Origin of the sequence: Streptomyces sp. NPDC020731 (assembly GCF_044334705.1) — a bacterium.
Taxonomy (GTDB): Bacteria; Actinomycetota; Actinomycetes; order Streptomycetales; family Streptomycetaceae; genus Streptomyces.
This window is the reverse complement of the sequence record NZ_JBIRTN010000004.1, coordinates 1-227455: the sequence shown is the minus strand read 5'-3', so window position 1 is coordinate 227455 and position 227455 is coordinate 1. Positions and strand designations below refer to the sequence as shown.

Here is a 227455-nt window from a genome sequence, read left to right as displayed (position 1 = left end):
CGCGACCAGACCGAGGCCGGTCTCGCCCGGCACGGCGTCACCCCCATCGAGGTCCTGCACCGCACCGGCATCCTCGACACCGACGTGCTCATCGCCCACGGCACCGGCATCGTCGACAGCGACCTGCCACTGCTGGAGCGCGCGGACGGCCGTACGGCGGTGGCCACCGCGCCCCGCGGCTACCTCAAGTTCGCCTGGCCCCACACCACCCCCGTACGCGCCCTGCGCGACATCGGCGTCCCGGTCGGACTCGCCACCGACGGCGCCGCCTCCAACAACTCCCTCGACGTGTGGGAGTCGATGGCGCTCACCTCCCTGGTCCAGAAGTCCACCGAGGGCGACCCCCGGTGGCTGACCTCCCGGCAGGCCCTGCACCACGCCACCCTGCAGAGCGCCCGCGCGGTCGGCCTCGGTGGCAGCGTCGGGAGCATCGCGCCGGGCCGCCGCGCCGACATCGTCCTCGTCGACCTCACCGGCCCGCACACCCAGCCCGTGCACGATCTCGCCGCGACCCTGGTGCACAGCGCCCGCGCCGCCGACGTCCGTACGACGGTCGTGGACGGCCGGATCCTCATGCGGGACCGGGAGCTGCTCACGATCGACGTGCCGGAGGTGGTGCGCGAGCTGGGGGAGCGGTTGCCCGCGCTGGTCGACCGGAGTCATGGGCGGCGGATTCAGGAGTACGACACCTGACGCGATCCGCACGGTCGGTCCGGTCGGTACGACAAGTGCGACAACTGATACGGAGAGTGACCGGCTGGTGCGATCGGCCGAGACTCCGATCACACTTGGCGGTGAACGGGTGTCAACTACGTCTCAGTACCGTCACTGAGCAAGGCGTTCACCCCATGGTTGGCGTTTAACTCTACGAGTACAACGCAGCATGGAGGTGGCAGGGTGAACGGGCGAACGGTGCTCGAACGCTTTCCCGCAGGTGGACCGCGTGGCTCATGGCCCGCGGAGGAGTTCGCCCACGCGCGCCGCCTGGAGGGTCTGCCCGCCGAGGTTGTCATGGACCTCGCGACCGACATGTTCCTGGTGATCGTCCGGGCGGACGGCGGGGGCGGCGTTACGGCGTAGCGGGGGCCGGGGGTGCGCGGTTACGCGGTGACGGGACGTGACCAGGTGGGGGTCGTGTCCGTCAGGCGGCACAGGGCGAGATAGAGCGGTATCGGCGGCGTGTAGGGGAGCGTGCCGTCGGGGCGGTGGATCAGACCGGGGAGGTCCGGGGCGCCGGGGGCGTCCGAGGGGCCGGGGAGGACCGCGCCGGTGGCGTAGTGCGCGGGGGCCGGCCACTCCAGGGCGTAGTCGGAATCGGACGGGACCAGCCACCACCAGTGCGCGTCATCGGCGTACACGCAGCCCACGCGGGGCAGCCGGGGCATCACCAGCGGTCCGAAGCGTGCCGGGACCGCCACGGCGTCGCAGCCCATGGGCGCGGTCATGCCGTCGGGGACGGGGAGCCGCCGGGGGGCGGCGGAGGTGTGCCGTCCGCGCTGGATCCGCACCAGCGAGTCCAGGCTCAGCACACGGGTGCCGGGTATGCCTGTCATGCCCGGCCCCGGGGGGTGCGCTGGTGCGGGGGGAGCGGCGGATTGTGGGCCTGGTTCCGCGTCGGGCCGTGGGACCGGTCCGGTCCGTTGACGGTGTCGTCGTCCGGGGTGCCGGGCGGGCCCGGCTTCGGGCGGGCGCCCCAGCCCAGGTCGTCGGTCGGCTCCGCGGGATCGTGGCCGGTGTCCGCCGTGCGGGGGAGGTCGGCCCAGACCAGCAGTCCGGGGCCGTTCTCGTGCGCGCCCCACGAGTGACACAGGGCGTCGACGAGAAGCAGTCCCCTCCCGTGCTCGTCCTCCGGCTGCTGCCGGGTGTTCGCCCGCGGCTGGTCCGGCGCGCACCCCTCGTCACGCACGGCTATGCGCACCAGCTCGCCACCGTCGTGCAGCTCGCAGACTATGTGGCTGCTCGCCGTGTGCACGATGGCGTTGGTGACCAGTTCGGAGACGACCAGTTCCGCCGTGTCGCAGGTGTCCTCGCACACCGACCAGCCGGTCAGCCGTGTCCTCGTCAGGCGTCTGGCCTGAGCCGGGGACCCCGGATGAGCGGCCAGTTCGAAACGGAACCGGCGCTCGGCGGCGGACCCCGAGGGGTCGGCCGCCGAGGCGGCGCCGAGGCCGATGGACCCTGCGGCGGCGTCTGTTCCTAAGGGCGCGGACGGAATCACGCTTGCCACTATCGCCCCGCCGTGAACACTTGGCAAGTGTCACTCTGAAAAATGCAGAGTGTGGTGTGACGGTCTGGACGGGCGTGGCACACTGCTCGCAACAACACCTCGCGCGGCGCCAGTTGGGATCCCCGAAGATTTGTTCGAATGCAAGTTCGGATGAGATGGATCTTCGGGCGGGTCTTCGAGTGGCGCCGCCGAGCTGTCAGCTTTTGTTCGAGGGAGGTGGAGTGTGAGCGAACCCCGGTCCGCGCCGACGGTCGGACAGGTCGTCCTCGGCCGACGCCTGCTGGACCTGCGGGAACGCGCGGGACTCAAGCGCGAGGAAGCGGCCCGCATCCTCCGTGTCGCCCCCGCCACCGTCCGCCGCATGGAGATGGCCGAGGTCGCCCTCAAGATCCCGTATCTCCAGCTCCTGCTGAAGGCGTACGGCGTCTCCGACGAGGAGGCCGAGGGCTTCGTGCAGCTGGCGGAGGACGCCAACCGGCCCGGCTGGTGGCAGCGCTTCCACGACATCCTGCCCGGCTGGTTCTCGATGTACGTCAGCCTGGAGGGCGCGGCCTCCCTCATCCGCAGCTACGAACCCCACTTCGTCCCCGGACTGCTCCAGACCGAGGACTACGCACGCGGTGTGCTGCGCTCCGGGGCCGTCGGGCAGACCCGGCCCGAGGACATGGAGCGCCACGTCGACCTGCGCATGCAACGGCAGGAACTGCTCACCCGCAAGGACGCGCCCCGGATGTGGGTCGTGATGGACGAGACCGCGCTCCGCCGCCCGGTCGGCGGCCCGGAGGTGATGCGTGCACAGATCGACAAGTTGCTCGAGGCCACGAAGCTGTCCAATGTGACGCTGCAGATCGCGACGTTCGCCGGTGGTCCCCATCCCGGCACGTACGGGCCGTTCGTGCTGTTCCGATTCGCCATGCCCGAACTGCCGGACATGGTCTACAGCGAGTACCTGACCGGCGCCGTCTATCTGGACGCGCGTGCCGAGGTGGCGACCCACCTCGAGGTCATGGACCGCATGGCGGCTCAGGCCGCTACGGCACATCGCACGAAGGAGATCCTCCGGGATCTCCGCAAGGAGCTGTGAATGGAACTCATGAAGCCCCTGAAATCGCTTCCCCACCCGCGGGTGCGCACCGGAAGGATCTACAACGGCATGCCCGCGCGGGAACTGGGCAGCGAGGGCTGGCACAAGCCGTGGAGCGGCGGCAACGGAGGGAACTGCCTGGAGGCGATGAAGCTCGAGGACGGCCGGATCGCCGTACGTCAGTCCACCGACCCGGACGGGCCGGCGCTCATCTACACCTCCGCCGAGATGACGGCCTTCATCGAAGGAGCCAAGGCGGGAGAGGCGGATTTCCTGCTGTCCTGAGCCCTCTTGCCCGTTCTACCTTTGTGTTCCCCTCTGAACTTGGCACCGACTTGATCACTAACAGTTGCAGAGACTTATGGAGTCCGTCATGACCGGGCAGCACCCCGTGGAGATCGACACGAGCAGGCCGCACCCCGCGCGGATGTACGACTGGTACCTCGGAGGCAAGGACAACTATCCGGTCGACGAGGCCATGGGGCGGCAGATGCTGGCCCTCGACCCCCGGGTGCCGGTGATGGCACGGGTGAACCGCGCGTTCATGCAGCGGGCCACGCGCTGGCTGGCCGGGAAGGGAGTACGGCAGTTCCTCGACGTCGGCACCGGCATTCCCACCGAGCCCAACCTGCACCAGGTGGCTCAGGAGGTCGTGCCCGACGCCCGCGTCGTGTACTGCGACAACGACCCCATCGTGCTCGCCCACGCGGCGGCCCTGCTGCGCGGTACGGACGAGGGGGTGACCGAGTACCTCCAGGCCGATGTGCGCGAACCGGACGCCATCCTGGAGGGCGCGCGGAAGATCCTCGACTTCGACGAGCCGATCGCGCTCTCGCTCATCGCGCTGCTGCACTTCGTCTCCGACGAGGACGGGGCGCACGAACTGGTCGGGCGACTGCTGGACGCGCTGCCCTCGGACAGCTACCTGGTCGTCACCCACGCGACGTCCGACTTCACTCCGGAGGAGTCGAAGGCGGCCACGGAGAAGCTCAAGGCGGCGGGTGTCACCCTGGCGCTCCGCTCCCGTGAGGAGTTCACCCGCTTCTTCGACGGCCTGGACCTCGTCGAACCGGGCGTCCAGGTCCCCCACCACTGGCACCCGGAACTGGGCGCGCCGATCCCCGGCCAGGACGACGACGTCATCCCGGGCTACGGCGCGGTGGCCCACAAACCGTAACCCCCGGGAGTGGTGGGCCCCAGGCCCTGCGTTCCGGCACCACTCCCACAACGACGGCGGCCCGCTGTGCCCGACACAGCGGGCCGCCGCCGTTCCCGCGGGCGGGCCGCACCGCCCCGCCGTTCCCGCGGGCGGCCGTGCCTCCTCCAGTGCCTCAAGAGCATGGGAGGTACCCCCCGGGGTGATGGGGGTCTCCCGCTCGAGCGCAGCCGGGAGTGGGGGAGGGTGGGCCGGGGTGCTCCCTCCGGGGGAGACACCCCGCAAGCGCCGGGCTGCGCGAACCCGCCCCCGGCCCACCGCAACACAGGGCCCGCAACGCGCGGGGTTGCGCAGGTCCATCCCCGGCCGGCGCCAGGTACCGCAGGGTCACACCGTCATCGGACGGTCGTACGGAGCGACCGGTGCCGGCAGGCGACTGGGCGCGCCGGTCAGGTAGTGGTCGACCGCCGCCGCGACCGCCCGCCCCTCGGCGATGGCCCACACGATCAGGGACTGGCCACGAGCCGCATCCCCGGCGGCGAACACGCCCGGCACATTCGTGGCGAAGCCCGAGTCCCGCGCGACCGTGCCACGGGGCGACAGCGCCACCCCCAGCCGGGCAACCAGCCCGTCCCCCCGATCCGGCCCGGAGAACCCGAGCGCGAGCAGCACAAGATCCGCCGACAGCACCCGCCCGGTCCCCGGCACGGCCCGACGCCCGGCGTCCACCTCGACCAGGTGCAGCGCATCCACCCGCCCGTCCCCGTCGCCGGTGAAGCGCAGTGTGGACGCCGCGAACACCCGCGCGTCCGCGTCCGCCGCCGGCGCCGTTCGCAACATCCCGGCCTCCTCGTGCGCCGCGGACAGCCGGTACAGCTTCGGATACGTCGGCCACGGCTCGGCGTCCTCGTCACGCTCGGAGCCCGGCTGGGCATAGATGTCGAGCTGGGTGACCGACGCGGCCCCCTCCCGCACCGCCGTCCCCAGACAGTCCGCCCCCGTGTCACCGCCACCGACGATGACGACATGCCGCCCCGCGGCCGACAGCGGCGACGACTCCAGGTCCCCCTCGCACACCCGGTTCGCGAGCGGCAGATACTCCATCGCCTGATGGATCCCCACCAGTTCGCGCCCCGGCACGGCAAGCTCCCGCCACGCCGTCGCCCCCGTCGCGAGCACCACCGCGTCATACCGCGCCCGCAGCTCCGCCGCGTCCACATCCCGCCCGACCGTCGTGGAGGTACGGAACTTCGTCCCCTCGGCCCGCATCTGCTCCACCCGCCGTTCCAGATGCCGCTTCTCCATCTTGAACTCGGGGATGCCGTACCGCATCAGCCCGCCGATCCGGTCGTCCCGCTCGTACACGGCGACCGTGTGCCCCGCACGGGTCAGCTGCTGGGCCGCGGCCAGTCCGGTCGGGCCCGAGCCGATGACCGCGACCGTCCGCCCGGAGAGCCGCTCCGGCGGTGCCGACGGGGCGAAACCCTCCTCCCAGGCCCGGTCGGCGATGGCGCACTCGACGTTCTTGATGGTGACCGCCGGCTGGTTGATGGCGAGCACACAGCCCGCCTCGCAGGGCGCCGGACACAACCGGCCGGTGAACTCCGGGAAGTTGTTGGTGGCGTGCAACCGTTCCGCCGCCGCCCGCCAGTCCTCCCGCGAGACCAGGTCGTTCCACTCGGGGATGAGATTGCCCAGCGGGCAGGCCTGGTGGCAGAACGGCACACCGCAGTCCATGCAGCGGTCGGCCTGCGGACCGACGATGGGCAGCAGCGCCCCGGGGACGTACACCTCGTTCCAGTCGCGGACCCGTTCCTCGACGGGCCGGCGCGGCCATTCCTCGCGGGGCGTGGTCAGGAAACCCTTGGGATCGGCCATGGCCGTGTTCCTTGCGTGCGCGGGTGACAGGCCGTGCGTCGTCGGGCGGCGCTCCTCCGGCCACGATACGTCCGCTCACCCGCCCCCGCAGAGCACCGGGCCAGCGCTTTCCCCGGGGCCGGCCGAGCCCTTCAGACGAGCGCCAGGAGGTACGCCACCGCCGCCCCGGCCGAGGCGAGCGCGCGGACGTGGTTCCACATCGTCCACTCGCGCACATAGACCGGCCAGTACGCGACCGCCTCCGGGCCGCCCGGTTCGAGCCGGGCCAGCGCCTCGTTGCGCGGTATGTTCGCGACCACGGTCAGCCCGAACGACCCGACCAGGTACAGGACGCCGCCCACCAGCAGCTCGACCGTCCCCTCGTCCGGCCACAGCACGAACGTCACCACCGTGATCACCGCGCACAGCATCGCCGTACCGAGGAACAGCAGCATGAAGGCCGGACGCACCGCCGCCACGTTGACCGCCTGCATCGCGGCCACCCCCTGTGCCGGCGGCAGCGCCGCGAGCCCTCTCATCACGAACGTCGAGAAGGCACAGAAGACCCCGGCCGTCAGCCCGGTCCCGAGCACACCCAGCACCGTCAGCACGAAGTACGGCCCGTCGATCATGTCGTCACCCCCGTTCTCGGCCGGGACCCTTCCCGGCCGCCACCGTCACCACCAGTGCACGCGATCCTTGGCACCCCCGGCCATGGTCCAGGAGCGCGGACGCATGCGTGAACGTCCAGGGGCGTCGAACGCCCCGGGCGTCACCCGGTCCGCCGGGCGCCGGACCCGTGCCGCCAGGAGACCCGCGCGGCCGGCCGGGCCGTCGGCGCATCATGGCCGTGTGCGACTCGAAGCGATCACCTGGGACCGGCTCGGCGACCTCCTCGCCGAGCGCCTGCTGGAGCTGAGGACGGCCGACGACGGACCCTGGCCGCGGGTCGCCTTCGACGGCGCCCCCGCCGCGCGTCCGGGAGACCTCGCCGAGCGGGTCGCCGAGGCGCTGCGGATACACGGCCGGCCCTCCCTGGTCGTCGGTACCGGGGGCTTCCTGCGGCCCGCCTCCGTCCGGCTCGAGTACGGCCACCAGGACCTGGAGTCCTACTACGGCGGCTGGTACGACACCGGCGCCCTCTGGCGCGAGGTGTTCGGCCCCCTCGAACCCGGCGGGAGCGGGCGCGTCCTGCCCGACCTGTGGGACCCCGTCACCGACCGCGCCACCCGCAGCCCCTATGTCCGACTTCCTCCCGGCGGCGTGCTGTTGCTGCACGGACCCCTTCTCCTGCGCCACTGGTTCCCCTTCGACCTGAGCGTCCACGTCCTCCTCTCCCCGGGCGCCCTGCGCCGTCGTACCGCCGAGGCCGAGCACTGGACCCTCCCCGCCTTCGAGCGTTACGAGCAGGAGACCGACCCCGCAGGCACGGCCGACGTACTGGTACGGGCCGACGACCCCCGCCATCCGGCCTGGAGCGGCTGACTCTCGTCTCCCGCGCCGGGAACGTCCGCGCCGGGAACGTCCGCGCCGGGAACGTCCGCGCCGGGAACGTCCGCGCCGGGAACGTCCGCGCCGGGAACGTCCGCGCCGGGACGACCTCTTTGCGGAGGGCCGGTCTCAGAGCCAGCGACTGCGCCGGAACGCCCGGTACAGCAGCAGGCACGCCACGGATATCACCCCGATGACCGTGCCGTAGCCGTACCGCCAGTGCAGCTCCGGCATGTGGTCGAAGTTCATGCCGTACATGCCGCAGACCATCGTCGGCACCGCCACGATCGCCGCCCAGGCGGTGATCTTGCGCATGTCCTCGTTCTGCGCGACCGTGACCTGCGCCAGATGGGCCTGGAGGATGGAGTTCAGCAGCTCGTCGAAGGCGGCTATCTGCTCCTTCGCCCGCGACAGATGGTCCGAGACGTCACGGAAGTACGCCTGTATCTCCGGGGCGACCACCCGGATCGGCCGTGTGGCGAGCTCCTCCAGCGGCCGGCCCAGCGGCACCACCGCCCGCTTCAGCTCGAGGAGTTCGCGCTTGAGCTGGTAGATGCGGCCCGGATCGACCCGCGCGCCGTGCTCCGCGAACACATCCGTCTCCACCTGGTCCATGTCCTCCTGGACCGAGTCGATGACGGTCAGATAGTCGTCGACCACATGGTCCGCGATCGCGTGCAGCACCGTGGACGGGCCCTGGGCGAGCTGCTCGGGATCGGACTCCAGGCCCTCGCGCAGCGGTCCCAGCGAGCCGTGCCGGCCGTGCCGCACCGTGACCACGAAGTCCTGACCGAGGAACACCATGATCTCGCCGGTGTCCACCACCTCGCTGTTCGCGGTGAGTTCCTCGTGCTCGACGTAGCAGACCGTCTTGAACACGGCGAACAGCGTCTCCCCGTACCGCTCCAGCTTGGGTCGCTGGTGGGCCTCGACCGCGTCCTCCACCGCCAGCGGGTGCAGGTCGAACAGCTCCGCGATACCGGCGAACTCCCGGGTGGTCGGCTCGTGCAGCCCCAGCCAGACGAAACCCTCCCCGCTCTTGCGTACCTGCCTCACCGCGTCCACCAGGTCCCCGCGCGCGCCGGTGCGATGACCGTCCCGGTACGTCACGCAGTTGACCACCGAGGAGCCCAGCGGGGAGCGGGCCGGATGGCTCAGGTCCACCCGGGGCCGCCGCCGGGCCAGCCGCGCCACCCGGCGCAGTCCGCCGGCCCTGCCGAGGCCCGCGACCTTCCGCAGATTCCCTGCCATGGACATCCGGCTCTCCTTGCGTGGTGCCCCCGCGCCGTCCTGCTTCACGCGCTCCGGCTCGCCAGTCTGCCAGTCCTGGACGAGTCGTGTGCGAGCCTGTGGGCAGGGGACATTCCGCTTTGTTCCCCCCTGTGGAAAAAGGGAGTTCGCCCGTCGCGACACCCGTTCGTCAGGCGGGTGCCGGCGGGCGGCCCCCTATGTGTTCCACCGCCTGCGCGCCCGCCCGGCAGCCCTCCTTCGCCGCCTGCTCCGGGCCGGCTCCCGCGAGCAGGGCCGCGAGGAACGCGCCCGTGAACGCGTCCCCGGCACCCGTGGTGTCCCGGGGCGCCGCCGGTACGGCCGGAACGCGGGCGTACACCTGCCCGGACCGGGCGAGCAACGCGCCCTCGGCACCCTGCTTGGCCACCACCAGCGGGACGTGCCGGCTCAGCCGCGCCGCGGCGTCCGCGACATCGGACGCCCCCGTGAGCAGGCACGCCTCGTCACGACTGGGCAGCAGGACGTCCACGCCCTCGACCAGCGACAGGAACCGGTCGGGGCCCAGCCGCACGAGGAACCCCGTCGACGCCGGATCCAGACTCACCGGCACCCCACGGGCCCGCGCCGCCTTCAACGCCACCGCGGCCAAGGCCCTGCCCGGCTCGGTGAACAGCAGGTAGCCCGACAGATGCAGCCGCGCCACCCCGTCCAGCAACGCGTCCGACCAGTCACCGGGTTCCAGCCGCAGCGACGCGCCGCTGTCGGTGAGGAACGTCCGCTCGGCCGCCGCGCCCTCGTCGACCAGGCAGATCACCGTCCCCGTCGGCACCTGTCCGTCCACGACCAGCAGCGGACGGACCCCGCAGGCGGTCAGCTCCCGCTCGTGCCAGTCCGCCGCGTCCTCGCCCACCCGCCCGAGCAGCCGCACCTCCGTACCGTCCCGACGCGCCGCCCAGCAGGCCACGTTGGCACCCGCGCCGCCCGGCACCGTCCGGATCGCCGCCGCCGTGTCCGTCCCCGGCGCGAGCGGTCCCCGGTGCCGGGCGACCACGTCCGTGATCACATCGCCGACGACCAGCAGTGCCCCGCCCCGCACGGCGCCCGTCACTCCCCGGCGGCCCAGGACGCCGCGACCCGCGCGGCCAGGCGTACGTTGCCCCGGACCGCCGCCAGGTTCGCGGCGAGGGACGCACCGTCGGTGCGGCGGACCAGATGGTCGAGCAGGAACGGTGTGACCGCCTGGCCGGTGACACCTTCCGTCTCGCACGCGTGCAGAGCCTCGTCGAGCACCCGCGCGTGCAGCCCGGGATCCAACTGCTCCGCCTCGGGCACCGGGTTGGCCACGATCAGCGCCGACCCGGGTCCGCCCAGCGCGTCCTGCGCCCGCATGACCTCCGCGACCTGCGCCGGAGTGTCCAGCCGCCAGTCCACGGGATGCCCCGAGTCGGACAGATAGAAGCCGGGGAAGCGGTCCGTGCCGTACCCGGCGACCGCCACCCCCAGCGTCTCCAGCCGCTGCAGGGTCGCGGGCACGTCCAGGATCGACTTCACGCCCGCGCACACCACGGTGATCCGCGTCCGCGCCAGCAGACCGAGGTCGGCCGACTCGTCCTGGGTCGCCGTCCACTGCCGGTGCACGCCGCCGAGCCCCCCGGTGGCGAACACCCGTATGCCCGCGAGCGCCGCCAGCAGGGCCGTGGCCGACACCGTGGTCGCCCCGCTCGCCCCGGCGGCCACCGCGAGCGGCAGATCACGATGGCCCAGCTTGCGGATGCCGTCCTCGTTGGCGACCCGCTCCAACTGCTCCTTGTCCAGGCCGACCCGGGGCCGCCCGTCCAGCACGGCGATCGTCGCCGGTACCGCGCCCTCCTGCCGTACGGCCGCCTCCAGCTCCAGAGCCACCTGGAGATTGCGCGGCCGGGGCAGCCCGTGGGCGATGATCGTGGACTCCAGGGCCACCACCGGGCGGCCTGCGGCGATCGCCTCCCGTACCTCTTCGGACACCATGAGCACCACGCGTCTGCCTCCTGTCTGCCGGTTCTCCCTCATCTCTGGCGGGCCGGACACCGGGCCAAACCCCTTGCGTGCCGTCACCGATGTCGCGGAGGCTGGGGGCCATGACGGACAACACGACCCGCCTCGACCACATCGTCCTGTGGGTGAACGATCCCATCGCCGCCGCCGGTTTCTACGAGAAGGCCGTGGGCCTGGAGCCCGTCAGGCTCACCGACTACTCCGCCGGTGAGGCGCCGTTTCCCTCGGTGCGGGTCAATGAGGAGACGATCCTCGATCTCATGCCGCGGGCGAAAGCGGAACGCATGGGCATGGTTCCCGGCGCCGCGGAGAGCTCGGGGCATCCCGTCAACCACGTTTGTCTGTCCCTGCCCGCCGACGACTTCGACGCCCTCCGCGGCCGCCTGGAGGAGAGCTCCGTACCGGTGTCGGACGTCTCGCGCGATTCCTTCGGGGCGCGTGGCCAGGCCAGGCGCAGCTTCTACTTCCGCGACCCGGACGGCAACGTCTTCGAGGCCCGCCACTACGACTGACCGAAGCGGCTGCGGGCGGACCCGGGCCGGGGCGGATCAGAACAGTGGCTCGGGGAGGATGCCTTCCAGAGCGAGCAGGCGACGCTTCGTCTCCAGGCCGCCGCCGAACCCGCCGAGGCCCCCGCCGCTCTCCACCACCCGGTGGCACGGCACGACCACCGGCAACGGATTCGCGCCCATCGCCATGCCCACGGCCTGGGCCGCGCCGGGCTGGCCGACCCGCCGGGCCAGATCGCCGTACCCGACGACCGAGCCGAACGGCACCCCGGCGGCCAGCTCCCGCAGCACCTCGCGGTTGAAGCCCGAGATCAGCGACCAGTCCAGCGGCAGCTCGAAGCCCCGCCGCTCACCCGCGAAGTACGCCTCGACCTGACCTGTCGCCTCGGCCAGCAGCGGGGAGCCGGGCTCCTCGACGGGCTCGGTGCCGAGCCGCGACGCCAGCCGCTCCAGCGCACCGTCGCGCACCTCGTTGGTGGCGTGGAACACGACGTTGACCAGGCCCTCCCGGGTCGCGGCCAGCAGCAGCGGGCCGATGCCGGTGCCGACGACGACCCACACCACCCGCTGCTCGTACTGCCCATGGCTGTCCATGGGCACCACCGTACGGCCCGCCACCGACAACGCCTCAGCCGCGCACCGCGTCCCGCACCACGTCGGGCCTGTTGGTGATGATCCCGTCGACCCCGGACCCGGCGACCCGGCGGGCGGCGGCCGCGTCGTTCACGGTCCAGGTGCACACCTCCAGCGGCTTGCCGTGTGCCCCCTTGAAGGCGTGCACGGCGGCGACGTAACCGGCGGAGAGGGAACCGTACGAGGGGTTGATCTGGTCGGTGAAGGCCGCGTAGGCGGGCAGGTCCGACACGGGCGGCGTCCCGAGGAAGCCCGTCCTCACCGCGGGCCGCAGATCGTGGACCGTCCGTACGCTGTCCGCGCTGAAGCTCTGCACGATCAGCCGGTCCCGCGCATGCCGGCGGTCCAGCCAGCCCTCGTTGTCCAGCACCTTGACGATCTGCTGCTCCACACCGGGATACAGCTGAGGGTTCTTGATCTCCAGCAGCAGCTTCTGGTGGTGCCGCTCGACGCGGTGCACGAACTGCTCCAGTGTCGGCACGCGCGCGCCCGCGTACGTGGAGCCGAACCAGCTGCCCGCGTCCAACCGGGCGATCTCCGCGGCGGTGAAGTCCTTCACCTTCCACGGAGCCCGGCCGGGGAAGACCTCCTCGACGTCGGTGGTGCGCCGGAGGCTGTCGTCGTGCAGGACGACGAGTTCACCGTCCCTGGTGCGCTGGACGTCGTTCTCCACCCAGTCGACGCCGAGCGCGGCGGCCCGGTCGACGGCCGCCAGGGTGTTCTCGGGCGCGTACGCGGACGCGCCCCGATGGGCTATCACCAGGGGGCGCGCGGAGTTCTCCGCGGCTCGCGCGGGGGAGAGCGGGAGCAGGAGGGCGGCGGTGCCCAGGAGTGCGGTGGTCGAGGCGGCGACAGCGCGTGCGTGCATGCGGACTCCTCGCGTCGGACGATCACAGTGAGCTCAACTGTGACAGCAGAGGGTCGACGCGAGACGGGCGCGGGACGGCCGCGGATTGAACGGTGCTGCCCGAACTGCGCACACTGATGCCACACACCTGGGGCAAGGACGTGTTTCTTTGCCGGAAAGTCGTTCGACCATTCCGGTGGGGTCATACTCTCTGCGTCATCCCTGGCCGCCGTCACGGCGCTGGGAGGGGGGTCATATCGGGACGTTGCGGAATACACGGTCGGGAAGGGCAGCCGCGCATGCAAGGCACGGTCGACGGATTCAGCTACGGCCTGGTCACACCGCTGGTGGCCTTCCTCATGGCCTGTCTCGGCGGCGCCCTGGGCCTGCGCTGCACCACCAGGGCCATCAGGGTGTCCCGCTCCTGGCGCCCCGGCTGGCTCGCCCTGGGGGCCGCGACCATCGGCTCCGGCATATGGACGATGCACTTCGTCGCGATGACGGGCTTCACCATCGAGGGCACGCCGATCCACTACGACCGGCTGATCACGTTCGCGAGTCTGGCCGTCGCCATCGTCATGGTGGGCATCGGGATCTTCATCGTCGGCTACAAGGGCGCCTCCGGAACGGCCCTGTTCACCGGAGGCACCATCACCGGCCTCGGCATAGCCTCGATGCACTATCTCGGCATGGCCGGGATGAACCTCGACGGACACCTGGAGTACAACGTCCTCACGGTCGCCGCGTCCGTGGTCATCGCCATGGCCGCCGCCAGCGCCGCCCTGTGGGCGGCCGGACAGGTGCGGGGCTTCCTGTGGAGCGTGGGCGCCAGCGTCGTCATGGGGCTCGCGGTCACCGGGATGCACTACACCGGCATGGCCGCACTCGAGGTGCACGTCCACGGCACGGCCGAGCCCGCCGCGGGGGAGCCCGCGGCCGCCCTGCTCTGGCCGATGCTGGTCGGCCCGCTCGCCTTCCTCGTCCTCGCGGGCGTCGTGGTGATCTTCGACCCGCTGATGGTCGCCGGCGGGTCCGCCACGCCCCCCGCCGAGCACAAGCCCGGCGTCCCCGCCCACTCCCCGGCCCACCACGCCCCGGCACGCTCCCGGCTGCGGGCCCGAGGCCCCGTGGAACACCGCTCCCGGACCCCGCAGAAACGCTGATCCGGACTCGTTGTCAGTGGGGGGCCGTACGGTGGATGGCATGCGGCCCGTTTCCCAGATCGAACGCACGGTGGCGCCCTTCGAGGTCGTCAGTCCCTACCAGCCGAGCGGTGACCAGCCGACGGCCATCGCCGACCTCGCCCGGCGCATCGAAGCAGGTGAGAAGGACGTCGTCCTGCTCGGCGCGACCGGCACCGGCAAGTCCGCCACCACCGCGTGGATGATCGAGAAGCTCCAGCGCCCCACCCTGGTGATGGCGCCGAACAAGACCCTGGCCGCCCAGCTGGCCAACGAGTTCCGCGAACTGCTGCCGAACAACGCCGTCGAGTACTTCGTCTCGTACTACGACTACTACCAGCCCGAGGCGTACGTCCCGCAGTCGGACACCTACATCGAGAAGGACTCCTCGGTCAACGAGGAGGTCGAGCGGCTGCGCCACTCCGCGACCAACTCGCTGCTCACCCGCCGTGACGTCATCGTGGTCGCCTCCGTCTCCTGCATCTACGGCCTGGGCACCCCGCAGGAGTACGTGGACCGCATGGTCCCCCTCCGCGTCGGCGACGAGTTCGACCGGGACGAGCTGCTGCGCCGCTTCGTGGACATCCAGTACACGCGCAACGACATGGCCTTCAGCCGCGGCACCTTCCGTGTCCGCGGCGACACCATCGAGATCTTCCCGGTCTACGAGGAGCTCGCCGTCCGCATCGAGATGTTCGGCGACGAGATCGAGGCGCTGTCCACGCTCCACCCGCTCACCGGCGAGATCATCAGCGACGACCAGCAGTTGTACGTCTTCCCGGCCTCCCACTACGTCGCGGGCCCCGAGCGGCTGGAGCGCGCGGTCAACGACATCGAGAAGGAGCTCGGTGAGCGCCTGGCCGAGCTGGAGAAGCAGGGCAAGCTCCTGGAGGCCCAGCGCCTGCGCATGCGCACCACGTACGACATCGAGATGCTCCGCCAGATCGGCTCCTGCTCCGGCGTGGAGAACTACTCGATGCACTTCGACGGCCGCTCTCCCGGCTCCGCGCCGAACACCCTGCTGGACTACTTCCCGGACGACTTCCTCCTCGTCATCGACGAGTCGCACGTCACCGTCCCGCAGATCGGCGCCATGTACGAGGGCGACGCCTCCCGCAAGCGCACCCTCGTCGACCACGGCTTCCGGCTCCCCTCCGCCCTGGACAACCGGCCGCTGAAGTGGGAGGAGTTCCAGAAGCGCATCGGGCAGGCCGTCTACCTGTCGGCCACCCCCGGCCAGTACGAGCTCTCCCGCGCGGACGGCGCCGTCGAACAGATCATCCGCCCCACCGGCCTCGTCGACCCCGAGGTCGTGGTCAAGCCCACCGAGGGCCAGATCGACGACCTGGTGCACGAGATCCGCACGCGCGTGGAGAAGGACGAACGCGTCCTGGTCACCACGCTCACCAAGAAGATGGCCGAGGACCTCACCGACTACTTCCTGGAGCTCGGCATCCAGGTCCGCTATCTGCACAGCGACGTCGACACCCTGCGCCGGGTCGAGCTGCTGCGGGAGCTGCGCAGCGGTGAGTACGACGTCCTCGTCGGCATCAACCTGCTGCGTGAGGGCCTCGACCTGCCCGAGGTGTCCCTGGTGGCGATCCTCGACGCCGACAAGGAGGGCTTCCTGCGGTCGGGCACCTCCCTGATCCAGACCATCGGCCGCGCGGCGCGCAATGTCTCCGGCCAGGTCCACATGTACGCCGACAGGATCACCCCGTCGATGGAGAAGGCCATCGACGAGACCAACCGCCGCCGGGAGAAGCAGGTCGCGTACAACCGGGCGAACGGCATCGACCCGCAGCCCCTGCGCAAGAAGATCAACGACATCGTCGCCCAGATCGCCCGCGAGGACATCGACACCGAGCAGCTGCTCGGTTCGGGTTACCGCCAGGCCAAGAAGGACGGCGGCGCCAAGGCGCCCGTGCCCTCCCTGGGCACCAAGGCGGCCAAGGGCGCCCGGGGCAAGGCCGCCGGGACCGTGCCGACCGACCGTCCCGCCGCCGAACTCGCCGAGCAGATCGAGGAACTCACCACGCGGATGCGGGCCGCCGCGGCGAACCTGCAGTTCGAGATCGCGGCCCGGCTGCGCGACGAGGTCTCCGAGATGAAGAAGGAACTGCGGCAGATGCGGGAGGCCGGCCTGTCCTGACGGCCGCGCACGCGATGTGTTGCAAGAACGACACAAAGTGTGGACCTGGGTACGTCACTGTCAGTGCCCCTGCGTAGGGTTCTGGTCAACCGCGATTGCGCGGCAACAGGGGACAGTTCGAGAGGGGAATCAGCGCGTGACCGTCAACATGACCAAGGGTCAGGCCATCAGCCTGCAGAAGGACGACGGCGGCAGCCTGACCGCGGTACGCATGGGTCTCGGCTGGCAGGCGGCCCCCCGTCGCGGCCTGTTCGGCTCGCGTACCCGGGAGATCGACCTGGATGCCTCGGCCGTCCTGTTCGCGGACAAGCAGCCGGTCGACGTCGTCTTCTTCCGCCACCTGGTGAGCGACGACGGCTCCGTGCGCCACACCGGTGACAACCTCGTCGGCGGTGTCGGCCAGGGCGGCGACGACGAGGCCATCCTCGTCGACCTCTCGCGCGTCCCGGTCCACATCGACCAGATCGTCTTCACCGTGAACTCCTTCACGGGCCAGACCTTCCAGGAGGTGCAGAACGCGTTCTGCCGCCTCGTCGACGAGACCAACGGCCAGGAGCTCGCCCGCTACACGCTGGCCGGCGGTGGCGCCTACACGGCCCAGCTCATGGCGAAGGTGCACCGCACGGGCACGGGCTGGACGATGACGGCCCTCGGCAACCCGGCCAACGGCCGTACCTTCCAGGACCTGATGCCGGCGATCCTGCCGGTTCTCTAGTCACCGGGCCGGGCCGGCGACGCGCGGCACACGACACATCACACGCGACACGGGGGGACGAAGGCGATGACGGCCGAGCTGGTGCGGGGACAGAACCACCCGCTCTCCCAGTCCCGTCTGGAGATCCGGATCTCGGCCGGCGCGCCGGTCGTGGCCGTGGCCGCGCTCGGCGACGAGAACGGCCGGATCCACGGAGTGGAGTGGGTGGCCCACCCGGGCACACCCACCCAGCCCGGCCTGGAGGTGTCGCGTCAGGCGGCCGCCGACCACCGTCTCGCGGTGGACCTGGACGCCATGACGGACGCGGTGCACCGCGTCAGTGTGCTGCTCGCCCTGCCCGCCCCGGGCGGCGGCCCGGGGCCCTCCCGGTTCGGTGCCGTGGCGGCCCCCTTCGTCGCCGTCACCGGCCTGGACGGCAGCGAGATCGCCAGCTACACCATCACGGGTCTGGAGGCCGAGTCGGCCGTCACCGCGCTGGAGCTCTACCGGCGGCAGGGCGCCTGGAAGGTGCGCGCCGTCGGCCAGGGCTACGCGGGCGGCCTGGCCGACCTCCTCACCGACCAGGGCCTGCCCGAGGCCGTACAGCTCGCGGGCACCATCAACGAGGCGGTCGCGCGGGGCCTCGCCCGCTCCGTCCAGGCACCCCCGCCCCGCCCGGCCGACGGCGACCGCTCCCGTCAGCCGGCCGCCCCCGCGGTCGGCCCCGACCAGGGCGGCACCGCACCGCAGGGCGCCCCCGGCCCCGTACCGCCGTCGTACGGCGGGCAGCCGGCCGGCGGGCCGGGACAGACCGGACCGCAGCCGGCGTACGGCGGAGCCGGTGGCGTGGACCCGTCCGCCACCGCCGGCGGCCCGATCAACTACAGCCACCCCGGCCGGCGGAACTCCGCCCCGCCGCCGCCCCCGCCCACCGCTCCGCCGGCGCAGCCAGGACAGCCCGCGCAGCCCGTCGCGGGGGACGCGACCGGCTGGTCCATGGAGGAGCGGCTCTACAACCAGGTCTGGGGCATGTTCGAGGACCTGGCCCGCACCACCGCCGCCTACCGCAGCGCCGTCGACTTCGCCGAGTCCCGCATGGACAAGGAGCTGGAGCAGGCCCTGTCCGATCCGCGCAGCCGGATCGGCGGTCAGGGCGACGTCGCGCGCGAGGCCGCCCGGGCCCGGCACGCACAGCTCGTCGACCAGGCGCGAGAAGTCCTCGACCGGGACCTCGCCCAGCTCGTCGCCGAGGCCGGCGTCGTCGAACCCGCACTGCCCCCGGCCTTCGCCCGCTGGGACAACCCCGCCTGGCACGCCTACCGGGTGCCGATGGAGATACCCATGGCAGTGCGCCTGGGCGACCTGCGGCTGCCCGAGGCCGACCGGATCCGCATCCCGATGCTGCTCCGGCTGCCGCTGGAGCGCGGTCTGTGGATCGACAGCGGACGGGCCGACTCGCTCGACGGGTCGTTCACCGACCCCCACGACATGAGGCGCCTCGCCATGGAGACGGCGGTGGCGCACGCGGCCCGGCTGCTCGCCGTCTACCCGGCGGGCGAGTTCACCGTGCACGTCATCGACCCGGCCGGATCCGGGGCACAGTCGCTGGCACCACTGACGCGGACCGGTGTGCTGGCGGCCCCGCCCGCCCAGGGTGCCGCAGGTGTGACGAAGGTGCTGGGCCGGCTCACGCAGCGGGTCGACCTGGTGCAGATGGCGCTGCGCGGAGGTGCCCCGGACGCGCTGCCTCCCGGGTTCGACACCTCCCAGCAACTGCTGATCGTCAACGACTTCCCGCACGGCTTCGACGACCGGGCCGTGAACCAGTTGCGCTACCTCGCCGACGAGGGCCCGTCCGTCGGGGTCCACCTGATGATGGTCGCCGACCGCGAGGAGTCCGCGGCCTACGGTCCGCTCCTCGATCCGCTGTGGCGTTCGCTGCTGCGACTGACTCCCGTGCCCGACGACCATCTGGCCGACCCGTGGGTCGGACACGCCTGGACGTACGAGCCGCCGCTCGTGCCGCCGGGCAGCCAGGTCCTCACCCAGGTCCTCACCCAGGTCGCGGCGGCCCGCCGCTCATGGGACAAGTGACGTCCCCGCGCCTTTGACCAAGCACACGTAAAGCCCCTCCACCTGCGGCTTTGTATCTTTCTTTACTCTCCCCTTTACCAACCCTTGGTGATTGGGTACTCTTGACCGCACGGAGGGGAGTACTCCCTGTCTGTGCGGCGACCCCGTCAATACGGATCAGGCCAGATCCCGGGGCGTCGGCCCGAAGGACCGTCCGGACGCAGTCAAGCGCCGGAGGCCCGGGTGGAAGAGACCTCCGGCAGCGACGACGCTGACATTTGCCGTGTGACGTATCTGCCGGAGGCGCAGTGGATGTTTCCCTGACCCTATGGGTCCTGACAATCGTGGGCCTCGGTGCCCTCATCGCGGTCGACTTCTTCATCGGCCGCAAACCGCATGACGTATCCATCAAGGAAGCCGGGATCTGGACCATCGTCTGGATCGTCCTGGCCGCGCTCTTCGGGCTCGGCCTGCTGATCTGGGGCGGAGGACAAGCCGGAGGCGAGTTCTTCGCCGGCTACATCACCGAGAAGTCGCTGAGCGTCGACAACCTCTTCGTCTTCGTCCTGATCATGGCGAAGTTCGCGGTGCCGTCGCAGTACCAGCAGCGGGTGCTCCTCGTCGGCGTGCTCATAGCCCTGGTGCTGCGTGCGATCTTCATCGCCGCCGGCGCCGCGATCCTCGCCAGCTTCTCGTGGGTGTTCTACCTCTTCGGCGCCTTCCTGATCTGGACCGCCTGGAAGCTCATCCAGGAGGCCCGGGCCGACCAGGACGAGGAGGAGTTCGAGGAGAACAAGCTCCTCAAGGCCGCCGAACGCCGCTTCGGCGTGGCCGACCGGTACCACGGCACCAAGCTGTGGATCGAGCAGAACGGCAAGCGGGTCATGACCCCGATGCTCGTCGTCATGCTCGCCATCGGCACCACGGACGTCCTGTTCGCGCTCGACTCGATCCCCGCGATCTTCGGCCTGACGCAGGACCCGTACATCGTGTTCACGGCGAACGCGTTCGCACTGATGGGTCTCCGGCAGCTGTACTTCCTCATCGGCGGTCTGCTGAGGAAGCTGGTCCACCTGTCCTACGGCCTGTCGATCATCCTCGGCTTCATCGGCGTGAAGCTGGTGCTGCACGCACTGCACGAGTCCGGGGTGCACGTACCCGAGATCAGCATCCCGGTCTCGCTGGGCGTGATCTGCTCGGTCCTGGTCGTCACCACGATCACCAGCCTGCGGGCCTCCCGCAAGCAGGCGCAGGCCGGAGCGGCAGCAGGCAGGGGTGAGGACCCCGTGAAGGACAACATCGACGTCTGACCCTGTCGGACACCGGAGCACCGGTACCGGGAGCGGTGGTCAGCACATCGCCGACCACCGCTCCCGGTCCTGTCTGTCCCCACCCGCGCCGCCCGCCGGCGCCAACCGAATTCGACTCGTACGAGGAGGCCATGCGTGACCATGATGACCCCGAGACGATCAGGATCGAGCAGCGGAAGGGCACGCCGACCGGCGGTGACATCCCCCGCGCCCCCCACGGTCGAACGGCGGTCGGACGGCTCCAGTAAAGTGCGACGCCCGTTCACGTCTGCGACGATCGCCCCATGACCGCTCGGCTCAGGTCACTCGCGGCACAGTGGACGACCCTGGTGCCGGTGTTCGCCATAGTCCTGCTGATCCTGACCTGGGGACGTGAACTGCCCGGCTGGATCGTCGTACTGGTGACCCTGATTCTCTCGGGGTCCGTGCTGGCGGCCGTCCACCATGCCGAGGTGGTCGCGCACCGGGTCGGTGAGCCCTTCGGCTCCCTGGTCCTCGCGGTCGCCGTCACCGTCATCGAGGTGGCGCTGATCGTCACGCTGATGATCGACGGCGGGGACAAGAGCGCGACGCTCGCCAGAGACACCGTGTTCGCGGCCGTGATGATCACCGTCAACGGAATTCTCGGGCTGAGCCTGCTGGTGGGCTCACTGCGCCACGGCACGGCGGTGTTCAACTCGGAAGGCACCGGCGCGGCCCTCGCCACGGTCGCGACGCTGGCGACCCTCAGCCTGGTGCTGCCGACGTTCACCACGAGCAAGCCGGGCCCGGAGTTCTCCACCGTGCAGCTCACGTTCGCGGCGGTCTCCTCGCTGATCCTCTACGCCTTGTTCGTGGCGACCCAGACCGTCAGACATCGCGACTACTTCCTGCCGATCGTCAAGCAGCGCGAGACGACCGCCTCCGGGCAGGGGCACGCCCAGGCGCCCTCCACGCGCACCGCCCTGATCAGCCTCGGACTGCTGGGCCTGGCCCTGGTCGGAGTGGTCGGGCTGGCCAAAGGGGTCTCGCCCACGATCGAGTCCGGAGTGGAGGCCGCCGGGCTGCCCCACTCCGCCGTCGGTGTGATCATCGCCCTGCTGGTCCTGCTCCCGGAGACCATCGCCGCGGTGCGGGCCGCGCGCCGCAACCAGGTGCAGACCAGCATGAACCTCGCGCTCGGATCGGCGATGGCCAGTATCGGTCTGACCATCCCCGCCGTCGCGCTGGCCTCCCTCTGGCTCCCCGGTCCGCTCATCCTCGGGCTCGGCAACACCCATATGGTGCTGCTCGCCCTGACCATGGTGGTGGGCGCGCTGACCGTGGTCCCCGGGCGGGCCACACCACTGCAGGGCGGCGTGCATCTGGTGCTGCTCGCGGCCTATCTGGAGCTGGCGATCAACCCCTAGCGGCGAAGGCCGGTAGCACACGGCCGGGCGCTGACCGACGGTGTGGGCCGCGCCCCTCCCCGGGGTTCACGGGCCGCCCGGAGACCCAGGTCTCCGGGCGGCCCGTGAACAGTTCCGACAAGCACCGGGCCACGGCTGCGCGGGCTCGGGTACGGCTCGACGGCCGTGCGCCGCACCGTGATAAACCGGGTCCGAGCAGCGGTTCCGGCGAGGACCGCTCCACCCCGACGGACCGGAGGAACCGTGCCCCGCAACCTGGCCAACGCCCCCATCATGATCCTCAACGGCCCCAACCTGAACCTGCTGGGACAGCGTCAGCCGGAGATCTACGGCTCCGACACGCTCGCGGACGTGGAGGCGATGTGCGCCAGGGCTGCGGCGGCGCACAACGGCACGGTGGATCTGCGCCAGTCCAACCACGAGGGCCAGTTGGTGGACTGGATCCACGAGGCGCGGCTGAACCACTGCGGGATCGTCATCAACCCCGGCGCCTACTCGCACACCTCCGTCGCCATCCTGGACGCCCTCAACGCCTGTGACGGCCTGCCCGTGATGGAGGTCCACATCTCCAACATCCACCGGCGGGAGTCCTTCCGGCACCACTCCTACGTCTCCCTGCGCGCCGACGGGGTCATCGCGGGATGCGGGGTGCAGGGGTACGTGTTCGCCGTGGAGCGGATCGCGGCGCTGGCCGGCCCGGGACTGGCCGAGGCGTGAGCCCCGCTCACCAGCCCCGCGCGTGCCACTCCGGCAGATGCGGGCGTTCCGCGCCGAGCGTCGTGTCGTTGCCGTGCCCGGGATAGACCCACGTCTCGTCCGGGAGCGCGTCGAAGATCTTCGTCTCGATCCCCGACATCAGGGACCGGAAGTCCTCGGGGCGTGTCGTCCTCCCAGGACCACCCGGGAACAGGCAGTCCCCGGTGAACACGTGCGGATGCCCGTGGGGATCGTCGTAGACCAGGGCGATCGAGCCGGGCGTGTGCCCGATCAGATGGCGGGCGGTGAGCTCCACCCGGCCCACGCGGATGGTGTCGCCGTCGTCAACCGGTACGTCGGTCGGCACGGGGATGCCCTCGGCGTCCTCCCGGCCCGCGTGGGTGCGGGCGCCGGTGGCCGCGACGACCTCGGCGAGCGCCTGCCAGTGGTCGCCGTGCCGGTGGGTGGTGACGACGGACGCGATGCCGTCGTCACCGATCGTCCCCAGCAGGGTCTCCGCGTCGTTGGCCGCGTCGATCAGCAACTGCTCGTCGGTGGCCCGGCAACGCAGCAGATAGGCGTTGTTGTCCATGGGGCCGACCGCGACCTTGGTGATCATCAGGTCCTTGAGTTCGTGCACGTCGGCTGGGCCGCCGACCGTCACCCGACCGCTGTACGTCATGACCGTCAGCCTATAGCGGGAACCCGCGCGGGACAGGCGCTAGAGCGGAGGAAGCGACGGGAGGTCACCGCCCTTGACCGTCAGAGCGGTGCCGTCCCGGCGGCCGGCCAGCCAGCCGAGCAGGTCGGCGGCGGTCCCCTCGACCGCGACCGGGCCGCCGACCGTCACCCGACCGCTGTACGTCATGACCGTCAGCCTATAGCGGGAACCCGCGCGGGACAGGCGCTAGAGCGGAGGAAGCGACGGGAGGTCACCGCCCTTGACCGTCAGAGCGGTGCCGTCCCGGCGGCCGGCCAGCCAGCCGAGCAGGTCGGCGGCGGTCCCCTCGACCGCGACCGGGCCGCCGTCCGCCCCGCCGCCGGTCGTCCAGGTCCTGCCGTCCACGGTGGCCAGGGCGGTGGACGGCACGTCCTGGTGACCGGCGAACCGCGCCGCGAGGAAGTCGATCTCCCGCTCCGTGAACTCCGCAGGCAGGTCCTCCAGCTCGTAGCCGATCCCGAGGTCCACGTGGTGCAGCTCCACCTCGGCCCAGCGCCGGAACGGCAAGCGCTCCGCGCGGTCCGTGACCCCGTTGCGCAGCTCCACCGTGCGCGACCGGTCCGCCGGGGCCGCGCCCACCGCGCGGAAGCGCTCCGCGCTCTCGCGCACGTCGGTGAGCTGCGCGTCGAGGGGGCGTGGCGCGTCCCGCTCGATGTCGGCGTCCCGGGCCTCGCCGGAGACGTACATGGGGCGGCCCTCGAGGACGTTCACCAGAGCGTCCGCGTTGCGGGCCAGGTGGGCCAGCACATGACCGCGGGTCCAGCCGGGCAGTCGTGACGACTGGGTCACAGCCGCGTTGTCCAGTGCGGCGACCGCGATGAGCAGCCGTTCGGTCGCTGCTTGTACAGACGCCAGGTCATCAGCGTGATCAATCATGGTGCTGACCCTAGTCCTGTCACACCATCGGGTGAAGGTGGCGAAGCCGCGCCCTAAATCGAATGCACGTGCTATATGGTCGTGTTCGGCGTCGGGCATGCTGGAGAGCCGGGGTTTGTTGACAACCCGTGAATCCGACCGGCGTTGTCAGTGGCTCCCCCTAGTCTGAGAAAGACGGGGGCCTCGCCCCTGTCACTTCTCTCAAGAAAGGTGCGGACCGGCGTGGCCGACCGTCTCATCGTCCGTGGAGCGCGCGAGCACAACCTCAAGAACGTCTCGCTCGACCTCCCGCGCGACTCGCTCATCGTCTTCACGGGCCTGTCGGGGTCGGGCAAGTCCTCGCTGGCCTTCGACACGATCTTCGCCGAGGGACAGCGGCGCTACGTGGAGTCGCTCTCCTCGTACGCCCGGCAGTTCCTCGGCCAGATGGACAAGCCGGACGTCGACTTCATCGAGGGCCTGTCCCCGGCGGTCTCCATCGACCAGAAGTCGACCTCCCGCAACCCGCGCTCCACGGTCGGCACCATCACCGAGGTCTACGACTACCTGCGCCTGCTCTTCGCGCGCATCGGCAAGCCGCACTGCCCCGAGTGTTCCCGGCCGATCTCGCGCCAGTCGCCGCAGGCCATCGTCGACAGGGTCCTGGAACTGCCCGAGGGCAGCCGCTTCCAGGTGCTCTCCCCGCTGGTGCGCGAGCGCAAGGGCGAGTTCGTCGACCTCTTCTCCGACCTCCAGACCAAGGGTTACTCCCGCGCGCGGGTGGACGGCGAGACGATCCAGCTCTCCGACCCGCCCACGCTGAAGAAGCAGGAGAAGCACACCATCGAGGTGGTCGTCGACCGCCTCACGGTCAAGGACGGCGCCAAGCGCCGCCTCACCGACTCCGTCGAGACCGCCCTCGGCCTCTCCGGCGGCATGGTCGTACTCGACTTCGTCGACCTCCCCGAGGACGACCCCGAGCGCGAGCGCATGTACTCCGAGCACCTGTACTGCCCGTACGACGACCTGTCCTTCGAGGAGCTCGAGCCGCGCTCCTTCTCCTTCAACTCGCCCTTCGGCGCCTGCCCCGAGTGCACCGGCATCGGCACGCGCATGGAGGTCGACCCCGAGCTGATCGTCCCCGACCCGGACAAGAGTCTCGACGAGGGCGCCATCCACCCGTGGTCGCACGGCCACACCAAGGACTACTTCGACCGTCTGATCGGCGCCCTCGCGGACGCGCTGGGCTTCCGCACGGACCTCCCCTTCGCGGGCCTGCCGCAGCGCGCCAGGAAAGCCCTGCTGCACGGCCACAAGACCCAGGTCGAGGTCCGCTACCGCAACCGCTACGGACGCGAGCGCCGGTACACCACGGCCTTCGAGGGAGCCGTCCCCTTCGTCAAGCGCCGGCACAGCGAGGCCGAGAGCGACGCCAGCCGCGAGCGCTTCGAGGGCTACATGCGCGAGGTGCCCTGCCCCGCCTGTGAGGGCACCCGGCTCAAGCCGGTCGTCCTCGCCGTCACGGTCATGGGCAAGTCCATCGCCGAGGTCTCCGGAATGTCCATCAGCGACTGCGCGGACTTCCTGGGCGAGCTCAAGCTCACCGACCGCGACAAGAAGATCGCCGAGCGCGTGCTCAAGGAGGTCAACGAGCGGCTGCGGTTCCTGGTCGACGTCGGCCTGGACTACCTCTCGCTGAACCGCGCGGCGGGCACGCTCTCCGGCGGCGAGGCCCAGCGCATCCGCCTGGCCACCCAGATCGGCTCCGGACTCGTCGGCGTGCTCTACGTCCTCGACGAGCCCTCCATCGGCCTGCACCAGCGCGACAACCACCGGCTGATCGAGACCCTGGTCCGGCTGCGCGACATGGGCAACACGCTCATCGTCGTCGAGCACGACGAGGACACCATCAAGGTCGCCGACTGGATCGTCGACATCGGCCCCGGCGCCGGGGAGCACGGCGGCAAGGTCGTGCACAGCGGCTCGTACAAGGAACTGCTGGCCAACGCCGAGTCGCAGACCGGCCAGTACCTGGCCGGCAGGAAGGCCATCCCGCTGCCCGACATCCGCCGCCCGCACGACCCGTCGCGCCGGCTCACGGTGCACGGCGCCCGTGAGAACAACCTGCAGGACATCGACGTGTCCTTCCCGCTGGGCGTCTTCACCGCGGTCACCGGTGTGTCCGGCTCCGGCAAGTCCACGCTGGTCAACGACATCCTGTACACCCACCTGGCCCGCGAGCTGAACGGCGCCCGCAGCGTCCCCGGCCGGCACACGCGCGTGGACGGCGACGACCTCGTCGACAAGGTCGTCCACGTCGACCAGTCGCCCATCGGCCGCACCCCGCGTTCCAACCCGGCGACGTACACCGGCGTCTTCGACCACGTCCGCAAGCTGTTCGCCGAGACGACCGAGGCGAAGGTCCGCGGCTACATGCCCGGCCGCTTCTCCTTCAACGTCAAGGGCGGCCGCTGCGAGAACTGCGCGGGCGACGGCACCATCAAGATCGAGATGAACTTCCTCCCGGACGTGTACGTCCCGTGCGAGGTCTGCCACGGCGCCCGGTACAACCGGGAGACCCTGGAGGTCCACTACAAGGGCAAGTCCATCGCCGACGTCCTGAACATGCCGATCGAAGAGGCCATGCACTTCTTCGAGGCCGTCCCGGCCATCGCCCGCCACCTGAGGACGCTCAACGACGTCGGTCTCGGCTACGTCCGGCTCGGCCAGTCCGCGACCACCCTGTCCGGCGGTGAGGCACAGCGCGTGAAGCTCGCCAGCGAGCTGCAGAAGCGCTCCACCGGCCGCACGGTCTACGTCCTGGACGAGCCGACCACCGGTCTGCACTTCGAGGACATCAGCAAGCTGCTGACGGTCCTGTCCGGCCTGGTGGACAAGGGCAACACGGTCATCGTCATCGAGCACAACCTCGACGTGATCAAGACCGCCGACTGGGTCGTCGACATGGGCCCCGAGGGCGGTTCCGGCGGCGGCCTGGTCGTCGCGGAGGGCACCCCGGAGCAGGTCGCCGGCGTTCCGGCCAGCCACACCGGCAAGTTCCTGCGGGACGTCCTGGGGGCGGAGCGGATCAGCGACGCCGCGCAGGTGCGGGTTCCGCGCAAGGCGGCGGCGAAGAAGACGGTCGCCGCCAGGTCCACCACCAGGAAGACGGCCACCAAGGCGGTCGGCGGTACGGCCGCCAAGAAGACGGCCACCAAGGCCGCCGCGAAGAAGACGACGCGGGCGACCAAGGCCTGACCGGGCCCGCACCCGCACGCGCCGTGCCGCAGGGAAATCCCGTGCGGCACGGCGCGTGCGCGCGTCAGGCGGCCTCCGGCTCCAGTTCACGGGCGTACGGCGGTTCCGCGCCCGCGCGTGAGCAGGTGACCGCCGCCGCGCGCGCCGCGAAGCCGAGCAGGTCCGCCCAGCCCTCGCCGTCCAGCGCGGCCACACCCGCGTCACTGAGCGCGTCCCGCACCGCGAGACCGTGCAGCAGCGCCGCGTTCACCGTGTCACCGGCGCCGATCGTGTCCACCACCTCGACCCGTTCACCCGGCACGGCGTACTCGCCGCCGTCGCGGGTGAACACAGTCAGTCCGTCCCCGCCCCGGGTGACCACGACCGCCGCCGGACCGGCCGCCAGCCACTCCTTCGGGGACCCGCCGAGCCACTCGGCGTCCTCGGCGGACAGCTTCAACAGCGACACCGACGGCAGCCAGCTGCGGAACCGGGCCCGGTAGGCGTCCGGGTCGGGGATGAGCCCCGCCCGGATGTTGGGGTCCAGCGCCGTGAACACGCCTCGCGCGCAGGCGGCGCGCATCAGCTCCTCGTACGCGCTCGCGCCCGGCTCCAGCACGAGCGAGCAGGTTCCGAAGGACACCGCGCGGGTGCCGGCCGGCACCGTGTCGGGGGCCGTGAACAGGCGGTCCGCGGTCCCCTCCACGTAGAAGGAGTACGCCGCCGAGCCGTCCGTGCCGACCGTGGCGACGGCCAGCGTCGTCGGCTCGTCGCCGCGCTGCACCGAGGACACGTCCACACCGGTCTCCCGCAGCCGGTCCAGCAGCGCCGCACCGAAGGCGTCACGCGACACTCGGGAGCAGAACGCGGTGGGGGAGCCGAGGCGGCCCAGCGCCACCGCCGTGTTGAAGGGGCCGCCGCCGAGCGCCGGCGTCAGCGTCGCGAGCGCACCCGCGCCGCGCGGTACCAGGTCGATCAGTGCCTCACCGGCTACGACGATCACGAAGGGTTCCCTTCTTCGAAGGATCGGGCTTCTCAGCCTGTGGGAGCCGCTCCGGCCCGTCCGGGCAGCCACAGGACGTGCGGTGCGCGAAGGCGCACGGGAGGCGTTCGGTCCGCGCGGGACGGTCCAGCAGGACGCGCACGGTCCGGACGCCGGCATCCCTGCCGGGCCGCGCGATCGCCGTGGGGCGGGGCGTGAACGGGTCCGCCCGCGCGAAGTCGTCGAAACAGCGCGGCGCGATGTCCCCGGGCACGGACGGCCCGTGCGCCCGCAGCGCCCCGATCGTCATGGCGTTCTCGGCGGCGACCAGCGCGGTGGGACGCGAACCGGGGGACGGCAGACCCGCGGTGGCCCGTTCCGCGCCCGCCGACCCCGCATAGCCGTGCACCACGTGTCACCTCTCGGGTGGGGACCGTATCCCATCCGCCGGACGTGCGTAAACGCTTGCGTGATGTTCGCGCGAACGCCTGCCCGACCACCCCACGACAGCCGGAACGATCACCCCCGGTATCGTCCCCGGTGTTCATCCGTGCACCGCCGTCCCACCCGTGGAGCCCTCATGTCCACCCGCCGACCCGCCGCGAGCCGCCGTACCGTCCTGCGGGGCGCGGCCCTCACCCCCGTCGCCGGACTGGGCCTCACCGCGTGCGGAGGCACCGAGGAGGGCCCCGCGCGGCTGACCGGTCCCGTCGAGCTGGGCCCCGAGAGCGAGGTCGCCGAGGACGGCGCGAAGCTGTACCGGGACCACAACGTCGTGGTCAGCCGGAGTAAGGACGGCACCCTCAAGGCGTACGACACCGTCTGTACGCACGCGGGATGCCCCATCAACAAGCTCGAGGGCTCGAAGCTGATCTGCCCCTGTCACGGCAGCGAGTTCGACGCCACCACCGGCAAGGTGCTGCGCGAGCCGGCGGTGGCCCCCCTGAAGGCGCTGGCCGTCGAGGTGAAGAACGGCACGATGGTCGCCAGGCCGCAGGCCTGACCCGGGTCAGGTCCAGTCCCAGGCGATCCCCACGTAACCCGACCGCACGCGCGGTTCCACCAGGTGCACCGAGCGGTGCCGCCCGCTGAGCGCCAGTTCCTGATGACCACCGCGCGGTGCCGCTGCCGAGTGCTGGGTGAACCGGTGGCAGCGCGCCGGGAGCACCCCGGAGTCGAAGCACACCTGGAGCGCGTACTGGCCGCCGGGGGACTCCGCCCCGCGCACGTACTCGCGCGAGACGCCCGCCGTGCCGTCCTCGACGGCGTAGCGGAAGAGGAAGGTGTCACCGGCCCGCAGCCGGGTGTCGAAGAGCAGCTCGGCCGCGAGCACCCCCGTGTCGTGGTGCCAACGCACGCGCCCGGTACGGCAGTTCTCCAGCGCTTGCACGGTCATCCGCTCCGGCGTGGCACCGGGGTCGCCGTGGTGGACGGTGACATAGCGGTCGACGCCGTCCCGGTACGCGCGCACGATGTGGTGCGACTCGCGCTCCGCCAGTTCGCGGCGCGCCCCGATCCGTATCCGCTCGTGGTGCCCCAGGGTGTGCAGCCCGCCGTCGCGCGGGGCGCCGAATTCGGCCAGCAGCCGTTCCCGTACGCCCGAGGCCTCGACAACGGAGCGGTAGGACCGCCCGGGGGAGTGGCGGTCCGCCGCGTGCTCGTCCGGCTCGGCGAGCAGCCGGATCAGCGATTCCTCCGGCAGCTGCAGGATCTCCTCCAGTGCCCGTACGGCGCGCAGCGACTCCGGACGCTGCGGGCGGCGGGCCCCCTGCTGCCAGTAACTCAGACTGGTGACGCCGACCTTCACGCCGTGGCGCGACAGATGGTGCTGCACCCGCTGCAACGGCAGCCCCCGCGCGGCGATCGCCGCGCGCAGGGCGACGTGGAAGGGGCCGCCGCGCAGGGCCGAGTCCAGTTCCGCGGTGACGACGTCCGCGTGCGGTGTGGCGTACGGCATGCAGGGGCCTTTCTGCGAAGTCCGCGACGGCTGGTCAGACCGTCGCGCGGGCACCCCGGAGCCGCCCCCGCCGGCGTGGCGGAGCCTTCACATCCGTACGCCGTCGTTCAGGGCCCGGAGTTCCCCCGCATTGAAGCGTGTTGACCAAGCCCCGACAACACCTGAAGCCCAACAGCGGCCCGCGCCTGCCCTACGACGCGCCGGTCCCGCCCCTGCCCTCCGACCGCAGGCGCTTCGCGCGCACGATGTCGGGATCGCGCGGGTCGAGGGAGTCGATGAGGCCGGACGTCTCGTCCGCGTACCGGCGGTTCCGGGCCGGCCGTCGTGTTTTCTCGATCCGCGTCCGTCGCATCCGACCAGCCCTCCGACTCGGGACCGTCCGCCGATCACCCGAGGGACGGAATCCCCACCTTCCCGCTTCCCGCACGCCGTAACCCATTCGGGCCCGGCCGGCCCTCCGCGTCCACAGGCCCGTCGCGGTGTCGGTCCCCGCCAGTAGGGTGTGAGACATGGCCGACCCCTCCAGCTACCGCCCCAAACCGGGTGAGATCCCCGACTCGCCGGGGGTCTACCGGTTCCGCGACGAGCACCGCCGGGTGATCTACGTCGGAAAGGCGAAGAGCCTGCGCCAGCGCCTGGCGAACTACTTCCAGGACCTGGCCGGGCTGCACCCGCGCACCCGCTCCATGGTCACCACGGCCGCGTCCGTGGAGTGGACCGTGGTGTCCACCGAGGTCGAGGCGCTCCAGCTGGAGTACTCCTGGATCAAGGAGTACGACCCCCGGTTCAACGTCAAGTACCGCGACGACAAGAGCTACCCGTACCTCGCGGTGACGATGAACGAGGAGTTCCCTCGCGTACAGGTGATGCGCGGTCACAAGAAGAAGGGCGTGCGTTACTTCGGTCCGTACGCGCACGCCTGGGCGATCCGGGACACCGTGGACCTGCTGTTGCGCGTCTTCCCGGTGCGCACCTGCTCGGCCGGGGTCTTCAAGAACGCCGCCCGCACCGGCCGCCCGTGTCTGCTCGGCTACATCGACAAGTGCTCGGCGCCGTGCGTGGACCGCATCTCCGCCGAGGACCACCGCGGACTGGCCGAGGAGTTCTCCGACTTCATGGCCGGCCGCACGGGCGCCTACCTCCGCCGTCTGGAGAAGCGGATGACGGAGGCGGCCGAGGAGATGGAGTACGAGCGGGCCGCCCGCCTGCGCGACGACATCGGGGCCCTGAAGAAGGCCATGGAGAAGAGCGCGGTCGTGCTCGCCGACGCGACCGACGCCGATCTGATCGCGGTCGCCGAGGACGAGCTGGAGGCGGCCGTCCAGATCTTCCACGTGCGCGGCGGACGCGTGCGCGGCCAGCGCGGCTGGGTCACCGACAAGGTCGAGGAGATCACCACCGGCGCCCTCGTCGAGCACGCGCTGCAGCAGCTCTACGGCGAGGAGACCGGCGACGCGGTCCCCCGGGAGGTCCTGGTCCCCGCCCTGCCCGAGCCGGTGGAGCCGGTCCAGCAGTGGCTGACCGGGCGGCGCGGCTCCGGTGTCTCCCTGCGGGTCCCGCAGCGCGGGGACAAGAGGGCCCTGATGGAGACCGTGGAGCGCAACGCCCAGCAGGCGCTCGTGCTGCACAAGACCAAGCGCGCCTCCGACCTGACCACGCGCTCGCGCGCGCTGGAGGAGATCACCGACGCCCTGGAGCTGGACAGCGCCCCGCTCAGGATCGAGTGCTACGACATCTCGCACCTCCAGGGCGACGACGTGGTGGCCTCCATGGTGGTCTTCGAGGACGGACTGGCCCGCAAGAGCGAGTACCGCCGCTTCCAGATCAAGGGCTTCGCCGGGCAGGACGACGTCCGCTCCATGCACGAGGTGATCACCCGCCGCTTCCGGCGCTATCTCGCGGAGAAGGAGCGCACGGGGGAGTGGACCGACGGCGAGGAGCCCGGCGCGGAGGACCTCTCCGAAGGTCTCGCCGAGCCGCCCGCGAACACCCTCACCGAGGACGACGGCCGGCCCAGGCGCTTCGCCTACCCGCCGCAGCTCGTCGTCGTCGACGGCGGCGCGCCGCAGGTCGCGGCGGCCCAGCGGGCGCTGGACGAGCTGGGCATCGACGACATCGCCGTGTGCGGCCTGGCCAAGCGGCTGGAGGAGGTCTGGCTGCCGGGCGACGCCGACCCGGTGGTGCTGCCGCGCACCAGTGAGGGCCTCTACCTGCTCCAGCGGGTCCGCGACGAGGCCCACCGGTTCGCGATCACCTACCAGCGCGCCAAGCGCGCCAAGCGCTTCCGGGCCGGCCCGCTGGACGACGTGCCCGGCCTCGGCGAGACCCGTAAGCAGGCACTGATCAAGCACTTCGGTTCGGTGAAGAGGCTGCGATCGGCGACAATCGACCAGATCTGCGAGGTTCCGGGCATAGGCCGCAAGACGGCCGAGACGATCGTCGCGGCCCTCGACCGGGCGGCACCCGCCGCCCCCGCCGTGAACACGGCGACGGGCGAGATCATGGATGACATGGAAGAACCCGGGCAGGCGACGGGTTCTCCCGGGGAGCCCGTGTCCACGGGCGCCCCGGACGAACGACGGGGGCAGGAGCGATGACCGAGCACGAGACGGGACCCGCGCCGGAGCGGGACCGGACCCAGCAGGAGACAGGCGGGAGCGGCACCGGCCGGACGGCCGCCCGCCAGGACGACGGAGCACAGGTGAGTACGGGCAAGGAAAAGGCCGGGGTGCCCGAGACGGCCATCCCCGAGCTGGTGATCATCTCCGGCATGTCCGGGGCCGGCCGTTCGACGGCCGCGAAGTGTCTGGAGGACCTCGGCTGGTTCGTCGTGGACAACCTGCCGCCCGCGCTGATCCCCACCATGGTGGAGCTCGGCGCCCGTTCCCAGGGCAACGTGGCGCGGATCGCGGTCGTCGTCGACGTCCGGGGCCGGCGCTTCTTCGACAACCTCCGCGAGTCCCTCGCCGACCTCGAGGGGCGGGGCGTCACCCGGCGGACCGTCTTCCTGGAGTCCTCCGACGACGCCCTGGTGCGCCGCTTCGAGTCGGTGCGCCGCCCGCACCCCCTCCAGGGCGACGGCCGTATCGTCGACGGCATCGCCGCCGAACGGGAGCTGCTGCGCGAGCTGCGCGGTGACGCCGACCTGGTGATCGACACCTCCAGCCTCAACGTGCACGAACTGCGCGCCAAGATGGACGCCCAGTTCGCCGGCGAGGAGGAGCCCGAGCTGCGGGCCACTGTCATGTCCTTCGGCTTCAAGTACGGCCTCCCGGTCGACGCCGACCTGGTCGTGGACATGCGGTTCCTGCCCAACCCGCACTGGGTCCCCGAGCTGCGCCCGTACACCGGCCTCAACGAGGAGGTGGCGTCGTACGTCTTCAACCAGCCCGGCGCCAAGGAGTTCCTCGACCGGTACGCCGAGCTGCTGCGGCTGATCGCCGCGGGCTACCGTCGTGAGGGCAAGCGCTATGTGACCATCGCCGTCGGCTGCACCGGGGGCAAGCACCGGTCGGTCGCCATGTCGGAGAAGCTCGCCGCCCGGCTCGCCGCCGAGGGCGTGGAGACGGTGGTGGTCCACCGGGACATGGGACGGGAATGACACCACGTACTCCGCGGCTGAGCCGGCTGCGCAGGGCGGTCCCCGAGGGGCGCGCGGGCCGGCCGGTCGCGCGCGGCGCGAGACCGCGCCGCCGGGGCACCCAGCCCAAGGTCGTCGCCCTCGGCGGCGGCATGGGCCTGTCCGCCTCGCTCGCCGCGCTGCGCCGGATCACCGGCGACCTCACCGCCGTCGTCACCGTGGCCGACGACGGCGGCTCCAGCGGGCGCCTGCGCGACGAACTGGGCGTGCTGCCGCCCGGTGACCTGCGCAAGGCCCTGGCCGCGCTGTGCGGCGACGACGACTGGGGCCAGACCTGGGCCCGCGTCATCCAGCACCGCTTCCAGTCCCAGGGCGATCTGCACGAGCACGCGGTCGGCAATCTGCTGATCGTCGCCCTGTGGGAGCAGCTCGGCGACCACGTCCAGGCGCTGGACCTGGTGGGCCGGCTGCTCGGCGCGCACGGGCGCGTGCTGCCCATGTCCGCCGTGCCGCTGGAGCTCCAGGCCCTGGTCAAGGGCCACGACCCCGAGCGGCCCGACGAGACCGGCACCGTCCGCGGCCAGGCCACCGTCGCGCTCACCCCGGGCGAGGTGCAGTCCGTGCACCTCGTGCCGAACGACCCGCCCGCCGTCCCCGAGGCGGTCGCGGCGGTCCTCGACGCCGACTGGGTGGTGCTCGGCCCCGGCTCCTGGTTCTCCTCGGTCATCCCGCACCTGCTCGTGCCGGAACTGCTGGACGCCCTCATCGAGACCAAGGCGCGCCGGGTACTCTCCCTTAACCTCGCCCCGCAGCCAGGAGAAACCGAGGGCTTCTCCCCGCAGCGTCATTTGGAGGTTTTGGGACGACACGCCCCTAAACTCGCCCTGGACGTGGTGCTGGCCGACGAGGCCGCCGTGCCCGACCGCGACTCGCTGACCGATGCCGCCGAACGGTTCGGTGCCGCGGTCGAGCTGGCCCCGGTGGCCAGGCCCGACGGAAGCCCCCGGCACGACCCGGAGCTGTTGGCCGCCGCGTACGACCGTATTTTTCGGATGCATGGAAGGATCGGCCCATGGCGATGACGGCAGCGGTGAAGGACGAGGTCTCCCGGCTCCCCGTCACCCGGACCTGCTGCAGAAAGGCGGAGGTATCCGCCATTCTGCGGTTCGCCGGCGGCCTCCACCTGGTGAGCGGGCGCATCGTGATCGAGGCGGAGCTGGACACCGCGATGGCGGCCCGCCGCCTCAAGCGGGACATCCTGGAGATCTTCGGACACAGCTCCGAACTGATCGTGATGGCCCCGGGCGGGCTCCGACGCGGCTCGCGCTACGTCGTCCGGGTGGTCGCGGGCGGCGACCAGCTGGCCCGCCAGACCGGCCTGGTGGACGGCCGCGGACGCCCGATCCGCGGCCTGCCCCCGCAGGTGGTCTCCGGGGCCACCTGTGACGCCGAGGCGGCCTGGCGCGGCGCCTTCCTGGCCCACGGCTCCCTCACCGAGCCCGGCCGCTCCTCCTCCCTGGAGGTGACCTGCCCCGGCCCCGAGGCGGCGCTCGCCCTGGTCGGCGCCGCCCGTCGGCTGTCGATCGCCGCCAAGGCGCGCGAGGTGCGCGGCGTGGACCGGGTCGTGGTCCGCGACGGCGACGCGATCGGCGCGCTGCTCACCCGGCTCGGCGCCCACGAGTCGGTGCTGGCCTGGGAGGAGCGCCGGATGCGCCGCGAGGTGCGCGCCACGGCGAACCGGCTGGCCAACTTCGACGACGCCAACCTCCGCCGCTCCGCCCGCGCGGCCGTCGCCGCCGGCGCCCGCGTCCAGCGCGCCCTGGAGATCCTCGCCGACGACGTCCCCGAGCACCTCGCCGCGGCCGGCCGGCTGCGCATGGAGCACAAGCAGGCCTCCCTGGAGGAGCTGGGCGCGCTCGCCGACCCGCCGCTCACCAAGGACGCCGTGGCCGGCCGTATCCGCCGGCTGCTGGCGATGGCCGACAAGCGGGCCGCCGACCTCGGCATTCCGAGCACGGAGGTCAACCTCGGCGAGGAACTGGACGACAGACTCATGGTGTGACGTCCGGTCAGGAGGCCGGTGTCGGCACCCACTTGGGTGACCGGCACCGGTTTTCGCGTGTCGGGGCGGCACCCTTGACTCGATCATGATGTGTCATGAGCCTGGCATCTGTTCGCTGCTGTGGCGGACCATTTCCAGGGGGGCTCATGAGACACAGAGCGAGATCGATCCTCGCTGTCGGCACGCTCCTGATCGGCGGAGCGGGCTTCGCGCCCATCGCCCAGGCACAACCCGGAAACCCCGCGGCCTCCGACACCGACGAGGTCAAGGTCTTCCGCGCCGACGTCACCAAGGCGCAGGTGTCCCTGCTGCTCGCGGCGGGGCAGGACGGCCACGAACTCGGTGAGCGGGTGCCCGACCGGGGCACGGCCACCGTGGAGGTCTACCTCACCGAGGGACAGGCCGAGAAGCTGGTGGAACAGGGCGTCGACCTCACCGAGCACGCGCTCTCCGCCCGGGCGGAGAGCCGCGTCGAGGACGCCGCCGAGGGTGTGTTCCGCCCGTACAGCGGAGAGGGCGGACTGCGGGAGGAGATCCTGCGCACCGCGCGGGAGAACCCCGACCTCACCAAGGTCGTCTCCATCGGCAAGACGATCAAGGGCCAGGACATCCTCGCCCTGAAGCTCACCAAGAAGGCCAAGAAGACGAAGGACGGTTCCAAACCGGCCGTCCTCTACATGTCCAACCAGCACGCGCGCGAGTGGATCACGCCGGAGATGACCCGGCGGCTGATGCACCACTACCTGGACACGTACCGGACCGACAAGCGGATCAAGAAGATCGTCGACACCACGGAACTGTGGTTCGTGCTCTCCGCCAACCCCGACGGCTACGACCACACCTTCGCCGACGACGACAACCGCCTCTGGCGCAAGAACCTGCGGGACGTCAACGGCGACGGCGCCATCAGCACCGGCGACGGCGTCGACCTCAACCGCAACTTCCCCTACAAGTGGGGCTACGACGACGAGGGCTCGTCCCCCAACCCCACCAGCCAGACCTACCGCGGCGCGACCCCGGGCTCCGAGCCCGAGACCAAGGCCATCGACGCCTTCCAGAAGCGCATCGGCTTCACCTACGGCATCAACTACCACTCCGCGGCCGAACTCCTCCTCTACGGGGTCGGCTGGCAGGTGGCCACGCCGACCCCCGACGACGTCCTCTACGAGGCCCTCGCCGGCACGCCCGGCAACTCCGCGATCCCCGGCTACCACCCGCAGCTCTCCTCCGAGCTGTACACCACCAACGGTGAGGCCGACGGCCACGCGGCCAACGTCAACGGCATGGCGATGTTCACCCCCGAGATGTCGACCTGCCAGACCGCGTCCGGGGTCGACCCCGACGACGAGTGGAACGCCGGCGACTGCCAGTCGGGCTTCAACTTCCCCGACGACGAGAAACTGATCCAGCAGGAGTTCGCGAAGAACATCCCGTTCGCGCTCTCCGTGGCCGAGACCGCCGCCCGTCCCGACCGGCCGTCCTCCGCGGTCGGCCTGGAGGCCGCGGACTTCACCCCGGCGGCCTTCGGCACGTCGTACGCGCGCGGCGCCGACCAGGAGGTCTCCGTCGTCGTCCGCAAGGCCGTACGCGACAAGGAGCTCAAGTACCGCGTCAACGGCGGCCGTACGCACGACGTGGACCTCAGGCCCTGGAAGGGCGGCGAGCGGTACGGCGGCGAGGACAACCTCTACTTCGACGAGTACCGGGCCAAGGTGAGGCACGGGGACCCGGGCGACAAGGTGGAGGTGTGGTTCACCGGCGAGAGCCGCGGGGGCAGGAACGTCTCCAGCGAGCACTTCACCTACACCGTCGCCGAACGGCCCCGCGCGGACGTCCTCGTCGTCGCCGAGGAGGGCGCGAAGAGCACGCAGGCCCAGAAGTACGTCGACGCGCTGAAGGCCAACGGCCGCCGCGCGGCGGTCTGGGACGTCGCCGAGCAGGGGGCCCCGGACGCGCTGGGCGTGCTGAGCCACTTCGACACGGTCGTCCACCACACCGGCGCCGGCACCCCGGGTATCGCCACCCAGCTCCGGCTGCGGGCCTTCCTCAACGAGGGCGGCCGGCTGATCGAGGCGGGCGAGCAGGCCGGCGGCAGCGTCGACCTCGGCGGCGGCACCCTGTCCGACGACTTCAGCCAGTACTACCTGGGCGCCTACTCCCGCACCTCCACCACGGGAGCCACGGCGTTCACCGGCTCCGGCGGCCTGGGCGGCTTCACCGGCCCGCTCGGCGACGCGCCCGGCAACCCGCTGGACAAGGCCGGCACCTACGGCGTCACCTCCGACGAGCTGCCCGCCGAGCAGTACCCGCGGTTCGCGAGCGCCGGCGCCGGACAGTTCCCCGGCACGGTCAACCCGTACGGGCCCTACGCCGGCTCGTACATGGCCGCCGCCGTGCACACCGACGACGGCTACAAGCGCCTCACCCGCACCATCGACCTCACCGGCACCGCCGCGGCCGACCGGCCCACCCTGCGCACCCAGCTGCTGTGGGACACCGAACCGGGCTACGACCACGTCATCGTCGAGGCGCACACCACCGGCGCCGACGACTGGACGACCCTGCCCGAGGCCGGCGGCGCCACCCGCACCACCGTGCCGGCCGAGTGCGCGGCCGGGTTCTACATGGGCGAGCACCCCTGGCTGGAGCACTACCTGACCCTGGGTGACGACGGCTGCGCCGCGACCGGCACCACCGGTTCCTGGAACAGCCTCACCGGATCCGCCGCCGGCTGGCAGCAGGTGAACTTCGACCTGAGTGCCTACGCCGGGAAGACGGTCGAGGTCTCCCTCGCCTATGTCACCGACCCGGGCAGCGGCGGTCACGGCGTCCTCGCCGACGAGGCCTCGCTCGTGACCGGCGGCACCGCGGCCGGCACCGAGGGCTTCGAGAGCTCGCTCGGCGTCTGGACGGTGTCCGGACCGCCTGCGGGCAGCCCGGCCGTCCTGAAGGACTGGACGCGCACCGGAGCGCTGTTCCAGACCTACGGAGCGGTCACCACCGGCGACACCGTGCTGCTGGGCTTCGGCCTGGAGCACCTCACCTCCGCGGCCGACCGGACCGCACTGCTGAGGAAGGCGCTGGCCGCCCTGGACGGGTGACACCACGCGTCAAGGCGCGCTGACGATCCGTGACGAGAACGAGTGACGACGGACCGTCGGTCCGGGCGGTCCGCACCCTACTGACGGGTACGGGCCGCCCTGCCGGGTATGGGGCAACTCGATGTCACGGCCGGGGCCCCGGAGAGGTAGGGTCGACAGTGGTCGGGGACATCCCAAATACAGCTCGCCGGCGTCAGAGCCGGCGTACCAACGAGGAGATCGGTTCGTGACGATCCGCGTAGGCATCAACGGCTTTGGCCGCATCGGTCGTAACTACTTCCGCGCGCTGCTGGAGCAGGGTGCGGACATCGAGATCGTGGCTGTCAACGACCTGGGTGACACCGCGACCACCGCCCACCTGCTGAAGTACGACACCATCCTCGGCCGCCTCAAGGCGGAGGTCTCGCACACCGAGGACACCATCACCGTCGACGGCAGGACCATCAAGGTCCTGTCCGAGCGCAACCCGGCCGACATCCCGTGGGGCGAGCTGGGCGTCGACATCGTGATCGAGTCGACCGGCATCTTCACGAAGAAGGCGGACGCCGAGAAGCACATCGCCGGTGGCGCGAAGAAGGTCCTCATCTCGGCCCCGGCCAAGGACGAGGACATCACCATCGTGATGGGCGTCAACCAGGACAAGTACGACCCGGCGAACCACCACGTCATCTCCAACGCCTCCTGCACCACCAACTGTGTGGCGCCGATGGCGAAGGTGCTCGACGAGAACTTCGGCATCGTCAAGGGTCTGATGACCACGGTGCACGCGTACACGAACGACCAGCGCATCCTGGACTTCCCGCACAAGGACCTGCGCCGCGCGCGTGCCGCCGCCGAGAACATCATCCCGACCACCACCGGTGCCGCCAAGGCCACCGCGCTGGTGCTGCCGCAGCTCAAGGGCAAGCTCGACGGCATCGCGATGCGCGTCCCGGTCCCGACCGGCTCGGCCACCGACCTGGTCGTGGAGCTCCAGCGCGAGGTCACCAAGGACGAGGTCAACGCCGCGTTCAAGAAGGCCGCCGACGGCGGCGACCTCAAGGGTTTCCTGTTCTACACCGAGGACGCGATCGTCTCCTCGGACATCGTCGGCGACCCGGCCTCCTGCACCTTCGACTCCTCCCTGACCATGGTCCAGGAGGGCAAGACGGTGAAGATCCTCGGCTGGTACGACAACGAGTGGGGCTACAGCAACCGCCTCGTCGACCTCACGGTCTTCGTGGGCGACCAGCTCTGATCACGGAGCGGGCAGCCTGATATGAGTGCAGGGCTCGGCCGGTGCGGCAACGCGCTGTCCGAGCCCTGACGCGCGTATCGGAACGGCCGCCCTCTTTCGATCACGAGCGATCACGAGCGAACACGTCGCTGAACACGTTGCTCTAGCCAGGGAGCCCCTATGAAGACGATCGACGAACTCCTCTCCGAAGGCGTCGCGGGCAAGCGGGTCTTCGTCCGCGCCGACCTCAACGTGCCGCTGGACGGCACCACCATCACCGACGACGGCCGTATCCGCGCCGTGCTGCCCACCGTCAAGGCCCTCGCCGAGGCGGGCGCCCGCGTGGTCGTCGCCTCCCACCTGGGCCGTCCCAAGGGCGCCCCGGACCCGGCCTTCTCGCTCGCCCCGGCCGCCGCGCGCCTCGGTGAGCTCCTCGGCGCCGACGTCGCGTTCGCGACCGACACCGTCGGCGAGTCCGCCGGCGCCACCGTCGCCGGCCTGGCCGACGGACAGGTCGCGGTCATCGAGAACCTGCGCTTCAACGCCGGTGAGACCAGCAAGGACGACGCCGAGCGCGGCGCCTTCGCCGACCGGCTCGCCGCCCTCGCCGACCTGTACGTCGGCGACGGCTTCGGCGCGGTGCACCGCAAGCACGCCTCGGTCTTCGACCTCCCGGCGCGGCTGCCGCACTACGCCGGCCACCTCATCGCCACCGAGGTCGGCGTCCTGAAGAAGCTCACCGACGACGTCCGGCGGCCCTACGTCGTCGCCCTCGGCGGCGCCAAGGTCTCCGACAAGCTCGCCGTCATCGACGAGCTGCTCGCCAAGGCCGACCGCATCCTCATCGGCGGCGGCATGGCGTACACCTTCCTCAAGGCCCAGGGCCACGAGATCGGCACGTCCCTGCTGCAGGAGGACCAGATCCCGGCCGTCCTGGAGTACCTGGAGCGCGCCGAGAAGAACGGCGTCGAGCTGGTGCTGCCGGTCGACACGCTGGTCGCGGCGGAGTTCCCCGACATGAAGACCAAGGCGCCGGCCGACCCCACCAACGTCGCCGCGGACGCCATCCCGGCCGGCCACATGGGCCTGGACATCGGTCCTCAGACCCGCAAGCTGTACGCCTCGAAGCTCGCCGACGCCGCCACCGTCTTCTGGAACGGCCCCATGGGCGTCTTCGAGCACCCCGATTACGCCGAGGGCACCAAGGCGGTCGCCCAGGCCCTCCTCGACTCCCCGGGCTTCACCGTGGTCGGCGGCGGCGACTCCGCCGCGGCCGTCCGCATCCTGGGCTTCGACGAGCAGGCATTCGGCCACATCTCGACCGGCGGCGGCGCCTCCCTCGAATACCTCGAGGGCAAGACGCTCCCCGGCCTCGCCGCACTGGAGGACTGACCTCAATGACCACCCGCACGCCGCTGATGGCGGGCAACTGGAAGATGAACCTCAACCACCTCGAGGCCATCGCCCACGTCCAGAAGCTCGCCTTCGCCCTCGCCGACAAGGACTACGAGGCGGTCGACGTCGCCGTCCTGCCGCCCTTCACCGACCTGCGCTCCGTGCAGACCCTGGTCGACGGCGACAAGCTGAAGATCACATACGGCGCCCAGGACATCTCGGCGCACGACGGCGGTGCCTACACCGGCGAGATCTCCGGCCCGATGCTGGCCAAGCTGAAGTGCACCTACGTCGCCGTCGGGCACTCGGAGCGGCGTCAGTACCACGCCGAGACCGACGACATCGTGAACGCCAAGGTGAAGGCCGCCTACAAGCACGGCATCACCCCCATCCTCTGCGTCGGCGAGGAACTGGAGGTCCGCGAGGCGGGCAACCACGTCGCCCACACCCTCGCCCAGGTCGAGGGCGGTCTGAAGGACCTCCCGGCCGAGCAGGCCGAGACGGTCGTGATCGCCTACGAGCCGGTGTGGGCCATCGGCACCGGCAAGGTCTGCGGCGCCGAGGACGCCCAGGAGGTCTGCGCCGCCATCCGCGGCAAGCTCGCCGAACTGTACGGCCAGGAGCTGGCCGACAAGGTCCGCATCCAGTACGGCGGCTCGGTCAAGTCCGGCAACGTCGCCGAGATCATGGCGCAGGCCGACATCGACGGCGCCCTGGTCGGCGGCGCCTCGCTGGACACCGACGAGTTCGTCAAGATCGTCCGTTTCCGCGACCAGTGAGTATGCGGTAACGGCGTTTCGTCGTACCCTTGCGGGGTCCAGCAGTGTGCTGGGCCCCGCGTCGTCCATCCGCATCCGAGGAAGTTGGTCCAGCCGTGGTTCTGGGGTTCTCCATCGCCCTGATCGTCTTCAGCCTGCTGCTGATGCTGCTGGTGCTGATGCACAAGGGGAAGGGCGGCGGCCTCTCCGACATGTTCGGTGGTGGCATGCAGTCCTCCGTCGGCGGCTCCTCGGTCGCCGAGCGCAACCTCGACCGGATCACCCTCGTGGTCGGTCTGCTCTGGTTCGCGTGCATTGTCGTGCTCGGCATCACCATGAAGGTGAACAACTGATCCGAGGGCGCATCGCACCCATTCCCCAGGCATTCCACACGTAAGGCCTCATGTTCGGTACGCGCAGCTGAGCGCGGCCTATCATGGGGCCTACGTCTGGATACGGGGGCGGTAATTCCCCACACTGGACGTGCGTTGGGCCTTACGTAGACTGAGGCGCTCGCAGCGAAGCGGCACGCCGACTCGTTTCGCGGCACCATCACGCAGGGAGTTACGACCGTGGCAAGTGGCAACGCGATCCGGGGAAGCCGGGTCGGGGCGGGCCCGATGGGCGAGGCCGAGCGCGGCGAGTCCGCGCCCCGGCTGCGCATCTCCTTCTGGTGCTCCAACGGGCACGAGACACAGCCGAGCTTCGCGAGCGACGCGCAGGTGCCCGATACCTGGGACTGCCCCCGCTGCGGATTCCCGGCCGGGCAGGACCGCGACAACCCGCCGGACCCGCCGCGCACCGAGCCCTACAAGACGCATCTCGCCTATGTGCGGGAGAGGCGCAGCGACGCGGACGGCGAGGCGATCCTCGCCGAGGCGCTCGCCAAACTGCGGGGCGAGATCTAGACCGGTCCGCTTCGGATTCCCTCAGTCTTCTTCTCCCGTCCTGTTCACCGCTGATCAATTAGGTTGGGCACAGCGGGGACACCCAAGGAAGAAGGCTGAAGTCCGAGATGAACGCAGACGGTCGTACCAGGCTCAACCAGATGCCCGAGTGGACCGCACTGGCCAAGCACCGCGAGGAGCTCGGCGAGGTGCGGCTGCGCGAGCTGTTCGCCGCCGACGCCGGCCGCGGCACCGGGTACACGCTCCGGGTCGGTGACCTGTACGTCGACTACTCCAAGCACCTGGTCACCGACGACACCCTGCGGCTGCTGCGGGAACTGGCCGTCGCCACCGACGTGTTCGGGCTGCGCGACGCCATGTTCCGCGGCGAGAAGATCAACACCACCGAGGACCGGGCCGTACTGCACACCGCGCTCCGGGCCGCCCGGGACGCGGCGGTCGAGGTCGACGGGGAGAACGTCGTCCCGGCCGTGCACGCCGTCCTGGACCGGATGGCCGACTTCGCCGGGCGGATCCGCTCCGGGGAGTGGACCGGTCACACCGGCAAGCGCATCCGCAACGTCGTCAACGTCGGCATCGGCGGCTCCGACCTGGGCCCCGCCATGGCGTACGAGGCGCTGCGCGCCTACACCGACCGCGACCTCACCGTCCGCTTCGTGTCCAACGTGGACGGCGCCGACCTGCACGAGGCGACCCGCGACCTGGACCCGGCCGAGACGCTGTTCATCATCGCGTCCAAGACCTTCACCACCATCGAGACGGTCACCAACGCCACCTCCGCGCGGACCTGGCTGCTGAACGCGCTGGGCGACCGGGCCGCCGTCGCCAAGCACTTCGTCGCCCTGTCCACCAACGCCGAGAAGGTCGCCGACTTCGGCATCGACACGGCGAACATGTTCGAGTTCTGGGACTGGGTCGGCGGTCGCTACTCCTACGACTCGGCGATCGGCCTGTCGCTGATGATCGCCATCGGCCCGGACCGCTTCCGGGAGATGCTCGACGGCTTCCGCCTCGTCGACGAGCACTTCCGCACCGCGCCCGCCGAGTCCAACGTCCCCCTGCTGCTGGGTCTGCTGGGCGTCTGGTACGGCAACTTCCACGACGCGCAGTCGCACGCGGTACTGCCGTACTCGCACTACCTGTCGAAGTTCACCGCCTACCTCCAGCAGCTCGACATGGAGTCCAACGGAAAGTACGTCGGCCGGGACGGGCGCGAGGTGGAGTGGCAGACGGGACCGGTGGTGTGGGGCACGCCGGGGACCAACGGGCAGCACGCCTACTACCAGTTGATCCACCAGGGTACGAAGCTGATCCCGGCGGACTTCATCGGCTTCGCCGAGCCCGTCGCCGAACTGGGCGACGAACTCAAGGCCCAGCACGACCTGTTGATGGCCAACTTCTTCGCCCAGACCCAGGCCCTCGCCTTCGGCAAGACCCCGGACGAGGTGCGCGGCGAGGGGGTGCCGGAGGAACTGGTCCCGCACAAGACGTTCAAGGGCGACCACCCCACGACCACGATCCTCGCGCGTGAGCTCACACCGTCCGTGCTCGGCCAGCTCGTCGCGCTCTACGAGCACAAGGTGTTCGTGCAGGGCGCGATCTGGAACATCGACTCCTTCGACCAGTGGGGCGTCGAACTCGGCAAGGTCCTCGCCAAGCGCGTCGAGCCAGCCCTCACCGGCACGTCGGCATCAGCCGCTGACGCGGCGGGCTCCGTGCCGGGCCTGGACGCCTCCACCCAGGCCCTCGTCGCCACCTACCGGGAGCTGCGCGGCCGGCAGTGAGCACGGTGCGGGGAAGCGGGCGGCCGGGCGCCGTCCGCTTCCCGTAGAATCCCCCGCGATCATCACGGCGAGCGCTCGGGGGAGCACGAGGTGGCACGTACACGCGGAAGCTGGACCGGCGGCACGCTCGGAGTCCGGACCTTCCTGAAGCCCCATCACGTCGCGGCGGCGGTGTTCCACCCCGCGTGGATCCCGCGGTCGCTCGACCCGTCCATCGAGCGGCTCAAGCGCTTCCGGGTCATCGCCGGAGCGGTCGCCTCCGTCGGCGTCTACACCGTCCTGGAGGGCGGCTTCGACGTCACCGAGCTGCTGGAGAACGCGCTGACCGCCTCGGCGGTGCTGCTGTTGCTCACCCCGCTGACGGTCGGCGTGATGCTCTTCGTCTGGCGGCGCACCGGCACCGTGCGCCAGCTGCGGGTGCCGCTGTTCAACTCCCTCAAGCTGCTCCTGCTGTTCATCGGCTGCGTGGTCGCGGTGGTGCTGCTGGTGCAGACGACGAACGGCTCGGGCAACATGCTCGTGATCATGGGCGTCGGCCTGACGATGATGTGGATGCTCGTTTTCGTGGCCTACGGAGCCCTGCGGGTCTCCGGCAACTTCTTCGGCACGGCCGCCGTGCACCGCTGTCTGCCGGCCCTGCTCGCCACGGTGACCAGCTGGCTGATGGCGGTCCCCGACCTCGTCACCGGTGATCTGCACGGGCTCAGCCTCACCATGGGCATCGTCTTCATCCTGGGCGCCCCGGTGACCGTCACGGCGATCGCCCTGGCGGAGACGGGCCGGCTGAAGCGGCACTACGGCATCCGGCTGGGCGTCCACCCGGCGAGTCTCCCGCCGGTCCCGGGCCCCACCCCGCCGATGCCGCCGACGGGACTGCCCCACGTACCGCCGCAGGGGAACCCCTACGGCGGTCCGCGGCCCCCGTACGCCCCCGGCGCGGGCGGGAACCCGTACGCCGGGCATCCGCAGCCGCCGCACGGCCCCTACGGCGGCTGAAGCCGCCGTGCGCCCCGGGCCCGCAGCCCTCGTACGTCCCCGGCGCGTCCGTCCGTACGCCGGGCATCCGCAGTCCCCGCACGGCCCCTACGGCGGCTGACGGCCTCGGCGCGGAGCGCTCAGGCCACCGCGCTCAGCGTGTCCGCGAGGCGGCGGCGGGCCGCTCGCGCCGCCGGGAGGGCGGCGAGGGCCGCGGCCCCCAGCACCGCCGCCGCGCCGAGCAGCACGAGGAGCGCGGGGGAGGGCAGCTGGGCGATCCCGGCGCCGATGCCGCTCGATCTCCCCTGGGCGTCGATCAGCCAGTGCGCCAGCGGCAGCCCCAGGGCCGTGGCGAGGAGTACGGCCGCCAGGGCCGTACCGGCCGTGGCGGTGACCGTGACGGCGGTGATCTGCCGGGGGGTCAGGCCGATGGCCTTGAGCGCCAGCAGATCGCGTTCGCCCTCACGGACCGTGCCGCCGATCGCCGTCAGCAGTTCGATCAGCCCGATCAGCGCGAGGACCACGATCAGTCCGAGGACCACCGCGCGCAGCGGGGACAGCCCGTCGGCCGGGTTGGTCACGGTGTGCACGTCCAGGTGGCCGCGGCCGGCCGCCGCCAGCCGCTCGGCGACCGCGGCCGGGTCCGCGCCGGAGTCCAGACGGAGTTGGTAGAGGGCCGGCCGCAGGTCGGGGTCGTTGGCGCGGAGGGTGTCCAGCGAGGTGGAGATGACCCGGCCGGCGTTCTCCGGTTCGATGCTGCGGCCGACGATGTGCAGGATCTGCGGCTGGTCGCCCACGGTCATCCGCACCCAGTCGCCGACCCCCACGTGCAGCAGGTCGAGCAGCCCCTGTCCGGCCACCGCCTCGTCCGGCCCGCGCGCGGCGCGCCCCTCGGCCAGTGTGAACGGGTACGGCTCCGCATGGGTGCCGAGGCCGCGCAGGGCGATGGTGGCGGTCTGGCCGGGGACCAGCGCGGCCACCTCCACACCCGGGTAGGCGGCGGCGACCCGCGGATCGCGCTCCAGCAGCGCGCGGGTCTCCCGGTCGCCCAGTGAGGCGTCCGCGCGGACACTGAGCGCCGTGGGCAGCCCCATCCGCTCCGGACTGCTGTGGAAGCGGTCGATGGTGGTCCACGCGCTCAGCGCCACCACGATCAGCAGCAGCGGCAGCGTCAGCCTGCCCACCGCGCCCAGCGAACGCGGCCGGCGCCGGTACGCCTTGTGCCAGCCCAGGACCAGCGCCGGCGGCACCCGCGCCCCCAGCGCCCGCCGTGCCACGCCGGTCAGCCGCGCGGCCGGGGGTGCCGCCGGGCGCGGCACCGGCACCGGCGGCACCCGCCCCGCCCGCCAGGCGGCCAGCCCGGTGGTCGCGCCGATGAACAGCACCGCCCCGACCGGTACGACGAACAGCGCCGCGGTGTGTCCGGGCAGTCCCTGCCACACGCCGACCGCGTCCCCGAGCCGTCCCGGCACCGCACTGCCCAGGGCCTCGGTGAGCACGGCGGCGGCCACGGCACCGAGCAGGGCGTAGAGGAGATGCTGGATCAGGAAGACGCGGACGACCTGGCCGGGCGTGAAGCCGATCGCCTTGAGGATCGAGATGTCCCGCAGATGCCCACGGATCCGGGTAGAGATCGCCCCGTGCACGGCGAACCCGGCGGCGACCAGCGCGCCCAGACCGAACAGGCCGAGCACCTGCCCGAGCAGCCGGTTGTCGCCCTGTGCCTCGGCACGCGCCTGCTGCCAGGTGGCCACCTCGCCGATCGCCCCGGCGCCCAGCTCGGTCACCGCCCGCTGTACGGCGTACCCGGTGTCGCCCGGGTCGGTCAGCCGCAGCCCGACCACCTGGCCGCCCGGGTCCGTCACCGCCGACGGCAGGGCCCACACCAGGCCGGACCGCTCACCCGGCCGGTAGCGCGGCTCGGCGCTGTCGGCGACGCCCACCACGGTCAGTTGCCGCGCGGTACCGGGCACGGTGAGCGTGTCGCCGGGGGCCGTCAGCAGCGCACGCGCGAGCCGGCTCTCCAGGACCACGCCGTCGGGGGTCGCCGGGTCCAGCCAGCGTCCGGAGGTGATCAGCGGGCGGCCCACCTCGGGCTTCCCGGAGGTGCCGCGCAGTTCCACCGAGGCCCGGCCGCCCCCCGAGGCGAGGGTGAGCGCGGCCGTGGGGTAGGGGCCGGCGACGGACTCCACGCCGTCCAGCCCGGCCAGTCTCCCCGCGTCGGCGGAGGCGGTGGTGTGCAGTGTGACGTGTGTGCCGTGGGCCTGGGTGAAGACGCGCTGCCAGGGGTTGGTGGCGTACCCGAACAGGGCCGCGGCCAGCAGCAGGGACGCGACGATGCCCGCGGTGGCGAGCACCAGGAACAGCGCCTCGCCGCGGTGCGTGCGCAGATCGGAGTGCGCCCAGCGCAGAGTGGCTCGCACCGGCCTCAGCCCCTCGCGGGTCGGTCGTGGAGGCGCATGTCAGTCCTTGAGCTCCAGCACGCCGGACGTCCCGGCCCGGCGCGGCGGTGTGCCGCCGTCGAGTGCGGCGTCGTCGGCGATCCGGCCGTCGAAGAAGCTGATCACCCGGTCCGCCGCGCTCGCCAGCCGGGCATCGTGCGTGACCAGCAGGATCGTCTGCCCGCGCGTGTGGAAGCGGGACAGCAGCCGCATCACCTCGCGGGTGCCCTTGCTGTCCAGGCTGCCCGCGGGCTCGTCGGCCAGCAGCAGCGGCGGATGGTTGACCAGCGCCCGGGCCAGCGCGACCCGCTGCTGCTCACCGCCGGACAGCTCGCCCGGCATGCTCCGCTCCTTGCCCTCGAGACCCAGCTCGGCGAGGAGTTCCTCCCGCCCGGCACGGGCCTTCCTCGGCGGCGCCCCGGCGAGCAGGGCGGGCAGCTCCACGTTGTCGGCGACCGACAGATCGGACACGAGGTTGAAGAACTGGAAGACGATCCCGATCCGCTTGCGGCGTTCCACCGCCCAGCGGGCCTCGCCGTAGCCGTCCGTGCACTCGCCGTCCAGCCAGATGCTGCCCGCGTCGGGCCGCTGGAGCCCGCCGAGCAGATGCAGCAGCGTCGACTTGCCCGCACCGGACGGGCCGGTGATCGCCACGAACTCGCCGCGCGTCACCCGCAGGTCGACGCCGCGCACGGCGTGCGCCGGGGCGCCCTCGCCATGGTGCGTCTTGACCAGGCCTTCGGCGCGCAGCACTTCAGCGGTGCGCTCGCTCACTGAAGCTCCTCCAGCTCCTCCTGGCACCGCTCCAGCCAGTCGAGGTCGGCCTGCAGATGCAGCATGGCGCCCTCGATCAGCAGGTGGGAGATGCGGTTGTCCCGGTCCTCGGCGGCGGCCAGCTTCGACATCTGCCGCATGGTGTTCAGGTACTGGCGCCGCTGTCGGTTGATCAGCGCGATCTGGTCGGCGAGACCGGTCTGCGGGGCCAGGGCCAGCTTCATGAAGAACTCGTCCCGCACCCGCGGCTCGTCCGCCGTCTCCTCGTACCAGGCGCGCAGCGCCTCCCGCCCGGCGTCGGTGAGGTGGTAGACCTTCTTGTTGGGCCGGCTCGACTGCTCGACGTCCTCGCCCTCGATCAGTCCCGATTTCTCAAGGCGGCCGAGGGTGACGTAGATCTGGCCGACGTTCGGCTGAGGGTACGCGGAGCCCAGCAGTTGCTCAAGGTCCTGCTTGAGCTCGTAACCGTGGGCCGGGCCACGGGCGAGCAGCGCCAGGAGGGGCAGCCGCACTCGCGCTCTCCTCCTCGCATCCTGGGTAATGTGCCGCAGGCCCTAGTATCGCTCATACCTAACGGGTATACATGGCCACTGACCCCGGACGATGATGCCCGGGTGCCGGTGTACAGGGAGGAACCTATGCGGTGGATCCATGCCGCGGGTAGGGGCCTCCTCGTCCTGGTCGTCGTCCTGACCGGTTACGTCGCCTCCGGGGCGGGGGCCGAGGAGGCCGGCGGGGACGGGCGCGGACCGCTCACCCTGGCCACCGCCGGTGACCTCACCGGCTACCTCGGCTCCGTGCTGGAGGGCTGGAACCGCACCCACCCCGGCGAGAAGGTCACCCTCGTCGAGCTGCCCGACTCCGCCGACGAGACCCGCGCGCAGATGATCACCGACCTGCGCGGCGGCGAGCGCGGCCGGTTCGACGTGCTCAACATCGACGTCAGCTGGACCTCGGAGTTCGCCGCCGCCGGCTGGATCCGCCCGCTGCCCCGGGGCCGCTTCCCGCTCGGCACCTTCCTGCCCCGGGTCGTGGACACGGCGACGTACGACGGGCGCCTGTACGCCGTCCCGTACGTCACCAACGCCGGGCTGCTCCTCTACCGCAAGGACGTCCTCGCCGAAGCGGGCGTCCCGCCGCCGCGCACCTGGGCCGATCTCGAACGGGCCGCGAAGACCCTCGCCCCGGAGCACGGCCTCGACGGCTACGCCGGCCAGTTCCTGCCCTACGAGGGCCTCACCGTCAACGCGGCCGAGGCCGTCTACTCGGCGGGCGGCACCATCCTCGGTGACGAGGGCGAACGCGTCACCGTCAACTCGCGGGCCGCCGCGGAGGGCATCGGCTTCCTCGCGCGCGGGATCCGCGAGGGCTGGATACCCCGCGAGGCTCTGGCGTACAAGGAGGAGGAGTCCAAGCAGGCCTTCCAGGACGGCCGGCTGCTCTTCCTGCGCAACTGGCCCTACGCCTACGTCGCCGCCTCCGCCCCCGGCTCGGAGGTCGCCGGCAAGGTCGGCGCCGTACCGCTGCCGGGGCCGGACGGTCCGGGCACGAGCGTCCTCGGCGGCTCCAACCTGGCCGTCGGCAGCCACGCCCGGCACCCCGACTCCGCCGCGCGTCTGATCGCGTACCTCACCAGCGAGCGCGTGCAGCGCCAGGTCCTCACCCGCGGCGCGCTGCCGCCCGTACGGGCCGGCCTGTACGACGATCCGGAACTGGTCCGGCGGTTCCCGTACCTGCCGACCCTGCGCGAGAGCGTGCTCGCCGCCGCTCCGCGCCCCAAGAGCCCGCACTACGACCAGGTGAGCCTGGTGGTGCAGGCGGTGGTGCACGACGCGATGACCGGGCGGCAGACGCCCGGGGCCGCGGTGCGCCGGCTGGCGGCCGAGCTGGCCGCCGTCTCCTCGCGATAGAACCCTTCCTAGTTACATGTTAGGTAACGCGGACGTCTCGAATGTGCCCGTTATCTCCACTCAAGTACCTGTATGCACTGATCAACTCCGCAGCAGCTTGCGTACGTTCATTGACACCCGCGCGACCTCGCTACCTAACATGCATGCATAACGAGCGCTTCTCACAGATGGGTCGATGGGGTGAACAGGCACCACTGGTGGCGTGACGCGGTGATCTATCAGGTGTACGTCCGCAGCTTTCTGGACAGCACCGGCGACGGCATCGGTGATCTCGCCGGGGTCAGGGCGGGGCTGCCGTACCTGAAGAAGCTCGGCGTGGACGGGATCTGGCTGAGCCCCTTCTACCCCTCGCCGCAGCACGACCACGGCTACGACGTGGCCGACTACACCGACGTCGACCCGGTCTTCGGCGACCTCGCCGAGTTCGACCTGCTGGTCGACGCCGCCCGGCGGCTCGGCGTCAAGGTGCTGCTGGACATCGTCCCCAACCACTGCTCCAGCGAGCACCCCTGGTTCCGCGCCGCCCTCGACGCGGCCCCGGGCAGCCCCGAGCGCGCCCGCTTCCACTTCGCCGACGGCCGGGGCCCCCACGGCGCCGAGCCGCCCAACAACTGGCACGCCATGTTCGGCGGCCCCGCCTGGACCCGGATCACCGAGCCGGACGGCCGCCCCGGCCAGTGGTACCTGCACATGTTCACGCCCGAGCAGCCCGACTGGAACTGGCGCGAACCCGAGGTCGCCGCCGAGTTCGACCGGATACTCCGCTTCTGGCTGGACCGGGGCGCCGACGGCTTCCGCGTCGACGTCGCCGCCGGCCTGTACAAGCACCCGGAGCTGCCCGACTCCCCGGACCCGGAGGCAGACGCCCGCACCCGCGACTCGGTCAACCCGCTCGCCTGGAACCAGCCCGAGGTGCACGAGGTGTGGCGGCACTGGCGCGCGGTGTGCGAGGAGTACACCGCCCGCGACGGCCGCGAACGCCTCCTGGTCGGCGAGGTCTCCGTCCCCACCGCCCGCGAACACGCCCGCTACGTCCGCGCGGACGAACTCCACCAGGCCTTCTTCTTCGACCTCCTCGGCGCCCCCTGGGACGCCGACGCCTTCCGCAAGGTCGTCTCCGAGGCCATGCAGGACATCGCCGGCACCGGCTCCACCGTCACCTGGGTCCTCAACAACCACGACCAGGTCCGCACCGTCACCCGCTACGGCGAACCCACCGGCGGCAGCGGCCTCGGCGCCGCCCGCGCCCGCGCCGCCGCCCTGCTGATGCTGGCGCTGCCCGGCGCCGCGTACATCTACCAGGGCGAGGAACTGTGCCTGCCCGAGGTCGTCGACCTGCCCGACGACGTGCTCACCGACCCGATCTTCCGCCGCACCGGCAGCCGCGCCCGCATACGCGACGGCTGCCGGGTACCGCTGCCCTGGTCCGGACAGGCCTCACCGTTCGGCTTCACCTCCGGCGCCGAGGGCGTACGGCCCTGGCTGCCGCAGCCCGAGTGGTTCGCCGAGCACGCCACCGACCGGGCGCTGGCCGACACCCGCTCCTCCTGGCACCTGTACCGCGACGGTCTGCAACTGCGCGCCGCACTGACCCAGTTGGGCGAGGGCACGCTCCACTGGCTGGACACCCAGCCCGGCGTCCTCGCCTTCACCCGCGGCGACGACCTCGTCTGCGCCGTCAACTTCGGCACCGCCCCCGTACCCGCCCCGGTCGCCGGCACCCCGCTGCTCGCCAGCGGCCCCTGCCCGCCCGGGGTGCTCCCCGGCTCCACCGCCGCCTGGTGGATCGACGGCTCCTGAACGTCCGACCGACACTCCTGAAGGGACATCGACGATGATGCGACGACGTACCACCCTGCTCACCGGATGCACCGCCCTCGTCCTCGCGCTCGGCGCGACCGCCTGCGGCAGCGGCGACCCCGTCACGGCCGGCGGCGGCGACAAGTCGCTCGACGGCCAGACCGTCACCGTGGCCGGCGTCTGGTCAGGCAGCGAGCAGAAGAACTTCCAGAAGGTGCTCGACGCCTTCACCGAGAAGACCGGCGCCAAGACCGCCTTCGTGTCCACCGGCGACAACGTCTCCACCGTCGTCGGCAGCAAGATCGAGGGCGGCAACGCCCCCGACGTCGTCATGGTCCCGCAGGTCGGTGTGCTCAAGCAGTTCGCCGAACAGGGCTGGCTCAAGCCGCTCGACAAGAAGGTGAAGTCCACCGTCGACGGCAACTTCGCCGAGGTGTGGCAGAACTACGGCAGCGTCGACGGCACCCTGTACGGCCTCTACTTCAAGGCCGCCCACAAGTCGACCGTCTGGTACAGCCCCGAGGCCCTCGAACAGGCCGGCGTCACCCCGCCGAAGACGTACGACGCCATGCTGGAGAACGGGCGGACCGTCTCCGACTCCGGCCTCGCCGCCTTCTCGGTGGCCGGACAGGACGGCTGGACGCTCACCGACTGGTTCGAGAACGTCTACCTCTCCCAGGCCGGACCCGAGAAGTACGACGCCCTCGCCGCGCACGAGATCAAGTGGACCGACCCGACCGTGGTCGAGGCGCTCACCACCCTCGGCAAGCTCTTCAAGGACGAGCAGCTCGTCGCGGGCGGCCGGAAGAAGGCCCTCAACACCGACTTCCCCGGCTCCGTGGAGAAGGTCTTCGGACCCGAGGCCGAGGCCGCCATGGTCTACGAGGGCGACTTCGTCGCCGGTGTCGCCAAGGACCAGTTCGGCAAGAACATCGGCACCGACGCGAACTTCTTCCCGTTCCCGCCGGTCGGCGACGGCAAGGCCCCCGTGGTCAGCGGCGGCGACGCGGCCGTCGTCCTCAAGGACGGCAAGAACAGCGAGGCCGGCATGGCGCTCCTGGAGTACCTCGCCACCCCGGAGGCCGCCGCCGTATGGGCCGAGGCGGGCGGCTTCCTCTCCCCGAACAAGAAACTCGACCTCTCCTCCTACGGCGACGACGTCACCCGCGCCACCGCCGAGTCCCTGATCGAAGCCGGTGACTCGGTCCGCTTCGACATGTCCGACCAGGCCCCGGCGGCCTTCGGCGGCACCAAGGGCACCGGCGAGTGGAAGATCCTCCAGGACTTCCTGCGCGACCCGGCCGACCCGGAGAAGACCGCCGCCGAGCTCGAGGGCGCCGCGGCCAAGGCGTACGGGAACTGACGGCCGTGACCGCCACACTGGTGAAAGAGGCGAGCCCTCCGGCGCCGGCGCACCCCGACGGCGCGCACGGACGGCGCCTGCGCCGGCGGGGGCGCGTCGTCGCCCTGCTGTTCGCGCTCCCCGCGCTGCTCCTGCTGGGTGCCCTGGTCGTGTACCCGGTGCTGTTCTCCGTCGGCCGCAGCTTCTTCGACGCCTCCGGCACCGCGTTCGTGGGCGGCGAGAACTACGCCGAGATGTTCCGTGACCCGACCACCCTCAAGGCCGTCCGGAACACCGCGATCTGGGTCGTCGTGGCACCGACGCTGCTGACCGGGCTCGGGCTGATCCTGGCCGTGCTGGTCGAGAAGGTCCGCTGGGCCACCGCCTTCAAGCTGCTGCTGTTCATGCCGATGGCGGTGTCCTTCCTCGCCGCCGGCATCATCTTCCGGCTCGCCTACGACGACGACCCGGACAAGGGCGTGCTCAACGCGGCCGTCGTGTCCGTCCACGACGCCTTCGAGGGGAGCTCCGCCTACCCGACCGCCCGTGCGCGTGACGGTGAGGGGCTGACCAAGGCGGCGGACGGGTCGTACGTCACCGGCGCGGACGTCTCGCCCGGAGGGACGACGGCGGTGCTGGGCCTGGTCGGGGTGGCTCCCAAGGACCTGCCGGGGGAGACCGAACCCGCCTCCGCCGCGGGGAAGGCCGGTTCCGACGAGGTGCGCGGTGTGGTGTACCTCGACTTCACGCCCGGTGGGGGAGGGGAGCCGGGGGTGGTCGACCGGGAGGAGAGCGGACTGCCCGGAGTCACGGTCGAAGCGGTGCGTGCGGGGGAGACGGTCGCCAGTACGACCACCGCCGCCGACGGCTCGTTCCGTTTCGCCGGGCTGGACAGCGGCTCGTACGCCCTGAAGCTGCCTTCGTCCAATTTCGCGGCACCCTACGACGGCGTCTCCTGGCTCGGCCCGGCGCTCGTCACCCCGGCGATCATCGGGGCGTACCTGTGGATCTGGACCGGGTTCGCGATGGTGCTGATCGGGGCTGGGCTGTCCACCCTGCCCCGGGACGCGCTGGAGGCGGCGCGGATGGACGGCGCGAACGAGTGGCAGATCTTCCGGCGGATCACCGTTCCGCTGCTCGCGCCCGTGCTCACCGTCGTCTTCGTGACGCTGGTGATCAACGTGATGAAGGTCTTCGACCTCGTCTACATCATCGCGCCCGGGCCCGTGCAGGAGGACGCGACCGTGCTCGCGACACAGATGTGGCTGGTGTCGTTCGGCGGCGGCAACAACCAGGGGATGGGCAGTGCGCTGGGTGTGCTGCTGCTGCTCCTGGTCATTCCGGCCATGGTGTTCAACGTCCGTCGTTTTCGGAGGAGTCAGCGATGAACGCGGTTCGGCGTGTGCTGGGCAACGCGGTGGTGCAGGCGTTCCTGGTGGTGATCGGGCTGGTGTGGATGACTCCGCTGGCCGGGTTGTTCCTGTCCTCGCTGCGGTCCGCCGAGGAGACGGCCGAGGGGGGCTGGTGGACCGTGTTCAGCAGTCCTGGGCAGTTGTCCTTCGACAACTACTCGGCGCTGCTGGGGAATTCGGGGATCACGCAGGCGTTCTGGAACACCGTGCTGATTTCGGTGCCGACCACTGTGCTGGTCGTGGTTGTCGCCGCGCTGGCCGGATACGCCTTCGCGTGGCTGGACTTTCCGGGGCGGGAGCCGGTGTTCCTCGTCGTGGTCGCGTTGTTGGTGGTGCCCGTGCAGATCGGGTTGCTGCCGGTGGCCAAACTCTTCGGGCAGCTGGGGCTGTTCGGGACGATCCCCGGCGTCGTGCTGTTCCATGTGGCGTACGGGCTGCCGTTCGCGGTGTTCCTGCTGCGGAACTACTTCGCCGAGATGCCGAAGGAGATGCTGGAGGCCGCCCGGATGGACGGGGGGAGCGAGTGGCGGATCTTCACCCGGCTGGTGCTGCCGGTGGGACGGCCGGCGATCGCCAGCCTCGCGATCTTCCAGTTCTTGTGGGTGTGGAACGACATGCTGGTGGCGTTGTTGTTCGCGGACAGTTCTTCGCAGCCGCTGACGGTGCAACTGCAGTCGCAGATTCGGCAGTTCGGCAGCAATATCGATGTGCTGGCGCCGGGGGCGTTCCTGTCACTGGTGGTGCCGGTTGTCGTGTTCTTCGCCTTCCAGCGGCACTTCGTGCAGGGGGTCATGGCGGGGTCCGTGAAGTAGGGGGTGGGGCGGGAGGGTCTTTCGCCCCCGCCGCCCCTTCCCTTCCCTGGGAGCTGTGCCCCCAGACCCCCCTTCGACCCTGAACGGGCCTTGCCCTCGGACGCCGGACGGGCTGGTTCAGGCCGACGCTTGTGGATACAGCTCTCGTGGCAGCTGTGAGGCCGCCGCCTTGTCCAGGAGCCACAGCGTGCGGGTGCGGCCGTATGCGCCCGCTGCCGGGGACTGGATCTCTCCCGCGCCCGAGAGGGCTATCTCCGCGGCCTCCGCCTTGTCCTCACCGGCTGCCAGGAGCCAGACCTCCCGGGCCGCGCGGATCGCCGGGAGGGTCAGGGTGACTCGGGTCGGTGGGGGTTTGGGGGCGCCGTGGACGCCCACCACCGTGCGTTCCGTCTCCCGGACCGCCGGGAGTTCCGGGAAGAGGGACGCCACGTGCGTGTCCGGGCCGACACCCAGCATCAGGACGTCGAAGGTGGGAACCGGGCCGTGGTTCGACGGGTCCGCGGCGGCGGCCAGTTCCTCGGCGTAGGCCGCCGCCGCCGCGTCCACGTCCGTGCCGTGCGGGCCGTCCGACGCGGGCATGGCGTGCACGCGCTTCGGGTCCAGCGGCACCGCGTCGAGCAGCGCCTCACGGGCCTGGGTGACATTGCGCTCCGGGTCGCCCTCCGGCAGGAACCGCTCGTCGCCCCACCACAGGTCGAGGCGGGCCCAGTCGATCGCGTCCCGCGCCGGGGCCGCGGCCAGCGCGGCCAGCAGGCCGTTGCCGTTGCGGCCGCCGGTCAGGACCACGGACGCCGAACCCCGCGAGGCCTGCGCGTCCACGATCTTCGTGATCAGCCGGGCCGACGCGGCCTGCGCCATCAGCTCCTTGTCCCGGTGCACGACCAGCTGCGGTGCCGTACTCACTTCGCCGCCGCCTTCTTCACCGGGGCCTGCGCCGCCGCCTGGGCCGCGGGAGCTTTCGCAGCCGACTCGACGGGAGCGGGGAGCGCTTCCCGTTCTCCTTTGGCCGGTGCGTCAGCCCCCTTCGGCGACTTCAGGCGCTCCACGCCGTAGCGCAGCGCCGACGCGTACGTGTCGTCCGGGTCCAGACGGCGCAGCTCCTCCGCGATCAGCTCCGCCGTGTCGCGGCGCTTCAGCGCCACCGCACGTTTCGGCTGGCCCTGGATGGACAGCGTCGCCAGCGAACCGTCGGCGCGGTCCAGCACGATCGGCCCGCAGTCGGTGTCCATACGGACCGCCGTGAGCCCCGGGCCGCCGGACCGCGAGCGCTTGACGGGGACGTCCAGCCGGTCCGCGAGCCACATCGCCAGCAGCTCGCAGCTCGGGTTGGACTCCTCGCCCTCCACCTCCACGCTCTGTACCTCGCACGCGACCTGGTCCAGCGCCGCGGCCAGCATCGAACGCCAGGGCGTGATGCGGGTCCACGACAGGTCCGTGTCGCCGGGGGTGTAGGCGTCGGCGCGGGCGGCGAGCTCCTCCACCGGCTTCTCGCAGGCGTAGGTGTCGGTCACCCTGCGCTGGCCCAGCGCGCCCAGCGGGTCCTGCGCCGGGTCCAGCGGGGCGTTGACCGGCCACCACACCACCACCGGGGCGTCCGGCAGCAGCAGCGGCAGCACCACCGACTGGGCGTGGTCGGCGACCTCGCCGTAGAGGCGGAGCACGACGGTCTCGCCGGTACCGGCGTCCGCGCCGACCCGCACCTCGGCGTCGAGGCGGGACTGGGTGCGGTCCCGGGGCGAGCGGGAGACGCGCTTGATGACGACCAGCGTGCGCGAAGGGTGCTCGTGCGAGGCGTCGCCGGCCGACTTCAGCGCGTCGTAGGCGTTCTCCTCGTCCGTGACGATGACCAGCGTGAGCACCATGCCGACGGCCGGTGTGCCGATGGCGCGGCGGCCCTGCACCAGCGCCTTGTTGATCTTGCTGGCCGTGGTGTCCGTGAGGTCTGTCTTCATGGCCGGCGCCAGCTCCGTCCGTCTCGCTCGAGCATTTCGTCCGCCTCGACGGGTCCCCACGTTCCGGCCGGGTACTGGGCCGGCTTGCCGTTGTTGTCCCAGTACACCTCGATCGGGTCGAGGATCTTCCAGGACAGCTCGACCTCCTCCGTGCGCGGGAAGAGGTTGGAGTCGCCCAGGAGAACGTCCAGGATGAGCCGCTCATACGCCTCCGGGCTGGACTCGGTGAACGACTCGCCGTAGGCGAAGTCCATCGACACGTCCCGGATCTCCATCGACGTGCCCGGCACCTTGGAACCGAACCGGACCGTGACGCCCTCGTCCGGCTGGACGCGGATGACGATCGCGTTGGAGCCCAGCTCCTCGGTGGCCGTGGAGTCGAAGGGGGAGTGCGGCGCCCGCTGGAAGACCACCGCGATCTCGGTGACCCGGCGGCCGAGCCGCTTGCCGGTGCGCAGGTAGAAGGGGACGCCCGCCCAGCGGCGGTTGTCGATGCCCAGCCGGATCGCGGCGTAGGTGTCGGTCTTCGAGGAGGCGTCGATGCCGTCCTCCTCCAGATACCCGACCGCCTTCGCGCCGCCCTGCCAGCCGGCCGCGTACTGCCCGCGCACGGTGTCCCGGCCCAGGTCCTTCGGCAGCCGTACGGCACCGAGCACCTTGGTCTTCTCCGCCGCCAGCGCGTCCGCGTCGAAGGAGGCCGGCTCCTCCATGGCGGTCAGCGCGAGAAGCTGCAGGAGATGGTTCTGGATGACGTCACGGGCGGCGCCGATGCCGTCGTAGTAGCCGGCCCGGCCTCCGATGCCGATGTCCTCGGCCATGGTGATCTGGACGTGGTCGACGAAGGACCGGTTCCATATCGGCTCGAACATCGTGTTGGCGAAACGCAGTGCCAGGATGTTCTGGACCGTCTCCTTGCCCAGGTAGTGGTCGATGCGGAAGACCTGGTCCGGGGCGAAGACCTCGTGGACGATCGCGTTGAGCTCCTCGGCCGACTTCAGGTCGTGCCCGAACGGCTTCTCGATCACCGCGCGACGCCAGGAGCCGCCGGACTGGTCGGCCAGCCCGTGCTTCTTCAGCTGCTGGATGACCACCGGGAAGGAACGCGGCGGCACCGACAGGTAGAAGGCGAAGTTGCCGCCCGTGCCCTGCGCCTTGTCCAGCTCCTCGATCGTGGAGCGCAGCCGCTCGAACGACTCGTCGTCGTCGAAGGTGCCCTGCACGAAGCGCATGCCCTGGATGAGCTGCTGCCAGACCTCCTCGCGGAAAGGGGTGCGGGCGTGCTCCTTGACCGCGTCGTGGACCTCCTGGGCGAAGTCCTCGTTCGCCCACTCGCGGCGGGCGAACCCCACCAGCGAGAAGCCCGGCGGCAGCAGGCCCCGGTTGGCGAGGTCGTACACGGCCGGCATCAGCTTCTTGCGGGACAGGTCGCCCGTCACGCCGAAGATGACCAGGCCCGACGGCCCCGCGATACGCGGGAGCCGTCGGTCCGCAGGGTCACGCAGCGGGTTGCTGCTCGACAAGGTTTCAGCCCTCCGACGGGGCGAGGCGCTGAAGCTCCGCCTCGGTCGACTTCAGCAGGTCGTTCCAGGAGCCTTCGAACTTGTCGACGCCCTCGTCCTCCAGAAGCTGCACCACGTCGTCGTACGCGATGCCGAGCGCCTCGACCGCGTCCAGGTCGGCGCGGGCCTGCTCGTAGGTGCCGGCGATGGCGTCGCCCCGGATCTCGCCCTGCTCCTCGGTGGCGGCCAGCGTCGCCTCCGGCATGGTGTTCACCGTGTTCGGCGCCACCAGCTCGTCGACGTACATCGTGGCCTTGTACGCCTTGTCCTTCACACCGGTCGACGCCCACAGCGGACGCTGCTTGTTGGCGCCCTCGCGCTCCAGCGCGCTCCAGCGGTCGGTGGAGAAGACCTCCTCGTACGCCTGGTAGGCCAGGCGCGCGTTGGCGATGGCGGCCTTGCCGCGCAGCGCCTTGGCCTCGTCGGTGCCGAGCGCGTCGATCCGCTTGTCGATCTCGGTGTCCACCCGGGACACGAAGAAGGACGCCACGGAGTGGATCTTCGACAGGTCCAGGCCGCGCTCCTTGGCCTTCTCCAGGCCGGTCAGGAACGCGTCCATGACCTTGCGGTAGCGCTCCAGGGAGAAGATCAGCGTCACGTTGACGCTGATGCCCAGACCGATGGTCTCGGCGATCGCAGGGATACCGGCCTCGGTCGCCGGGATCTTGATCAGCGTGTTGGGCCGGTCCACCAGCCACGCCAGCTGCTTGGCCTCGGCGACCGTCGCCCTGGTGTTGTGCGCCAGACGCGGGTCGACCTCGATCGAGACCCGGCCGTCACGGCCGTCGGTGGCGTCGAAGACCGGGCGCAGGATGTCGGCGGCGTCGCGGACGTCCGCCGTGGTGATCATGCGGATGGCCTCTTCGACGGTGACCTTGCGGGCGGCCAGGTCGGTCAGCTGCGTGTCGTAGCCGTCGCCCTCGGAGATCGCCTTCTGGAAGATCGTCGGGTTGGTGGTGACGCCCACGACGTGCTGTTGGTCCATCAGCTCGGCGAGGTTGCCGGACGTGATCCGCTTGCGCGACAGGTCGTCCAGCCAGATCGCGACGCCCTCCTCGGAGAGGCGCTTCAGTGCGTCTGTCATGGAAATTCCATCTCCTACGTGTCGTATGTGAGCGTCAGCGCTGGGCTGCGGCGATCGATTCCCGGGCCTGCGCGGCCACGTTCTCGGCCGTGAAGCCGAACTCCTCGAACAGCACCTTGCCGTCGGCGGAGGCACCGAAGTGCTCCAGGGAGACGATCCGGCCGGCGTCCCCGACGTACTTGTGCCAGGTGAGACCGATGCCCGCTTCGACGGCCACGCGTGCCTTGACGGCCGGCGGCAGGACGCTGTCCCGGTACCCCTGGTCCTGCTCCTCGAACCACTCCACGGACGGCATGGACACCACACGCGTGGGCACACCGTCGGCCTGCAGCCGCTCGCGCGCCCCGACGGCGACGTGCACCTCGGAACCGGTCGCGATCAGCACGACCTGGGGCTCACCGCCCTCGGCGTCGAACAGCACGTAGCCGCCCTTCGCCGCGTCCTCGTTCGGCTCGTACGTCGGCACGCCCTGGCGGGTCAGCGCCAGACCGTGCGGGGCGCCCTTGCCGAACTCCTTCGTCCAGCGGGTGAGGATCTCCCGCCAGGCGATCGCGGTCTCGTTCGCGTCCGCCGGGCGGACCACGTTGAGGCCGGGGATGGCGCGCAGCGCGGCCAGGTGCTCGACCGGCTGGTGCGTCGGGCCGTCCTCGCCCAGACCGATGGAGTCGTGCGTCCACACGTACGTCACCGGCAGGTGCATCAGCGCCGACAGGCGCACCGCGTTGCGCATGTAGTCGGAGAACACCAGGAAGGTGCCGCCGTAGATACGCGTGTTGCCGTGCAGCGCGATGCCGTTCATCTCCGCGGCCATGGCGTGCTCACGGATGCCGAAGTGGATCGTGCGCCCGTACGGGTCCGCCTCGGGCAGCGGGTTGCCGGCCGGGAGGAACGAGGACGTCTTGTCGATCGTGGTGTTGTTGGAGCCCGCCAGGTCGGCCGAGCCGCCCCACAGCTCCGGGATCACCGCGCCGAGCGCCTGGAGCACCTTGCCGGACGCGGCACGGGTGGCCACGCCCTTGCCCGGCTCGAAGACCGGGATGGCGTCCTGCCAGCCCTTGGGCAGCTCACCGGCGGCGATCCGGTCGTAGTCGGCGGCGCGCTCGGGGTTGTTGTCCCGCCACTGCTGGAAGGACTTCTCCCACACCGCGCGGGCCGCCCGGCCCCGCTCCAGCGCCTTGCGGGTGTGGCCGATGACCTCGTCGGTGACCTCGAAGCTCTGCTCCGGGTCGAAGCCGAGGACGCGCTTGGTGGCCGCGACCTCGTCGTCGCCGAGCGCCGAGCCGTGCGCGGCCTCGGTGTTCTGCGCGTTCGGCGCCGGCCAGGCGATGATCGAGCGCATCGCGATGAACGACGGCCGGTCGGTGACCTTCCTGGCCTCCTGGATCGCGTCGTAGAGCGCGTTCGGGTCCAGGTCGCCGTCGGGCTTCGGGGCGACGCGCTGGACGTGCCAGCCGTACGCCTCGTACCGCTTGACGGTGTCCTCCGAGACGGCCGTCTCGGTGTCGCCCTCGATCGAGATGTGGTTGTCGTCCCACAGCAGGACCAGGTTGCCCAGCTTCTGGTGGCCCGCGAGGGAGGACGCCTCGGCGGAGATGCCCTCCTGGAGGCAGCCGTCACCGGCGATGCAGTAGACGAAGTGGTCGAAGGGCGACTCGCCCTCGGCGGCCTCCGGGTCGAACAGACCGCGCTCGTAGCGCGCGGCCATCGCCATGCCGACGGCGTTGGCGACACCCTGGCCCAGCGGGCCGGTCGTGGTCTCCACGCCCGTGGTGTGCCCGTACTCCGGGTGGCCCGGCGTCTTCGAGCCCCAGGTGCGGAACGCCTTCAGGTCGTCCAGCTCCAGGCCGAAACCGGCCAGGTACAGCTGGGTGTAGAGGGTCAGGGACGAGTGGCCGGCGGACAGTACGAAACGGTCGCGCCCGACCCAGTCGGCGTCCGCCGGGTCGTGCCGCATCACCTTCTGGAAGAGGGTGTAGGCGGCAGGTGCCAGGCTCATCGCCGTACCCGGATGGCCGTTACCGACCTTCTGTACGGCATCGGCGGCCAGGACGCGGGCGGTGTCGACGGCCCGCTGGTCCTGCTCGGTCCACTCGAGGTCTGTGGTGGTCGGCTTGGTGCTCACCCTGAGTCAGGGCTCCTCTCCACATGTCGGATGCCGGTGAATGCCCACCGGCGAGGTCGAGCCTACCCCCGTAGGACGTGCCTTTTTCCGGGTCGTTCCAGAGTGCGGGCACTCCTGTGGATCCGCCTCCTGACCGGTCTGTTCTCCCCATTCGGCAGATGAATACGGAGCCGCTCATCCGGGTGCTCAATCGAGCTTCCGGGCGCACCGGGGAGAGCACCGCCCAACACGAGCCGACCCCCGCGAATGTCCGGGTCTGGGCAACGTCTACAGTGGCGTGGTACGCGTGAGCCTTTACCGCCAGTTCGCCTGGTGAGGCTTGCTGGGATGTCTCTGTAGGGGTGTGCGTGACGGCCGTTGAATCCCGTCCAGCGGGGGTGCTGGGGAAGAGTCGGAGCCCTGCTCATCGGCCGTTCGGGGCCCGTGTGATGGCATTCGTGGCTCTCACCAAGCCGCGGATCATCGAGCTGCTGCTCATCACCACCGTCCCGGTGATGTTCCTGGCGCAGCAGGGCGTGCCCGACCTGAAGCTGGTGCTGCTGACCTGCGTCGGCGGCTATCTGTCCGCGGGCGGCGCGAACGCGCTCAACATGTACATCGACCGCGACATCGACGCGCTGATGGACCGCACCTCGCAGCGTCCGCTGGTGACCGGCATGGTCGGCCCGCGCGAGTGCCTGGCCTTCGGCATCGCCCTCGCGGTCGTCTCGACCCTGCTGTTCGGGCTCGCCGTCAACTGGCTGTCCGCGTGGCTCGCCCTCGGCGCACTCCTCTTCTACGTCGTCGTCTACACGATGATCCTCAAGCGGCGTACGTCGCAGAACATCGTGTGGGGCGGCATCGCCGGCTGCATGCCGGTGCTGATCGGCTGGTCCGCGGTCACCAACTCGTTGTCGTGGGCGCCGGTCATCCTCTTCCTCGTCATCTTCTTCTGGACGCCGCCGCACTACTGGCCGCTGTCCATGAAGGTGAAGGACGACTACGCGCGCGTCGGCGTGCCGATGCTGCCGGTCATCGCCTCCAACAAGGTGGTCGCCAAGCAGATCGTGCTCTACAGCTGGGTCATGGTCGCGGTGTCGCTGCTGCTCACCCCGCTCGGCTACACCGGCTGGTTCTACACGGCGGTCGCCCTGGCGGCGGGCGGCTGGTGGCTGTGGGAGGCGCACGCGCTGCTGAACCGCGCGAAGGCCGAGGCGACGGGCGGCAAGCTGAAGGAGATGCGCCTGTTCCACTGGTCCATCACCTATGTGTCGCTGGTCTTCGTGGCCATCGCGGTGGACCCGTTCCTGCGGTAACCGCTCTTCGAACGCCGACCGGGCGGGGTACGTGGTCAAGGCCACGGACCCCGCCCGTCGCCGTTCGATCTACCCGTCGGTAGCATCCTGTGCATGGCAGACACGCAGCAGGTGGACCCGAAGGCCGAGCAGAAGGCGGCCCGGCTCGCCAAGCAGATCAGCGGCTTCGCCGCGGCACACGGCGGTGCCGAGGGCCAGATCGCGTACCTCGGGCAGCGCGGTGCCCGCATCGTCCTCGTCGGCGAGGACGGCGACTGGGGCGATGTCTTCGCCCCGTCCATGGAGATCGCCGGGAAGGCCGTCGAGAAGGCGGGGATCACCGTCCACGAGAACTTCGACGGCGAGTTCGCGGCAAAGGTGAAGACGGGCCCGTACGAATGGAGCCGCATGGCGGGAATCCAACTCGGCGGCTCCTCCAACGGCTGAGCAGCAGCCCACCCAGGGGCGCGGGGCTGTATCGGTACGCGGCTCCACCGCGCGGGCGCGAACAACCCGAGACGGTGCGCACCCGCCGGACGACCCGCACCCGGCAAACGCGCCACCTCCCCCGGGGTTCACCCGTTAGGACCTGTGAAGCATCGACACGGTCCCGTCCCGGGGGAGCTCCGGATGATCGAAACACCCTCACTCGTGGACCAGTACTGCCACGGAGTGCTCCGCACGGAACTGGGCCTCGGCACGTTCGAGGCCCAGTTGTCCCGTACCGAGGGCCCGCCCGCCCCCGGCACCACCCTCTTCGACACCCAGACCGGCTTCGCCGTACGCCGCTGGTGCCCGCCCCTGCTCGGCCTGGAGCCGCACTGCCCGCCCGCCCGCTATCTCGCCCGGCGCCGTGAACTCGGCGTGCTGGAGGCCGGGCGGCGGCTGCTGCGGGGCAGCGGCATCACCGCCTACCTCGTCGACACCGGGCTGCCCGGCGACCTCACCGGCCCCACCGAGCTGGGCGTGGCCGGGGACGCCGAGGCCCATGAGATCGTCCGCCTCGAACAGCTGGCCGAACAGGTCGCCGACACCTCCGGCACCGTCGATTCCTTCCTCGCCAACCTCGCCGAGTCGGTGCACGCGGCCGCCGCGCACGCCGTCGCCTTCACCTCCGTCGCCGGAGTACGGCACGGCCTGGCGCTCGCCCCCGAGCCGCCAGGACCGGGCGAGGTGCGCGGCGCGGCGGGGCGCTGGCTGGCCGGGCGCCGGGTCGGGGACGAACTGAGCGACCCCGTGCTGCTGCGGCATCTGCTGTGGATCGCCGTCGCCTCGGGCCGGCCCCTCCAGCTGCACGCCGGTCTCGCCGCACCGGGCGCCCGCATCGACCGCACCGACCCGGCCCTGCTGACCGACTTCGTCCGGGCCACCGCCGGTCTCCGCACCGACCTCGTGCTGCTGCACGGCTACCCGTACCACCGCCATGCCGCCCACCTCGCCGGTGTCTTCCCGCACGTCTACGCCGACTGCGGCGCCGCCCTGGTCCGCACCGGTGCCCGCGCGGCGACCGTCCTCGCGGAGATCCTGGAACTCGCCCCCTTCGGCAAGATCCTCTTCTCCAGCGGCGCCCGCGGCCTGCCCGAACTGCACGTGGTCGGCGCCCACCTGTTCCGCGAGGCCCTCGGCCGGGTGCTCGGCACCTGGGTGGCCGAGGGCGCGTGGTCGCCGGCGGACGCCCAGCGGGTGGCCGGCCTGATCGCCTCGGGGAACGCGGGCAGGGTGTACAGCCTGGACTGAGCTGTGAAGACTGGACGGATGCCGACCGACGCCCTGCTCGACCGCTTCCTCACCGATCTGGCGCCGCTCGCCCCCGTGGCCGTGTGGGCGCACGGCTCACTGGCCGGCGGCGACTACGTGGAGGGCCGCAGCGACCTGGACCTGATCACGGTCCTGGACCACCCGATCAGCACGCGGACGGTGTGGCGGATCGCGCTGCTGCACGCCCGGCTGCGGGCCGAGCCGCTCGCCGGCCGGCTCCACTGCACCTACCTCACACCGGACACCGCGGCAGGCGCCGGGCGGCGCCATCCCACCTGGGCGCACGAGCAGCTGTTCGGGCGTCCCGTCACCCCGGTCACCCGGACCGAGCTGCACACCTTCGGCCGGGTCCTGCACGGGGTGCCGCCCGCGGACGTACTGCCGCCGGTGCCGGACGGCGAACTCGCCGCGTTCGTGGTGCGCGACCAGCGCGACTTCTGGCGGCGGGAGGTGGACCGGGCCGCCAACTGGACACAGGACGTGTGGGTCGACCTGGGCCTGCTGACCTTCGCCCGCGCCACCGTGACCCTGCGGGAGGGCCGACTCGTCACCAAGCGGGAGGCGCTGGACGTACTGCCCGGTCTCGGCGCGCCCGGCGAGGTCGTCGCGGACATCCGGGCGCGGCGCTACGACGATCCCGCGCCGCCCGCCGAGGAGTGGACCGTACGTCGGGCCCGGCTGACCCGGGACTACCTGGGACCGGCGATCGACGTGCTCGTGGCGGGCTCCTGAGCAGCCGGTACGGCCACGTCCGGCACTGCCGCCTCCGGGCGCTCGCGCAGCGACAGCAGCACCCGCAGCACCCAGATCCACATCACGCACGAGCCGAACATGTGCAGGCCGACCAGGACCTCGGGGAGGTCCGTGAAGTACTGGACGTAGCCGATGGCGCCCTGCGCGAGCAGGACCAGGAACAGCTCGCGGGTGCGGGCCAGGGGGGCCCTGGGGGCGTCGACCGCCTTCAGGACGAACCACAGGGCGAACGTCAGCGTCACCACGATCCACGCCAGTACGGCGTGCAGCTTGCTGACCATTTCCCAGTCGAGCGGCATCCGCGGGACCTCGCTGGAGTCGCCCGCGTGCGGGCCCGCGCCGGTCACCACCGTGCCGACCGCGATCAGCAGCACGGAGGCGGCCACCATGAACCACACCAACTGCTGCACGGCCTTGCCGACCAGCGGCCGGGGCTCCCCGTCGCCCTCGCGGGTGCGCTGCCACATCACCGTGGCGACCGCGATCAGCGCGGTGGAGAGCAGGAAGTGCGCCGCGACCGTGTACGGGTTCAGGCCGACGAGGACCACGATGCCGCCGAGGATCGCGTTGCCCATGACGATCCAGAACTGCGCCCAGCCCAGCCGGGTGAGGCCGCGCCGGTACGGCTTCTCGGAGCGCGCGGCGATGATCGCCCAGCCGACGGCGGCGCACAGCACGTACGTCAGCAGGCGGTTGCCGAACTCGATGACGCCGTGCAGGCCCATCGCGCTGGTGGTGGTGAGCGAGTCGTCGGTGCACTTGGGCCAGGTCGGGCAGCCAAGGCCGGAGCCGGTGAGCCGTACGGCACCGCCGGTGACCACGATGACCACCGCCATGACGAGCGCGGCGAGGGCCGCCCGCCGGACGGTCCGGGGATCCGGGGTCCAGCGTGCGGCGATGAAGGCGAGCGGGTTGCGCAGGGCCGCCTGGGCGTCGGCGCGGGTCACGTTTGGCACGCGTCCCATCGTAGGCCGCCGCTTGTGCACGCTTTCACGAGGGTCCGTCCCGGCCATGACGTCTACTCCCAGCGGAAGAACTTCCCGGCCGCCGCGAGACCCGCGACCGCCCACACGGCGAGGATCCCGAGGTCGCCCCACGGCATCCCGGCCCCGTGCTGGAGCACGTCCCGCAGCCCCTCCGACAGCGCGGAGATCGGCAGCAGGCCCAGGACGTCCTGGGCCGCGTCCGGGAACTTGTCCAGCGGCACGACCACCCCGCCGCCGACGAGCAGCAGCAGGAACACCAGGTTGGCGGCGGCGAGCGTCGCCTCGGCCTTGAGGGTGCCCGCCATCAGCAGGCCGAGCCCGGAGAAGGCGGCCGTGCCCAGCACCAGCAGCAGGAACACGGAGACGGGGCCGCCCTGCGGCGACCAGCCGAGCGCGAGCGCGATCACCGTCACGAGGCTCACCTGGAGCACCTCGGTGACCAGCACCGACAGCGTCTTCGCGGTCATCAGCCCCCAGCGCGGCAGCGGTGACGAGGCCAGCCGTTTCAGCACGCCGTAGCGGCGCTCGAAGCCGGTGGCGATGGCCTGCCCGGTGAACGCCGTCGACATCACCGCGAGCGCGAGGATGCCGGGGGCGAGGAAGTCCACCGCCTCACCCTCACCGGTGTCCACCACGTCCACGGTGCTGAAGAGCACCAGCAGCAGGGTGGGGATGATCACCGTCAGCAGCAGCTGCTCGCCGTTGCGCAGCAGCATCCTCGTCTCGAGCGCGGCCTGCGTGGCGATCATGCGGGTCAGGGGCGCCGCACCCGGCTTCGGTGAGTAGGTGCCGGTGGCCGTCATGAGCGCAGCTCCTTGCCGGTGAGTTCCAGGCTGTGTTTTTCCGGGGGGCGACCCCCGGGCCCCCGGCCGGTCTCCGTCCGGGCCGGAGTCATGAGCGCAGCTCCTTGCCGGTGAGTTCCAGGCTGTGTTTCTCCGGGGGGGGCGACCCCCGGGCCCCCGGCCGGTCTCCGTTCGGGCCGGAGTCATGAGCGCAGCTCCTTGCCGGTGAGTTCCAGGCTGTGTTTCTCCGGGGGGCGACCCCCGGGCCCCCGGCCGGTCTCCGTCCGGGCCGGAGTCATGAGCGCAGCTCCTTGCCGGTGAGTTCCAGGAAGACGTCTTCGAGGGTGTGCCGTTCCACCGAGATCCGGTCCGGCATCACCCCGTGCTGCGCGCACCAGGACGTCACCGTGGCGAGCAGCTGAGGGTCGACCTCGCCGACGACCCGGTACGAGCCCGGGGCCACCTCGGCGCCCGAGGAGCCGGCGGGCAGCGCCTTCAGCAGGGACACCACGTCCAGCCCCGGCCGCCCGGAGAAGCGGAGCGTGTTCTCGGCGCCGCCCCTGCACAGCTCCTCGGGGGAGCCCTGGGCGATCACCCGGCCCGCGTCGATGATCGCCACGTCGTCGGCGAGCTGCTCGGCCTCGTCCATGTAGTGGGTGGTGAGGATGACGGAGACGCCGTCCGCGCGCAGGTCCCGGACCAGGTCCCAGGTGGCGCGGCGGGCCTGTGGGTCGAGACCGGCGGTCGGTTCGTCCAGGAACACCAGCTCCGGGCGCCCCACCACGGCCATCGCGAGCGCGAGCCGCTGCTGCTGGCCGCCGGAGAGCCGCCGGTACGACGTGCGGCCGCAGGAGCCGAGCCCCAGCCGCTCGATCAGCGAGTCCACGTCCAGCGGATGCGCGTGCAGCTTGGCCACGTGCCGCAGCATCTCGTCGGCCCGCGCGCCCGAGTAGACGCCGCCGGACTGGAGCATCACGCCGACGCGGGGCCGTAGCGCCGCCGACTGCCTCACCGGGTCCAGGCCCAGGACGCGCACCGTGCCGGAGTCCGGCCGCCGGTAGCCCTCGCAGGTCTCGACCGTGGTCGTCTTGCCCGCCCCGTTGGGGCCGAGCACGGCGGTCACGCCCTGCCGGGCCACCAGGTCGAGGCCGTCCACCGCGGTCTTCGTGCCGTACCGCTTCACCAGGGCCTGCACCTGGACCACGGGCTCACTTCGCATGGGTCACGAGTCTAGGGAGACGGCCGGGACGTCGGAGCGCCGGGTACGGGAACTCCCCCTCACGGGGACGGTGCGTCGCCGGCCGGCGTTCGGCGCAGGCCACCGCGTCCACCACGGGAACAGCCGCGCCCCGGCCGCCCCGACCCGGCCCGGGGAGTTGGGCGAGGAGTGCGCGAGGAGGGTCTCGCCGGGCCGCACACCGAGCTCGCGCAGCCGCGCGGTGAAGGGGGGCCCGGGTGACAAGAGGGCCGGTCGGAGGGGGTGTGGGCATGGTCCCGGAGCGTTCCGGAAGACGCCGTCGGACGCCACCTCCTTGATCGATCAAAGATCGTTTCCGCAGGTCACATTAGGTATACCTAAGTGATGTAGCGCACCTTCGGGCTGTCCGGGCGCGGCTTGCCCGGTTCGGATGAATTACGCAACAATGGCGTTGTGAAAAACGGCGAGCATCCGACGGGGCCTCCCCACGAGGAACTGGCAACCGGTGAGCGGTCCACCCGCAACCGCGTCGCCCGCTCCATCCTGGACCACGGCCCGTCGACCGTCGCCGAGCTCGCCGAGCGCCTCGGCCTCACCCAGGCGGCCGTACGCCGGCACCTGGACGCGCTGGCCGTCGACAACGTCGTGGAAGCCCGCGAGCGGCGCGTCTACGGCGCGCGCACGCGCGGACGCCCGGCCAAGGTGTTCGCCCTCACCGACTGCGGGCGGGACGCCTTCGACCAGTCGTACGACACGCTGGCCATGGACGCCCTGCGCTGGATCGGTGAGCGGGAGGGCGGCGGCGAGGCGATCGCCGCGTTCGCCCGCGCCCGGATCGCCGCCCAGGCGGACGCGTACCGCAAGGCGGTCGAGGCCGCGGCCCCCGAGGAGCGGACGGAAGCGCTGGCCAAGGCTCTCAGCGCGGACGGGTACGCTGCGACGGCGCGCCACGCGCCGGTCGGCGAGCAGCTCTGCCAGCACCACTGCCCGGTCGCCCACGCCGCCGAGAAGTTCCCGCAGCTGTGCGAGGCCGAGACGGAATTTTTCGCCGAGCTTCTCGGTACGCATGTGCAGCGACTGGCCACCATCGCGCACGGCGACGGTGTCTGCACGACGTTCATCCCCAAGATTTCCCACCAAGCATCTGAAAGCACGTCCGGGAGGAACCCCGCATGACTCTCCCCACGGAGACCGCCCACCCCGAGCTGGATGGTCTGGGCACCTACGAATACGGCTGGGCCGACCGTGACGAGGCCGGTGCGTCGGCGCGCCGCGGTCTGAACGAGGACGTCGTCCGGGACATCTCCGGGAAGAAGGACGAGCCGGAGTGGATGACCAAGCTCCGCCTCAAGGGCCTGCGCCTGTTCGAGAAGAAGCCCATGCCGAACTGGGGCTCCGACCTCTCCGGCATCGACTTCGACAACATCAAGTACTTCGTGCGCTCCACGGAGAAGCAGGCGGAGTCCTGGGAGGACCTGCCCGAGGACATCAAGAACACCTACGACAGGCTGGGCATCCCGGAGGCCGAGAAGAAGCGCCTCGTCGCCGGTGTCGCCGCCCAGTACGAGTCGGAGGTCGTCTACCACCAGATCCGTGAGGACCTGGAGGAGCAGGGCGTCATCTTCCTGGACACCGACACCGCCCTGAAGGAGCACCCGGAGCTCTTCAAGGAGTACTTCGGCACGGTCATCCCGGTCGGCGACAACAAGTTCGCGTCGCTGAACTCCGCCGTGTGGTCCGGCGGCTCCTTCATCTACGTCCCGCCGGGCGTGCACGTCGAGATCCCGCTCCAGGCCTACTTCCGGATCAACACCGAGAACATGGGCCAGTTCGAGCGGACCCTGATCATCGTCGACGAGGGTGCCTACGTGCACTACGTCGAGGGCTGCACCGCCCCGATCTACAAGTCGGACTCGCTGCACTCCGCGGTCGTCGAGATCATCGTCAAGAAGAACGCCCGCTGCCGTTACACGACCATCCAGAACTGGTCGAACAACGTCTACAACCTGGTCACCAAGCGCGCCGTGGCCTACGAGGGCGCGACCATGGAGTGGGTCGACGGCAACATCGGCTCCAAGGTGACGATGAAGTACCCGGCCGTCTACCTCATGGGCGAGCACGCCAAGGGCGAGACGCTGTCCATCGCCTTCGCCGGCGAGGGCCAGCACCAGGACGCGGGCGCCAAGATGGTCCACATGGCCCCGAACACCTCGTCCAACATCGTCTCCAAGTCGGTGGCGCGCGGCGGTGGCCGTACGTCCTACCGCGGTCTGATCGAGATCGGCGAGGGCGCCCCGGGCTCCAAGTCCAACGTGCTGTGCGACGCGCTGCTCGTCGACACCATCTCCCGCTCGGACACCTACCCCTACGTGGACGTCCGCGAGGACGACGTGTCCATGGGCCACGAGGCGACCGTCTCCAAGGTCTCCGAGGACCAGCTCTTCTACCTGATGAGCCGCGGCCTGAGCGAGTTCGAGGCGATGGCGATGATCGTGCGCGGCTTCGTCGAGCCGATCGCCAAGGAACTGCCGATGGAGTACGCACTCGAGCTCAACCGGCTGATCGAGCTGCAGATGGAAGGCGCGGTCGGCTGACACCACGCCGTTCCGTCAAGCCCCTTACGCAAAGGAAAGCGAGCACTACGACAGCCATGGCTGAGGCTCAGAACATCCCCGTGGGTTCCACCACCGCGGGCTCGATCGCGGTCGCCGCGGAGTCGACCGTCGCGACCCGCATGAGCGCGCCCCCGTCCTTCGACGTGGCGGACTTCCCCGTTCCCCACGGCCGCGAGGAGGAGTGGCGGTTCACCCCGCTGGAGCGGCTGCGCGGCCTGCACGACGGCACCGCCACCGCCACCGGCGGCGTCAAGGTCACCGTCGAGGCGCCCGAGGGCGTCGTCGTCGAGACCGTCGGCCGTGACGACGCGCGGCTCGGCCGCGCCGGCACGCCGGCGGACCGGGTCGCCGCCCAGGCGTACTCCGCCTTCGAGCGGGCCTCGGTCGTGACCGTGCCCAAGGAGACCGTCCTCACCGAGCCGGTCCGTATCGCGGTGCACGGCGAGGGCGGCACCGCCTACGCCCACCAGGTGGTCGAGCTCGGCGCCTTCGCCGAGGCCGTCGTGGTCATCGACCACACCGGTGACGCGGTGCTCGCCGCCAACGTCGAGTACGTGCTCGGCGACGGCGCCAAGCTCACCGTCGTCTCCGTCCAGGACTGGGACGACAAGGCGGTGCACGCCGCCCAGTACGACGCCCTCGTCGGCCGCGACGCCTCCTTCAAGTCGGTGATCGTCACCTTCGGCGGCGACGTCGTACGCCTCCACCCGCGCGTCACCTACGCGGGCCCCGGCGGCGAGGCCGAGCTGTTCGGCCTGTACTTCACCGACGCCGGCCAGCACCAGGAGCACCGTCTCCTGGTCGACCACAACGTTCCGCACTGCAAGTCCAACGTCGCCTACAAGGGCGCGCTCCAGGGCGACGGCGCGCACGCCGTGTGGATCGGTGACGTGCTCATCGAGGCCAAGGCCGAGGGCACCGACACCTACGAGATGAACCGCAACCTGGTCCTCACCGACGGCGCCCGCGTCGACTCCGTGCCCAACCTGGAGATCGAGACCGGCGAGATCGTCGGCGCCGGCCACGCCTCCGCGACCGGCCGCTTCGACGACGAGCAGCTCTTCTACCTGATGGCCCGCGGCATCCCCGAGCAGGACGCCCGCCGTCTGGTGGTCCGCGGCTTCTTCGCCGAGCTGGTCCAGCAGATCGGCGTCCCGGACATCGAGGAGCGCCTGCTCGCCAAGATCGAGGAAGAGCTGGAGGCGGCGGTCGCATGACCTTCGTACGCGCCTGCGGGCTGAGCGAGCTGGAGGAGGACACCCCGAAGCGGGTGGAACTCGACGGCACGCCGGTCTCCATCGTGCAGACCGAGGGCGAGGTGTTCGCGATCAACGACATCTGCTCGCACGCGAACGTCTCCCTCTCGGAGGGCGAGGTGGACGACTGCCACATCGAGTGCTGGCTGCACGGCTCGCGTTTCGACCTCCGTTCCGGCAAGCCCGACGCCCTTCCGGCGACGCGCCCCGTCCCCGTATACCCCGTAAAGATCGAAGGGGACGACGTGCTCGTCTCCCTCACCCAGGAGTCCTGAGGCACCCATGGCAACGCTTGAAATCCGAGACCTGCACGTCACCGTCGAGGCCGACAACGCCACGAAGGAGATCCTCAAGGGCGTCGACCTCACCGTGAAGCAGGGCGAGACGCACGCCATCATGGGCCCCAACGGCTCCGGCAAGTCGACCCTCGCCTACTCCCTCGCGGGTCACCCCAAGTACACGATCACCGGCGGCACCGTCACCCTCGACGGTGAGGACGTCCTGGAGATGTCCGTCGACGAGCGCGCCCGCGCCGGCCTCTTCCTCGCCATGCAGTACCCGGTCGAGGTCCCCGGCGTCTCCGTCTCCAACTTCCTGCGCACCTCCGCCACCGCCGTCCGTGGCGAGGCCCCCAAGCTGCGTACCTGGGTGAAGGAGGTCAAGGAGGCCATGGAGCGCCTCAACATGGACCCCGCCTTCGCCGAGCGCAACGTCAACGAGGGCTTCTCCGGCGGTGAGAAGAAGCGTCACGAGATCCTCCAGCTCGAGCTGCTCAAGCCGAAGGTCGCGATCCTCGACGAGACCGACTCCGGCCTGGACGTCGACGCCCTGCGTGTCGTCTCCGAGGGTGTCAACCGGGTCCGCGAGTCCGGCGAGGTCGGCACGCTGCTGATCACGCACTACACGCGCATCCTGCGCTACATCAAGCCCGACTACGTCCACGTGTTCGCGGCCGGTAGGATCGCCGAGTCCGGCGGCGCCGAGCTCGCCGACAAGCTGGAGGCCGAGGGGTACGAGGCATACGCGAAGGGTGGCGCATCCGAGTGACACAGCTGCCGGGCCTCCTCGACACCGAGGCGATCCGCAAGGACTTCCCCATCCTGGACCGCCAGGTCCACGACGGCCGGAAGCTCGTGTACCTGGACAACGCGGCGACCAGTCAGAAGCCCCGCCAGGTGCTCGACGCCATGAGCGAGTACTACGAGCGCTACAACGCCAACGTCCACCGCGGTGTGCATGTGCTCGCCGAGGAGGCCACGGCGCTGTACGAGGGCGCGCGCGACAAGGTCGCGGAGTTCGTCAACGCCCCCTCGCGCGACGAGGTGATCTTCACCAAGAACGCCTCCGAGTCGCTCAACCTCGTGGCCAACATGCTCGGCTGGGCCGACGAGCCCTACCGGGTGGACCACGAGACCGAGATCGTCATCACGGAGATGGAGCACCACTCCAACATCGTGCCGTGGCAGCTGCTCGCGCAGCGCACGGGCGCGAAGCTGAAGTGGTTCGGACTGACCGACGACGGCCGGCTCGACCTCTCCAACATCGACGAGATCATCACCGAGAAGACGAAGATCGTCTCCTTCGTGCTGGTCTCCAACATCCTGGGTACGGTCAATCCGGTCGAGGCGATCGTGCGCCGCGCCCAGGAGGTCGGCGCCCTGGTGTGCATCGACGCCTCCCAGGCCGCGCCGCACATGCCCATGGACGTCCAGGCCCTCCAGGCCGACTTCGTGGCCTTCACCGGCCACAAGATGTGCGGCCCGACCGGCATAGGCGTGCTCTGGGGCCGCCAGGAACTGCTGGAGGACCTGCCTCCGTTCCTCGGCGGCGGTGAGATGATCGAGACCGTGTCGATGAGCTCGTCGACCTACGCGCCGGCCCCGCACAAGTTCGAGGCGGGCACCCCGCCGATCGCCCAGGCGGTCGGTCTGGGCGCGGCGATCGACTACCTGTCGGCCATCGGCATGGACAAGATCCTCGCCCATGAGCACGCCATCACCGAGTACGCGGTCAAGCGCCTGGCCGAGGTCCCGGACCTGCGCATCATCGGCCCCGCCACGGCCGAGGACCGGGGAGCGGCGATCTCGTTCACGCTCGGCGACATCCACCCGCACGACGTGGGCCAGGTCCTCGACGAACAGGGCATCGCGGTACGCGTGGGTCATCACTGCGCCCGCCCGGTCTGCCTGCGGTACGGAATTCCCGCGACCACGCGAGCGTCGTTCTATCTGTACTCCACGCCGGCCGAGATCGACGCACTGGTCGACGGCCTGGAGCACGTACGGAACTTCTTCGGATGAGGAGCTGAGGCGTGAAGCTGGACTCCCTGTACCAGGACGTCATCCTGGACCACTACAAGAACCCGCACGGCCGGGGTCTTCGGGATGGCGACGCCGAGGTGCACCACGTCAACCCGACGTGCGGTGACGAGATCACGCTCCGCGTGAAGTACGACGGCACGAAGATCAGCGACGTCAGCTACGAGGGGCAGGGCTGCTCCATCAGCCAGGCCTCCGCCTCCGTGCTGAACGACCTGCTGGTCGGCAAGGACCTCGCCGAGGCGCAGCGGATCCAGGCGACCTTCCTGGAGCTGATGCAGTCCAAGGGGAAGATCGAGCCCGATGACGCGATGGAGGAGATCCTGGAGGACGCGGTCGCGTTCGCCGGGGTGTCCAAGTATCCGGCCCGGGTGAAGTGCGCCCTCCTCAGCTGGATGGCGTGGAAGGACGCGACGGCCCAGGCGCTGGGCGCCGACGCCGAAAGGACTACGGCATGAGCGAGACCGTGGAGATGAAACCGGCTTCCGAGGAGGAGGTCCGTGAGGCCCTGCTGGATGTCGTCGACCCCGAGCTGGGCATCGACGTCGTCAACCTCGGCCTGATCTACGGGGTCCACATCGACGACTCCAATGTGGCGACCATCGACATGACCCTGACCTCGGCGGCCTGCCCGCTGACGGATGTCATCGAGGACCAGGCGAAGTCCGCCACGGACGGCCTGGTCAACGAGTTGCGCATCAACTGGGTCTGGATGCCGCCGTGGGGCCCCGACAAGATCACGGACGACGGCCGTGAGCAGCTGCGGGCGCTGGGCTTCAACGTCTGAGCGAACGGCCCGGCCGAGCGGCCCCCGGCGCGATGCCGGGGGCCGCTTCGCGTGTCGTCGCCCCTGGCTACGATCGGATCATGGGGTACGCACTGCTCGCCGGGGCCATCGCGGCCGAAGTGGCCGGAACCACCGCCATGAAGTACAGCGAGGGGTTCACCCGCCTGTGGCCCTCGGTGCTCACCGTCATCGGGTACGTGGTGGCGTTCGCCCTGCTCGCGCAGACGCTGAAGACCCTGTCCGTCGGGACGGCGTACGCCATCTGGGCCGGGGTGGGGACGGCCGCCATCGCGGCGATCGGGGCGCTGTTCCTGGGCGAGGGATTCACCTTCGCCAAGGCCGCCGGCATCGCGCTCATCATCGCCGGGGTGGTGGTGCTCAATCTGAGCGGGGCGCACTGACGGTACCGGTCAGCCGTCCGTGGGGCCCCGCGGACCGCACGCTGAGACGTGGTCCGTACCGGTTCGCGTCCGTGGCCACCGGTTGGTTAGGTTGCCCTCATGACCGACACGACTGCTCACACCACCTCCGGCGCGGTGGCCGCCGGCCTCGCGACCATCGCCGCCGACGGCACCGTTCTCGACACCTGGTTCCCCGCCCCCGTACTGGCCGACGAGCCCGGCCCGTCCGGCACCGAGCGGCTCTCCGCCGAGCAGGCCGCGGAACTCCTGGGCGGCGGGGCCACCGCGGCGGCCGGTCCGGACGCCCGCCGGGGCGTCGAGGTGGTCGCGGTCCGTACGGTCATCTCGTCGCTGGCCGAGAAGCCGGTCGACGCGCACGACGTCTACCTGCGCCTCCACCTGCTCTCGCACCGCCTGGTCCGGCCGCACGGCCAGAACCTGGACGGCGTCTTCGGCCACCTCGCCAACGTGGCCTGGACCTCCCTCGGCCCGGTCGCCGTGGACGACCTCGAGAAGGTGCGGCTCAACGCCCGCGCCGAGGGCCTGCACCTGGCCGTGACGTCCGTCGACAAGTTCCCCCGCATGACGGACTACGTCGCCCCCAAGGGCGTCCGCATCGCCGACGCCGACCGCGTACGGCTCGGCGCGCACCTCGCCGAGGGCACCACCGTCATGCACGAGGGCTTCGTCAACTTCAACGCCGGCACACTCGGCACGTCGATGGTCGAGGGCCGTGTCTCGGCCGGTGTCGTCATCGGCGACGGCTCGGACATCGGCGGCGGCGCCTCCACCATGGGCACCCTGTCCGGCGGCGGCAACGTGCGCATCACCATCGGCGAGCGCTGTCTGGTCGGCGCCGAGGCGGGCGTCGGTATCGCCCTCGGCGACGAGTGCGTGGTCGAGGCCGGCCTGTACGTCACCGCCGGCACCCGCGTCACCATGCCCGACGGCCAGGTCGTCAAGGCCCGTGAGCTGTCCGGCGCCTCCCACATCCTCTACCGCCGCAACTCCGTCACCGGAACGGTCGAGGCCCGCCCGAACAACGCGGTCTGGGGCGGTCTGAACGAGATCCTGCACAGCCACAACTGAGCCGGCCGTCACGCCCGTGCGCTCTCGTACGGGTTACTCCCCGTGACTTCGGGGTCGTTTTGGCAGATGAACGGGTGGACACAGGGTCCGATCAGAAGCCGGGACGACTGACATACGGGAATGGGGACGAACGGGCGATGACGAACGAGTGGGTGTGGGGCGTGCTCCGCTGTGTGGTCGGAGTGATGGGAGTGGTGGCGGTGCTGATGCTGTTCGGCACGCTGGCGGGTACCGCGCACGCGGACGAGACCAACGCCGCCTCCCACAACGGCCACCGGGTCGGACTGGTCAACGCCGGTCAGATCGACGATCCCGCGGAGGACGTACTGGAGCACTTCCTGCTGTTCGGGGACGGGTACGTCTGGGACTGAGGGTTCGCTTCGGCGGGCCGGAGCGCACAGGGTGCGGTCCGGCCCGTTCTTTTTGTGATGTTGCTGTGCGGAGGCATAGCGGGAGGCGTCCGCGCGCGTCCACAGGGGCGCGGGGAGTGGACACAGGGCCCGCTCCCGGGCGAAGAGAAGGTGACGATGGATGCCGAAGCACAGGAGAGTTTCCGGGAGTTCGTGGCGAACCGGTCGCCCGCACTGCTGAAGACCGCGGTCCTGCTGAGTGGCGGCGACCGGCACGCGGGCGAGGACCTGCTGCAGAGCGCGCTGATCAAGGCGGCGGGCCGCTGGCACCGCATCGACGAACCCGAGGCGTACGTACGGCAGATCCTCTACCGGCAGCAGGTCAGCCGCTGGCGGCTGAAACGGCGCGGGCGTGAACTCAGCGTGGCCGAACCGCCGGAGCCCGGTGCGGACGGGACCTCCGCCTCGGCCGACGCGGAGCTGCGCCTGCTGATGCGGGGCGCGCTGGCCCGGCTGACCGCGCGCCAGCGCAGCGTGCTGGTGCTGCGTTATTTCGAGGACCTCCCGGAGGCCGAGGTGGCCCGCATCCTCGGCTGCTCGGTGGGCACCGTACGGTCCACCACCCACCGTTCCCTGGCCCGGCTGCGCGCCCTCGCGCCCGAACTGCGCTCCCTCGGCCCGTCCGCGGCCGAGCGACGGCCGTCCGGTGACTACTCGCCCGTGGAGGTGCGGTCGTGAACGTCGATGAGCTCGTGCGTGACACGTTGTGCGAACAGGCGGCGGAACAGGCGGCGCCCGGACCGGGATTCGCCGATCGGGTGCTGGCGGTGCGGCGGAGGCGCCGTGTCCGCGGGCTCGCCACCGTGGCCGCCGCGGCGGCGGCCGTGATCGCCGTTTCGGTGGGGGTGCCCGTGCTGGACTCCGGCGGGGAGGGGGCGCGGCCCCCGGGTGGTGTGGAGCAGGGTGAGGTCATCGCCCGGGCCGGTCAGTCGCCGCCGCGGGATCTGCTGGCCGCCGGGGATGTGGCGATGGGCGCGTACTTCACCGACGAGAAGGTCCAACTGTCCGAGGACCGGAGGGTTTCCGAGCGTACCTACTGGCTGCTCGACCCGAGGACCAGGAAGTACGAGCAGGACGACCGGTGGTCGTTCGTGGCCGTGGCCCCCGGGCTGAGGACCGCGGCCGTGCTGGAGCGGGAGCTGCCCGCCGGACGCATCGGGCTGCTCGACCTCGCCAGCGGCGAGGTCGAGCGGTGGATTCCGGTCGACCACGAGGTGGGGGGCCTGGCCTTCTCGCCGGACGGTCGCAAGCTCGTGGCGACGACGTACGGCGAGGATCCCGGTCTGCTGTTCAGGACCGAGGACCCGGACGGGTCGGTCGGGTGGCAGTCGCGGGAGGTCTCGTCCCGGAACGGGTTCCAGGTCATCGACGTGGCCTCGGGGGCGGGGTCCTGGACCGAGGTCGAGACCAGCGACGATCCGTTCGGGCCGGCGGGCTTCATCAACGCCCGCCAGGACTTCGCCTTCAGCGCCGACGGCCGCTTCGTGTGGGCGGGGCGGGTTTCCGAGGAGGTCGGTCCGGACTACTTCGACCTCGCCGGCGAGGCCGTGGCGCCGCCGGCCCGTGAGGTGCACCGGGTCTGGCACGTCGACGCCGGTCTGTCGCCGGACGGGCGGAGGCTCGCCGGTGACTTCGCGGGGGAGACGCGGAAGACGTCCTCCTGGATCCTCGATCCCCGCACCGGCGGGAAGGCCGCCGAGGTCCGCGGGCAGCAACTGCTGGCCTGGGCCGACAGCGACTCGCTCGTCGCCTGGGACATCGGTGCCGACGGCGACGAGTTCCACCAGCGGCTGGTGCTGGTCACCGTGGGCAGCGACAAGGTGGTTCCGCTGAGCGGGTTCCGGTCGCCCGAGGACGACACGAAGGGGCGGTGGGAGCCGGTGTTCGTACGGCGGTGAGGTGAGTCGTGGGTCATCGGTCCAGTTCGTCGTATGTCGCTCCGAGCCCGTCGGTCGTCTTCCGGTCGGCGGGCCTCAGCGGTGGGCGGACCGGGCCCGCGGGGAGGTTCAGGGTGGTGAGGAGGGCCTTCGCGGTGACCGTGCCGGGGAGGCCGTTCGACATCATCGCCTCGATCAGGGGGGTCACCCGGTGCTGGAGGTGTGCCGCTCCTGTGGTGTCGCCCGCGTCGAAGGCGTCCAGGACGGCGCGGATGTGGGCCGGGGCCACGTTGGCGACCGTGCTGACGCAGCCGGCGGCGCCCACCGCGTAGAGGGCCAGGTTGTGTTCGTCGCAGCCCGCGTAGTACGCGAGGCCGGTGCGGGACATGACCTTCTGGGCGGCCAGGAAGTCGTACGAGCAGTCCTTGACCGCCTGGACGCGGGGGTGCTCCGCCAGGCGGAGGAGGGTGTCCGGTTCGATGCGGACCCCTGTGCGGGACGGGATGTCGTACAGGGCGAGGGGAAGGGCCGTGGCCTCCGCGACATCGAGGAAGTGGGCCTCGATCGCGTCCTGCGGGGGCCTGCTGTAGTACGGGGCCACCACCAGGAGGGCGTCCGCGCCGGCCTTTTCCGCCTCGCGGGCCAGTTCCGTGGTGTGCAGGGTGTCGGGGGTGCCGATGCCCGCGACGATCGTGGCCCGGGTGCCGACGGCTTGGCGCACCGCCCTGATGAGGGACGACTTCTCCGCGTCGGTGGTGGTGGGGGACTCGCCCGTGGTTCCCGAGAGGACCAGGCCGTCGCAACCGTGGGTGACCAGGTGGTCGGCCAGGTGCTGGGCGCCGTCCAGGTCGAGTGCGCCGGTGGGGGTGAACGGGGTGATCATCGCGCACAGGGTGCGGCCGAGGGGTGGGGACTTGGGGGTCATGGGGGTAGTGTCTGCCGGTGCCTTGTGAAGGTCCACTTAAATGTTGTGGTCATTACCGGTAAGCGTTGCTTTATGGATAGCGTCCGGACGGCGGGGGTACTCGGGTTTCCCGACACGAGAGGAGGCACATCGTGACCGGAACCATCGAGCAACGGCCGGTGCGCGACGAGCACAGTGTGGGTGAGCTCGTCGGGCAGGCCACCGAACAGATCTCCCGGCTCGCACGGCAGGAAGTGGCGCTCGCCAAGGAGGAGCTGACCGAGAAGGGGCGTCGCGCGGGGCGCGGCGGCGGCATGCTGGGTGCGGCGGGGGCGTTCGGCTATGCGGGGTTGCTCGCGCTGGCCGGTACGGGTGTCGCCGCGCTGGACCTGGTGCTGCCGCTGTGGGCGGCGGCGCTCATCGTCACGGGGCTGCTGTTCGCCATCGCCGGTGTGCTCGCTCTTGCCGGCCGTGGGCAGTTGCGCCGGGCCACGCCGCCCAGGCCCGAGCGGACCATGGGCAGCGTGAAGGCCGATGTCGAGGAGATCAAGGGAAGGGCGCACCGATGACGCACGACATGAGGCGCGCGGGGTCCCATGTGGATGCGGCCGCAGAGGCCGCCGCGACGGGGCGGGGGGCCAAGGGGCCGGACGAGCTGCGGCAGCAGATCGAGCGGACGCGACATGAACTCGGCGACACCGTGGAGGAGTTGGCCGGGAAGATGGATGTCAAGGCGCGGGCGCGGGCGCGGGCCGACGATCTTCGGGACCGGGCCGGGGCGATGACCGTGCAGATGCGGAGCAGCGCGGCGCACGCCGGAGAGGCCGGCCTGCGGCACCGCAAGCCGGTGATGATCGCCGGCGCGGTGGTCGCGGTCGTCGTGGGCGCGGTGATGGTGCGGCGCCATCGTTGTTGAGGTGCCGGTGCCTGCGGCGCGGCATTCGGCCGGGTGGGGCCGGGGGTGCCCGTCCTCGGTCCGGCACACCGTCGGGCGTCTGCGAGTGCCCGGGTCGACGCGCCGGCCGCTGAGGGCGGGTGCCCCCGCCCCGTCCCCTCACCGCCGTGGGCGGCTTCGCCCCGGTCCTACGGCCGGAAGCGGAGCACCTGCGGGTCGTGGTCGCTGATCTGGTCGTGGAACTCCGCGTTGATGTGCACGCTGTCGTACGTGAAGGCGCCGCGGCGGATGGACGGGCTGATCAGGATCTGGTCCAGGGCCTGGCTGTTGCCCTGGTAGACGTAGGAGTAGCGCTCGGACCGGGGGAGGGACTTGATCGCCGACCAGAGGGTCCCCCTGCCTTCGAGGAGCCGGGTGGTCTCCGAGAACTCGAAGTCGTTGATGTCGCCCAGGGCCACCACGTCGGCGTTCTTCTGGGTCTTGAGGATCTTCGCCGTGAAGTCGTGGACCGCCTCGGCCTGGAGGTGGCGCTGGGTCTCCGAGCTGCGGGACGGGGGCTGGTACTGGGCGGTCAGGCCCTGGTCGCCGCCCTTCGACGCGAAGTGGTTGGCGATGACGACGACCGTGCGGCCCCGGAAGGTGAACTCGCCGGCGAGCGGCTTGCGGCTGTTGTCGAAGGCCTCGGAGGCCGGGTCGATCCGGCCGGGGGAGAGCGTCAGGGCTGCCCTGCCGCGGATCTTCGTGACGTCGGTGGCGGTCGTGGCGTCACCGCCCGGACGGTCGGTGAACGAGACCCGTGCGGGGTTGAAGAGGAAGGCCTGGCGGATGTTGCCGCCCGGTTCGCCGCCGTCCTGCTTGTCGGCGGGGTCGACGGAGCGCCAGTCGTAGCGGGGGCCGCCCGCCGCTTCGACGGCGTCGATGAGCTCGGCCATGGTCTCGTCGGCGGCGACCGTGCCGTCGTCGGTGGCGCCGTTGTTGTCCTGGATCTCCTCCAGGGACACGATGTCGGGGGACTTCAGGTTGTTCACGATCGCGGCGGCGTGGGCGGCGAAGGTGTCGTCGGAGGGGTCCAGGTTCTCGACGTTGTAGGTCGCGATCGCCAGTTCGCGGGCGCTCTGCTCGCGGGTCGTCTCGCGCCGGAGGGCCGCGGCTTCGAGGGTGCCCAGCTCGTTGGCCACCAGGGTGTAACCGCCGTACTGGTTGTAGTCCAGGGGGCCCTCGGTGGTGCCGGTGAGGGTGTCGCCGACGTTCGCGTCGGGGAAGTCGGACGCCTTGCCCAGCGACTGGATCTGGAGACGGCCGGTGTTCTGGGCGTCGTAGGAGCCGTAGACCGTGCCGCCCCGGCGGTTGCGGTTCTCGCGCGGTTTCACCGTGACCCAGAGCTCGGTGTAGGGATCGGTGGCGCCCACCACACGCGTGTCGGAGACCCGGACGTTCATGCCCTCCAAGGACTCGTAGAGGTCCAGGGCGTACGTGGCGGGGCGCAGCGGGAGCGCGTTGATCGAGCCGTTCACCGTGGGGGCGTAGGCGGCGGGCACGGACTTCGCGTCGATCGCGGCCGCGGCCGGGAGCGGGTTGCCGCTGGAGACGACCGTGAAGGCGGGGCGCGTGATCTGCGTCAGGGACTGGTTGCCCGAGGACGTGCCGCCGGGGACGTACTCCGAGACCGTGCCCGAGACCGTGACGGCGTCGCCCACGGCGACATCCTTGGGGGTGGAGCCCGTGAAGACGAAGACGCCCTCACTGGTGGCCGGGTCGGCGTCCGGGTCGGGGTCCTGGATCCAGAAGCCGCGGGACGAGCCGTAGGTACGGATGCCGGTGACGATTCCGGTCACGTCGGTGACCTGCCGGCCGGCCAGCGGTGAGGTACGGGTGGCGCCCTGGATGTCATGGACGCGCACCGTGTCGGCGTGCGCGGGCGACGTGAGGACGATGGTGGACGCCGCGGAACACACGGCGGCGACGGTGAGCGCGGCGAGGCGCGCGGACGACTTGCTCGGCAACGGACTTCCTCCGGAAACGTGTGACCCGCCCATTTCTACGCGCGTCAATCTCCAGCCGGGCCGGGCCGCTTGTCAAGGTTTCGGCCATGTACGGCCGCTGAAGGGGAGATGAAGCGGGTGGCATGGGTGGAAATCCGTCTAGGCTGAGCGGCTGAGTAGTTCACGGCCCTAGGAGAAACAGCCGATGTCAGACAGCTCCATCCTGCCGCCTGCGCAGCTGCGTCCCGAAGCGGAGCTGGCGCGCGACGCCCTGTCCACCCCGGTGTTCTCCCGGGCGGTCCGGCTCGCCCGCTGGGCCGGGCCGGAGACCAGGGTCGACGCCGGCGGTGGGCTCGTCGACGAGCAGTTGCCGGCGGCCGCCGCGGAGCTGGGGCTGACCGGGGAGGCCGCCGCGGCCGACGCCAGTGAGGCCTGGCGCGTCGCCGTGGACGCCGGGCTCGTCGAGGTGGTCGACGAGGAGGAGGGGACCGTCGCCGCGGGGGCCGAACTGGCGCTGCTCACCGGGGGTTCGCCGCGGGACGTGCTCGGGGTGTGGCTCGCGGCCCTGGAGACGGTGCTCGGTGACGCGAGCGTTCCGGACCTGGGCGGTCTGGTCGACGCCCTCGCCGAGGGGGAGGGGTCCGGGGAACTCGATCTCGACGCGCTGGACTGGGACCCGGAGGCCGAGGCGGAGTTCCTGGACGGGGTGCTCGGCAATCTCTACCTGTTGACCGTGGGCGGGGAGGGCGTCGACGGGGCGATGGTGCCGTTGCCCGGGCTGGCCGCGTCGGTGATCGTGCCCGGTGACATGGCCGAACCCACCAACGACGTCCTGGAGCAGGTGTCCGACGCGATGATGCGGCTGGACGACCAGTTCCGCATGCTGGAGCCGGTCGGACTCGTGGAGTACCGGCCGGTGGACGAGGCGCTGATGGCCGACGAGGAGCCCGCAGGACCGGTCGACGACACCGACGTCTCCCGCTACGGCATGGTGCGGCTGACCCCGCTCGGGCTGTACGGACTGCGCGCCCGGCTGCTGGAGGCCGGGTTCGAGGCGCCGGCCGTGGGCGACCTCGTGGACAAGGGCGCGGACGCGCTGCTCGACGGCACGGCCGTCTTCCCGCCGGCCGCCGCCCACGCGGAGACCGAGCAGTGGCTGGACCGGCGTGAGCCGCTCCAGGCCGCACGCGAGTTGCTGGCGGCGGCACGCGGGGCGGACCGGGGCGCGCCGCTGCGGCGGCTGCGGTGCCAGCAGGCGCTGTCGCTGGTCGGCGCGTCGGCGGAGCCCGCGCTGCGGGAGGTGCTGGACGATCCCGAACTCGGCGGGCTGGCCCGGGTGTGGCTGGCCGAGCACGGGGCGACCGACGTACCGCCGCCGTCCGAGGCCCTGATCTTCTGGCTGACCATCGACACGGTCGCCGCCCAGCTCGCCGCCGAGGGCAACTCCGAGGAGCTGCGCTCCCTGGTGGAAGGGCTGGCGCGGCAGCACGGCGGATTCTTCGACACGGCCTGGCGGGTGGAGCATCCGGCCACCGCGGACGTGCTGGAGGCCATGGGCCGGCTGCACCCCGACAAGCGGATCGCGAAGGAAGCGCGGAAGGCGGCGTTCAAGGCGCGGTCGCAGCACGGGAACTGAGGGCCGTTCCTCGCGCACACGCGTGACCTGCGGCCGGGCGGCGGGGCGCGGGGCTGTGTCCGAAAGGGCGGCGGGAGCGAGGAGACCCACGCGCTGCGGTGGCGGCGTGCGCCCGGTGCCGCGCGGGACGCGGGACGGACCCGGTGGACGGTCGCCGTGCGGGACCCGTGCGGTTCACACAAGGGAGAACCCCCGTGGCCCTCGGTGTTCAACCGGCGTTCAGGCATGGGCGGGAGCGTGGCGGGCGCACGGGGTTCGCCACCCTCCACGTACTGTCCACGTCACAGGAGACAGCATGTCGCTCACCCGCAGGGACTTCGCCAGAACGTCCGCGATCGCCGGCGCCGGTGTCGCGCTGGCGGGCAGTGTGGCCGCCCTCGCCTCCGCACCCAACGCCCTCGCGACCGCCGACACCGAGAGTGTGGACGAAGGGGCCGAAGAAGCGGCGGGGCGGCACGGTGGGGTCGGATACGGGCCGCTCGTCGCGGATCCGAACGGACTCCTCGCCCTGCCCGCCGGGTTCACCTACCGCGTCCTCACCCACACGGGCAAGACCCGGCTGGAGTCGGGTGAGTTCACGCCCGCGAACCACGACGGCACGGCCACCTTCCCCGGCCCGCGCGGCAGCACCTTCCTGGTCAACAACCACGAGATCGACGGCCCCCGCGACGAGGTCGAGTTCCCCGTCCCGCTCGCCGAGGGCCTGGTCTACGACCCGGCCGCGCCCGGTGGCTGCACGGTCGTCGAGGTGCGCCGGGACGGCAGCGTCGCCGAGTGGGTCGGCATCGCCGGCACCGCCCAGAACTGCGCGGGCGGCAGCACCCCCTGGGGCACCTGGCTCACCTGCGAGGAGAACTCCGACCGGGCCGGTGAGAACGGCATGACCAAGGACCACGGCTACGTCTTCGAGGTCGACCCCGCCGACCGGCGCGCCAACCGCGACCCCAAGCCGCTGAAGTTCTTCGGGCGTTACGACCACGAGGCCGTCGTCATCGACTCCAAGCGTGGCCACGCCTACCTCACCGAGGACGCCGACGAGCCCAACGGCCTGTTCTACCGCTGGACCCCGCCGGAGGGCTTCCGCTACGGCCCCGGCACCCTCCGCACCCTCGCCGACGACGCCGGCGTCCTCCAGGCGCCCAAGTGCTACGACTCCGGCGGCCGGTACGTCGACGACCTCTCCCGCGCCACGAGGACCGGCACCGTGTACGGCGTCGACTGGGTGGACGTGCCCGACCGCGACGCGCGGACCGTCGACGTGCGCGAGCAGTTCGAGGCCGGCGAGGTCACCCGCGCCCGCAAGCTGGAGGGCATGTGGTGGGGCGACGGCGGGGCGTACATCGTCTCCTCGTACGCCCGCGAGGAGAGCCCCGTACGGCACGACGGCCAGGTCTGGTTCTACGACCCCAGGCGCCGCACGCTGACCCTGAAGGTCCTGCTCGGCGTCAACCGGGACCCGTCGAAGGACGGCGCCCTCGACGGCCCGGACAACATCACCGTCTCACCGTACGGCGGCCTGATCATCGCCGAGGACGGCGAGGGCGTGCAGCACCTGTTCGGTGCCACCGACAGCGGACGCACGTATCCCATCGCCCGCAACGAACTGAACATCGGCACCGAGGACGAGCCGGAGTTCAGCGAATTCACGGGCGTGACCTTCTCGCCCGACGGCAAGACCCTCTACGCCAACATCCAGGAACCCGGCATCATGCTCGCCATCACCGGGCCCTGGAAGCGGCAGAAGCGCCGGTGATTAATTCGCTCGCCCGACCGAGGGCCGCCCTCTTAGAGTGATGCACGTCCAGGTGCGAAGGCAGGACCTACTTCCACTCATAATGGGGCGGTCACGGGTTCGAGTCCCGTCACCGGCACAACGCGCCGGTGTAGCTCAGGGGTTAGAGCACCATCGTCGGTTCCGCCGGCCTTGATCTCTGGACACCACAACTTCATGCACCTCCCGGTGCGCGGGCGACGGCTCCTTCGTTGTGATCGAATCCAGGCCGCCGCCGACTTGATCTCGGGAGGCGCAGCATTTGGTGGGTGCCCGGTGCGCAGGCAGCGGATACTTCTCGGATCGGGTTCACTGCGGGTTCGAATCCCGTCATCGGCCCCGGGCCGGTGTGGCGGAAATGGAAGACGCGCCTGACCTGTTCCGTCGCCGACCCGTTTCTCGGGCACCCTCCTTTGTCGCGCCTCCTTCCGAAACGGAAACGAATTCGGGGGAATTCGACATGGCACGATTCAACACCCGGGCCGCCAAGGCGCAGCCGGCGTCGCGCGTGACGTCGACCGGCCGCGTGCTGCGTACGTACGAGGGCGGCCGGGGCCGCGAGCGGGAGCCGCGCTCCGAGCTTTTTCTGCTCGCAGTCTCCAACTTCGTGACCCAGCAGACCTTCTACGAGAGCGGCGACGCTCGTGACGACCGGTTCGCGAAGCTCGTGCGCGAACTCGCCGTGACCGACCCGTCCTGGACGGCCGGGCTGCTCGGCTGGCTGCGCGGTGAGGGAAACCTGCGGACCGCGTCGATCGTGGGCGCCGCCGAGTACGTCAAGGCCCGCCTGGACGCCGGCGCGACCGACGGCCCGTCGAACCGGCAGGTCGTGGACTCCGTGCTGCGGCGCCCCGACGAGCCCGGCGAACTGCTCGCCTACTGGACCGCGATGTACGGCCGCAACGTCCCGAAGCCGGTCAAGCGCGGTGTCGCCGACGCCGTGCGCCGGCTCTACGGCGGCAAGGCCCTGCTGAAGTACGACACCGCGTCCAAGGGCTACCGCTTCGGCGACATCCTCAACCTGGTGCACGCGGCCCCCGACCCGGACAAGCCGTGGCAGGGCGAACTGTTCCGGTACGCCCTCGACCGCCGGCACAACCCGGACACCGCGGTGCCGCCCGCCTCGAACCGTGTCCTCACCGCGCACCGCGAACTGATGGCGCTGCCCGTCGAGGAGCGGCGCGCGGTCGTCACGGCACCCGACGGGGCCGAGCGGCTCGCCGCCGCGGGCATCACCTGGGAGGCGCTGGCGGGCTGGCTGCAGGGGCCGATGGACAAGGCGGCCTGGGAGGCCGTGATCCCGTCCATGGGCACGATGGCCCTCGTGAGGAACCTGCGGAACTTCGACGAGGCAGGGGTGTCCGACGAGGCCGCCGCGCGGGTCGCCGCCCGCATCGCCGACCCGGCGGAGGTCGCGCGGTCGCGGCAGTTCCCCTTCCGCTACCTCGCCGCGTACCGGCACGCGCCGTCGCTGCGCTGGTCGTACCCGCTGGAGCAGGCGCTCGGCCACTCGCTGGCCAACGTGCCCGCGCTGCCCGGCCGCACCCTGGTGCTCGTCGACCGCTCGGGCTCGATGTTCTACTCGCGGATGTCGGACCGCTCCGAGCTCACCCGCGCGGACGCGGCGGCGGTCTTCGGCACGGCGCTCGCGCTGCGGGCGGAGAAGGCGGACCTCGTCGAGTTCGGCTCGACGAGCAGGCCGGTGCCGTTCCGCCGGGGCGAGTCGGTGCTGAAGATCCTCGGCCGGTTCGGCGACCTCGGCGGCACCGACACCACCGAGGCGGTGCGCCGGCACTACGAGCGGCACGACCGCGTGCTGATCGTCACCGACGAGCAGTACGCCCACAACCACCACGGCGACCCGACCGAGCAGGTCCCGGCCGATGTGCCGGTCTACACCTGGAACCTCGCCGGATACCGCGCGGGCCACGGCCCGTCGGGCACGGCGAACCGGCACACCTTCGGTGGCCTCTCGGACGCGGCTTTCCGCATGGTTTCGCTGCTCGAGGCCGGCCGGGACGCCGACTGGCCGTGGGCCGCGTGAAGGGCTGCTCAGGTCCGGGACCCTCCCCGTTCCCCGCTCGATAGGGTACGGGGAGGGTTCCGGGGTGAGGAGTGGGTGATGGCGCAGGTCAGGTCCATGCGCGCGGACGCCCGCCGCAATCGCGAACTGCTGCTGGAGGCCGCGGTGGAGGCGTTCGCCGCGCACGGTGAGGGCGCCTCGCTCGACGACATCGCCAAGCGGGCGGGCGTCGGGTCCGGCACGCTCTACCGGCACTTCCCGACCCGTCAGGCGCTGCTGGAGGCCGCGTACGTCGACCGCATCGAGTCGATCGCGGCACGGGCCGGCGAACTGGCCGGCCGGCTGCCGCCGGGTGAGGCACTGGTGGAGTGGCTGAACGAACTCGGCGCCGGGATGCTCCGGATCCGGGGGCTGCGGGCGCTGCTGGGCGCCGCCGTAGGGGACGGCGGAACGGAGTGCTGCGATCCGCTGAAGAGCGCGGTGTCCCGGCTGGTCGGGGCGGCACGGGAGGCGGGCGTGCTGCGGCGCGACGTCGAGCCCGTCGATGTGCTGCGGCTGGCCCACGGCGTGGCGACGGCCTCGGAGCTGGCGGGCGGGGAGGGCACGCAGATCCGCCGCTATCTGGGGTTGCTGATGGAAGGGCTACGGGCGTAGCCGTCGTCCTGGCGCCCCCGGTCCGGGGGCGCCTGACGGGGCGGGCGCGTGGTTACAGTGACTGGCCGGCCGGCTTCACCATCCCCCGTACCGTGCGGGACTTCACGAAGTCGCCCATCGCGGTCATCTCCCACTCGCCGGAGAACTGGCGGATCAGCTTCGCCATCATCACGCCCGTCTGCGGTTCGGCGCTCGTGAGGTCGAAGCGGACCAGTTCCTCGCCCGTGGTGGCGTCCAGCAGGCGGCAGTACGCCTTGGCGACCTCGGTGAACTTCTGGCCGGAGAAGGAGTTGACCGTGAAGACCAGGCCGGAGACCTCCTGGGGGAGGCGTCCGAGGTCCACGGTGATGACCTCGTCGTCCCCGCCGCCCTCGCCGGTGAGGTTGTCACCGGAGTGCTTGATCGCGCCGTTCACGATCTGCAGCTTGCCGAAGTAGCAGCTGTCGATGTGGTTGCGCTGCGGGCCGTAGGCGATGACCGAGGCGTCCAGGTCGATGTCCTTGCCGCGGTAGGCCGGCTCCCAGCCGAGTCCCATCTTGACCTGGGACAGCAGTGGTTGGCCGCCCTTCATCAGGGAGACGGTCTGGTTCTTCTGGAGGCTGACCCGGCCCTTGTCGAGGTTGATCTTCCCGGTGCCGGGGGCGGCGGCGGGCGGGGCCGGGGGTGTGGCGGGGGCAGGGGGTGCGGCGGCGGGCATGGGGGGTGCCTGCGGGGTGACCGGCTGGGCGGCGGGCGCGGCGGGTTCCTCGACCGTGACGCCGAAGTCGGTGGCGATGCCGGCCAGGCCGTTGGCGTAGCCCTGGCCGACCGCGCGGGCCTTCCAGGCACCGTTGCGCAGATAGACCTCGACGATCACCAGCGCCGTCTCGGTGCCGAGGCTCGGGGGTGTGAAGGTGGCCAGGACCGCGTTGTCGTCCGCGTTGCGGATGGTGGCGGTCGGTTCGATGCCCTGGAAGGACTGGCCGGTGGCGTCGGGGCTGGCGGTGACGACGATCTTCTCGATGCCGGGCGGGACGGCGGTGGTGTCGACCGTGATGGCGTCGGGGGCGGTGCCGCCGCCGGAGCGGTAGGTCACGCCGGGGCCGGCGGGCTGGTTGTAGAAGATGAAGTCGTCGTCGGAGCGCACCTTGCCGTCGGCGGTGAGCAGCAGGCCCGAAACGTCGAGCCGCACGGGCGCGGAGACGTCCACCGTCACTCGGGCGGTGGGGAGAGGGATGTTCGAGCCTGGGGTCATAGCTGTCATGCCGGGTGAACGAGCGAGGGCGTTTTACCGTTCCCTTACCTGTGGCCCGTTTGGCGCAGTCGGCTCTCGGCCGGGCTCAGCGGCGGTTGCGGGGGTGGTTCCGGGCGGTTCGTTCGTTGCCGCGCTTGTAGTTCCCCGTCCAGCGGGCCATGACGAGCTGAGGGACGGAGGCGGTGGTGACCTCGGTGAGGAAGCGGGTGGCCCGGTCGCCGTGGAGGGTGGTTGCGGGGCGGTTGTGATGGGTGATGTGGACGGTGCCGGTGGCATGGGCTTCGTAGGCGAAGCCGCTCGGTCTGGGCATGCCCGGATGGTACGGGGGCCGGGGCGGCCCAGGGGTTTTCCGCCCCCGCCGCCCCGTCCCCAAGGGCTCCGCCCCGGACCCCGGCCGGTGCTCACCCACCACCCGGCCCGGTGGGCCGAGAGGTCAGGGGACCACCACGATCTTCCGGCCCACGCCCGCCGCGAACTGCTCCAGGGCCTGCGGGTAGCGGTCCAGTTCGATGCGGTCGCTGATGAAGACGTCCGGGTCCAGGACGCCCCCGGCGAACAGCTCCGCCGCCCGCTCGTAGCTGTGCAGCACGGCCATCGAACCCGTGATGGTGATCTCCTGGTTGTAGATCCGGTACGGATCGATCTGCACGCGCGTCGCGTAGTCGGCCACCCCGAACTGGAGGAATGTCCCCGCCTTGGCGACCCGGTCCAGCCCGTCCTGGATCGCCGCCGCGTTCCCCGTCGCGTCGATGACGAGGTCCCACCCCTGGGGCCGGTCCAGCTCGTCCGGCGATGCCGCCGACGCGGAGACTCCCAGTGCCCGCGCCGTCTCCAGCCGCGCCGGATTCAGATCCACCATGTCCACGCTCGCCGCACCGGTCCGCTTCGCCAGCTCCAGCATCATCAGGCCCATGGTCCCGGACCCGTAGATCAGGACGTGAGCGCCGAGACGGGACCGGAGCACGTCGTAGCCGCGCACCGCGCACGACAGTGGCTCGATCAGCGCCGCGTCCTGGGTGCGGACGTGCTCGGGCAGCTTCACGCAGTTCGCCACCGGTGCCATCGCGTACTGCGCCGCGCCGCCCGCCGTGGTGACGCCGATCGCCGCCCAGCGCTCGCAGAGGTTGTTGTGGCCGTTACGGCAGTAGCGGCACTCGTAGCAGTACAGGGAGGGGTCCACCGCGACCCGGTCGCCGAGCGACACCTCCGTGACCTGCGAGCCGATTTCGACCACCTCGCCGGCGAACTCGTGTCCCGGCACGATCGGCAGCTTGGGCGCGAACTCGCCCTGCAGGATGTGCAGGTCCGTGCCGCACAGCCCGCACGCGGCGACCTCGACGACGACGTCGCGCGGCCCTGGCGTCGGGTCCGGGACCTCGGCGACGACGGCCTTGCCCACGGATTCGATGACGGCGGCCTTCATTTCACGGCTCCCAACGACAGGCCCTGGACGAGTTTGTCCTGGGCGGCGAACCCCGCGGCGAGCACCGGCAGGGAGACGACGAGCGACGCGGCGCACACCTTGGCAAGGAACAGGCCCTGGCTGGTGATGAAGCCGGTCAGGAAGACGGGGGCGGTCTCGGCGACCACACCCGTGAGGACCCGGGCGAACAGCAGTTCGTTCCAGCTGAAGATGAAACAGATGAGGGAGGTCGCGGCGATGCCGGGGAGGGCGATCGGCGCGACCACCCGTACCAGGATCGTGGGCAGTCTCGCGCCGTCCACCCGGGCCGCCTCGATGATCGCGACCGGGACCTCGGCCAGGAAGGACTGCATCATCCAGACCGCGATCGGCAGGTTCATGGAGGTGTAGAGGATGACCAGCAGCCAGACGTTGTCCAGCATCCCGGCGTTCTTGGCGAACAGGTAGATCGGCAGCAGGCCCGCCACCACCGGCAGCATCTTGGTCGAGAGGAAGAAGAACAGGACGTCCGTCCACTTCTTCACCGGGCGGATGGAGAGGGCGTACGCGGCGGGCAGCGCCAGGACCAGGACGAACAGGGTCGACACGATCGACGCCACCGCCGAGTTGACCAGCGCGGGCCAGGGGCTGGCGCCACCGCCCGCGCCGAAGAACTCGCGGTAGCCGTCCAGGGTGAGGGCGGCCCCGAAGGACGGCGGGTTGGTGGCCGCGTCCGCCTCGGAGTGGAAGGACGTCAGGGCCATCCAGGCGATGGGCAGGAAGAACACGATCCCGGCCAGCCAGGCGGCCAGGCCGAGACCCGCTCCGCCGCGGAACCGGGCGCGGGTGCGTACGGCGATGCTGCTCATGCGCGGGAGACCTCCTCGCGGAACAGGGACGACACCACGCGCAGGGCGAAGGTCGCGATGATGATGGAGCCGATGACGACCAGGACGCCGGCGGCCGAGGCGAGGCCGTTCTCGTGGGCCTGGTAGAAGGTCTGGTAGACGGTGTAGGGCAGGTTGGCGGTGCCCAGGCCGCCGGACGTGATGGTGAAGACCGCGTCGAAGTTCTGCACGATGTAGATCGAGCCGAGCAGGGCGCCCAGTTCGAGGTAGCGGCGCAGGTGGGGCAGGGTGAGGTGGACGAAGATCTGCCAGTCGCTCGCACCGTCGACGCGGGCGGCCTCGATCTGCTGCTGGTCCCGGCTCTGCAGTCCGGCGAGCAGGATCAGCATCATGAACGGGGTCCACTGCCAGACCAGTGAGGCCTCGACGGCGAGCAGCGGGGTGTCCGAGATCCAGTCGGGCTGCGGGCCGCCGACGTAGTGCAGCAGGCCGTTGAGGAGTCCGTACTCGGGGTTGTAGAGGACGTGTTTCCACAGCAGGGCCGCCGCCACCGGGACCACCAGGAACGGGGCGATGAGCAGGGTGCGGACGATGCCCCGGCCGCGGAACCTCCGGTCCAGCAGGAGGGCGAGGAGCAGTCCGAGGACCAGGCTGGCCAGGACGACCGCCACGGTGAGCAGGATCGTCGTCCAGACGGACTTGCGCAGGGCGGCGTCGGTGAGCACCTCCTGGTAGTTCTCGAAGCCCGCGAAGCTGCGGGCGTCGGGGTAGAGGGAGTTCCAGTCGAAGAAGGAGATCACCAGCGTCGCCACGAAGGGCAGCTGGGTCACCACGATCATGAAGATCAGGGCGGGCAGCAGTGGGGCGCGGGTGGCCCAGGCGCGCAGCCGGGCGGAGGGCCGGCGAGGTGCGGAGCGTGTCTCGGGTGCGGCCACGGGGGCCGTTGTCGTGGCGGTCATCGTCCCTCGTACTCCTCGGCGATCTCTTCTGCGAGCTGCTGGGATTTCTTCAGGGCCGACTCGACGGACTGGCGTCCGGCGATGGCCGCGCTGATCTCCTGGGAGACCTTGGTGCCGAGATCGGTGAACTCGGGGATGCCGACGAACTGGATGCCGGGTGCCGGGCGGGGCTGGACACCGGGGTCGTCGGGCCGGGCCTGCTCGATGGCCTCCTTGGTCATCTCCTGGAACGCGGCGGCCTCGGCCCGGTAGTCCGGGTTGGCGTAGGTGGAGGCACGCTTGCCGGCCGGGACGTTGGACCAGCCGAACTCGTCGCCGACCAACTGCTCGTACTCCTTGCCGGAGGCCCAGGAGACGAACTTCCAGGCGTTGTCGGGGTTGCGGGAGGCGTCCTGGATGCCCCAGGCCCAGGTGTAGAGCCAGCCGGAGGACTCCGTCTTCTCGACCGGCGCCGGGGCGTAGCCGAGCTTGCCCTTCACGGGGGACTTGTCCGCCTCCAGGGCGCCGGCCGCGGAGGTGGCGTCGTACCACATGGCGACCTTGCTCTGGGTCATGTTGTTCAGGCACTCGGCGAAGCCGGCCTGGGGGGCGCCGGCCTCACCGTGCTCGCGGACCAGGCCGACGTAGAACTCGACGGCCTCCTTCCACTCGGGGGAGTCGAGGCGGGCCTTCCAGTCCTTGTCGAACCAGGTGCCGCCGAAGGTGTTGACCACGGTGGTCAGCGGGGCCATGACCTCGCCCCAGCCGGGCAGGCCGCGCAGACAGATGCCCTTCATGCCCGGTTCGGCGCCGTCGAGCTCGGCGGCGAGGTCGGCCACCTGCTGCCAGGTGGGCTTCGCGGGCATGGCCAGGCCCTCCTTCTCGAAGATGTCCTTGCGGTACATCAGGAAGGAGGACTCGCCGTAGAAGGGCTGGCCGTAGAGCTTGCCGTCGTCGCCGGTGAGGGACTGGCGCATCGGCCCCAGGACGTCCTGCTCGTCGTAGGCCCTGTCCTCGCCGACGTAGGAGTCCATCTCCTGCAGCCAGCCGTTGCGGGCGTAGATGGGGATCTCGTAGTTGGACAGCGTGGCCACGTCGTACTGGCCGGCCTGGTTGGCGAAGTCCTGGCTGATCTTGTCGCGGACGTCGTTCTCCGGCAGCACGGTGAAGTTGACCTCGATGCCGGTGTCCTCGGTGAAGTGGTCCTTGGTCAGCTTCTGCAGCTCGACCATCTGCGGGTTGTTGACCATCAGGACGTTGATGGAGTCACCGCCGGATCCGGCCCCGCCCGCTCCGACCCAGCAGCCGGAGAGCAGCGGGGCGAGCAGCGTCCCTGCGGCGACCGCGGCGAGTGTGGCTCGCGGCCTCCGCCGGCTCTGGGTTTGCATGGATCACTCCTCGACAAGGCGGACGTACAGGGACATAGCGGGCGTCGACCGGTAGGGGTCGGCCCGATGGGGGCGTGGAACGGTGTGCCGATGCGCTGGTCTGATCTGCTTCAGACCCGGATGACCTGCGGCCCCAGCAGGGAGTAGCGATGGGCCTCGGCCGCCGGGAGCAGGGTGCTCGTGACGATCGCCTCCAGCGCGCCGACCTCGGCGAACCGGCAGAAGCTGACCGCGCCGAACTTGGTGTGGACGCCGGCGAACACCACCCGGCGGGATGCCCGGACCGCCTGCGCCTTGACCTCGCCGACCGCCGGGTCGGGCGTGGTCAGACCGTGTTCGCGGGAGATCCCGTTGGCGCCGATGAACGCCAGGTCGATGACGAAACCGGAGAGCATCCTCGTCGTCCAGTGGTCGACGGTGGCGAGGGTTCCGGAACGGACCCGGCCGCCGAGCAGCAGGACGGACGCGGTGCCGGTCTCCGCGAGCGCGCCCGCGACCGGCAGGGAGGCGGTGACCACGGTGAGCGGCCGGTCGGTGGGCAGGGCCTCGGCGATGAGCTGCGGGGTGAAGCCCTCGTCGACGAAGACCGTCTCGGCGTCCCCGAGCAGCTCGGCCGCCGCGGTCGCGACCCTGCGCTTCTCGGGCACGTGGCTGGTGGCGCGGAAGGCGAGCGTCGTCTCGAAGCCGGCGCTCTCCACCGGATAGGCGCCGCCGTGGGTGCGGCGCACCAGACCGTGGTCCTCCAGGGCGCGCAGATCCCGCCGTACGGTCTCCTTGGCCACGCCCAGTTCGGCGGCGAGCGCGGTGACGTCGACCGAACCGGTGGTGCGCGCCACCCGTACGATCTCCCGCTGGCGCTCTTCGGCCGTCCTGTTGTTCATGGCCGGACACCCGCTTCCTGATCTCGCTGCCCGTTCGGGCCCGGTGGGGCCCATGCAGGAAGTTCTACAGCGGGCTTTCGCTGCTGACCAGGTCTGTTGCGGGTCCGTTCCTGCCCGGTTGTGCCCGTTCGGCTCGGGTCGTGCCCGGCTCGGACCTGGGAGGGGGCGGGGGAGCGGGTGGGAGCGGGCAGCGCGGATGCCCGCATGCGGCGGCGGGCGGGCCCGTTCGGTGCCCGCCCGCCGTCGTATGCGTCGATTTCCCGTCTGTTCCCGTCCGGGTCCCGCCGTCAGTACGGCCAGATGGGCGGGTCGGTGACGAAGTGGCCGCCCAGACGGGCGTGCGCCGGGTCGTCCGGGTCCAGTTCGCCCTGCTCGGCGATCAGTTTCTCGGCGTACGGCTCGGAGTCGTCCTGCGGGTCGTAGCCGAGCGCCCGCGCGGAGGTGAGGTCCCACCACAGCCGGGTGTTGGCGGAGGAGCCGTGGACGACGGTGTGGCCGACGTTCTCGGCGGTCAGGGCGGCGTGGAGGAGACGGGCGCCGTCGGCGGGGCTCATCCACACCGAGAGCATGCGCACGCTGGTCGGCTCGGGGAAGCAGGAGCCGATGCGCACGGAGACGGTCTCGATGCCGTGCTTGTCCCAGTAGAGCTGGGCGAGGTCCTCGCCGAAGCACTTGGACAGGCCGTAGAAGGTGTCCGGGCGGCGCGGGGTGTCGACCGGGATGAGGGGGTCGTCGCCCCGCGGACGCGGGGTGTAGCCGACGGCGTGGTTGGAGGAGGCGAAGACGATGCGGCCGACGCCCTCCTCGCGGGCGGCCTCGTACAGGTTGTACGTGCCCTCGATGTTGGCCTTCAGGATCTTCTCGAACGGGGCTTCCAGGGAGATGCCGGCGAGGTGGATGATCGCGTCGACACCGCGGACCGCCTCGCGCACGGCGTCCTGGTCGGCGAGGTCCGCGACGATCGCGTCCGGTTCGCCGTCGATGGGGCGCAGGTCGAGCAGGCGCAGGTCGTAGCCGTGGTCCGGGAGCAGGCCCCGCATCAGCGTGCCGAGGCCGCCGGCGGCGCCGGTGAGCAGAACGGTGCGGGGAGCGGGCATCCTCGGGTCTCCTTGCATCGTCGGCCGTGTCGCCCGTACTCATGAGTTCATACATATGGGCGCACTGCATTCATATTCGTGGACACGCTAAGGAGGCGGGGTGCGGCGCGTCAAGTATTCCGCGACTTCCTGTGGAACGGAAGAATCCGCTGGTGTGTGGCGGGGTGCAGTGCTTGACCGGGGTCCCCGGGGCGTCTTAGCGTGAACATGTTCAGGAATATGGACGTGAATCAGGAATATGGACCAGGGAGAGCTTGTGACGTCAGCCCCTCTCGCCGCCCGACTCGGTGTCCCCAGCGGGCCGCTGTTCTTCCCGGTCACCGCCTACGGACCCGACGGCTCCGTCGACCTCGACACCTACCGCCTCCATGTGCGGCGCGGGGTGGAGGCCGGGGCCGCCGCCGTGTTCGCCTGCTGCGGTACCGGTGAGTTCCACGCGCTGACGCCGGAGGAGTTCGAGCTGTGCGTGACGGCCGCCGTGGAGGCCGCCGAGGGGCGCGTCCCGGTCGTCGCGGGCGCCGGCTACGGCACCGCGCTCGCGGTCCGCTACGCCCGCCTCGCCGAGCGCGCCGGGGCCGACGGGCTGCTCGCGATGCCGCCGTACCTGGTGCGGGCCGCGCAGGAGGGACTGCTGCGGCACTACCGGCAGGTGGCCGCCGCGACCTCCCTGCCGGTCATCGTCTACCAGCGCGACAACGCAGTCTTCACCCCCGGGAGCGTCGTCGAACTGGCCCGCACCGAAGGGATCGTCGGCTTCAAGGACGGCCTCGGCGACCTCGACCTGATGCAGCGGATCGTCAGCGCCGTACGCACCGAAGGCCCCGCCGACTTCCTGTACTTCAACGGACTGCCGACCGCCGAACTGACCCAGCCCGCCTACGGCGGCATCGGCGTCACCCTCTACTCGTCCGCGGTGTTCTGCTTCGCGCCCGAGGTCGCCCTCGCCTGCCACACCGCCTTCCGCACCGGCGACACGGCCACCGCGCACCACCTGATCGACGGCTTCTACCGGCCGTTCGTCGAACTGCGCGACCGGGGCAGCGGCTACGCCGTCTCCCTCGTCAAGGCCGGGGTACGCCTGCGCGGACTGGACGTGGGGGAGGTGCGGCCGCCGCTGCACGAACCGGCCGGGGACCATGTCAAGCAGCTCGCTCAGCTGATCGAGCGGGGACACGCACTGCTGGAGGAGAGCCAGTGAAGACGTCGGCGTTCGTCTACCCCTGGGACGTCAACGGGGACCCGGAGGCACCCGCGCGGATCGCCGCGCTCGGCACGGCGCAGGTGACGCTCGCCTCCGCCTACCACTCCACCCGCGCGCTGACCCCGCGCCACCCGCGCCACCGCGTCGTCACCGCGGAACACGCGGCCGTGCTGTACCCGATGGGGGACCGCTGGTCCGGCCGCGCCCTGCGCCCGTACCCGGCCGGGGACTGGGCGCCCGGGGACGCCTTCGGCGAGGCCGCCGCCGCGCTCACGGACGCGGGCCTTCAGGTGCACACCTGGGTGGTACTCGCGCACAACTCCCGCCTCGGTGCGGAACATCCGGACACGTCGGTGGTCAACGCCTACGGCGACCGTTACCCCTGGGCGCCGTGCATCGCCCAGCCCGCCACGCGCGCGTACCTGACCGACCTGGCCGCCGAGGCGGCGGTACGGCCCGGGGCGCGCGGCACCGAGCTGGAGTCCCTCGGCTGGTACGGGCTGGCCCATCTGCACGCCCACGACAAGATCGCCGGGGTCGGCCTCGGGGACGCCGGGCAGTACCTGATGTCCCTGTGCTTCTGCCCGTCCTGCCGCGAGGGCTACGGGACCCAGGGCCTGGACGCCGGCGAACTCGCCGCCGCCGTACGCGCCGCGCTGGAACCGGTGTGGCGGGGGGCGCCCTCCGACGGGGGCTGGGCGGGCGTCGAGAAGCTCCTCGGCGGGACACCGGCGAACGCCACGCGCGCGTGGCGCGACGAAACGGCCCGCACGCTGCAGGAGGCCGCGGTCGCCGCCGTACGGCAGGCCGCTCCCGAGGGCTTCCAGGTCCTCCTGCACGCGGACCCGGTCCCGTACCACTGCGGCGCCAACGCCGGCGTCGACCCGGCCCACATCCTCTCCGTCGCCGACGGAGTGGTCGTGCCCTGCACCGGAGGCTCCGGCCTGCTGACACCGTTCGCGCGGGAGGCCGGCGCGGACACCGTCCTCGCCGCCAACCTCACCGTCGTCTCCGGCATGGGTGGCAGTCCCGGCACCCTCGCGGCGGACGCGGCGGAGGCCCGCCGCCTGGGCGCGACGGAACTGCGCCTCTACCACGCGGGGCTGGCGTCGGACGGGGACCTGGCGGCGGTGCGCTCGGCGTTGGCCGGTATCTGACACGGCGCGCCCGCCGCTCACCGCGCCCGCGTACGGGGTCGGTGTCACACGGGGCCGGTGTCGGACGGTGGTCCTGAGGTGAGGGGGCCGGCGGCCGCCGGGTGCCCGAGCAGTGTCGCCGCCGTCGCCGTCAGGGCGCAGCCCAGGGCGACCAGCAGCAGCCGGTGGTCGAGGAGTCCGACCAGGGCCGCGCCCGATGCCAGGCCGAGGACGTTCGGCGTGAACACCAGGGTGTCGGCGGTGGCGGTGACCCGGCCCAGCAGCGGTGGCGGGGTCTCGTGCTGCACCGCGGTCAGCGTGGCGATCAGTACGGCGGACAGGCCCGCGCCGATCGCCGCGCTGCACACCCACGCCAGCGGGTCGTCCGGCACCGCGCGCAGCGCCACCCCCGCGGCCAGCACGGTGATGCCGCACGCGGCGAAGCGCCGTTCGCCGAAACGGCGCAGGGCCGGGCCGGAGAACAGGCCGACCGCCACCGACCCCGCACCCTGGACGGCGTACAGCACACCGGCGTACGCGGGGGAGTGACCGAGGGCGTCGACCACGGCGTGGACCAGCGCCCCGTTCAGGCCCGCGCACAGCATCGTGGCGCCGCCTGCCGACACGAGTGGGCGCAGCACTGGATGAGACCACAGATGACGCACACCCTCGGCCGTCCGCTCCCGGCGGCTGCCCGTCGGGGGCGCCGGTCGGTCCTCCCGTACCCGCAGGAACACGTACACCACCGTGGCCAGCAGGAAGGTGACCGAGTCCAGGACGGCGACGGCCGCCCCGCCGTACGCCGCGTACAGGCCCGCGCCCGCCAGCGGGGCCAGCAGTTTCATGCCCTCGCCGGCGGTCATCCGCAGGCCGTTGAAGTCGCCGAGCAGGGAGCGGTCCACGGCGGTGGCGATCAGTGCCGACTCGGCCGCGTCGTGGACGACACCCGTCGCGCCGTACACGAGCAGCACCGCGTACAGCAGCCACAGCCCGCGCGGCGAGCCGACGGTGCAGAGGGTGGGCAACAGCACCGCCATGAGCAGGCTCGCGGCGATCAGCAGCGGCCTGCGGCGGAACCGGTCGGCCAGGGTGCCCAGCAGCGGGCCGGCCAGGGTGGGCACCCACATCGCCAGCATGCACAGGGCCGCGAGGCCGTCCGAGCCGGTGAGGTCCTTCACCCACACCCCCGAGGCCAGCCACAGCGCGGAGGTGCCGAAGCCGGAGATCACCACCCCGGCGAGACAGAGGCCCGCGTTGCGGTCCCGCACCACGCGGGCCGCCGTCCATGTCGTCGTCATACCCGGTCATCGTGGGCCTAAGGACCGTCGTCGGGGATCGGGCAGGTGCCCTGGACACGGGACGGCCGAGCGATGAGTTCCGCGGTCGGCATAGGTCTACCTCCCAGGAACATCCTCAGGAGGAGCACTCGATGACCGACCCCACGCTCGACCTCGGACCGCAGACCAGGATCGTGGCGCGCCTCGCCGAGGCCGTCACCGACGAGCGGCTGGCGGACGGGACACCCTGCCCGCAGTACGCCGTACGCAACATGCTGGGCCACCTGCTCGGACTGACCGTCGCCTTCCGGGACGCGGGCCGCAAGAAGCTGGGCGTCACCACCGACACCAGCCCGGAGGCCGCGCTGCCGGACATCGGGCCCGGTTGGCGAGAGGAGCTGCCCAAGGTGCTCGACGAGCTCGCCGAGGTCTGGCGGGACCCGGCGGCCTGGACCGGCATGACCCGCGCGGGCGGCGTCGACCTGCCGGGCGCGGTCGCCGGTGCCGTCGTCACCGACGAACTGGTGATCCACGGCTGGGACCTGGCCCGCGCGACCGGCCGGCCGTACACGCCCGACCCCGCCGCGCTGGAGGCCGCGCACGCCTTCCTCCTGGCCGCCGTCGAGGAGCCCGGCCGGGGCGGCGGAATCTTCGGCCCCGTCGTCCCCGTCCCGCCCGGCGCCCCGCTCCTGGACCGGACGATCGGGCTGAGCGGCCGGGCCCCGGACTGGACACGGCCCGTGTGAAGCCGGCGCGAGGGCCGGGGAGCGCCCCTTAGCCTCCCCGCATGACTTCCGGTCCCACCCTCACCATCCTCGGCACCGCCTCCCCGCGTCCCGGCCCGGACCGTCCCAGCTCCGGGTACCTCCTGCGCGGCGGGGGCGCCGAGGTGTGGGTCGACGCGGGATTCGGGACGTTCGCGGAGTTGCGGCGGCACACGGATCCGGCGCGCATCGACGCCGTGTGGATCTCCCATCCGCACGCCGATCTCCCCCGGTCCCGGCTTCGCTCGACCGGGCGGTGCCCCCATCGCCGACCTCCTCGCGGCCGTGTACGGCCTGGCGTACGGCGGGCTCACCCCGCCCGCGCCGATCCCCGTCCACGCGCCGGCCGGCCGCGCGCCGGGGGCACCTCCCACGCGTTGAGCAGTGGGGGAGGCTCGCCGGGTTCCCCGGGCGCCCCGACGCCGGTTTCCTCAGCGGCGTATTCGATTTCCAGCCGCTGCACGACGGGCAGACCGTCCGCGACGGCGGTCTCACCCTCACCCCCACCGCCGTCGTCCACGACGTCGAGGCCTACGGGCTGCGCGCCGAGTGCGCGGGACGCGTCCTCGCCCACTCCGGGGACAGCGGACCGTGCGCCGCCCTCACCGGGCTCGCCCGTGACGCCGACCTGTTCCTCTGCGAGACGGACATCGACGAGCATCGCGAAAGCGAACGGGTTCACCTGACACCCGAGGACGCCGGTGACACCGCCCGGCGGGCGGGCGTGCGCGAACTCCTCGTCACCCATGTCGGCCCCACGCTCACCCCCGAGGCCGCGACCGTCCGGGCCGCCTCCGCCTTCGGCGGATCCACCACCACCGCCCGGGAGGGTCGCACGTACGCCGTGTGAGGCAACGGCAAGTTCCTTTGTCAGAAGCATTGACGAAACTCCGGGCCGCTCCTACGGTCATCGGCGTCGTACTTCGTACGTCATATATGAGACGCGATACGCGAGATCCGATACGTGAGATCCGATACGCGAGATCCGAGAGGCGCGCATGACCTCTGTGCCCACGCCGATCCCCTCCCGCACGCAGTACGTGCTGGAGGAGATCAAACGCCGCATACTCACCGGCCGGTTCACACCGGGCCAGGCCCTGGTCGAGACCGACCTCGCCGCACAGTTCGGGGTGTCCAAGACCCCGGTGCGCGAGGCGCTCAAGACCCTGGCCGGCACCGGTCTGGTCGTGATGAGCCAGTACAAGGGCGTCACGGTGCGCATGGTCGACGCGGACATGGCACTCGCGGTCTACGACGTGCGGCTGCTCCTGGAACCGGAGGCACTCAAGCGCACCGTGCGCCGCGGCGCCTCCCTGGACGCCGCACGTGACGCGCTGACCCGAGCCGACGAGGCCGACGACACGGCCGAACGGTCCCTGGCCAACCGCGCGTTCCACCGCGCCCTCTACGTGCCCTGCGGCAACCCGCTGCTCGGCCGGATGCTCGACGAGGTCCGCGACCAGGCCGCCCTCGTCTCGGCCGTCGCCTGGGCCGCCGACCCCTCCTGGGAACGGGAGGCGAGCGAGCACCGCGAGATCCTGCGGCTCGCGCTCGACGGCGACGCGGACGGCGCGGCGCGCGCCCTGCACTCGCACATCGCGTCGTTCGTGCGACGGGCCTTCCCCGAAGTCGAAGCGGACTTCGGGGCGGCCCCGGAAGCCCAGAAAGAGGACGGTCAGGCATGACAACGACGTTCGAGACCCAGCGGGCGGCCCTGGCCGACGTGGTGGCGATCCCGGTGACCCCGTTCGCCGAGGACGGCTCCGTCGACCCAGGCACCTACCGGGCCCTGCTGCGTCGTCTCCTCGACGGTGGCATCACGACCCTCACCCCCAACGGCAACACCGGCGAGTTCTACGCCCTGACCCCCGACGAGCGCCGGCTGGTCACCGAGCTGACCGTCGAGGAGGCCGGCGCCCGCTCGGTGATCCTGGTCGGCGTGGGCCACGACGTGCCCACCGCCGTCGCCTCCGCACGGCACGCCCGTGAACTCGGCGCGCAGATGGTGATGGTGCACCAGCCCGTCCACCCCTATGTCTCCCAGAGCGGCTGGGTCGACTACCACCGCGCGATCGCCGAGGCCGTCCCCGAACTGGGCGTCGTCCCCTACATCCGCAACGCGCAGCTCACCGGCGCCCGGCTCGCCGAACTCGCCGACGCCTGCCCCAACGTGATCGGCGTGAAGTACGCCGTGCCGGACGCGTCGAAGTTCGCCGCCTTCTCCCGGGACGCGGGACTCGAACGGTTCGTGTGGGTCGCCGGTCTCGCCGAGCCGTACGCCCCCTCCTACTTCTCCGCCGGCGCCACCGGCTTCACCTCGGGCCTGGTCAACGTCGCCCCGTCCGTCTCGCTGAACATGATCGAGGCGCTGCGCTCCGGCGACTACCCGACCGCCATGAAGGTGTGGGAGCAGATCCGCCGCTTCGAGGAACTGCGTGCCGCCAACGGCTCCGCCAACAACGTCACCGTCGTCAAGGAGGCCCTCGCCTCCCTCGGCCTGTGCCGCCGCGAGGTCCGCCCGCCGAGCAGGCCGCTGCCCGAGAGCGAGCGAGCCGAGGTCGCCGCGATCGCCGCGGGGTGGTCCATATGAAGTCCCCCGAGCAGCTCCGCAGCCACCAGTGGTACGGCACCGACGGCCTGCGCTCCTTCAGTCACCGCGCCCGCACCCGCCAGCTCGGCTACCTGCCCGAGGAGCACCTGGGCAAGCCCGTCATCGCGATCCTCAACACCTGGTCCGACATCAACCCCTGCCACGTGCACCTGCGCGACCGCGCGCAGGCCGTCAAGCGGGGCGTCTGGCAGGCGGGCGGCTTCCCCCTCGAATTCCCGGTCTCCACCCTCAGCGAGACCTTCCAGAAGCCGACCCCCATGCTCTACCGCAACCTCCTCGCCATGGAGACCGAGGAACTGCTGCGGTCCTACCCGGTCGACGGCGCCGTACTGATGGGCGGCTGCGACAAGTCCACGCCCGCCCTGCTGATGGGCGCCGCCAGCGTCGACCTGCCGACGGTGTTCGTGCCGGCCGGGCCCATGCTGCCCGGGCACTGGCGCAACGAGGTGCTCGGTTCCGGCACCGACATGTGGAAGTACTGGGACGACAAGCGCGCCGGTGTCATCGGCGACTGCGAGATGCAGGAGCTGGAGAGCGGCCTGGCCCGCTCACCCGGCCACTGCATGACCATGGGTACGGCGTCCACGCTGACCGCCGCCGCCGAGGCCCTCGGCGTCACCGTCCCGGGGGCGTCCAGCATCCCGGCCGTCGACTCCGGGCACGACCGGATGGCCGCCAAGGCGGGCATGACGATCGTCGAGCTGGTCCACAAGGACCGCAAGCTGAGCGACATCCTCACCGCGGACGCCTTCGAGGACGCGGTGACGACCGTCCTCGGACTCGGCGGCTCCACCAACGCCGTCATCCACCTGATCGCCATGGCCGGACGCGCGGGGGTCAAGCTCACCCTCGACGACTTCGACCGCATCGCCCGCACCGTCCCGGTGCTGGCCAACGTGCGGCCCGGCGGACAGACGTACCTGATGGAGGACTTCCACTTCGCGGGCGGACTGCCCGGGTTCCTCTCCCGGATCCCGGACCTGCTCCACCTGGACCGTCCCACCGTCTCCCACGACACGATGCGCGAGCAGATCGCCGGCGCGCAGGTGCACGACGACGACGTCATCCGGCCCCGGGACAACCCGGTCGCGGACGAGGGCGGGGTCGCCGTACTGCGCGGCAACCTCTGCCCGGACGGCGCCGTCATCAAGCACGTCGCCGCCGAACCGCACCTGCTGAAGCACACCGGTTCCGCCGTCGTCTTCGACGACTACAAGCAGATGCAGCGGACCATCAACGACCCGGCGCTCGGCATCACCGCCGACAGCGTGCTGGTCCTGCGCAACGCCGGCCCCAAGGGCGGCCCGGGCATGCCCGAGTACGGGATGCTGCCGCTGCCCGACCACCTGCTCAAGCAGGGGGTGCGGGACATGGTGCGGATCTCCGACGCCCGGATGAGCGGGACGAGTTACGGCGCGTGCGTGCTGCACATCGCCCCCGAGTCGTATGTCGGCGGACCGCTGGCCCTGGTACGCACCGGGGACTCGATCACCCTCGACGTCGAGAACCGCACCCTCCGGCTCGACGTCGACGACGAGGAGCTGGCGCGGCGCCGGGCGCAGTGGACACCGCCGCCCGTGCGCTACGAGCGCGGCTACGGCGCGCTCTACAACGAGCAGATCACGCAGGCCGACACCGGCTGCGACTTCGAGTTCCTCGCCCGCCCGGGCACGGTCCAGGACCCGTACGCCGGCTGACCGGCCGCACGTCCCCGGCCCTCGCACACCTAGGAAGAAAGCGCTTCACCCCGCTCACGCACCACACAGCACGACGTACCGAGAAACGGAGAACAGTCATGGCCCATGCCGCAGCCGTGGCGAAACCGCCCAGGCCATCCCGGCGGCGCCGTGCCTCCGCGACGCCCCGCAGGCTCCCGTACCTGCTGATCGGGCCGGCCGCCCTGCTCATGCTGGGTTTCATCGCCTACCCGGTCATCAGCGTCTTCTACTACAGCCTGCAGAACTACAACCCCACCAAGCCCTGGCGGAACGGCTACGCGGGCTTCGACAACTTCACCCGCATCTTCACCGAGGACCCGCTGTTCTGGGACACCCTCGTCTTCAGCGCCAAGTGGGTCTTCGTCGAGGTCGGACTGCAGCTGCTGTTCGGCCTGGCCCTCGCCCTCATCGTCAACCAGACCTTCGTCGGCCGCGCCATGGGCCGCGCCATGGTCTTCTCGCCGTGGGCCGTCTCCGGCGTGCTGACCTCCGCGATCTGGGTGCTGCTCTACAACTCCCAGACGGGCATCACCCGTTACCTCGCGGACATGGGCATCGGCGACTACGGCGTCAGCTGGCTGTCGGACACCTCCACCGTCTTCCCGGCGGTGGTCGTCGCCGACCTGTGGCGCGGTGTCCCCTTCTTCGCGATCCTCATCCTCGCCGACCTCCAGTCCGTCTCGAAGGACCTCTACGAGGCCGCCGAGGTCGACGGGGCCAGCCGCATCAAGCAGTTCTGGCACATCACGCTGCCGCACCTGAAGGACGCCATCATCCTGTCCACGCTGCTGCGCGCGGTGTGGGAGTTCAACAACGTCGACCTGCTCTACACGCTGACCGGCGGCGGACCCGCGGGCGAGACCACGACACTGCCGCTGTACATCGCCAACACCTCGGTGGACGCCCACAACTTCGGCTACGCGTCGGCCCTGACCACGGTCGCGTTCCTCATCCTGCTCTTCTGCTCGATGGTCTACCTGCGGCTGAGCAAGTTCGGAGGCGAGAAGTGATCACCAAAGAGGCCCCCATGGCCGCCCCCGCCCCCGCGCGCACCACCCCCGAGCCGCCCCGACCGAACAAGAAGCGCCGGGCCTGGGACGAGGCACCCCGCTGGCAGATCTACCTGCCGCTGGGCATCTACCTCGTCTTCACCCTCATCCCCTTCTACTGGATCCTGCTCTTCGCGCTCCGCCCGGCCGGCTCGACCTCGCTCGTGCCCTGGCCGATGACCACCGTCCACTTCGAGAAGGTCTGGACGGACCGTGCCTTCGGCACCTTCTTCTACAACAGCGTGCTGGTCGGCGTCGCCACCCTGATCATGACGACCCTGGTCGCCCTGGCCGGCGGCTACGCGCTCGCCCGGTTCGACTTCAAGATCAAGCGGGCGTTCATGCTGGCCCTGCTCTGCTCCCAGTTCGTGCCCGGCGCGCTGCTGCTCGTCCCGCTGTTCGAGATCTTCGCCGAACTGCAGATGATCAACTCCCTCGGCAGCGTCATCATCGCCGAGACGGTCTTCCAGCTGCCGCTGTCGATCATCCTGATCAGCAACTTCATCAAGAACGTGCCGTACTCCCTGGAGGAGGCCGCCTGGGTCGACGGCTGCAACCGGTTCAGGGCCTTCCGGATGGTCGTCCTGCCGCTGCTGCGGCCCGGTCTGATCGCCGTCGGCTCCTTCGCCTTCGTCCACTCCTGGAACCACTTCCTGTTCGCCCTGATGTTCCTCAACAACCAGGAGAAGCAGACCATCCCGGTCGGCCTCAACACCCTGATGAGCGCGGACAGCGTCGACCTCGGCGCACTCGCCGCGGGCGGCATCATCGCGGCCGTCCCCGTCGTGATCGTGTTCGCCTTCATCCAGAAGTGGCTGATCACCGGGTTCAGCGCGGGGGCGGTGAAGGGATGACCGGACCTCGGACCGCGCCCGGCGCACCCCTGCCCGTCGTCCTCGCCGGCGCCCGCGGCCACGGCCGCTGGCACGTGGCGAACATCCGCCGCCTCGAAGCGGAGGGACTCCTGCGGCTCGCCGGGATCTGCGAGCTCACCCCGCTCACCGAGGACGAGTTCGGCGGTGAACTCCCCGAGCAGTCCGCCGACTTCGGCGCGCTGCTGGAGTCCACCGGCGCCCGGATCGCGGTGATCTGCACCCCGATCCCGACCCACACCGACCTCGCCCTCGCGGCGGCCGAGCGGGGCGTGCACATCCTGCTGGAGAAGCCGCCGGCGCCGTCGTACACCGAGTACCGCCGGATGGCCGACGGGGTCGCCGCGGCCGGGGTGGCCTGCCAGATCGGCTTCCAGTCGCTGGGCTCGCACGCCGTGCCCGCGATCCGCGAACTGGTCGCCGAGGGTGCCGTCGGCCGGGTGGTGGGAATCGGCGGCGCCGGTGCCTGGGTGCGGCCCGAGGAGTACTTCCGCAGGGCGCCCTGGGCGGGCCGGCGTCGGCTGAACGGCGTCGACGTGGTCGACGGTGCGCTGACCAACCCGCTCGCCCACGCCGTCGCCACCGCCCTCGCGCTCGCGGGGAGCACCCGCGCCGAGGACGTCGCCGGCATCGAGACCGAGCTGCTGCGCGCCAACGACATCGAGTCCGACGACACCTCCTGCGTACGGATCACCACCGCGCGGGGCGGTTCGGTCACCGTCGCCGTGACCCTGTGCGCCGAGCGGGCCGACGAGCCGTACGTCCTGGTGCACGGCACCACCGGCCGGATCACCTTCTGGTACAAGCAGGACCGCGTCCTGCTCCAGCGCGCGGGCCACGGCCCCGAGGAGATGCGGTTCGACCGCACCGACCTGCTGGAGAACCTCGTCGCCCACCTCACCGACGGCACCCCCCTGCTGGTCACCCCGGACGGGACGGGCGCCTTCATGCAGGTCGTCGAGGCGATCCGCAAGGCCCCCGACCCGGTCCCGCTGCCCGCCGGCGCCTGGCACCGCGTCCCCGGTGAGAACCGCCGGGTCGTGCCCGGCGTCGACGGTCTGGTCGCGGCCGCCGCCGACACCCTGTCCCTCTACTCCGAGCTGGGCGCCTCCTGGGCCCTGCCCGCCCACCACCTGCCGAAAGAGGTGAGCACCCGATGACCGGCAACGACTCCGTGGTGCTGCGCGTCGCGGGCCGGCCCGTCGGCCGGTACGTCACCCGGCCCGAACTGCCGGCCCGGCTCTCCCCGCGGCCGTACCTGCACCCCGTCACCACCCTGGCCGGCACGGCGGTCACCGAGCTGAGCCCCGCCGACCACGCACACCACCTCGGCGTCGGTGTCGCCGTTCCCGACGTCGAGGGGTTCAACTTCTGGGGCGGACGCACCTACGTCCGCGACCGGGGACCGACCGAGCTGGACAACCACGGCTCCCAGCGGCACACCGCCTACCAGCTGCGCGACCCCGACGGGTTCGTCGAGGAACTGCGCTGGATGGCCGCGCCGGGCGAGCTGCTGCGCGAGCGACGCACGGTCGCCGCCACCGAACTCACGAGCACCGCCTGGGCGCTGGACTTCACCTTCTCCCTCACCAACGTCACAAGTGCGCCGCTCTCCATCGGCAGCCCCGCCACCAACGGCCGCCCCCAAGCCGCGTACGGCGGTTTCTTCTGGCGGGCCCGCAAGGAGGAGACGGCACCGGACGTCTTCACCGCCCGCGCCGAGGGCGAGAGCGAGGTCCACGGCCGGCCCGCCGACTGGATCGCGCTCGCCGGAGCCACCTGGACGCTCGTCCTCGCCGGGGCCACCGAACAGACCCGGCAGGACCCCTGGTTCGTCCGCACCGCCGAATACCCGGGCGTCGGTTCCTCCCTCGCCCACGCCGCACGGCTGCCCCTCCCGCCCGGCGAGACCGTGGTCCGCCGGATCGTCACCGTCGTCGCCGACGGCCGCCTCGACCGGAGCACCGCCGCCGCCCTGGTCCGCAAGGCGGTGAGCCCATGACCGCCGAGCAGACCGACACCGCCTACCGCAACCCGGTCCTGAACGCCGACTGGTCCGACCCGGACGTGATCCGCGTCGGCGACGACTTCTACCTGACCGCCTCCAGCTTCGGCCGCGCCCCCGGACTGCCCCTGCTGCACTCCCGCGACCTGGTCAACTGGACCCTCGTCGGCCATGCTCTCGAACGCCTGGAGCCGGAAGCCGAGTTCACGACGCCCCGGCACGACTGCGGGGTCTGGGCCCCCTCCCTGCGCCACCACGACGACCGGTTCTGGATCTTCTGGGGCGACCCCGACCAGGGCATCTTTCAGATCAACGCCCCCGAGATCCGCGGCCCCTGGACCCGGCCGCTGCTGGTGAAGGCCGGCAAGGGCCTGATCGATCCGTGCCCCCTGTGGGACGACGAGACCGGTGAGGCCTACCTCGTGCACGCCTGGGCGAAGTCCCGCTCCGGCGTCAAGAACCGCCTCACCGGCCACCGGATGCACCCCCACGGCACCGAACTCCTCGACGAGGGAAAGGTGATCGTCGACGCCGACCGCATCCCCGGCTGGTTCACCCTGGAGGGCCCCAAGCTCTACAAGCACGACGGCTGGTTCTGGATCCTCGCCCCCGCCGGGGGAGTGGAGACCGGCTGGCAGGGCGCCTTCCGCTCCCGCGCGTTCTTCGGGCCGTACGAGGAGAAGGTCGTCCTGGAACAGAAGGACACCGACGTCAACGGCCCCCACCAGGGCGGCTGGGTGCGCACCCCGTCCGGCGAGGACTGGTTCCTGCACTTCCAGCAGCGCGGACCGTACGGCCGTGTCGTGCACCTCCAGCCGATGGGCTGGGGCCCGGAGGGCTGGCCGGTCCTCGGGGACGACGGCGCCCCCGTCGCGGGACACCGCCGCCCGGACCTGCCGCCGCAGCCGCCCGCCGCGCCGGCCACCGACGACGACTTCCCCGGTGGACGCCACGGCCGCCAGTGGCAGTGGACCGCCAACCCGAAGGAGGGCTGGGCCACCCAGCACTCCGCCGACGGGCTGCGGCTGACCTGCGTCCGCTCCGCCGACGCGCACGACCTGCGCACACTGCCCCACGTCCTGACCCAGCGGCTGCCCGGCACCCCGTGCACCGTCGAGGTGGAACTGCGGCTCGACAGCGAGGAACCCGGAGCACGCGCCGGGCTCGCGGTCCTCGGGGACGCCTACCGCTGGATCGGTCTCCAGCGCGGCACGGACGGCACGGTGCACCTGGTGCACCGGTTCGCCGAGACGGTCGCCGACAGGGAACGCGACGCCGACCACCCGAGGCCCGCCCCCGGCGGCCGGGCCCTGCTGCGCGTCGACATCGGCGCCGGGGCGCGCTGCCGCTTCTCCTGCGACACCGGGGACGGTTTCCGTCCCACCGGCCAGGTCTTCGCCGCCACCCCCTGGCGCTGGGTCGGCGCCCTGCTCGGCCTGGTCGCCGTGGCACCCACCGGCCAGGGACACGCCGGCGCCGCCACGTTCACACGGTTCCGGATCAGTACCTCGGCGTACGGCTGAACACGGCCGTACGTCCCCGACCGACCCCCCACAACTTCATAGTCCGTTGGATCCAGAAGAAGAGAGCCGACCAATGAAGATCAGCATTCTCAGAAACAGCACAGGCGGGCGCCGCGCGTCGGCCGCCGTCGCCCTGGGGGCCGTGCTCGCCCTGACCGCCACCGCCTGCGGCGACGGCGGCGGCGGCGCGGGCGACGACGGCGCCGAGGGCAGCGGCAAGGGCAAGATCGTCTTCTGGGACAACAACGGCGGTGTCCGCACCGAGATCTGGAAGGAGGTCATCGCCGACTTCGAGAAGGCGAACCCGGACATCGACGTCCAGTACGTCGGTATCGCCTCCACCGAGTACCAGTCCAAGGTCGACACCGCCATCCAGGGCGGCGGCCTGCCGGACGTCGGCGGCATCAGCGCCTCGATGCTCGCGGGCTTCGCCGCCCAGGGAGCGCTCGACACGCTGGACTTCCGCCTGGCCAAGTCCCCGCTGAACGGCAAGCTCAACAAGGACATGATCGAGTCGCTGCGCGCCGCGGGCGGCGGGGACGACAAGCTGTACTCGATCCCGACCTCGGCGAACAACGGTGTCCTGTACTACCGCACCGACCTGTTCGAGAAGGCGGGCCTGGAGGAGCCGACCACCTGGGACCGGTTCTACGAGGCCGCCGAGAAGCTGACGAACAAGGGCAAGAACGAGTTCGGCTACACCATCCGCGGCGGCGCCGGCTCCATCGCCCAGGCCCTGGACGCGATGTACGGGCAGTCCGGCATCACCTCGTTCTGGGACTCCAGCGGCAAGAAGACCACGGTCAACGACCCGAAGAACGTCGAGGCCCTGGAGAAGTACGCGGGCCTGTTCAAGAAGGCCACCCCCGCGGCCGACCTGAACAACGACTTCACCAAGATGACCGCGCAGTGGGACACCGGCACGATCGGCATGCTGAACCACAACCTCGGTTCGTACCAGGACCACGTCAAGGCGCTCACCACCGACAAGTTCCGGGGCATCCCGCAGCCGACCGGACCCGGCGGCAAGCGGGTCCAGGTCTCCAACCCGGTCGACGGCATCGGCCTGTTCAAGGGTTCCAAGAACAAGGAGGCCGCCTGGAAGTTCATCGAGTTCGCCACGTCCGCGCAGTCGAACTCGAAGTTCAACGAGTCGGCCGGACAGGTGCCGGCGCACGCGGACGCCGCGAAGGACGAGTGGATCGGCAAGGCGGAGCCCACGAAGCTGGCGGCCGAGGCGCTGAACGACGGGTCCACGACCATCGTCCAGCTGCCGTACTACCTGCCGGACTGGAACACGATCTCCAAGGCGGACAACGAGCCGAACTTCCAGAAGGTTCTGCTGGGGGACATGAGTGCGAAGGAATTCCTGGACACGATGGCCGGGCAGCTGAACGAGGCTCAGGCGGAGTGGCAGGAGCAGATGGGTTAAGCAACGGTTTCGCCGTGGGACGGCCCGTGGTTCTCGGGCTGCGGGCCGTCCCCGGCTTGTCGCGTCCACGCGGCGGGGCCGCACATCGATGCGGCCCCGCGCCCCTGAAGGGGCGCTCCACAGCCCCCTGTTGAAAGGCACAGCTTGTGTCACTCACGCGCAGACAGGTTGCCGCTGCCGGGATCGGCGTTCCTCTCGCTCTCGCCATGAACGGGACCGCGGAAGCAACGCCCGGTCGGCGTTCCCGCACCCTCTACATCGCCGGTGACTCCACCGCCGCCCAGAAGTACGCCGACGCCGCGCCCGAGACCGGGTGGGGGATGGCGTTGCCCTTCCTGCTCCACCGGCATCTCACGGTCGCCAATCACGCCGTGAACGGGCGGAGTTCCAAGAGCTTCGTCGACGAGGGGCGCCTCGGGGTGATCCTCTCCTCGATCCGGCCCGGTGACCTCCTCCTCGTCCAGTTCGCGCACAACGACGAGAAGACCGCCGATCCCACCCGCCACACCGAGCCCTGGTCGACGTACCAGGAGTATCTGCGGATGTACGTCGAGGGGGCGCGGGCCCGTGGGGCGCGGCCCGTGCTGGCCACCGCCGTGGAGCGGCGGCGGTTCGACGCGGACGGGCGTGCCGTGCCGAGCCACGGGGAGTACCCGGTGGCGATGCGGGCGCTGGCCGCCGAGGAGCGGGTCGCGCTGCTCGACATCCAGGCACTGTCGCTGGCGTTGTGGCAGGAGCTCGGGGGCGAGGAGACCAAGAAGTACTTCAACTGGACGGCGGCCGAGCAGGACAACACGCACTTCAATCCGCCGGGCGCGATCGCCGTGGCGCGGCTGGTCGCCCGGGAACTGCTGCGCACCCGGGTGCTCGCGCCGCGCGACGTGCGCCGACTGGACGCGGAGATCCCTCAGGCGTGGATCACCTGGCCGGAAGCCGTCGCGTAACACCCCCTGGACCGTGAACAAAGGAGAGCCGCACCATGAGCACATCTGGATGGCATGGGCATGCCACAGTGAGAGCCGCCTCGCTGGCCGGCTGCACCGCCCTCGTGCTGGCCCTGACCGGCACCGGCGCCCAGGCCCACTCCCCGTCGCACCACCACCGTGACGCCGCCCGGCAGACGCTGGGCGCGGGCGACGGCTGGGCCTCCTACGGCACCGGCACCACCGGAGGCGCCGCCGCCGACCGCGAACACGTCCACACCGTGCGCACCTGGGCCGAGTTCAAGGCGGCCCTGGCGGACGGCGGAGACGCACCGAAGATCATCAAGGTGAAGGGGACCATCGACGCGGTCTCCGAGGGCTGCGAGGCGTTCGCCGCGCCCGGCTACGACTTCGACGCCTACCTGGAGGCGTACGCGCCGGAGACCTGGGGCCTGGAGCAGGACCTGAGCGCCGAGCCGGACGACAGCCAGGAGGGCCTGCGCAGGACCTCCGCCGCCGCCCAGGACACGGCCATCAAGGCGACCGTCCCCTCCAACACCACGATCATCGGTGTCGGCCGGAACGCCGGCATCAAGGGTGCCAGCCTGCAGATCAAGGGCGTGGACAACGTCATCGTCCGCAACCTCGCCCTCGAAAGCCCGATCGACTGCTTCCCGCAGTGGGACCCGACCGACGGCGACCAGGGCAACTGGAACTCCGAGTACGACACCGCCGTCGTCCACGGCTCCACCCACGTCTGGCTGGACCACAACACGTTCACCGACGGCGAGCACCCGGACAGCGAGGCCCCGACCCACTTCGGCATGCTGTACCAGCAGCACGACGGCGAGCTGGACATCGTCAAGGGCGCCAACTACGTCACCGCCTCCTGGAACGTCTTCACCGAGCACGACAAGACGATCCTGATCGGCAACAGCGACAGCGAGTCCACCGCCGTCGGCGACCGGGGCAGGCTGAAGGCGACCTTCCACCACAACCTGTTCTCCGGCCTGGTCGAGCGCGCGCCCCGCGTCCGCTTCGGACAGGTCGACGTGTACAACAACCACTTCGTGGCGGAGACCGGCTACGCCTACAGCTTCGGCGTCGGCAAGGAGTCCCAGCTCGTCGCCGAACACAACGCGTTCACCCTGGCCAAGGGCATCAGCCCGGCGAAGATCCTCAAGAAGTGGAGCGAGGCGCCGCTCACCGCCGAGCACAACGTGGTCAACGGCAGGCGCGTGGACCTGATCGCCGTGCACAACGCGGAGATCCCGGCCGAGACCCTCCGGTCCGGCGCCGGCTGGACGCCCACCCTGCGCACCGCCGTCCACCCGGCCCGGGTCGTCCCGTTCCTGGTCGGGCACGGCGCGGGCGCCGGCCGTATCCGCTGACCCTCCCCGACAGCCGGCCGGGGCGGTCCGCCCCCACCGCGGACCGTCCCGGCCCGTCCGACGTCACCCAAGGAGCACCCGCATGCCCTCGCCCCTGTCCAGAAGGAACTTCCTGCTCACCGGTGCCACGTCCGCCGCCGCGCTCGCCCTGTCCGCCGCCCCGGCGCAGGCCGGCCACCGGCCCCGCCGCCCGTTCGGCCGGTACGGCTCACCGTCCGCCCGGCTCACCCCCGGGACCCTGTACGTCCATCCGCGCGGCGCCGGTGACTTCACCGGCGTCCAGGCCGCCGTCACCGCCGCGACCGGCACCGGACGCACCCTCGTCATCGCCCCGGGCACCTACCGCGAGACGGTCTCCGTCGACGCCGACCGCACCGGCATGACCTGGCTCGGCGCCTCCGAGGACCCCCGCGACGTGGTGATCGTCCACGACAACGCGGCCGGCACCCCCAAACCGGACGGCTCCGGCACCTACGGCACCTCCGGCTCCGCCACCACCACCGTGCGCCCCGACGGCTTCACCGCCCGCTGGATCACCTTCGCCAACGACTGGCTGCGCACCGACCTCCCCGGCACCAGCGGCACCCAGGCCGTCGCCCTCAAGGTGCAGGGCGACCGCAGCGCCTTCACCCACTGCCGGTTCCTCGGCCACCAGGACACCCTGTACGCCGACTCCCTGTCCCTGGACACCTTCGCCCGACAGTACTTCTCCCACTGCTACGCCGAGGGCGACGTCGACTTCGTCTTCGGCCGGGCCACCGCCGTCTTCGAGCACTGCCACTTCCGCACCCTGGTCCGCCCCGACCTGGCGGCGGCGCCGTACGGCTTCGTGTTCGCGCCCTCCACCGCAGGCGCCAACCCGCGCGGCTACCTGGTCACCCGGAGCAGGATCAGCAGCGAGGCCCCCGACGGCTTCTACAAGCTGGCCCGCCCCTGGGTGCCCAGCTCCGACCGCACCGCCCGCCCGATGCTCACCGTCCGCGAGACCCGGCTCGGCGCCGGCATCGACGCGGTCGCGCCGTACACCGACATGGCGAGCGGCTACCCCTGGCAGGACCAGAGGTTCGCCGAGTACCGCAACACCGGCCCCGGCGCCGTGATCACCGTCCCCGAGAACAGGCCTCAGCTCACCCGCGCGGAGGCCGCTTCTCAGACGCGCGAGGCGTACCTCGGCGACTGGCGGCCGTATGCCCGCCACCGGTGACCTGCCCGGATTCCACACGGCGCTCAAGGACGAGCTGACCTTCCCGCTCGCCTGGGGCACCTCGCCGGTCCGGGACTTCGAAGCGTGGCGGCGCACGGCCCGCGCGGTGGTCGAGGAACACCTCCTCGTCGACCGGCAGGACGGGACGCCGTACGCCCCGGAGTTCACCGCCCGTACGGACGGCGACGGATACACGCGGGAGCTGGTCACCCTCTCCCTCACCCGCCACGGACGGGTCCGCGGCGCCCTGCTCACCCCGCGGGGCGCCGGCCCGTTCCCGGCGGTCCTGCTGCTGCACGACCACGGGTCCCGGTTCGACATCGGCAAGGAGAAGGGCGTCCGGCCCTGGTACGACGACAGCCGCCTCGCCTCCGCCGAGGAGTGGGCGGACCGGTGCTTCGACGGGCGCTTCGTCGGCGACGAACTGGCCCGGCGGGGGTACGTGGTGTTCTGTGCGGACGCCCTCGGCTGGGGCGACCGCGAGCCGCTCGCCTACGAGCGGCAGCAGGCCCTGGCGAGCACCCTCTACCACCTCGGCTCCTCGCTCGCCGGACTGCACGCCCGCGAGGACCAGCGGGCCGCGGCCTTCCTGGCCGGCCTGGACCGGGTGGACGCCGGCCGGGTCGCCGCCGTCGGGTTCTCCATGGGCGGCCACCGCGCCTGGCAGGCCGCCGCGCTCAGTGACCACATCGCCGCCGCGGTCAGCGTGTGCTGGATGACGGGGCTCAAGGAGATGATGGTGCCCGGCAACAACACCCTGCGCGGGCAGTCGGCGTTCCACATGCTCCACCCGGGGCTCGCCCGGCACCTCGACATCCCCGACGTGGCGAGCATCGCCGCGCCGAAGCCGATGCTGTTCTTCCACGGCGGGCGCGACGCCCTGTTCCCCGCTGACGGGGTGCGGGTCGCGTACGACAGGCTGCGGGCCGTCTGGCGCTCGCGCGGCGCCGGGGAGCGGCTGCGGCTGAAGACGTGGCCGGAGCGCGGCCACGTCTTCGACGCCGCGATGCAGGACGAGGCCTACGCCTGGCTGGAGTCGGTCACCGCCGCGCCGGCCTGACCGACCCCAGGGTCGGCACCACCGGCTCGATGCTGCCGTCGGCCGCGAACTCCAGACGGTCGATCGTGGTCTCCCGGTGGGTGCCGTCCCCGCCGGACTGTCCGGGGCCGTTCAGCGCGAACCGGTGGTAGACGATGTACCAGTCGTCGGTGCCGGGGGTGTTGACCACGGAGTGGTGACCGGTGCCGAGGATGCCGTACTCGGGGCGCTTGGACAGGATCGTGCCCCGCTCGGTCCACGGGCCGAGCGGGGACGGGCCGGTCGCGTAGGCCACGTGGTAGTTCTCGCTGCGGGTGTCGTCCTCGGACCACATGAAGTAGTACGTGCCGTCGCGCTTCACGACGAAGGAGCCCTCGCGGAAGTCGCCCGGGGTGATGTCCTTCACCTCGGACGCGTCGAAGGACACCATGCCGTCGTCGAGCGGGACCACGTAGCCGTGCCCGTTGCCCCAGTACAGGTACGACTGCCCGTCGTCGTCGGTGAACACGGCCGGGTCGATCATCTGGCCGCTGAACTGCGTCTTCCCGATCAGGGGTGTGCCGAGCGCGTCCTTGAACGGGCCGGCCGGGGAGTCGGCCACCGCGACGCCGATCTGCTGCTCGGCGCAGAAGTAGAAGTAGTACTTCCCGTCGCGTTCCGCGATCGCGGGCGCCCAGGCGTTCCTGTCGGCCCAGGACACGTCCGGCCCCAGGTCGAGGATCACGCCGTGGTCCTTCCAGTGGACCAGGTCCTTCGACGAGAACGCCTTGAACCGTGTCCCGCCCCAGCCGGGGAAGCCGTCCGTGGTCGGGTAGATCCAGTACCGGCCGTCCATGTACCGCACGTCGGGGTCCGCGTACAGACCGGGCAGCACAGGGCTGCGGGTGGGCACCGCCTCCACCGTCCAGGTGCGCCTCGTGCCGTCGGCGGCCGTCACCGTGTAGGCCTGCGGCTCGCGGAAGTCACGGCGCGCACCGGGCCCCGGGCCGACCGTCGCGCCCTCGCCCACCCACAGCTTCGGCGCGAGGTGCCGCAGGTTCGCGCCCGGTTCCATCGGCAGCACGACCTTGCTCGTCTCCTCGCTGACGACGGCGTACCCCTTCTGGCCGGGGACCGTGGCGTCCACGAGCGACGTGGGGCTCTCCGGGTACGCGGCCAGCAGCCGGTCGTACTCCGCCTGCGTCACCGGGATGACGGTGCCGTGCCGCGGGCTCGCGGGCAGCTGGTAGTCCGTCGACGGGGTCCACTCGCCCGAGCCGAGGTCGGTGGTCTCGAAGGGGAGGTAGCCCCGGCCGCCGTACTCGTCGATGAACAGGTACCACTTCTCCTCGGTGTTCGACTTGAACACCGTCGGCCCCTCGCCCCGGCTCATCGCGCCGCTGCCGATGCAGTCGGAGACGAAGTCGTACGAGGTGTCGGTCAGCGACGACGACTTCTCGCCGGTGATGAACTTCGAGCAGGGCGAGCCGGAGGCCGGGTCGCGCTCGTCCTTGGTGTAGCGGTAGTACGTGCCCTCGTGCGCGACGACGGTCGAGTCGATGACCGAGTAGCCCGGGTCGTTCCAGACCTCCGGCTCGCTGAAGGTGCGGAAGTCCTTCGTGGTCGCGTACAGCATCTTGTTGTACGTCGAACCGGTGTGGTCCGGGTCGTCGTCGGCGTACAGCTTGGACGCCCAGAAGACGACGTACGCGTCCAGCTCGTCGTCCCAGTAGGCCTCCGGGGCCCAGGTGTTGCCCGCGTTGTCCGGGGAGACCTTCACCAGGCGCTGGTCGGTCCAGTGGACCAGGTCGGTGGACTCCCACACCATGATCGACTTGCTGCCGTGCCGCTGGACCTGGTCCCAGCTGCCGCTGCTGCCGCGGTACATCCGCAGGTCGGTGGCGATCATGTAGAACCTGTCGCCCCCGGGGGAACGGATCACGAACGGGTCGCGCAGCCCCTTCTCGCCGGTCGTGGAGGTCAGCACCGGCCGGCCGGCGTTCAGCTCGCGCCAGTGCAGGGCGTCGTTGCCGCGGCTGAGGGCGTAGCGGATCTGCTCGCCGTCGGCGGTGCCCTCGCCGGTGAAGTAGGCGAAGAGGTAACCGGCGTACGCGGGCTTCTTCACGGGCGGTGCTCCGGAGTGTGCGGTGCCCGGCGGGTCGGCGAGCAGGGTGAGGAGAAGGGCGAGGAACGGGACGAGAAGCGTGCGACGGGCGGTGTGGCGGCGCATGACACTTCCTGTCGAAGTCTGAGGGATTCTGTTGTTTCTCGGAGTGTCACCAGTGGAGTGAGGGGCGTCAACAGATGCGGGCGGGGCGGGGAGTGCCGAAAGTTTTCGGGTGTTTTCGCTGTTCGGGGCCTCGGACAACGACGAACGCCCCGCCGGATGTGAACCGGCGGGGCGTCCTGGTGGCGGTCCGGATGGGGGTCCGGACCGCCGGGGTGCCGGCCGTCCGAGGGGGGCTCGGACGGTACCGGTCACCGGGCCGCCGGACGTCGAGACGGCGGCCCGGGGTCATGGGCCCGGCGGGGTCACTTGTAGGTGATGTCCGACGCCGAGAACTTGCAGTACGTGCCGTCGGCGCCGGAGCCGAGGTCCTTCGGCTCCTTGCCCGTGTTGTTGCCCTGGTAGCGGGTGCAGGTCTTGATCTTCTTCTTGCTGTCGCCCTGGATGCGGATCTCCGACAGCGTGGCGGTGTCGCCGTAGTTGGTGTTGATGCCGACGAGGGACTTGCCGGGTGCGACGACGTCGATGTCCTTCAGCACGATCGTGCGCTTGTACTGCTTCTTGCAGTTGCCGCAGGAGCGCACCAGCTTGCCGAAGTCCTCGACCCGGAAGCCGCTCACGGTCAGCGTGCCGGCGCCGTTGAACTGCAGCACCTTGTCGTCGGCCTTCTTCGCGCCGCCGCCGATCACCTTGTACCGGGCCGACGAGGACGTGCCCTTGAAGCTGGCGGCGTCCTCGCCGACGTCCAGCCACCACACGTTCTGCAGCGTGCAACTGCCCTTGCAGTGCACGCCGTCGGCGGCCGGGGTCCCGATGATCACGTTCTTCAGCGTGGCGCCGTCGGCCAGCTCGAAGACCGGGTCCTGGCCCTCGTCCTGGCCGTCGCCGCCCAGGGCGCCGGTGCCGTAGAACTTCTTCATGCCGCCGTCGTACGTCCCGGAGACCGGAACGGTCTTCGACACCGGCTTGCTGCCGGTGTCCGAGGGCCAGGACGAGGCGGCGCCCGCGGTGGACAGCATCGTCGTGGTGACGATCGCCGCCCCTGTGATGCCGAGCGCGGAGACTCCGGCGATCACGGCCCGCCGCTTGGTGGTCCGGCGGCGGTGGGAGACGCGCTGTTCGGGTCGTGCAGTCATGCGCAATGTCCTTGCATGGAGGGGTCTTTGCGTCTTCTGGTCGCCGCCGCTCCGGAAAGGGTTGCCGCCTCGGACGATCTTTTTTTACGAGTCCTCTTCGTCCGCCGCGTCCTTGTCGTCCTGAGCCGCGAAATCGCCGTCGACCGCGAGCTGTCCGGAGCCGGTACCGGCCCTCGCCGCGTAGGTGTCCTCCCCGGCGTCCCGGCCGCCGCGTTCGTGGTCGTACTGCCCGGCGAAGAGCCACTCGCCGGGCTCGACCGTACGGCCGTCCTCGAGGGTCCAGGTGTAGACGAGGAAGCCGTCCCGTTCGTCCACCGAGAGCTCGAAGTCGTCCTCGGGCAGCGAGCGCCAGGCACCCGTGGAGGTCACCCCGCCGGTCTGTGCGATCCGCAGTTCCACGGTGAGCGAGGTCAGCCGCTCGGTGGTCTTCAGGGTGACGTTGCTCTGCGCCCAGAACTCGTTGCTGTGCGGGTCCACCGAACCGTCCGACCACAGCGGCCCGTCCTCGACCCCGGCCGGCGGCCGGGACGGACCGTCGGACGAACTCGGCGTCCTCGCGGGCGGGGTGGCCGTGTTCCGCGACCGCTCCGGGGTGTCCGGATCGGGGTTCACCGGCGGCTCGGGCCGGCTCGTCGCCTCCGGGGACGGCGTGGGCGTCGGAGAGACGGCCACCTGCCGCTGCGGCGTCTCCTCGCCCTGCACCGACGACGCGACCGCGTAACCGCCCACCGCCAGCACCCCGGCCACCGCGGCCGTCGCGCCCGCCACCCGGACCCAGCCGAACAGCGGCGGACGCGTGGCCCGGTGCTCCGGGCGGGCCGGTCCGGCCATGCCTCGCTCCACCCGGGCCAGCATGTGCTCCCGGTCGGGCTCGTGCGCCCCGGCCGCCTCGTGCAGCCGGGCGCGCAGCTCCTCGTGCACGTCCCGCCGCATCGTCATCGGTCCCTTCCCGTGGCCCCGTCGGGGCGTTCGTGCACGCTCTCGGCCGTCTTCCCGCCCGCGGTGGCCGCCACCGCCGCGTGCACCCGACGCGGTACCTCCCGCGTGCCCAGCAGCCGCTGCAGTTCGGTCATCCCCTTCGAGGTCTGGCTCTTCACCGTACCCACCGAGACACCCAGAGCCAGCGCGGTGTCCTTCTCCGACAGGTCGAAGGCGTGTCGCAGCACCACACACGCCCGCTTGCGGAACGGCAGCCGGCGCAGCGCCTCCTGCACGTCCACCACCCCCGGCACGTCGGGGTTCTCGATCCGTTCCTCGCGCGGTGACCAGAACAGCGCGATCCGCCGCCGTTCGCGCACCGCGCTGCGGATCCGGGTACGGGCCAGATTGGCCACCACGCCCCGGGCGTACGCCGCCGGATGGTCGGCGGCGCGCACCCGGTCCCAGCGGTGCCACAGCGCCAGCAGCGCGTCCGCCGCCAGATCGTCGGCGGTGTCCGCCTCACCCGTCAGCAGATGAGCCAGCCGGGACAGTTCGGCGTAGTGGCGTTCGAAGAACGCGTGGAACTCCACGGAGGCGGCGTCGTCGACGACGGTGCCCACGGGCGACCTCCCCTCGCAGCGGCGTCGGGCGCCCGTCGGGCACCGATGACGGTGTGTGTCATGTAGATGACATGTGGATGTCCGGAGTGACCGGCGTGAGTTCCGGAGCGTAGCAGTGGTCATTCACAGGTTCGTGCGGAGGGTCGAACGGTGTCTGGCCGGCCGGTATGCACATCCCTCACACGGGCCGCGGCGGAACGAGGTTCAACGCGGGCCCGATCCAGCCGGTTCCCGGCGTGAAACAGCCGCCGGCGCAAGGCGACGGGCCGCCCCCGGGGGGAGGGGACGGCCCGTCGTCCGTACAGACGGCCTGTCGGCCGGGAGGGTTCAGTCCCGCAGCGCCGCTTCCATCGCCGCCTTGGCGACCGGGGCCGCCAGACCGTTGCCGCTGACCTCCGAGCGGGCCGCGTCGGACTGCTCCACCACGACCGCCACGGCGACCTCCTCGCCCGAGGAGTCCGACTTCGCGTACGAGGTGAACCAGGCGTACGGCGTCTTGCTGTTGTTCTCGCCGTGCTGCGCGGTGCCCGTCTTGCCGCCCACGGTGGCGCCGGAGATCCGCGCGTTCGACCCCGTGCCGTCGTCGACGACCGTCCGCATCGCCGACCGGAGCTGCTCGGCGGTCGAGGAGCTGACGATCCGCTCGGTCCCGGTCCCGTCGTCGTAGTCCCTCAGCACACCGCCATCGCCGTCCGTGATCCGGCTGACCATGTGGGGCGACACCAGCTCGCCGTCGTTGGCCATCACGGCCGACACCATCGCCATCTGCAGCGGGGTCGCGGTCACGTCGAACTGGCCGATACCGGTGAGCGCGGTCTGCGACGGGACCATGTCCGACGGGTACACGCTGGTGTAGGCGCGCACCGGCACGTCCTGCGTCCCGTCGTTGAAGCCGAACTTCTCGGCCGTCGCCCGCACCTTGTCCTGGCCCAGGTCCACGGCCATCTTCGCGAAGACGTTGTTGCAGGAGTACTGGAGCCCGACGCGGATCGAGGCGTTCTCACAGGGCGCGTCCGGGTTCTCGTTGGTGAGGTCCGTGACCGTGCCCGGCAGCGTGTACGGGTCGGGGCTGTCGGTCTTCTCGTCCACCGACGCGTACAGCCCGTCCTCCAGCGCGGCCGCCGCGACGACCAGTTTGAACGTCGAGCCCGGCGGCAGCGGCCGGCGCAGCGCCCGGTTGGTGAGCGGCTTGTCCGGATCCGCGTTGAGCTCCTTCCAGGCCTCGCCCGCGGTGTTGGCGTCGGTCAGCGACGTCGGGTCGTACGACGGGGTCGACACCGCCGCGAGGATCCGGCCGGTCCTCGGGTCGATCGCGACCGCCGCGCCCTTCTTGTCGCCGAGCGCCTCGTACGCCGCCTTCTGCACCGCCGGGTCGACGGTCGTCACCACGGTGCCCGGGTCGGCGCGCCGGCCGGTGACGGTGTCCGTCACCGTCTTCAGCCGGGGATCCGTGCCGTTGAGCAGATCCTGGTAGATGCCCTCCAGCTGCGTCGGCGCGTAGGCCTGCGAGGCATAGCCCGTCACCGCCGCGTACAGCGGGCCGTTCTCGTACGTGCGTTTGTACGCGAGGTCGCCTCCCTTCGTCCGCGCCGAGCCGGTGATCGACTCACCGGCCACGACGATGTTCCCGAGCGGCTCCGCGTACGTCTCGATCGCGTTGCGCCGGTTGTCACTGTCGTCCGCGAGTGCCCGGCCCTCGTGGAACTGCACCCAGGTCGCCCTGATCAGCAGGGAGAACACCAGGAGCAGGGTGAAGACGGAGGCACGCCTGATCGTCTTGTTCATTCCGTTCGGACAGACGAACGGGACGGGCCGGATCGTTCCCTTCCGACCGGTTTCTCATGGGGCGTTCATGAAGCCGGCCCGCGTCCGGCGCTCACGTGCCGGGCCGGTCACGTGCCGCGCAGGAAGCCCGCCTCGTAGGCGGCGATCACGGCCTGGGTACGGTCCCGGGCGCCCGTCTTGGCCAGCACCGACGCCACGTGTGTCTTCACCGTCGCGGCGCCGACCCCCATCCGCCGGGCGATCTCCGCGTTGGTCAGCCCGCCCGCCATGTGCCGCAGCACCTCGCTCTCGCGTCCGGTCAGTCGCGCCACCCACGCGGGAGGCGCGGGGTACGCGCGCGCGTGCTCGGTGGCGAGGGCACGGACGGCCGCCGGGAACAGCAGGGTGTCGCTGCGGGCCACCAGCCGCACCGCCCCGACGAGCGCGTCGGCGTCCGCCCGCTTGAGCAGGAAACCGGCGGCTCCGACACGCAGGGCGTCGTACACGTAGGAGTCGTTCTCGAAGGTGGTGACGACGATGATCCGGGGCGGCTCGTCGAGACCGGCGAGGATCTGCTCGGTGGCGCGGATGCCGTCGATCTCCGGCATCCGCACATCCATCAGCACGACATCGGGCCGCCGCTCCCGCACGACGGACACCGCCTCCGCCCCGGTGGCCGCCTCACCGGCCACCTCCATGTCCGGCTCGGCGGACAGGATGGCCCGCAACGCGGTACGCACCATGCGCTCGTCGTCGGCGATGACGACACGGATGAGGGCGGGGCCGGTCATCTGGGTCCTTTCGGCGTGCGCGTCCGGCGCGGGGCGGGGCGGGGGCTCGGGGCGGTGCTGGGCGGGTCGGGGGTGCTGGGCGGTGCGGGACGGGTACAGGGCGCGCGGGTGTGCCTCCCGGCGGCGGGAGTGGCTCCCGGGCCGCTCGGCGGCGGCCGGCACGCGTGCCGGGGCGGGGTTTTCCGCGGAGGTCCGGCCGCGCCGCCGGGGGCCGGTCGCCCGGTCGGCGGTGGGCGTGCTTGTCGGCGGGCACGCGTGCGCGCCGGAGCGGACCTCTCCGCGCGGGGGCGTCTCCGCCGGGCGTCCGGCTCCCGGTCCTCCGTGAGAGGGCCGGATCACGGTGGCGCCCCGACCGGGAGGCGTACGTGCAGACGCCAGGTGTCCCGCGTCGGGCCCGCGTGGGTCGTGCCGCCCAGGAGGTGGGTGCGGGAACCGATGCCGGGCAGGCCGTGGCCGCCGCCGGGGCGGGTGCCGGACGGGGCGGTGAGGGGGTTCTCCACGGTGATCTCCAGGTGGCCGTCCCGTACCTCGACGCGCAGGGTCACGGTGACCCCCTCGCCGGCGTGTCTGACGGCGTTGGTCAGGCCTTCCTGCACGATCCGGTAGGCCTCGCGGGAGAGCACCGGCGGCAGGGCCTCCAGCGGTGCCCCGATCGTGGCCGTCACCGTCAGCCCGCCCGCCCGGGTGCGGCGCAGCAGGCCGTCCAGGTCGGCGGCGAGCGTGGGCGCCGGGGCCGTACCGGGGGCGTCGCCGTCCCGCAGGACGCCGAGCACCGCGTCGAGTTCGCCCACCGTGCGCCGCGTGGTGTCCTCGATCGCGAAGAGGGCCTCGCGGACGAACTCCGGGTCGCTGTCGAGGACCCGGCGGGCCGCGCTCGCCTGCAGGGTCACCGCGCTCAGCGCGTGCCCCACGGAGTCGTGCAGCTCGCGCGCCAGCCGGTTGCGTACGGCGAGGTCGGCGGCGCGTGCCTCGGCGGCGGCGAGCCGGTCCTCGGGGGTGGGGCCGAGCAGCGCGGGCGCCCAGCGGGCCAGCAGCGCGCCCGCCCCCGCCGCGCAGCCGGCCAGCGTCAGAAGGAACGCCACGCCCGCGACCGGCGCCAGTGCCCACGCCCAGGTGTGGTCGAAGACCTCCCAGGGGCCCAGCCGGGAGTCGCCCGGCCCCGCCACGAGCGGCATCACGATCAGTACGGCCGCGAACGGCGGTACCGCTAGCGACATTCCGGCGACGAGCCCGCCGAACCCCAGGTGCAGCGTGAACCAGAGCGCCGTGCGGCCCTTGGCGGTCCGGCCCCGGGCGGGCCCGTCGGCGAGCCGGTCCGCCCCCACTCCGCACAACCAGCGCACCGCGGCGCTCTCCAGCGGCCGGGTCAGCGGGAACAGGGACGTGACGGCGGCCAGCGGCAGACCGATGCCGAACGAGGCGAGCTGGAGGCCGATCGACGTGAAGACGGCGGTGCCGTCGGACAACGGCCCGACGACGACCGCGCCGACGAAGACGTAGGGCATGGCGAGCGCCCCGCCCAGGATCAGGTGGATCCAGCGCAGCCGCGCCCGCCGGCCGAACAGCAGCCGCGCGAACGCCCTCATGTCACCGGGCGCTTGACGGTCCTCGTGGACCGCGCCACGAGGAAACGGGCGCAGACGCCTGTGACGAGGAGACCGACGATCATCTGGCCAGCGTAGGTCAGCAGCATCAGCCCCGTCGGGCGGTCGGCGGGATCCCCGCCGGACATCAGGGCCGCCATCGCCATCCAGCCGCCCCAGCAGGCCACGGCGGCGGAGCAGACCCCGGCGAGGGCGAGCGGCACCAGCACCGGCAGCGCCGGAGCGCGCCGGAAGGCCAGGAGCGCTCCGCCGGTGACCGCGGCGAGGAGGAAGACGACGTACAGCGACTCCAGGACGTGGAAGTCGCTGCCCCGGTCCGCGGCGGCGCCCGCGCTCAGCCCGGTCGTGCCCCCGCAGGCCCACATGATCCGCGTCGCCAGCGGGAACAGCGCGAGCACGGCCGCCACCACCGCGGTGACCCGCTGCGCCACCCCCGCCGGCGCGGCCGGCAGGTCCCACATCCGGCCGCGCCACAGATGACCCCAGCGGTCCCGGGCGTACAGCGCGAACAGCGTGCCCAGCGCGAGGCCCTGGACGATGAACCCGGTGTAGACGACGGCGAACACCCATGCGCGCAGGAAGGGTTCGTCCTCGCCGCCGGAGCTGCCCGCGGAGCTCCCGCCGAGCGCGCGCACCAGCATCTGGAGCGGATAGCCGGCCATGACCGGCGCCAGCAGTCCCGTAGCGGCCCACATCGGCGCCGCGAGCAGCCACGGGGGCACCCCGCGGCCCCACGGCCGGGTCAGCAGGAACGCGAGCACGATCACCGCGCCGTCCATCAGGATCGTCAGGACGTTGGCGGCGATCATCTCGGCGCGGTGGTCAAGGAGCGGGCTGCCCGCCGGCACGCCGACGTGACTGCCCGCCACCCAGGCCGTCTTGAGGGCGAGGTAGGGCACGCAGGCCACGACGGCGACGGCGCGCAGCAGCCCGCGGGAGCGGGGGAGCGCGGGAACGCCGGCGGGGACGGCGGAGGAGAGTGTCTGCGGCATGCCCTCAGACTCCCGTCCGGCCGCCCGCCCGCACCTCCTGCACGCCGACGATCCGCCTCCGCCGCGCGGGGGAGCGCCGGGTCATCCGTCCAGCGTGAGCACCAGCTCGTCGATCTCCGCACCCCGCGCGGGCGCGTACGCCGCGGTCCGCGCGGAAACTTCGAAGCCGCACCGCTCCAGCACCCGCCGCGATCCCGCGTTGTCCGCGGCCACGCGCGCGTACAGCGGGCGTTCGCCCACCTCCGCCAGCAGCCCGCGCAGCGCGGTGGTGGCGATGCCCTTGCCCCAGTGGGCGCGGTCCACCCAGTACGTCACCTCGCGTTCGCCCGGCTCCCCGTAGACCGCCGCGTGCCCCACCACGTCGCCGTCGCCCAGGACCGTGCGCACCACGATCCCCGGCGAGCTGCGGATGTGCGCCCAGTGGGCGTCGAAGCCGTCCTGGTCGGCCGGGTCCTGGGGGGTGAAGGCCGCCATGCGCAGCGCCTCCGGGTCGTTCAGCTGCCGGTAGAAGACCGGCAGATCGCTGTCGTGCACCGGCCGCAGGGCGATGTCCACGGGTCAGAGCCTCCGGGTGGCCAGGGTCAGCCGGTCGCGGGCGTCGAACAGGGCGTCCTTGACCATCTGCTCGTGCGCGGGCGTGAGCCGCGCCACCGGCACCGAGCAGCTGATCGCGTCCCGCGCGGGGGTGCGGTACGGGATCGCCACACCGAAGCAGCGCAGCCCCAGCGTGTTCTCCTCGCGGTCCACGGCGAAGCCCTGCTCCCGCACCAGGTGCAGCTCCTCGATGAGCTTCTCCCGGTCCGTGATGGTGTGCTCGGTCAGCGCGGGCAGCGTCTCCGGGAGCATCTTGCGCACCTGCTCGTCCGGGTACGTGCTCAGCAGCGCCTTGCCCAGCGACGTCGAGTGCGCGGGCAGCCGGCGGCCGACCCGGGTGAACGGGCGCAGGTAGTGCTGCGACTGGCGGGTGGCGAGATAGACCACGTTGGTGCCGTCGAGCCGGGCGAGGTGGATGGTCTCCGTGGTGTCGTCGGAGAGCCGGTCCAGTGTGGGGCGGGCCGCCGCGACGACCTCGTCGCCGTCGATGTACGACGTGCCCACGAGCAGCGCCCGCACGCCGATGCCGTACCGCGTGCCCGTCGCGTCCGTCTCCACCCAGCCGAGGTCCACGAGGGTGCGCAGCAGCATGTAGAGGCTCGACTTGGGGTAGCCGACGGCCTCCTGGACCGCCGCCAGGGAGTGCATACCGGGGCGCCCGGCGAAGTATTCGAGCAGTTCAACGGTCCGTACCGCGGACTTGACCTGTGCCCCGCCGCCCGTCTCGCCAGCCGACATCGCCCTTGACCCCTTCGTTCGCCTGGAAATAGTCTCCGAAGCACATTCACCCACAGAGACAGTGTTCAGCATATCGAACATCCCTGCTGGGTGGCGTACATACTGCGGCATTGCATACGGCAATCAAGTGGAGGGACCCGCGGTGGCAGCAGCACCAGTCTGGAGTGTCGACCCCCGAACCGGGAAGCAGCGTGAACAGGTTGCGGTGGAGGCCACAGCCCAGGAGGTCGACGCCGCCGTCCGCGCCGCGCACGACGCGCGCGGCGCGCTGACGGACCGTACCGTCCGCGCGGCCTTCCTGCGCACGGCCGCCGACGAGCTCGAGGCGGCCAGGGACCAGCTCGTCGAGGCCGCCGACGCGGAGACCGCGCTCGGTCCGGTCCGGCTCACCGGCGAACTCGCCCGCACCTGCTACCAGCTGCGGGCCTTCGCCGGCATCGTCGAGGAGGGCGCCTTCCTCGACGTCGTCGTCAACCACCCCGACGACACCGCGACCCCGCCCGTCCCGGACCTGCGCCGCTACAAGATCCCGCTGGGCGTCGTCGCCGTCTACTCGGCGTCCAACTTCCCCTTCGCCTTCTCCGTGGCCGGCGGCGACACCGCGAGCGCGCTCGCGGCCGGCTGCCCGGTCGTCGTCAAGGCCCACCCCGACCACCCCGGTCTGTCCGAGCTGGTCGCCAAGGTGCTGCGCCGGGCCGCCGCCCGGCACGACCTTCCCGGGGGCGTACTCGGTCTGGTGCACGGTTTCGAGGCCGGTATCGAGCTCATCAAGCACCCGCTGGTGTCGGCGGCCGGTTTCACCGGGTCCATCCGCGGGGGCCGCGCCCTCTTCGACGCGGCCGCCGCCCGGCCCGTCCCGATCCCCTTCCACGGTGAGCTGGGCTCCCTGAACCCGGTCGTGGTCACCGAGGCCGCCGCCGCCGAGCGCGGCGAGGCGATCGGCACCGGGCTCGCCGGTTCGATGACGCTGGGCGTCGGCCAGTTCTGCGTGAAGCCGGGCCTCGTCCTCGCGCCGGCCGGCGCGGCCGGTGACGCGCTGGTCAAGTCGCTGACGGACGCCGTCAGCGACACCGACGCCGGTGTCCTGCTCGACCACCGCATGCGCGACAACTTCGTCGCCGGGGTCGCCGAGCGCGGCCGGCTGCCCGACGTGGAGTCCCCGGTGACCCCGGGCGCGGGCGGCGAGCACACGGTCAGCGCGGGCTTCCTCACCGTCCCGGCGAGCCGGCTGGCCCAGGAGGGCGAGCACGACCTGCTGCTGGAGGAGTGCTTCGGGCCGGTCACCGTCGTGGCCCGCTACGAGGACGACAGCGAGGTGCGGGGCGTGCTGTCGCGGCTGCCGGGCAACCTCACGGCGACCGTGCAGCTGTCCGCCGGGGAGGCGGCGGGGGAGGGCCGCGGGGCGGAACTGGTGCAGGAGCTGACGCCGCTGGCCGGGCGGGTCCTGGTCAACGGCTGGCCGACGGGCGTCGCGGTCGCCCCGGCCCAGCACCATGGCGGCCCGTACCCGGCGACGACCTCCACGTCCACGTCGGTGGGCGGCACGGCCATCGAGCGGTGGCTGCGGCCGGTCGTCTACCAGGGGACGCCCGAGGCCCTGCTGCCCGCGGAGCTGAAGGACGACAACCCGCTGGGGCTGCCCCGGAGGTTCAACGGCCGGCTGGAGCGCTGAGGCTCACCCCGCGCTCGGCTCCAGGCCCGCGTCGCGGGCCAGGAGCGCCGCCTGCACCCTGTTGTCGCAGTCGAGCTTGGTCAGGATGCGGCTGACGTACGTCTTCACGGTGGCCTCGCTCATGTGCAGGCGGGCGCCGGCGTCCGCGTTGGACAGGCCCTCGCCGAGCAGGGCCAGTACCTCGCGTTCGCGTGCCGTCAGCCCGGCCAGGCGGCGACGCGCCTCCTCGCCGCGCACGGTGGCGGCGGGGGAGGCGAGGGTGTCCACCACGTGCCGGGTGGCGGCCGGGGACAGATAGGCGTTGCCGGCCGCCGCCGCGCGGACCGCGTGGATCAACTCCTGCGGCGCGGAGTCCTTCAGCAGGAAGCCCGCACTGCCGTGGCCGAGCGCCCGCAGGACGTTGTCGCGTTCCCCGAACGTCGTCAGGATCAGCACGCGTACCCGCGGCGCGGCGCGGCCCATCTCGGCCAGCGCGGTCAGCCCGTCCATCACGGGCATCTGGATGTCCAGCAGGGCCACGTCGACCGCGGTGCCGCGGGCGGTCTCCACCGCCTCCCGGCCGTCCCGCGCCTCGGCGACGACATCGATGTCGTCGGCCGAGGTGAGGATCATCCTGATGCCGGCCCTGATGAGCGGCTCGTCGTCGGCGACGAGGACCCGGATCACGCGGCCTCCTGCACGGTGTCGGTGTGACAAGCGGATGGCGAAGCCCGCCCATCATGCCCGATCCGGTCGCGGGTGCGGCCACGGACCGTCGGTCATATCTCGTGCTTGTAGGACTCCTTGGAGGACAGCTTCCCGTCGCGGAAGCAGAACCGGTAGACGATGTCCTCCTCGTCGTCCACGAAGTGTTCGCAGGTGGCGTCCTCGGGCAGCGGCGGACCGTCCTTCTCCACGCCGTCGGTGAGCAGCGAGTCACCTTCCGGGAACTCCTTCCGGATGTCCGCCTCGGCGTCGCCGACCTCGGCCGACTCGTACACGCTCGCCGGGATGACGCCGTTCTCCACCTCGTCCATCAGTTTCGACACCCCCCACACCAGGAGGGCTCCGACGCCCACGACGAGGACCACGGCGGTGAGGACACACCCGAGGGCGACGTTCTTCTTGCTGCTCATGATGGCGGCGAACTCCTTCTGCGGATCAGCGCGTTCGATGACGCCGTCACCGTCGCCCGCGGAGCCCTCGCCGATCTGCCCCCGGAAGTCGTCGCCCGCAGCGACGGAAGTCGCGCCGTCCGGGCGGGACCGCCGCTCGCCGTCGCCGTAGGGCAGCACACCGGCGAGGCGGAAACCACCGTCGGGGGTGGGGCCGGTGTGCACCATGCCGCCGACCAGCCGGGCCCGCTCCTGCAGGCCCGTCAGACCCTGGCCGCCGCTGATCGCGGGCGGTCCGGCCGGTGCCCCGGCCGGTACCGGTCCGTTGGCCACCTCGACCACCAGACTGTCCGGTTCGTAGCGCAGCGCCACGGTGATCGGGGCGCCCGGCGCGTGCTTGTGCGCGTTGGTCAGGCCCTCCTGGGCGATGCGGTACACCGCGTGGTCGGCGGCGGGCGCGAGGGGCCGTTCGGTGCCGGAGCGGTGCAGCTCCACCCTCACGCCCGCGGCCCGCGACGACGCGACCAGCTTGTCGACGGAGGCCGCCACACGGGCCGTCGAAGGCTCGGCGTCTTCCTCGGGGCCCGGCACGGGCGCTTCCACGCCGTCCCGCAGGATGCCCACGGCCTCGCGCAGCTCCCGCATCGCCGACCTGGATGCCTCCCGGAGGATGCCCACCCCCTCCCGCTGGCGGTCGCCCAGGTCCGGGTCCACCTCCAGCGCCCCGGTGTGCACGGCGATCAGGGCGAGCTGGTGGCCGAGGCTGTCGTGCATGTCCTGGGCGATGCGCTGCCGTTCCAGCAGCCGGGCCTGGTGCGCCACCATCGCCTGTTCGCGCACCAGTTGGGCGTTGTGCCGCCGCAAGGCGTCGAGCAGGGCGTGACGCTGGGCGCGGTACCGGGAGGCGAGCCCCGGCACGACCGCCAGCACCAGGAACGGGCTCCCGCTCAGCACGGCCGTCACCAGCAGCGACATCCCGAGCTCGTCGTCGGCCGCGGTGAGGACGAAGTAGAGCGCGAGCCCGGCCGCGTACGCGGCCAGCGCGTGCGCCGGGCGCTTGATGCGGCTGCCCGCCGACCAGCTCGCGTAGATCAGCAGCGGGAACGTGCCGACGACCGCCCCGGCCAGGGCCGACGAGACCATCAGCACCGTCGCCGGCAGGGCGCGACGGGCCAGGGACAGCACGGCGACGACCAGGGCCAGGGCACCGCCCTTCGCCCCGGCCCCGGTCTCCGTCGTGTAGAGGAGACCCGCGGTCCCGGAGAGCACCAGGGTGAGTACGACCTCCCCGACGATCCGCTTGCGGGGCCAGGGGGAGGCGGCGGCGAGCCGGGAACGGAGCGGCAGGCCGGCGCGGGGTGTCTCTGGTACGTCCACGCGCAGACGATAGAGGGCCGCCCCCGGACGCCCGCATCCCCCCTTCGGCGCGGTCCCGAACGACGAAAGTCGACTCCCGGCCGCCAAGGGCCCTGTCATCTTTGGTCGTTGCGGGTGGCGACTTACGGAGACTGCTCCGGGCCGGGGCACGCGGTGACGATGGTTCTGCCGGACACGCACACAAGCGGCGGCGCGGGGACCAACGGCTCGGGGAGCGGAACAGTGGACGGTGCGGGACAGTGGACGAGCGGACGTTTCACCATTCGGCAGGAGGCCGCCCTCACGGCCGACCGGTACACCGTGAGCGAGTTGCTGCCCGACGGTTCCGACGGCGGGGTCCTCGCCTTCGCCGAGCTGAAGCGGCTCTCGCTCAAGGAGGAGATGACCTTCTACACCGACGAGTCCAGGACGCGGGTCTCCTTCACCGTCGAGGAACGCAGTCTCCTCGACGTCGGCGACGGCTACGACGTGCGGGACGCGGAAGGCAACCCCATCGGCGCGTTCGAGGAGAAGTTCTTCGCCTCCCTGCTGCGCTCGACGTGGGTGCTGGCCCAGCCGGGCTCACCCGTGGCCGTCGGGCGGGAGCGCAACCGGTTCGTGGCCGTGCTCCGCCGCGTCTGGGACTTCCTGCCGTTGGACCTGGTGCCGTTCGTGTGGCCGTACCACTTCGATTTCGAGACGGACGGCAAGCCGGTGATGAAGGTCGACAAGAAGTTCGGGCTGCGCGACAGCTATGTGGTCGACATGGCCGCGCCCGGTCTCGACCCGCGCCTCGTCATCGCCCAGGCCGTGGCCCTGGACACGTTCCAGGGCCGCTGACCGGGACCCCGGGCCCTCGGCGCCGGGCCCCGCCTGGAAGAATCCCGGCATGGACCTGGACATCCCCGAACTGCCCTTCTCCCTGCGCACCTACGGCCCCGACGGCCACTGGTCCCACGAGGACGGCGTCCTCACCGGATGGGCCGGACCCCGGCAGGACCGTTTCGTGCCGCCCACCGACGAGGCCCTGGACCCCGCCTCCGACGCGCCGCGTCTGCTGGGCGCGCCCGAGGGCGACTTCCAGCTGATCGCCCGGGTCACCGTCGGGTTCGCCGGCGCCTTCGACGCCGGGGTGCTCTACGTCCACGTCGGTGAGCGGGCGTGGGCCAAGCTCTGTCTGGAGTACTCGCCGGACGTGCCCACCGTCTGCACGGTGGTCACCCGGGGCCACTCCGACGACGTCAACTCCTTCACCGTCGAGGGCAGTTCCGTCTGGCTCCGGGTGAGCCGCACCGGGCGCGCCTTCGCCTTCCACGCCTCCCGGGACGGCGAGCGCTGGACCTTCGTCCGCCTCTTCACCCTCGGCGACGAGAAGGAGTCCGGGGCCGCCCTGGTCGGCTTCATGACCCAGTCGCCGATGGGGGAGGGCTGTGCGGTGACGTACGACCACATCGAGTACCGGCCCCACTGGCCGAGTGATCTGCGGGACGGCAGCTGAGGGAATCCACACGGCTCGTTGAATGTTCACGTAGTCGCCGGAGGGAGTCTCCGTACCCGCACGACCTGGAGTGCCGATCACGATGCGCGTCGAAATCTGGTCCGATATCGCCTGCCCCTGGTGCTATGTCGGAAAGGCTCGTTTCGAGAAGGCGCTGGCCGCCTTCCCGCACCGTGAGCAGGTCGAGGTCGTGCACCGCTCCTTCGAGCTGGACCCGGGCCGCGCCAAGGACGACATCCAGCCGGTGATCTCGATGCTCACCGAGAAGTACGGCATGAGCGAGGCGCAGGCCGAGGCCGGGGAGGACAACCTGGGCGCCCAGGCCGCCGCCGAGGGCCTGCCCTACCGCACCCGGGGCCGCGACCACGGCAGCACCTTCGACATGCACCGCCTGCTGCACTTCGCCCGCGAGCGGGGCCGCCAGGTGGAGCTGCTCGACCTGCTGTACAAGGCGAACTTCGCCGAGGAGCGGTCCGTCTTCGACGACGGCGAACGGCTCGTCGGGCTCGCCGGCGCCGCCGGTCTCGACGCCGGCGCCGTGCGCGAGGTCCTCGCCGACCCGGAGGCGTACGCCGACGAGGTCCGCGCCGACGAGCGCGAGGCCGCGCAGCTCGGCGCGAGCGGTGTGCCGTTCTTCGTACTGGACCGCACGTACGGTGTCTCCGGCGCCCAGCCGGCCGAGGTGTTCACCCGGGCGCTGACGCAGGCCTGGGGCGAGCGCCCGCCGCTTCGGCTGGTCGACGGCGACGCGGAGGTGTGCGGCCCGGACGGATGCGCGGTGCCGCAGCAGTAGAACCGCAGGTCAGCGCTTACACATAAGCCTTCCTTCGCGGTATCGCACAGAATTCGGCAATGGACGGGGAGGTCCCGGGACCGCAGAGTGGTTCCATGGAGACCTTCGAGAACCTCGTCCGAGCCGAGTTCGCCCCGAAGAACACCTACCTGAACACCGCGAGCAGCGCTCTCCTGCCCGCCCGTACCGTGACCGCGCTCCAGGACGCCGCGCGGCTGCGCGCGCAGGGCGGTCCGCTGGACCCGCTGTTCGCCGACGTCGAGGCCTGCCGTGCCGCGTACGCCCGGCTGGCCGGCGTCCCGGCCGAGCGGGTGGCCGCCGGGGCCACGGTGACCCTGCACACCTCGCTGGTCGCGGCCTCGCTGCCGCCGGGCGCCGAAGTCCTCACGGCGGAGGGCGACTTCACCTCCGTACTGAACCCCTTCCACATGCGCGGCGACCTCAAAGTGCGGGCCGTGCCGCTGGAGCGGCTCGCCGACTCCGTCCGGCCCGGCACCTCGCTGGTCGCGGTCAGTGCCGCGCAGTCCGCCGACGGCCGGATCGCCGATCTCGCGGCGCTGCGCGAGGCGGCCCGGGACCACGGGGCGCGCACCTATGTCGACTTCTCCCAGGCGGCCGGCTGGCTGCCGGTGACGGCCGGCGCGTACGACTACAGCGTCTCCATCACCTACAAGTGGCTGCTCGGCCTGCACGGGGTGGCCTTCCTCGTCGTACCGGAGGACTTCGGGGAGCTGACGCCGGTGCAGGCCGGATGGGTCGCGGGGGAGAACCCCTGGGACAGCTGCTACGGCCCCGTCGCCGAACTCGCCCACTCCGCGCGGCGGTTCGACTCCAGTCCCGCCCTGTTCGACTACGCGGGACTGCGTGCCTCCCTCGAACTCGTCGAGGAGCTCGGCGTGGACACCGTCCGCGCCCACGACCTGGCCCTCGCCGACCGCTTCCGCGCGGGACTCGCCACCCTGGGCCGCACGCCCGTGCCCTCGCCGGGCTCACCGATCGTGTCCGTGCCGGGACTCGGGGGCCTTCAACCGGAGTTGGCCCGGGCGGGCATCGCGGTGTCCGCCCGCGCGGGCAATCTGCGGGCGTCCTTCCATCTCTACAACACGGCCGCCGACGTGGACCGGCTGCTGGACGCGCTGTCCGGCTGACCACGGGCACACGGCAGCGGGCCGGTGCCTCCCTGTCCCACACGAGGAGGCCCGGCCCGCAGTCCTGTGGTGCGCCCAGCACACCGTCGTCGCGCCTACTTCACGGGAGTGAAGTCCCGCGCCCCGACGAACTCGGGCCGCCGGATCGGTGCCGCGAACGGCTCGACCGCCGTGTTCTCCACGCTGTTGAACACGATGAACACGTTGCTGCGCGGGAACGGCGTGATGTTGTCCCCGGAGCCGTGCATGGCGTTGCAGTCGAACCAGGTCGCCGAGCCTGCCTTGCCGGTGAACAGCTTGATGCCGTGCTCCGAGGCCATCTTCGTCAGCGCCTCGTCGGACGGCGTCCCCGCGTCCTGCATCTGCAGGGACTTCTTGTAGTTGTCCTTCGGCGTGGCCCCCGCGCACCCGAGGAACGTCTTGTGCGACCCCGGCATGATCATGAGACCGCCGTTGGTGTCGTAGTTCTCGGTGAGCGCGATCGAGACCGAGATGGTGCGCATGTTCGGCAGGCCGTCCTCGGCGTGCCAGGTCTCGAAGTCCGAGTGCCAGTAGAAACCGCTGGCGCCGAAGCCGGGCTTGACGTTGATCCGCGACTGGTGGACGTAGACGTCCGAGCCGAGGATCTGCCGGGCCCGCCCGACCACGCGCTCGTCGCGCACCAGCTTCGCGAAGACCTCGCTGATCCTGTGCACCTCGAAGACGGACCGGATCTCCTTGGACTGCGGCTCGACGATCGAGCGCTCGTCCGCGCGGATGGCCGGGTCGGTGATGAGCCGCTCCAGTTCGCGCTGGTAGACACCGACCTCGTCCGGCCCGATGAGCTGGTCGACGGCGAGGAAGCCGTCGCGGTCCAGAGCCTGCAGGTCACCGGCGGAGACGGGACCGGGCGTGTCCGGGGAGCCCCAGACGACCGGGTCCTGCCGGGGAGTCGCCACCTCGGTGGCGCCGCGGGTGGGATAGAGATCGGTGACGTTCGTGATCGTGGTCACGGGGACTCACACCTCCTCGGTGAGCAGCGGGTAGACGCCGTTCTCGTCGTGGTCCTCCCGTCCGGTGACGGGCGGGTTGAAGACGCAGATGCAGTGGAAGTCCTCCTTGACCTTGAGCGTGTGCCGCTCGTGGCCGTTCAGGAGGTACATCGTGCCCGGCGTGATGTGGTACGTCTTCCCCGTCTCGCGGTCGGTCAGTTCGGCGTCGCCCTTGGTGCAGACGACGGCCTCGATGTGGTTCGCGTACCACATCGACGTCTCCGTACCCGCGTACAGAATCGTCTCGTGCACGGAGAAGCCGACCTTCTCCTTGGCGAGGACGATGCGCTTGCTCTCCCAGGTGCCGGACGCCGATTTCACGTGCCGGTCGGTGCCTTCGAGCTCCTTGAACGAACGGACGATCACGGTGTTGCGATGCCTCCTCGGCTCGGTGGGGTGTTTCAGGCGGTTTCCCGGACGGCGCGGGCGAGGGTGGTGAGACCCTCGTCCAGCTCGTCCGGGGTGATGGTCAGTGCGGGGAGCAGCTTGACGACCTCGCTCTCGGGGCCGGACGTCTCGATGAGCAGTCCGAGCTCGAAGGCGCGCTTGGCGATGCGGCCCGCGCGCTCCTTGTCGTGGAACTCCATGCCCCACACCAGGCCGCGGCCGCGGTACTCCTTGACGTCGGCGAGGTTCTCCTCGGTGATGGCGATCAGCGCCTGCTCGACCTGCTCGCCGCGCGAGCGGGTCTGCTTCTCCATCGCGGAACCGTCGGCCCAGTACGCCTCCAGGGCCGCGGTGGCCGTGACGAAGGCGGGGTTGTTGCCGCGGAAGGTGCCGTTGTGCTCGCCCGGCTCCCAGACGTCCAGTTCGGGCTTGAACAGGGTCAGCGCCATGGGCAGTCCGTAGCCGCTGATCGACTTGGAGACGGTGACGATGTCGGGCGTGATGCCGGCCTCCTCGAAGGAGAAGAAGGCGCCGGTACGGCCGCAGCCCATCTGGATGTCGTCGACGATCAGCAGCATGTCCTGGCGTTCGCACAGCTCGGCCAGGGCGCGCAGCCACTCGGGCCGGGCGACGTTGATGCCGCCCTCGCCCTGCACGGTCTCGACGATCACGGCGGCGGGCTTGTTGAGGCCGGAGCCCTGGTCCTCCAGGAGCCGCTCGAACCACAGGAAGTCCGGGACCTGGCCGTCGAAGTAGTTGTCGAACGGCATCGGCGTGCCGTGCACCAGCGGGATGCCGGCGCCGGCCCGCTTGAAGGCGTTGCCGGTCACGGCGAGCGAGCCCAGGGACATGCCGTGGAAGGCGTTGGTGAACGACACGATGGCCTCGCGCCCCTTCACCTTCCGCGCCAGCTTCAGCGCGGACTCCACGGCGTTGGTGCCCGTCGGGCCCGGGAACATGACCTTGTACGGCAGGTCGCGCGGGCGCAGGATCCAGTTCTGGAAGGACTCCAGGAACGCGCGTTTGGCCGTCGTCGACATGTCGAGGCCGTGCGTGACGCCGTCCCGCTCCAGGTAGTCGATCAACGCCCGTTTCAGCACGGGGTTGTTGTGCCCGTAGTTGAGTGAGCCGGCTCCGGCGAAGAAGTCGAGGTACTCGTGGCCGTCCTCGTCGTACATGCGGCTGCCGTGCGCACGGTCGAAGACGGCGGGCCAGCCGCGGCAGTAGCTGCGTACCTCGGACTCGAGGGTCTCGAAGACGCTGAGGTCGGGCTGGGTGATGGTCACGACGAATCGCTCCTCGGTGGCGTGGGAGGTCAGAGGGAGTCGGAAGAAGTCGGAAAGTCGGGGGCGGGCCGCGCGGTCAGCGCGTGAGCGGCCCGATGCGGTACAGCACCTCGGGGTCGTGCGGTCCGTCGGGGAACTGGCCGGCGTCGAACAGCACCTCGCGCTCCAGCAGGGCGCCGTGACGCTCCGCGAACGCGGTGAACAGGCGCTCGGACGCGGTGTTGCCCGGCGTGATGGTGGTCTCCACGGTGTCCACCCCGTGCTCCTCGGCGGTCCGGGCGGCCAGTCCGTCGAGCAGGGCGGCGGCGAGGCCGCGGCCGCGGTACGACGCGTCGACCGCGACCTGCCAGACGAGCAGGGTGCGCGGGCTGTCCGGCCGCAGGTATCCGCTGACGAAGCCGATCGGCTCTCCCCGCTCGTCGCGAGCGACGGCCGAGGTGGCGGCGAAGTCACGGCACCACAGCAGATAGCTGTACGACGAGTTCAGGTCGAGGACCTTCGAGTCCTTGGCTATCCGCCACAGCGCGGCTCCGTCCGCCACGGTGGGGCGGTCGATTTGCAGGTCTGCTTGTGCGGCAGTCATGCGAATTGAACTTACCCAGGTAAATTCAAAATTGCATCGCCTGGCGGGGTTACGCGCTGGCTTGATCTGTGTTATCGCGCGGGCGGGCGGGTCGCGCGTGGCCCGGAAAGATGCCCCATTTCTCCTGGTGCATACAACGCAAAACGGTCGCGATGTGGAACCGGTCACAAGTGTGTAACTCCCGTGACGACCCCAGGAATGCTCGCCGAACCGTGGTGTTTAGGGTCGAGGAAACCGGGCAGGAGAAGACGGGAAGCTATTCCGCTGGATAATCGAAAAATAAGAGAAAGAATGCTGCAGGAGAATGCGCGAGAAGGATTCCGGGAATTCGGGAATCCTGGAATGGACGGTTCCTGTCGGTCCGTCCGGGGGTTCCGGGGCGGAGCCCCGGGGGACGGGACGGGGAGGGGCGGAGGGGGCCGAAACCCCGAAGACCTCGGCCCGGGATCAGCGCCAGGCCCCCTCGGCCGCGCGCAGGGCCGCCGTCAGGTCCACCGTCGAACCCGCGTCCGTCAGGGCCGTACTCAGAGCCGTCAGGCACGCACGCACCGTGCCGGGGTTCGCCCCGGGCCCGTAGTGGTTGACCCGGATCATCTCCTTGGAGAGCGCACCACCCCCCGCGGCCAGCGGAACCGCCGGATCGACGGCCAGCGCGCGGACCACCAGCTCCGAGGCCACCGTCCCGGCCGGCGCCCGCAGCGTCGTGGCGACCGGTGCCGCCTCCCCCGCGTCACGGACGTACGGCTCCAGCCCCGCGCCCAGTGCGGCCGCACCCGCACGGGTCGCCGCCGCGGCCGCCGCGTGCCGGGCCGTCACCGCGTCGAGCCCCGCCGCCTCGATCCGCTCCACGCACGCCTCGAGCGCCAGCATCTCCAGCTGCGCCGGAGCGTGCGGCAGCACCTTGCGGCCGCCGTCGATCCAGCGTTCCCTCCAGTCCAGCAGGGACAGATAGGAGCGGCGCGGCGCCCGCGGGTTCGCCGCCATCCGCGCCCACGCCCGCTCGCTCACCGACACCGCCGACACCCCGGCCGGGCCGCCCATCGCCTTCTGCGCCCCGATCACGCACAGGTCCACGCCCCACGCGTCCGGCAGCACCGGCTCCGCCCCGATCGAGGCCACCGCGTCCAGGTAGAACAGTGCCCCGTGCGCCCGCACCACCTCGCCGATCTCCGCGACCGGGTTGGTGTTCCCGGTCGCCGCCTCCGCGTGCACCAGGGACACGAAGTCGATCTCCGGGTGCTCGGCGAACGCGGCCCGGATCTGCCCGGCCGTCACCGCCGTGTGGAACGGCACCGCCAGATCGATCACGGTGGCCCCGCAGTCCCGCAGCCAGTCGCCGAAGGTCTGCCCGTAGGGACCGGTGACGACGTTCAGCGCGGTCGTGCCGGGACCGGCCGTCGCGCGGATCGCGCCCTCCAGCGGCAGCAGCGCCTCACCCTGCATGATCACGACGTCCTGCCCGGTGCTCAGCAGCCGTGCCACCCGGTCCTCGATCGACGCGAAGTGCGCGGCGCTCAACGGGGGCAGGTCGAGGAGGAGGTGGGTCACGGCGGTGCTCTCTCTGCTCGGCGACTGCGCGGGTACGGCGCAGTCGAGGTTAACCGGCGCCCCGGACACCGCTCGACCACGGGGTTCTCAGGCCGGACGGCCCCGCAGCCATCGGTTTGATTTGAGGCACTCAAACCTCTCCTTATAATCGGAACTCACAGTTCCCTGACAGGAGGCTCCCGTGAAGACGCTCCTCGGCCGCCGGACCCGTGTTCTGGCCGCCACCACCGCGACGGCCGGGCTGGTCCTCCTGACCGCCTGCACCTCCAGCGACGACGGAGGCAGCGGCTCCAAGACCGCCGCCGGCGGGGTCGAGCTCGTCAAGGCGGGGCAGCTCACCACCTGCACCCACCTCCCGTACCCGCCCTTCCAGTCGGAGATCGACGGCAAGGTGCAGGGCTTCGACGTCGCGCTGATCGACCTGGTCGCCGAGGACCTCGGCGTGAAGCAGGAGATCCTCGACACGCCGTTCGAGAACTTCAAGACCGGCGCCTTCCTCAACTCCGGTGAGTGCGACCTGGCCGCGGCCGGTATGACCATCACCGAGGAGCGGAAGAAGAACGTCGACTTCTCCGACCCGTACTTCAAGGCCACCCAGGCCGTCCTCGTCGACAAGAACAGCGGCGTCACCTCCCTCGCCGACGTCAAGTCGAAAAACGTGAAGCTCGGCGCCCAGGCGCAGACCACCGGCGAGGACCACGTCAAGAAGGAGGGCTTCGACCCCGTCTCCTTCGAGTCCTCCGACGCCGTCCTCAACGGTCTGCGCACCGGCCAGGTCAAGGCCGTCGTCATCGACTACCCCGTCGTCCAGGGCTGGCTGAAGGACAAGGCCAACGCCGACGCCTTCGAGGTCGCCGAGCAGATCGACACCGGTGAGCAGTACGGCGTCACGGTGAAGAAGGGCAACACCGCGCTGCGCGAGGCGATCAACAAGGCGCTCGCGGACGCCGAGGCCGACGGCACGTACAAGAAGCTGTACGAGCAGTGGATCGGCCCCTACGACGAGTCCGCCGCCTCGCCGGCCGCGTCCTGACCCCATGACCGACACGGAGAAACTGCCGGTCCAGCCGAAGAAGAAGGGCCTGACGCGACGCCAGAAGCGCAGTCTGTCGCGCGGCCTCCAGTACGCCGTCTTCGTCGCGGCCGTGATCGCCTTCGCGGTCTCGGCCGACTGGGGCAGGCTGCAGAACCAGTTCGCGCAGGCCGACATCGCCGAGCGGATGTTCCCGGACGTCATCACACTGGCGCTGAAGAACACCGTGCTCTTCACGGTGACCGGCTTCGCCGTCGGGCTCGCCCTCGGCATGGTGATCGCGCTGATGAGGCTGTCGTCCGTCGGCCCGTACCGCTGGCTGGCCGGCATCTACATCGAGATCTTCCGCGGCCTGCCCGCCCTGCTGATCTTCATCTTCATCGGTGTCGCCGTGCCCCTCGCCTTCCCCGGCACGGAGATCATCGGCGGCACCTACGGCAAGGTCGCCCTCGCGCTGGGCCTGGTGGCCGCCGCGTACATGGCGGAGACGATCCGGGCCGGCATCCAGGCGGTGCCCAAGGGGCAGATGGAGGCGGCTCGTTCGCTGGGCTTCTCGCCCGCCCGGGCCATGGTCTCCATCATCATCCCGCAGGCCTTCCGGATCATCCTGCCGCCGCTCACCAACGAACTCGTCCTGCTCTTCAAGGACTCCTCGCTGGTGCTGTTCCTCGGCGTCACCCTGGAGGAGCGCGAACTGTCCAAGTACGGCCGCGACCTGGCCAGCCAGACCGCCAACTCCACCCCGATCCTGGTGGCCGGCCTGTGCTACCTGCTGATCACCGTTCCGCTCGGCTTCGTCGTGCGCCGTATGGAGGCCAAGGCCCAGGAGGCCGTGAAATGACCCCGAGCCGACCGGAGATCCGCGTCAGCGGTCTGCACAAGTCCTTCGGCGACAACCAGGTGCTGCGCGGCATCGACCTGGAGATCGGCCAGGGCGAGGTCGTCTGCGTGATCGGCCCGTCCGGGTCGGGCAAGTCGACCCTGCTGCGGTGCGTGAACCTCCTGGAGGAGCCCACCGAGGGCCAGGTCTTCGTCGGCGGTACGGAACTCACCGACCCCGACGTCGACATCGATGCCGTACGCCGCCGTATCGGCATGGTCTTCCAGCAGTTCAACCTGTTTCCGCACCTCACGGTGACCGAGAACCTCACGCTGCCGCAGCGCAGGGTGCTGGGGCGGGGCAAGGCGCAGGCGGCGGAGGTGGCCGCCGACAACCTCCGGCGGGTGGGGCTGGCCGAGAAGGCGGACGCCTACCCGTCCTCCCTCTCCGGGGGCCAGCAGCAGCGCGTCGCCATCGCCCGCTCGCTGGCCATGGGGCCCGAGGTGATGCTGTTCGACGAGCCGACCTCGGCGCTCGACCCCGAACTGGTCGGCGACGTCCTGGCCGTCATGCGGATGCTGGCGACCGAGGGCATGACGATGATGGTCGTCACCCACGAGATGACCTTCGCCCGCGAGGTCGCCGACCGGGTCGTGTTCATGGACGGCGGAGTGATCGTCGAGGACGGCACCCCCGAGCAGGTCATCGGCCACCCGCGGCACGAACGCACCCGTCACTTTCTCTCCCGCCTCCTCGACCCCGCCATGGCGAACGTGGAGGAGGGGACCTCCGACCAGGTGGGCAAGTCGTCGTAGCGCCTGACTAGGGTGCCGTGTATGAGCGAACGCGCGGTGCTGCACGTGAAGGGGCGGATCCTCGTCGGCCCTGACGAGGTCCGGGGCGAGCTGTGGGTCGTCGACGGCCGGATCTCCTACGACCGTCCCGCCGGCGCCCGCGACATCCGCACCGTCGAGGGCTGGGCCCTGCCCGGGCTGGTCGACGCCCACTGCCATGTGGGCCTCGACCGGCACGGCGCGGTCCCCGAGGACGTCGCCGAGAAACAGGCGCTCACCGACCGCGACGCCGGCGCCCTGCTGCTGCGCGACGCCGGCTCGCCCTCCGACACCCGCTGGACCGACGACCGCGACGACCTCCCGAAGATCATCCGGGCCGGCCGGCACATCGCCCGCACCCGCCGCTACATCCGGGGCTACGCCTGGGAGGTCGAGCCCGACGACCTCGTCGCGTACGTCGCGCAGGAGGCCCGGCGCGGCGACGGCTGGGTGAAGCTGGTCGGCGACTGGATCGACCGCGACCTGGGCGATCTGTCGGCCTGCTGGCCGCGCGGCGCCGTCGAGGCGGCCATCGCCGAGGCGCACCGGCTGGGTGCCCGTGTCACCGCGCACTGCTTCGCGGAGGACTCCCTGAGGGACCTGGTCGAGGCCGGCATCGACTGTGTCGAGCACGCGACGGGCCTGACCGACGAGACGATCCCGCTGTTCGCCGAGCGGGGTGTCGCGATCGTCCCCACCCTCGTCAACATCGCCACCTTCCCCGCGCTCGCCGACGGCGGCGAGGCCAGGTTCCCGCGCTGGTCGGACCATATGCGCCGGCTCCACGAACGCCGCTACGACACCGTGCGCTCCGCCTACGACGCCGGCATCGCCGTCTTCGTCGGCACGGACGCCGGCGGCACCCTCCCGCACGGCCTCGCGGCCGACGAGGTCGCGGAACTGGCCAAGGCCGGCATTCCGCCGGTCGAGGCGCTCGCGGCCGGGACCTGGGCGGCCCGGAAGTGGCTCGGCCGCCCCGGCCTGGAGGAGGGCGCCCCGGCGGACCTGGTGGTCTACGCGGCCGACCCGCGCGCGGACGTCCGCGCGCTGACGGATCCGCGCCGGGTGGTACTGAACGGGCGCGTGGTCGCGTAGGCGCGCCCGCCGCCCCTTCCCGTTCCCCCGGGGGCAGCGCCCCGGGTCGGGACGGGAAGGGGCGGCGGGGGCGATGCGAGGTGCGGCCGTTCAGCCTGTTGTCAGGGCCCGGCGCAGCGCGTTCAGGAAACCGTCCGTCGTCTCCCGGTCCCGTACCGCCAGACGCAGCCACTCCTCGTCCAGCCCCGGAAACGTGTCCCCGCGGCGCACCGCGTAGCCGAGGGCGCGCAGCCGTCGCCGTACCGTCGCCGCGTGCGGCAGCCGGACCAGGACGAAAGGACCCCCGGCGGGCTCCACGACCCGCAGACCGTGGGCGGCGAACTCCCACAGCCCCGCGATCAGACGGTCCCGGTCCGCCGCGATGCGGTGGGCCGCGTCCGCCGCCTCCGCGAGTGCCCGGGGGCCCACGCACACCTCCGCCGCGGCCAGCGCCGGTGTGGACACCGGCCACAGCGGCTGCGCGCGCTCCAGTTCCGCGACGGTCTCCGGGGCGGCCAGGACGTAACCGATCCGCAGCCCCGCAAGCCCCCACGTCTTGGTGAGGCTGCGCAGGACGACGAGACCGGGGACGTCCGTGCGCCCGGCCAGCGCCTCGCGCTCGTCCGGCACCGCGTCCATGAACGCCTCGTCCACCACCAGCGTCCGCCCGGGCCGGGCGAGCCGGGCGACCGCCGCGGCCGGGTGCAGCACCGACGTCGGGTTCGTCGGGTTGCCGATCACCACCAGGTCCGCGTCCTCCGGCACCGCCGCCGGGTCCAGCCGGAAGCCGTCCGCCTCCCGCAGCAGCACCCGGTCCACCGTGTGCCCGGCGTCCCGCAGCGCCGCCTCCGGCTCCGTGAACTGCGGATGCACCACCACCGGCCGGCGCACCTTCAGCGCCCGCGCCAGCAGCACGAACGCCTCCGCCGCACCGGCCGTCAGCAGCACCCGTTCCACCGGCAGCCCGTGCCGCGCCGCCACCGCGGCCCGCGCGGCCCGCCCGTCCGGGTAGGCGGCGAGCCCGGACAGCGACCCGGCGATGTGCTCCCGCAGCCACCCCGCAGGCGTGTCCGCGCGGACGTTCACCGCGAGGTCGACCAGCGCGGAGCCGTCGTCGCGGACCTCGGCGTCCCCGTGGTGCCGCAGATCGTGCCCGCCGCTCCCGGACTCAGTGCGCATGGGAGTGCGTGTGGCCGTGCCCGTGATGGTGGTGGCCGTCGTCGTCCGGGTGGAAGTGCGGCTGCTGCGGCAGCCCCACCTTGTCCTCGAAGCCCGGCAGCGCGATCCGGTACACGCACGAGTCGCAGTTCATCCGCAGATCACCCCGCACGGCCTCCTCGTACCGCTCCCACACCAGATCCAGCAGCTCCGGCTCCGGGCCGATGACGTCCGCCGACCGCACCTCGGTCTCCGGGTGCGCCGCCGCCCACTCCCGGGTCTGCTGCCGCACCCGGTCCGGCAGGATCCCGGTGAACAGGAAGTACGGCAGTACCACGACCCTGCGCGCCCCCAGCCGCGCACACCGGTCCAGGCCGCCCGGTACGTCCGGCGCCGCCAGCGACACGAACGCCGTCTCCACGCCCGCGTACCCGCGCCCCTCCCACAGCAGCCGCGCCGCCTTGAACACCTCGGCGTTGGCGTCCGGGTCCGTCGACCCGCGCCCCACCAGGAGCACGGTCACCTCGGCCGGGTCCCAGGAGGGGTCCACCGCCTGGGCCAGCCGCCGCTCCAGCACGCTCAGCAGCGCGGGGTGCGGGCCCAGCGGACGGCCGTAGGCGTACGAGATCCCGGGGTGCCGTTCCTTCTCGCGGGCCAGCGCCGCCGGGATGTCCCCCTTGGCGTGCCCGGCGGAGACCAGCATCAGCGGCACGGCGGCGAACCGTCGCGCCCCCCGCTCCACCAGCTCGGCGACGGCCTCGCCCAGCGGTGGCGGGGACAGCTCGATGAACCCGCCGGCGACGGGCAGTTCGGGGTGGCGGCGCCCCAGCTCCCGCACGAAGTCACGGAACGCCTCCGCTCCGGCGTCGTCCCGGGTGCCGTGGCCGGCGATGAGCAGGGCGGGCGGCGGGGTGGTCACAGGTTCTCCTCGGATGCAGGTGAAGCGGGGTGGTACAGCAGGGCGTTGAGCGCGGCGGCGGCGACCGCCGACCCGCCCTTCTCGGACACGTTGCTCACGGCGGGCAGCCCGCTCTCCCGCAACGCGGCCTTGGACTCGGCCGCCCCGACGAAACCGACGGGCAGCCCGATGACGAGCGCGGGGGAGGCGTCCAGGGTCAGCAGCTCCTCCAGGGCGGTCGGCGCACAGCCGATCACCCACAGGGCGCCGGGTCCGACCTCCTCGTACGCCAGCCGCACGGCGTGCGCCGAACGCGTGAGCCCGGGCCCGGACGTGGCGTCCCTCAGCCGGCACACGGTCTCCCGGCGGGTGATCCCGGCCGCGACCATCTCCACGTCCGCCACGACCGGCGCCCCGGCGTGCAGCGCGGCGTGCGCCTTCGCCAGCTCGCCCTCGTCCATGACGAGATCGGACGCGTACTCCAGGTCGGCCGCGGAGTGGACGACCCGCTCCACCACCGCCCGGGTCAGCGGCGGGAAGTGCGAGGTGTCGAGGCGGGCGCGCAGCCGCCGGAAGGACTCCTGCTCGATGGGGTGCACCACGCGGTTCACCGTGCCTCCTCCTGCCAGCGGTAGCCGCGCGGGGTGACCATGCGCCCCGCGATCTCACGGGTCGCCGTGTTGCCCACGGTCACGACCGTCATCATGTCGACCGTCGCCGGGTCCAGCGCGGCCAGCGTGGTCAGCAGGCTCGACTCGTCCGCGCGGGACGCGTTGCGCACGACCCCGACCGGTGTCGCCGGTTCCCGGTGCTCCGCGAGGATCGAGAGGGCCTTGGGCAACTGCCAGTCGCGGCCCCGGCTGCGCGGGTTGTAGAACGTCACCACGATGTCCGCCTCGGCCGCCGCCCGCACCCGCCGCTCGATGACCTCCCACGGCGTGTGCAGGTCGGACAGGCTGATCGACACATGGTCGTGGCCCAGCGGCGCCCCCAGGACCGCCCCGGCCGCCAGCGCCGCCGTCACGCCCGGCACCCCGACCACGTCGATGTCGTCGGACGCCTCCGCGAGCGCCGGTGAGGCCATGGCGTACACCCCGGCGTCCCCGCTGCCGATCAGCGCGACCGCCTGCCCACGCCGGGCCTCGGCGACGGCCGTGCGGGCCCGCTCCTCCTCCGCCCCGAGACCGGACTCCAGCACCCGCGTGCCCGGCCGCAGCAGATCACGGATCTGGTCGACGTACTGGTCGAGACCCACCAGCACGGAGGCCCGGCGCAGTTCGGCCTTCGCGCGCGGGGTGAGCAGGTCCCGCGCGCCGGGCCCCAGCCCGACCACCGCGAGCCGCCCGCGCCCCGGCCGTCGTACGACGGCACAGGTCGCCATCGCGGGCCGGGCCGCCGACTTCCGCTTGGGCACGAGGAGTTCGCCCCCGCCGGCCAGCGCGGCGGCCTCCGCCACAGAGGGGGTGCCGACGGCGGCGAGCGGCGCGTCGGAGGGGTTGGGCACCTCGATGCGCGCCAACTCCTCGGCGGCGTACGTCACCAGGGGCACGCCCAGCCGCCGGGCCGCCTCCACGAGGCCGGGTTCGTCGGCCTTGGCGTCCACGGTGGCCAGCTCGGCGAGCGACGCCGCCGACAGCCCGGCCTCGCGCAGGGCACCCTCGACCAGGCCGAGCACCTCGTCCACGGGGGCACCCTTCGAGGCGCCCACGCCGACGACGAGGGTGGGCGGCCGGAGCACCGCCTCCCGTTCGCCCGGCTCGACCAGCCGGTCCGTGACCCGGATCGTGTACGCCCCCGCGTCGGCGACCGGGAGCGGCGGCAGCGGCCAGGTCACCTCGGCCCGCAGCGCCACCGCCTCACCGTCCAGCAGCGCCCGCGACACGGCGGCGACGCCGCCCTCCACCGGCAGACCGAGGGTGTCCAGACCCGGCAGGCGGACCGCGTCGGTCGCCGTCGTCACCACCGGCTCGGCACCCAGCACCTCACCGACCGCACGGGCCAGCTCGTTCGCCCCGCCGCCGTGCCCGCCGACCAGCGACACCGCGAACCGTCCGCCCTCGTCGACACAGACCACACCGGGGTCGCTCGCCTTGTCGTCCAGCAGCGGTGCCACCAGCCGCACCACGGCCCCCGTGGCGAGGAAGCACACGAGCCGCTCGCACTCGGCGAACGCGGCCCGTACGGCGTCCGGCACGGGACCCTCGTACACGCGCGTGCGGTCCGGCCACGCGGCGGCCAGCCGGTCCCGCGCGGCCGCGCCCGCCGCGGTGGCGGAGATGAGGCCGATCACTGGGTGACTCCTTCGGTACGGCCGCGGGACCGGACGCCCCACAGCAGGAAAACGGGATTGGTCGCCGCCAGCCGGGTCACGTCCCCGGGCAGCGGCGCCAGCCGCGACGACTGCAGCAGCACGCCGTCGCAGGAGAAACCGGCGTTCGTCAGCGCCTCACGGGCCGCCGGGACCCGGTCGAGCGCGGCCATGGCGACGACGACCGTCCGCCGCGCCCGCCGCGCGCACGCCGTGACCACCGCCGGCAGTTCGCGTCCCCCGCCGCCGACGAACACGGCGTCGGGGTCGTCGTCGAGGCCGGTCAGCACATCCGGCGCCGATCCGTGCACCACGCGCACGTCGACCCCGTGCGCGGCGGCGTTGGCGCGCACGCGCTCCACCCCGTCCGGCGTCTTCTCGACGGCGGTGACGGCGGCCCCGAGCCGTGCGCACTCCACGGCCACGGACCCCGACCCCGCGCCGACGTCCCACACCAGCTCACCGGGGCGCGGCCCGAGCCGGGCCAGGGCCAGGGCCCGCACCTCGAACTTGGTGATCATGGAGTCGCGGTGGTCGAACTCCGCCTCGTCCAGCGCCCAGCCGGCAGGCTGCTCGACCCCGCCCGCGACGGTCCGCACGGGCCCCAGGGCCCGCGCCTCGTCCAGGCACAGCACCACGCTCACCGCCGGGCCCCAGTCCCGGGCGGCGGCCTCGGCGGGCGTCACCCGTTCCACCCGCTCCTGGCCGGAACCGAGCGCGGAGGCGACGACCAGCACGCGCGCGGTGTCCCGCAGCGCCGCCCCCAGCTCGGCCGGACCCGCCCCCGGCCCGGTCAGCACGGCGACCTTCGGACGGGCCCGGCACAGATGCACCGCCGTACGCGGATCCCGCCCGTGCGCGCTGACCACCACGGCGTCGTCCCACGTCAGCCCGACCCGCGCGAAGGCGGTGGCCACGGAGGAGACAGCGGGCCGGACGTCGAGCCGCTCGGCCCCGAACCGCTCGGCCAGCGCCCGCACGATCCCGAAGAACCCGGGGTCCCCGGACGCCAGCACCACGACCGGCCGCTCCCCGGCGACGTACTTCTCGACGGTGTCGAGCGCGGGCGCCAGCGGACCCAGGACGACCCGCCCGGCCCCCTCCGGCAGCCGTACGGCCTCCAGATGCCGCCGCCCGCCGACCACCAGCGCCGCCCCCGCCGTCACCTGGGCGTCGACCGCCGCCCCCGCCCCCATCCCGACGACGGTGATCACGTGCTCGCACCCCGCGAACGCAACGCCCGACGCGCCTGGGGATCGGCCTTGCGGAAGCCGTGGAAGTGGCCGGGGTGGTACAGGTGCGAGCGGGTGCCGTGCGCGTCGAGCGCCGGACCGACCAGGAACAGCGTGTGCTTCCAGAGCTTGTGCTCCTTGACCGTCTCCTCCAGCGTGCCGATCGTGCACGTCACGACCAGCTCCTCCGGCCACGTCGCCTGATACGCGACGACGACCGGAGTGGACGTCGGATAGCCGCCCTCCAGCAGCTCCCGCACCAGCTGCCCGCTGCGGGCGGCCGACAGGAAGATCGCCATGGTGGTGCCGTGCCGCGCGAACTCGCGGACCTCCTCGCCCGGCGGCATCGGCGTCTTGCCGCCGCCGAGCCGGGTCAGCACGACCGACTGCGCCACCTCGGGAACGGTCAGCTCGCGCCGCGCGATCGCCGCGACGGCGGAGAACGACGACACACCGGGCACGATCTCGGTCGCGATACCGAGCTCCGCACACCGGTCGACCTGCTCCTGGGTGCCGCCCCACAGCGCGGGATCGCCGGAGTGGATCCTCGCGACCTTCAGCCCTTCCGCGCGGGCCCGCTCGTAGACGGTCACGACGTCCTCCAGGGACATCGTCGCCGAGTCGAGGACCTCGGCGTCCTTTCGCGCGTGCCGGAGGACATCCTCCTGCACCAGACTGGCGGCCCAGATCACGACATCGGCCTCGGCGATGGCGCGCGCGGCACGGAACGTCAGCAGATCGGCGGCGCCGGGGCCGGCCCCGACGAAGGTCACCTTGCCGCCTGGGGCATCGGCCATGGGAATCGGTCCTCTCCTGAGGGTCACGGGATCAAGAAGTGGGCGGTGAGCGGCTGTCACGCGTGCGCGAGCGGCCACCTGTCGGATACGAAGAACACATGGCGGTCCTCGTCGCGCTCGGCGCGTTCCTGATGACGCTGGCCGGCGGCTGGACGGCACACCGCGTGACCGACCGCCGCCACCTGGTGCTGGGCCTGGCCGGCGGCCTGATGCTCGGCGTCGTCGGCCTCGAACTCCTCCCGGAGTCCCTGGAGGCGGCCGGCACCGAGGTGTACGGCGTCCCCGCGGCCCTGCTGCTCTTCGTCGCCGGTTTCCTGCTGGCCCATCTGGTGGAACGCCTGCTGGCCCACCGCCAGGCCGCGCACGGCGCCGGGGAGACCGACGGCCGGACCCCCGAGGTGGGCCTCACCGCCGCCGCCGCGATGGTCGGTCACAGCGCCATGGACGGCGTGGCGATCGGCGCCGCCTTCCAGGTCGGCGGCGGCATGGGCGCCGCCGTCGCGGTGGCCGTGATCGCCCACGACTTCGCGGACGGCTTCAACACGTACACACTCACCCGCGTCTACGGAAACGCCCGCCGCCGCGCGCTGATGATGCTGTTCGCGGACGCGGCGGCACCGGTGGCGGGCGCCGCGTCGACGCTGTTCTTCACCATCCCGGAACCGCTGCTCGGCGGCTATCTCGGCCTGTTCGGCGGCGCCCTGCTCTACCTCGCGGCGGCCGAGATCCTGCCCGAGGCCCACCACGAGCACCCGGCCCGCTCCACCCTGCTGTGCACGATCGCCGGCGTGCTGTTCATCTGGCTGGTGGTGGGCGTCGCGCACTGAGTACGACCCGGCCCGGCTCACAACTTGCCGCCCCGCCCGCCGTCACGCCGCGGTGGCGCGATGAGCGTCGACAGATACGGCAGCGGCGTCCCGTCCAGCTCGGCGGCCGGCCGGACCGACTCCTCCGGCAGCCCGAGCGCCGACCCCCACACCGCGTCACCGATCCGTCCGGTCTCCCGCAGCGCCTCGGCGACCTCACCGGCCTGCCGCCCGAACTTGTACGCGACGACGGTCCCCGGCCCGGCCAGCGCGTCCTTGAGCACGGCGGCCCCCGCGGTCACCGGAACCAGCGTGAGCGGCTCGGTCCCCTCGGTCAGCACGGCCCCGGAACGCGCCGCGAGCTCCTGCATGGCGGTGATCCCCGGAACGGTCTCGACGACGGTGTCCGGCACCAGCTCCACGAGGGTCTGGGCGAGATACGTGAACGTCGAGTACACATTGGGGTCCCCGATGGTCGCGAAGGCGACGGCCCCGTGCTCCCGCAGCAGCCCGGCGACCCGCTCACCGGCGGCGTCCCAGGCCACCTCGCGCCGCGTCCGGTCGGTCCGCTCGTTCAGCGCGAACACCACCCGGACGACCTTCCCGGCGGGCACGTAGTGCAGCACGGTCGCCTCGGCCCGCCCGCGCTCACCGCTGTCCATCACCGGTACGACGACAACGTCTGCGGCCCGCAGCGCGTTGACCCCCTTGACGGTCACCAGCTCCGGGTCCCCGGGCCCGACTCCCACCCCGATCAGCCTGCTGCTCATGACGTCCGGCACCTCTCCACGAACCGACGGGCGACACCGGGCTCGGACGCCCAGTGCGTGTGCAGATAGCTCGCGTGCACACCGCGCTGTACAAATCCCTCGACACGCCGCTCCGGCGCCCGCACGCCCCAGGCGGGGGCGTCCCCGGCCCCCGGCTCGACGACGGTCCGGTGGAACTCGTGCCCCCGCATCCGCGTACCGGCGCCGGCCAGCGCACTGTCGCTCACGGCCACGGCGTCCCGATACCCCAGGGTCAGCCGCTCCGACATCCGCGCGGAGGCGTCCAGCACCCCGCACATGGGCAGCCCGTCGAGTTCCCGGCACAGGTACAGCAGCCCCGCACACTCGGCGGCGACGGGAGCACCGCTCTCCGCGAGGGCGGCGACGGTTTTCCTGAGCTGGTCGTTGGCGGACAGCTCGGCGGCGTACACCTCGGGAAACCCACCCCCGATGACGAGCCCGGCGGTCCGCTCGGGCAGTTCCTCGTCCCGCAACGGGTCGAAGGTGACGACCTCGGCCCCGGCAGCGGAGAGCAACTCGGCATGCTCGGCATAGGAGAACGTGAAGGCCGCCCCACCGGCGAGCGCGACCACCGGCCCGTCCAGGGCCGAAGGGGGGTCCGGGGGCACAGCCCCCGGGGCCGGGGAGGGAAGGGGCGGCGGGGGCGGAGAAACCAGAGCCTCACCCGCGTCCCAACCCGCGCCCTCCAACGCACCCGCACTCCGCGCCAGCGCGACCAACGCCGACAGATCACACCCGGCGGCCACCTGAGCGGCCATCGCCGAAACGGCCTCGACGGCCAAGGCGCCCCGCTCGGCGACCGGCACCAGCCCCAGATGCCGAGACGGCGTCTCCACCTGCGCGGCCCGCCGCAGAACCCCCATCACAGGCACCCCGACGGAGTCCAGCGCCTCCCGCAACAACTCCTCGTGCCGGTCCGAGGCGACCTTGTTGAGGATCACGCCCCCGACCCGCACCTCCGGGTCCCAGCTCACGAACCCGTGCACCAGTGCCGCCACCGACCGGGACTGCGACGACGCGTCGACGACGAGCACGACCGGCGCCCGCAACAACTTCGCCACCTGCGCGGTGGACGCCAGCTCACCCTCACCGGCGGCCCCGTCGTACAGCCCCATCACACCCTCGACCACGGCGATGTCACACCCGCCGGCACCGTGCGCGAACAGCGGAGCCACCAGCTCCGGCCCACACAGATACGCGTCGAGGTTCCGCCCCACCCGCCCGGTGGCCAGCGAGTGGTACCCGGGATCGATGTAGTCGGGCCCCACCTTGTGCGGGGACACGGCGAACCCCCGCGCGGACAGCGCGGCCATCAACCCCGTGGCGACGGTGGTCTTGCCGCTCCCCGACGAGGGCGCGGCAATCACCAACCGTGGGACCGGGCTCACCACTCGATGCCCCTCTGCCCCTTCTGCCCGGCATCCATGGGGTGCTTCACCTTGGACATGTCGGTGACGAGATCGGCGAACCCGACGAGCTTCCCGGGCGCGTTCCGCCCCGTGATCACCACATGCTGCGTCCCCGGCCGCTCCCGCAGCACGGACACCACCTCATCGGTGTCGACCCATCCCCAGTGCATCGGGTAGGCGAACTCGTCGAGCACGTACAGCCGGTACGTCTCGGCGGCGAGATCCCGCTTGACCTGCTCCCAGCCCTCGCGGGCCTTCTCCTCGTTGCTGAGGTTGTCCCCCCGCGGATCGCGCTGCACCCACGACCAGCCCTCGCCCATCTTGTGCCAGTCGACGGACCCGCCCTCACCGGAGGCGCCGAGCACCCGCAGCGCGTTCTCCTCGCCGACCTTCCACTTCGCCGACTTGACGAACTGGAACACCCCGATCGGCCACCCCTGGTTCCAGGCCCGCAACGCCAGCCCGAACGCGGCGGTCGACTTCCCCTTCCCGATGCCCGTGTGCACGACGACCAGCGGCCGGTTACGCCGCTGACGCGTCGTCAGTCCGTCGTCCGGTACGACACTCGGCTGCCCCTTCGGCACTACGCGGCCCTCCTCGAAGTCCCCTGCACATCCCTGACCAGCCCCGCGATCGAGTCGGCCCGCAGCTCGTCCAGCGTCACGGCGGTGCCGCCCAGCTCACCGGCCAACCGTCCGGCGAGCCCCAGCCGTACCGGCCCCGACTCGCAGTCCACGACCACCGAGGCGACCCCCCCGGCCGCGAACAGCCGCGCCGCACGCGAGGCCAGCGCGACCGGCTCGGGACCACCGGTGGCCCGTCCGTCGGTCACCACCACGACCAGCGGACGCCGCGCCGGATCCCGCAGCCGCTCCACCCGCAGCACGTCGTGCGCCTTGAGCAGCCCCGCCGCGAGCGGGGTCCGCCCGCCGGTCGGAAGCGACTCCAGCCGGGCCGCGGCGGCGTCCACCGACGACGTGGGCGGCAGCGCCACATCGGCCGCCGCACCCCGGAAGGTCACCAGACCCACCTTGTCCCGCCGCTGATAGGCGTCGAGCAGCAGCGACACCACGGCACCCTTCACGGCACCCATCCGCTGCCGCGCCGCCATGGACCCGGAGGCGTCCACGACGAACAGCACGAGGTTCGACTCGCGCCCCTCGCGCGCGGCCTGCCGCAGATCGTCCCGGCGCACCACCAGCCCCGGCCCTGACCGGCCCCGCGCCTTCTGGTGCGGCGCCGCAGCCTGGACAGTGGCGGCCAGATGCAGCTTGGTCAGCGCACCCTGCGGTCGCCGCGCCCCTGTCGTCCGCCCGTGCTCGGCGCGCGCCCGCGACCGCCGCCCGGCGGCACCCTCGCCGATCCCGGGCACGCTCAGCACCTTGGTGCGGAAGGGCTCGGCGGCACCCACCGGGGACCGCTCGCCGGAGCCGGCACCCGGGGGCCGCTCGGCCTCCCCGGCCTCCCCGGCCTCGGCCGGCGCCCCCGCGTCACCGCCGCCCTCCGGACCCTCCGGGCCCTCCGCGGGCGGTTGCCCGCCACCCCCGTCCGGTCCGTCCGGATCGGTGTCGGGATCGTCGTCGCCCCCGAACTCCTCCAGCGTCTCGTCGAGCTTGTCCTCGTCCAGACCGGGCGCGTCGAACGGGTTCCGCCTCCGTCGGTGGGGGAGGGCCAGCAGCGCCGCCTGCCGCACGTCCTCGGCCAGCACATCCGTCCGCCCCGCCCAGGCCGCCAGCGCCGTCGCCGTACGCGCCATCACGATGTCGGCCCGCATGCCGTCCACCTCGAACGCCGCACAGGTCGCCGCGATCTGCCGCAGCGCACCGTCGCCCAGCCGCACCGACGGCAACAGCTCCCGCGCCGCCACGATCCGCGCCCGTACGGCGGTCTCCTCGTCCGCCCACCGCGCGGCGAACCCGGCGGGATCGTCGTCGTACGCCAGCCGCCGCCGTACGACCTCCACGCGCTGGTCGGGCTCACGCGAGGCGGCCACCTCGACGGTCAGCCCGAACCGGTCGAGGAGCTGCGGCCGCAGCTCGCCCTCCTCGGGATTCATGGTCCCGACGAGCAGGAACCGTGCCGCGTGCCGTACGGAGACGCCCTCGCGCTCCACGTAGGAGGCACCCATCGCCGCCGCGTCCAGCAGCAGGTCGACCAGGTGGTCGTGGAGGAGATTGACCTCGTCGACGTACAGGATCCCCCGGTGCGCGTCGGCCAGCAGCCCCGGCTCGAACGCCTTCACGCCCTCCGCCAGTGCCCGCTCGATGTCGAGCGCCCCGACCAGCCGGTCCTCGGAGGCGCCGACGGGCAGCTCGACCATGCGGGCGGGCCGCGCGGCACCGCCCCCGTTCTCGTGCGGACCGTCCGGGCAGCCGGGGTCCGGGGCCGAGGGGGCGCAGGAGAACCGGCAGCCGGGCACCACGGCGACCTCCGGCAGCAGCGCCGACAGGGCGCGCACCGCCGTGGACTTCGCGGTGCCCTTCTCGCCGCGCACCAGCACCCCGCCGACCGCCGGGGAGACGGCGTTCAGCAGCAGCGCGAGCCGCAGGTCGTCCTGGCCGACGACGGCCGTGAACGGAAAGGGAGTGGTCACTGGTCGTCGCCCTCCAGATCGCCTTCGAGTTCCAGATAGGTGGCGCGCAGCCGCTCCAGCGTGTCCGCGTCCGGCTCCGCCCACAGTCCGCGGTCGGCGGCCTCCAGCAGCCGCTCGGTGATGCCGCGCAGCGCCCACGGGTTGGACTTCTTCATGAAGTCCCGGTTCTCCGCGTCGAAGACGTACTCCGCGCTGAGCTTCTCGTACATCCAGTCGTCGACGACCCCGGCCGTGGCGTCGTACCCGAAGAGGTAGTCGACGGTGGCCGCCATCTCGAAGGCACCCTTGTAGCCGTGCCGCCGCATCGCGGCCATCCAGCGCGGGTTGACCACCCGCGCCCGGAAGACCCGGTGCGTCTCCTCGCCCAGCGTGCGGGTCCTCACCTGGTCCGGAGTCGCCGAATCCCCCACGTACGCCTCGGGGCTGGCCCCCGTCAGGTGCCGCACCATGGCGACCATGCCGCCGTGGTACTGGAAGTAGTCGTCGGCGTCGACGAGGTCGTGCTCGCGCGTGTCGACGTTCTTCGCCGCCACCGCGATCCGCCGGAACGCCGTCTCCATGTCCCCGCGCGCGGCCCGCCCGTCGAGCCCGCGGCCGTAGGCGTAGCCGCCCCAGACCGCGTACACCTCGGCGAGATCCGCGTCGCTGCGCCAGTTCCGCGCGTCGATCAGCGGCAGCAGCCCCGCACCGTACGCCCCCGGCTTCGATCCGAAGACGCGCGCCGTGGCCCGCCGCCGGTCGCCGTGCTCGGCGGTGTCCTCGTCCGCGTGGGCGCGTACGTAGTTCCGGTCGGCCGGCTCGTCCAGCTCCGCCACCGCCCGCACCGCGTCGTCGATCAGTCCCACCACGTGCGGGAACGCGTCCCGGAAGAACCCCGAGATGCGGACCGTCACGTCGATGCGCGGCCGGCCCAGCTCCTCGAGCCCGACCACCTCGAACCCGGTCACCCGCCTCGACGCGTCGTCCCACACCGGACGGCACCCCAGCAGTGCCAGGATCTCGGCGATGTCGTCGCCCTGGGTGCGCATCGCCGACGTCCCCCACACCGTGAGGCCGACGGACTTCGGGTACTCGCCCGTGTCCTGCAGGTACCGCTGCACCAGCGAGTCGGCGAGGGCCTGCCCGACCTCCCAACTCAGCCGTGAGGGAATCGCCTTGGGGTCGACGGAGTAGAAGTTCCGCCCGGTGGGGAGCACGTTGACCAGCCCGCGCGTGGGCGAACCCGACGGTCCCGCCGGGACGTAACCGCCGTCCAGCGCCCGCAGGATGTGCCCGATCTCGTCCGTCGTCCGGGCCAGCCGGGGCACCACCTCCTCGCACGCGAACCGCACCACGGCCACCGCGTCGGGGAGTTCCGTGCCCAGCACCTCGCGCACCAGCGCGGGGACCGTGTCGGCCGACCAGCCGCGCTCCTCCATGCCCTCCGCGATCCGCCGGCACAACCGCTCCAGCAGGTCGATCGCGTCGGCGCCCGTGCGTGCCGGGCCGTCCACCAGATCCGTCAGCTCCACCGGTACCTTCACCGGCGCGCCCGGCTCGGCCAGCAGCTCCTTCTCCACCAGCCCGAAGTACCCGGCCAGTGCGGCTCGCAGGCCCGGCAGCGCGTTCGCCTGCCCGCCCCACACCTGCGAGGCGCGCAGCACCGCCAGGACGAGGTTCACGCGCGGCTCGCCGACCGGGCCGCCGCCGAGAATGTGCAGACCGTCCCTGATCTGCACGTCCTTGATCTCGCACAGATAGCCGTCGATGTGCATGACGAACTGGTCGAAGTCGTCGTCACCCGGCTGGTCGTCGACATGCAGGTCGTGGTGCAGCTCGGCGGCCTTCACCAGGGTCCAGATCTGCGCGCGCACCGCCGGTGCCTTCGCCGGGTCCAGGTCGGAGACCAGCGCGTACTCGTCGAGCAGCTGCTCCAGCTTCGCCAGATCGCCGTAGGTGTCGGCCCGCGCCATCGGCGGCACCAGATGGTCGACGACCGTGGCGTGCCCGCGCCGCTTGGCCTGGGTGCCCTCGCCGGGGTCGTTCACGATGAACGGGTAGATCAGCGGCAGGTCGCCGAGCACCGCGTCCGGCGCGCACCCGGCGCCCAGTCCCAGCCCCTTGCCCGGCAGCCACTCCATCGTGCCGTGCTTGCCCATGTGCACGATCGCGTCGGCGCCGAACCCCCCCTCCGATGCCGCAGCCTCCAGCCAGCGGTAGGCCGCCATGTAGTGGTGCGACGGCGGCATGTCGGGGTCGTGGTAGATCGCGATCGGGTTCTCCCCGAAACCGCGCGGCGGCTGGATCATCACCACGACGTTCCCGAACCGCAGGGACGCCAGCACGATGTCGTCCCCGTCGACGTACAGCGACCCCGGCGGCTCGCCCCACGCCTGACGCATCCCGTCCCGCAGCTCCGGGTCCAGCTTCTCGAACCAGGCCCGGTAGTCCGCCAGCGGCACCCGCGCGGGCGCGGCGGCCAGCTGCTCCTCGGTCAGCCACTCGACGTCGTGACCGCCGGCCCCGATCAGCCGGTGGATCAACTCGTCCCCGCCGGAGGGGTATCCGTCGACCGCGTACCCCGCCTCCCGCAGCGCGTCCAGCACCCGCACCGCCGACGCGGGCGTGTCCAGACCGACCGCGTTGCCGACGCGCGAGTGCTTCGTCGGATAGGCGGTGAAGACGAGCGCGAGCTTCTTCCCGGCGTTCGGCTTGTGCCCCAGCCGGGCGTGCCGTACGGCGATCCCGGCCACCCGCGCGGCCCGCTCCGGGTCGGCGACGTACACCGGGACGTCGTCCGGGCCCTGCTCCTTGAAGGAGAACGGGACCGTGATCAGCCGGCCGTCGAACTCCGGGATGGCGACCTGCATCGCCGCGTCCATGGGGGAGAGGGCGGCGTCGGACTCCTCCCACGCGGCGCGCGACGACGTCAGGCAGAGCCCTTGCAGCACCGGCACGTCCAGGTCGGCGAGCGCCCCGATGTCCCAGGCCTCCTCGTCACCGCCCGCCGACGCCTGCGAGGCGTGCGTGCCGCCGGCCGCGAGCACGGTGGCGACGAGGGTGTCGGCCCCGGCCAGCAGCTCGTACAGTTCCGGGTCGGCGTCGCGCAGCGAACCGCAGTAGACGGGGAGGGCGTTGGCGCCCCGCGCCTCGATCGCGTCGCACAGCGTGTCCACGAAGGCGGTGTTGCCGCTCAGTTCGTGCGCCCGGTAGAAGAGCACGCCGACCGTCGGACGGCCCTGTTCCAGGACACGTTCGCCGTGGACGCCGTACTCCGGCATCTTCCGCGGCTCCTCGAAGCCCTCGCCGGTCAGCAGCACGGTGTCCGACAGGAACCGGGCCAGCTCGGTGAGGTTGTCCGGGCCGCCCTCGACGAGGTACCGCAGCGCCTCCGCCACCACACCGGCCGGCACCGTCGACTCGGCCATCAACTCCGCGTCCGGCACGGCCTCCCCGCCGAGCAGCACCGTCGGGACGCCGGACGCCTTCAGCGCCGCGAGCCCGTCCTCCCAGGCGCGCTTGCCGCCCAGCAGCCGTACGACGGCGAGGTCCGCCCCGTCGAGCAGCGCGGGCAGTTCGTCGGCCACGTCCACGCGGGTCGGGTTGCCGATCCGGTAGGAGGCGCCGGAGGCACGGGCCGCCAGCAGGTCCGTGTCGGCGGTCGACAACAACAACACAGTGCTCATGCGGGCGCTCCCGGTGGAATGAAAGGCAGTCCTTGCGGCGCGCCGGACTCGATGAGCCGCCACAGCGCGTCCGTGTCCGCGTGCTGTTCGATCAGATCGCCGAGCCGGTCGAGCTGCTCCTCGCGCAGCGCGGCGAACGAGGTGTCGGGGGCCGGCACGAAGCGGCGGCCCGCGGCGGCGGCCACCTTGCGCAGGAAGGCCCGCCGGAAACCGTCCGACTCCAGCGAGCCGTGCCAGTGCGTGCCCCAGGTCTTGCCGACCCGGCAGCCGTCCAGGCTGTTCCCGTGGTCATCGGAGATGAACGTCTCTCCCCCCAGCACCTCGGCGATCCCGTGATGGATCTCGTACCCCTCGACGGGCTCCCCGAGGGCCTCCCCGACGGGCCGTGCGAGCGTCTTCTCGCGGGCGAACCGTACCCGCACGGGCAGGATCCCGAGCCCGTCGACCCGCCCCCGCCGGCTCTCGACGTCGTCCTCGATGGACTGCCCGAGGACCTGGAAGCCCCCGCAGATCCCGAGCACGGGCCGACCCTCGGCCGCCCGCCGCCTCAGCGCGTCCGCGAGCCCGCGCTCCCGCAGCCACTCCAGCGCCCGTACGGTCCCGCGGGTGCCGGGCACGACCACGAGGTCGGCGTCGGCCAGTTCCTCGGGACGGTCCACGAACCGCACCACGACGCCCGGTTCGGCGGCGAGCGCGTCCATGTCGGTGAAGTTGGACATCAGCGGCACCGCGCACACGGCGACCCGCAGCACGTCCTCGCCGACCGGCGCGGCCACCGTGGACTCCCGTACGGCGCCCCGCAAGGACACCCGGAGTCCGTCCTCCTCGTCGATGCCGAGCCCGTGCCGGAACGGCAGCACGCCGTACGTCCGCCGCCCGGTCAGGCCGTGCAGCATGTCCAGGCCCGGTTCCAGCAGCGACACGTCGCCCCGGAACTTGTTCACCAGGAACCCGGCGACGAGCTCCTGGTCCTCGGGGGAGAGCAGCGCGACGGTGCCGAAGAAGGACGCGAAGACACCGCCCCGGTCGATGTCGCCGACCACCAGGACCGGCAGCCCGGCGCCCCGGGCGATCCCCATGTTCACGATGTCGGTGCGCCGCAGATTGATCTCGGCCGGGCTGCCGGCCCCCTCACAGATCACCGCGTCATACGTGCCCCGCAACTGCTCCAGACAGTCCAGCACCGTGCCCAGCAGCCGCTGCTGCCGCCCGCCGTGGTACCCGCGCGCGCTCAGCTCGCCGACCGGCTTGCCCAGCAGCACCACCTGGCTGGACCGCTCGCCGCCCGGCTTGAGCAGCACCGGGTTCATCAGCGCCGTCGGCTCGACGCGGCAGGCCTGGGCCTGCATGGCCTGCGCCCGCCCGATCTCCGCACCCTCCCGCGTCACGAACGAGTTCAGCGACATGTTCTGCGCCTTGAACGGCGCGACCTTGACGCCCTGCCGCACCAGCCACCGGCAGATCCCGGCGGTCACCACGCTCTTGCCGGCGTCCGAGGTGGTCCCGGCGACCAGCAGCCCTCCACCGCTCACGATGCACGTCCCTTCATGACGCTCCGCGCGGCGGCACCGACCCCGAGCGCGAGCCAGCCGACCCGCCGTGAGAGCCGTACCGCCCGGTCGATGTCGGCCACGGCGACGGCGCGCCCGCCGCCGTTGAGGACGGGCCGGTGCTCGACCCGCCCGCCGTAGGAGAGGGTCCCGCCGAGCCGTACGCCGAGCGCGCCCGCGAAGGACGCCTCGACCGGCCCGGCGTTGGGGCTCGGATGCCCGGCCGCGTCCGCGCGCCACGCCCGCGCGGCCCCGCGCGGGTCCGGTCCCGCGAGCGCGGCGAGTACGGCGGTCAGCCGCGCCCCGGGCCACCCGGCGACGTCGTCGAGGCGGGCGGAGGCCCAGCCGTAGCGGCGGTGGCGGGGGGACTTGTGGCCGACCATCGCGTCCAGCGTGTTGACGGCCCGGAACCCGAGGAGGCCCGGCACCCCGGCGACGGCGCCCCACACCAGGGCGCCCACCACGGCGTCGGAGGTGTTCTCGGCGACGGACTCGACCACCGCGCGGGCGATCCCGTCGGCGTCCAGCGCCTGCGGGTCCCGGCCGCACAGGTGCGGCAGCCGTGCCCGGGCCGCCTCGACGTCCCCGGCCTCCAGCGCCCGTCCGACGGCGCGGGCCTCACGGGCCAGCGAGGTCCCGCCGACGACGGCCCAGGTGGCGACACCGGTCAGGGCGGCGGAGGCGGCGGGGGAGGAGCGTACACAGCGGGAGGCGAGGCTTCCCAGGGCGACGGCCGAGCCGACGCACACGGCGGTGTGCACCGCGCCCCGGCCCCGGTCGTCCCGCCACAGCACCCGTTCCACGGCAGCCGCGGCCCGCCCGAAAGCGGCGACCGGATGCCCCCGGCGGGGATCGCCGAGCAGCAGGTCGCCGAGGAGGCCGGCGGCGGCGCCGTACGCGAACACGCGATCGGCACCCATGGGTTCAGCCGGTGACGGATCCGGAGGGAGCGGCCCCGGAACGGGGTGGGGTGTCGCTGGTCGACCTCGGCAGGCAGCCGCGCATGGCGTTATGTCCTCACTCAGGGTGTCCACGCCCTGGTTCGACGAGACCGGCGGTGAGAGTTCCTGGCTCCCGGGGTGTTCACCCCGGTGACAGTGGCGGGACCGCGCCGGAATCGCACCGGCTTCCTCTCCTGCCGCCGTAGTGGCTGAGGCAGTCCACCACGGCCCCGGAAGGGCCGTCAACTTGCCGTTGACCTGCGAGGCTGAAGTGTGCTGAGGCCCACAGGGGGACTCCGGTGGGTGAACCGCGAGCGGGGGCGCGCACAGGCGAGCGGGCGGTGCGGGTGCCGAGGCTCCCGCACCGCCCGTCCGTATGGGCGTGGCCCGTGATCAGGCCATGATCAGATAGATGCCGTACCCCACCGCCGCCACGCACGCCGCGAAGCAGGCGTAGGCGCCGGTGACCGCCAGGGCCGCGGACTGGCCCTGCGCGGCGGCCCGCTCGCGGTGGGACAGGCCGTTGATGCCGAGGGTGAACAGGCCCACCAGGGCCACGGTGACCACGAGGCTGACGCCGAAGACGGAACCGAGGGCCGCCCAGTCGATCTTCATGGTGCTCTTCTTCCTTCGTACCGGGGCTACCGGGTCGCGGTCAGACGGTGGTCGGGGCCGCCGGGTCGGCGAGGGCCGGCGCCGGGATGGTGGCCGAGAGCTCCTCGGTCACGGTGCCCGTGGGAGGCGGGGTGACCGCGGCCATGGCCGCGGTGACCACACCGGCCGGCTCCTCGTCGGCGGCATCGGTGCCGTTGACGTTGGTGTGGTCGACGACCTCGCGCCGGGACAGCTTCCAGATCGCGGCACTGGAGGCGATCAGGAAGACGGCCACGAGGGCGGTGCCCCAGTCGCCGAAGCCGCAGACCCACTCGGCGAGCGCCGCGACCAGGGCCGCCGCCGGCAGCGTCAGACCCCAGGCGATGAACATCCGGGTGGCCGTCGACCAGCGGACGACACCGCCCTTGCGGCCCAGGCCCGCGCCCATCACGGAACCGGAAACGGAATGCGTGGTGGAGAGGGAGAAGCCGAGGTGCGAGGAGGCCAGGATGACCGTCGCGGCGCTGGTCTGGGCGGCGAAACCCTGCTGCGGCTGGAGATCGGTCAGGCCCTTGCCCATGGTGCGGATGATGCGCCAGCCGCCGAGGTAGGTGCCGAGCGCGATGGCGAGGCCCGCGGAGAGGATGACCCACAGCGGCGGGTCGGAGTCGGGGGTGACGGCACCGCCGGCGACCAGGGCGAGGGTGATGATGCCCATCGTCTTCTGGGCGTCGTTGGTGCCGTGGGCCAGGGAGACCAGGCCGGCGGAGGCGATCTGTCCGGCGCGGTAGCCCTTCTCGGAGGCCTTGCCGTCGGCCTTCCTGCCCAGGCGGTAGGTCAGCCGGGTGGCGAACATCGCGGCGACGCCGGCCACCAGCGGGGCGGCGATCGCGGGGAGCAGGACCTTGGTGACGAGGACGTCGCCGTGGACCGCGCCGAGACCGGCGGAGGCGACGGCGGCGCCGATCAGGCCGCCCATGAGGGCGTGCGAGGAACTGGACGGCAGACCGACCAGCCAGGTCAGGAGGTTCCAGAGGATCGCGCCGACCAACGCGGCGAAGATGACCTCGGGACGGATGCCGGCCTCGTCGACGAGGCCCTTGGAGATCGTGTTGGCGACCTCCACCGAGAGAAAGGCGCCCACAAGGTTCAGCACGGCGGACATGGCCACCGCGACCTTGGGTTTGAGTGCACCGGTCGAAATGGTCGTTGCCATCGCGTTCGCGGTGTCGTGGAAACCGTTCGTGAAATCGAACGCGAGTGCGGTTACCACCACAATCGCGAGGATCAGCGAGAAGCTTTCCATTTACCCAGGCAATCGTTCGAGGTCATTGGCTGGTCGAACGTAAGTAACCAGGATGAACGGAAGATGAACTGGAACGGGCATCGTGGTGACCGTAAGAGGGGGTGGAGGCTCCGCCGGATGGAGTGAGGCCGCCTGGCAGGATCACGGCATGACTGAGCAGCGGTGGGACGGGCGGGGGGCGCGGGGCAGGCGCGTGCGCGAGGAGGAGGCGCACGCCTGGGCGGAACTGGTCGGGACCGCGCGCCGGACCGTCGCCGACGGGCTCGTCGTCGGCACCTCCGGCAACGTCTCGGTGCGGGTCGGCGGGACCGTCCTGGTCACGCCGTCGGGAGTACCGTACGACCGGCTGACGCCGGACGACGTGACGGGCGTCGACCTCACCGGCCGGCAGGTCCTCGGCTCGCTCGTCCCCACCAGCGAGCTGCCCATGCATCTGGCCGTGTACCGGACGACCGGGGCGCGCGCCGTCGTGCACACGCACGCGGTGCACGCGACGGCCGTCTCCACGCTCGTCGACGAGCTGCCGCTGATCCACTACATGGCGGCGGCGCTCGGCGGGCCCGTCCGGGTCGCCCGCTACGCGACGTACGGCACGGACGAACTGGCCGAGAACATGCTCCGCGCCCTCGACGGCCGCACCGGCTGCCTCCTGCGGAACCACGGCACCGTCACCCACGGCACGACCCTCACCCGGGCCTACGACCGCACGGCCCAGCTGGAATGGATGTGCCGCCTCTGGCTGACCGCGTCCTCGGTCCCCGGCCTGTCCCCGCACCTGCTGACCCCGGAACAACTGACGGAGGCGGGCGAACGCCTGCGGGGGTACGGGCAACACGCCGGCCCGTCCGGTGATTGAGGGCGAGGTCCGTTCGGGGCCGGAAGGGGGTCCGGGGGCGCAGGCCCCAGGGGCGGGAGGGGGAGGGGCGGCGGGGGCGAGAACCCCACCCCGGCGACCCCACGCCCGCGTGACCGCGCCCCACGGACGGGAGATGTGCGGGCGCAGGCCGGCTGTGCCGTGTCCGCTGGCCGGGTACACGTTCCGACATGACACTGGAGAACGTGCGCACTGCCAGAGCGACGGCCGCTGCCGTCACCGCCGTGATAGGGGCCGGCGCCGCCGCGGTGGCCGTCGGCCGGTTCGCCAGCGACGCCGCGCTCAGGACGCCCCCGGGCGGGCCCCTGCCCACCGAACCCGGACTCACCGTCCACGCCACCGCCGCCGGCCAGGTCGCCCTCACCAGGGATCTCGCCACGCTGCGGCCCGGACGTCACGGTCTCGCCGGTGACGGCTTCCACGCGGTCGTCGGACCCGTGCTGCCCGGCCCCCCGGACTCCGCCGACACCGTCGTACGCCGCCTCGAACGCGTCACGTACGGCACCCTGGAGCCCGGCGACCGTGCCTGGCTCACCCCGAACCTGTACGTCGGCGACCCGGGCAGCGCCCTCGGCCTGGACCACACCGGTCTCGACATCCCCGGCGAACTCGGACCGCTGCCCGCATGGTTCGTGCCGGGTGCCCGGGACACCTGGGTGATCGCCGTCCACGGCCTCGGCACCACCCGGGAACACACCATGAACCTCATGGAGTTCCTGCACCGCCACCGCTTCCCGGTGCTCGCCCCCGCCCACCGGGGAGACCCCGGCGCGCCGCGCTCCCCGGACGGCCTCAGCCACCTCGGCGAGACGGAGTGGCGCGATCTCGACGCGGCGCTCCACCACGCCGTGGACTCCGGCGCCCGGCAGGTCGTCCTGTACGGCTGGTCCACCGGCGCGACCATGGCGCTGCGCGCCGCCGCCCGCTCCGAGGTACGCGCACGCGTCGCCGGTATCGTCCTGGACTCCCCGGTGCTCAGCTGGGAGGCGACCCTGCGCGCCCTCGCCAGGGCCCGGCACACCCCGGGCGCGCTGCTGCCGCTCGCGGTCCGCGCCGCCCAGGGACGCACGGGCCTGTACGGCGACCGCAGGCCCGGCGCCGTCCACCTGGACCGGATCGCGGTCCCCACGCAGATCTTCCACGGCCCCGACGACACGGTGGCGCCCTGGCGGTTCTCCCGCCGCCTCGCCGCCGACCACCCGAACACCATCACCCTGCACGCCGTCAGGGACGCCCCGCACGGCGCGATGTGGAACGCCGACCCGGGGGCCTACGAAGAGGCGCTGCGGCGCTTCCTCACGCCCCTGATGTGACCGCGCGGAGGGAGCGCCGGACAGCCGGTGCCGGGGATTCCGTTTAAGGCCGTACCAGTGGCCTGAATCCCTCCCTCCGACCGCGTCCGGGGCCGAGACGCGAGCCGCCTGGGCGTTCCCGTCGGCATTCCGTTTGGGTTTTCGGACCGTCAACCGGAAGACTGCACCCGTGACGTCCCGTATCCCGCGCGACTCCAGGCTCCGACTCGTCCGCCCGCGACCCCTGGCCGCCGCCCCCACAGCGGTCAACCAGCGGCGCTCGCGCCGCCCCGCGCCACGACCCCCGGAGGGCACGCCGGCACCGGCGGAGCTGGCCAGAATGGCACGCTCCGGTCTGGCCGCCGCGGCCCGCGTCGCCCGCTGGGCCGACGCCGCCCTCGGCCCCGGCGGGGACAGCGCCACCGCCGACGGCAAGGCCACCCTCTCCGACGCGACCGCCGAACGGGCGGCCTGTGCTCTGGGCCTGACCCCCGCTCAGGTCCGCGCCGACTGGGACACCGCCCGCCTGGCCGGCCTCATCGAGGTGCACGGCGACAGCGCCCGCCCGGGCTGGCGGCTGCGCGCCTGGGACCGCGACGACAGTGCCGTGCTGCGCGGCTGGGTCGCCCTCTGCGACGCCTGGTCGCTCGCCCACCCGGAACCCGAGGAGTACGAGGCCGCCGCCGTCGCCGAGGCCGTCACGGCCATGCCGCAGGTCCTCTCCTTCCTCCAGCTCTCCGCCGGCCCGGTGCCCGTACCCCAGCTCCTCGACCTCCTCCAACAACGAGTCACCGAACTCCGCACGGAACGCTGCGAGGTCGACTACACCCCGCAGCCCGAGCCCGGCTCCGGGTCCGGCCGGGAACTCAGACCCAGGGTGCCGCTTCAGCGGCCCCGCCCCGCGCTCGCCGGGCCGGCCGCCGCCGACGCCCCCCTCGAGCCGCTGCTCGACTGGGCGCTGCGTGCCCTCGCCTCCGTCGGCGCCCTCACCTACGGCGACGGACAGGCCACGCTCACCCCGCTCGGCAGCTGGGCGGTGTGGGTCAAGCTGGAGCAGATCTGCGTCGCCGCGCAGAGCCCCGCCGGGAACATCGAGCAGGGTGCCGAGGACATGCTGCGCGGCTGCGCCCAGCTGCGCCCCAACGCGGCCCGCGCCGAATACCGCGCCTGGCTCGCCGCCAGGCCGGTCGGCAGCGCCGTCACGGAGCTGATCGACGCCGCCCGGGGCGAGGACGCCCTGCTGCGCGGCCTCGCCTTCGAGGCGCTGCGCGTGGTCGGCTCCCCGGCCGAGCCCGAGGTCCGCGCCGTGCTCGACGAGCCGACGCTGCGGCCGTACGCCCTGCTGTGGCTCGCCGAGCACGACGGCGCCGACCCCGAGGACGCCCACGAGGTCCTCACCCGCGAGGAGGCCACCTGGCTGTGGGTGGACACCGCGGCCGCCGTCGCCGACCACGGCGAGGCCCCGCTGCTGGTCCGCCATCTGGAGTCCGCGGTCCAGCCGACCGTCCCCGCGCTGCTCACCGAGGTACGCGCCGTCGGCCACCCGCGCACCGTCCAGGTCCTGGTCGCCCTGGCCGCCGCCCACCCCGACCCGGCCCTGGCCAAGGCGGTCCGCCGAGCCGCCTTCCAGGTCCACACCGGCGGCTGACCGGGTTCCGGGTTCCGGGTTCCCGTCCCGGGCGCGTACGCGCCGAAGCCTCAGATGCCGCCGAGGCCGCGGAAGCCCGTGGTCCTGGTCCGCCGGTGGTGCGCGTCGGCGTCGTCCACGACGGCGTACACCACCGGCCGGACCCGCGCCCTTCACCCCGCCGCGCCCCTTCGTGCCCGGCGGCACCACGCCGTCGCCCCGCGCCGGCTCGGCGCGCACCACCGTGCCGTCCCCGCCCGCGCACCGACGGCTCCGTGAGGCCGAGAGCCTCCGTGAGCCGCCCGGCCCGGCGCCGGCCGCCGACGACCGCCGGGCACACCCGCGCCCGGAAAAGTGGTTGCACGGCCCCGTTAGAATGGCTCGTATGGCCATTCTCCTCGCGCATTAGACGGCGGGAACGTCCTCAGCCGCCCACCGCCACCCCATACCTGCCCTGGAGTCTGTCCGTGATCTCCGCCTCCGGCATCGAGCTGCGCGCCGGTGCCCGTGTCCTCATCGAAAGCGCCACCTTCCGCGTCGCCAAGGGCGACCGCATCGGCCTCGTCGGCCGCAACGGCGCAGGCAAGACCACCCTCACCAAGGTCCTCGCCGGCCAGGGCATCCCCGCCGGCGGTACCGTCACCCGCTCCGGCGAGGTCGGCTACCTGCCCCAGGACCCGCGCACCGGCGACCTCGACGTCCTCGCCCGTGACCGCATCCTCTCCGCCCGCGGTCTCGACGCACTGATCCGCAAGATGCGCGACAACGAGCAGCGCATCGCCAACGGCCAGGGCGCCACCCGCGAGAAGGCGCTCAAGCAGTACGAGCGCCAGGAGACCGAGTTCCTCACCAAGGGCGGGTACGCCGCCGAGGCCGAGGCCGCCACCATCGCCGCCGCGCTGAACCTGCCCGACCGCGTGCTCGGCCAGCCCCTGCACACCCTCTCCGGCGGTCAGCGCCGCCGCGTCGAGCTCGCCAGGATCCTGTTCTCCGACGCGGACACCCTGCTGCTCGACGAGCCGACCAACCACCTCGACGCCGACTCGATCGTCTGGCTGCGCGACTACCTCAGGTCCTACCGCGGCGGCTTCATCGTGATCTCCCACGACGTCGACCTGGTCGAGACGGTCGTGAACAAGGTGTTCTACCTGGACGCCAACCGCGCGCAGATCGACGTCTACAACATGGGCTGGAAGCTCTACCAGCAGCAGCGCGAGGCGGACGAGAAGCGTCGCAAGCGCGAGCGGCAGAACGCCGAGAAGAAGGCGTCCGCGCTGCATTCGCAGGCCGACAAGATGCGCGCCAAGGCCACCAAGACCGTCGCCGCGCAGAACATGGCCCGCCGGGCGGACAAGCTGCTGGCCGGCCTGGAGGCCGAGCGGAAGTCCGACAAGGTCGCCAAGCTGCGCTTCCCCGAGCCGTCCCCGTGCGGCAAGACCCCGCTCATGGCGGAGGGACTGTCGAAGTCCTACGGCTCGCTGGAGATCTTCACCGACGTCGACCTGGCCATCGACAAGGGTTCCCGCGTCGTCATCCTCGGCCTCAACGGCGCGGGCAAGACCACCCTGCTCCGTCTCCTCGGCGGCGCCGAGAAGCCCGACACCGGCCGGGTCATCGAGGGTCACGGCCTCAAGCTGGGCTACTACGCGCAGGAGCACGAGACCCTCGACCCGGAGCGCACGGTCCTGGAGAACATGCGCTCCGCCGCCCCCGACCTCGACCTCGTCGAGGTCCGCAAGACGCTCGGCTCGTTCCTGTTCTCCGGCGACGACGTCGACAAGCCGGCCGGTGTCCTCTCCGGCGGCGAGAAGACCCGTCTGGCGCTGGCGACCCTCGTGGTCTCCTCGGCCAACGTGCTGCTCCTCGACGAGCCCACCAACAACCTCGACCCGGCCAGCCGCGAGGAGATCCTCGGCGCGCTGCGCACGTACAAGGGCGCGGTCGTCCTCGTCACGCACGACGAGGGTGCCGTCGAGGCGCTCCAGCCGGAGCGGATCATCCTGCTGCCGGACGGCGTCGAGGACCTGTGGGGCGCCGACTACGCGGACCTGGTCGCCCTCGCCTGAGAGACGTCAGCCGGGGTTGATCGAAGGTGTGATCCACCGCGTATGGATCATTCGGCCCATCGGTGATCCATCATTCGTGTGAGATCTCCTCATCCCGAAGTGTGTCCTACACGGATTTCGCGGCCGAGCCCCCGGCGAACCGGGGCTCGGCCGTTACGCCTTTCTGACCTGGCACTTCGTGGAAGAACCCGTTCGGAGGCACCGCCGGCACATCGCGGAATATTTGATTCCGTATGTGGGGACGCACTCCCGTCGTCACAACCTTGTCTCACGGACCTTGCCGAATGGGTGGCCATGAGGGCCGGGAGGGGTGATCATGAGGAGACCAGAGCGCACTTCCCATGAGGAGGCACGGGTGGCCGAGACTCTGAAGAAGGGCAGCCGGGTGACCGGCGCCGCGCGCGACAAGCTCGCGGCAGACCTGAAGAAGAAGTACGACGCCGGTGCGAGCATCCGGGCGTTGGCCGAGGAGACCGGCCGCTCGTATGGCTTTGTGCACCGCATGCTCAGCGAGTCGGGCGTCACGCTGCGAGGGCGTGGCGGGGCGACACGGGGCAAAAAGGCCCCTTCGGCCTGACCCCGGGCGCCCCGAGAACCCGATGGTGGCCACCCGGTCGGCCGACTGACCGGCCGGGTGGTTACTGTGCAGTCACTTGGATGACCGCACCCATCGGAGGCGCCCCATGGCTTCGTCCGCCCAGAACCTCGGTCCCGTACTCGACAAGGACGGCGTACGGCTCACCGTCGACGACGCGATCGCCACGGTGACGCTGACCAACCCGGCCAAGCGCAACGCGCAGAGCCCCGCTCTGTGGCGGGCGCTGACCGAGGCGGGCCGGCTGCTGCCCGGCTCCGTCCGGGTCGTGGTGCTGCGCGGTGAGGGCAAGTCCTTCTCCGCCGGGCTCGACCGGCAGATGTTCACGCCCGAGGGAATCGAGGGCGAGCCGTCGTTCATCGACCTGGCGCGTCGCGACGACGCCGCGCTGGACGCGACCATCGCCGAGTACCAGGAGGCGTTCACCTGGTGGCGGCGCAGCGACATCGTGTCCGTCGCGGTCGTCCAGGGACACGCCATCGGGGCCGGGTTCCAGCTGGCCCTCGCCTGTGACCTGCGCGTCGTCGCGGACGACGTGCAGTTCGCCATGCGCGAGACCAGCCTCGGCCTCGTCCCCGACCTGACCGGTACGCATCCGCTGGTCGGCCTCGTCGGCTACGCCCGGGCGCTGGAGATCTGCGCGACCGGGCGCTTCGTCACGGCCGAGGAGTCCGTGAACACCGGCCTGGCCAACGTCGCCGTGCCCGTGGCCGAACTGGACGCGACGGTCCAGGACCTCGTCGCGGCCCTGCTGGCCGCCCCCCGCGACGCCGTCATCGAAACCAAGTCCCTGCTCCGCGGCGCCCTGACCCGCACCTACGACGACCAACGCACCGCCGAACGAGCAGCCCAGTCCCGCCGCCTGCGCGACCTGGCCGGCCTGGGCGAATAACCCGCCGCTCTCCGTCGTACCCGCGGGCAGTCGTGCCTCCATGCCTTCGCTCCCGCGGGCAGTCGTGCCGCTTGGGCGGCACGGGTGGGCGCGACGGCACCCCGCAAGTGCCGGGCTGCGCGAACACCCCACCCCAGCGGACCACCCCGGTCAGTCGACCGCTGTGATCAGCACGGCCACCGTGGGCCCACCCGGCAGAGCGGACGCCACCGCTGAACGAACGCCCCGGGCCACGTCCAGAGGCCGGGCATCCGCCAAAACCGCGAGGTCCACCCGCGCGTGGCGGCGGGGCAGGCTGGTGCCACCCGGGTGTTCAGCCAGGTGCACGGAGCGGCCCAGCGCGCCCGTCAACCGGCTCACCCCCGGCACGGCGCGCGCCGCCACCGCGACACGACCCGCCTCGGAGCCGGAATCCGACGGCTCGGGTCCCGACTCCCGCACAGGCTCCGCAACCGGCACCGGCTCCGGCTCCGCGTCCAGCAACTCCGTCACCCGCAGATCCACCTCCGTGACGGTCAGCCCGATCCGCTCCGGCGCCACCTCCGCCAGCACCGCACGCAGACGCGACGCCGTCACCGGCAGCGGCCGTGCCGCCGTGGCCGCGAACTCGACGGTCAGCCGCAACGCCCCCGGCGGCAGCGCGCTCGCCGGAGCCGGCACGACGGACTCGCCCGCCCCCTCGGGATCGGCGAGCCCGATCCGCACACCGTCCAGGCGTACGCCCGGCACGTCCCGTACCACCGCGCGCCGCAGGACCGTCTCCGCCGCCCCCTCCGCGATCCACGCGCCGTCGCGCGGTCCCCCCAGGGGCAGGATCCTGCCCAGCCCCACCTGGTGCCGCACCGCCCGAGTCCACCGGTCCGCCGTCATTCCTCCAGCCTGACGCATCTACGGCGCGGTAGCGGGCAACCGCGCATACCGTGGTCGAAGGAGGACGATCGAAGGGACGCACGGCGATGACCGACATGACCGAGGGAGGCCCGGTACGGGCCCCCGACCCGGAGAAGAACCTCTTGGAGACCACCCCCCGCAAGAGCCAGGGAACCCGGCGCGGCGGAGGTGACCCCGCGACCCGTGGCCGTACCACCATCGCCGACGGTGTCGTGGAGAAGATCGCGGGGCTGGCCGCGCGGGACGTGCTCGGCGTGCACACCATGGGCAGCGGCCTGTCACGGACCTTCGGCGCCGTACGCGACCGGGTGCCCGGCGGCTCGAAGTCGGTGACGCGCGGTGTGAAGGCCGAGGTCGGCGAATTGCAGACCGCGCTCGACCTGGAGATCATCATCGACTACGGCGTGTCCATCGCCGACGTCGCCAGGGCCGTACGGGAGAACGTCATCGCGGCGGTCGAGCGGATGACCGGCCTGGAGGTCGTCGAGGTCAACATCGCGGTGAGCGATGTGAAGCTGCCCGAGGAGGAGGACGAGGAACCGGAGACCCGCCTTCAGTGAGGCTCGGCGAGCGGAGGAGCGCACCATGAACACGGCCGTGGTCGGCATGATCGCCGGCATGGCGTTGGGCTTCGCCGGATACTTCGGCGGATTCGGAGCTTTCCTGCTGGTGGCGGCCCTGGGCGCCGTCGGGTTCGTCGTCGGGCGGTTCCTCGATGGAGACCTGGAACCCGGCGACTTCTTCCGTCCCCGTGACGAACGGCGGCGGTGACGGCGGTGAGCACGATCGCAGGGCCCGGCCGGGGGGCGGCCGCCGTCGCGCCGGGTGAGCGCGGGGCGACCAGGATCGCCGACCGGGTGGTCGCGAAGATCGCCTCGCAGGCGGCCCGCGAGGCGGTCGGCCCCCTGCCGCCGGGCGCCGCCCCGCCGAGCGCCACGGTGGTGGTACGCCATGAGGCCGTCCGGGTCCGGGTGCACGTCGAACTCGACTACCCCGGTGACATCGGCGGACGGTGCGCGCGGGTGCGGAGCCAGGTGGTCGCCCGGGTGCGCGCCCTGGCGGGGATGCGTGTGCCGGAGGTCGTCGTCCTGGTCGAACGGCTGCACCTGACGGCCGCGCCGGAAGCGGCTCGGGGGAGGTCGTGATGAGCGATCCCGAGGGCACGGTCCCGGAGCAGGACCCGCCGCCCGCGGACGTGCCCGGCGGCTCCGGGGGGCACCGGCGCTTCTGGTCGGCCCGCCGGGCCCCCGCGGGTCTGGTCGCGCTGCTGACCCTGTTGATCACGGGCGCTTTCCTGTACGACGTCGCCGCCGTGCGGGCCCACCGCTCCGCGCTGGGCTGGCGCCGGGAACTGGCCCGGCAACTCGCCGAACGGCCCCTGGACGACATCTGGGTGCTGACCGGAGCGGGTGTCGCCACCGCCCTCGGACTCTGGCTGCTGCTGCTCGCCCTGACACCCGGTCTGCGCGCCCTGCTCCCGATGCGCCCCACGGATCCCGGCGTCCGCGCGGGACTGCACCGGGACGCCGCCGCCATGGTGCTGCGGGACCGGGCCCTGGAGGTGGCCGGCGTACGGTCGGTGCGGGTCAGGGTGAAACGCGCCCGCGCGGACGTCCGCGCGGTGTCGCACTTCCGTGAACTGGACGACGTACGGGCCGACTTGACCGTGGTGCTCGACGACGCCGTGGAGGGGCTCGGCCTGGTCCGGCCGCCCTCGCTGTCGCTGCGCGTGCGGCGGCCCGGCCGGAAGGGGCGGTAGGGGTGCTCAAGGGTGTCAACCGGGTGCTGCTCGGGGTCGTGGGGCTGGTGCTGGTCGTCCTCGGCGGGTCCGTGCTGGCGATCGGGCTGGGGGCGCCGGCGCCTTCCTGGTGGCCGCACGACGGGCGGCACGATGTGCTGCTGGACGAGGCCGAGCGGACCCGGTGGCGGGACGACGGCTGGTGGTGGCCGGCCGTCATCGCCGTTCTCGCCGTCCTGGTCCTGCTCTCCCTGTGGTGGCTGCTCGCGGTGCTGCGCCGGCGGCGACTGACCGAGGTGCTGCTCGACACCGGTGACGACGAGGGCGCGTCACTGCGCGGAAGTGCCCTGGAACAGGCCCTCGCCGAGGAGGTGAGCCACCTGGACGGCGTAGCCCGGGCCCACGTCCTCCTCACCGGCCGCCGAGGCACCCCCAGAACCCGGATACTCCTCCGTCTGCGACCCCACATCGACCCCGGAACCACCCTGCGATCCCTGGAGAAGGGCCCCCTCACCCACGCCCGGGACTCCGCGGGCCTCGCCGCCCTCCCCACGGAGGCCCGCCTGCACACCGTCAAACACGGCCCCGAACGAGTGACCTGACCCGTGCCCCGGCTCACCGCGGGCAATCGTGCCGCAGGGCGGCACGGGTGGGCGGTGGGGGTTCCTCCCGCACCGGAACAGCGCACCCACCGGACCCGCGAGGCGTCAGAACCCGTGCCGCACCCCGCCGTCCACCGGCACCATCACCCCGGACAGGTAGGACGCCGCCGGCGACAGCAGGAACGCCGCCGCACGCCCGAACTCCGCAGGGCTCCCGTACCGCCGCAACGGAATCCGCGACTCCGCCGCCCGCCGGGTAGCCTCCGGATCGGCGGACAGGGCATCCAGCTCCCGCACCCGATCCGTATCGATACGCCCGGGAAGCAGCCCCACCACCCGAATTCCCCGCGGCCCCAACTCGTCCGCCAGCGACTTCGCGAACCCGGCCAGCCCCGGCCGCAGCCCGTTGGAGATGGTCAGCCCGGGAATCGGCTCGTGCACCGACCCCGACAGCACGAACCCGATGACACCCCCCTCGCCCAACTCCGCCGCGGCCGCCCGAGCCATCCGCACCGCCCCCAGGAACACCGACTCGAACGCCGCCTGCCACTGCTCGTCGGTGGTGTCGGCGACGAACCCCGGCGGCGGCCCGCCCACGCTGACGAGGATGCCGTCGAAGCGCCCGAACCGCTCCCGCGCGGTGGCGATCAGCCGCGCCGGCGCCTCGGGGTCGGCGTTGTCGACGGCCACCCCGACCGCGTCCGGCCCCAGCGCGGACGCCGCCTGAGCGACGGACTTCTCCTCCCGCCCCGTGACGACCACCTTCGCGCCGTCGGCGACGAGCTCCCGCGCGGAGGCGTTGCCCAGCCCGCGGGTCGCCCCGGTGACGACGTACACCCGGTCCTTCAGTCCAAGATCCATGGTCCTATCCTGCCCCCTCGCCGCCGAACAGGGCGAGGGCGGTGTTCACCAGGCCGATGTGGCTGAACGCCTGCGGGAAGTTGCCCATCAGCCGCCCGCTCACCGGGTCGTACTCCTCCGACAGCAGACCCACGTCGTTGGCGAGTCCCATCAGCCGCTCGAACAGCGCGCGCGCCTCCTTCGTCCTGCCGGTCATGTGCAGGGCGTCCGCGAGCCAGAACGAACACACCAGGAACGTGCCCTCCTGACCGGGCAGTCCGTCGACGGCCGTGGCATCCGGGGTGTAACGGTGCAGGAACCCGTTCTGTCCCAGCTCCGCGTGGACCGCGTCGATGGTGCCGAGCACCCGGGGATCGTCGGGCGGCAGAAAACCCACCCGGGGGATCAGCAGCAGCGCGGCGTCGAGTTCACGCGAGCCGTACGACTGCGTGAACGTGTTCCGCGCGGGGTCGTAGCCCTTCGCGCACACCTCCCGGTGCACCTCGTCGCGCAGCGCCCGCCAGCCGTCCAGGTCCCCGTCCAGGTCCGGGTCGTCCTCCAGCGTGCGCACCGCGCGGTCGGCGGCCACCCACACCATCACCTTGGAGTGCACGAAGTGGCGCCGGCCGCCGCGCACCTCCCACAGCCCCTCGTCCGGCTGTCGCCACGCCGTGCGCAGGAAGTCCATCAGCACCGACTGCAACGCCCACACGTCCGGCTGCGCGGACAGCCCCGAACTCCGCGCCAGCGCCAGGGAGTCCATGACCTCGCCGTACACGTCCAGCTGGAGCTGGTTCACGGCGTCGTTGCCGATCCGTACGGGCGCGGCGCCGCCGAAACCGGACAGCCACGGCAGTTCGAACTCCGGCAGCCGCCGCTCTCCCGCGAGCCCGTACATGATCTGCAGGTCCGCCGGATCGCCCGCGACCGCGCGGAGCAGCCAGTTGTGCCAGGCCTCCGCCTCGTCCTGGAACCCGGCGGCCAGCAGCGCGTTCAGGGTCAGGGTGGAGTCGCGCAGCCAGCAGAAGCGGTAGTCCCAGTTGCGTACCCCGCCCGGCTCCTCCGGCAGCGAGGTGGTGGGCGCGGCGACGATGCCGCCGGTGGGGCGGTAGGTGAGCGCCTTGAGGGTGATCAGTGACCGGACGACCGCGTCCCGGTGCGGACCGTCGTAACGGCACTGGGCCGCCCAGGCGCGCCAGTCCGTGACGCTGTGCCGCAGCGAGGAGTACGGGTCGACCAGCGGGGGCCGCGGCTCGTGGGAGGGGTGCCAGGTGAGCACGAACGCGACCCGCTCGCCCTCCCGCACCGTGAACTCGGAGACGGTGCGCCGGTCCTCGCCCCAGGTGTCCACGTCCGGGACGCTGCGCAACCACGCCGAGTCCGGCCCGGCCACCGCCACCCGGTGGCCGTCCGCCTTGCGCACCCACGGCACGACCGAGCCGTAGTCGAAGCGCAGCCGCAGCGTGCTGCGCACGGTCACCTCACCCCGTACACCCTGCACGATCCGCACCAGGTCGGGCGCGCGGTGGCGCTGCGGCATCAGGTCGGTGACCAGTACCGCCCCCTCGAGGGTCTCCCACTCGGTGTCCAGGACCAGTGTGTCCTCGCGGTAGGAGCGGCGGGCGCACCGGTCCGCGCCGGCCGGCGCGATCCGCCAGTGCCCGTTGTTCTCGTCCCCGAGCAGCCGCGCGAAGCAGGCCGCCGAGTCGAAGCGGGGCAGGCAGAGCCAGTCGACCGAGCCGTCCGTGCCCACCAGGGCAGCGGTCTGTTCGTCGCCGATGAGCGCGTAGTCCTCGATACGGTGCACGGGATGCGGGTTCCCGGCAGTCGGGGGCGGCAATCAGGGCTGGAGCCGGGGAGTGACGGACCGTCGGCCGACGCGCCGTCGCCGCAGAAGATGACACCGGGGTCCGAGGGGGCCTGGTTGAGCACCCGCATACCGATCAGCGAGGGCGACGGCGACGAGCACGGCGAGGACGAGCCGCCGCCGGCGTTCGCGGCGCAGCCACTCGCCGCACGCGGTGCGGTAGGCGTCGGACAGCACCCCGCCGGCCAGGGCCTGGAGGGCATCGCGCAGTTCGCGTTCGGTGCGGTCCGCGCCCGGCGGACGCGGCTCGGTCCGGTCGCGCACCGCGTGTACAGACCGACCGCCACCGCCGGGAAGATCTGCAGGATCCACACCCCGCCGAGCAGCCAGGTCCAGCCGGCGCCGAGGCTCCGGTCGGCCGGCGCCCAGCCCTCCAGCTGGGGCAGCCTCTCGCTCGGCCGCAGCCGTCGCGCGGTGATCGGCGAGCAGCGACGCCCCGCCGATCACGGCGAGGAACGTCGCGGTCATGGCTCCATCGGCCATGCGTCACCGTCCTTGGTGTGCTGTGCCCTCGGGGAGAGTTGCGAGCACGGCCCCTCCGGATGACAACAGACCGGTGGGACATCCATCCGGTACGCCGCGGCACTCTCGCACAGACCGCCCCGAACCGGGAGAGAAGCGCAGGTCACAGCACGGACCGGTCATTCCCGGCTACGACGCGGCTCCGGCCGGGGCCGCTACACCGCCGCCGGCTCCGTCTCCTCGGCGTCCGTCTTCTCGGCCGCCGCCCGGACCCGCTCCCGGGCCTCGCGGCGGACCAGCACGAACCAGCCGACCGGCACGGCCGCCGCGAACAACCACCACTGGACGGCGTACGCGTAGTTCAGCGCCGAGTTCTCCTTGCCGGGGTTCCCGAGCCGCTCCGGGGTGCCGTCCTTCGGTTCGGGCGCCGTCTGCGCCACATAGCCGCCGAGCACCCGGGCATCGAGGCGCTCCGCCTCCTGCTCGCTGTTGATCAGCATGATCTGCCGGTCCGGCAGACCCTTCAGGTCCTTGATGCCGCTCGCCTCGGTCGTCTCGTCCGGCATCAGCCGGCCCTTGATCGTGATCTCGCCGCGCGGCGGCGCGGGGACCTCCGGGAACGCGGTCTGGCCCGTCTCTCCGGGGATCCAGCCCCGGTTGACGAGCAGGACCTTGCCGTCGGTGAGGACGAAGGGGGTGAGGACGTGGAAGCCGACCCGGTCGTCGGCGTTGGTACGACGGCGGACGACGACCTCGGCATCGGTGTCGAATTGCCCCTCGGCGGTCACGGTGCGGTACCGCTCGGTGCGCGTCACGGCGCGTCCGGGAGCGGCCAGCCACTCCACGGGCACCGGATCGGCGGCCAGTGCGTCGGCGACCAGCTGGTTCCGGGCGGCGCGCTCCTTGTAGCGGTCCATCTGCCATATGCCCAGCTTGATCATCGTGGGGATGAGAAGCAGGGCGACCAGTGTGATGATCACCCATTGGCGGGACGACAGGAAGCGGTACACCCCACGACCGTACAACTCGGTCGCGGGGTGCATTCAGGCGGGTACGTCCATTCACACCCGGTCGACGATCCCCGCCTTTCCCTCCGCGCGGGCGCAGTGGGCGCCGCAGTACCAGTGACCGTCGGCCTCGACGCCCTGGCCGATGATCTGCACCCGGCAGTGCTCGCAGATCGGGGCCATGCGGTGGATCGCACAGGAGAAGCAGCCGAAGACGCGCATTCTCCTCTCCTGTGAAATTGGTGCCTCATTGGAGAGGGGTGAGCTGCCACGGACACCCCGGAGTCTGCGACCTCTCCGACTGACCGGTTCCCAACGGTCGGTCCGGCGACTGGTCAGGCTGTCGGCGGCTCTCTCATCGGGAGTAAGACAGAAGAAGGGAAAGGCGCCACTCCCACCCCCGTCCAGACCGCTGAGGAGGCGGCTCCGCTCGCCCCTGAGAGCGACGAGGATTCCACGCCCGGTAGCGTCTGACCTGGGTCTGGTCGAGTGGGACGGTGGATTTCGAGTCCTGGAAGTCGTCCTCCGCCTTCCGTCTCCTCCCGGCGATCTCGACCAGGTCGGTCAGGGGGCAGGGACGGCCCTCGGGCGCGTAGGCGTAGAAGTGCGCGATCTCGCTCGGGTCGGCGATGGAGCGGCGGATGAGCAGCCATCGGCGCGGGTGGTCGGCGGCGATCCAGGCCCAGTCGTAGTGGCGAGGGCCCTTCGCGCCCATTTGGCCATTTGAGCGTTAAGGCTGTTGACCTTGGTGGTCCCAAGCGCTGGCGTGACTTCGTGAGGTGTCCAGGAGTAGTCGGGTGCAGAGCGCAGAACGGCGAGTGTGCCTTGAAGCTGGGACGTTCCCGGAGTGAGACGCGGCGGAGTTGGCGGCGATGCGGTGGGTGCCGCCTCATCGAGCAGCACGTAGACGCCGGTGTGTGGCTTGTGGATCAGCCCGTTCCGGGCCCAGCGGGCCGGCAGTACCGCAAAACTGTGCACATTGTCCGCGTTGACGGCCAGGGCGAGTTCGCGAGGTCCCCGGCGACGGCCGGGCTCGGAGCGTAAGACGGCGCAGGCGCGATCAACCAGGGACGGTTCGCCTGGTTTCGGAGGTGGGAGAGGAGTCTGGGACGGGTGCCGACGTGAGACGAGGGCCGACGTGAGACGAGGGCACGCGTCGTCGGCCGAATGGAGTGGATAGCGATTGCGAGTGAGCCGACACGTCTACTGGACAGGGGCCTTCCTTCTTCGGGGTTGGCGTAGCCGTAGCGAAAGAGCGGACATCTGACCCTGCGTGCACTGATCCGTATGCGACGTGCCGGCAGCAACTGGGTCAGGACAGCGTGGCCGATCCGGCCGACAAGAGCGTCTTCGTTCAGCGTGGTTGGTGCGATGATGAGTTGGCCGCGCGCCGCTTCAAGGGCCACGGTGAAGCTGGCCCGGTCGGGGTCTGTGCTTCCGCCCACGCAGTTCGCCGTGATCTCGGCATCGATGACACGGACCGCGACGTGGCGAACCCGGGTGAGATACGAGCCGTCCGGCAACCGGTCCTCGGTCGGCAGGCGCCGGGTGGAGCTGAGACGGACCAGGAACTGCGCACCGGTGTCGGCGACCTCGCCGAGGAACTTCCTGTCGTCAAAGCCGCGGTAGGCCAGAACGAGGAAGCCGTCACCGAGCAGATGCAGCAGATGCCGGGCGTAGTAGTTCTCGCCGTGCCGCTTGGGCCTGAAAGCGGCACCGAGCAGGCCGCGCGTTCCTGTCTCGGCCAACGACATCAGCCGCAGCGTCGGGTAACCCGTGATCCCCAGTCGAATGGCGTACCCGCCCCAACCAGGCGTAGTTACGCTCCCCGTCCGGCACCTTGATCGAGCTGCATCCGTCGGATGCCACCGTGCGCCACTGTCGGTAGCGAGTCCCCGGTGCACGGGGCTGGGCCAGCGGACCGGCAACTACTTCGAACAGAGCTTTCAACGGTGCGGCACCCAGACGACGACGCAGATCACGGAGGGCCTTCTCCGAAGGCGTCACGACCAGGAGCCCGGTAAGCCCGGCGATCAGCTTGTTCCAGACTTTGGCGTGACCCGGATGCGGGAACAAGCCCAGTGCCGGCACGAGGTAGACGCCCACTCGTGACGGCGGAATTCGCCTTCGCCAGCTCGACCGTCCCCGTTTCGTCCAGTACGGCGTCGACCAGCTCAAAGGGAAGGTACTTGGTCAACTCGCCCAGGTGACCTGGGGCAAGAGCACCTTCGTCGACGGTGAGAATACCTGGGAGTGTGCTGACGGCAGACTGACGATGCAACGGAGCCTCACGAGCGATGGATCTTGGCAGATCCCTCCTCCTGCCCGAGGCGCCAGCTCACCCACGCACAGAACGGAAGGCCGAGTGATTTTCATCGAACATTGAGCGCGATCGGGGCGGCGCGGTCGACGGTCCTGGCCTACGCACACCCGACCGAGGCGGTCGCCACGGGTCCCTCGTGCCGGGCGAGCCCCTTCATCGCGGCTGTCGCCGGGAGTGGCACCGATCCGGCCGGGCAGCGTGCCGGCGGTCTGTAGGCCCCGTCGTCAGCTCCGGCTCAACCGCCGCGCGATGGCCTCCAGCAGCTCATCCAGCGCCGCCTCGCGTGTCCGGCCCTTTGGCCGGGCCAGCCCTACCCGGCTCGGTGAGACCCCGCGGACTGGACGGAACACCACGTTCGGGTGGGAGTAGAAACGGGCCGTCGACGCCGGGGCCAGTGCTACGCAGCCGGCAGCCACCGCTCCGAGCCACTCGTCGGGCCGGCTGGTGACGGCACCGACCCGGACGGGGTGCCCTTCCCGCTCCTGCGCCGCCAGCCAGTGCTCCCTCCAGGCTCCGGTCTCGGCTCCGGCCGCGACGAACGGCTCGTCCCACAGCTCCCGGAACTCCACCGTCCCGCTGTTCGCCAGCGGATGTCGAGCCGGCATGAGCACCCCACGCTCCTCGGCGAACAACTCCCGCACGTTCAGCCCTTCCTGCTCCGGAAACGGCAAACGCACCACTGCCGCGTCCACTTCGCCCCGGGCCAGGCCGGCACTCGCGTCCGACCAGTCGAACTGACGCAGTTCCACCCGCCACTCGGGCTGCGCCTGGCGGAACTCGGCGATGACCTCGTGGACGGCGCCCACGGCGCCCGCGTCCAGGAAGCCCAGGCGCAGCACCCGCGCCGCCCGGCCTGTTGCCTCTACCGCCTCGTCCCATCCCTCCAGCAGTGCGGGCACCCGCGCGGCGAGCTCTCGACCGGCCTCGGTCAGCACCATCCCGGACCGCGAACGCGCGAAGAGCGGTACCCCGAGATTGTTCTCCAAGCGCCGGATCTGCTTCGTCAGCGAGGGCTGCGAGACGAACAGCTTCTGCGCCGCCCCGGTCAGGCTGCCCTCCTCCGCCACTGCGGTGAAGTACCGAAGCAGGCGCGTGTCCACGTCCATGCCACCAGGTTATAGAAGCAGGTATTGGACGGCGCCGAAGCGCCTGTGGACCCTGAAGGCATGACCGGTACCCAACTCGCGTTCCTCGTCGTCACCTTGCTCACCGCCGCTGTCAACGTCGGTATCGCCGCAGCCGACCTCGCCGGGGCGCGCTTCGTGCTGGCCAACTCGGCGCAGGTGGGTGTGCCCCGATCCTGGCTGCCCTGGCTGGCCGCCCTCAAGCTGGCCGGAGCGGCGGGCCTCCTTCTCGGCCTCTTCGACGCGGCACTGCGTCCCCTCGGTGTCGCAGCGGCCTGCGGTCTCGTCCTGCTCTACCTGGGCGCACTCGCCTTCCATCTGCGCGCCCGTGTGCTCTACAACCTCGCGTTTCCCGGCTTCTACTTCACCACCGCCGTCGCCTCGTTGGCCTTGGCTGTGTCCTCCTGATGGCGGCGGCACCGGCGGCCGGCTCCAGTCGGTCCGGGTCACCGCCGATGATCTGGATCGCGTTGCAGTGCAGGTCGTCGCGGATGATGGCGAGCTCGCGCCGGACCACCGCGGGGTCCAGGTGCTCGCGGGATATCTGGCCGTGCACGACGAATCCGGTGTCGTAGGTCATTCCTCTTGCGCGCATGCTGACGGCCTCTCTGCCGGTCCCGGTCGGGCCCAGGCCGACAGGAAACATGCGCGCGCGCAACTTGTGCGGAACGCTGACACCGTGACGACACCACCACCAGGGCTGCGGGAGCGGAAGAAGCAGGCCACGCGCGAGGCGGCCCTGCGTCTGGCCGTGGAGCGCGGACTGGACCAGGTGCGGGTCGAGGACATCGCCGAAGCGGCCGGGGTCTCACCGCGCACCTACAACAACTACTTCGCCGGCCGCGATCTCCTCACGCTCATTGAACTGATGGACCCGAAATGATGCCTGAGCCGACCAGGTGTCGTATCTCGCTGACGTGGCGCTGTCAGCTTGCGAGCGCCTTCCTGGCGGCTGACCATGCTGCTTATGACACGTTGTGAAGTGTGCGGGAATGACTACGCGCTGGCGTTCACCGTAGAGACCCAGGACGGTGCTCGCCACGTCTTCGATTCGTTCGCCTGTGCGATCCATCGCATGGCCCCGATCTGCGAGCACTGCCGGGTGCAGATCATCGGTCAGGGCGTCGAGGCCGACGGTCACTGGTTCTGCGGCGCCCACTGCGCCCGCGCCGAGGGCAGGGCAGGCATTGTCGACAAGGTTGGATCACCGGCGTAGAAAGCGTCCCCCTTCTCGCGGAAGGGGACGCTTCTCGTTTCAGGCGGTGTGGGACACCGGCTCCACCCGCGCGGGATCGGACCTGCCTCCCCGGCTCCTGGCCGGATGAATGAGTACTGCCCGGAGCACCTTCCGAACGATGATCCGCTGACGTTCGATCGACAGGTTCTCCCAGCCGCTCGCCAACAGCTCTTCAGTGGTGGAACGAGTGCCGGCTTTCACCTTCTTGGCCCTCCAGAGGGCTTGAAGATCCGCAATCTCCTCTTCCACGCCCTCCAGCTCATCCTCATGTGCCCGCGGCTCCGCCGCTTCAGGGACCTGCTTTCGCCGGCCGGCCCTGAGTACCTGCGCCCGGACGAGGTCCCTGATCATCTGCTCGAAGCCGGGGCGCTTCACGTTGCGTTTGAAGGCGCTGAGGTTGTTGTCCTCGTACCACTTGACCGGGGCACCGCCGGCCGGTGTCCCGATGTCTTCACGCTGCCGTAGGACGCCCTTGCGTTCCTCCTCGGTGGCCTCCTCGGGTGTGAGGAGTCCGTCCTTCACAGCCCGGCGTATGTCTGCAAGGTCCGCGTCCGAGATGCGGCAGCACCCCCCGACAGGCTTGGCCTGCATCGGCCCCCTCATACGATCAGGTCGATATGTGGAGATTCGCTGTGAGGGACGATAAAGACGAGTAGCCAATTCAGCCAAACAGCAGTACCGCGCCCTGCGCACGCACCTCGAAGGTCATTCCGTAGCTGTTGCCGCAGACTTCGCATGTCGCCCTGGGCCACAGGGTGAGCCGTCGGCCCGGCGCGGGCGAGTCGCCCGCCAATCACCCGTCCGTACGGTCGGACCGGTGTTCCCGTCAGTCCTCCGACGCGGGTTCGACGTCTCCGAGCAGCTGACCGAAGGCGGCCTCGTCGACGACCGGGGTGCCGTACTGCCGGGCCTTGACCACCTTGGACGTGCCCGAGTCGGGATCATTGGTGACGAGGAGGCTGGTGAGCCGGGACAGGCTGCCGGCGACATGCAGGCCCGCCTCCGTCGCACGGTCCTCCAGCAGGTCCCGCTCGATCGAGGTGTCCCCGGAGAACGCCACCCGCATGCCCTGCTTGATCCGCTTGCCCGGTTCGTACCGCCCCGGGTTGGGGTACGGGCACGCGGGCCGCTTGCGGGACGGGCGCCAACTGGTCGGCCGGTAGCCGCCGTGACCCGCCTGCTGCCCGGTACGGGGCCCGTCCGTCCACTCGGTCAGCGGCCGGCACTCGTGCAGCGGCAGTCGTACGCCACCCGCCGCCGCGGCCCGCAGACTGGGCCGGAACGCCTCCGCCAGCACGCGCGCGTCGTCCAGCGCGTGGTGCGCCCGCCGCTGTACGACACCGAAGTGCGCGGCGAGCGACTCCAGCTTGTGGTTGGGCAGCGGAAGCTTCAGCTCCTTGGAGAGGGCGATGGTGCACAGCCGCTGCTTCACCGGCGCCTCGCCCCGCGCGCGGGCGTACTCCCGGGCGATCATCTGCCAGTCGAAGACCGCGTTGTGCGCGACCAGCACCCGGCCCTCCAGCCGGGTCGCGAACTCCGCGGCGATGTCCTGGAAGAGGGGCGCCCCCTCGAGCACGTCGCTCGTCAGACCGTGTATCCACACCGGGCCCGGGTCCCGCTGCGGATCGACCACCGTGTACCAGTGGTCCTCGACCTCGCCGCGCGCGTCCAGCCGGTAGACGGCCGCGGAGATGATGCGGTCGTCCCGGGCCAGCCCTGTGGTCTCCACGTCGACGACCGCGTATCCCTGCGGGTACGCGGCCGGCCACGCGGTGGGGGAGGACGCTGCGGTCGTGAGGTCATCGAGCATGGTTCACGAGGATACGGGCCGGGACCGACACCGCTGTCCGTCAGGTCCTCCGCGCGGCCCGCACATGCGGACGCCCGGAATGTCCGTACGGGGTGCGAGAACCCGTTCACCAGCGGATCGGCACCGGAAGCGCCGTCAGCAGTCCCGACACCACGACCACCACGCCGAGCGCGTACACCTCCGCCCGCGCGGGGGAACAGGCGGTCAGCGGGTCCCGCGCGCGAGCCAGCCGGATCCGGGCCCACAGGGCGAGTGCGGCGACCCCGGCCATGAGGATCACCTTGGCGAGCAGGACACGCCCGTACGCCGTGTCCGTCAGCTGCTCCAGGATCGTCCCCGGCGGCATCCGGCGCAGTGAACTGCACGCGCCCGTCGCGGTGACGGCGGCGAGCAGAACGGCCGCCACGCGCGCGTAGCGCCCCAGCAGCGCGGCGCCCGCCTCCGCTCGCCGCCACAGCCGCAGGGTGCGCAGCGCGTGCAGCAGACCGCCCACCCAGAGCGACGCGCAGACCAGGTGCACCAGGGTCAGCCCGGAGCCGATGAGCGGGCTGTACTCGGTCGTCGGATGCGCGCGCAGTGCCTCCGCGACCATCACCGCGGCCAGCGGCCACACCTGGGTTCCGGGACGGCCGGACGCCGCGCACAGGGCCGCCGCGAGGAAGGCGTTGACCTCCAGGAGGGCGAGTTTGCCGTCCCTGGAGTCGTAGAGACCGCCGACGTCGATGTCGGCGAGGCCGGCGGGCACCAGGTTGCCGGTGGCCACGACGGAGGCGAGCCCGAGGGCGGCCACGAAACCGACGGAGTTCGCCGCGGTGGACCAACTGCGGGGCACGGCAGGGGGAGCGCCGGGCACGGAACGCGCCAGCCGCCGCGCGAACAACTCGCCGACGGGTATGGACAGCGCGGCGAACAGCACCGCCCGCAACAGGGCTATGCCACCGGTACCGGGCGCATCGGCCTCCCCGGTACCGCGCAACGCGGGCGCCGGCCCGAGCAGCGGTACCAAGGCGCCCACCCCCACCAGCACAAGCACCCCGACGGCCCGACGCCGCCCACCATCCACCCCGACCCCGGTCTTCATCGAACTCACCCCAGGATCTTCACAAGGCCCTACAGAAGCGGGCAAGTCCGTGGTCCCCCCGTTCGAGCGGAGCCGGGAGTGGGGGAGGCACCCTGCCAACGCCGGCAAGCGACATCCCGCCCGGTCCCTCAAACCCACCGCGCCGAATCGGCTCCCCAACGACCCGGAGCCCGAGCCCAGTCACGCGGACCACCATCGAACACCACCGGCGACAAGGCGTACCGCAGCCTCCCCAGTGGGCTGTCCCGCTCCGCGAGCCATCGTCCGACGGGCACGTCACGGGCAGGCTCGGCGGACCCGGGCGCCGCACCTGCCAGCAACCACCCCGCGGTCCGTGCCAGCGCCACCCGCACCACCCTGCTCCCACCCACCTCCGCCTGCTCGCCGACCGCCCGCAGCACACCCGCCGCCAACACGTACCCCGTGCCGTGGTCGAGCGCCTGCGCCGGCAGCGCCCCCGGCCGCCCCACCGAAGCGCTCTCGACCGCCGCGACCCCCGTGGCCACCTGCACCAGACTGTCGAAGCCACGCCGGCCGCCCCACGGCCCGTACGCCCCCCACGCGGACAGCTGCGCCACCACCACCCCCGGCCGCCGCTCGGCCAGTGCCCCGGGGGTCAGCCCGAAGCGGTCCAGGGCGCCCGGACGGTACCCCGTCACCACCACGTCCGCCGTCGCGAGCAGTTCCTCGAACACATCCCGGCCGGCCGGGAGATCCAGCAGCGCCGACCGCTTCCCGAAGCCCGTGTCGGCGTGCTGGTCGGCGAGTTCGGGCAGCCCCGGCGCGTCCACGCGCAGCACGTCCGCGCCGAGCAGGGCGAGCGTGCGGGTGGCGACCGGACCCGCGATCACCCGGGTGAGGTCCAGCACCCGCAGCCCCGCGGCGGGCAGCAGCGGATCCCGGCCCACCGGAGTGAGCACCCGCGCGGGGGCCGAGTCCAGCCGCCCGCGCTCCACCAGGGGCCGCTCGGCCACCTCCACGCCCTGTTCGTGCGCCGCCCACTCCTCGGGCGTCCGCAGGGCGACGGCGAGACCCCCGGCCGCGTACACCGCCTCCTCGACCTCACGCGCGGAGCGCTCCGCGAGCGCCGCCGCCACCGCGCCCGGGTCCTCCGGCACGCCCAGCGCGGACAGCAGCCGGGCCCGGTGGTGCGGGTAGTTGGCGTGCGTGCGCACCCACCCGTCGGCCGTGCGCCAGAACCGCGACAGCGGCGCGAAGGTCTCCGGGGCCCGCCCGCCGACCAGCAGATGCCGCTCGCTGGCGAACGCCGTGGCCACCGCCCCGTCGTCCACCCGCACCGCCGGCACCTCGCCGCCGCCGGTCCGCCGTGCCCCCAGCTCGGCGGCGGCCAGCGCGCACGCGCCCACACAGGCACGCGCCGACTCCCGTACCGGAAGGCGGGCAGGGAGCACACCGGGCCGTTCGACGGCCGACACGCGCGCGAGGAGGGCGGGATCGCCGCCCAGGGCGGACCAGACGGAGGCGAGATCGGTCATGCCCGCACTATGCCGCGAAAGGGGCCGGGCGCGATCGCCCGGCCCCTTTCGCACACACCTCCCGCGCGACTACCGCGTCACCGCGTCCAGCGCGTCGGCCGTGCCCCAGCCGTAGAAGCCGTTGCGGTTCTTCGGGCCCTCGCACACCGCGTCGACCTTGCCGTCGCCGTCGATGTCGTACGGGTCCGTGCACGCGGTGGCGTCGGCCTCCGCGTACAGCAGGGCCTTCACCAGCGCCGGCGAGGCGTGCGGGTGCGTCGACTTGATCAGTGCGGCGACGCCCGCGACGTGCGGGGACGCCATCGACGTACCCGCCATGTAGCCCCACGACCCGCCGGGCAGCGTGCCCAGGATCAGACCGCTGGTGGCGGGCGGCTCCGGCGTCTGGTACGCCGTCGAGTCACCGCCGGGCGCGGCGATGTCGACGACACCCCGGCCGTAGTTGGAGAACGACGACTTCAGACCCTTCGCACCGGTCGCCGCGACCGTCACCACACCCGGCAGCTGGGTCGGGATGTCCAAGCACTCGGACGGATCGATCACCCGGTCCGAGGGGGTGGAGTCGTTCGGGGAGACCGGGTCGGTGATCTCGTCGGACGCGAGGTCGTAGTTCTCGTTGCCGGCCGCGGCCACGTTCACCGCGCCCTTGCGCTCCGCGTACTTCGAGGCCCGGGTGACGGCCTCGACGAGCGCCTTCTGGTCCGGGTCGTCGGTGCAGTTGAAGTACCAGGGGTCGGTGTAGTAGCTGTTGTTGGTGACGTCGACCCCGTGCTCGGCCGCCCACACGAAGCCGCACACCACGGCCTCGGTGTAGAAGAAGCCGTCGGGGTTGGACACCTTGATGCCCGAGACCTTCACGCCGGGCGCGACACCGGTCATGCCGACGCCGTTCTTCGCGGCGGCGATCTCACCGGCGACGTGCGTGCCGTGCGGGCTCTCCTCCGCGCTCGGCCGCCAGGCACCGTCGCCGGTGTCCGGCTTGCCCGACACGCAGTTGACCGACGCGGCCCGGTCGAAGTTGGGCGCGATGTCCGGGTGGGTGTCGTCCACACCGGTGTCGATGACGGCGACGGTCACCTTGGAGCTGCCCAGGGACTTCTCGTGCGCCCGGTCCGCCTTGATGGCGGGCAGGTCCCACTGCAGGCCCTGGAGCGGGTCCTGTCCCTCGGCCGCCGCGGACTCGGCCCGGGCGATCTCGGAGGCGCTGAGCGCCTTCGGGGTGCCCATGTCCGTGGTGGCCGCCGACGGCAGCGGCGCGGTGCGGGTGGCACCGGCCGACTGCACCCCGCGCACCGTGCGGATGGTCTTCGCGAAGTCGGCGTTCGAGGAGTGGACGACGATGACGCCGATCTTGTCGTACGACGTCACGACCGTCCCGCCGGCCTTGCCGATCGCCTTCTTCACATGCGCCGACGCGGCGTGCCCGCCCTTGACGTTGACCACATAGCTGAGCGGGGTCGCGTCGGCGGCGACCGCGGCCGGCGACGTGTCGGCCGGGGCGGCCGTGGCCGCGGTGTTCGGCAGGAAGGCGAGTGCCGTCGCCATGGCCATCCCGGCCGGGATGGCGAGCGCGCGGCGGTGACGCGGGTGGGACGCTGTCATGAAGTCTCCAGTTCGTTCACGAGTGCGGTCGTACGGGGGAAGTGCGGAGCGGCGCGGGTCACTTGACGGCGCGCAGCGCGTCGACGATGCCGAAGCCGTAGAAGCCGTTGACCCTGCTGCCGCCCTCGCAGGTCGCGTCCTGCGCGCCGTCGCCGTCCTGGTCGTAGGACTCGGGGCAGCCCGGGTTGTCCGCCTGGGCCTTCAGCAGCGCCTGCAGCTGGGCGGGCGTTGCCCACGGGTGCTTGGACTTCAGCAGCGCGGCGACGCCGGCGGCGTGCGGCGAGGCCATCGAGGTGCCCTGCAGCCAGGCGTACTCGCCGTTCGGCATGGTCGACAGGATGCGGCCGTCCTTCGACGGCGTGTCCGGCAGCTGGTAGCGGCGGTCACCGCCCGGCGCCGCGACGTCGACGACGCCCTTGCCGTACGTGGAGTAGTACGACTTGAGGTTCTGCACGCCCGTCGCGCTGACCGTGACGATGCCCGGCAGCTGGGTCGGGACGTCGAAGCACTCGCTCGGGTCGATGGTGCGCTCGACCGGCGTGGTGTCGTTCGGGCTGGACGCGTCGTCGATCGCGTCGGAGGCCAGGTCGTGGTTGGAGTTGCCGGCCGAGGCGAGGTGCAGCGTGCCCTTCTTCTGCGCGTACAGCTGGGCCCGGTTGACCGCGTCGACGATCGCCTTCTGGTCCGGGTCGTCCATGCAGTTGTACAGCCACGGGTCGACGTAGTAGCTGTTGTTCGTGATCTCCACACCGTGGTCGGCGGCGAACACGAACGCGCAGACGACGTTCTCCGGGTAGAAGAGGCCGTTGTCCGGGTCGCTGACCTTGATGCCGGCCACCTTCACGCCGGGTGCGACACCGGCGACGCCGACGCCGTTGCGGGCCGCGGCGATCTCACCGGCCACATGGGTGCCGTGGTAGTCGTCGGCCGTGTACGGCCGCCAGGCGCCCTCGCCGGTGTCCGCCTTGCCGCCGACGCAGTTGGCCGACTGGGAGGCGGAGAAGTTCGGGGCGAGGTCCGGGTGGGTGTCGTCGACGCCGGTGTCGATCACGGCGACGGTCACCTTGCGGCTGCCGTCATTGATCTTCGCGGCCTTGTCCGCGCCGATCGCCCGCAGGTCCCACTGGTCGGCCTCGAGCGGCTCGCTGCCGGGCGTGGCCGCGGAGGCGGCCTCCGTCCGCGCGGCCTCGGCGGCCGTCACGAAGTCGGCGGCGCCCTCGTCCGTCGTCCCGGCCGCGGTCAGCGGCGCGGTGCGGGTGGCACCGGCGGACTGGACCCCGCGGGCCTTGCGTATCTCCTCGCCGAAGTCCGGGTTGGCCGAGTGGACGACGATCACGCCGATCCTGTCGTACGTGACCACGACCTTCCCGTCGGCGGCGGCGATCGCCCGCTTCACCGACGCGATCGTGCGGCGGTCCGCCTTGGTGTTGACGACGTACGCCAGGGCGGGCGCGTCCGCCGCCCGCTCGGCCGGCACCGTCCGCGGGGCCGCCGAGGCCGCCGAGGCCGCCGCCGGCAGGAATCCGAGCGAGGCGGTCAGGGACAGCACGACGGGCACGGCAAGAGCGAGCCGGCGTCTGGAACGCAGATGAGCCATGGGGTCTCCACATCATCCGGAAACGAAACCGGCCCGAGACACGGTGGTGCTCGGGCAGGTACATGACGGGGTGGTGCAGGGTGAAGCTATCCCGCGCTCTCGCTGGCCAGCAATGTTTTGCCGGAAACACCTTCGGAAAACGCCGTGGGAAAAGAACGGCGGAGAGTTGAACCGGTCCTCGCGTGGCGCCGTGCCCTTGGGCAGGAAGCGCGAGGACACTCGCCTTTCGTCCCCGCCCGAACCGAACCGCAACGCGAGGAGACTCCGTGGCCGCCGAAGCACCGCCCCCCTCGACGGAACAACACAAACTCCCCACCCCCGAGGAGTTCACCGAGGTGCAGGAGAGCGCTGAGTTCGGTGAACTGCGCCGCTCCCACCGCTCCTTCGCCTTCCCGCTGACCATCGCCTTCATCGTCTGGTACCTGCTGTACGTCCTGCTCTCCAACTACGCGGGCGACTTCATGGGCACCAAGCTGTTCGGCAACATCAACGTCGCCCTCGTCTTCGGTGTCCTGCAGTTCGTCACCACGTTCCTCATCGCGTGGTGGTACTCCCGGCACGCCGCCGCCCAGCTCGACCCCAAGGCCGAGGCCATCAAGACCCGTATGGAGGGCGGCGCATGAGCCCCGCGATCACCCATGTCCAGCTCGCCGCGAACGAGGCCAGCGAACACCGCACGCTCATCATCACCCTGTTCGCGCTGTTCGTCCTCGCCACCCTCGGCATCACCGTCTGGGCGGGCCGGCAGACCAAGGACGCCGCCGACTTCTACGCGGGCGGACGCCAGTTCAGCGCCTTCCAGAACGGACTCGCGGTCTCCGGCGACTACATGTCGGCCGCGTCCTTCCTCGGCATCGCCGGCGCCATCGCCCTCTTCGGCTACGACGGTTTCCTGTACTCCATCGGCTTCCTGGTCGCCTGGCTGGTCGCCCTTCTCCTGGTCGCCGAGCCGCTGCGGAACTCCGGCCGCTACACCATGGGCGACGTCCTCGCCTACCGCATGCGCCAGCGACCCGTGCGCACCGCGGCCGGCACCTCCACCATCGTCGTGTCGATCTTCTACCTGCTGGCCCAGATGGCGGGCGCGGGCGTCCTCGTCTCGCTGCTGCTCGGCATCACCTCCGACGCCGGCAAGATCCTCATCGTCGCCCTCGTCGGCGTCCTGATGATCGTGTACGTCTCCATCGGCGGCATGAAGGGCACCACCTGGGTCCAGATGGTCAAGGCCGTGCTGCTCATCGGCGGCACGATCCTCATCACGTTCCTGGTGCTGCTGAAGTTCAACTTCAACATCTCCGACCTGCTGGGCAGCGCCGCCGAGAACAGCGGCAAGGGCGACGCCTTCCTCGAACCCGGCCTGCAGTACGGCGCCGACGGCACCACCAAGCTGGACTTCCTCTCCCTCGGCATCGCCCTGGTGCTCGGCACCGCCGGTCTGCCGCACATCCTGATCCGCTTCTACACGGTGCCCAACGCCAAGGCCGCCCGTAAGTCCGTGAACTGGGCCATCGGCATCATCGGCGGCTTCTACCTGATGACCATCGCCCTCGGTTTCGGTGCCGCCGCGCTGATCTCCCAGGACGAGATCATCGCCTCCAACCCGTCCGGCAACACGGCGGCCCCGCTGCTCGCCCTGCACCTGGGCGGCGTCGACTCGGCCTGGGGCGCGATCCTGCTCGCCACCATCTCGGCGGTCGCCTTCGCGACGATCCTCGCCGTGGTCGCCGGACTCACCCTCGCCTCGTCGTCCTCCTTCGCGCACGACATCTACGCCAACGTCATCCGCAAGGGGCAGGCCACCGAGAAGGAGGAGATGCGGGCGGCCCGCTGGGCGACCGTCGCCATCGGTGTCGTCTCCATCGGGCTCGGCGCGCTCGCCCGCGACCTGAACGTGGCCGGCCTGGTCGCGCTGGCCTTCGCGGTCGCCGCGTCCGCCAACCTGCCGACCATCCTCTACAGCCTGTTCTGGAAGCGGTTCACCACCCAGGGCGCCCTGTGGTCGATCTACGGCGGTCTCGTCGTCGCCGTCGGCCTGGTGCTGTTCTCGCCCGTGGTCTCCGGCGATCCCAAGGCGATGTTCCCCGACGTCGACTTCGCCTGGTTCCCGCTGAAGAACCCGGGCATCATCTCCATCCCGTTCGGCTTCGCGATGGGCTGGCTCGGCACCGTCCTGTCGAAGGAGGAGCCCGACGCCAAGAAGTACGCGGAGCTGGAGGTCCGGTCCCTGACCGGCACCGGCGCCCACTGATCCACACCCCGCGCGGCCGCGGGGGGGGGGGCCCCCCCCGGGCCCCCCCCCCCGCCCCGGCCCCCCCCCCCACCCCCGGGCCCCGCGGGGGGGGGGGGGGGGGCGGGGGGGGGCCCGGGTGGCGGCCCCCCCGATCGCGGCCCCCCCCCCCCCCCCCCCCCCGGGGCGGCGCCGCGGCCCCCCCCCCCGGCCCCGCCCCCGCGGCCGTTCGCCATCTCGTCACACGGGGCACTGTGGGTTGTCGGCGGCGTCACGTAGGCTCGCAGGTATCCGGGCACGAGTGATCCGCGTCGAGGGAGGGGGCCCACGTGCTCATCGACACCTACGGCCGAGTGGCCACCGACCTGAGGGTCTCGCTGACCGACCGGTGCAATCTGCGCTGCACCTACTGCATGCCCGAGGAGGGTCTGCAGTGGCTGGCCAAGCCCGACCTGCTCACGGACGACGAGATCGTCCGTCTCGTCGACATCGCCGTCACCTCGCTCGGTGTCGAGGAGGTCCGCTTCACCGGCGGTGAGCCGCTGCTCCGTCCCGGCCTCGTCGGCATCGTCGAGCGCGTCGCCGCCCTGGAACCCCGCCCGCAGATGTCCCTCACCACCAACGGTATCGGGCTCCGGCGTGTCGCGTCCGCCCTGAAGGAGGCGGGCCTGGACCGGGTCAACGTCTCCCTGGACACGCTCCGCCCGGACGTCTTCAAGACCCTCACCCGCCGCAACCGCCACCAGGACGTCCTCGACGGCCTGTACGCGGCCCGTGAGGCCGGTCTGACCCCGGTGAAGGTCAACTCGGTCCTGATGCCGGGGCTCAACGACGACGAGGCCCCCGACCTCCTCGCCTGGGCCGTGGAGCACGACTACGAGCTGCGCTTCATCGAGCAGATGCCCCTGGACGCCCAGCACGGCTGGAAGCGCGAGGGCATGATCACCGCCGGGGACATCCTGGCCTCCCTGCGCACCCGCTTCGAGCTGACCCCCGAGGGCGACGAGGCGCGCGGCTCCGCACCGGCCGAGCGCTGGCTGGTCGACGGCGGCCCGCACCGCGTCGGCGTCATCGCCTCCGTCACCCGCCCCTTCTGCGCGGCCTGCGACCGCACCCGCCTCACCGCCGACGGACAGATCCGCACGTGCCTGTTCGCCACCGAGGAGACCGACCTGCGCGCGGCCCTCCGCTCCGACGCCCCCGACGAGGAGATCGCCCGCATCTGGAAACTCGCCATGTGGGGCAAGAAGGCGGGAGCGGGCCTGGACGACCCGTCGTTCATCCAGCCGGACCGGCCGATGTCGGCTATCGGGGGCTGAGGAACCTAGGCTCCCTCCGGAGCCTCCCACTCCTCGAACAGGACGACGTCCTTCAGGAATCCGCGCACGCCGAGGAACTGCGACAAATGCTCGCGGTGCTCCTCGCAGGCGAGCCAGGTCTTACGGCGCTCCGGTGTGTGCAGCTTGGGGTTGTTCCACGCCAGCACCCACACGGCGGCGGCACGACAACCCTTGGCGGAACAGATCGGCGTCTCGGGATCAGGGACCATCACACGCTGACCCTAACCCGGCGGGAAAAGGCCGGGAAAAGGCGACGCCGAGCAGCCACGGGGGGAGCTGCCCGGCGTCGGTCCGTCGCTCCGACGGGGGATGCGGAGCGCGTACGAAGTATGTCACGGGTCACCCCGCCCCCGGCACCGGAACAGCATGATTGATCTGAGCTTTTCTTGAGCTTGGCGGGGAAGTGTCTTTCGCTTCGCGCTGTTTCCCCTCACGCCCCGATCCTCACGACCGCTCGGGCCGCTCCGTTCGTTCGCCCGGCATCGGCTGTGACGTCACATCTTCCGCATCGGATTCCGCGGAACCGTCATTCGTCCGCGGCGATGTGATCATCGGCTTCATCGGCGTCGTCACGAAGGTCGACGGCAGTGACGGCGCGTTTTCGCGCCCGGCGTTGGCGATCACCACCGCGACGTACGGCAGGACCGCACCGAGCACCAGCGCCACGATCGCGACGTGCCGTTCCACGTTCCACAGCGTCGCCGCGAGGATGACCGAGACCGTGCGGACGGCCATCGAGATCACGTACCGGCGCTGCCGCCTCCGCACGTCCTCCTGGAGGCCCGTCCGGGCGCCGGTGATCCGGAACACCTGGACGCTGCCGCCGCCATGCTGCTTCCGCATCACATTCCACCATCCGCCCGCATCGGACCTTCCCCGTACCTGACCGGACGGCGCCCCGTTCCGTGACACCGGGTCCGGACATGTCCACGTTACGCCGCGCCCGGCCGGGTCACGAGAGCGGGTCGCCCCGCCCCGCCTGCGCCGTGGCGCGCACGGTATGTCCGACATGCGGCGTACCGCGTCTCGGTCGACACTGGCCGTAATGCTCGCGTCAAGCCGTACGAGGAGGCAGCCATGGGCTGGTTGTGGGCGATCATCGTGGGATTCGTGCTCGGTCTGGTCGCCAAGGCGTTGATTCCCGGCAAGCAGCACATCCCACTGTGGCTGGCCACCATCTGCGGCATGATCGGCGCAGTCGTGGGCAACGCCATCGCGCGGGGTTTCGGGATCGAGGAGACGCGGGGCATCGACTGGGGCCGGCACATCTTCCAGCTGGGCGCGGCGATCGTCGTCGTCCTGCTCGCGGAGATGCTGTACACCGCGATGAAGCGCAGGAAGCACGAGCGGCAGCGGGTCTGACCCGGCACGGACGGCGACGGCGGCGTACGGCGGGGCGGTTTCCGGCGTACGACGAAGGGGCGGCCTCCGGCGCACGCCGGAAACCGCCCCGCGCCGGCCCGTCGGCTCAGCCGGCCGTGACCTCCACCGCCGCCAGGTTCTTCTTGCCCCGGCGCAGCACCAGCCAGCGCCCGTGCAGCAGGTCCTCCTTCGCGGGGACGGCGTCCTCGGCGGTGACCTTGACGTTGTTCACGTAGGCACCGCCCTCCTTCACCGTGCGCCGCGCGGCCGACTTGCTCGGCACCAGACCGACCTCGGCGAACAGGTCGACCACCGGACCCAGCTCGGCCACCTTGACGTGCGGCACCTCGGAGAGCGCCGCCGTCAGCGTGCGGTCGTCCAGCTCCGCCAGTTCGCCCTGACCGAAGAGGGCCTTGGACGCGGCGATCACGGCGGCCGTCTGCCCGGCGCCGTGCACCAGCGTCGTCAGCTCCTCCGCCAGCGCCCGCTGGGCCGCCCGCGCCTGCGGCCGCTCCTCGGTCTGCCGCTCCAGCTCCTCCAGCTCCTCGCGGGACCTGAAGGACAGGATCCGCAGGTAGCCCGAGACGTCCCGGTCGTCCGTGTTCAGCCAGAACTGGTAGAACGCGTACGGCGTCGTCATCTCCGGGTCGAGCCAGACGGCGCCGCCCTCGGTCTTGCCGAACTTGGTGCCGTCCGCCTTCGTCATCAGCGGCGTGGCGTAGGCGTGGGCCGTGGCGTCCGGCTCCAGCCGGTGCAACAGGTCCAGGCCCGCCGTGAGGTTGCCCCACTGGTCGCTGCCGCCCTGCTGCATCGTGCAGCCGTAGCGCCGGTACAGCTGGAGGAAGTCCATCGCCTGCAGCAGCTGGTAGCTGAACTCCGTGTAGCTGATGCCCTCGGAGGACTCCAGACGCCGGGCGACCGAGTCCTTGGTCAGCATCTTGTTGACGCGGAAGTGCTTGCCGATGTCCCGCAGGAACTCGATGGCGGAGAGGTTCTGCGTCCAGTCGAGGTTGTTGACCATCGTGGCCGCGTTCTCGCCCTCGAAGGCCAGGAACGGCTCGATCTGGCCACGCAGCCGCTCGACCCAGCCCGCGACGGTCTCCGGCGGGTTCAGCGTGCGCTCCGCGGTCGGGCGGGGGTCGCCGATCTGGCCCGTGGCACCGCCGACCAGCGCCAGCGGCCGGTGACCGGCCTGCTGGAGCCGGCGCAGGGTGAGCACCTGCACCAGATGCCCCACGTGCAGGGACGGCGCGGTCGGGTCGAAGCCGCAATAGAACGTGACGGGACCGTCCGCGAGCGCCTTGCGCAAAGCGTCCTCGTCAGTGGACTGGGCGAACAGCCCGCGCCACTTCAGCTCGTCGACGATGTCCGTCACGGTTCTCGTGTCTCCTCGATGATCTTCGGCCGGTCGGGTGACGGCCGATTGCGAACGTCTACGAGGTTATACGCCCTGGCTGACCGAGCTCATATTGAAATCGGGGACGCGCAGCACGGGCATCGCGGCCCTGGTGAACCAGTCGCCCCACTCCCTGGGCAGCGTCTTCTCCGTACGGCCCGCCTCCACCGCCCGGCCGAGCAGGTCCACCGGCGACTCGTTGAACCGGAAGTTGTTCACCTCGCCGGTGACCTCGCCGTTCTCGACGAGGTAGACGCCGTCCCGGGTCAGGCCCGTGAGCAGCAGCGTCGCCGGGTCGACCTCGCGGATGTACCACAGGCAGGTCAGCAGCAGCCCCCGCCCGGTGGCCGCGACCATCTCCTCCAGCGAGCGGTCCTCGCCCCCGTCCAGGATCAGGTTGTCGATCCCGGGTGCCGTCGGCAGCCCGGTCAGGCCCGCGCTGTGCCTGCTGGTCGTCAGCCGGTTCAGCTCGCCCTCGCGCACCCAGTCCGTGGCCGCCAGCGGCAGCCCGTTGTCGAACACCGACTGGTCACCGCCCGAGGAGTGCGCGATCACGAACGGCGCCGACTCCAGACCCGGCTCGTTCGGGTCACTACGCAGGGTCAGCGGCAGCTCGCTCAGCCGCTCGCCGACCCGGGTGCCGCCGCCGGGCTTGGAGAACACCGTGCGCCCCTCGGCCGCGTCCCGCCCCGAGGCCGACCACAGCTGGTAGATCAGCAGGTCCGCCACCGCGGTCGGCGGCAGCAGCGTCTCGTACCGGCCCGCGGGCAGCTCCAGACGCCGTTCGGCCCAGCCCAGCCGTACGGCCAGCTCCGCGTCGAGCGCCGCCGGGTCGACGTCCTTGAAGTCCCGCGTGGAGCGCCCCGCCCACGCCGACCGCGTACGGTCCGGCGACTTGGCGTTCAGCTCCAGGGTGCCGTTCGGCTGGTCGTGCCGCAGCCGCAGCCCCGCCGACGTGCCGAGATAGCTGGAGACCAGCTCGTGGTTGGCGAAGCCGTACAGCTCCCGGCCACCGGCACGCGCGCGTGCGAACGCCTCGCCCAGCGCCGGGGCGAAATCGGCGAACACGGCGGAGGAGGTCTCCGCGGGCGCCTCGGTGAACTCGGGGGAGAGGTCCACCCCTGTGACCAGCGGTTGTGCGTCCTCGGCCGGACCCGCGCCCCGCGCGGCGGCCTCGGCGGCCCGCACCAGCGGCTCCAGCTCGTCCACGGTCACCGCGGACCGGGACACCACCCCGGAGGCCGTGCCCTGCGCGCCGTCCACCGTGGCGATCACGGTGAGCGTGCGCCCGCGCGTGACACCGTTCGTGGTCAGCGCGTTGCCCGCCCAGCGCAGGTTGGCGCTCGACTCCTCGTCGGCGATCACGACACAGCCGTCGGCCCGGGACAGTTCGAGAGCGCGCTCGACGATCTCGTGCGGCTTGTTCGTACGCGCGCTCATCGGCCGGCCTCCTGCGTCGTGTTGAGGCTGTGCTGTCCCGGGGGGCGACCCCCGGACCCCCGGCCGGACTCGGTGCTGACGCTCATCGGCCGGCCTCCTGCGTCGTGTTGAGGCTGTGCTGTCCCGGGGGGCGCCCCCCGGACCCCCGGCCGGACTCGGTGCTGACGCTCATCGGCCGGCCTCCTGCGTCGTGTTGAGACTGTGCTGTCCCGGGGGGCGACCCCCGGACCCCCGGCCGGACTCGGTGCTGACGCTCATCGACCGGCCTCCTGCGTCGTGTTGAGGATGTTGACTCCCTTGAAGAGGGCGGACGGGCAGCCGTGCGAGACCGCCGCGACCTGCCCCGGCTGCGCCTTGCCGCAGTTGAAGGCACCGCCCAGGACATACGTCTGCGGACCCCCGACAGCGGCCATGGAACCCCAGAAGTCGGTGGTCGTGGCCTGGTAGGCGACGTCCCGCAGCTGCCCCGCCAGCCGCCCGTTCTCGATCCGGTAGAAGCGCTGCCCGGTGAACTGGAAGTTGTACCGCTGCATGTCGATCGACCACGACCGGTCACCGACGACGTAGACGCCCCGGTCCACGCCCCCGATCAGGTCCTCCGTCGACATCCCCGCCGGATCGGGCCGCAGCGACACATTGGCCATGCGCTGCACCGGCACATGGCCGGGGGAGTCCGCGAACGCGCACCCGTTGGACCGTTCGAACCCGGTCAGCCTCGCGATCCGCCGGTCCAGCTGGTAGCCGACCAGCGTGCCGTCCTTCACCAGGTCCCAGGACTGCGCCTCGACGCCCTCGTCGTCGTAGCCCACCGTGGCGAGCCCGTGCTCGGCGGTGCGGTCACCGGTGACGTTCATCAGCTCGGAGCCGTACTTGAGCTTGCCCAGTTGGTCGAAAGTGGCGAACGACGTCCCCGCGTACGCTGCCTCGTAGCCGAGCGCGCGGTCCAGCTCGGTGGCGTGCCCGATGGACTCGTGGATGGTCAGCCACAGGTTGGACGGGTCCACCACCAGGTCGTACAGCCCCGCCTCGACGCTCGGCGCCCGCATCTTCTCGGCGAGCAGTTCCGGAATCCGCTCCAGCTCGTCGTCCCAGTCCCAGCCGGTGCCCGTCAGGTACTCCCAGCCCCGGCCGGCGGGCGGCGCGATCGTGCGCATGGAGTCGAACTCACCGCTGGAGTCGTCGACGGACACGGCCGTGAACACCGGATGCAGCCGCACCCGCTGCTGCGTCGTCACGGTCCCGGCCGTATCGGCGTAGAACTTGTTCTCGTGCACGGTGAGCAGCGAGGCGTCGACGTGGTCCACCCCGTTCGCCGCCAGCAGCCGCGCGCTCCACCCGGCCAGCAGCCCGGCCTTCTCCCCGTCGGGCACGGCGAACGGATCGATCTCGTACGACGACACCCATGTCTTCTCGGAGTGCACCGGCTCGTCGGCCAGCTCCACTCTCTCGTCCGACCCGGCCGCCCGGATCACCTGCGCGGACAGCTTCGCCATCGCGACGGCCTGCGAGGCGACCTTGGCGGCGGCGTCGAGGGTGAGATCCACCCCGGAGGCGAACCCCCAGGTCCCGCCGTGCACCACGCGCACCGCGTAGCCGAGGTCGGTGGTGTCCGACGACCCGGCCGGCTTGGCGTCCCGGAACCGCCAGGACGCGCTGCGCAGCCGCTCCAGACGGAAGTCCGCGTGCTCCGCCCCGAGCGCCCGCGCGCGTGCGAGCGCGGCGTCGGCGAGGGCGCGCAGGGGAAGCGCGAGGAACGATTGATCGACTTCATGGGGCACGAGTGGGGGTTCCCTTCGGCGCTCGCTGACGGACCGTCGGAGGCAGTGAACCATGACTTGCTCCTCGCGCTCCCCTTGAGAAAGCTGGAACGCAAGGGCGAAAACCACCGGCGAGGGGAGGGGCGTGGGGCAGTGGGGTGGATCAGTTGCGTGGGTTCCGTGTCCCGGTGGGAGTCTGCTCCCCGAATGCGGCACGCGACCAGGCGGACATGCGTGATCAAGGGGGCCGACCGGCCCATGGACGTCTTCGGTGTCCATCACGACCTCATCGCCGAGCACGAGGCGTTCACCAGCTCCTCGTCGCCGTGCGGGACCCGGGCATCGAGAGTCACCTCGCCGGTGAGCGCGGGCGCAGAACCCGCCGGCCGGGCCCCGGGCCGACGCTGAACCCCACTTTCCGCAGCGACGGAACGGTCGCCTCGCTGTGCGACGACGATCTGCTGCACCCGATGTGCCGGGAGCACTTCCGGCACAAGAAGCACCCGGACGACCCCGCAGCCGCACCCTCTCCCTCCACCGGCACCCCCGCGAACCCCCGACCGCAGGATGCTCGAGACCGCTCGCGCCGAAGGGCTGTCCGCCCACGCGCCGGGCACGGCGGACTGACCGGGGCCACGAACTGTAGGAACCCGACAGGAGGCCACGGGAGCCACTGTCGGTGCCCCAATGTCCCGGGCGGGAGCGGGACCGATAGGTTTTCGGGGAAGCCGCCTGTCATCCAGCTGTCCGGGCGGGTGAACCAGACCGCTATCGAAAGGGTGATCCGTTGAGCCGCTCGGTTCTCGTCACCGGAGGCAACCGGGGCATCGGCCTCGCCATCGCCCGCGCGTTCGCCGACGCCGGCGACAAGGTCGCCATCACGTACCGCTCGGGAGAGCCGCCGGAGGGCTTCCTCGCCGTCAGGTGCGACATCACCGACCCCGAGCAGGTGGAGCAGGCCTACAAGGAGATCGAGGAGGCGCACGGCGCCGTCGAGGTCCTCGTCGCCAACGCCGGTGTGACCAAGGACCAGCTCCTGATGCGCATGTCCGAGGAGGACTTCACCTCGGTCGTCGACACCAACCTCACCGGCACCTTCCGGGTCGTCAAGCGTGCCAACCGCGGCATGCTGCGCGCCAAGAAGGGCCGCGTCGTGCTGATCTCCTCGGTGGTCGGGCTGCTCGGCTCCGCGGGGCAGGCGAACTACGCCGCCTCCAAGGCCGGCCTGGTCGGCTTCGCGCGCTCCCTCGCCCGTGAGCTGGGCTCGCGCAACATCACCTTCAACGTCGTCGCGCCCGGCTTCGTCGACACCGACATGACCAAGGCGCTCACCGACGAGCAGCAGACGAAGATCCTCGCGCAGGTGCCGCTCGCCCGGTACGCGCAGCCCGAGGAGATCGCCGCCGCGGTGCGGTTCCTCGCCTCGGACGAGGCCTCGTACATCACTGGAGCCGTCATTCCCGTTGACGGCGGACTGGGAATGGGTCACTGAACGACATGAGCGGAATTCTCGAGGGCAAGCGCGTCCTGATCACCGGTGTGCTGATGGAGTCCTCCATCGCCTTCCACACCGCCAAGCTGGCCCAGGAGCAGGGCGCCGAGATCATCCTGACCGCGTTCCCGCGGCCCACCCTGACCGAGCGCATCGCCAGGAAGCTCCCCAAGCCCACCAAGGTCATCGAGCTCGACGTCACCAACGACGAGCACCTGGGCCGGCTGGCCGACGTGGTCGGCGAGGAGCTGGGCGGCCTCGACGGCGTGGTCCACTCCATCGGCTTCGCCCCGCAGGACGCGCTCGGCGGCAACTTCCTGAACACGCCGTTCGAGTCGGTCGCCACCGCCATGCACGTCTCGGCGTACTCCCTGAAGTCGCTGACCATGGCCTGCCTGCCGCTGATGCAGAACGGCGGCTCGGTCGTCGGCCTCACCTTCGACGCGCAGTACGCCTGGCCGCAGTACGACTGGATGGGCCCGGCCAAGGCCGCCCTGGAGGCCACCAGCCGCTACATGGCCCGTGACCTGGGCAAGCAGAACATCCGCTGCAACCTGATCTCGGCGGGCCCGATCGGCTCCATGGCCGCCAAGTCCATCCCGGGCTTCGGCGAGCTGGCCTCCGTGTGGGACAGCCGCGCCCCGCTGGAGTGGGACCTGAAGGACCCGGAGCCGGCCGGCCGGGGTGTCGTCGCCCTGCTGAGCGACTGGTTCCCGAAGACCACGGGCGAGATCGTCCACGTGGACGGCGGTCTGCACGCCATCGGCGCCTGACCGGACGCCTTGCCGAAGGCCCGCATCCCGTACGGGGTGCGGGCCTTCGCGTTGTCACCCGGACGGCTCAGCGGTTCGGCGTGGGCCGGTCACCGGGGGGCGGACCGAACAGCCCCGGACGGCACATGAACGGATAGGCGGCGGCCTCCTCGGCCGCCGTCGGCGCGTCACCCGCGCGGATCGCCTCCACCAGCCGGCCGTGGTCCATGTGCGCCTCGGGGGACATGTCCTCGCCGACGTCGCCGCGCAGCCAGTCCCGCAGCACCTCGCTCAGGTCCGCGTACATCGCGGTCATCACGTCGTTGTGCGAGGCGGCCACGACCGCCAGGTGGAACGTGGCGTCCGCCGCCACGAACGCCTCCGCCTCGCCCGACTCCCAGGCCTCCTCCCGGCGCAGCAGCAGGGTGTCGATCTGTTTGAGGTCCTTCTCCGTACGCCGCTCGGCGGCCAGCCGCGCCGCCGCCGACTCCAGGGTCGAGCGCAGCTCGGCGATGTGCCGGGGGTCGGCGTCGGCGAAGCGGCGGTGCATCACGCCCGCCAGCTCGCTCGTGGCCACGACGTACGTGCCCGAACCCTGGCGGATGTCCAGCAGCCCGTTGTGCGCCAGCGCGCGGACGGCCTCGCGGACCGTGTTGCGGGCCACCCCCAGCTGCTCCACCAGCTCCGGCTCGGTGGGGATGCGCGCGCCGACCGGCCACTCGCCCGAGGTGATCTGGGCCCGCAGAGCGGCGATGACCTGCTCGGACAGGGCCGAACGACGGGGATGGCTCAGCGGCATGACACACCTTCGCACGACAGCGGCGCCGCGCGGCGACCTCGGCATGGACAACCAATCATCCCATGATTCTATGATGGGCGTCATGGCTAGCGAGGAAACCCGGACGCTCACGTCCACGACCGTACGCACGTCGGCCGCGTCCGAAGTCCGGACCGTCCCCGGAGCAGGTGCCCCGGGCGCGTGGCGGACGCGGCTGCTCGTCGTCGGCATCGTGCTGGCCGCGCTCAACCTCCGCCCCGCCATCACCAGCCTGGGCGCACTGCTCGAGGAGGTCCGCGACGGGCTCGGCATGAGCGGGAGCGTCGCCGGACTGCTCACCTCCGTGCCCCCGCTGTGCTTCGCCGTCTTCGGCGTCACCGCGCCGCGGCTGGCCCGCCGGTTCGGTGCGGGCGCGGTGGTCTGCGCCGGCATGGTCGCCATCGGTGCCGGCCTGCTGATACGCCCGTACGTGGGCGGCACGGCGGCGTTCCTGGCCACCAGCGCGCTGGCGCTGATGGGCATCGCCGTCAGCAACGTCCTGATGCCGGTCATCGTCAAGCGCCGGTTCCCCGACCGGGTCGGCTCCATGACCGGCCTGTACTCCATGGCCCTCGCCCTGGGCACCGCCACGGCGGCGGCCGTGACCGTGCCGCTGACCGACGCCCTGGGCGGGAACTGGCAGGCGGGCCTCACCGTGTGGGCGGCCCTGGCGGTCGCCGCCGTACTGCCGTGGATCCCCTTCGCACGGGAGCGGGAACGGGAGCAGGACGGGGCGTGGGGCGGCGCACGGACCGGGCGGACCGCCCCCGCCGGGACGCCCGCGCTGCGCATCACCCGCAGCCGTACCGCCTGGGCGCTGGCCGTCTTCTTCGGGCTCCAGGCCACCGCCGCCTACATCACCATGGGCTGGATGGCGCAGATCTTCCGGGACGCGGGCGTCCCCGCCGGCACGGCCGGGCTGCTCCTCGCGGTCACCATGGTGATGGGCGTCCCGCTGGCCTTCGTCATCCCGCGCCTCGCCACCCGGCTGCCCCACCAGGGCCCGATCGTGCTCGTGCTGGGCGTCAGCGGCCTCGTCGGATACGCGGGCCTGTACCTCGCGCCGGCCGCCGGTGCCTGGGCCTGGGCGGTGCTGCTGGGCATCGCGAACTGCGCCTTCCCGCTGGCGCTCACCATGGTCGGGATGCGGGCCAGGACCGGCGCGGGCGTGGCCCAGCTGTCGGCCTTCGCGCAGAGCACCGGCTATCTGATCTCCATCCCCGGGCCGCTCCTGGTGGGCGTGCTCTACCAGCACAGCGGCGGCTGGGGACTGCCGATCGCGCTGATGGCCGGCCTGATGATCCCGCAGACGATCGTGGGCGTCCTGGCGGGCCGCGACCGCACGGTGGAGGACGAGGCGACGACGGCCTGACGCCCCCCAGGGGCGCGGGGAACTGCGCGAACGGGGGTCTGGGGGCGGAGCCCCCAGAGACGGGAAGGGAAGGGGCGGCGGGGGCGCAACAAACGAGCACCCCCACAGCCAGGAGCCGCACACTTCGACTGTCCCGGTCCCGCTGACGTGCCGTCCCGGCCCGCCGCACCGCGTGGACCGGCCGGCGGAGCCGTCGTGCCGGCGCGCGCGGCCGCCGGGCCTCGCGTGCCTGGCTGCCAGGAAGCCTGCGGCTGGTCGACCGGGCATCCTGTGCCCAGGCCTCCGGCGTGGTCGTGCGGCTGCACGTGCCGGGCCGGAGGTCACGCGCGGCCGGCAGGCCACCCGCGCCCGGCCGTCGGCCTCGGGTGCCTGGCCGGCGGCCGTCCTGCCCGGGAGACAGCCCGTACCCCGCCGTCAGGCGACCCGCGCGGCCGGGAGACAGCCCGCGCCGGGCCGGCAGGCCACCCGCGCCGCGCGACCCCCGAAGCCCGCCGCAGGCGAACGGGGTGCGAGACTTGCCGTATGCCAGTCCTCGACCCGAATCCGCAGAACGGCCAGAAGAAGCTGATGCTCGTCTTCGGCGCGTTCTTCGCCATCTTCATCGTCATCGGCGTGATCGCGACCGTACTCGCGCCGTGACGGCCCATGAGGGTGGTGCTGGCACCACCATCCCCTAGGGGGCCAGGGTCAGGGTCAAGTGGGTGGATCACCGGATGGGTTGGGGCCCCCGGGATCCGTACCTTCGAGATGTGGCCGCGTACGGCGGGCCACGGACCATTCGAAGAGCGGAGGCCCCCATGTCGGCGCGCACGCACACCCGGCCCCACCCGGTCCCCCGGGGCGGCGTCGACACCCGGCTGCCGTGGTGGGCCCTGGCCCTGCCCACCCTCGCCTTCGTCGCCCTGCTCACCCTGATCCTGAACCCCTCCGAGGCCCACGCGGCAGCCGGTGAGCCCGCGCTCACCCACCTCGTCGAGCGCGCGCAGCAGCTCATAGCCCACTGAACACCCCCGGAAGCGCCGGTCAACTCCCTGCGCCCCATGGCCTGTTTCATGCGAAGCTGGGTCACATGAGCGTCGCAGAACCCCGCAGGATTGTCCTTTTCCGGCATGCGAAAGCCGACTGGCCCCCGGTCGCCGACCACGAGCGCCCGCTCGCCGAGCGGGGCCGCATGGACGCCGCCGTCGCCGGACGCAAGCTCGCCGACACCGGAATCGCCTTCGATCTGGCCCTGTGCTCCACCGCGGTCCGGACCCGTGAGACCTGGAAGCTCGCGGTCCACGAGTTCCCGGAGCGACCGAAAACCGTCTACGAGGAGCGGGTCTACGATGCCTCGCCCGGCGAGCTGATCGCCCTGCTCAACGAAACCCCCGACGACGCGCAGAACGTCCTCCTGGTCGGCCACAACCCGGGCCTCCAGGGACTCGCCGACATCCTGGCCGGCACGGCGGAGGGCGATGCCCGCGAACGCATGAGCCGGCTCGGCTACCCGGCCGCCGCCTTCGCCGTCCTGTCCTTCACAGGCTCCTGGAAGTCCCTCGAGCCCGGCGTCGGCACGCTGGTCGACTACTGGGCGCCCACCGAGTGACACCCGGCACGACAGGGGCCCGGTACCGACGACGTCCGTCGGTACCGGGCCCGTCCGTCGCCGTGCCCCGGTCCGGGCGGCTCAGTCCACGTCGAGCGTGTCAGCCGCCTCGACCTCTTCGCGCGTGACACCGAGCAGATACAGGACCGTGTCCAGGAAGGGAAAGTTCACCGCGGTGTGCGCCGCCTCGCGCACCACCGGCTTGGCGTTGAAGGCAACACCGAGCCCCGCCGCGTTCAGCATGTCGAGATCGTTCGCACCGTCACCGATCGCCACCGTCTGCGACAGCGGCACGCCCGCCTCGGCGGCGAACCGGCGCAGCAGCCGGGCCTTGCCCGCCCGGTCCACGATCTCGCCGGTGACCTTGCCCGTCAGCTTCCCGTCGACGATCTCCAGGGTGTTGGCCTGGGCGAAGTCCAGCCCCAGCCGTTCCTTCAGATCATCCGTGACCTGGGTGAACCCACCCGAGACCACGCCCACTTGATAGCCGAGGCGCTTCAGCGTACGGATCAGGGTGCGGGCGCCCGGAGTCAGCCGCACCTCGCTGCGGACCTTGTCCACCACGGAGGCGTCCAGCCCCTCCAGCAGCGCCACGCGCGCGTGCAGCGACTGCTCGAAGTCCAGCTCCCCGCGCATCGCGGCCGCCGTCACCTCGGCGACCTTGTCCTCACAGCCGGCGTGCGCGGCGAAGAGCTCGATCACCTCGTCCTGGATGAGCGTGGAGTCCACGTCCATGACGACCAGGCGCTGCGCCCGCCGGTACAGCCCCGCCCCGACCACGGCCACGTCGACCCCGAGCCGTGACGCGTCGGTCACCAGTGCGGTGCGCAGCGGTTCCGTCTCCACGCCGGACACCGCGAACTCCACGGCGGTCACCGGGTACTTGGCGAGCCGGAAGATACGGTCGATGTTGCCGCCGGTCCTGGTGATCCGCGCGGCGATCGCCGCCGCCGCCTCCGATGTGAGGGGGTGGCCCAGCACGGTGACCAGGGAGCGGCCGAGCCCGCGCGGACGGTTGTCGCCCTTGCCGGAGATGATCTCCGCCTGCATCTTCATCGACTCCGCCCAGCTGTGGACGGTGGCCCGCAGGTCCCCTTCCAGCCCCTTGGCCGGCTCGGTCACGAGCGCGCAGAGCACGATGCGGCCACGGGTGACGACCTGCTCGATGTCGACCACGTCGACCGAGTAGGCGGCAAGGGTGTCGAAGAGGCCGGCCGTGATGCCCGGCCTGTCCTTGCCGAAGATCTTGACAAGGAGGGTGGGAACGTCGGTGGTCTGCGATGCGCTCATGGTGTTCCCACCGTATCCGGCACCCAGTGCCCCGCGCCTCCGAGGTCCGCCAGCCGGACAACGAACACTGCCCGTCACCGGGGTGTCCCGGAGCTTACGTACGGTCCGGCTTCCGAGGTGCCGGGGGAGAGGGCGGCGGAGGTGGCGGCGGCGGTGGCGGCGGCGGTGGCGGCGGCGGCTCGTCCGGCCACAACGGCGACCGGTCCCGGCCCCGCGGACCGGGCCCTCGCCGGGGCGGCTCGACCGGTCCGATCACAGTGGGTGCCCCATAGATGTCGCCGCACCCATCGCGGTCTCCGGGTACGTGCGGGTCACCGCCCTCCGGCGCCGCGTCCTCCGGTCCCCGAGGTCCCTGTGCCGCGTCCTCCGGTCCCCGAGGCCCCTGCGGCCCTCGCGCTCCCTGCGCCCCGTGCGCTTCCTGCGGTCCTCGATCTCCCGGCTCCTGCGACGATTCGTGCGGTCCTCGATCCCCCGATCCCCATGGCGCCCGCGCCCTGGCTTCCCGCGGTTCCCGCGTCCCGTGCGTTGCTCCCGGCCCCCACGGCCCCTGCGCCCCCGCTTCCCGCGCCCCGTGCGTTGCTCCCGGCCGCCACGGTTCCTGCGGCGTCCGTGACTCCTGGGACCCCCGCGGCTCCGGTCCCACCCACAGGTACGGATTGGTGTCCGGATTCGGGGGCCGGTAAGGAACCCCGGGCTCGTACGGCCCGGCGGCCGTGACCCCGCCCCAGCCCTCGACGCCCTCCACCGACCGCCCCTCCTCGGCCGCCCTCGTGTCACCCCGTGCCAGCGCCGCCGCCCGCGTCCCCGCCGCGCCGCTCGCCCGGGCCAGCAGTGCTCCCGCGGCGCCCGCGCCCGCGCCCCACACCGCGCCCAGCAGGAGCGCCGTGCCGAGCCGGCCGCGCAGCTCGATGCCGGCGCCGAACGCGTCCAAGCCCAGCACGGACAGCGAGGCGTTCGCGGACACCTCCGTCAGCCAGGCCAGCAACGGCAGGGCCGACGCCGTGGCGACACCCAGCCGCAGCGCACACCGCCCCGCGAAACCGGCCGCTCCGCGATCCGCCGCGTCCCCGACCGGCGTGCGCACGCCCGTCAGCACCCCCGCCAGCAGCATCATCAGCGCGGCGGCCACCGCCAGCAGCCACACCCGCCCGTCGAACTCCGCCAGCCGACCCAGCGTGACGGACCGGTCCGAGCCGGCCCGCAGCAGATCGTCCACGGGGTGCGGCAGCACCCCGAGCAGCGCCCCGCTCGCCCGACCGTCCCACGGCACGAACAGGCCGAGCGGCACCCCGATCCACACCCCGTTCGGCGCCCCCAGCAGCGCCGCCCCCACGATCCGCCGGGGATGGTCGTCGCCGGCCGCCGCGTACCCCGCCGCCGCGAGCCCCGCCGCCACCGCCACCAGCCCCACCGTGACGAGGGCGGACACCGCCGGCCGTACGACACGGTGCACGGCGTCCCAGCCGCGCGGCAGGGGAGTGCGGCGGGACGCCAGCAGCGCGACGAGCAGGACGCCGGCCGCCCAGCCGAGGCCACCCAGCAGCGTCGGGAGCGTGTCGACGGTGAACCCGACCGCCGCCTCCGCGTCGACGAGATCACCCACCCGGTCCGGCAGCAGCCCCCCGACATCGCCCAGCCCCGGGATCTCGACCCCGCCACCGCCCGCCCCCGGCAGGTCGTCCGGCCCCAGCGACCCCCCGTCGATGGTGATGACGTCGTGCCCCGCCCGGGCCAGCCCGCCCGTCATCGCCACGAACAGCCCGACCACCGCGCCCGCACGCGCGAGGAGTTCGGCGCCGGAGACCACGGATCCCGCCGCCCGCAAGGACCGCAGAAAGAAGTACGACAGCAGCAGCGCGCCCACCAGGCCCACGCCCAGCGGCGTGACCTCCACGGCCGTGTCTGCTTCCGCGCCCGACAGCCCGAAGGCGGACACGCCGCCGGACGGCGTGACCGAACCGCCCGCCCCCAGGGCCACCACCGCGGCGGTCATCGGGCCCAGCGAACCGGCCGCGTCCGCGTCCAGCAGACGCAGTCCGAGCGCCGCCGTCCCCGCCATCCCGATCAGCGCCCAGCTCACCGCGGCGACCGCGGACATCACCACATCGACCCACGGCACGCGCGTGCCGCGCCGCGCGGCCCCGACGCTCGCAGCAGCACTCATGGCAGACCCCCCCCGATCCGCGACGCGGCGTGACGGCCGCACATGTCCCCCTCGCGTGGTTTACCACTCTCCGGGCCGATTTCAACCCCGTCGACGAAAGCCGGTGAACACCTTGGTGCGCGCTCGTGACAAGGCCCGACTTTCGGTCATAGGGCCGAGCCTGAAATAGTTCCCCCCGATGTTCGACATCCCTAGACTCCCTGCGATGGGGGAAATTCGGGGGACAACTCAGTGGGGCATGGAGTGCCGGAACTCGTACTGGAATCAAACGGACGGACCTGGACGCTCGATCCGTCCAGGCCTTACACCCTCGGACGTGATCCGCAGGGCGACGTCGTGCTGGACGACGCCAGGGTCTCCTGGCGTCACGCCACCATCAGCTTCAACGGCCGCGGTTGGGTCATCGAGGACCACGGCAGCACCAACGGCACGTTCGCGCAGGGGCAGCGGATCCACCACCTGGAGCTCGGCTCCGACACGGTGCTGAACCTGGGCAACGCGACCGACGGCCCGCGCGTGACGCTGTCCGGCGCCGCGGCCGCCACGCCGCAGGCCCAGCCGCAGCAGCCGTACGCGGCCCAGGGAGCGAACCCCGGCTGGTCCCAGCAGGCGCCGCAGCAGCCCGCCCAGCAGCCCGGCTGGCAGCAGCCGGTACCGCAGCAGCCCGCGCCGCACATCCCGCAGCAGCAGGGCCCCGGCAGCGGCGCGGGGGCGCCTCCGGTCTACGGCGACCGCAGCCCCACCACGTTCCACCAGTTCTCCCTCGGCCGCGTGATGCGCATCGGCCGTGCCCTGGAGAACGACCTGGTCGTCTCCGACCTCCAGGTCTCCCGCAACCACGCCGAGTTCCACTCGACGCCCGACGGCCGCATGGAGATCCGCGACCTCGGCTCGCACAACGGCACGTACGTCAACGGTCTGCCGATCGCCAAGGGCGGCTCGCAACTGCTCGGCCCCACCGACATCGTGGGCGTCGGCCACTCGACGTTCCGGATCGTCGGTGACCGGCTCGAGGAGTTCGTCGACACCGGTGAGGTGTCCTTCTCCGCCCGTCACCTGACCGTCACGGTCGACGGCGGCAAGCAGATCCTCAAGGACGTCTCCTTCGGTGTCCCCGAGAAGTCGCTGATCGCGGTCATCGGCCCGTCCGGCTCCGGCAAGTCCACGCTCCTCAAGGCGCTCACCGGCTACCGCCCCGCCAACCAGGGCGAGGTCCTCTACGACAACCGGAACCTCTACAAGCAGTTCGCCGAGCTGCGTCAGCGCATCGGTCTGGTCCCGCAGGACGACATCCTGCACAAGGAGCTGACCGTCAAGAAGGCCCTCAAGTACGCGGCCAAGCTCCGTTTCCCCGCCGACACCACGGCCGCCGAGCGCGACGCCCGCATCGACGAGGTGCTGCGCGAGCTCAAGCTGGACATCCACAAGGACAAGAAGGTCACGTCCCTGTCCGGCGGCCAGCGCAAGCGTGTCTCCGTCGCCCTGGAACTGCTCACCAAGCCGTCCCTGATCTTCCTGGACGAGCCCACCTCCGGCCTCGACCCGGGCATGGACCGCGACGTCATGCAGCTGCTGCGCGGCCTCGCCGACGACGGCCGTACGGTCCTCGTCGTCACGCACTCGGTGGCCGAGCTGGCGATCTGCGACAAGCTCCTGGTGATGGCGCCCGGCGGTTCGGTCGCCTACTTCGGTCCGCCCGAGGAGGCGCTGAACTTCTTCGGCTACGACACCTGGGCCGACGTCTTCTCCGCCTTCGAGAACTACCGCGACTACGACTGGGCGGGCCGCTGGAAGGGCTCGCAGCACTACCAGATGTACGCCGCCGACATCGACGCGGTCGCGCCGCAGTCCGTACAGGTCCCGGCGATGCAGGCGATGAAGCCGCCGAAGCCGCAGGGTTGGATGTCGCAGTTCGTCACCCTGGTGCGCCGCTACGTCTCGGTGATCGTCTCCGACAAGGGCTTCCTGGCCCTGATGGTGATCCTCCCGGCCGTTCTCGGCGCGGTGAGCCTGCTCATCGACGCCGACAAGGGCCTGCTGCCCAACCCGCCCAACCCGCAGACCGGCCGGATCATCCCGAACGGCACGGCGACCACGGTCCTGCTGATACTGGCGGTGGGCGCCTGTTTCGCGGGTGCGGCGAACTCCGTGCGCGAGCTGATCAAGGAACGGGTCATCTACGAGCGGGAGCGCGCCACCGGCCTGTCCCGCTCGGCGTACCTGATGTCCAAGGTGTTCGTGCTCGGCATGATCACCGTGCTGCAGGGACTGCTGGTCGGCGTGATCGGCTTCTCCAGCCGGGAGATCCCGGAGGAGGGCCTGGTCTTCGGAGGCTTCACGCTGCTGGAGCTCTCCGTGCCGATCATGGCGCTCGGCTTCACCTCGATGATGTTCGGCCTGATCATCTCCTCGCTGGTGAAGACCGCGGAGAAGACCATGCCGCTGCTGGTGATGTTCGCGATCATCCAGGTCGTCTTCACCGGCTGCCTGTTCACCCTGCACGGCTCGATCGGCGTCAACCAGTTCTCGTTCCTGATGCCGTCGCGCTGGGCGGTCGCCGCCTCGGGCGCCACGCTGGACTTCAACAGGATCAGCCCGCCGGAGACGGCAGGTGACACCGACCCGCTGTGGGAGCACACGGTCGGGGCCTGGGCCATGGACATGGGCGCGCTGATCGTCCTCGGCGTGATCTGCGGCTTCTTCGTGGCCCGCTTCCTGCGCCGCCACGAGCCCGAGGTCATGCGCAAGTGATCCGCGCCGTACGGCCCCGAAGGGCGGCACCCCGTCAGGAGGGTGCCGCCCTTCGGCGTCTGTGTTCGCGAGAAGAGGTCCGCGCCGACCTCAGTACGCGCTGTCGACGTTGTCCATGGTGCCGTACTTGTCGGCCGCGTAGTTGCAGGCGGCGGTGATGTTGGCGACCGGGTCGTAGATGTTCTTCGGGGTGCCCGGGACGTGGTAGGCCTCGAACGTCGGCGGGATCACCTGGAGCAGGCCCTTGGACGGGATGCCGTTCTGGGCGTTGATGTCCCAGAGGTTGATCGCCTTCGGGTTGCCGGAGGACTCCCGCATGACGTTGCGGTGGATGCCCTCGTAGGAGCCCGGGATGCCGTGCTTCTTCATGATGGCCAGGGACTCACGGATCCAGCCGTCCAGGGTGTTGCCGTAGCTCTTCTGCGGGGCGGCCTTCTTCACCTCGGCGCGCTCGGCGGCACGGCTGGCGGCCTCCTCGGCCTGGCGGGCCTTCTCCGCCTTGGCCTTCGCGGCGGCAGCGGCGGCCTCCTTCTTGGCGGTGGCCTCCGCCGCGGCCTGCTTCTTGGCCGCGATCTGCTCGGCCTTGACGCTGGCGCCGGCGAGTTGGTCGGTGACGCCGGCGTGGACGTCCGCGATCTGCTCGGTGCTGTACGCCACCTTCGCGGTCGGCGCGGCAACCTCGGTCGTGGTCGTGGAAGCGTTGCTCGGGATGGCCGAGAAACCGATGGCGGCGGCACCGAGGGCCGCGACACCGGCGGCGGCGATCCTGTGGTGACGGGTCAGGGCACGACTATGACCACGGGTGAGGATGTTCTTCGGCATGCGGATGGACCTCTTCGAATAGCGCGGAGGTCGCTCAACGTCCGGTGGGGACAGGGTGCTTCCGGCACAAACGCCGCGGGGGATACCCACGGCGCTGAGCGACGCAGCCATTCTTAGCGGCCGCAAAATGACGTGGCAAAGGTGTGACGTACGAAGCCGGGTAGTGGATCAGGGAGGGGAGAAACAGGGCAGATTGGGGTGTATGACCCGCTCAAGCGGGCGATATGTCTCTCCTACTCCGCTTCGTACGTGATGTGCGCCCTATGCCCGGCCTCACATCACACACCCTCCGGTCTCACTGCTGGTTGCTGGAGCAATGCACTGCGTGAGGGGGTTCCGTCACCCCGGCAGGACCAGGTGCACGTCACCGAACTCGTGCCACAGATAGCGCCCGCGCAGCGCCTCCTCGTACCCCCGGTCGACCGCCGCCCGCCCCGCGACCGCCTCCAGCATCAGCAGGTGCGAGGCCTCCGGCTCGTGCAGCCCGGTCAGCAGCCCGTCCACCACCCGCACCCCGCGCTCAGGGGTCACCACCAGATCGGTCCACCCCGCGCGGGCCCGCACCACACCGTCCGCACCGGCCGCCGACTCCACCGCCCGGACGGCCGTCGTCCCCACCGCGATCACCCGGCCACCCCCCGCCCGCACCGCCCCGATCAGCCGCGCCGACGCCTCCGGCACCACGAACCGCTCCGGATACGGCGGCTCGTGCGCCTCACCCGACGCCACCCCGGTGTGCAGCGTGACCGGGGCGAACTGCACACCCCGGCTCACCAGCTCAGCCACCATCCGCGCGGTGAACGGACGCCCCGCACTCGGCATCTCGGCACTCCCCGCCCCGTCCGGTGACGGCAGCGCGAACACCGTCTGGTACACCGACAACGGCTGGTCCCGCTCCGTGTACGCGTACCGGACGGCCCGCCCGTGCTCCCGCAGCACCCCGAGCACGTCCCCCGGCACACGCGCCCACCACAGCCGCTCACCCCGCGCACTCAGCGGCTCCTCCAGTACCAGCCGCGCACCCCCGACCAGCCGCACCTCTGTACCCGCGGGCGCCCCCGCGCGCGCACGCGTGGTGCCGTGCCCGTCGGGCTCCCGCAGCTCGACCGCCCACCGGCCGTCGTCGCCGCGCGTGGAGAAATGCACCACCACGCGCGCGTGCCCGATCCACCCCCCGACGGCCGCCGCCAGGGTCGGCGAAGTGTTCACCACCAGCAGATCCCCGGCCCGCAGCAGCAGCGGCAGCTCCACGAAGGCGTGATGCGACACCGCCGTGCCCCGCGACACCAGCAGCCGCACCGCGTCCCGGTCCAGACCCGGCCCCCGCTGCTCCACCGGCACCCGCGCGGACAACTCCTCCGGCACCTCCACGATCACGGTCATCGACGCTCCTCCAGCAGCGCCGTAGCGCCGTAGCGGCCGCTCGCCGGCCGCTCGTCCAGCAACCGCAGGAAGGCGGGCACCACACCGGCCGGTTCCGGCCGCGGATCGTCGTCGTCCGGTACGGCCGCCGCGTACAGGTCCGTCGCCATGTCGCCGGGATCGACCGCCCACACCCGCAGCCCCGGCTCCTCCACCGCCAGCACCGCCGCCAGCTGGTCCAGGGCCGCCTTGGACGCCCCGTACCCGCCCCACGTCGGATACGCCTCCGCCGCGGCGTCCGAGCTGACCACCAGCACCGCCCCGGCCGGCGCGGACCGCAGCAGCGGCAGCGCCTCCTGCACCAGGCCCAGCGCCGCCACCAGGTTCACCTCCAGCGCCCGCCGCAGCCCCTCCAGCGGCAGCTCCTCCAGCGGGACGAGCGGCTCGGCGCCCAGCGCGCTCGCGTTGTGCACCACCAGATCCACCCCGCCCAGCCGCCACGCCGCCGCCACCAGCTCCGCGCGGTGCGCGGCGTCCGTGACGTCCCCCGGCAGCGCCGTCACACGCGTGCCGTGCGCCGACACCAGCCCCGCAGCCTCCGCCAGGGGCACCGGCCCCCGCGCGTCGAGCACCAGATCCCAGCCGCGCGCCGCCAGCGCCCGGGCGAGCGCCTCCCCGAGCCCTTTCGAAGCCCCCGTGATGATCGCAACCGGCATGCCAACCGTCCCCTCGTCGTCGACGCCGCTCGATCGGCGTGCCCTCAACCTAGGGACCGGCCCACCGCCACCGCCTCGGGCCCGGGACGCAGCGCCCCGGGTCCCTTCGGCCTACGCCACCGTCCCCGGGCCCGGCGGCCTACGCCTCCGACGGGAACCGCGGGACCTCCGACCTAGGACCACCGGCCGGTCGACGGCCGACACACGTCCGATCCCGCTGTCACAGCCCGCCGGTACCGTGAGGACATGAGTCACGGCCCCCGGTCCGGCCTCGCCGCGGTGAGCTCCGCGTTGCTGGCCATGAGCAGGCACCTCGAGGTGCGCGACGTCCTCAAGACGATCGTCGCCTCGGCCCGCGAACTCCTCGACGCGCAGTACGCCGCGCTCGGCGTGCCCGACGACCACGGTGGCTTCGCCCAGTTCGTGGTCGACGGCGTCAGCGACGACCAGTGGAAGGCCATCGGCCCCCTCCCGCGCCAGCACGGCATCCTCGCCGCGATGATCGACGAGGCCACTCCGCAGCGCCTCGCCGACGTGCGCCGCGACCCCCGCTTCGAGGGCTGGCCCAGCACCCACCCCGAGCTGGCCGACTTCCTGGGTCTGCCCATCCGCGACGGCGACGAGGTCATCGGCGCCCTGTTCCTGGCCAACAAGAGGTGCCCCAAGCCCGAGGGCACCTGCGGCTTCACCGAGGACGACGAGGAACTGCTCGGCATCCTCGCCCAGCACGCGGCGATCGCCCTGACCAACGCCCGGCTCTACGAACGCAGCCGCGAACTGACCATCGCCGAGGAACGCTCCCGCCTCGCCCACGAGCTCCATGACGCCGTCAGCCAGAAACTCTTCTCCCTGCGGCTCACCGCACAGGCCGCCGCCCGCCTCGTCGACCGCGACCCCTCCCGCGCCAAGGGCGAACTCCAGCAGGTCGCCGCCCTGGCCGCCGAGGCCGCCGACGAACTGCGCGCGGCGGTCGTCGAACTGCGCCCCGCGGCCCTCGACGAGGACGGCCTCGTCGCCACGCTCCGCACACAGATCCAGGTCCTCGACCGCGCCCACACCGCGCGCGTGACCTTCACCGGGCACGGCGTACGCGCCCTCCCGGCCGCCCAGGAGGAGGCGGTGCTGCGCGTCGCCCAGGAGGCACTGCACAACGCCCTGCGCCACTCCGGCGGCGACCACGTCGACGTCACCCTGGACCGCCGCGGCGGCGGAGCGGTCCTGCGGGTCAGCGACGACGGCGGCGGCTTCGACCCGCGGATCGTCCGCCGCGCGGGCCGCCACCTGGGCCTGGTCTCCATGCGGGACCGGGCGAGCGGGGTCGGCGGCAGGCTGACCGTGGAATCGGCGCCCGGCAAGGGCACCATGATCGAGATGGAGGTCCCCGGTGGCTGACGCAATCAAGGTGCTGCTGGTCGACGATCACCAGGTGGTACGCCGGGGCCTGCGCACCTTCCTCGAGGTGCAGGACGACATCGAGGTCGTCGGCGAGGCCGCGGACGGCGCCGAAGGAGTCGCCCTGGCGGGGGAGCTGGGGCCCGACGTCATCCTCATGGACGTCAAGATGCCGGGCATGGACGGCGTGGACGCGCTGCGCCGGCTCCGCGAACTGGACCACCCCGCGCGCGTGCTGATCGTCACCAGCTTCACCGAGCAGCGCACGGTCGTCCCCGCCCTTCGCGCGGGCGCCGCCGGTTACGTGTACAAGGACGTCGACCCCGACGCGCTCGCCGGAGCCATCCGCTCCGTGCACGCCGGGCACGTGCTGCTCCAGGCGGAGGTGGCCGGCGCGCTGCTGTCCCAGGAGGAGACCGGCTCGGGCCCGGGACGCGCGGGGTCCCTCACCGAACGGGAGCGCGAAGTGCTCGGGCTCATAGCGGACGGCCGTGCCAACCGGGAGATCGCCCGCGCCCTGGTGCTCTCCGAGAAGACCGTGAAGACCCACGTCTCGAACATCCTGATGAAACTCGACCTCGCGGACCGTACCCAGGCGGCCCTGTGGGCCGTGCGCCATGGCCTGAGCGACTGACCCGTGACGCAGTACGCCCTGCGGAAGGTTCCCGTCCGATCCGAGATTCATACCGTAGTGGGAATGTCCCCCGGATGGCCGTATCTCTCGTCGGCATCCGCCGTTCTCCAGTGCGTACCGCGGCGCCTGCCGCGGTCATCGCAAGGAGGGCTCGGAAAGTGAAGAACCTGAAGAAGGCAGCGGCCGTGACGATGGTGGCCGGCGGTCTGCTCGCGGCCGGTACGGGAATGGCCTCCGCCACCGACGGCAGCCACGCCGACGGCACGGCCGTGGGCTCCCCGGGCGTCGTCTCCGGCAACGTCATCCAGGTGCCGGTCCACGTCCCGGTCAACGTGTCCGGCAACAGCGTCAACGTCATCGGCCTCCTGAACCCGGCCTTCGGCAACACCGCCGTCAACCACTGACGCACACCCGGCACAGCCCCGGCCGCCCGCCCCCACCGAGCGCCGGGGCTCCCCCATGCCCCCCACCACCCCCCGCGAAGACTCGACTACCGCCTCCGTCCTCCGCGGGCAGTCATGCCGCCCCCGCCCTCCGCCCTCCGCCCTCCGCGGGCAGTCGTGCCGCTGGGGCGGCACGGGTGGGCGCGACGGCACCCCGCAAGCGCCGGGCTGCGCAAACACCCCCCGGACAGCACAACGAGGGACGTCACCCCACCCCCCGCTCCTCCACAACGGAGTTGTACGCAGCCACCTGCGCCCGCCGAGCCGTCCGCTCAACGGGCCGCAACGCAGCAGTCCGCGCCGCCATCTCCGAAGCACTCACCGCACCCCCGTGCCTCCGCCCCCCGCCCTCCGCCAGCGACACCAGCGCCCCCACCCGCTGAGCCAGCTCCAGCACCCGCACCGCCCGAGGCGGATACCCCGGCGCCAGTACCTCCCGCTCCCGCGAGCCCGAGGCCCGCGCCCGATACGCGTCGATCGCCGCCTCCGCCACCGGCCCCGACCCGGCCACATCCAGCCGCGTCAGCACCTCGGTGGCCTCCCGCAGCGCCTCCGCCAGCTCCCGCTCCGCCTCACCGAGCGACGGCACATCCGCAGGCGGCGCCTCCCGCACCGGCAGGCAGTGCCACACCACCTCCACATGCACATCACCCGCGGGCCCCGCCCCGTGGACCTCCGGCACCAGCCCCAGCGCGGCCCCGGAGCAGACCACCGCCTCCTCCGCCTCCAGCGCCCGCGCATTGAACTCCGGCGGCCCGCTCAGCCCCAGCGGATGCCCCGGCGCCGGCAGCGCCACCCGCAGCCCGGTCACCCCGAGCGTCCGCAGCCGCCCCAGCGCCAGCGTGAGCCCCACGGGCGCCGGCTCACCCGGCACCCCCTCCACCCGGTGCACCGCGTCCTCCCCGACGATCGCGAGCACGGCGTCGTCCGGTGAGACAAGTCCGGCAAGAAGGGCGTTTCCCCAAGCGGCGAGGTGTCCAGAGCGAGGTTCCGAGAGCATGCGTACACCCTAGACAGAGCCCAAGAAGCGGACCGGAGGAATGTCCGGGTCGACCAGTGGCGTAGATTTCATGATGGGCTGCGCCCACGGGTGCGGCGGACCGACCTACAGGCGTACGCGACAGCCGAGACCGGCCACACTGCAAGGGGAGACAACGCGCTCATGAGCGATGTTCTGGAGCTTCAGGACGTATCCGTGGTCCGTGAGGGCCGGGCTCTGGTGGACCAGGTCTCCTGGTCGGTCAAGGAGGGCGAGCGCTGGGTCATCCTCGGCCCCAACGGTGCCGGCAAGACCACCCTCCTCAACATCGCCTCCAGCTACCTCTACCCCAGCAAGGGCACCGTCGGCATTCTGGGCGAGACCCTCGGCACCCCCGGCACCGACGTCTTCGAACTGCGCCCCCGCATCGGCGTGGCCGGCATCGCCATGGCCGACAAGCTCCCCAAGCGCCAGACCGTCCTGCAGACCGTGCTCACCGCCGCCTACGGCATGACCGCCGGCTGGCAGGAGGAGTACGAGGACATCGACGAGCAGCGCGCCCGCGCCTTCCTCGACCGCCTCGGCATGTCCGAGTACCTGGACCGCAGGTTCGGCACGCTCTCCGAGGGCGAGCGCAAGCGCACCCTCATCGCCCGCGCCCTGATGACCGACCCCGAACTGCTGCTCCTCGACGAGCCCGCCGCCGGACTCGACCTCGGCGGCCGCGAGGACCTCGTACGCCGTCTCGGCCGGCTCGCCCGCGACCCGATCGCCCCCTCCATGATCATGGTCACGCACCACGTCGAGGAGATCGCTCCGGGCTTCACCCACGTCCTGATGATCCGCCAGGGCAAGGTCCTCGCCGCCGGCCCGCTGGAGTTGGAACTCACCTCCCGCAACCTCTCCCTCTGCTTCGGCCTGCCGCTCGTCGTCGAGCAGGTTGGCGACCGCTTCACCGCCCAGGGCCTCCCGATCTCCTGAACCAGCCCCTCCCGAAACCCAAGCCCCGGAGCCGCAAGGCGCGTTCAAACTGATCGGCGCCCTGTCGGCGACCGGGTGTGCGGTTCTACCATGACCACGTGGACATCGACGCATGGCTGTGGTGGCTGATCGGCGCGGCGGCACTCGGCATCGGGCTCGTGATCACCGCGATGCCCGAACTCGGCATGCTCGCGGTGGGCGCCGTCGCCGCGGCAGTGGTCTCCGGCATCTTCGGCGGCGGCGCCGTCGCCCAGGTCGCGGTCTTCGCCGTCGTCTCGACCGCCCTCATCGCCGTCGTACGGCCCATCGCGAACAGACATCGGGCCCAGCGGCCCCAACTCGCCACCGGCGTGGACGCCCTGAAAGGGAAACAGGCCGTCGTGCTGGAGCGCGTCGACGGCTCCGGCGGCCGGATCAAGCTGGCCGGCGAGGTCTGGTCGGCCCGCGCACTCGACGCCGGCCACGCCTATGAAGTAGGCCAGGAAGTGGACGTCGTGGACATCGAGGGAGCCACAGCCATCATCATGTGACCTCCCGCGACACAACTGGGGCGAACAACCTCCCAGTTGCACCGATGGTCTGTCAGACTCGACCAACAAGATCTTCAACTGCGAGATCTTCCACAGGCATACGATCTGCCGTAGGCGCCGAGGCGAAGAAGGGTTCGGGGAACCGACGATGGAACCGATCATCATCGTTCTGATCATCCTGGTGGTGTTGGTCTTCATCGCCCTGATCAAGACGATCCAAGTCATCCCACAGGCCAGCGCCGCCATCGTCGAGCGCTTCGGCCGCTACACGCGGACACTCAACGCGGGCCTCAACATCGTGGTCCCGTTCATCGACACCATCCGCAACCGCATCGACCTGCGCGAACAGGTCGTCCCTTTCCCGCCGCAGCCGGTGATCACCCAGGACAACCTGGTCGTCAACATCGACACCGTCATCTACTACCAGGTGACCGACGCCCGGGCCGCCACCTACGAGGTGGCCAGCTACATCCAGGCCATCGAACAGCTCACCGTCACCACGCTCCGCAACATCATCGGCGGCATGGACCTGGAGCGGACCCTCACCTCCCGCGAGGAGATCAACGCGGCCCTGCGCGGCGTCCTCGACGAGGCCACCGGCAAGTGGGGCATCCGGGTCAACCGCGTCGAGCTCAAGGCCATCGAACCGCCCACCTCCATCCAGGACTCGATGGAGAAGCAGATGCGCGCCGACCGCGACAAGCGCGCCGCGATCCTCCAGGCCGAGGGTGTCCGGCAGTCCGAGATCCTGCGCGCCGAGGGCGAGAAGCAGTCCCAGATCCTGCGCGCCGAAGGTGAGGCCAAGGCAGCGGCCCTGCGCGCCGAGGGCGAGGCCCAGGCGGTCCGTACGGTCTTCGAGGCCATCCACGCCGGCGACCCCGACCAGAAGCTCCTCTCCTACCAGTACCTCCAGATGCTCCCCAAGATCGCCGAGGGCGACGCCAACAAGCTCTGGATCGTCCCCAGCGAAATCGGCGACGCCCTCAAGGGCCTCTCCGGCGCGATGGGCAACTTCGGAGCGATGGGCGGCAACAGCACCTCGGGATCCGCCAACGTCCCAGCCCAGGAACGCCGCGAGAAGCCCTCGATCGACTGACGGGACCTGAAAGCACGGGGTTCCCCGCACCCCCAGGGGCGCGGGGCCCCATCGATACGCGGCTCCGCCGCGTGGGCGCGATCAACCACGCACAACCCGCGCCCGGGGAACCGTCCCGACCCCTACGACGAAGCCGTTCACGCCGCATCCAGCGTCAGCCACTCGGGCAACGCCTCAAAATCCTCGGCGCCCAGCGCCAACAACATCGCATCAGCCGGCGTCGGCTCGAAAGGCCGCCGCAACAGCGGCATACCCGCCTGCTCAGGCGTCCGGTTCGCCTTCCGGTGGTTGTCCTCGGCACAGGACGCCACCGTGTTCAGCCACGTGTCCTGCCCGCCGTGCGACCGCGGCACCACGTGGTCCACGGTCGTCGCCCGCCGCCCGCAGTACGCGCACCGGTGCTGGTCCCGCACCAGGACACCCCGCCTCGACCACGGCGCTTGTCTTCGGAACGGCACCCTCACGTACTGACAGAGCCTGATCACCCGGGGCGCCGGTATGTCGACCGCGGCTCCACGCATCCGCAGCTCGGGGTGGGCCTGCTCGACGACGGCCTTGTCCTGAAGCACCAGAACGACGGCTCGGTTCAGCGTCACCGTCGACAACGGCTCGAAGCTCGCGTTCAGTACCAGCGTGTCCCGCATACCAGCCCACCTCCCGTGTGCACCGGCCCACCCCTCGGCGGACTGGGATCAACTCTGGCCGGGCACGCCGAGATGGACAACGCAATATCTGCTGCTCCTGCGGGAGGTGACCCCCGCGACCCCCGGCAACAAAAATGCCCGCCCCTGATCAATTCCAAGACCAGGGACGGGCAAACGTTCCATGAACCCTCGGGCCGCTCGGACCGCTCAGGAATCCGCCGGCACCTCGTACTCACCGATCAGCTGCGCGCGCGCCAGCGTGTGGAACCGCAGATTGAATCCCACCGCCGCGGGAGACGCGTCCGAGTCCGGACCGAGCTTCTCCTGGTCCACGGCGTACACCGTGAACACATACCGGTGCGGCCCGTCCCCCGGCGGCGGCGCGGCACCCCCGAAGTCCTTGCTGCCGTAGTCGTTGCGCGCGTGGACCGCGCCCTCGGGCAGCCCCTCGAACGTGCCGCTGCCCGCACCGACCGGCAGCTCGGTCACCGTGGCCGGGATGTCGAACACCACCCAGTGCCAGAACCCACTGCCCGTCGGGGCATCAGGGTCGTAGCAGGTCACGGCGAAGCCCTTGGTCTCCGACGGGAACCCCTCCCACCGCAGGTGCGGCGAGGTGTTGCCGGCCGCGTGGACCTGAGCGTCCTTGAGCGTCGCCCCCTCCTGCACGTCCTCGCTCGACACCGCGAACGACGGCACGGGCGGATGGAAGTCGTGGGGGAGCGGCCGCCGCTTGAGCTCGGTCACCTCGGTACCTCCTGATCGGTTGCGTTCAGTCGGGGACCGAGCCTAGAACCAGTTGCGCTTGCTGCCGACCTCCGACAGCCACTGGTTGAGGTATGCCGTCCAATCGGTCCCCTGGTAGTCGTTCAGCCCCACCTTGAAGGAGCGGAACGTGTCGCTGCCCTCGCTGAACAGACCCGGCTTCTTGTCCATCTCCAGCACGACGTCCATGGCCTGCTCATCGGCCACGAAGCTCAGCTCGACCTGGTGCAGCCCCCGGTACTGCTGCGGCGGGAAGAACTCGATCTCCTGGTAGAACGGCAGCTTCTGCCGGGTGCCCCGGATGTGGCCGCGCTCCATGTCCGCGTTCTTGAAGCGGAAGCCCAGCTGGATGAACGCGTCCAGGATCGCCTTCTGCGCCGGCAGCGGGTGCACGCTGACCGGGTCCAGGTCACCGGAGTCCACGGCCCGCGCGATCGCCAGCTCGGTGCTCACCCCGATGTTCATCCCGCGCAGCGGCTGCCCGTCGATCACCGTGATCGGCGTCTCCCACGGGATCTCCAGCCCGAACTGCACCGCGTGCACCGCACCCGCCTGGAGCTCGAAGGCGCCCCCCAGGCTCGACTTGGCGAACTCGATGTCCTGCTTGTACTCCTGGTCGCCGCTCTCCACCTCGACCTTGGCCTGCAGCCCGACCGACAGACCCTCGATCTGCTGGTTCACGGACCCGCCCTGGATCCGCACCTCGCCCTGGACGACACCGCCCGGAACCACGTTGACCTCGTGCAGCACCGTCTCGACCGAGGCCCCGCCGGCACCCAGACTCGCCAGCAGCTTCTTGAACGCCATGTCTCTCCCTCTCCAGGCGACCCCCGTGGGCCACACCTGATCCGTCGTCCTGCGTCGAGTCGTATGTATGGACCCTTGATCCCTAACAACGCGATCCGGCCGTGGCCGGTTCCGCGTCCCACACCCTGGCAACTGCGGAGCCCGCTGACCACCCCGTGGCACCATCCGTCTCCAGTACCCTCGGACGGCATGATCGCGACCCCCGACCGTACGCCCCTGCCCAGAGAGTTCTTCGACCGCCCCGTCCTCGAGGTCGCCCCCGACCTCCTCGGCCGGATCCTGGTCCGCAGCACCCCGGACGGTCCGATCGCCCTCCGCCTGACCGAGGTCGAGGCCTACGACGGCCCGAACGACCCCGGCTCCCACGCCTATCGCGGTCGCACCGCCCGCAATGACGTGATGTTCGGTGCGCCCGGCCATGTGTACGTTTATTTCACCTATGGCATGTGGTTCTGCATGAACCTCGTATGCGGCCCGGAGGGCCGCGCGAGCGCCGTGCTGCTGCGGGCCGGCGAGATCATCGAGGGCGCCGAGCCGGCCCGCGCCCGTCGGCTCTCGGCCCGCAACGACAAGGAACTCGCCAAAGGTCCGGCCCGTCTGGCCACGGCCCTCGGCGTCGACCGCGTACTCAACGGCACGGACGCCTGCGCCACCGGCGATACCCCGCTACGGATCCTCACCGGCACCCCAGTCCCTTCCGACCGGGTGAGCAACGGCCCGCGCACCGGAGTCTCCGGCGAGGGAGCTGTCCACCCCTGGCGCTACTGGGTCGCCGACGACCCGACGGTGAGTCCCTACCGGGCCCACGTGCCGCGCCGCCGCCGAAGTTGACTCGACCATGGAAGGTGCGTAATGTAGTCCGAGCCGCTGAACCGGGTATGGCAATCGCCTGCAACCGGAAGCGGCCAACCCACTACCTACGATCACCCCTCAGCGGGGGCGAATTCGTCATGTCCACATGTCTGAATTTCGAACCGCAGAGCCCGATTATGAACCGGGCGGGGAAATCGGTTAACGTAGTGAATGTCGAAAGGCCGACAGGCGAAAGCCGAGGGCTCAACGGCAAAACCCGCCGACCGGGAATCAGGACCGAAAGGATCTGATAGAGTCGGAACCGCCGGAAAGGGAAACGCGAGAGCGGGAACCCGGAAAGCACCGAGGAAATCGGGTCGGAAAGATCTGATAGAGTCGGAAACGCAAGACCGAAGGGAAGCGCCCGGAGGAAAGCCCGAGAGGGTGAGTACAAAGGAAGCGTCCGTTCCTTGAGAACTCAACAGCGTGCCAAAAGTCAACGCCAGATATGTTGATACCCCGTCCGTCCGGGTTTTCCGGATGGTCGA

The 227455-nt window shown here is 71.6% G+C and carries 212 protein-coding genes, 1 tRNA gene, 6 pseudogenes and 1 riboswitch (1 of these 220 cut by a window edge); of the genes and pseudogenes, 116 read left to right on the top strand and 103 right to left on the bottom strand.

Going from position 1 to position 227455, the window contains the following annotated elements; all coding sequences use genetic code 11:
• Positions 1-693, top strand: partial view of an amidohydrolase gene (locus tag ACH4VX_RS08080; RefSeq protein WP_398366519.1) — the 3' portion only. 672 nt of this gene lie to the left of the window's left edge; 693 of the gene's 1365 nt are visible here — the last part of the coding sequence; its start codon lies off the left edge, out of view; it ends in the stop codon at positions 691-693.
• Between the two features lie 204 nt (positions 694-897).
• On the top strand, positions 898-1080 hold the full coding sequence (locus ACH4VX_RS08075; RefSeq protein ID WP_398366518.1) for a hypothetical protein: 183 nt from the start codon (positions 898-900) through the stop codon (positions 1078-1080).
• A 20-nt stretch (positions 1081-1100) separates the two neighbouring features.
• On the opposite strand, the gene ACH4VX_RS08070 is transcribed toward ACH4VX_RS08075, so the two are convergent.
• Both ACH4VX_RS08070 and ACH4VX_RS08065 read right to left on the bottom strand, forming a co-directional pair.
• Positions 1101-1553 (bottom strand): hypothetical protein, encoded by a 453-nt coding sequence (locus ACH4VX_RS08070; protein WP_398366517.1) that lies wholly within the window; start codon positions 1551-1553, stop codon positions 1101-1103.
• On the bottom strand, positions 1550-2218 hold the full coding sequence (locus tag ACH4VX_RS08065; protein WP_398366516.1) for an ATP-binding protein: 669 nt from the start codon (positions 2216-2218) through the stop codon (positions 1550-1552). The genes ACH4VX_RS08070 and ACH4VX_RS08065 overlap by 4 nt, the downstream gene beginning before the upstream one ends.
• 232 nt (positions 2219-2450) lie before the next feature.
• Here ACH4VX_RS08065 and ACH4VX_RS08060 point away from each other — a divergent pair, with 232 nt between their 5' ends.
• The 3 genes from ACH4VX_RS08060 to ACH4VX_RS08050 all read left to right on the top strand — a co-directional run bounded on the left by ACH4VX_RS08060 (position 2451) and on the right by ACH4VX_RS08050 (position 4488).
• Positions 2451-3311 carry a helix-turn-helix transcriptional regulator gene (locus ACH4VX_RS08060; RefSeq protein ID WP_398366515.1) on the top strand — a complete coding sequence of 287 codons (861 nt, stop codon included), beginning with the start codon at positions 2451-2453 and terminating at the stop codon, positions 3309-3311.
• Complete coding sequence (locus ACH4VX_RS08055) at positions 3312-3596, top strand: DUF397 domain-containing protein (protein WP_398366514.1); 285 nt, start codon at positions 3312-3314, stop codon at positions 3594-3596. It begins immediately after the preceding gene.
• An 88-nt stretch (positions 3597-3684) separates the two neighbouring features.
• Positions 3685-4488 (top strand): SAM-dependent methyltransferase, encoded by an 804-nt coding sequence (locus ACH4VX_RS08050; protein ID WP_398366513.1) that lies wholly within the window; start codon positions 3685-3687, stop codon positions 4486-4488.
• 366 nt (positions 4489-4854) lie between these two features.
• Here ACH4VX_RS08050 and ACH4VX_RS08045 read toward each other — a convergent pair whose 3' ends face one another.
• Both ACH4VX_RS08045 and ACH4VX_RS08040 read right to left on the bottom strand, forming a co-directional pair.
• Positions 4855-6345 carry a glutamate synthase subunit beta gene (locus tag ACH4VX_RS08045; protein ID WP_398366512.1) on the bottom strand — a complete coding sequence of 497 codons (1491 nt, stop codon included), beginning with the start codon at positions 6343-6345 and terminating at the stop codon, positions 4855-4857.
• Positions 6346-6476: 131 nt separating this feature from the next.
• Complete coding sequence (locus ACH4VX_RS08040; protein WP_398366511.1) at positions 6477-6956, bottom strand: DUF1772 domain-containing protein; 480 nt, start codon at positions 6954-6956, stop codon at positions 6477-6479.
• Between the two features lie 220 nt (positions 6957-7176).
• Here ACH4VX_RS08040 and ACH4VX_RS08035 point away from each other — a divergent pair, with 220 nt between their 5' ends.
• Positions 7177-7809, top strand: a complete 633-nt coding sequence (locus ACH4VX_RS08035; protein ID WP_398366510.1) for a uridine kinase — start codon at positions 7177-7179, stop codon at positions 7807-7809.
• A 135-nt stretch (positions 7810-7944) separates the two neighbouring features.
• Here the strand turns inward: ACH4VX_RS08035 and ACH4VX_RS08030 are convergent, their stop codons facing one another.
• The 3 genes from ACH4VX_RS08030 to ACH4VX_RS08020 form a co-directional block, all read right to left on the bottom strand.
• A complete protein-coding gene (locus ACH4VX_RS08030) occupies positions 7945-9072 on the bottom strand; it encodes a magnesium and cobalt transport protein CorA (RefSeq protein WP_398366509.1) in 1128 nt (375 codons plus the stop codon).
• A gap of 163 nt (positions 9073-9235) precedes the next feature.
• Positions 9236-10168 (bottom strand): carbohydrate kinase family protein, encoded by a 933-nt coding sequence (locus ACH4VX_RS08025; RefSeq protein WP_398366663.1) that lies wholly within the window; start codon positions 10166-10168, stop codon positions 9236-9238.
• On the bottom strand, positions 10150-11061 hold the full coding sequence (locus tag ACH4VX_RS08020; RefSeq protein ID WP_398366508.1) for a pseudouridine-5'-phosphate glycosidase: 912 nt from the start codon (positions 11059-11061) through the stop codon (positions 10150-10152). Before ACH4VX_RS08020 ends, ACH4VX_RS08025 begins: the two co-directional genes overlap by 19 nt.
• Positions 11062-11162: 101 nt before the next feature.
• Between ACH4VX_RS08020 and ACH4VX_RS08015 the strand changes: the two genes are divergently transcribed.
• A complete protein-coding gene (locus ACH4VX_RS08015) occupies positions 11163-11591 on the top strand; it encodes a VOC family protein (RefSeq protein ID WP_398366507.1) in 429 nt (142 codons plus the stop codon).
• 36 nt (positions 11592-11627) lie between these two features.
• Here ACH4VX_RS08015 and ACH4VX_RS08010 read toward each other — a convergent pair whose 3' ends face one another.
• Together ACH4VX_RS08010 and ACH4VX_RS08005 are read right to left on the bottom strand one after the other, a co-directional pair.
• The gene (locus ACH4VX_RS08010) at positions 11628-12182 is read right to left on the bottom strand and encodes a methylated-DNA--[protein]-cysteine S-methyltransferase (RefSeq protein ID WP_398366506.1); all 555 of its coding nucleotides are present in this window, start codon (positions 12180-12182) and stop codon (positions 11628-11630) included.
• Positions 12183-12216: 34 nt separating this feature from the next.
• The gene (locus tag ACH4VX_RS08005) at positions 12217-13089 is read right to left on the bottom strand and encodes a glycerophosphodiester phosphodiesterase (protein WP_398366505.1); all 873 of its coding nucleotides are present in this window, start codon (positions 13087-13089) and stop codon (positions 12217-12219) included.
• Between the two features lie 278 nt (positions 13090-13367).
• Here ACH4VX_RS08005 and ACH4VX_RS08000 point away from each other — a divergent pair, with 278 nt between their 5' ends.
• From ACH4VX_RS08000 to aroQ, 7 genes are all read left to right on the top strand, one after another.
• Entirely contained in the window at positions 13368-14231 is an 864-nt protein-coding gene (locus ACH4VX_RS08000; RefSeq protein WP_398366504.1) for an MHYT domain-containing protein, read from the top strand.
• A gap of 40 nt (positions 14232-14271) precedes the next feature.
• Positions 14272-16401 (top strand): excinuclease ABC subunit UvrB, encoded by a 2130-nt coding sequence (uvrB, locus tag ACH4VX_RS07995; RefSeq protein ID WP_398366503.1) that lies wholly within the window; start codon positions 14272-14274, stop codon positions 16399-16401.
• A gap of 136 nt (positions 16402-16537) precedes the next feature.
• A complete protein-coding gene (locus ACH4VX_RS07990) occupies positions 16538-17116 on the top strand; it encodes a TerD family protein (RefSeq protein WP_398366502.1) in 579 nt (192 codons plus the stop codon).
• A gap of 66 nt (positions 17117-17182) precedes the next feature.
• Positions 17183-19189, top strand: a complete 2007-nt coding sequence (locus ACH4VX_RS07985; RefSeq protein WP_398366501.1) for a TerD family protein — start codon at positions 17183-17185, stop codon at positions 19187-19189.
• Between the two features lie 287 nt (positions 19190-19476).
• Positions 19477-20478 carry a TerC family protein gene (locus ACH4VX_RS07980; protein ID WP_398366500.1) on the top strand — a complete coding sequence of 334 codons (1002 nt, stop codon included), beginning with the start codon at positions 19477-19479 and terminating at the stop codon, positions 20476-20478.
• Between the two features lie 284 nt (positions 20479-20762).
• Entirely contained in the window at positions 20763-21866 is a 1104-nt protein-coding gene (locus ACH4VX_RS07975) for a calcium:proton antiporter (protein WP_398366499.1), read from the top strand.
• 243 nt (positions 21867-22109) lie between these two features.
• On the top strand, positions 22110-22583 hold the full coding sequence (gene aroQ, locus ACH4VX_RS07970; protein WP_398366498.1) for a type II 3-dehydroquinate dehydratase: 474 nt from the start codon (positions 22110-22112) through the stop codon (positions 22581-22583).
• A 7-nt stretch (positions 22584-22590) separates the two neighbouring features.
• Here aroQ and ACH4VX_RS07965 read toward each other — a convergent pair whose 3' ends face one another.
• From ACH4VX_RS07965 to ACH4VX_RS07955, 3 genes are read right to left on the bottom strand one after another with little or no spacing between them, the layout of a single operon-like run.
• Entirely contained in the window at positions 22591-23244 is a 654-nt protein-coding gene (locus ACH4VX_RS07965) for an MBL fold metallo-hydrolase (RefSeq protein ID WP_398366497.1), read from the bottom strand.
• A 39-nt stretch (positions 23245-23283) separates the two neighbouring features.
• Positions 23284-23430, bottom strand: coding sequence for a hypothetical protein (locus ACH4VX_RS07960; protein ID WP_398366496.1), 147 nt, complete (start codon positions 23428-23430; stop codon positions 23284-23286).
• Between the two features lie 39 nt (positions 23431-23469).
• Positions 23470-24159, bottom strand: coding sequence for a maleylpyruvate isomerase family mycothiol-dependent enzyme (locus tag ACH4VX_RS07955; RefSeq protein ID WP_398366495.1), 690 nt, complete (start codon positions 24157-24159; stop codon positions 23470-23472).
• A gap of 222 nt (positions 24160-24381) precedes the next feature.
• Here ACH4VX_RS07955 and uvrA point away from each other — a divergent pair, with 222 nt between their 5' ends.
• Positions 24382-27396 (top strand): excinuclease ABC subunit UvrA, encoded by a 3015-nt coding sequence (uvrA, locus tag ACH4VX_RS07950; protein ID WP_398366494.1) that lies wholly within the window; start codon positions 24382-24384, stop codon positions 27394-27396.
• A gap of 64 nt (positions 27397-27460) precedes the next feature.
• Here uvrA and ACH4VX_RS07945 read toward each other — a convergent pair whose 3' ends face one another.
• The gene (locus ACH4VX_RS07945; RefSeq protein WP_398366493.1) at positions 27461-28378 is read right to left on the bottom strand and encodes a carbohydrate kinase; all 918 of its coding nucleotides are present in this window, start codon (positions 28376-28378) and stop codon (positions 27461-27463) included.
• Positions 28359-28769, bottom strand: a pseudogene (locus ACH4VX_RS07940) (LacI family transcriptional regulator); the annotation flags it as partial. The pseudogene ACH4VX_RS07940 and the gene ACH4VX_RS07945, both read right to left, overlap by 20 nt.
• A gap of 168 nt (positions 28770-28937) precedes the next feature.
• On the opposite strand from ACH4VX_RS07940, the gene ACH4VX_RS07935 reads away from it, so the two are divergent.
• A complete protein-coding gene (locus ACH4VX_RS07935; RefSeq protein ID WP_398366492.1) occupies positions 28938-29360 on the top strand; it encodes a Rieske (2Fe-2S) protein in 423 nt (140 codons plus the stop codon).
• Positions 29361-29366: 6 nt separating this feature from the next.
• Here ACH4VX_RS07935 and ACH4VX_RS07930 read toward each other — a convergent pair whose 3' ends face one another.
• Both ACH4VX_RS07930 and ACH4VX_RS07925 read right to left on the bottom strand, forming a co-directional pair.
• Positions 29367-30314, bottom strand: a complete 948-nt coding sequence (locus ACH4VX_RS07930) for a hypothetical protein (RefSeq protein WP_398366491.1) — start codon at positions 30312-30314, stop codon at positions 29367-29369.
• A gap of 190 nt (positions 30315-30504) precedes the next feature.
• Positions 30505-30666 (bottom strand): hypothetical protein, encoded by a 162-nt coding sequence (locus ACH4VX_RS07925; RefSeq protein WP_398366490.1) that lies wholly within the window; start codon positions 30664-30666, stop codon positions 30505-30507.
• Positions 30667-30823: 157 nt separating this feature from the next.
• On the opposite strand from ACH4VX_RS07925, the gene uvrC reads away from it, so the two are divergent.
• The 12 genes from uvrC (at position 30824) to ACH4VX_RS07865 (ending at position 46114) form a co-directional block, all read left to right on the top strand.
• Positions 30824-32911 (top strand): excinuclease ABC subunit UvrC, encoded by a 2088-nt coding sequence (gene uvrC, locus ACH4VX_RS07920; RefSeq protein ID WP_398366489.1) that lies wholly within the window; start codon positions 30824-30826, stop codon positions 32909-32911.
• Complete coding sequence (rapZ, locus tag ACH4VX_RS07915; RefSeq protein ID WP_398366488.1) at positions 32908-33915, top strand: RNase adapter RapZ; 1008 nt, start codon at positions 32908-32910, stop codon at positions 33913-33915. Before uvrC ends, rapZ begins: the two co-directional genes overlap by 4 nt.
• On the top strand, positions 33912-34976 hold the full coding sequence (yvcK, locus tag ACH4VX_RS07910; RefSeq protein ID WP_398366487.1) for a uridine diphosphate-N-acetylglucosamine-binding protein YvcK: 1065 nt from the start codon (positions 33912-33914) through the stop codon (positions 34974-34976). The genes rapZ and yvcK overlap by 4 nt, the downstream gene beginning before the upstream one ends.
• On the top strand, positions 34967-35956 hold the full coding sequence (whiA, locus tag ACH4VX_RS07905) for a DNA-binding protein WhiA (RefSeq protein ID WP_398366486.1): 990 nt from the start codon (positions 34967-34969) through the stop codon (positions 35954-35956). Before yvcK ends, whiA begins: the two co-directional genes overlap by 10 nt.
• A 146-nt stretch (positions 35957-36102) precedes the next feature.
• Positions 36103-39057, top strand: a complete 2955-nt coding sequence (locus tag ACH4VX_RS07900) for a M14 family zinc carboxypeptidase (RefSeq protein ID WP_398366485.1) — start codon at positions 36103-36105, stop codon at positions 39055-39057.
• A gap of 226 nt (positions 39058-39283) precedes the next feature.
• Positions 39284-40294: a type I glyceraldehyde-3-phosphate dehydrogenase gene (gene gap / locus ACH4VX_RS07895; protein WP_398366484.1), complete on the top strand. Its 1011-nt coding sequence runs from the start codon at positions 39284-39286 to the stop codon at positions 40292-40294.
• A 159-nt stretch (positions 40295-40453) separates the two neighbouring features.
• Entirely contained in the window at positions 40454-41665 is a 1212-nt protein-coding gene (locus ACH4VX_RS07890) for a phosphoglycerate kinase (RefSeq protein WP_398366483.1), read from the top strand.
• A gap of 5 nt (positions 41666-41670) precedes the next feature.
• Positions 41671-42447, top strand: coding sequence for a triose-phosphate isomerase (tpiA, locus tag ACH4VX_RS07885; RefSeq protein WP_398366482.1), 777 nt, complete (start codon positions 41671-41673; stop codon positions 42445-42447).
• A 95-nt stretch (positions 42448-42542) separates the two neighbouring features.
• On the top strand, positions 42543-42779 hold the full coding sequence (gene secG / locus ACH4VX_RS07880; RefSeq protein WP_398366481.1) for a preprotein translocase subunit SecG: 237 nt from the start codon (positions 42543-42545) through the stop codon (positions 42777-42779).
• A 219-nt stretch (positions 42780-42998) separates the two neighbouring features.
• Complete coding sequence (locus ACH4VX_RS07875; RefSeq protein WP_003957010.1) at positions 42999-43334, top strand: RNA polymerase-binding protein RbpA; 336 nt, start codon at positions 42999-43001, stop codon at positions 43332-43334.
• 107 nt (positions 43335-43441) lie between these two features.
• On the top strand, positions 43442-45118 hold the full coding sequence (gene pgi, locus ACH4VX_RS07870; RefSeq protein WP_398366480.1) for a glucose-6-phosphate isomerase: 1677 nt from the start codon (positions 43442-43444) through the stop codon (positions 45116-45118).
• 90 nt (positions 45119-45208) lie between these two features.
• Positions 45209-46114, top strand: coding sequence for a hypothetical protein (locus ACH4VX_RS07865; protein WP_398366479.1), 906 nt, complete (start codon positions 45209-45211; stop codon positions 46112-46114).
• A 119-nt stretch (positions 46115-46233) separates the two neighbouring features.
• Here ACH4VX_RS07865 and ACH4VX_RS07860 read toward each other — a convergent pair whose 3' ends face one another.
• The 3 genes from ACH4VX_RS07860 to ACH4VX_RS07850 are packed head-to-tail and all read right to left on the bottom strand — an operon-like array spanning position 46234 to position 49820.
• Positions 46234-48516 carry an FtsX-like permease family protein gene (locus ACH4VX_RS07860; RefSeq protein ID WP_398366478.1) on the bottom strand — a complete coding sequence of 761 codons (2283 nt, stop codon included), beginning with the start codon at positions 48514-48516 and terminating at the stop codon, positions 46234-46236.
• A gap of 39 nt (positions 48517-48555) precedes the next feature.
• Positions 48556-49308: an ABC transporter ATP-binding protein gene (locus tag ACH4VX_RS07855; protein WP_398366477.1), complete on the bottom strand. Its 753-nt coding sequence runs from the start codon at positions 49306-49308 to the stop codon at positions 48556-48558.
• Positions 49305-49820, bottom strand: coding sequence for a PadR family transcriptional regulator (locus ACH4VX_RS07850; RefSeq protein ID WP_398366476.1), 516 nt, complete (start codon positions 49818-49820; stop codon positions 49305-49307). Before ACH4VX_RS07850 ends, ACH4VX_RS07855 begins: the two co-directional genes overlap by 4 nt.
• A 126-nt stretch (positions 49821-49946) precedes the next feature.
• Between ACH4VX_RS07850 and ACH4VX_RS07845 the strand changes: the two genes are divergently transcribed.
• The 5 genes from ACH4VX_RS07845 (at position 49947) to ACH4VX_RS07825 (ending at position 56584) form a co-directional block, all read left to right on the top strand.
• Positions 49947-51218 (top strand): ABC transporter substrate-binding protein, encoded by a 1272-nt coding sequence (locus tag ACH4VX_RS07845; protein WP_398366475.1) that lies wholly within the window; start codon positions 49947-49949, stop codon positions 51216-51218.
• Between the two features lie 180 nt (positions 51219-51398).
• Positions 51399-53018, top strand: a complete 1620-nt coding sequence (locus tag ACH4VX_RS07840) for a glycoside hydrolase family 13 protein (protein ID WP_398366474.1) — start codon at positions 51399-51401, stop codon at positions 53016-53018.
• Between the two features lie 34 nt (positions 53019-53052).
• Positions 53053-54381, top strand: coding sequence for an ABC transporter substrate-binding protein (locus ACH4VX_RS07835; protein WP_398366473.1), 1329 nt, complete (start codon positions 53053-53055; stop codon positions 54379-54381).
• Positions 54382-54386: 5 nt separating this feature from the next.
• The gene (locus ACH4VX_RS07830; protein ID WP_398366472.1) at positions 54387-55748 is read left to right on the top strand and encodes an ABC transporter permease subunit; all 1362 of its coding nucleotides are present in this window, start codon (positions 54387-54389) and stop codon (positions 55746-55748) included.
• Complete coding sequence (locus tag ACH4VX_RS07825; RefSeq protein ID WP_398366471.1) at positions 55745-56584, top strand: carbohydrate ABC transporter permease; 840 nt, start codon at positions 55745-55747, stop codon at positions 56582-56584. The genes ACH4VX_RS07830 and ACH4VX_RS07825 overlap by 4 nt, the downstream gene beginning before the upstream one ends.
• A 117-nt stretch (positions 56585-56701) precedes the next feature.
• On the opposite strand, the gene pgl is transcribed toward ACH4VX_RS07825, so the two are convergent.
• Genes pgl through tkt form a run of 5 tightly spaced genes read right to left on the bottom strand, consistent with a single transcriptional unit; the run spans position 56702 to position 63301 of the window.
• Positions 56702-57487: a 6-phosphogluconolactonase gene (gene pgl / locus ACH4VX_RS07820; protein ID WP_398366470.1), complete on the bottom strand. Its 786-nt coding sequence runs from the start codon at positions 57485-57487 to the stop codon at positions 56702-56704.
• A complete protein-coding gene (opcA, locus tag ACH4VX_RS07815; RefSeq protein WP_398366469.1) occupies positions 57484-58536 on the bottom strand; it encodes a glucose-6-phosphate dehydrogenase assembly protein OpcA in 1053 nt (350 codons plus the stop codon). Before opcA ends, pgl begins: the two co-directional genes overlap by 4 nt.
• Entirely contained in the window at positions 58533-60056 is a 1524-nt protein-coding gene (gene zwf, locus ACH4VX_RS07810) for a glucose-6-phosphate dehydrogenase (RefSeq protein WP_398366468.1), read from the bottom strand. Before zwf ends, opcA begins: the two co-directional genes overlap by 4 nt.
• Positions 60057-60060: 4 nt before the next feature.
• Positions 60061-61179: a transaldolase gene (gene tal / locus ACH4VX_RS07805; protein ID WP_398366467.1), complete on the bottom strand. Its 1119-nt coding sequence runs from the start codon at positions 61177-61179 to the stop codon at positions 60061-60063.
• Between the two features lie 34 nt (positions 61180-61213).
• Complete coding sequence (gene tkt, locus ACH4VX_RS07800) at positions 61214-63301, bottom strand: transketolase (RefSeq protein ID WP_398366466.1); 2088 nt, start codon at positions 63299-63301, stop codon at positions 61214-61216.
• Positions 63302-63642: 341 nt separating this feature from the next.
• On the opposite strand from tkt, the gene ACH4VX_RS07795 reads away from it, so the two are divergent.
• From ACH4VX_RS07795 to ACH4VX_RS07780, 4 genes are all read left to right on the top strand, one after another.
• A complete protein-coding gene (locus ACH4VX_RS07795) occupies positions 63643-64596 on the top strand; it encodes a heme o synthase (RefSeq protein ID WP_398366465.1) in 954 nt (317 codons plus the stop codon).
• Between the two features lie 93 nt (positions 64597-64689).
• Positions 64690-65022 (top strand): hypothetical protein, encoded by a 333-nt coding sequence (locus ACH4VX_RS07790; RefSeq protein WP_398366464.1) that lies wholly within the window; start codon positions 64690-64692, stop codon positions 65020-65022.
• A 183-nt stretch (positions 65023-65205) separates the two neighbouring features.
• On the top strand, positions 65206-66312 hold the full coding sequence (locus tag ACH4VX_RS07785) for an amidohydrolase family protein (protein WP_398366463.1): 1107 nt from the start codon (positions 65206-65208) through the stop codon (positions 66310-66312).
• Between the two features lie 18 nt (positions 66313-66330).
• Entirely contained in the window at positions 66331-67065 is a 735-nt protein-coding gene (locus ACH4VX_RS07780) for a nucleotidyltransferase domain-containing protein (RefSeq protein WP_398366462.1), read from the top strand.
• Here ACH4VX_RS07780 and ACH4VX_RS07775 read toward each other — a convergent pair.
• From ACH4VX_RS07775 to ACH4VX_RS07760, 4 genes and pseudogenes are all read right to left on the bottom strand, one after another.
• Positions 67023-68051 carry a heme A synthase gene (locus tag ACH4VX_RS07775; RefSeq protein WP_398366461.1) on the bottom strand — a complete coding sequence of 343 codons (1029 nt, stop codon included), beginning with the start codon at positions 68049-68051 and terminating at the stop codon, positions 67023-67025. The two genes, ACH4VX_RS07780 and ACH4VX_RS07775, sit on opposite strands and share 43 nt — an antisense overlap.
• 53 nt (positions 68052-68104) lie before the next feature.
• Positions 68105-68875, bottom strand: a complete 771-nt coding sequence (locus ACH4VX_RS07770) for an ABC transporter permease (protein WP_398366460.1) — start codon at positions 68873-68875, stop codon at positions 68105-68107.
• Between the two features lie 274 nt (positions 68876-69149).
• Positions 69150-70073 carry an ABC transporter ATP-binding protein gene (locus ACH4VX_RS07765; protein ID WP_398366459.1) on the bottom strand — a complete coding sequence of 308 codons (924 nt, stop codon included), beginning with the start codon at positions 70071-70073 and terminating at the stop codon, positions 69150-69152.
• Between the two features lie 141 nt (positions 70074-70214).
• Positions 70215-70344, bottom strand: a pseudogene (locus ACH4VX_RS07760) (aminoglycoside N(3)-acetyltransferase); the annotation flags it as partial.
• 161 nt (positions 70345-70505) lie between these two features.
• On the opposite strand from ACH4VX_RS07760, the gene ACH4VX_RS07755 reads away from it, so the two are divergent.
• The 13 genes from ACH4VX_RS07755 (at position 70506) to ACH4VX_RS07695 (ending at position 80826) form a co-directional block, all read left to right on the top strand.
• On the top strand, positions 70506-71228 hold the full coding sequence (locus ACH4VX_RS07755) for a helix-turn-helix transcriptional regulator (protein WP_398366458.1): 723 nt from the start codon (positions 70506-70508) through the stop codon (positions 71226-71228).
• Positions 71225-72646 carry a Fe-S cluster assembly protein SufB gene (gene sufB / locus ACH4VX_RS07750; protein WP_398366457.1) on the top strand — a complete coding sequence of 474 codons (1422 nt, stop codon included), beginning with the start codon at positions 71225-71227 and terminating at the stop codon, positions 72644-72646. Before ACH4VX_RS07755 ends, sufB begins: the two co-directional genes overlap by 4 nt.
• 56 nt (positions 72647-72702) lie before the next feature.
• Positions 72703-73884 carry a Fe-S cluster assembly protein SufD gene (gene sufD, locus ACH4VX_RS07745; protein WP_398366456.1) on the top strand — a complete coding sequence of 394 codons (1182 nt, stop codon included), beginning with the start codon at positions 72703-72705 and terminating at the stop codon, positions 73882-73884.
• Entirely contained in the window at positions 73881-74198 is a 318-nt protein-coding gene (locus ACH4VX_RS07740) for a non-heme iron oxygenase ferredoxin subunit (RefSeq protein ID WP_398366455.1), read from the top strand. Before sufD ends, ACH4VX_RS07740 begins: the two co-directional genes overlap by 4 nt.
• Positions 74199-74205: 7 nt before the next feature.
• Positions 74206-74970, top strand: a complete 765-nt coding sequence (gene sufC / locus ACH4VX_RS07735; protein ID WP_398366454.1) for a Fe-S cluster assembly ATPase SufC — start codon at positions 74206-74208, stop codon at positions 74968-74970.
• Positions 74967-76223 (top strand): cysteine desulfurase, encoded by a 1257-nt coding sequence (locus ACH4VX_RS07730; protein WP_398366453.1) that lies wholly within the window; start codon positions 74967-74969, stop codon positions 76221-76223. The genes sufC and ACH4VX_RS07730 overlap by 4 nt, the downstream gene beginning before the upstream one ends.
• Before the next feature lie 11 nt (positions 76224-76234).
• Positions 76235-76699 (top strand): Fe-S cluster assembly sulfur transfer protein SufU, encoded by a 465-nt coding sequence (gene sufU / locus ACH4VX_RS07725; RefSeq protein WP_398366452.1) that lies wholly within the window; start codon positions 76235-76237, stop codon positions 76697-76699.
• Positions 76696-77028 carry a metal-sulfur cluster assembly factor gene (locus ACH4VX_RS07720; protein WP_103542438.1) on the top strand — a complete coding sequence of 111 codons (333 nt, stop codon included), beginning with the start codon at positions 76696-76698 and terminating at the stop codon, positions 77026-77028. The genes sufU and ACH4VX_RS07720 overlap by 4 nt, the downstream gene beginning before the upstream one ends.
• 80 nt (positions 77029-77108) lie before the next feature.
• Complete coding sequence (locus tag ACH4VX_RS07715; protein WP_398366451.1) at positions 77109-77429, top strand: DMT family transporter; 321 nt, start codon at positions 77109-77111, stop codon at positions 77427-77429.
• Between the two features lie 99 nt (positions 77430-77528).
• Positions 77529-78518: a 2,3,4,5-tetrahydropyridine-2,6-dicarboxylate N-succinyltransferase gene (gene dapD / locus ACH4VX_RS07710; RefSeq protein WP_398366450.1), complete on the top strand. Its 990-nt coding sequence runs from the start codon at positions 77529-77531 to the stop codon at positions 78516-78518.
• Between the two features lie 137 nt (positions 78519-78655).
• Positions 78656-78889 carry a hypothetical protein gene (locus ACH4VX_RS07705; RefSeq protein ID WP_398366449.1) on the top strand — a complete coding sequence of 78 codons (234 nt, stop codon included), beginning with the start codon at positions 78656-78658 and terminating at the stop codon, positions 78887-78889.
• 156 nt (positions 78890-79045) lie between these two features.
• Positions 79046-79606 carry a SigE family RNA polymerase sigma factor gene (locus ACH4VX_RS07700; protein ID WP_398366448.1) on the top strand — a complete coding sequence of 187 codons (561 nt, stop codon included), beginning with the start codon at positions 79046-79048 and terminating at the stop codon, positions 79604-79606.
• Positions 79603-80826: a YncE family protein gene (locus ACH4VX_RS07695; RefSeq protein ID WP_398366447.1), complete on the top strand. Its 1224-nt coding sequence runs from the start codon at positions 79603-79605 to the stop codon at positions 80824-80826. The genes ACH4VX_RS07700 and ACH4VX_RS07695 overlap by 4 nt, the downstream gene beginning before the upstream one ends.
• Before the next feature lie 13 nt (positions 80827-80839).
• Here ACH4VX_RS07695 and dapA read toward each other — a convergent pair whose 3' ends face one another.
• Complete coding sequence (gene dapA / locus ACH4VX_RS07690) at positions 80840-81730, bottom strand: 4-hydroxy-tetrahydrodipicolinate synthase (protein WP_398366446.1); 891 nt, start codon at positions 81728-81730, stop codon at positions 80840-80842.
• A 131-nt stretch (positions 81731-81861) separates the two neighbouring features.
• Here dapA and ACH4VX_RS07685 point away from each other — a divergent pair, with 131 nt between their 5' ends.
• Together ACH4VX_RS07685 and ACH4VX_RS07680 are read left to right on the top strand one after the other, a co-directional pair.
• On the top strand, positions 81862-82278 hold the full coding sequence (locus ACH4VX_RS07685) for a phage holin family protein (protein ID WP_398366445.1): 417 nt from the start codon (positions 81862-81864) through the stop codon (positions 82276-82278).
• Complete coding sequence (locus tag ACH4VX_RS07680; RefSeq protein WP_398366444.1) at positions 82275-82625, top strand: DUF3618 domain-containing protein; 351 nt, start codon at positions 82275-82277, stop codon at positions 82623-82625. The genes ACH4VX_RS07685 and ACH4VX_RS07680 overlap by 4 nt, the downstream gene beginning before the upstream one ends.
• A gap of 167 nt (positions 82626-82792) precedes the next feature.
• Here ACH4VX_RS07680 and ACH4VX_RS07675 read toward each other — a convergent pair whose 3' ends face one another.
• The gene (locus ACH4VX_RS07675) at positions 82793-84607 is read right to left on the bottom strand and encodes an endonuclease/exonuclease/phosphatase family protein (protein WP_398366443.1); all 1815 of its coding nucleotides are present in this window, start codon (positions 84605-84607) and stop codon (positions 82793-82795) included.
• Positions 84608-84791: 184 nt separating this feature from the next.
• On the opposite strand from ACH4VX_RS07675, the gene ACH4VX_RS07670 reads away from it, so the two are divergent.
• The 5 genes from ACH4VX_RS07670 to ACH4VX_RS07650 all read left to right on the top strand — a co-directional run bounded on the left by ACH4VX_RS07670 (position 84792) and on the right by ACH4VX_RS07650 (position 90670).
• Complete coding sequence (locus tag ACH4VX_RS07670) at positions 84792-86222, top strand: hypothetical protein (protein ID WP_398366442.1); 1431 nt, start codon at positions 84792-84794, stop codon at positions 86220-86222.
• Between the two features lie 295 nt (positions 86223-86517).
• Complete coding sequence (locus tag ACH4VX_RS07665) at positions 86518-87975, top strand: alkaline phosphatase PhoX (RefSeq protein WP_398366441.1); 1458 nt, start codon at positions 86518-86520, stop codon at positions 87973-87975.
• A tRNA-Met gene (locus ACH4VX_RS07660) sits at positions 87968-88093 on the top strand. The genes ACH4VX_RS07665 and ACH4VX_RS07660 overlap by 8 nt, the downstream gene beginning before the upstream one ends.
• A 360-nt stretch (positions 88094-88453) precedes the next feature.
• Positions 88454-90037, top strand: a complete 1584-nt coding sequence (locus tag ACH4VX_RS07655; protein WP_398366440.1) for a TROVE domain-containing protein — start codon at positions 88454-88456, stop codon at positions 90035-90037.
• Between the two features lie 78 nt (positions 90038-90115).
• On the top strand, positions 90116-90670 hold the full coding sequence (locus tag ACH4VX_RS07650) for a TetR/AcrR family transcriptional regulator (protein WP_398366439.1): 555 nt from the start codon (positions 90116-90118) through the stop codon (positions 90668-90670).
• 52 nt (positions 90671-90722) lie between these two features.
• On the opposite strand, the gene ACH4VX_RS07645 is transcribed toward ACH4VX_RS07650, so the two are convergent.
• The 8 genes from ACH4VX_RS07645 to ACH4VX_RS07610 all read right to left on the bottom strand — a co-directional run bounded on the left by ACH4VX_RS07645 (position 90723) and on the right by ACH4VX_RS07610 (position 98458).
• Positions 90723-91904 (bottom strand): TerD family protein, encoded by a 1182-nt coding sequence (locus tag ACH4VX_RS07645; RefSeq protein ID WP_398366438.1) that lies wholly within the window; start codon positions 91902-91904, stop codon positions 90723-90725.
• An 85-nt stretch (positions 91905-91989) separates the two neighbouring features.
• Positions 91990-92214 (bottom strand): hypothetical protein, encoded by a 225-nt coding sequence (locus tag ACH4VX_RS07640; protein WP_398366437.1) that lies wholly within the window; start codon positions 92212-92214, stop codon positions 91990-91992.
• A gap of 123 nt (positions 92215-92337) precedes the next feature.
• Positions 92338-93327: a zinc-dependent alcohol dehydrogenase family protein gene (locus ACH4VX_RS07635; protein ID WP_398366436.1), complete on the bottom strand. Its 990-nt coding sequence runs from the start codon at positions 93325-93327 to the stop codon at positions 92338-92340.
• Positions 93324-94175 carry a carbohydrate ABC transporter permease gene (locus tag ACH4VX_RS07630; protein WP_398366435.1) on the bottom strand — a complete coding sequence of 284 codons (852 nt, stop codon included), beginning with the start codon at positions 94173-94175 and terminating at the stop codon, positions 93324-93326. Before ACH4VX_RS07630 ends, ACH4VX_RS07635 begins: the two co-directional genes overlap by 4 nt.
• Entirely contained in the window at positions 94172-95113 is a 942-nt protein-coding gene (locus tag ACH4VX_RS07625; RefSeq protein ID WP_398366434.1) for a carbohydrate ABC transporter permease, read from the bottom strand. The genes ACH4VX_RS07630 and ACH4VX_RS07625 overlap by 4 nt, the downstream gene beginning before the upstream one ends.
• On the bottom strand, positions 95110-96480 hold the full coding sequence (locus tag ACH4VX_RS07620; protein WP_398366433.1) for an ABC transporter substrate-binding protein: 1371 nt from the start codon (positions 96478-96480) through the stop codon (positions 95110-95112). The genes ACH4VX_RS07625 and ACH4VX_RS07620 overlap by 4 nt, the downstream gene beginning before the upstream one ends.
• 110 nt (positions 96481-96590) lie before the next feature.
• On the bottom strand, positions 96591-97361 hold the full coding sequence (locus ACH4VX_RS07615; protein ID WP_398366432.1) for a DeoR/GlpR family DNA-binding transcription regulator: 771 nt from the start codon (positions 97359-97361) through the stop codon (positions 96591-96593).
• Between the two features lie 287 nt (positions 97362-97648).
• Complete coding sequence (locus ACH4VX_RS07610) at positions 97649-98458, bottom strand: NAD-dependent epimerase/dehydratase family protein (RefSeq protein ID WP_398366431.1); 810 nt, start codon at positions 98456-98458, stop codon at positions 97649-97651.
• Positions 98459-98696: 238 nt separating this feature from the next.
• Here ACH4VX_RS07610 and ACH4VX_RS07605 point away from each other — a divergent pair, with 238 nt between their 5' ends.
• Both ACH4VX_RS07605 and ACH4VX_RS07600 read left to right on the top strand, forming a co-directional pair.
• Positions 98697-99656: a 5-dehydro-4-deoxyglucarate dehydratase gene (locus tag ACH4VX_RS07605; RefSeq protein WP_398366430.1), complete on the top strand. Its 960-nt coding sequence runs from the start codon at positions 98697-98699 to the stop codon at positions 99654-99656.
• Positions 99653-100816 (top strand): hypothetical protein, encoded by a 1164-nt coding sequence (locus ACH4VX_RS07600; protein WP_398366429.1) that lies wholly within the window; start codon positions 99653-99655, stop codon positions 100814-100816. The genes ACH4VX_RS07605 and ACH4VX_RS07600 overlap by 4 nt, the downstream gene beginning before the upstream one ends.
• Before the next feature lie 44 nt (positions 100817-100860).
• Here ACH4VX_RS07600 and ACH4VX_RS07595 read toward each other — a convergent pair whose 3' ends face one another.
• Positions 100861-102093, bottom strand: coding sequence for an MFS transporter (locus ACH4VX_RS07595; protein ID WP_398366428.1), 1233 nt, complete (start codon positions 102091-102093; stop codon positions 100861-100863).
• Positions 102094-102224: 131 nt separating this feature from the next.
• Here ACH4VX_RS07595 and ACH4VX_RS07590 point away from each other — a divergent pair, with 131 nt between their 5' ends.
• The 15 genes and pseudogenes from ACH4VX_RS07590 to ACH4VX_RS07520 all read left to right on the top strand — a co-directional run bounded on the left by ACH4VX_RS07590 (position 102225) and on the right by ACH4VX_RS07520 (position 118624).
• Positions 102225-102818, top strand: a complete 594-nt coding sequence (locus tag ACH4VX_RS07590) for a TIGR03086 family metal-binding protein (protein WP_398366427.1) — start codon at positions 102225-102227, stop codon at positions 102816-102818.
• Positions 102819-102859: 41 nt separating this feature from the next.
• A pseudogene (locus ACH4VX_RS07585) lies at positions 102860-103686 on the top strand (MBL fold metallo-hydrolase).
• 148 nt (positions 103687-103834) lie between these two features.
• Positions 103835-104521 (top strand): GntR family transcriptional regulator, encoded by a 687-nt coding sequence (locus ACH4VX_RS07580; protein ID WP_398366426.1) that lies wholly within the window; start codon positions 103835-103837, stop codon positions 104519-104521.
• The gene (locus tag ACH4VX_RS07575) at positions 104518-105426 is read left to right on the top strand and encodes a dihydrodipicolinate synthase family protein (RefSeq protein WP_398366425.1); all 909 of its coding nucleotides are present in this window, start codon (positions 104518-104520) and stop codon (positions 105424-105426) included. Before ACH4VX_RS07580 ends, ACH4VX_RS07575 begins: the two co-directional genes overlap by 4 nt.
• On the top strand, positions 105423-107144 hold the full coding sequence (gene araD, locus ACH4VX_RS07570) for an L-arabinonate dehydratase (RefSeq protein WP_398366424.1): 1722 nt from the start codon (positions 105423-105425) through the stop codon (positions 107142-107144). Before ACH4VX_RS07575 ends, araD begins: the two co-directional genes overlap by 4 nt.
• Before the next feature lie 98 nt (positions 107145-107242).
• Positions 107243-108175: a carbohydrate ABC transporter permease gene (locus ACH4VX_RS07565; protein ID WP_398366423.1), complete on the top strand. Its 933-nt coding sequence runs from the start codon at positions 107243-107245 to the stop codon at positions 108173-108175.
• Complete coding sequence (locus ACH4VX_RS07560; protein ID WP_398366422.1) at positions 108172-109068, top strand: carbohydrate ABC transporter permease; 897 nt, start codon at positions 108172-108174, stop codon at positions 109066-109068. The genes ACH4VX_RS07565 and ACH4VX_RS07560 overlap by 4 nt, the downstream gene beginning before the upstream one ends.
• Positions 109065-110246 carry a Gfo/Idh/MocA family protein gene (locus ACH4VX_RS07555; protein WP_398366421.1) on the top strand — a complete coding sequence of 394 codons (1182 nt, stop codon included), beginning with the start codon at positions 109065-109067 and terminating at the stop codon, positions 110244-110246. Before ACH4VX_RS07560 ends, ACH4VX_RS07555 begins: the two co-directional genes overlap by 4 nt.
• Positions 110243-111088: a PmoA family protein gene (locus ACH4VX_RS07550; RefSeq protein ID WP_398366420.1), complete on the top strand. Its 846-nt coding sequence runs from the start codon at positions 110243-110245 to the stop codon at positions 111086-111088. The genes ACH4VX_RS07555 and ACH4VX_RS07550 overlap by 4 nt, the downstream gene beginning before the upstream one ends.
• On the top strand, positions 111085-112614 hold the full coding sequence (locus ACH4VX_RS07545) for a family 43 glycosylhydrolase (RefSeq protein ID WP_398366419.1): 1530 nt from the start codon (positions 111085-111087) through the stop codon (positions 112612-112614). The genes ACH4VX_RS07550 and ACH4VX_RS07545 overlap by 4 nt, the downstream gene beginning before the upstream one ends.
• A 73-nt stretch (positions 112615-112687) precedes the next feature.
• Positions 112688-114046: an ABC transporter substrate-binding protein gene (locus ACH4VX_RS07540; RefSeq protein ID WP_398366418.1), complete on the top strand. Its 1359-nt coding sequence runs from the start codon at positions 112688-112690 to the stop codon at positions 114044-114046.
• Between the two features lie 146 nt (positions 114047-114192).
• Positions 114193-114990 (top strand): rhamnogalacturonan acetylesterase, encoded by a 798-nt coding sequence (locus tag ACH4VX_RS07535; protein WP_398366417.1) that lies wholly within the window; start codon positions 114193-114195, stop codon positions 114988-114990.
• 35 nt (positions 114991-115025) lie between these two features.
• Complete coding sequence (locus ACH4VX_RS07530; RefSeq protein ID WP_398366416.1) at positions 115026-116360, top strand: polysaccharide lyase family 1 protein; 1335 nt, start codon at positions 115026-115028, stop codon at positions 116358-116360.
• An 82-nt stretch (positions 116361-116442) separates the two neighbouring features.
• Positions 116443-117564 carry a pectinesterase family protein gene (locus tag ACH4VX_RS07525; RefSeq protein WP_398366415.1) on the top strand — a complete coding sequence of 374 codons (1122 nt, stop codon included), beginning with the start codon at positions 116443-116445 and terminating at the stop codon, positions 117562-117564.
• Positions 117548-118624 carry a dienelactone hydrolase family protein gene (locus ACH4VX_RS07520; protein ID WP_398366414.1) on the top strand — a complete coding sequence of 359 codons (1077 nt, stop codon included), beginning with the start codon at positions 117548-117550 and terminating at the stop codon, positions 118622-118624. The genes ACH4VX_RS07525 and ACH4VX_RS07520 overlap by 17 nt, the downstream gene beginning before the upstream one ends.
• Here the strand turns inward: ACH4VX_RS07520 and ACH4VX_RS07515 are convergent.
• The 10 genes from ACH4VX_RS07515 to ACH4VX_RS07470 all read right to left on the bottom strand — a co-directional run bounded on the left by ACH4VX_RS07515 (position 118605) and on the right by ACH4VX_RS07470 (position 129969).
• Complete coding sequence (locus tag ACH4VX_RS07515; RefSeq protein WP_398366413.1) at positions 118605-120812, bottom strand: family 43 glycosylhydrolase; 2208 nt, start codon at positions 120810-120812, stop codon at positions 118605-118607. The genes ACH4VX_RS07520 and ACH4VX_RS07515 overlap by 20 nt on opposite strands.
• Before the next feature lie 302 nt (positions 120813-121114).
• The gene (locus tag ACH4VX_RS07510; protein WP_398366412.1) at positions 121115-121945 is read right to left on the bottom strand and encodes a pectate lyase; all 831 of its coding nucleotides are present in this window, start codon (positions 121943-121945) and stop codon (positions 121115-121117) included.
• Positions 121946-122029: 84 nt separating this feature from the next.
• Positions 122030-122884: a hypothetical protein gene (locus ACH4VX_RS07505; RefSeq protein ID WP_398366411.1), complete on the bottom strand. Its 855-nt coding sequence runs from the start codon at positions 122882-122884 to the stop codon at positions 122030-122032.
• Positions 122881-123486 carry a SigE family RNA polymerase sigma factor gene (locus ACH4VX_RS07500; protein ID WP_398366410.1) on the bottom strand — a complete coding sequence of 202 codons (606 nt, stop codon included), beginning with the start codon at positions 123484-123486 and terminating at the stop codon, positions 122881-122883. Before ACH4VX_RS07500 ends, ACH4VX_RS07505 begins: the two co-directional genes overlap by 4 nt.
• Before the next feature lie 327 nt (positions 123487-123813).
• Positions 123814-125271 carry a peptidoglycan D,D-transpeptidase FtsI family protein gene (locus ACH4VX_RS07495; protein WP_398366409.1) on the bottom strand — a complete coding sequence of 486 codons (1458 nt, stop codon included), beginning with the start codon at positions 125269-125271 and terminating at the stop codon, positions 123814-123816.
• A gap of 107 nt (positions 125272-125378) precedes the next feature.
• Complete coding sequence (locus ACH4VX_RS07490; RefSeq protein WP_398366408.1) at positions 125379-126041, bottom strand: response regulator; 663 nt, start codon at positions 126039-126041, stop codon at positions 125379-125381.
• 335 nt (positions 126042-126376) lie between these two features.
• Positions 126377-127627, bottom strand: coding sequence for a sensor histidine kinase (locus tag ACH4VX_RS07485; protein WP_398366407.1), 1251 nt, complete (start codon positions 127625-127627; stop codon positions 126377-126379).
• Complete coding sequence (locus tag ACH4VX_RS07480) at positions 127624-128637, bottom strand: hypothetical protein (RefSeq protein WP_398366406.1); 1014 nt, start codon at positions 128635-128637, stop codon at positions 127624-127626. The genes ACH4VX_RS07485 and ACH4VX_RS07480 overlap by 4 nt, the downstream gene beginning before the upstream one ends.
• An 81-nt stretch (positions 128638-128718) precedes the next feature.
• The gene (locus ACH4VX_RS07475; RefSeq protein ID WP_398366405.1) at positions 128719-129192 is read right to left on the bottom strand and encodes a GNAT family N-acetyltransferase; all 474 of its coding nucleotides are present in this window, start codon (positions 129190-129192) and stop codon (positions 128719-128721) included.
• Between the two features lie 3 nt (positions 129193-129195).
• On the bottom strand, positions 129196-129969 hold the full coding sequence (locus ACH4VX_RS07470; RefSeq protein WP_030224445.1) for an IclR family transcriptional regulator: 774 nt from the start codon (positions 129967-129969) through the stop codon (positions 129196-129198).
• Positions 129970-130111: 142 nt separating this feature from the next.
• Between ACH4VX_RS07470 and ACH4VX_RS07465 the strand changes: the two genes are divergently transcribed.
• Entirely contained in the window at positions 130112-131641 is a 1530-nt protein-coding gene (locus tag ACH4VX_RS07465) for an aldehyde dehydrogenase (NADP(+)) (protein WP_398366404.1), read from the top strand.
• 3 nt (positions 131642-131644) lie between these two features.
• Here ACH4VX_RS07465 and ACH4VX_RS07460 read toward each other — a convergent pair whose 3' ends face one another.
• The gene (locus tag ACH4VX_RS07460; protein ID WP_398366403.1) at positions 131645-132307 is read right to left on the bottom strand and encodes a response regulator; all 663 of its coding nucleotides are present in this window, start codon (positions 132305-132307) and stop codon (positions 131645-131647) included.
• 92 nt (positions 132308-132399) lie between these two features.
• Positions 132400-134112: a sensor histidine kinase gene (locus ACH4VX_RS07455; protein WP_398366402.1), complete on the bottom strand. Its 1713-nt coding sequence runs from the start codon at positions 134110-134112 to the stop codon at positions 132400-132402.
• A gap of 222 nt (positions 134113-134334) precedes the next feature.
• Between ACH4VX_RS07455 and ACH4VX_RS07450 the strand changes: the two genes are divergently transcribed.
• The 4 genes from ACH4VX_RS07450 (at position 134335) to ACH4VX_RS07435 (ending at position 137530) form a co-directional block, all read left to right on the top strand.
• Positions 134335-134931, top strand: coding sequence for a hypothetical protein (locus ACH4VX_RS07450; RefSeq protein WP_398366401.1), 597 nt, complete (start codon positions 134335-134337; stop codon positions 134929-134931).
• Positions 134932-134980: 49 nt separating this feature from the next.
• Positions 134981-135589, top strand: a complete 609-nt coding sequence (locus ACH4VX_RS07445) for a DUF1349 domain-containing protein (protein ID WP_398366400.1) — start codon at positions 134981-134983, stop codon at positions 135587-135589.
• Positions 135590-135671: 82 nt separating this feature from the next.
• The gene (locus tag ACH4VX_RS07440) at positions 135672-136382 is read left to right on the top strand and encodes a DsbA family oxidoreductase (RefSeq protein WP_398366399.1); all 711 of its coding nucleotides are present in this window, start codon (positions 135672-135674) and stop codon (positions 136380-136382) included.
• 95 nt (positions 136383-136477) lie between these two features.
• The gene (locus ACH4VX_RS07435; protein WP_398366398.1) at positions 136478-137530 is read left to right on the top strand and encodes an aminotransferase class V-fold PLP-dependent enzyme; all 1053 of its coding nucleotides are present in this window, start codon (positions 136478-136480) and stop codon (positions 137528-137530) included.
• Positions 137531-137625: 95 nt separating this feature from the next.
• Here the strand turns inward: ACH4VX_RS07435 and thpD are convergent, their stop codons facing one another.
• From thpD to ACH4VX_RS07410, 5 genes are all read right to left on the bottom strand, one after another.
• On the bottom strand, positions 137626-138522 hold the full coding sequence (thpD, locus tag ACH4VX_RS07430) for an ectoine hydroxylase (RefSeq protein WP_398366397.1): 897 nt from the start codon (positions 138520-138522) through the stop codon (positions 137626-137628).
• Positions 138523-138528: 6 nt separating this feature from the next.
• The gene (locus tag ACH4VX_RS07425) at positions 138529-138927 is read right to left on the bottom strand and encodes an ectoine synthase (RefSeq protein WP_385468713.1); all 399 of its coding nucleotides are present in this window, start codon (positions 138925-138927) and stop codon (positions 138529-138531) included.
• A 35-nt stretch (positions 138928-138962) separates the two neighbouring features.
• Complete coding sequence (gene ectB, locus ACH4VX_RS07420; RefSeq protein ID WP_398366396.1) at positions 138963-140234, bottom strand: diaminobutyrate--2-oxoglutarate transaminase; 1272 nt, start codon at positions 140232-140234, stop codon at positions 138963-138965.
• Positions 140235-140310: 76 nt separating this feature from the next.
• The gene (ectA, locus tag ACH4VX_RS07415) at positions 140311-140817 is read right to left on the bottom strand and encodes a diaminobutyrate acetyltransferase (RefSeq protein WP_398366395.1); all 507 of its coding nucleotides are present in this window, start codon (positions 140815-140817) and stop codon (positions 140311-140313) included.
• Between the two features lie 447 nt (positions 140818-141264).
• On the bottom strand, positions 141265-142365 hold the full coding sequence (locus ACH4VX_RS07410) for a pyridoxal-phosphate-dependent aminotransferase family protein (RefSeq protein WP_398366394.1): 1101 nt from the start codon (positions 142363-142365) through the stop codon (positions 141265-141267).
• Positions 142366-142546: 181 nt separating this feature from the next.
• On the opposite strand from ACH4VX_RS07410, the gene ACH4VX_RS07405 reads away from it, so the two are divergent.
• Genes ACH4VX_RS07405 through ACH4VX_RS07390 form a run of 4 tightly spaced genes read left to right on the top strand, consistent with a single transcriptional unit; the run spans position 142547 to position 146146 of the window.
• A complete protein-coding gene (locus ACH4VX_RS07405) occupies positions 142547-143398 on the top strand; it encodes an ABC transporter substrate-binding protein (RefSeq protein WP_398366393.1) in 852 nt (283 codons plus the stop codon).
• Positions 143399-143402: 4 nt separating this feature from the next.
• Positions 143403-144239, top strand: coding sequence for an amino acid ABC transporter permease (locus tag ACH4VX_RS07400; protein WP_398366392.1), 837 nt, complete (start codon positions 143403-143405; stop codon positions 144237-144239).
• Positions 144236-145033, top strand: coding sequence for an amino acid ABC transporter ATP-binding protein (locus ACH4VX_RS07395; RefSeq protein WP_398366391.1), 798 nt, complete (start codon positions 144236-144238; stop codon positions 145031-145033). Before ACH4VX_RS07400 ends, ACH4VX_RS07395 begins: the two co-directional genes overlap by 4 nt.
• 21 nt (positions 145034-145054) lie before the next feature.
• On the top strand, positions 145055-146146 hold the full coding sequence (locus ACH4VX_RS07390) for an amidohydrolase family protein (RefSeq protein WP_398366390.1): 1092 nt from the start codon (positions 145055-145057) through the stop codon (positions 146144-146146).
• 90 nt (positions 146147-146236) lie between these two features.
• On the opposite strand, the gene cobC is transcribed toward ACH4VX_RS07390, so the two are convergent.
• The 6 genes from cobC to cobM are packed head-to-tail and all read right to left on the bottom strand — an operon-like array spanning position 146237 to position 152518.
• Entirely contained in the window at positions 146237-147304 is a 1068-nt protein-coding gene (cobC, locus tag ACH4VX_RS07385; protein WP_398366389.1) for an Rv2231c family pyridoxal phosphate-dependent protein CobC, read from the bottom strand.
• On the bottom strand, positions 147294-148202 hold the full coding sequence (locus ACH4VX_RS07380; RefSeq protein ID WP_398366388.1) for a sirohydrochlorin chelatase: 909 nt from the start codon (positions 148200-148202) through the stop codon (positions 147294-147296). Before ACH4VX_RS07380 ends, cobC begins: the two co-directional genes overlap by 11 nt.
• Positions 148199-148792, bottom strand: a complete 594-nt coding sequence (locus tag ACH4VX_RS07375) for a precorrin-8X methylmutase (protein WP_398366387.1) — start codon at positions 148790-148792, stop codon at positions 148199-148201. Before ACH4VX_RS07375 ends, ACH4VX_RS07380 begins: the two co-directional genes overlap by 4 nt.
• Positions 148789-150471, bottom strand: coding sequence for a precorrin-3B C(17)-methyltransferase (gene cobJ / locus ACH4VX_RS07370; protein ID WP_398366386.1), 1683 nt, complete (start codon positions 150469-150471; stop codon positions 148789-148791). The genes ACH4VX_RS07375 and cobJ overlap by 4 nt, the downstream gene beginning before the upstream one ends.
• Positions 150468-151703 (bottom strand): precorrin-6y C5,15-methyltransferase (decarboxylating) subunit CbiE, encoded by a 1236-nt coding sequence (cbiE, locus tag ACH4VX_RS07365; protein ID WP_398366385.1) that lies wholly within the window; start codon positions 151701-151703, stop codon positions 150468-150470. The genes cobJ and cbiE overlap by 4 nt, the downstream gene beginning before the upstream one ends.
• A complete protein-coding gene (gene cobM / locus ACH4VX_RS07360) occupies positions 151700-152518 on the bottom strand; it encodes a precorrin-4 C(11)-methyltransferase (RefSeq protein WP_398366384.1) in 819 nt (272 codons plus the stop codon). The genes cbiE and cobM overlap by 4 nt, the downstream gene beginning before the upstream one ends.
• Positions 152519-152616: 98 nt before the next feature.
• On the opposite strand from cobM, the gene ACH4VX_RS07355 reads away from it, so the two are divergent.
• Complete coding sequence (locus tag ACH4VX_RS07355; RefSeq protein WP_398366383.1) at positions 152617-153345, top strand: ZIP family metal transporter; 729 nt, start codon at positions 152617-152619, stop codon at positions 153343-153345.
• Between the two features lie 17 nt (positions 153346-153362).
• Here ACH4VX_RS07355 and cobI read toward each other — a convergent pair whose 3' ends face one another.
• The 9 genes from cobI to ACH4VX_RS07310 form a co-directional block, all read right to left on the bottom strand.
• Positions 153363-154094: a precorrin-2 C(20)-methyltransferase gene (gene cobI / locus ACH4VX_RS07350; RefSeq protein WP_398366382.1), complete on the bottom strand. Its 732-nt coding sequence runs from the start codon at positions 154092-154094 to the stop codon at positions 153363-153365.
• The gene (locus ACH4VX_RS07345) at positions 154091-155506 is read right to left on the bottom strand and encodes a cobyrinate a,c-diamide synthase (protein WP_398366381.1); all 1416 of its coding nucleotides are present in this window, start codon (positions 155504-155506) and stop codon (positions 154091-154093) included. The genes cobI and ACH4VX_RS07345 overlap by 4 nt, the downstream gene beginning before the upstream one ends.
• A complete protein-coding gene (gene cobO, locus ACH4VX_RS07340) occupies positions 155500-156108 on the bottom strand; it encodes a cob(I)yrinic acid a,c-diamide adenosyltransferase (RefSeq protein WP_398366380.1) in 609 nt (202 codons plus the stop codon). The genes ACH4VX_RS07345 and cobO overlap by 7 nt, the downstream gene beginning before the upstream one ends.
• Positions 156108-158117: a putative cobaltochelatase gene (locus ACH4VX_RS07335; RefSeq protein WP_398366379.1), complete on the bottom strand. Its 2010-nt coding sequence runs from the start codon at positions 158115-158117 to the stop codon at positions 156108-156110. The genes cobO and ACH4VX_RS07335 overlap by 1 nt, the downstream gene beginning before the upstream one ends.
• Positions 158114-161782: a cobaltochelatase subunit CobN gene (gene cobN, locus ACH4VX_RS07330; RefSeq protein ID WP_398366378.1), complete on the bottom strand. Its 3669-nt coding sequence runs from the start codon at positions 161780-161782 to the stop codon at positions 158114-158116. The genes ACH4VX_RS07335 and cobN overlap by 4 nt, the downstream gene beginning before the upstream one ends.
• On the bottom strand, positions 161779-163314 hold the full coding sequence (locus ACH4VX_RS07325) for a cobyric acid synthase (protein ID WP_398366377.1): 1536 nt from the start codon (positions 163312-163314) through the stop codon (positions 161779-161781). Before ACH4VX_RS07325 ends, cobN begins: the two co-directional genes overlap by 4 nt.
• Complete coding sequence (locus ACH4VX_RS07320; protein ID WP_398366376.1) at positions 163311-164252, bottom strand: cobalamin biosynthesis protein; 942 nt, start codon at positions 164250-164252, stop codon at positions 163311-163313. The genes ACH4VX_RS07325 and ACH4VX_RS07320 overlap by 4 nt, the downstream gene beginning before the upstream one ends.
• Positions 164253-164373: 121 nt before the next feature.
• A riboswitch (cobalamin riboswitch) is annotated at positions 164374-164512 on the bottom strand.
• Between the two features lie 154 nt (positions 164513-164666).
• Positions 164667-164888: a hypothetical protein gene (locus ACH4VX_RS07315; protein ID WP_398366375.1), complete on the bottom strand. Its 222-nt coding sequence runs from the start codon at positions 164886-164888 to the stop codon at positions 164667-164669.
• Between the two features lie 40 nt (positions 164889-164928).
• Positions 164929-166173 carry an anion permease gene (locus ACH4VX_RS07310; RefSeq protein ID WP_398366374.1) on the bottom strand — a complete coding sequence of 415 codons (1245 nt, stop codon included), beginning with the start codon at positions 166171-166173 and terminating at the stop codon, positions 164929-164931.
• A gap of 148 nt (positions 166174-166321) precedes the next feature.
• Between ACH4VX_RS07310 and ACH4VX_RS07305 the strand changes: the two genes are divergently transcribed.
• From ACH4VX_RS07305 to ACH4VX_RS07280, 6 genes are all read left to right on the top strand, one after another.
• Positions 166322-167029, top strand: a complete 708-nt coding sequence (locus ACH4VX_RS07305) for a class II aldolase/adducin family protein (RefSeq protein WP_398366373.1) — start codon at positions 166322-166324, stop codon at positions 167027-167029.
• A gap of 203 nt (positions 167030-167232) precedes the next feature.
• Positions 167233-168360 (top strand): alpha/beta hydrolase, encoded by a 1128-nt coding sequence (locus ACH4VX_RS07300; RefSeq protein WP_398366372.1) that lies wholly within the window; start codon positions 167233-167235, stop codon positions 168358-168360.
• Positions 168361-168529: 169 nt separating this feature from the next.
• Positions 168530-169987 (top strand): hypothetical protein, encoded by a 1458-nt coding sequence (locus ACH4VX_RS07295; protein WP_398366371.1) that lies wholly within the window; start codon positions 168530-168532, stop codon positions 169985-169987.
• A 446-nt stretch (positions 169988-170433) separates the two neighbouring features.
• Positions 170434-172032: an ABC-F family ATP-binding cassette domain-containing protein gene (locus ACH4VX_RS07290; protein WP_398366370.1), complete on the top strand. Its 1599-nt coding sequence runs from the start codon at positions 170434-170436 to the stop codon at positions 172030-172032.
• 355 nt (positions 172033-172387) lie between these two features.
• On the top strand, positions 172388-172609 hold the full coding sequence (locus ACH4VX_RS07285; protein WP_029385158.1) for a helix-turn-helix domain-containing protein: 222 nt from the start codon (positions 172388-172390) through the stop codon (positions 172607-172609).
• A 106-nt stretch (positions 172610-172715) separates the two neighbouring features.
• A complete protein-coding gene (locus ACH4VX_RS07280) occupies positions 172716-173519 on the top strand; it encodes an enoyl-CoA hydratase/isomerase family protein (protein WP_398366369.1) in 804 nt (267 codons plus the stop codon).
• Positions 173520-173669: 150 nt separating this feature from the next.
• Here the strand turns inward: ACH4VX_RS07280 and ACH4VX_RS07275 are convergent, their stop codons facing one another.
• Complete coding sequence (locus tag ACH4VX_RS07275) at positions 173670-174389, bottom strand: nucleopolyhedrovirus P10 family protein (RefSeq protein WP_398366368.1); 720 nt, start codon at positions 174387-174389, stop codon at positions 173670-173672.
• An 86-nt stretch (positions 174390-174475) separates the two neighbouring features.
• Here ACH4VX_RS07275 and ACH4VX_RS07270 point away from each other — a divergent pair, with 86 nt between their 5' ends.
• From ACH4VX_RS07270 to amaP, 5 genes are read left to right on the top strand one after another with little or no spacing between them, the layout of a single operon-like run.
• Positions 174476-174970, top strand: a complete 495-nt coding sequence (locus ACH4VX_RS07270) for an Asp23/Gls24 family envelope stress response protein (protein WP_398366367.1) — start codon at positions 174476-174478, stop codon at positions 174968-174970.
• Positions 174971-174995: 25 nt separating this feature from the next.
• A complete protein-coding gene (locus tag ACH4VX_RS07265; RefSeq protein WP_398366366.1) occupies positions 174996-175181 on the top strand; it encodes a hypothetical protein in 186 nt (61 codons plus the stop codon).
• Positions 175178-175555, top strand: coding sequence for a hypothetical protein (locus ACH4VX_RS07260; RefSeq protein ID WP_398366365.1), 378 nt, complete (start codon positions 175178-175180; stop codon positions 175553-175555). Before ACH4VX_RS07265 ends, ACH4VX_RS07260 begins: the two co-directional genes overlap by 4 nt.
• Positions 175555-176169: a DUF6286 domain-containing protein gene (locus tag ACH4VX_RS07255; RefSeq protein WP_398366364.1), complete on the top strand. Its 615-nt coding sequence runs from the start codon at positions 175555-175557 to the stop codon at positions 176167-176169. Before ACH4VX_RS07260 ends, ACH4VX_RS07255 begins: the two co-directional genes overlap by 1 nt.
• A 2-nt stretch (positions 176170-176171) precedes the next feature.
• Positions 176172-176750: an alkaline shock response membrane anchor protein AmaP gene (gene amaP / locus ACH4VX_RS07250; RefSeq protein ID WP_398366363.1), complete on the top strand. Its 579-nt coding sequence runs from the start codon at positions 176172-176174 to the stop codon at positions 176748-176750.
• A 105-nt stretch (positions 176751-176855) separates the two neighbouring features.
• Here amaP and ACH4VX_RS07245 read toward each other — a convergent pair whose 3' ends face one another.
• The 9 genes and pseudogenes from ACH4VX_RS07245 to ACH4VX_RS07205 form a co-directional block, all read right to left on the bottom strand.
• Complete coding sequence (locus tag ACH4VX_RS07245; protein ID WP_398366362.1) at positions 176856-177611, bottom strand: SDR family oxidoreductase; 756 nt, start codon at positions 177609-177611, stop codon at positions 176856-176858.
• Positions 177612-177615: 4 nt separating this feature from the next.
• Positions 177616-179397 carry a glycoside hydrolase family 15 protein gene (locus ACH4VX_RS07240; RefSeq protein ID WP_398366361.1) on the bottom strand — a complete coding sequence of 594 codons (1782 nt, stop codon included), beginning with the start codon at positions 179395-179397 and terminating at the stop codon, positions 177616-177618.
• Between the two features lie 59 nt (positions 179398-179456).
• Positions 179457-179721: pseudogene (locus tag ACH4VX_RS07235) on the bottom strand (hypothetical protein); the annotation flags it as partial.
• A 14-nt stretch (positions 179722-179735) separates the two neighbouring features.
• A pseudogene (locus tag ACH4VX_RS07230) lies at positions 179736-179940 on the bottom strand (sodium:solute symporter); the annotation flags it as partial.
• Positions 179941-180134: 194 nt separating this feature from the next.
• Positions 180135-180929: an SURF1 family protein gene (locus tag ACH4VX_RS07225; RefSeq protein WP_398366360.1), complete on the bottom strand. Its 795-nt coding sequence runs from the start codon at positions 180927-180929 to the stop codon at positions 180135-180137.
• 51 nt (positions 180930-180980) lie between these two features.
• Positions 180981-181148, bottom strand: coding sequence for a hypothetical protein (locus ACH4VX_RS07220; RefSeq protein WP_398366359.1), 168 nt, complete (start codon positions 181146-181148; stop codon positions 180981-180983).
• A 707-nt stretch (positions 181149-181855) separates the two neighbouring features.
• Positions 181856-182680, bottom strand: a complete 825-nt coding sequence (locus tag ACH4VX_RS07215) for a hypothetical protein (RefSeq protein WP_398366358.1) — start codon at positions 182678-182680, stop codon at positions 181856-181858.
• Positions 182574-183104, bottom strand: a complete 531-nt coding sequence (locus tag ACH4VX_RS07210; protein WP_398366357.1) for a transposase domain-containing protein — start codon at positions 183102-183104, stop codon at positions 182574-182576. Before ACH4VX_RS07210 ends, ACH4VX_RS07215 begins: the two co-directional genes overlap by 107 nt.
• A 369-nt stretch (positions 183105-183473) precedes the next feature.
• Positions 183474-184355: a LysR family transcriptional regulator gene (locus ACH4VX_RS07205; RefSeq protein WP_398366356.1), complete on the bottom strand. Its 882-nt coding sequence runs from the start codon at positions 184353-184355 to the stop codon at positions 183474-183476.
• 60 nt (positions 184356-184415) lie between these two features.
• Here ACH4VX_RS07205 and ACH4VX_RS07200 point away from each other — a divergent pair, with 60 nt between their 5' ends.
• The gene (locus ACH4VX_RS07200; RefSeq protein ID WP_398366355.1) at positions 184416-184781 is read left to right on the top strand and encodes a DoxX family protein; all 366 of its coding nucleotides are present in this window, start codon (positions 184416-184418) and stop codon (positions 184779-184781) included.
• Here ACH4VX_RS07200 and ACH4VX_RS07195 read toward each other — a convergent pair.
• Positions 184738-184968, bottom strand: a complete 231-nt coding sequence (locus ACH4VX_RS07195) for a hypothetical protein (RefSeq protein ID WP_398366675.1) — start codon at positions 184966-184968, stop codon at positions 184738-184740. The two genes, ACH4VX_RS07200 and ACH4VX_RS07195, sit on opposite strands and share 44 nt — an antisense overlap.
• A gap of 84 nt (positions 184969-185052) precedes the next feature.
• On the opposite strand from ACH4VX_RS07195, the pseudogene ACH4VX_RS07190 reads away from it, so the two are divergent.
• Together ACH4VX_RS07190 and ACH4VX_RS07185 are read left to right on the top strand one after the other, a co-directional pair.
• Positions 185053-185220, top strand: a pseudogene (locus tag ACH4VX_RS07190) (TetR/AcrR family transcriptional regulator); the annotation flags it as partial.
• A gap of 120 nt (positions 185221-185340) precedes the next feature.
• Positions 185341-185589 (top strand): hypothetical protein, encoded by a 249-nt coding sequence (locus ACH4VX_RS07185; protein ID WP_398366354.1) that lies wholly within the window; start codon positions 185341-185343, stop codon positions 185587-185589.
• A 39-nt stretch (positions 185590-185628) separates the two neighbouring features.
• Here the strand turns inward: ACH4VX_RS07185 and ACH4VX_RS07180 are convergent, their stop codons facing one another.
• From ACH4VX_RS07180 to ACH4VX_RS07155, 6 genes are all read right to left on the bottom strand, one after another.
• Positions 185629-186201 (bottom strand): hypothetical protein, encoded by a 573-nt coding sequence (locus tag ACH4VX_RS07180; protein ID WP_398366353.1) that lies wholly within the window; start codon positions 186199-186201, stop codon positions 185629-185631.
• 235 nt (positions 186202-186436) lie between these two features.
• Entirely contained in the window at positions 186437-187420 is a 984-nt protein-coding gene (locus tag ACH4VX_RS07175) for a DEDDh family exonuclease (protein WP_398366352.1), read from the bottom strand.
• Between the two features lie 106 nt (positions 187421-187526).
• On the bottom strand, positions 187527-188501 hold the full coding sequence (locus ACH4VX_RS07170) for a CopD family protein (protein WP_398366351.1): 975 nt from the start codon (positions 188499-188501) through the stop codon (positions 187527-187529).
• 128 nt (positions 188502-188629) lie between these two features.
• Positions 188630-189997, bottom strand: coding sequence for a CoA transferase (locus ACH4VX_RS07165; protein ID WP_398366350.1), 1368 nt, complete (start codon positions 189995-189997; stop codon positions 188630-188632).
• Between the two features lie 69 nt (positions 189998-190066).
• Positions 190067-191599, bottom strand: coding sequence for a S8 family serine peptidase (locus ACH4VX_RS07160; RefSeq protein ID WP_398366349.1), 1533 nt, complete (start codon positions 191597-191599; stop codon positions 190067-190069).
• 58 nt (positions 191600-191657) lie between these two features.
• Entirely contained in the window at positions 191658-193196 is a 1539-nt protein-coding gene (locus ACH4VX_RS07155; RefSeq protein ID WP_398366348.1) for a S8 family peptidase, read from the bottom strand.
• Positions 193197-193462: 266 nt separating this feature from the next.
• Here ACH4VX_RS07155 and ACH4VX_RS07150 point away from each other — a divergent pair, with 266 nt between their 5' ends.
• The 3 genes from ACH4VX_RS07150 to moaA all read left to right on the top strand — a co-directional run bounded on the left by ACH4VX_RS07150 (position 193463) and on the right by moaA (position 196742).
• A complete protein-coding gene (locus tag ACH4VX_RS07150) occupies positions 193463-193819 on the top strand; it encodes a DUF485 domain-containing protein (protein WP_398366347.1) in 357 nt (118 codons plus the stop codon).
• A complete protein-coding gene (locus tag ACH4VX_RS07145) occupies positions 193816-195444 on the top strand; it encodes a cation acetate symporter (protein ID WP_398366346.1) in 1629 nt (542 codons plus the stop codon). The genes ACH4VX_RS07150 and ACH4VX_RS07145 overlap by 4 nt, the downstream gene beginning before the upstream one ends.
• A 308-nt stretch (positions 195445-195752) precedes the next feature.
• A complete protein-coding gene (gene moaA / locus ACH4VX_RS07140; protein WP_398366345.1) occupies positions 195753-196742 on the top strand; it encodes a GTP 3',8-cyclase MoaA in 990 nt (329 codons plus the stop codon).
• 5 nt (positions 196743-196747) lie between these two features.
• On the opposite strand, the gene ACH4VX_RS07135 is transcribed toward moaA, so the two are convergent.
• Both ACH4VX_RS07135 and ACH4VX_RS07130 read right to left on the bottom strand, forming a co-directional pair.
• Entirely contained in the window at positions 196748-196972 is a 225-nt protein-coding gene (locus ACH4VX_RS07135) for a hypothetical protein (protein ID WP_398366662.1), read from the bottom strand.
• Positions 196973-197207: 235 nt separating this feature from the next.
• Entirely contained in the window at positions 197208-197606 is a 399-nt protein-coding gene (locus ACH4VX_RS07130; protein WP_398366661.1) for a DUF3099 domain-containing protein, read from the bottom strand.
• Positions 197607-197840: 234 nt separating this feature from the next.
• Here ACH4VX_RS07130 and ACH4VX_RS07125 point away from each other — a divergent pair, with 234 nt between their 5' ends.
• A complete protein-coding gene (locus ACH4VX_RS07125) occupies positions 197841-198125 on the top strand; it encodes a GlsB/YeaQ/YmgE family stress response membrane protein (protein ID WP_398366344.1) in 285 nt (94 codons plus the stop codon).
• Positions 198126-198231: 106 nt separating this feature from the next.
• On the opposite strand, the gene tyrS is transcribed toward ACH4VX_RS07125, so the two are convergent.
• From tyrS to ACH4VX_RS07110, 3 genes are all read right to left on the bottom strand, one after another.
• A complete protein-coding gene (gene tyrS / locus ACH4VX_RS07120; RefSeq protein WP_398366343.1) occupies positions 198232-199500 on the bottom strand; it encodes a tyrosine--tRNA ligase in 1269 nt (422 codons plus the stop codon).
• A 66-nt stretch (positions 199501-199566) separates the two neighbouring features.
• Complete coding sequence (locus ACH4VX_RS07115; RefSeq protein WP_398366342.1) at positions 199567-200961, bottom strand: metallopeptidase TldD-related protein; 1395 nt, start codon at positions 200959-200961, stop codon at positions 199567-199569.
• A 254-nt stretch (positions 200962-201215) separates the two neighbouring features.
• Positions 201216-202739, bottom strand: a complete 1524-nt coding sequence (locus ACH4VX_RS07110; protein ID WP_398366341.1) for a TldD/PmbA family protein — start codon at positions 202737-202739, stop codon at positions 201216-201218.
• 766 nt (positions 202740-203505) lie between these two features.
• Here ACH4VX_RS07110 and fabG point away from each other — a divergent pair.
• Positions 203506-204210, top strand: a complete 705-nt coding sequence (fabG, locus tag ACH4VX_RS07105; RefSeq protein WP_398366340.1) for a 3-oxoacyl-[acyl-carrier-protein] reductase — start codon at positions 203506-203508, stop codon at positions 204208-204210.
• A 5-nt stretch (positions 204211-204215) separates the two neighbouring features.
• On the top strand, positions 204216-204983 hold the full coding sequence (gene fabI / locus ACH4VX_RS07100) for an enoyl-ACP reductase FabI (protein ID WP_398366339.1): 768 nt from the start codon (positions 204216-204218) through the stop codon (positions 204981-204983).
• 67 nt (positions 204984-205050) lie between these two features.
• Here the strand turns inward: fabI and ACH4VX_RS07095 are convergent, their stop codons facing one another.
• Entirely contained in the window at positions 205051-205761 is a 711-nt protein-coding gene (locus ACH4VX_RS07095) for a FadR/GntR family transcriptional regulator (RefSeq protein WP_398366338.1), read from the bottom strand.
• A gap of 70 nt (positions 205762-205831) precedes the next feature.
• On the opposite strand from ACH4VX_RS07095, the gene ACH4VX_RS07090 reads away from it, so the two are divergent.
• The 4 genes from ACH4VX_RS07090 (at position 205832) to ACH4VX_RS07075 (ending at position 208739) form a co-directional block, all read left to right on the top strand.
• Positions 205832-207151 (top strand): CynX/NimT family MFS transporter, encoded by a 1320-nt coding sequence (locus ACH4VX_RS07090; RefSeq protein WP_398366337.1) that lies wholly within the window; start codon positions 205832-205834, stop codon positions 207149-207151.
• Between the two features lie 522 nt (positions 207152-207673).
• Positions 207674-207790, top strand: a complete 117-nt coding sequence (locus tag ACH4VX_RS07085) for an SGM_5486 family transporter-associated protein (protein WP_398366336.1) — start codon at positions 207674-207676, stop codon at positions 207788-207790.
• 158 nt (positions 207791-207948) lie between these two features.
• Entirely contained in the window at positions 207949-208155 is a 207-nt protein-coding gene (locus ACH4VX_RS07080) for a hypothetical protein (protein WP_398366335.1), read from the top strand.
• Positions 208156-208220: 65 nt separating this feature from the next.
• Positions 208221-208739, top strand: a complete 519-nt coding sequence (locus ACH4VX_RS07075; RefSeq protein WP_398366334.1) for a SixA phosphatase family protein — start codon at positions 208221-208223, stop codon at positions 208737-208739.
• Positions 208740-208820: 81 nt separating this feature from the next.
• On the opposite strand, the gene serB is transcribed toward ACH4VX_RS07075, so the two are convergent.
• Entirely contained in the window at positions 208821-210029 is a 1209-nt protein-coding gene (gene serB, locus ACH4VX_RS07070) for a phosphoserine phosphatase SerB (RefSeq protein ID WP_398366333.1), read from the bottom strand.
• A 94-nt stretch (positions 210030-210123) separates the two neighbouring features.
• Positions 210124-212193, bottom strand: a complete 2070-nt coding sequence (locus ACH4VX_RS07065; RefSeq protein ID WP_398366332.1) for a streptophobe family protein — start codon at positions 212191-212193, stop codon at positions 210124-210126.
• 243 nt (positions 212194-212436) lie between these two features.
• On the opposite strand from ACH4VX_RS07065, the gene ACH4VX_RS07060 reads away from it, so the two are divergent.
• A complete protein-coding gene (locus ACH4VX_RS07060; protein WP_398366331.1) occupies positions 212437-214944 on the top strand; it encodes an FHA domain-containing protein in 2508 nt (835 codons plus the stop codon).
• A gap of 90 nt (positions 214945-215034) precedes the next feature.
• On the opposite strand, the gene ACH4VX_RS07055 is transcribed toward ACH4VX_RS07060, so the two are convergent.
• The 3 genes from ACH4VX_RS07055 to ACH4VX_RS07045 form a co-directional block, all read right to left on the bottom strand.
• The gene (locus ACH4VX_RS07055; RefSeq protein ID WP_398366330.1) at positions 215035-215766 is read right to left on the bottom strand and encodes a transglycosylase SLT domain-containing protein; all 732 of its coding nucleotides are present in this window, start codon (positions 215764-215766) and stop codon (positions 215035-215037) included.
• A gap of 339 nt (positions 215767-216105) precedes the next feature.
• Entirely contained in the window at positions 216106-217149 is a 1044-nt protein-coding gene (locus ACH4VX_RS07050) for an S-adenosylmethionine:tRNA ribosyltransferase-isomerase (RefSeq protein WP_398366329.1), read from the bottom strand.
• Positions 217146-217844 carry an SDR family NAD(P)-dependent oxidoreductase gene (locus ACH4VX_RS07045; protein ID WP_398366328.1) on the bottom strand — a complete coding sequence of 233 codons (699 nt, stop codon included), beginning with the start codon at positions 217842-217844 and terminating at the stop codon, positions 217146-217148. Before ACH4VX_RS07045 ends, ACH4VX_RS07050 begins: the two co-directional genes overlap by 4 nt.
• A gap of 246 nt (positions 217845-218090) precedes the next feature.
• Here ACH4VX_RS07045 and ACH4VX_RS07040 point away from each other — a divergent pair, with 246 nt between their 5' ends.
• From ACH4VX_RS07040 to ACH4VX_RS07030, 3 genes are all read left to right on the top strand, one after another.
• The gene (locus ACH4VX_RS07040; protein WP_398366327.1) at positions 218091-219236 is read left to right on the top strand and encodes a GAF domain-containing sensor histidine kinase; all 1146 of its coding nucleotides are present in this window, start codon (positions 218091-218093) and stop codon (positions 219234-219236) included.
• The gene (locus ACH4VX_RS07035; RefSeq protein WP_398366326.1) at positions 219229-219870 is read left to right on the top strand and encodes a response regulator; all 642 of its coding nucleotides are present in this window, start codon (positions 219229-219231) and stop codon (positions 219868-219870) included. Before ACH4VX_RS07040 ends, ACH4VX_RS07035 begins: the two co-directional genes overlap by 8 nt.
• A gap of 158 nt (positions 219871-220028) precedes the next feature.
• The gene (locus ACH4VX_RS07030) at positions 220029-220274 is read left to right on the top strand and encodes a chaplin (protein WP_398366325.1); all 246 of its coding nucleotides are present in this window, start codon (positions 220029-220031) and stop codon (positions 220272-220274) included.
• Between the two features lie 244 nt (positions 220275-220518).
• Here the strand turns inward: ACH4VX_RS07030 and ACH4VX_RS07025 are convergent, their stop codons facing one another.
• Complete coding sequence (locus ACH4VX_RS07025) at positions 220519-221313, bottom strand: hypothetical protein (RefSeq protein WP_398366324.1); 795 nt, start codon at positions 221311-221313, stop codon at positions 220519-220521.
• Between the two features lie 162 nt (positions 221314-221475).
• Here ACH4VX_RS07025 and ACH4VX_RS07020 point away from each other — a divergent pair, with 162 nt between their 5' ends.
• The 3 genes from ACH4VX_RS07020 to ACH4VX_RS07010 all read left to right on the top strand — a co-directional run bounded on the left by ACH4VX_RS07020 (position 221476) and on the right by ACH4VX_RS07010 (position 223899).
• Positions 221476-222273, top strand: a complete 798-nt coding sequence (locus tag ACH4VX_RS07020; protein ID WP_398366323.1) for an ABC transporter ATP-binding protein — start codon at positions 221476-221478, stop codon at positions 222271-222273.
• Positions 222274-222371: 98 nt separating this feature from the next.
• Positions 222372-222803: an NfeD family protein gene (locus ACH4VX_RS07015; protein WP_398366322.1), complete on the top strand. Its 432-nt coding sequence runs from the start codon at positions 222372-222374 to the stop codon at positions 222801-222803.
• Between the two features lie 148 nt (positions 222804-222951).
• The gene (locus ACH4VX_RS07010; protein ID WP_398366321.1) at positions 222952-223899 is read left to right on the top strand and encodes an SPFH domain-containing protein; all 948 of its coding nucleotides are present in this window, start codon (positions 222952-222954) and stop codon (positions 223897-223899) included.
• A 137-nt stretch (positions 223900-224036) separates the two neighbouring features.
• On the opposite strand, the gene ACH4VX_RS07005 is transcribed toward ACH4VX_RS07010, so the two are convergent.
• The 3 genes from ACH4VX_RS07005 to ACH4VX_RS06995 form a co-directional block, all read right to left on the bottom strand.
• A complete protein-coding gene (locus ACH4VX_RS07005; RefSeq protein ID WP_398366320.1) occupies positions 224037-224543 on the bottom strand; it encodes an HNH endonuclease in 507 nt (168 codons plus the stop codon).
• A 207-nt stretch (positions 224544-224750) separates the two neighbouring features.
• The gene (locus tag ACH4VX_RS07000) at positions 224751-225290 is read right to left on the bottom strand and encodes a YbhB/YbcL family Raf kinase inhibitor-like protein (protein ID WP_398366319.1); all 540 of its coding nucleotides are present in this window, start codon (positions 225288-225290) and stop codon (positions 224751-224753) included.
• Positions 225291-225332: 42 nt separating this feature from the next.
• Complete coding sequence (locus tag ACH4VX_RS06995; protein ID WP_398366318.1) at positions 225333-226115, bottom strand: sporulation protein; 783 nt, start codon at positions 226113-226115, stop codon at positions 225333-225335.
• 189 nt (positions 226116-226304) lie between these two features.
• Between ACH4VX_RS06995 and ACH4VX_RS06990 the strand changes: the two genes are divergently transcribed.
• On the top strand, positions 226305-226946 hold the full coding sequence (locus ACH4VX_RS06990) for a DNA-3-methyladenine glycosylase (protein WP_398366317.1): 642 nt from the start codon (positions 226305-226307) through the stop codon (positions 226944-226946).
• Positions 226947-227455: the final 509 nt, after the last annotated feature.

Coding starts and splice junctions, on each gene's coding strand:
- ACH4VX_RS08070 (WP_398366517.1), bottom strand. CDS start 1,553: ATGACAGGCATACCCGGCACCCGTGTGCTGAGCCTGGACTCGCTGGTG.
- ACH4VX_RS08055 (WP_398366514.1), top strand. CDS start 3,312: ATGGAACTCATGAAGCCCCTGAAATCGCTTCCCCACCCGCGGGTGCGC.
- ACH4VX_RS08050 (WP_398366513.1), top strand. CDS start 3,685: ATGACCGGGCAGCACCCCGTGGAGATCGACACGAGCAGGCCGCACCCC.
- ACH4VX_RS08045 (WP_398366512.1), bottom strand. CDS start 6,345: ATGGCCGATCCCAAGGGTTTCCTGACCACGCCCCGCGAGGAATGGCCG.
- ACH4VX_RS08040 (WP_398366511.1), bottom strand. CDS start 6,956: ATGATCGACGGGCCGTACTTCGTGCTGACGGTGCTGGGTGTGCTCGGG.
- ACH4VX_RS08030 (WP_398366509.1), bottom strand. CDS start 9,072: ATGTCCATGGCAGGGAATCTGCGGAAGGTCGCGGGCCTCGGCAGGGCC.
- ACH4VX_RS08015 (WP_398366507.1), top strand. CDS start 11,163: ATGACGGACAACACGACCCGCCTCGACCACATCGTCCTGTGGGTGAAC.
- ACH4VX_RS08010 (WP_398366506.1), bottom strand. CDS start 12,182: ATGGACAGCCATGGGCAGTACGAGCAGCGGGTGGTGTGGGTCGTCGTC.
- ACH4VX_RS08005 (WP_398366505.1), bottom strand. CDS start 13,089: ATGCACGCACGCGCTGTCGCCGCCTCGACCACCGCACTCCTGGGCACC.
- ACH4VX_RS08000 (WP_398366504.1), top strand. CDS start 13,368: ATGCAAGGCACGGTCGACGGATTCAGCTACGGCCTGGTCACACCGCTG.
- uvrB (WP_398366503.1), top strand. CDS start 14,272: ATGCGGCCCGTTTCCCAGATCGAACGCACGGTGGCGCCCTTCGAGGTC.
- ACH4VX_RS07985 (WP_398366501.1), top strand. CDS start 17,183: ATGACGGCCGAGCTGGTGCGGGGACAGAACCACCCGCTCTCCCAGTCC.
- ACH4VX_RS07975 (WP_398366499.1), top strand. CDS start 20,763: ATGACCGCTCGGCTCAGGTCACTCGCGGCACAGTGGACGACCCTGGTG.
- ACH4VX_RS07965 (WP_398366497.1), bottom strand. CDS start 23,244: ATGACGTACAGCGGTCGGGTGACGGTCGGCGGCCCAGCCGACGTGCAC.
- ACH4VX_RS07960 (WP_398366496.1), bottom strand. CDS start 23,430: ATGACGTACAGCGGTCGGGTGACGGTCGGCGGCCCGGTCGCGGTCGAG.
- ACH4VX_RS07955 (WP_398366495.1), bottom strand. CDS start 24,159: ATGATTGATCACGCTGATGACCTGGCGTCTGTACAAGCAGCGACCGAA.
- ACH4VX_RS07935 (WP_398366492.1), top strand. CDS start 28,938: ATGTCCACCCGCCGACCCGCCGCGAGCCGCCGTACCGTCCTGCGGGGC.
- ACH4VX_RS07930 (WP_398366491.1), bottom strand. CDS start 30,314: ATGCCGTACGCCACACCGCACGCGGACGTCGTCACCGCGGAACTGGAC.
- ACH4VX_RS07925 (WP_398366490.1), bottom strand. CDS start 30,666: ATGCGACGGACGCGGATCGAGAAAACACGACGGCCGGCCCGGAACCGC.
- uvrC (WP_398366489.1), top strand. CDS start 30,824: ATGGCCGACCCCTCCAGCTACCGCCCCAAACCGGGTGAGATCCCCGAC.
- rapZ (WP_398366488.1), top strand. CDS start 32,908: ATGACCGAGCACGAGACGGGACCCGCGCCGGAGCGGGACCGGACCCAG.
- yvcK (WP_398366487.1), top strand. CDS start 33,912: ATGACACCACGTACTCCGCGGCTGAGCCGGCTGCGCAGGGCGGTCCCC.
- whiA (WP_398366486.1), top strand. CDS start 34,967: ATGGCGATGACGGCAGCGGTGAAGGACGAGGTCTCCCGGCTCCCCGTC.
- ACH4VX_RS07900 (WP_398366485.1), top strand. CDS start 36,103: ATGAGACACAGAGCGAGATCGATCCTCGCTGTCGGCACGCTCCTGATC.
- ACH4VX_RS07890 (WP_398366483.1), top strand. CDS start 40,454: ATGAAGACGATCGACGAACTCCTCTCCGAAGGCGTCGCGGGCAAGCGG.
- tpiA (WP_398366482.1), top strand. CDS start 41,671: ATGACCACCCGCACGCCGCTGATGGCGGGCAACTGGAAGATGAACCTC.
- pgi (WP_398366480.1), top strand. CDS start 43,442: ATGAACGCAGACGGTCGTACCAGGCTCAACCAGATGCCCGAGTGGACC.
- ACH4VX_RS07845 (WP_398366475.1), top strand. CDS start 49,947: ATGCGGTGGATCCATGCCGCGGGTAGGGGCCTCCTCGTCCTGGTCGTC.
- ACH4VX_RS07835 (WP_398366473.1), top strand. CDS start 53,053: ATGATGCGACGACGTACCACCCTGCTCACCGGATGCACCGCCCTCGTC.
- ACH4VX_RS07825 (WP_398366471.1), top strand. CDS start 55,745: ATGAACGCGGTTCGGCGTGTGCTGGGCAACGCGGTGGTGCAGGCGTTC.
- opcA (WP_398366469.1), bottom strand. CDS start 58,536: ATGAAGACAGACCTCACGGACACCACGGCCAGCAAGATCAACAAGGCG.
- tal (WP_398366467.1), bottom strand. CDS start 61,179: ATGACAGACGCACTGAAGCGCCTCTCCGAGGAGGGCGTCGCGATCTGG.
- ACH4VX_RS07790 (WP_398366464.1), top strand. CDS start 64,690: ATGGCAGACACGCAGCAGGTGGACCCGAAGGCCGAGCAGAAGGCGGCC.
- ACH4VX_RS07785 (WP_398366463.1), top strand. CDS start 65,206: ATGATCGAAACACCCTCACTCGTGGACCAGTACTGCCACGGAGTGCTC.
- ACH4VX_RS07780 (WP_398366462.1), top strand. CDS start 66,331: ATGCCGACCGACGCCCTGCTCGACCGCTTCCTCACCGATCTGGCGCCG.
- ACH4VX_RS07775 (WP_398366461.1), bottom strand. CDS start 68,051: ATGGGACGCGTGCCAAACGTGACCCGCGCCGACGCCCAGGCGGCCCTG.
- ACH4VX_RS07770 (WP_398366460.1), bottom strand. CDS start 68,875: ATGACGGCCACCGGCACCTACTCACCGAAGCCGGGTGCGGCGCCCCTG.
- ACH4VX_RS07765 (WP_398366459.1), bottom strand. CDS start 70,073: ATGCGAAGTGAGCCCGTGGTCCAGGTGCAGGCCCTGGTGAAGCGGTAC.
- sufB (WP_398366457.1), top strand. CDS start 71,225: ATGACTCTCCCCACGGAGACCGCCCACCCCGAGCTGGATGGTCTGGGC.
- sufD (WP_398366456.1), top strand. CDS start 72,703: ATGGCTGAGGCTCAGAACATCCCCGTGGGTTCCACCACCGCGGGCTCG.
- ACH4VX_RS07740 (WP_398366455.1), top strand. CDS start 73,881: ATGACCTTCGTACGCGCCTGCGGGCTGAGCGAGCTGGAGGAGGACACC.
- sufC (WP_398366454.1), top strand. CDS start 74,206: ATGGCAACGCTTGAAATCCGAGACCTGCACGTCACCGTCGAGGCCGAC.
- ACH4VX_RS07720 (WP_103542438.1), top strand. CDS start 76,696: ATGAGCGAGACCGTGGAGATGAAACCGGCTTCCGAGGAGGAGGTCCGT.
- ACH4VX_RS07715 (WP_398366451.1), top strand. CDS start 77,109: ATGGGGTACGCACTGCTCGCCGGGGCCATCGCGGCCGAAGTGGCCGGA.
- dapD (WP_398366450.1), top strand. CDS start 77,529: ATGACCGACACGACTGCTCACACCACCTCCGGCGCGGTGGCCGCCGGC.
- ACH4VX_RS07705 (WP_398366449.1), top strand. CDS start 78,656: ATGACGAACGAGTGGGTGTGGGGCGTGCTCCGCTGTGTGGTCGGAGTG.
- ACH4VX_RS07700 (WP_398366448.1), top strand. CDS start 79,046: ATGGATGCCGAAGCACAGGAGAGTTTCCGGGAGTTCGTGGCGAACCGG.
- dapA (WP_398366446.1), bottom strand. CDS start 81,730: ATGACCCCCAAGTCCCCACCCCTCGGCCGCACCCTGTGCGCGATGATC.
- ACH4VX_RS07680 (WP_398366444.1), top strand. CDS start 82,275: ATGACGCACGACATGAGGCGCGCGGGGTCCCATGTGGATGCGGCCGCA.
- ACH4VX_RS07670 (WP_398366442.1), top strand. CDS start 84,792: ATGTCAGACAGCTCCATCCTGCCGCCTGCGCAGCTGCGTCCCGAAGCG.
- ACH4VX_RS07665 (WP_398366441.1), top strand. CDS start 86,518: ATGTCGCTCACCCGCAGGGACTTCGCCAGAACGTCCGCGATCGCCGGC.
- ACH4VX_RS07655 (WP_398366440.1), top strand. CDS start 88,454: ATGGCACGATTCAACACCCGGGCCGCCAAGGCGCAGCCGGCGTCGCGC.
- ACH4VX_RS07650 (WP_398366439.1), top strand. CDS start 90,116: ATGGCGCAGGTCAGGTCCATGCGCGCGGACGCCCGCCGCAATCGCGAA.
- ACH4VX_RS07645 (WP_398366438.1), bottom strand. CDS start 91,904: ATGACCCCAGGCTCGAACATCCCTCTCCCCACCGCCCGAGTGACGGTG.
- ACH4VX_RS07640 (WP_398366437.1), bottom strand. CDS start 92,214: ATGCCCAGACCGAGCGGCTTCGCCTACGAAGCCCATGCCACCGGCACC.
- ACH4VX_RS07635 (WP_398366436.1), bottom strand. CDS start 93,327: ATGAAGGCCGCCGTCATCGAATCCGTGGGCAAGGCCGTCGTCGCCGAG.
- ACH4VX_RS07630 (WP_398366435.1), bottom strand. CDS start 94,175: ATGAGCAGCATCGCCGTACGCACCCGCGCCCGGTTCCGCGGCGGAGCG.
- ACH4VX_RS07625 (WP_398366434.1), bottom strand. CDS start 95,113: ATGACCGCCACGACAACGGCCCCCGTGGCCGCACCCGAGACACGCTCC.
- ACH4VX_RS07620 (WP_398366433.1), bottom strand. CDS start 96,480: ATGCAAACCCAGAGCCGGCGGAGGCCGCGAGCCACACTCGCCGCGGTC.
- ACH4VX_RS07615 (WP_398366432.1), bottom strand. CDS start 97,361: ATGAACAACAGGACGGCCGAAGAGCGCCAGCGGGAGATCGTACGGGTG.
- ACH4VX_RS07610 (WP_398366431.1), bottom strand. CDS start 98,458: ATGCCCGCTCCCCGCACCGTTCTGCTCACCGGCGCCGCCGGCGGCCTC.
- ACH4VX_RS07605 (WP_398366430.1), top strand. CDS start 98,697: ATGGACCAGGGAGAGCTTGTGACGTCAGCCCCTCTCGCCGCCCGACTC.
- ACH4VX_RS07595 (WP_398366428.1), bottom strand. CDS start 102,093: ATGACGACGACATGGACGGCGGCCCGCGTGGTGCGGGACCGCAACGCG.
- ACH4VX_RS07590 (WP_398366427.1), top strand. CDS start 102,225: ATGACCGACCCCACGCTCGACCTCGGACCGCAGACCAGGATCGTGGCG.
- ACH4VX_RS07580 (WP_398366426.1), top strand. CDS start 103,835: ATGACCTCTGTGCCCACGCCGATCCCCTCCCGCACGCAGTACGTGCTG.
- ACH4VX_RS07575 (WP_398366425.1), top strand. CDS start 104,518: ATGACAACGACGTTCGAGACCCAGCGGGCGGCCCTGGCCGACGTGGTG.
- araD (WP_398366424.1), top strand. CDS start 105,423: ATGAAGTCCCCCGAGCAGCTCCGCAGCCACCAGTGGTACGGCACCGAC.
- ACH4VX_RS07565 (WP_398366423.1), top strand. CDS start 107,243: ATGGCCCATGCCGCAGCCGTGGCGAAACCGCCCAGGCCATCCCGGCGG.
- ACH4VX_RS07555 (WP_398366421.1), top strand. CDS start 109,065: ATGACCGGACCTCGGACCGCGCCCGGCGCACCCCTGCCCGTCGTCCTC.
- ACH4VX_RS07550 (WP_398366420.1), top strand. CDS start 110,243: ATGACCGGCAACGACTCCGTGGTGCTGCGCGTCGCGGGCCGGCCCGTC.
- ACH4VX_RS07545 (WP_398366419.1), top strand. CDS start 111,085: ATGACCGCCGAGCAGACCGACACCGCCTACCGCAACCCGGTCCTGAAC.
- ACH4VX_RS07540 (WP_398366418.1), top strand. CDS start 112,688: ATGAAGATCAGCATTCTCAGAAACAGCACAGGCGGGCGCCGCGCGTCG.
- ACH4VX_RS07530 (WP_398366416.1), top strand. CDS start 115,026: ATGAGCACATCTGGATGGCATGGGCATGCCACAGTGAGAGCCGCCTCG.
- ACH4VX_RS07525 (WP_398366415.1), top strand. CDS start 116,443: ATGCCCTCGCCCCTGTCCAGAAGGAACTTCCTGCTCACCGGTGCCACG.
- ACH4VX_RS07520 (WP_398366414.1), top strand. CDS start 117,548: ATGCCCGCCACCGGTGACCTGCCCGGATTCCACACGGCGCTCAAGGAC.
- ACH4VX_RS07515 (WP_398366413.1), bottom strand. CDS start 120,812: ATGCGCCGCCACACCGCCCGTCGCACGCTTCTCGTCCCGTTCCTCGCC.
- ACH4VX_RS07510 (WP_398366412.1), bottom strand. CDS start 121,945: ATGACTGCACGACCCGAACAGCGCGTCTCCCACCGCCGCCGGACCACC.
- ACH4VX_RS07505 (WP_398366411.1), bottom strand. CDS start 122,884: ATGACGATGCGGCGGGACGTGCACGAGGAGCTGCGCGCCCGGCTGCAC.
- ACH4VX_RS07495 (WP_398366409.1), bottom strand. CDS start 125,271: ATGAACAAGACGATCAGGCGTGCCTCCGTCTTCACCCTGCTCCTGGTG.
- ACH4VX_RS07490 (WP_398366408.1), bottom strand. CDS start 126,041: ATGACCGGCCCCGCCCTCATCCGTGTCGTCATCGCCGACGACGAGCGC.
- ACH4VX_RS07485 (WP_398366407.1), bottom strand. CDS start 127,627: ATGAGGGCGTTCGCGCGGCTGCTGTTCGGCCGGCGGGCGCGGCTGCGC.
- ACH4VX_RS07480 (WP_398366406.1), bottom strand. CDS start 128,637: ATGCCGCAGACACTCTCCTCCGCCGTCCCCGCCGGCGTTCCCGCGCTC.
- ACH4VX_RS07470 (WP_030224445.1), bottom strand. CDS start 129,969: ATGTCGGCTGGCGAGACGGGCGGCGGGGCACAGGTCAAGTCCGCGGTA.
- ACH4VX_RS07445 (WP_398366400.1), top strand. CDS start 134,981: ATGGACCTGGACATCCCCGAACTGCCCTTCTCCCTGCGCACCTACGGC.
- ACH4VX_RS07440 (WP_398366399.1), top strand. CDS start 135,672: ATGCGCGTCGAAATCTGGTCCGATATCGCCTGCCCCTGGTGCTATGTC.
- ACH4VX_RS07435 (WP_398366398.1), top strand. CDS start 136,478: ATGGAGACCTTCGAGAACCTCGTCCGAGCCGAGTTCGCCCCGAAGAAC.
- ectA (WP_398366395.1), bottom strand. CDS start 140,817: ATGACTGCCGCACAAGCAGACCTGCAAATCGACCGCCCCACCGTGGCG.
- ACH4VX_RS07400 (WP_398366392.1), top strand. CDS start 143,403: ATGACCGACACGGAGAAACTGCCGGTCCAGCCGAAGAAGAAGGGCCTG.
- ACH4VX_RS07395 (WP_398366391.1), top strand. CDS start 144,236: ATGACCCCGAGCCGACCGGAGATCCGCGTCAGCGGTCTGCACAAGTCC.
- ACH4VX_RS07390 (WP_398366390.1), top strand. CDS start 145,055: ATGAGCGAACGCGCGGTGCTGCACGTGAAGGGGCGGATCCTCGTCGGC.
- cobC (WP_398366389.1), bottom strand. CDS start 147,304: ATGCGCACTGAGTCCGGGAGCGGCGGGCACGATCTGCGGCACCACGGG.
- cobM (WP_398366384.1), bottom strand. CDS start 152,518: ATGGCCGATGCCCCAGGCGGCAAGGTGACCTTCGTCGGGGCCGGCCCC.
- ACH4VX_RS07355 (WP_398366383.1), top strand. CDS start 152,617: ATGGCGGTCCTCGTCGCGCTCGGCGCGTTCCTGATGACGCTGGCCGGC.
- cobI (WP_398366382.1), bottom strand. CDS start 154,094: ATGAGCAGCAGGCTGATCGGGGTGGGAGTCGGGCCCGGGGACCCGGAG.
- cobN (WP_398366378.1), bottom strand. CDS start 161,782: ATGAGCACTGTGTTGTTGTTGTCGACCGCCGACACGGACCTGCTGGCG.
- ACH4VX_RS07320 (WP_398366376.1), bottom strand. CDS start 164,252: ATGGGTGCCGATCGCGTGTTCGCGTACGGCGCCGCCGCCGGCCTCCTC.
- ACH4VX_RS07315 (WP_398366375.1), bottom strand. CDS start 164,888: ATGAAGATCGACTGGGCGGCCCTCGGTTCCGTCTTCGGCGTCAGCCTC.
- ACH4VX_RS07310 (WP_398366374.1), bottom strand. CDS start 166,173: ATGGAAAGCTTCTCGCTGATCCTCGCGATTGTGGTGGTAACCGCACTC.
- ACH4VX_RS07305 (WP_398366373.1), top strand. CDS start 166,322: ATGACTGAGCAGCGGTGGGACGGGCGGGGGGCGCGGGGCAGGCGCGTG.
- ACH4VX_RS07280 (WP_398366369.1), top strand. CDS start 172,716: ATGGCTTCGTCCGCCCAGAACCTCGGTCCCGTACTCGACAAGGACGGC.
- ACH4VX_RS07275 (WP_398366368.1), bottom strand. CDS start 174,389: ATGACGGCGGACCGGTGGACTCGGGCGGTGCGGCACCAGGTGGGGCTG.
- ACH4VX_RS07270 (WP_398366367.1), top strand. CDS start 174,476: ATGACCGACATGACCGAGGGAGGCCCGGTACGGGCCCCCGACCCGGAG.
- ACH4VX_RS07265 (WP_398366366.1), top strand. CDS start 174,996: ATGAACACGGCCGTGGTCGGCATGATCGCCGGCATGGCGTTGGGCTTC.
- ACH4VX_RS07255 (WP_398366364.1), top strand. CDS start 175,555: ATGAGCGATCCCGAGGGCACGGTCCCGGAGCAGGACCCGCCGCCCGCG.
- ACH4VX_RS07245 (WP_398366362.1), bottom strand. CDS start 177,611: ATGGATCTTGGACTGAAGGACCGGGTGTACGTCGTCACCGGGGCGACC.
- ACH4VX_RS07220 (WP_398366359.1), bottom strand. CDS start 181,148: ATGCGCGTCTTCGGCTGCTTCTCCTGTGCGATCCACCGCATGGCCCCG.
- ACH4VX_RS07215 (WP_398366358.1), bottom strand. CDS start 182,680: ATGTCGTTGGCCGAGACAGGAACGCGCGGCCTGCTCGGTGCCGCTTTC.
- ACH4VX_RS07205 (WP_398366356.1), bottom strand. CDS start 184,355: ATGGACGTGGACACGCGCCTGCTTCGGTACTTCACCGCAGTGGCGGAG.
- ACH4VX_RS07200 (WP_398366355.1), top strand. CDS start 184,416: ATGACCGGTACCCAACTCGCGTTCCTCGTCGTCACCTTGCTCACCGCC.
- ACH4VX_RS07195 (WP_398366675.1), bottom strand. CDS start 184,968: ATGCGCGCAAGAGGAATGACCTACGACACCGGATTCGTCGTGCACGGC.
- ACH4VX_RS07185 (WP_398366354.1), top strand. CDS start 185,341: ATGACACGTTGTGAAGTGTGCGGGAATGACTACGCGCTGGCGTTCACC.
- ACH4VX_RS07180 (WP_398366353.1), bottom strand. CDS start 186,201: ATGCAGGCCAAGCCTGTCGGGGGGTGCTGCCGCATCTCGGACGCGGAC.
- ACH4VX_RS07175 (WP_398366352.1), bottom strand. CDS start 187,420: ATGCTCGATGACCTCACGACCGCAGCGTCCTCCCCCACCGCGTGGCCG.
- ACH4VX_RS07170 (WP_398366351.1), bottom strand. CDS start 188,501: ATGAAGACCGGGGTCGGGGTGGATGGTGGGCGGCGTCGGGCCGTCGGG.
- ACH4VX_RS07165 (WP_398366350.1), bottom strand. CDS start 189,997: ATGACCGATCTCGCCTCCGTCTGGTCCGCCCTGGGCGGCGATCCCGCC.
- ACH4VX_RS07160 (WP_398366349.1), bottom strand. CDS start 191,599: ATGACAGCGTCCCACCCGCGTCACCGCCGCGCGCTCGCCATCCCGGCC.
- ACH4VX_RS07155 (WP_398366348.1), bottom strand. CDS start 193,196: ATGGCTCATCTGCGTTCCAGACGCCGGCTCGCTCTTGCCGTGCCCGTC.
- ACH4VX_RS07145 (WP_398366346.1), top strand. CDS start 193,816: ATGAGCCCCGCGATCACCCATGTCCAGCTCGCCGCGAACGAGGCCAGC.
- ACH4VX_RS07135 (WP_398366662.1), bottom strand. CDS start 196,972: ATGGTCCCTGATCCCGAGACGCCGATCTGTTCCGCCAAGGGTTGTCGT.
- ACH4VX_RS07130 (WP_398366661.1), bottom strand. CDS start 197,606: ATGCGGAAGCAGCATGGCGGCGGCAGCGTCCAGGTGTTCCGGATCACC.
- ACH4VX_RS07125 (WP_398366344.1), top strand. CDS start 197,841: ATGGGCTGGTTGTGGGCGATCATCGTGGGATTCGTGCTCGGTCTGGTC.
- ACH4VX_RS07115 (WP_398366342.1), bottom strand. CDS start 200,961: ATGAGCGCGCGTACGAACAAGCCGCACGAGATCGTCGAGCGCGCTCTC.
- fabI (WP_398366339.1), top strand. CDS start 204,216: ATGAGCGGAATTCTCGAGGGCAAGCGCGTCCTGATCACCGGTGTGCTG.
- ACH4VX_RS07095 (WP_398366338.1), bottom strand. CDS start 205,761: ATGCCGCTGAGCCATCCCCGTCGTTCGGCCCTGTCCGAGCAGGTCATC.
- ACH4VX_RS07090 (WP_398366337.1), top strand. CDS start 205,832: ATGATGGGCGTCATGGCTAGCGAGGAAACCCGGACGCTCACGTCCACG.
- ACH4VX_RS07085 (WP_398366336.1), top strand. CDS start 207,674: ATGCCAGTCCTCGACCCGAATCCGCAGAACGGCCAGAAGAAGCTGATG.
- ACH4VX_RS07080 (WP_398366335.1), top strand. CDS start 207,949: ATGTCGGCGCGCACGCACACCCGGCCCCACCCGGTCCCCCGGGGCGGC.
- ACH4VX_RS07075 (WP_398366334.1), top strand. CDS start 208,221: ATGAGCGTCGCAGAACCCCGCAGGATTGTCCTTTTCCGGCATGCGAAA.
- serB (WP_398366333.1), bottom strand. CDS start 210,029: ATGAGCGCATCGCAGACCACCGACGTTCCCACCCTCCTTGTCAAGATC.
- ACH4VX_RS07065 (WP_398366332.1), bottom strand. CDS start 212,193: ATGAGTGCTGCTGCGAGCGTCGGGGCCGCGCGGCGCGGCACGCGCGTG.
- ACH4VX_RS07055 (WP_398366330.1), bottom strand. CDS start 215,766: ATGCCGAAGAACATCCTCACCCGTGGTCATAGTCGTGCCCTGACCCGT.
- ACH4VX_RS07050 (WP_398366329.1), bottom strand. CDS start 217,149: ATGACCGTGATCGTGGAGGTGCCGGAGGAGTTGTCCGCGCGGGTGCCG.
- ACH4VX_RS07045 (WP_398366328.1), bottom strand. CDS start 217,844: ATGCCGGTTGCGATCATCACGGGGGCTTCGAAAGGGCTCGGGGAGGCG.
- ACH4VX_RS07040 (WP_398366327.1), top strand. CDS start 218,091: ATGAGTCACGGCCCCCGGTCCGGCCTCGCCGCGGTGAGCTCCGCGTTG.
- ACH4VX_RS07025 (WP_398366324.1), bottom strand. CDS start 221,313: ATGCTCTCGGAACCTCGCTCTGGACACCTCGCCGCTTGGGGAAACGCC.
- ACH4VX_RS07020 (WP_398366323.1), top strand. CDS start 221,476: ATGAGCGATGTTCTGGAGCTTCAGGACGTATCCGTGGTCCGTGAGGGC.
- ACH4VX_RS07010 (WP_398366321.1), top strand. CDS start 222,952: ATGGAACCGATCATCATCGTTCTGATCATCCTGGTGGTGTTGGTCTTC.
- ACH4VX_RS07005 (WP_398366320.1), bottom strand. CDS start 224,543: ATGCGGGACACGCTGGTACTGAACGCGAGCTTCGAGCCGTTGTCGACG.
- ACH4VX_RS06995 (WP_398366318.1), bottom strand. CDS start 226,115: ATGGCGTTCAAGAAGCTGCTGGCGAGTCTGGGTGCCGGCGGGGCCTCG.
- ACH4VX_RS06990 (WP_398366317.1), top strand. CDS start 226,305: ATGATCGCGACCCCCGACCGTACGCCCCTGCCCAGAGAGTTCTTCGAC.